The 230686-nt window shown below is 40.7% G+C and carries 205 protein-coding genes, 1 pseudogene and 5 riboswitches (1 of these 211 cut by a window edge); of the genes and pseudogenes, 155 read left to right on the forward strand and 51 right to left on the reverse strand.

The annotated features are described in order from the left end of the window. Positions 1 to 377 (reverse strand): HTH domain-containing protein (locus JOC77_RS00005; protein WP_338047160.1); only part of this gene is annotated, 377 nt, incomplete at its 3' end. 301 nt (positions 378 to 678) lie between these two features. Then, positions 679 to 2352 (reverse strand): FAD-dependent oxidoreductase, encoded by a 1674-nt coding sequence (locus tag JOC77_RS00010; RefSeq protein ID WP_239558507.1) that lies wholly within the window; start codon positions 2350 to 2352, stop codon positions 679 to 681. 555 nt (positions 2353 to 2907) lie between these two features. Here JOC77_RS00010 and JOC77_RS00015 point away from each other — a divergent pair. The 5 genes from JOC77_RS00015 to JOC77_RS00035 all read left to right on the forward strand — a co-directional run bounded on the left by JOC77_RS00015 (position 2908) and on the right by JOC77_RS00035 (position 6408). Next, positions 2908 to 3243 carry a lmo0954 family membrane protein gene (locus JOC77_RS00015; RefSeq protein ID WP_204537300.1) on the forward strand — a complete coding sequence of 112 codons (336 nt, stop codon included), beginning with the start codon at positions 2908 to 2910 and terminating at the stop codon, positions 3241 to 3243. Positions 3244 to 3263: 20 nt separating this feature from the next. Then, complete coding sequence (locus JOC77_RS00020) at positions 3264 to 3911, forward strand: PspA/IM30 family protein (protein ID WP_204537301.1); 648 nt, start codon at positions 3264 to 3266, stop codon at positions 3909 to 3911. A gap of 106 nt (positions 3912 to 4017) precedes the next feature. Beyond that, on the forward strand, positions 4018 to 4749 hold the full coding sequence (liaF, locus tag JOC77_RS00025) for a cell wall-active antibiotics response protein LiaF (RefSeq protein WP_204537302.1): 732 nt from the start codon (positions 4018 to 4020) through the stop codon (positions 4747 to 4749). Beyond that, positions 4746 to 5777, forward strand: coding sequence for a sensor histidine kinase (locus JOC77_RS00030; protein WP_204537303.1), 1032 nt, complete (start codon positions 4746 to 4748; stop codon positions 5775 to 5777). Before liaF ends, JOC77_RS00030 begins: the two co-directional genes overlap by 4 nt. A 4-nt stretch (positions 5778 to 5781) precedes the next feature. Continuing rightward, positions 5782 to 6408 (forward strand): response regulator, encoded by a 627-nt coding sequence (locus tag JOC77_RS00035; protein ID WP_204537304.1) that lies wholly within the window; start codon positions 5782 to 5784, stop codon positions 6406 to 6408. A gap of 787 nt (positions 6409 to 7195) precedes the next feature. On the opposite strand, the gene JOC77_RS00040 is transcribed toward JOC77_RS00035, so the two are convergent. Continuing rightward, a complete protein-coding gene (locus tag JOC77_RS00040) occupies positions 7196 to 8749 on the reverse strand; it encodes an ABC-F family ATP-binding cassette domain-containing protein (RefSeq protein ID WP_204537305.1) in 1554 nt (517 codons plus the stop codon). 282 nt (positions 8750 to 9031) lie between these two features. On the opposite strand from JOC77_RS00040, the gene JOC77_RS00045 reads away from it, so the two are divergent. Next, complete coding sequence (locus JOC77_RS00045; RefSeq protein WP_204537306.1) at positions 9032 to 11212, forward strand: DNA topoisomerase III; 2181 nt, start codon at positions 9032 to 9034, stop codon at positions 11210 to 11212. Positions 11213 to 11228: 16 nt separating this feature from the next. After that, a complete protein-coding gene (gene ybaK / locus JOC77_RS00050; RefSeq protein ID WP_204537307.1) occupies positions 11229 to 11705 on the forward strand; it encodes a Cys-tRNA(Pro) deacylase in 477 nt (158 codons plus the stop codon). Between the two features lie 140 nt (positions 11706 to 11845). On the opposite strand, the gene JOC77_RS00055 is transcribed toward ybaK, so the two are convergent. Then, entirely contained in the window at positions 11846 to 12325 is a 480-nt protein-coding gene (locus tag JOC77_RS00055) for a DinB family protein (RefSeq protein WP_204537308.1), read from the reverse strand. A gap of 738 nt (positions 12326 to 13063) precedes the next feature. On the opposite strand from JOC77_RS00055, the gene JOC77_RS00060 reads away from it, so the two are divergent. The 3 genes from JOC77_RS00060 (at position 13064) to JOC77_RS00070 (ending at position 15803) form a co-directional block, all read left to right on the forward strand. Further along, the gene (locus JOC77_RS00060) at positions 13064 to 13726 is read left to right on the forward strand and encodes a DNA alkylation repair protein (protein ID WP_204537309.1); all 663 of its coding nucleotides are present in this window, start codon (positions 13064 to 13066) and stop codon (positions 13724 to 13726) included. A gap of 84 nt (positions 13727 to 13810) precedes the next feature. Then, entirely contained in the window at positions 13811 to 14671 is an 861-nt protein-coding gene (locus tag JOC77_RS00065) for a Cof-type HAD-IIB family hydrolase (RefSeq protein WP_204537310.1), read from the forward strand. Positions 14672 to 14714: 43 nt separating this feature from the next. Then, positions 14715 to 15803, forward strand: a complete 1089-nt coding sequence (locus JOC77_RS00070) for a PQQ-dependent sugar dehydrogenase (protein ID WP_204537311.1) — start codon at positions 14715 to 14717, stop codon at positions 15801 to 15803. A 146-nt stretch (positions 15804 to 15949) separates the two neighbouring features. On the opposite strand, the gene lipA is transcribed toward JOC77_RS00070, so the two are convergent. The 5 genes from lipA to pdxK form a co-directional block, all read right to left on the reverse strand. After that, positions 15950 to 16858 (reverse strand): lipoyl synthase, encoded by a 909-nt coding sequence (gene lipA, locus JOC77_RS00075; RefSeq protein WP_204537312.1) that lies wholly within the window; start codon positions 16856 to 16858, stop codon positions 15950 to 15952. Between the two features lie 15 nt (positions 16859 to 16873). Continuing rightward, the gene (locus tag JOC77_RS00080) at positions 16874 to 17698 is read right to left on the reverse strand and encodes a lipoate--protein ligase family protein (RefSeq protein WP_204537313.1); all 825 of its coding nucleotides are present in this window, start codon (positions 17696 to 17698) and stop codon (positions 16874 to 16876) included. Between the two features lie 184 nt (positions 17699 to 17882). After that, positions 17883 to 17985, reverse strand: a riboswitch (TPP riboswitch). 168 nt (positions 17986 to 18153) lie between these two features. Beyond that, positions 18154 to 18843 carry a bacillithiol biosynthesis deacetylase BshB2 gene (gene bshB2 / locus JOC77_RS00085; protein ID WP_204537314.1) on the reverse strand — a complete coding sequence of 230 codons (690 nt, stop codon included), beginning with the start codon at positions 18841 to 18843 and terminating at the stop codon, positions 18154 to 18156. A 14-nt stretch (positions 18844 to 18857) separates the two neighbouring features. After that, entirely contained in the window at positions 18858 to 19205 is a 348-nt protein-coding gene (locus tag JOC77_RS00090) for a YojF family protein (RefSeq protein ID WP_204537315.1), read from the reverse strand. Positions 19206 to 19464: 259 nt separating this feature from the next. Continuing rightward, complete coding sequence (pdxK, locus tag JOC77_RS00095) at positions 19465 to 20304, reverse strand: pyridoxine/pyridoxal/pyridoxamine kinase (protein WP_204537316.1); 840 nt, start codon at positions 20302 to 20304, stop codon at positions 19465 to 19467. Positions 20305 to 20622: 318 nt separating this feature from the next. Here pdxK and JOC77_RS00100 point away from each other — a divergent pair, with 318 nt between their 5' ends. From JOC77_RS00100 to JOC77_RS00110, 3 genes are read left to right on the forward strand one after another with little or no spacing between them, the layout of a single operon-like run. Next, positions 20623 to 21087, forward strand: coding sequence for a molybdenum cofactor biosynthesis protein MoaE (locus tag JOC77_RS00100; protein WP_204537317.1), 465 nt, complete (start codon positions 20623 to 20625; stop codon positions 21085 to 21087). After that, positions 21080 to 21313, forward strand: a complete 234-nt coding sequence (gene moaD / locus JOC77_RS00105) for a molybdopterin converting factor subunit 1 (RefSeq protein WP_204537318.1) — start codon at positions 21080 to 21082, stop codon at positions 21311 to 21313. Before JOC77_RS00100 ends, moaD begins: the two co-directional genes overlap by 8 nt. A 23-nt stretch (positions 21314 to 21336) precedes the next feature. Next, positions 21337 to 22356 carry a MoeB/ThiF family adenylyltransferase gene (locus tag JOC77_RS00110; RefSeq protein ID WP_204537319.1) on the forward strand — a complete coding sequence of 340 codons (1020 nt, stop codon included), beginning with the start codon at positions 21337 to 21339 and terminating at the stop codon, positions 22354 to 22356. 561 nt (positions 22357 to 22917) lie between these two features. Here the strand turns inward: JOC77_RS00110 and JOC77_RS00115 are convergent. Next, positions 22918 to 24150, reverse strand: coding sequence for an aminopeptidase (locus tag JOC77_RS00115; protein WP_204537320.1), 1233 nt, complete (start codon positions 24148 to 24150; stop codon positions 22918 to 22920). 410 nt (positions 24151 to 24560) lie between these two features. Here JOC77_RS00115 and JOC77_RS00120 point away from each other — a divergent pair, with 410 nt between their 5' ends. Then, the gene (locus JOC77_RS00120) at positions 24561 to 26009 is read left to right on the forward strand and encodes a potassium/proton antiporter (protein WP_204537321.1); all 1449 of its coding nucleotides are present in this window, start codon (positions 24561 to 24563) and stop codon (positions 26007 to 26009) included. 48 nt (positions 26010 to 26057) lie between these two features. Here JOC77_RS00120 and JOC77_RS00125 read toward each other — a convergent pair whose 3' ends face one another. Then, positions 26058 to 26387, reverse strand: a complete 330-nt coding sequence (locus tag JOC77_RS00125; RefSeq protein ID WP_204537322.1) for a YflT domain-containing protein — start codon at positions 26385 to 26387, stop codon at positions 26058 to 26060. A gap of 239 nt (positions 26388 to 26626) precedes the next feature. On the opposite strand from JOC77_RS00125, the gene JOC77_RS00130 reads away from it, so the two are divergent. From JOC77_RS00130 to JOC77_RS00145, 4 genes are all read left to right on the forward strand, one after another. Beyond that, positions 26627 to 27310 carry a uracil-DNA glycosylase gene (locus JOC77_RS00130; protein WP_204537323.1) on the forward strand — a complete coding sequence of 228 codons (684 nt, stop codon included), beginning with the start codon at positions 26627 to 26629 and terminating at the stop codon, positions 27308 to 27310. A 111-nt stretch (positions 27311 to 27421) separates the two neighbouring features. Further along, a complete protein-coding gene (locus JOC77_RS00135; protein WP_239558508.1) occupies positions 27422 to 28426 on the forward strand; it encodes a potassium channel family protein in 1005 nt (334 codons plus the stop codon). Positions 28427 to 28470: 44 nt separating this feature from the next. After that, positions 28471 to 28755 carry a YwdI family protein gene (locus tag JOC77_RS00140; RefSeq protein ID WP_204537324.1) on the forward strand — a complete coding sequence of 95 codons (285 nt, stop codon included), beginning with the start codon at positions 28471 to 28473 and terminating at the stop codon, positions 28753 to 28755. A 124-nt stretch (positions 28756 to 28879) separates the two neighbouring features. Beyond that, on the forward strand, positions 28880 to 29251 hold the full coding sequence (locus JOC77_RS00145) for a DUF423 domain-containing protein (RefSeq protein WP_204537325.1): 372 nt from the start codon (positions 28880 to 28882) through the stop codon (positions 29249 to 29251). Positions 29252 to 29299: 48 nt separating this feature from the next. On the opposite strand, the gene gerQ is transcribed toward JOC77_RS00145, so the two are convergent. Beyond that, positions 29300 to 29839: a spore coat protein GerQ gene (gene gerQ / locus JOC77_RS00150; protein ID WP_239558532.1), complete on the reverse strand. Its 540-nt coding sequence runs from the start codon at positions 29837 to 29839 to the stop codon at positions 29300 to 29302. A gap of 204 nt (positions 29840 to 30043) precedes the next feature. Next, a complete protein-coding gene (gene hemQ / locus JOC77_RS00155) occupies positions 30044 to 30790 on the reverse strand; it encodes a hydrogen peroxide-dependent heme synthase (protein WP_204537326.1) in 747 nt (248 codons plus the stop codon). Positions 30791 to 31136: 346 nt separating this feature from the next. Between hemQ and pta the strand changes: the two genes are divergently transcribed. Together pta and lipL are read left to right on the forward strand one after the other, a co-directional pair. Further along, positions 31137 to 32114: a phosphate acetyltransferase gene (gene pta, locus JOC77_RS00160; protein ID WP_204537327.1), complete on the forward strand. Its 978-nt coding sequence runs from the start codon at positions 31137 to 31139 to the stop codon at positions 32112 to 32114. Between the two features lie 726 nt (positions 32115 to 32840). Continuing rightward, on the forward strand, positions 32841 to 33689 hold the full coding sequence (gene lipL / locus JOC77_RS00165) for an octanoyl-[GcvH]:protein N-octanoyltransferase (RefSeq protein ID WP_338047161.1): 849 nt from the start codon (positions 32841 to 32843) through the stop codon (positions 33687 to 33689). A 150-nt stretch (positions 33690 to 33839) separates the two neighbouring features. On the opposite strand, the gene JOC77_RS00170 is transcribed toward lipL, so the two are convergent. Beyond that, positions 33840 to 34622, reverse strand: coding sequence for an RsfA family transcriptional regulator (locus tag JOC77_RS00170; protein WP_204537328.1), 783 nt, complete (start codon positions 34620 to 34622; stop codon positions 33840 to 33842). 502 nt (positions 34623 to 35124) lie between these two features. Between JOC77_RS00170 and JOC77_RS00175 the strand changes: the two genes are divergently transcribed. Both JOC77_RS00175 and JOC77_RS00180 read left to right on the forward strand, forming a co-directional pair. Further along, positions 35125 to 36429, forward strand: a complete 1305-nt coding sequence (locus JOC77_RS00175; protein ID WP_204537900.1) for an HD domain-containing protein — start codon at positions 35125 to 35127, stop codon at positions 36427 to 36429. 101 nt (positions 36430 to 36530) lie between these two features. Further along, positions 36531 to 37040 (forward strand): annotated as a pseudogene (locus tag JOC77_RS00180) (YwgA family protein). 29 nt (positions 37041 to 37069) lie between these two features. Here the strand turns inward: JOC77_RS00180 and JOC77_RS00185 are convergent. Continuing rightward, a complete protein-coding gene (locus tag JOC77_RS00185) occupies positions 37070 to 37255 on the reverse strand; it encodes a 2-hydroxymuconate tautomerase (protein ID WP_204537329.1) in 186 nt (61 codons plus the stop codon). An 888-nt stretch (positions 37256 to 38143) separates the two neighbouring features. Between JOC77_RS00185 and JOC77_RS00190 the strand changes: the two genes are divergently transcribed. Then, entirely contained in the window at positions 38144 to 38806 is a 663-nt protein-coding gene (locus JOC77_RS00190) for a site-2 protease family protein (RefSeq protein ID WP_204537330.1), read from the forward strand. Positions 38807 to 38841: 35 nt separating this feature from the next. Further along, positions 38842 to 39354, forward strand: coding sequence for a YwhD family protein (locus JOC77_RS00195; protein ID WP_204537331.1), 513 nt, complete (start codon positions 38842 to 38844; stop codon positions 39352 to 39354). Positions 39355 to 39518: 164 nt separating this feature from the next. On the opposite strand, the gene JOC77_RS00200 is transcribed toward JOC77_RS00195, so the two are convergent. Then, entirely contained in the window at positions 39519 to 41582 is a 2064-nt protein-coding gene (locus JOC77_RS00200) for a transglycosylase domain-containing protein (RefSeq protein ID WP_204537332.1), read from the reverse strand. 619 nt (positions 41583 to 42201) lie between these two features. Here JOC77_RS00200 and speE point away from each other — a divergent pair. From speE to argS, 4 genes are all read left to right on the forward strand, one after another. Next, entirely contained in the window at positions 42202 to 43029 is an 828-nt protein-coding gene (speE, locus tag JOC77_RS00205; RefSeq protein ID WP_204537333.1) for a spermidine synthase, read from the forward strand. 293 nt (positions 43030 to 43322) lie between these two features. Beyond that, positions 43323 to 44198, forward strand: coding sequence for an agmatinase (gene speB, locus JOC77_RS00210; RefSeq protein ID WP_204537334.1), 876 nt, complete (start codon positions 43323 to 43325; stop codon positions 44196 to 44198). A gap of 184 nt (positions 44199 to 44382) precedes the next feature. After that, positions 44383 to 44823, forward strand: coding sequence for a YwiB family protein (locus JOC77_RS00215; protein ID WP_204537335.1), 441 nt, complete (start codon positions 44383 to 44385; stop codon positions 44821 to 44823). Positions 44824 to 44827: 4 nt separating this feature from the next. Then, a complete protein-coding gene (gene argS / locus JOC77_RS00220) occupies positions 44828 to 46501 on the forward strand; it encodes an arginine--tRNA ligase (RefSeq protein ID WP_204537336.1) in 1674 nt (557 codons plus the stop codon). A gap of 177 nt (positions 46502 to 46678) precedes the next feature. On the opposite strand, the gene uvsE is transcribed toward argS, so the two are convergent. Then, positions 46679 to 47632, reverse strand: coding sequence for a UV DNA damage repair endonuclease UvsE (uvsE, locus tag JOC77_RS00225; protein WP_204537337.1), 954 nt, complete (start codon positions 47630 to 47632; stop codon positions 46679 to 46681). Positions 47633 to 47701: 69 nt separating this feature from the next. Beyond that, entirely contained in the window at positions 47702 to 48904 is a 1203-nt protein-coding gene (cls, locus tag JOC77_RS00230; RefSeq protein WP_204537338.1) for a cardiolipin synthase, read from the reverse strand. 212 nt (positions 48905 to 49116) lie between these two features. On the opposite strand from cls, the gene JOC77_RS00235 reads away from it, so the two are divergent. The 9 genes from JOC77_RS00235 (at position 49117) to JOC77_RS00275 (ending at position 63766) form a co-directional block, all read left to right on the forward strand. Next, positions 49117 to 51225, forward strand: coding sequence for a heterodisulfide reductase-related iron-sulfur binding cluster (locus tag JOC77_RS00235; protein ID WP_204537339.1), 2109 nt, complete (start codon positions 49117 to 49119; stop codon positions 51223 to 51225). A 718-nt stretch (positions 51226 to 51943) separates the two neighbouring features. Continuing rightward, positions 51944 to 53134 carry an acetyl-CoA C-acetyltransferase gene (locus tag JOC77_RS00240; protein WP_204537340.1) on the forward strand — a complete coding sequence of 397 codons (1191 nt, stop codon included), beginning with the start codon at positions 51944 to 51946 and terminating at the stop codon, positions 53132 to 53134. Positions 53135 to 53168: 34 nt separating this feature from the next. After that, positions 53169 to 54020 (forward strand): 3-hydroxybutyryl-CoA dehydrogenase, encoded by an 852-nt coding sequence (locus JOC77_RS00245; protein WP_204537341.1) that lies wholly within the window; start codon positions 53169 to 53171, stop codon positions 54018 to 54020. A 115-nt stretch (positions 54021 to 54135) separates the two neighbouring features. Next, positions 54136 to 55266, forward strand: coding sequence for an acyl-CoA dehydrogenase (locus JOC77_RS00250; protein ID WP_204537342.1), 1131 nt, complete (start codon positions 54136 to 54138; stop codon positions 55264 to 55266). Between the two features lie 29 nt (positions 55267 to 55295). Continuing rightward, the gene (locus JOC77_RS00255; protein WP_204537343.1) at positions 55296 to 56438 is read left to right on the forward strand and encodes an acyl-CoA dehydrogenase; all 1143 of its coding nucleotides are present in this window, start codon (positions 55296 to 55298) and stop codon (positions 56436 to 56438) included. 117 nt (positions 56439 to 56555) lie between these two features. After that, positions 56556 to 57260, forward strand: coding sequence for a TetR/AcrR family transcriptional regulator (locus JOC77_RS00260; protein ID WP_204537344.1), 705 nt, complete (start codon positions 56556 to 56558; stop codon positions 57258 to 57260). Then, the gene (gene icmF, locus JOC77_RS00265; RefSeq protein WP_204537345.1) at positions 57199 to 60459 is read left to right on the forward strand and encodes a fused isobutyryl-CoA mutase/GTPase IcmF; all 3261 of its coding nucleotides are present in this window, start codon (positions 57199 to 57201) and stop codon (positions 60457 to 60459) included. Before JOC77_RS00260 ends, icmF begins: the two co-directional genes overlap by 62 nt. A 644-nt stretch (positions 60460 to 61103) precedes the next feature. Then, complete coding sequence (gene rpoE, locus JOC77_RS00270) at positions 61104 to 61685, forward strand: DNA-directed RNA polymerase subunit delta (protein WP_204537346.1); 582 nt, start codon at positions 61104 to 61106, stop codon at positions 61683 to 61685. Between the two features lie 473 nt (positions 61686 to 62158). Continuing rightward, on the forward strand, positions 62159 to 63766 hold the full coding sequence (locus tag JOC77_RS00275) for a CTP synthase (protein ID WP_204537347.1): 1608 nt from the start codon (positions 62159 to 62161) through the stop codon (positions 63764 to 63766). A 170-nt stretch (positions 63767 to 63936) separates the two neighbouring features. Here the strand turns inward: JOC77_RS00275 and JOC77_RS00280 are convergent, their stop codons facing one another. Beyond that, positions 63937 to 64464, reverse strand: a complete 528-nt coding sequence (locus JOC77_RS00280; protein ID WP_204537348.1) for a DUF2529 domain-containing protein — start codon at positions 64462 to 64464, stop codon at positions 63937 to 63939. Between the two features lie 245 nt (positions 64465 to 64709). Here JOC77_RS00280 and JOC77_RS00285 point away from each other — a divergent pair, with 245 nt between their 5' ends. The 14 genes from JOC77_RS00285 to JOC77_RS00350 all read left to right on the forward strand — a co-directional run bounded on the left by JOC77_RS00285 (position 64710) and on the right by JOC77_RS00350 (position 78453). Further along, complete coding sequence (locus JOC77_RS00285) at positions 64710 to 65072, forward strand: response regulator (protein ID WP_204537349.1); 363 nt, start codon at positions 64710 to 64712, stop codon at positions 65070 to 65072. A 239-nt stretch (positions 65073 to 65311) separates the two neighbouring features. Next, positions 65312 to 66169: a class II fructose-bisphosphate aldolase gene (locus JOC77_RS00290; protein ID WP_204537350.1), complete on the forward strand. Its 858-nt coding sequence runs from the start codon at positions 65312 to 65314 to the stop codon at positions 66167 to 66169. Positions 66170 to 66298: 129 nt separating this feature from the next. Beyond that, entirely contained in the window at positions 66299 to 66949 is a 651-nt protein-coding gene (fsa, locus tag JOC77_RS00295; RefSeq protein ID WP_204537351.1) for a fructose-6-phosphate aldolase, read from the forward strand. Between the two features lie 390 nt (positions 66950 to 67339). Then, entirely contained in the window at positions 67340 to 68626 is a 1287-nt protein-coding gene (locus JOC77_RS00300; RefSeq protein WP_204537352.1) for a UDP-N-acetylglucosamine 1-carboxyvinyltransferase, read from the forward strand. Positions 68627 to 68721: 95 nt separating this feature from the next. Beyond that, positions 68722 to 69684 carry a class II fructose-bisphosphatase gene (glpX, locus tag JOC77_RS00305; RefSeq protein ID WP_204537353.1) on the forward strand — a complete coding sequence of 321 codons (963 nt, stop codon included), beginning with the start codon at positions 68722 to 68724 and terminating at the stop codon, positions 69682 to 69684. Between the two features lie 394 nt (positions 69685 to 70078). Then, on the forward strand, positions 70079 to 71365 hold the full coding sequence (gene rho, locus JOC77_RS00310; protein ID WP_204537354.1) for a transcription termination factor Rho: 1287 nt from the start codon (positions 70079 to 70081) through the stop codon (positions 71363 to 71365). Between the two features lie 150 nt (positions 71366 to 71515). Then, complete coding sequence (rpmE, locus tag JOC77_RS00315) at positions 71516 to 71716, forward strand: 50S ribosomal protein L31 (RefSeq protein WP_101639729.1); 201 nt, start codon at positions 71516 to 71518, stop codon at positions 71714 to 71716. A 281-nt stretch (positions 71717 to 71997) separates the two neighbouring features. Then, entirely contained in the window at positions 71998 to 72621 is a 624-nt protein-coding gene (locus tag JOC77_RS00320; protein ID WP_204537355.1) for a thymidine kinase, read from the forward strand. Positions 72622 to 73236: 615 nt separating this feature from the next. Further along, complete coding sequence (locus tag JOC77_RS00325; RefSeq protein ID WP_204537356.1) at positions 73237 to 73572, forward strand: hypothetical protein; 336 nt, start codon at positions 73237 to 73239, stop codon at positions 73570 to 73572. Positions 73573 to 73721: 149 nt separating this feature from the next. After that, on the forward strand, positions 73722 to 74792 hold the full coding sequence (gene prfA, locus JOC77_RS00330) for a peptide chain release factor 1 (RefSeq protein WP_204537357.1): 1071 nt from the start codon (positions 73722 to 73724) through the stop codon (positions 74790 to 74792). Next, positions 74779 to 75663 carry a peptide chain release factor N(5)-glutamine methyltransferase gene (gene prmC, locus JOC77_RS00335; protein ID WP_204537358.1) on the forward strand — a complete coding sequence of 295 codons (885 nt, stop codon included), beginning with the start codon at positions 74779 to 74781 and terminating at the stop codon, positions 75661 to 75663. Before prfA ends, prmC begins: the two co-directional genes overlap by 14 nt. A gap of 195 nt (positions 75664 to 75858) precedes the next feature. Beyond that, a complete protein-coding gene (gene spoIIR, locus JOC77_RS00340) occupies positions 75859 to 76662 on the forward strand; it encodes a stage II sporulation protein R (protein ID WP_204537359.1) in 804 nt (267 codons plus the stop codon). A 107-nt stretch (positions 76663 to 76769) separates the two neighbouring features. Then, positions 76770 to 77204: a GNAT family N-acetyltransferase gene (locus JOC77_RS00345; RefSeq protein WP_204537360.1), complete on the forward strand. Its 435-nt coding sequence runs from the start codon at positions 76770 to 76772 to the stop codon at positions 77202 to 77204. Between the two features lie 199 nt (positions 77205 to 77403). Continuing rightward, entirely contained in the window at positions 77404 to 78453 is a 1050-nt protein-coding gene (locus JOC77_RS00350; protein ID WP_204537361.1) for an L-threonylcarbamoyladenylate synthase, read from the forward strand. 294 nt (positions 78454 to 78747) lie between these two features. Here JOC77_RS00350 and JOC77_RS00355 read toward each other — a convergent pair whose 3' ends face one another. Then, positions 78748 to 78987, reverse strand: a complete 240-nt coding sequence (locus JOC77_RS00355) for a hypothetical protein (RefSeq protein WP_204537362.1) — start codon at positions 78985 to 78987, stop codon at positions 78748 to 78750. A gap of 130 nt (positions 78988 to 79117) precedes the next feature. Here JOC77_RS00355 and JOC77_RS00360 point away from each other — a divergent pair, with 130 nt between their 5' ends. The 34 genes from JOC77_RS00360 to spoIID all read left to right on the forward strand — a co-directional run bounded on the left by JOC77_RS00360 (position 79118) and on the right by spoIID (position 112370). Beyond that, on the forward strand, positions 79118 to 79675 hold the full coding sequence (locus JOC77_RS00360; protein WP_204537363.1) for a manganese efflux pump MntP: 558 nt from the start codon (positions 79118 to 79120) through the stop codon (positions 79673 to 79675). A 120-nt stretch (positions 79676 to 79795) separates the two neighbouring features. After that, positions 79796 to 80236, forward strand: a complete 441-nt coding sequence (locus tag JOC77_RS00365) for a low molecular weight protein arginine phosphatase (protein WP_204537364.1) — start codon at positions 79796 to 79798, stop codon at positions 80234 to 80236. A 26-nt stretch (positions 80237 to 80262) separates the two neighbouring features. Continuing rightward, positions 80263 to 81552 carry a methyl-accepting chemotaxis protein gene (locus tag JOC77_RS00370; protein ID WP_204537365.1) on the forward strand — a complete coding sequence of 430 codons (1290 nt, stop codon included), beginning with the start codon at positions 80263 to 80265 and terminating at the stop codon, positions 81550 to 81552. Between the two features lie 166 nt (positions 81553 to 81718). Beyond that, positions 81719 to 82165: a ribose 5-phosphate isomerase B gene (gene rpiB / locus JOC77_RS00375; protein WP_204537366.1), complete on the forward strand. Its 447-nt coding sequence runs from the start codon at positions 81719 to 81721 to the stop codon at positions 82163 to 82165. Between the two features lie 39 nt (positions 82166 to 82204). Further along, positions 82205 to 82771 (forward strand): TIGR01440 family protein, encoded by a 567-nt coding sequence (locus tag JOC77_RS00380; RefSeq protein ID WP_204537367.1) that lies wholly within the window; start codon positions 82205 to 82207, stop codon positions 82769 to 82771. A 179-nt stretch (positions 82772 to 82950) separates the two neighbouring features. Then, the gene (locus tag JOC77_RS00385) at positions 82951 to 84192 is read left to right on the forward strand and encodes a serine hydroxymethyltransferase (RefSeq protein ID WP_204537368.1); all 1242 of its coding nucleotides are present in this window, start codon (positions 82951 to 82953) and stop codon (positions 84190 to 84192) included. 304 nt (positions 84193 to 84496) lie between these two features. Continuing rightward, positions 84497 to 85126, forward strand: coding sequence for a uracil phosphoribosyltransferase (upp, locus tag JOC77_RS00390; RefSeq protein ID WP_204537369.1), 630 nt, complete (start codon positions 84497 to 84499; stop codon positions 85124 to 85126). Positions 85127 to 85147: 21 nt separating this feature from the next. Continuing rightward, positions 85148 to 86293 carry a non-hydrolyzing UDP-N-acetylglucosamine 2-epimerase gene (wecB, locus tag JOC77_RS00395; RefSeq protein WP_204537370.1) on the forward strand — a complete coding sequence of 382 codons (1146 nt, stop codon included), beginning with the start codon at positions 85148 to 85150 and terminating at the stop codon, positions 86291 to 86293. A 154-nt stretch (positions 86294 to 86447) separates the two neighbouring features. After that, positions 86448 to 88643 (forward strand): S8 family serine peptidase, encoded by a 2196-nt coding sequence (locus JOC77_RS00400; RefSeq protein WP_275585030.1) that lies wholly within the window; start codon positions 86448 to 86450, stop codon positions 88641 to 88643. Positions 88644 to 88854: 211 nt separating this feature from the next. Continuing rightward, positions 88855 to 89076, forward strand: a complete 222-nt coding sequence (locus tag JOC77_RS00405; protein WP_204537371.1) for an AtpZ/AtpI family protein — start codon at positions 88855 to 88857, stop codon at positions 89074 to 89076. A 7-nt stretch (positions 89077 to 89083) separates the two neighbouring features. Next, positions 89084 to 89455, forward strand: a complete 372-nt coding sequence (locus JOC77_RS00410) for an ATP synthase subunit I (protein WP_204537372.1) — start codon at positions 89084 to 89086, stop codon at positions 89453 to 89455. Between the two features lie 19 nt (positions 89456 to 89474). Then, the gene (atpB, locus tag JOC77_RS00415; protein WP_204537373.1) at positions 89475 to 90185 is read left to right on the forward strand and encodes a F0F1 ATP synthase subunit A; all 711 of its coding nucleotides are present in this window, start codon (positions 89475 to 89477) and stop codon (positions 90183 to 90185) included. A 78-nt stretch (positions 90186 to 90263) separates the two neighbouring features. Further along, a complete protein-coding gene (gene atpE / locus JOC77_RS00420; protein WP_101639747.1) occupies positions 90264 to 90488 on the forward strand; it encodes a F0F1 ATP synthase subunit C in 225 nt (74 codons plus the stop codon). Positions 90489 to 90657: 169 nt separating this feature from the next. Further along, entirely contained in the window at positions 90658 to 91176 is a 519-nt protein-coding gene (gene atpF, locus JOC77_RS00425; RefSeq protein ID WP_204537374.1) for a F0F1 ATP synthase subunit B, read from the forward strand. Beyond that, positions 91173 to 91709 carry a F0F1 ATP synthase subunit delta gene (locus tag JOC77_RS00430; protein ID WP_204537375.1) on the forward strand — a complete coding sequence of 179 codons (537 nt, stop codon included), beginning with the start codon at positions 91173 to 91175 and terminating at the stop codon, positions 91707 to 91709. The genes atpF and JOC77_RS00430 overlap by 4 nt, the downstream gene beginning before the upstream one ends. 24 nt (positions 91710 to 91733) lie before the next feature. Beyond that, a complete protein-coding gene (gene atpA / locus JOC77_RS00435) occupies positions 91734 to 93242 on the forward strand; it encodes a F0F1 ATP synthase subunit alpha (protein ID WP_204537376.1) in 1509 nt (502 codons plus the stop codon). A 39-nt stretch (positions 93243 to 93281) separates the two neighbouring features. Further along, positions 93282 to 94139: an ATP synthase F1 subunit gamma gene (atpG, locus tag JOC77_RS00440; RefSeq protein ID WP_204537377.1), complete on the forward strand. Its 858-nt coding sequence runs from the start codon at positions 93282 to 93284 to the stop codon at positions 94137 to 94139. 86 nt (positions 94140 to 94225) lie between these two features. Further along, a complete protein-coding gene (gene atpD, locus JOC77_RS00445; RefSeq protein ID WP_204537378.1) occupies positions 94226 to 95635 on the forward strand; it encodes a F0F1 ATP synthase subunit beta in 1410 nt (469 codons plus the stop codon). Positions 95636 to 95659: 24 nt separating this feature from the next. Next, positions 95660 to 96064, forward strand: coding sequence for a F0F1 ATP synthase subunit epsilon (locus tag JOC77_RS00450; protein ID WP_204537379.1), 405 nt, complete (start codon positions 95660 to 95662; stop codon positions 96062 to 96064). 674 nt (positions 96065 to 96738) lie between these two features. Further along, positions 96739 to 97113 (forward strand): NADH-quinone oxidoreductase subunit A, encoded by a 375-nt coding sequence (locus JOC77_RS00455; RefSeq protein ID WP_204537380.1) that lies wholly within the window; start codon positions 96739 to 96741, stop codon positions 97111 to 97113. Further along, positions 97104 to 97616: a NuoB/complex I 20 kDa subunit family protein gene (locus JOC77_RS00460; protein WP_204537381.1), complete on the forward strand. Its 513-nt coding sequence runs from the start codon at positions 97104 to 97106 to the stop codon at positions 97614 to 97616. Before JOC77_RS00455 ends, JOC77_RS00460 begins: the two co-directional genes overlap by 10 nt. A 2-nt stretch (positions 97617 to 97618) precedes the next feature. After that, a complete protein-coding gene (locus JOC77_RS00465; RefSeq protein ID WP_204537382.1) occupies positions 97619 to 99019 on the forward strand; it encodes an NADH-quinone oxidoreductase subunit C in 1401 nt (466 codons plus the stop codon). Positions 99020 to 99022: 3 nt separating this feature from the next. Next, a complete protein-coding gene (locus tag JOC77_RS00470) occupies positions 99023 to 100123 on the forward strand; it encodes an NADH-quinone oxidoreductase subunit D (RefSeq protein ID WP_204537383.1) in 1101 nt (366 codons plus the stop codon). After that, positions 100123 to 101130 carry an NADH-quinone oxidoreductase subunit NuoH gene (gene nuoH / locus JOC77_RS00475; RefSeq protein WP_204537384.1) on the forward strand — a complete coding sequence of 336 codons (1008 nt, stop codon included), beginning with the start codon at positions 100123 to 100125 and terminating at the stop codon, positions 101128 to 101130. Before JOC77_RS00470 ends, nuoH begins: the two co-directional genes overlap by 1 nt. Positions 101131 to 101210: 80 nt before the next feature. Beyond that, the gene (gene nuoI / locus JOC77_RS00480; RefSeq protein ID WP_204537385.1) at positions 101211 to 101630 is read left to right on the forward strand and encodes an NADH-quinone oxidoreductase subunit NuoI; all 420 of its coding nucleotides are present in this window, start codon (positions 101211 to 101213) and stop codon (positions 101628 to 101630) included. Next, positions 101627 to 102151 (forward strand): NADH-quinone oxidoreductase subunit J, encoded by a 525-nt coding sequence (locus tag JOC77_RS00485; protein ID WP_204537386.1) that lies wholly within the window; start codon positions 101627 to 101629, stop codon positions 102149 to 102151. The genes nuoI and JOC77_RS00485 overlap by 4 nt, the downstream gene beginning before the upstream one ends. Further along, a complete protein-coding gene (gene nuoK, locus JOC77_RS00490) occupies positions 102148 to 102462 on the forward strand; it encodes an NADH-quinone oxidoreductase subunit NuoK (protein WP_204537387.1) in 315 nt (104 codons plus the stop codon). The genes JOC77_RS00485 and nuoK overlap by 4 nt, the downstream gene beginning before the upstream one ends. Before the next feature lie 75 nt (positions 102463 to 102537). Further along, on the forward strand, positions 102538 to 104406 hold the full coding sequence (gene nuoL, locus JOC77_RS00495) for an NADH-quinone oxidoreductase subunit L (protein WP_204537388.1): 1869 nt from the start codon (positions 102538 to 102540) through the stop codon (positions 104404 to 104406). Then, a complete protein-coding gene (locus JOC77_RS00500; RefSeq protein WP_204537389.1) occupies positions 104403 to 105935 on the forward strand; it encodes an NADH-quinone oxidoreductase subunit M in 1533 nt (510 codons plus the stop codon). The genes nuoL and JOC77_RS00500 overlap by 4 nt, the downstream gene beginning before the upstream one ends. Then, positions 105932 to 107449 carry an NADH-quinone oxidoreductase subunit NuoN gene (nuoN, locus tag JOC77_RS00505; protein ID WP_204537390.1) on the forward strand — a complete coding sequence of 506 codons (1518 nt, stop codon included), beginning with the start codon at positions 105932 to 105934 and terminating at the stop codon, positions 107447 to 107449. Before JOC77_RS00500 ends, nuoN begins: the two co-directional genes overlap by 4 nt. A gap of 1219 nt (positions 107450 to 108668) precedes the next feature. Continuing rightward, positions 108669 to 108905, forward strand: coding sequence for a DUF1146 family protein (locus tag JOC77_RS00510; protein ID WP_204537391.1), 237 nt, complete (start codon positions 108669 to 108671; stop codon positions 108903 to 108905). Between the two features lie 135 nt (positions 108906 to 109040). Further along, positions 109041 to 109790, forward strand: coding sequence for a YwmB family TATA-box binding protein (locus JOC77_RS00515; protein ID WP_204537392.1), 750 nt, complete (start codon positions 109041 to 109043; stop codon positions 109788 to 109790). Between the two features lie 32 nt (positions 109791 to 109822). After that, complete coding sequence (gene murA, locus JOC77_RS00520; protein WP_204537393.1) at positions 109823 to 111124, forward strand: UDP-N-acetylglucosamine 1-carboxyvinyltransferase; 1302 nt, start codon at positions 109823 to 109825, stop codon at positions 111122 to 111124. 217 nt (positions 111125 to 111341) lie between these two features. Next, entirely contained in the window at positions 111342 to 112370 is a 1029-nt protein-coding gene (gene spoIID, locus JOC77_RS00525; protein ID WP_239558509.1) for a stage II sporulation protein D, read from the forward strand. 109 nt (positions 112371 to 112479) lie between these two features. Here the strand turns inward: spoIID and JOC77_RS00530 are convergent, their stop codons facing one another. Beyond that, entirely contained in the window at positions 112480 to 112857 is a 378-nt protein-coding gene (locus tag JOC77_RS00530; protein ID WP_338047162.1) for a VanZ family protein, read from the reverse strand. 242 nt (positions 112858 to 113099) lie between these two features. Here JOC77_RS00530 and JOC77_RS00535 point away from each other — a divergent pair, with 242 nt between their 5' ends. From JOC77_RS00535 to fabZ, 8 genes are all read left to right on the forward strand, one after another. Continuing rightward, the gene (locus tag JOC77_RS00535) at positions 113100 to 113984 is read left to right on the forward strand and encodes a stage II sporulation protein SpoIIQ (protein ID WP_204537394.1); all 885 of its coding nucleotides are present in this window, start codon (positions 113100 to 113102) and stop codon (positions 113982 to 113984) included. 725 nt (positions 113985 to 114709) lie between these two features. After that, on the forward strand, positions 114710 to 114982 hold the full coding sequence (gene spoIIID / locus JOC77_RS00540) for a sporulation transcriptional regulator SpoIIID (RefSeq protein WP_204537395.1): 273 nt from the start codon (positions 114710 to 114712) through the stop codon (positions 114980 to 114982). Between the two features lie 274 nt (positions 114983 to 115256). Further along, a complete protein-coding gene (gene mreB / locus JOC77_RS00545; RefSeq protein WP_204537396.1) occupies positions 115257 to 116261 on the forward strand; it encodes a rod shape-determining protein in 1005 nt (334 codons plus the stop codon). 253 nt (positions 116262 to 116514) lie between these two features. Continuing rightward, entirely contained in the window at positions 116515 to 117354 is an 840-nt protein-coding gene (locus JOC77_RS00550) for a flagellar hook-basal body protein (RefSeq protein ID WP_204537397.1), read from the forward strand. Positions 117355 to 117438: 84 nt separating this feature from the next. Further along, complete coding sequence (locus JOC77_RS00555) at positions 117439 to 118278, forward strand: flagellar hook-basal body protein (RefSeq protein ID WP_204537398.1); 840 nt, start codon at positions 117439 to 117441, stop codon at positions 118276 to 118278. Positions 118279 to 118404: 126 nt separating this feature from the next. Then, positions 118405 to 118659, forward strand: a complete 255-nt coding sequence (locus JOC77_RS00560) for a DNA-directed RNA polymerase subunit beta (RefSeq protein ID WP_239558511.1) — start codon at positions 118405 to 118407, stop codon at positions 118657 to 118659. 183 nt (positions 118660 to 118842) lie between these two features. Next, a complete protein-coding gene (locus JOC77_RS00565) occupies positions 118843 to 119820 on the forward strand; it encodes a polysaccharide deacetylase family protein (protein ID WP_204537400.1) in 978 nt (325 codons plus the stop codon). 498 nt (positions 119821 to 120318) lie between these two features. Then, the gene (gene fabZ / locus JOC77_RS00570; RefSeq protein ID WP_204537401.1) at positions 120319 to 120753 is read left to right on the forward strand and encodes a 3-hydroxyacyl-ACP dehydratase FabZ; all 435 of its coding nucleotides are present in this window, start codon (positions 120319 to 120321) and stop codon (positions 120751 to 120753) included. Positions 120754 to 120976: 223 nt separating this feature from the next. Here the strand turns inward: fabZ and JOC77_RS00575 are convergent, their stop codons facing one another. Continuing rightward, on the reverse strand, positions 120977 to 124492 hold the full coding sequence (locus JOC77_RS00575; protein WP_204537402.1) for a S8 family serine peptidase: 3516 nt from the start codon (positions 124490 to 124492) through the stop codon (positions 120977 to 120979). A gap of 284 nt (positions 124493 to 124776) precedes the next feature. Between JOC77_RS00575 and JOC77_RS00580 the strand changes: the two genes are divergently transcribed. After that, positions 124777 to 125145 (forward strand): hypothetical protein, encoded by a 369-nt coding sequence (locus JOC77_RS00580; protein ID WP_204537403.1) that lies wholly within the window; start codon positions 124777 to 124779, stop codon positions 125143 to 125145. Between the two features lie 190 nt (positions 125146 to 125335). Here JOC77_RS00580 and JOC77_RS00585 read toward each other — a convergent pair whose 3' ends face one another. After that, on the reverse strand, positions 125336 to 125767 hold the full coding sequence (locus JOC77_RS00585; RefSeq protein WP_204537404.1) for a YwpF family protein: 432 nt from the start codon (positions 125765 to 125767) through the stop codon (positions 125336 to 125338). Between the two features lie 316 nt (positions 125768 to 126083). On the opposite strand from JOC77_RS00585, the gene ssb reads away from it, so the two are divergent. From ssb to JOC77_RS00600, 3 genes are all read left to right on the forward strand, one after another. Continuing rightward, positions 126084 to 126413: a single-stranded DNA-binding protein gene (gene ssb / locus JOC77_RS00590; protein WP_204537405.1), complete on the forward strand. Its 330-nt coding sequence runs from the start codon at positions 126084 to 126086 to the stop codon at positions 126411 to 126413. Between the two features lie 68 nt (positions 126414 to 126481). Further along, a complete protein-coding gene (locus JOC77_RS00595) occupies positions 126482 to 126799 on the forward strand; it encodes a hypothetical protein (RefSeq protein WP_204537406.1) in 318 nt (105 codons plus the stop codon). Between the two features lie 584 nt (positions 126800 to 127383). Beyond that, positions 127384 to 127881, forward strand: coding sequence for a helix-turn-helix domain-containing protein (locus JOC77_RS00600; protein ID WP_377336406.1), 498 nt, complete (start codon positions 127384 to 127386; stop codon positions 127879 to 127881). A 263-nt stretch (positions 127882 to 128144) separates the two neighbouring features. Here the strand turns inward: JOC77_RS00600 and JOC77_RS00605 are convergent, their stop codons facing one another. Together JOC77_RS00605 and JOC77_RS00610 are read right to left on the reverse strand one after the other, a co-directional pair. Continuing rightward, on the reverse strand, positions 128145 to 131048 hold the full coding sequence (locus JOC77_RS00605; RefSeq protein WP_204537408.1) for a DEAD/DEAH box helicase: 2904 nt from the start codon (positions 131046 to 131048) through the stop codon (positions 128145 to 128147). Then, positions 131038 to 132648 carry an SWIM zinc finger family protein gene (locus JOC77_RS00610; protein WP_204537409.1) on the reverse strand — a complete coding sequence of 537 codons (1611 nt, stop codon included), beginning with the start codon at positions 132646 to 132648 and terminating at the stop codon, positions 131038 to 131040. The genes JOC77_RS00605 and JOC77_RS00610 overlap by 11 nt, the downstream gene beginning before the upstream one ends. A gap of 156 nt (positions 132649 to 132804) precedes the next feature. Between JOC77_RS00610 and JOC77_RS00615 the strand changes: the two genes are divergently transcribed. Then, positions 132805 to 133356 (forward strand): transposase, encoded by a 552-nt coding sequence (locus JOC77_RS00615; RefSeq protein WP_204537410.1) that lies wholly within the window; start codon positions 132805 to 132807, stop codon positions 133354 to 133356. Positions 133357 to 133823: 467 nt separating this feature from the next. Here JOC77_RS00615 and JOC77_RS00620 read toward each other — a convergent pair whose 3' ends face one another. From JOC77_RS00620 to JOC77_RS00630, 3 genes are read right to left on the reverse strand one after another with little or no spacing between them, the layout of a single operon-like run. After that, on the reverse strand, positions 133824 to 135056 hold the full coding sequence (locus tag JOC77_RS00620; RefSeq protein ID WP_204537411.1) for an efflux RND transporter periplasmic adaptor subunit: 1233 nt from the start codon (positions 135054 to 135056) through the stop codon (positions 133824 to 133826). A gap of 14 nt (positions 135057 to 135070) precedes the next feature. Next, on the reverse strand, positions 135071 to 135733 hold the full coding sequence (locus tag JOC77_RS00625) for a hypothetical protein (protein ID WP_204537412.1): 663 nt from the start codon (positions 135731 to 135733) through the stop codon (positions 135071 to 135073). A gap of 40 nt (positions 135734 to 135773) precedes the next feature. Beyond that, complete coding sequence (locus JOC77_RS00630; RefSeq protein ID WP_204537413.1) at positions 135774 to 136655, reverse strand: helix-turn-helix domain-containing protein; 882 nt, start codon at positions 136653 to 136655, stop codon at positions 135774 to 135776. A gap of 546 nt (positions 136656 to 137201) precedes the next feature. Between JOC77_RS00630 and JOC77_RS00635 the strand changes: the two genes are divergently transcribed. Next, a complete protein-coding gene (locus tag JOC77_RS00635) occupies positions 137202 to 138656 on the forward strand; it encodes a magnesium transporter CorA family protein (protein WP_204537414.1) in 1455 nt (484 codons plus the stop codon). A gap of 85 nt (positions 138657 to 138741) precedes the next feature. On the opposite strand, the gene JOC77_RS00640 is transcribed toward JOC77_RS00635, so the two are convergent. Further along, positions 138742 to 140400 (reverse strand): alkaline phosphatase, encoded by a 1659-nt coding sequence (locus tag JOC77_RS00640; RefSeq protein WP_204537415.1) that lies wholly within the window; start codon positions 140398 to 140400, stop codon positions 138742 to 138744. Between the two features lie 365 nt (positions 140401 to 140765). Then, a riboswitch (cyclic di-GMP riboswitch) is annotated at positions 140766 to 140849 on the forward strand. Between the two features lie 16 nt (positions 140850 to 140865). Between JOC77_RS00640 and sinI the strand changes: the two genes are divergently transcribed. After that, positions 140866 to 141042, forward strand: coding sequence for a DNA-binding anti-repressor SinI (gene sinI / locus JOC77_RS00645; RefSeq protein ID WP_204537416.1), 177 nt, complete (start codon positions 140866 to 140868; stop codon positions 141040 to 141042). Positions 141043 to 141399: 357 nt separating this feature from the next. Beyond that, positions 141400 to 143571: a S8 family peptidase gene (locus tag JOC77_RS00650; protein ID WP_204537417.1), complete on the forward strand. Its 2172-nt coding sequence runs from the start codon at positions 141400 to 141402 to the stop codon at positions 143569 to 143571. A gap of 146 nt (positions 143572 to 143717) precedes the next feature. Here JOC77_RS00650 and JOC77_RS00655 read toward each other — a convergent pair whose 3' ends face one another. After that, positions 143718 to 144347 (reverse strand): hypothetical protein, encoded by a 630-nt coding sequence (locus JOC77_RS00655; RefSeq protein ID WP_204537418.1) that lies wholly within the window; start codon positions 144345 to 144347, stop codon positions 143718 to 143720. A 19-nt stretch (positions 144348 to 144366) separates the two neighbouring features. Further along, positions 144367 to 144448, reverse strand: a riboswitch (cyclic di-GMP riboswitch). A gap of 358 nt (positions 144449 to 144806) precedes the next feature. On the opposite strand from JOC77_RS00655, the gene galE (JOC77_RS00660) reads away from it, so the two are divergent. The 7 genes from galE (JOC77_RS00660) to JOC77_RS00690 all read left to right on the forward strand — a co-directional run bounded on the left by galE (JOC77_RS00660) (position 144807) and on the right by JOC77_RS00690 (position 155527). Further along, entirely contained in the window at positions 144807 to 145820 is a 1014-nt protein-coding gene (gene galE, locus JOC77_RS00660; RefSeq protein WP_204537419.1) for a UDP-glucose 4-epimerase GalE, read from the forward strand. A 308-nt stretch (positions 145821 to 146128) separates the two neighbouring features. Beyond that, positions 146129 to 147142: a UDP-glucose 4-epimerase GalE gene (gene galE, locus JOC77_RS00665; protein WP_204537420.1), complete on the forward strand. Its 1014-nt coding sequence runs from the start codon at positions 146129 to 146131 to the stop codon at positions 147140 to 147142. Positions 147143 to 147184: 42 nt separating this feature from the next. Further along, on the forward strand, positions 147185 to 147976 hold the full coding sequence (locus JOC77_RS00670) for an ABC transporter permease (RefSeq protein WP_204537421.1): 792 nt from the start codon (positions 147185 to 147187) through the stop codon (positions 147974 to 147976). Between the two features lie 28 nt (positions 147977 to 148004). Beyond that, on the forward strand, positions 148005 to 149639 hold the full coding sequence (locus JOC77_RS00675; protein ID WP_204537422.1) for an ABC transporter ATP-binding protein: 1635 nt from the start codon (positions 148005 to 148007) through the stop codon (positions 149637 to 149639). Between the two features lie 462 nt (positions 149640 to 150101). Then, entirely contained in the window at positions 150102 to 151277 is a 1176-nt protein-coding gene (locus JOC77_RS00680; RefSeq protein WP_204537423.1) for a glycosyltransferase, read from the forward strand. Next, on the forward strand, positions 151267 to 153936 hold the full coding sequence (locus tag JOC77_RS00685; protein WP_204537424.1) for a bifunctional glycosyltransferase/CDP-glycerol:glycerophosphate glycerophosphotransferase: 2670 nt from the start codon (positions 151267 to 151269) through the stop codon (positions 153934 to 153936). Before JOC77_RS00680 ends, JOC77_RS00685 begins: the two co-directional genes overlap by 11 nt. Positions 153937 to 154000: 64 nt before the next feature. After that, entirely contained in the window at positions 154001 to 155527 is a 1527-nt protein-coding gene (locus JOC77_RS00690) for a glycosyltransferase family 2 protein (RefSeq protein ID WP_204537425.1), read from the forward strand. 166 nt (positions 155528 to 155693) lie between these two features. Here the strand turns inward: JOC77_RS00690 and JOC77_RS00695 are convergent, their stop codons facing one another. Continuing rightward, positions 155694 to 156605: a helix-turn-helix domain-containing protein gene (locus JOC77_RS00695; RefSeq protein WP_204537426.1), complete on the reverse strand. Its 912-nt coding sequence runs from the start codon at positions 156603 to 156605 to the stop codon at positions 155694 to 155696. Between the two features lie 175 nt (positions 156606 to 156780). On the opposite strand from JOC77_RS00695, the gene JOC77_RS00700 reads away from it, so the two are divergent. The 4 genes from JOC77_RS00700 to JOC77_RS00715 all read left to right on the forward strand — a co-directional run bounded on the left by JOC77_RS00700 (position 156781) and on the right by JOC77_RS00715 (position 159623). Then, positions 156781 to 156921, forward strand: a complete 141-nt coding sequence (locus tag JOC77_RS00700) for a hypothetical protein (protein WP_204537427.1) — start codon at positions 156781 to 156783, stop codon at positions 156919 to 156921. Positions 156922 to 157283: 362 nt separating this feature from the next. After that, the gene (locus tag JOC77_RS00705) at positions 157284 to 158414 is read left to right on the forward strand and encodes an SH3 domain-containing protein (RefSeq protein WP_204537428.1); all 1131 of its coding nucleotides are present in this window, start codon (positions 157284 to 157286) and stop codon (positions 158412 to 158414) included. A 190-nt stretch (positions 158415 to 158604) separates the two neighbouring features. After that, positions 158605 to 159087, forward strand: a complete 483-nt coding sequence (locus tag JOC77_RS00710; protein WP_204537429.1) for a hypothetical protein — start codon at positions 158605 to 158607, stop codon at positions 159085 to 159087. Positions 159088 to 159125: 38 nt separating this feature from the next. Continuing rightward, complete coding sequence (locus JOC77_RS00715) at positions 159126 to 159623, forward strand: hypothetical protein (RefSeq protein WP_204537430.1); 498 nt, start codon at positions 159126 to 159128, stop codon at positions 159621 to 159623. A 117-nt stretch (positions 159624 to 159740) separates the two neighbouring features. On the opposite strand, the gene JOC77_RS00720 is transcribed toward JOC77_RS00715, so the two are convergent. Then, positions 159741 to 159905: a hypothetical protein gene (locus JOC77_RS00720; protein WP_204537431.1), complete on the reverse strand. Its 165-nt coding sequence runs from the start codon at positions 159903 to 159905 to the stop codon at positions 159741 to 159743. 195 nt (positions 159906 to 160100) lie between these two features. Here JOC77_RS00720 and JOC77_RS00725 point away from each other — a divergent pair, with 195 nt between their 5' ends. Next, complete coding sequence (locus JOC77_RS00725) at positions 160101 to 160622, forward strand: SMI1/KNR4 family protein (RefSeq protein WP_204537432.1); 522 nt, start codon at positions 160101 to 160103, stop codon at positions 160620 to 160622. Positions 160623 to 160872: 250 nt separating this feature from the next. Here JOC77_RS00725 and JOC77_RS00730 read toward each other — a convergent pair whose 3' ends face one another. Together JOC77_RS00730 and JOC77_RS00735 are read right to left on the reverse strand one after the other, a co-directional pair. Next, complete coding sequence (locus JOC77_RS00730; protein ID WP_204537433.1) at positions 160873 to 162579, reverse strand: transglycosylase SLT domain-containing protein; 1707 nt, start codon at positions 162577 to 162579, stop codon at positions 160873 to 160875. Positions 162580 to 162777: 198 nt separating this feature from the next. After that, entirely contained in the window at positions 162778 to 164451 is a 1674-nt protein-coding gene (locus tag JOC77_RS00735; RefSeq protein ID WP_204537434.1) for a M14 family zinc carboxypeptidase, read from the reverse strand. Positions 164452 to 164619: 168 nt separating this feature from the next. On the opposite strand from JOC77_RS00735, the gene JOC77_RS00740 reads away from it, so the two are divergent. From JOC77_RS00740 to JOC77_RS00790, 11 genes are all read left to right on the forward strand, one after another. Then, positions 164620 to 166623 (forward strand): penicillin-binding transpeptidase domain-containing protein, encoded by a 2004-nt coding sequence (locus JOC77_RS00740; RefSeq protein ID WP_204537435.1) that lies wholly within the window; start codon positions 164620 to 164622, stop codon positions 166621 to 166623. Between the two features lie 531 nt (positions 166624 to 167154). Then, a complete protein-coding gene (locus JOC77_RS00745) occupies positions 167155 to 169833 on the forward strand; it encodes an Ig-like domain-containing domain (protein WP_204537436.1) in 2679 nt (892 codons plus the stop codon). Between the two features lie 2075 nt (positions 169834 to 171908). After that, positions 171909 to 172799, forward strand: coding sequence for a tyrosine-type recombinase/integrase (locus JOC77_RS00750; protein ID WP_204537437.1), 891 nt, complete (start codon positions 171909 to 171911; stop codon positions 172797 to 172799). A gap of 6 nt (positions 172800 to 172805) precedes the next feature. Next, the gene (gene xerA / locus JOC77_RS00755; RefSeq protein WP_204537438.1) at positions 172806 to 173639 is read left to right on the forward strand and encodes a site-specific tyrosine recombinase/integron integrase; all 834 of its coding nucleotides are present in this window, start codon (positions 172806 to 172808) and stop codon (positions 173637 to 173639) included. A 23-nt stretch (positions 173640 to 173662) separates the two neighbouring features. Beyond that, a complete protein-coding gene (locus JOC77_RS00760; protein WP_204537439.1) occupies positions 173663 to 173857 on the forward strand; it encodes a tyrosine-type recombinase/integrase in 195 nt (64 codons plus the stop codon). Between the two features lie 22 nt (positions 173858 to 173879). After that, entirely contained in the window at positions 173880 to 174767 is an 888-nt protein-coding gene (locus JOC77_RS00765) for a tyrosine-type recombinase/integrase (protein WP_204537440.1), read from the forward strand. 11 nt (positions 174768 to 174778) lie between these two features. After that, entirely contained in the window at positions 174779 to 175618 is an 840-nt protein-coding gene (locus tag JOC77_RS21685) for a tyrosine-type recombinase/integrase (protein ID WP_204537441.1), read from the forward strand. Between the two features lie 431 nt (positions 175619 to 176049). Continuing rightward, on the forward strand, positions 176050 to 177984 hold the full coding sequence (locus JOC77_RS00775) for a hypothetical protein (protein ID WP_204537442.1): 1935 nt from the start codon (positions 176050 to 176052) through the stop codon (positions 177982 to 177984). 861 nt (positions 177985 to 178845) lie between these two features. After that, positions 178846 to 179286: a hypothetical protein gene (locus tag JOC77_RS00780; protein ID WP_204537443.1), complete on the forward strand. Its 441-nt coding sequence runs from the start codon at positions 178846 to 178848 to the stop codon at positions 179284 to 179286. A 544-nt stretch (positions 179287 to 179830) separates the two neighbouring features. Next, on the forward strand, positions 179831 to 180043 hold the full coding sequence (locus tag JOC77_RS21785; RefSeq protein ID WP_204537908.1) for a recombinase family protein: 213 nt from the start codon (positions 179831 to 179833) through the stop codon (positions 180041 to 180043). 770 nt (positions 180044 to 180813) lie between these two features. Beyond that, positions 180814 to 182559, forward strand: coding sequence for a methyl-accepting chemotaxis protein (locus JOC77_RS00790; RefSeq protein WP_204537444.1), 1746 nt, complete (start codon positions 180814 to 180816; stop codon positions 182557 to 182559). Positions 182560 to 183381: 822 nt separating this feature from the next. Here the strand turns inward: JOC77_RS00790 and JOC77_RS00795 are convergent. The 6 genes from JOC77_RS00795 to JOC77_RS00815 form a co-directional block, all read right to left on the reverse strand. Further along, positions 183382 to 183576: a hypothetical protein gene (locus tag JOC77_RS00795; protein ID WP_204537445.1), complete on the reverse strand. Its 195-nt coding sequence runs from the start codon at positions 183574 to 183576 to the stop codon at positions 183382 to 183384. A 16-nt stretch (positions 183577 to 183592) separates the two neighbouring features. Then, a complete protein-coding gene (locus JOC77_RS00800; protein ID WP_204537446.1) occupies positions 183593 to 183763 on the reverse strand; it encodes a hypothetical protein in 171 nt (56 codons plus the stop codon). Between the two features lie 20 nt (positions 183764 to 183783). Further along, positions 183784 to 185718 carry an ABC transporter ATP-binding protein/permease gene (locus JOC77_RS00805; protein ID WP_204537447.1) on the reverse strand — a complete coding sequence of 645 codons (1935 nt, stop codon included), beginning with the start codon at positions 185716 to 185718 and terminating at the stop codon, positions 183784 to 183786. 2 nt (positions 185719 to 185720) lie between these two features. Beyond that, positions 185721 to 186854 (reverse strand): M50 family metallopeptidase, encoded by a 1134-nt coding sequence (locus JOC77_RS00810; RefSeq protein WP_204537448.1) that lies wholly within the window; start codon positions 186852 to 186854, stop codon positions 185721 to 185723. 256 nt (positions 186855 to 187110) lie between these two features. Beyond that, complete coding sequence (locus JOC77_RS21470; RefSeq protein ID WP_275585031.1) at positions 187111 to 187245, reverse strand: hypothetical protein; 135 nt, start codon at positions 187243 to 187245, stop codon at positions 187111 to 187113. A gap of 307 nt (positions 187246 to 187552) precedes the next feature. Further along, positions 187553 to 188443, reverse strand: a complete 891-nt coding sequence (locus tag JOC77_RS00815; protein WP_204537449.1) for a helix-turn-helix domain-containing protein — start codon at positions 188441 to 188443, stop codon at positions 187553 to 187555. Between the two features lie 205 nt (positions 188444 to 188648). Here JOC77_RS00815 and JOC77_RS21475 point away from each other — a divergent pair, with 205 nt between their 5' ends. Beyond that, entirely contained in the window at positions 188649 to 188774 is a 126-nt protein-coding gene (locus tag JOC77_RS21475) for a hypothetical protein (RefSeq protein ID WP_275585032.1), read from the forward strand. A 312-nt stretch (positions 188775 to 189086) separates the two neighbouring features. On the opposite strand, the gene JOC77_RS00820 is transcribed toward JOC77_RS21475, so the two are convergent. Beyond that, positions 189087 to 189404: a DUF1433 domain-containing protein gene (locus JOC77_RS00820; RefSeq protein WP_204537450.1), complete on the reverse strand. Its 318-nt coding sequence runs from the start codon at positions 189402 to 189404 to the stop codon at positions 189087 to 189089. Between the two features lie 698 nt (positions 189405 to 190102). Between JOC77_RS00820 and JOC77_RS00825 the strand changes: the two genes are divergently transcribed. The 18 genes from JOC77_RS00825 to JOC77_RS00910 all read left to right on the forward strand — a co-directional run bounded on the left by JOC77_RS00825 (position 190103) and on the right by JOC77_RS00910 (position 211360). Further along, positions 190103 to 190873, forward strand: coding sequence for a tyrosine-protein phosphatase (locus tag JOC77_RS00825; RefSeq protein WP_204537451.1), 771 nt, complete (start codon positions 190103 to 190105; stop codon positions 190871 to 190873). Between the two features lie 468 nt (positions 190874 to 191341). Beyond that, positions 191342 to 192076 carry a YveK family protein gene (locus tag JOC77_RS00830; protein WP_204537452.1) on the forward strand — a complete coding sequence of 245 codons (735 nt, stop codon included), beginning with the start codon at positions 191342 to 191344 and terminating at the stop codon, positions 192074 to 192076. Then, entirely contained in the window at positions 192066 to 192764 is a 699-nt protein-coding gene (locus tag JOC77_RS00835) for a CpsD/CapB family tyrosine-protein kinase (RefSeq protein ID WP_204537453.1), read from the forward strand. Before JOC77_RS00830 ends, JOC77_RS00835 begins: the two co-directional genes overlap by 11 nt. An 80-nt stretch (positions 192765 to 192844) precedes the next feature. After that, positions 192845 to 193615 carry a tyrosine-protein phosphatase gene (locus JOC77_RS00840; protein WP_204537454.1) on the forward strand — a complete coding sequence of 257 codons (771 nt, stop codon included), beginning with the start codon at positions 192845 to 192847 and terminating at the stop codon, positions 193613 to 193615. A gap of 259 nt (positions 193616 to 193874) precedes the next feature. Continuing rightward, positions 193875 to 195695 (forward strand): polysaccharide biosynthesis protein, encoded by a 1821-nt coding sequence (locus tag JOC77_RS00845; RefSeq protein WP_204537455.1) that lies wholly within the window; start codon positions 193875 to 193877, stop codon positions 195693 to 195695. Between the two features lie 16 nt (positions 195696 to 195711). Further along, positions 195712 to 196593: a UTP--glucose-1-phosphate uridylyltransferase GalU gene (galU, locus tag JOC77_RS00850; protein ID WP_204537456.1), complete on the forward strand. Its 882-nt coding sequence runs from the start codon at positions 195712 to 195714 to the stop codon at positions 196591 to 196593. A 210-nt stretch (positions 196594 to 196803) separates the two neighbouring features. Beyond that, on the forward strand, positions 196804 to 197919 hold the full coding sequence (locus tag JOC77_RS00855; protein ID WP_204537457.1) for a DegT/DnrJ/EryC1/StrS family aminotransferase: 1116 nt from the start codon (positions 196804 to 196806) through the stop codon (positions 197917 to 197919). After that, positions 197919 to 198563, forward strand: coding sequence for a sugar transferase (locus JOC77_RS00860; RefSeq protein ID WP_239558513.1), 645 nt, complete (start codon positions 197919 to 197921; stop codon positions 198561 to 198563). Before JOC77_RS00855 ends, JOC77_RS00860 begins: the two co-directional genes overlap by 1 nt. Continuing rightward, positions 198560 to 199177 carry an acetyltransferase gene (locus tag JOC77_RS00865; RefSeq protein ID WP_204537458.1) on the forward strand — a complete coding sequence of 206 codons (618 nt, stop codon included), beginning with the start codon at positions 198560 to 198562 and terminating at the stop codon, positions 199175 to 199177. The genes JOC77_RS00860 and JOC77_RS00865 overlap by 4 nt, the downstream gene beginning before the upstream one ends. After that, positions 199149 to 200357, forward strand: coding sequence for a glycosyltransferase family 2 protein (locus tag JOC77_RS00870; protein ID WP_239558514.1), 1209 nt, complete (start codon positions 199149 to 199151; stop codon positions 200355 to 200357). The genes JOC77_RS00865 and JOC77_RS00870 overlap by 29 nt, the downstream gene beginning before the upstream one ends. A gap of 58 nt (positions 200358 to 200415) precedes the next feature. Next, entirely contained in the window at positions 200416 to 201777 is a 1362-nt protein-coding gene (locus JOC77_RS00875) for a phenylacetate--CoA ligase family protein (RefSeq protein ID WP_204537459.1), read from the forward strand. Between the two features lie 275 nt (positions 201778 to 202052). Next, a complete protein-coding gene (locus tag JOC77_RS00880; RefSeq protein ID WP_204537460.1) occupies positions 202053 to 203117 on the forward strand; it encodes a glycosyltransferase family 4 protein in 1065 nt (354 codons plus the stop codon). Further along, entirely contained in the window at positions 203114 to 204307 is a 1194-nt protein-coding gene (locus JOC77_RS00885; RefSeq protein ID WP_204537461.1) for a glycosyltransferase, read from the forward strand. The genes JOC77_RS00880 and JOC77_RS00885 overlap by 4 nt, the downstream gene beginning before the upstream one ends. Further along, on the forward strand, positions 204304 to 205539 hold the full coding sequence (locus JOC77_RS00890) for an O-antigen ligase family protein (RefSeq protein ID WP_204537462.1): 1236 nt from the start codon (positions 204304 to 204306) through the stop codon (positions 205537 to 205539). The genes JOC77_RS00885 and JOC77_RS00890 overlap by 4 nt, the downstream gene beginning before the upstream one ends. A gap of 175 nt (positions 205540 to 205714) precedes the next feature. Then, the gene (locus JOC77_RS00895; protein WP_204537463.1) at positions 205715 to 207199 is read left to right on the forward strand and encodes a lipopolysaccharide biosynthesis protein; all 1485 of its coding nucleotides are present in this window, start codon (positions 205715 to 205717) and stop codon (positions 207197 to 207199) included. 182 nt (positions 207200 to 207381) lie between these two features. Further along, positions 207382 to 208773 (forward strand): UDP-glucose dehydrogenase family protein, encoded by a 1392-nt coding sequence (locus JOC77_RS00900; protein WP_204537464.1) that lies wholly within the window; start codon positions 207382 to 207384, stop codon positions 208771 to 208773. Further along, positions 208742 to 209779 (forward strand): GDP-mannose 4,6-dehydratase, encoded by a 1038-nt coding sequence (locus JOC77_RS00905; RefSeq protein WP_204537465.1) that lies wholly within the window; start codon positions 208742 to 208744, stop codon positions 209777 to 209779. Before JOC77_RS00900 ends, JOC77_RS00905 begins: the two co-directional genes overlap by 32 nt. A 1284-nt stretch (positions 209780 to 211063) precedes the next feature. Further along, a complete protein-coding gene (locus tag JOC77_RS00910; RefSeq protein WP_204537466.1) occupies positions 211064 to 211360 on the forward strand; it encodes a hypothetical protein in 297 nt (98 codons plus the stop codon). Between the two features lie 53 nt (positions 211361 to 211413). Here JOC77_RS00910 and JOC77_RS00915 read toward each other — a convergent pair whose 3' ends face one another. The 3 genes from JOC77_RS00915 to JOC77_RS00925 all read right to left on the reverse strand — a co-directional run bounded on the left by JOC77_RS00915 (position 211414) and on the right by JOC77_RS00925 (position 212656). Further along, complete coding sequence (locus JOC77_RS00915; protein WP_204537467.1) at positions 211414 to 211578, reverse strand: hypothetical protein; 165 nt, start codon at positions 211576 to 211578, stop codon at positions 211414 to 211416. Positions 211579 to 211621: 43 nt separating this feature from the next. After that, positions 211622 to 211703, reverse strand: a riboswitch (cyclic di-GMP riboswitch). Between the two features lie 285 nt (positions 211704 to 211988). Beyond that, positions 211989 to 212390: a VanZ family protein gene (locus JOC77_RS00920; protein WP_204537468.1), complete on the reverse strand. Its 402-nt coding sequence runs from the start codon at positions 212388 to 212390 to the stop codon at positions 211989 to 211991. A gap of 83 nt (positions 212391 to 212473) precedes the next feature. Then, entirely contained in the window at positions 212474 to 212656 is a 183-nt protein-coding gene (locus JOC77_RS00925; RefSeq protein ID WP_204537469.1) for a hypothetical protein, read from the reverse strand. Between the two features lie 150 nt (positions 212657 to 212806). Here JOC77_RS00925 and JOC77_RS00930 point away from each other — a divergent pair, with 150 nt between their 5' ends. Next, a complete protein-coding gene (locus tag JOC77_RS00930) occupies positions 212807 to 213265 on the forward strand; it encodes a hypothetical protein (protein WP_204537470.1) in 459 nt (152 codons plus the stop codon). Positions 213266 to 213360: 95 nt separating this feature from the next. Here JOC77_RS00930 and JOC77_RS21480 read toward each other — a convergent pair whose 3' ends face one another. Next, complete coding sequence (locus JOC77_RS21480; protein WP_275585033.1) at positions 213361 to 213492, reverse strand: hypothetical protein; 132 nt, start codon at positions 213490 to 213492, stop codon at positions 213361 to 213363. Positions 213493 to 213647: 155 nt separating this feature from the next. After that, a complete protein-coding gene (locus JOC77_RS00935) occupies positions 213648 to 213941 on the reverse strand; it encodes a DUF5658 family protein (protein ID WP_204537471.1) in 294 nt (97 codons plus the stop codon). 400 nt (positions 213942 to 214341) lie between these two features. On the opposite strand from JOC77_RS00935, the gene JOC77_RS00940 reads away from it, so the two are divergent. From JOC77_RS00940 to JOC77_RS00955, 4 genes are read left to right on the forward strand one after another with little or no spacing between them, the layout of a single operon-like run. Next, complete coding sequence (locus tag JOC77_RS00940) at positions 214342 to 215238, forward strand: glycoside hydrolase family 16 protein (protein WP_204537472.1); 897 nt, start codon at positions 214342 to 214344, stop codon at positions 215236 to 215238. After that, positions 215235 to 216599, forward strand: a complete 1365-nt coding sequence (locus tag JOC77_RS00945) for a glycosyltransferase family 2 protein (protein WP_204537473.1) — start codon at positions 215235 to 215237, stop codon at positions 216597 to 216599. The genes JOC77_RS00940 and JOC77_RS00945 overlap by 4 nt, the downstream gene beginning before the upstream one ends. A gap of 16 nt (positions 216600 to 216615) precedes the next feature. Further along, positions 216616 to 217557, forward strand: a complete 942-nt coding sequence (locus tag JOC77_RS00950; protein WP_204537474.1) for a polysaccharide deacetylase family protein — start codon at positions 216616 to 216618, stop codon at positions 217555 to 217557. A gap of 29 nt (positions 217558 to 217586) precedes the next feature. Further along, on the forward strand, positions 217587 to 218333 hold the full coding sequence (locus JOC77_RS00955) for a glycoside hydrolase family 16 protein (protein WP_204537475.1): 747 nt from the start codon (positions 217587 to 217589) through the stop codon (positions 218331 to 218333). 121 nt (positions 218334 to 218454) lie between these two features. On the opposite strand, the gene JOC77_RS00960 is transcribed toward JOC77_RS00955, so the two are convergent. Next, a complete protein-coding gene (locus JOC77_RS00960) occupies positions 218455 to 218775 on the reverse strand; it encodes a hypothetical protein (protein ID WP_204537476.1) in 321 nt (106 codons plus the stop codon). Between the two features lie 258 nt (positions 218776 to 219033). Next, a complete protein-coding gene (locus JOC77_RS00965) occupies positions 219034 to 219297 on the reverse strand; it encodes a hypothetical protein (protein WP_204537477.1) in 264 nt (87 codons plus the stop codon). Between the two features lie 140 nt (positions 219298 to 219437). Between JOC77_RS00965 and JOC77_RS00970 the strand changes: the two genes are divergently transcribed. Beyond that, complete coding sequence (locus JOC77_RS00970; protein ID WP_204537478.1) at positions 219438 to 220601, forward strand: YqiA/YcfP family alpha/beta fold hydrolase; 1164 nt, start codon at positions 219438 to 219440, stop codon at positions 220599 to 220601. Then, positions 220598 to 220918 (forward strand): hypothetical protein, encoded by a 321-nt coding sequence (locus JOC77_RS00975; RefSeq protein WP_204537479.1) that lies wholly within the window; start codon positions 220598 to 220600, stop codon positions 220916 to 220918. Before JOC77_RS00970 ends, JOC77_RS00975 begins: the two co-directional genes overlap by 4 nt. A 196-nt stretch (positions 220919 to 221114) precedes the next feature. Here the strand turns inward: JOC77_RS00975 and JOC77_RS00980 are convergent, their stop codons facing one another. Then, a complete protein-coding gene (locus JOC77_RS00980; RefSeq protein WP_204537480.1) occupies positions 221115 to 221417 on the reverse strand; it encodes a hypothetical protein in 303 nt (100 codons plus the stop codon). A 648-nt stretch (positions 221418 to 222065) separates the two neighbouring features. Between JOC77_RS00980 and JOC77_RS00985 the strand changes: the two genes are divergently transcribed. Continuing rightward, positions 222066 to 223841, forward strand: coding sequence for a bifunctional metallophosphatase/5'-nucleotidase (locus JOC77_RS00985; protein ID WP_204537481.1), 1776 nt, complete (start codon positions 222066 to 222068; stop codon positions 223839 to 223841). A gap of 209 nt (positions 223842 to 224050) precedes the next feature. Here the strand turns inward: JOC77_RS00985 and JOC77_RS00990 are convergent, their stop codons facing one another. Further along, positions 224051 to 224599: a hypothetical protein gene (locus tag JOC77_RS00990; RefSeq protein WP_204537482.1), complete on the reverse strand. Its 549-nt coding sequence runs from the start codon at positions 224597 to 224599 to the stop codon at positions 224051 to 224053. A gap of 34 nt (positions 224600 to 224633) precedes the next feature. On the opposite strand from JOC77_RS00990, the gene JOC77_RS00995 reads away from it, so the two are divergent. The 4 genes from JOC77_RS00995 to JOC77_RS01010 all read left to right on the forward strand — a co-directional run bounded on the left by JOC77_RS00995 (position 224634) and on the right by JOC77_RS01010 (position 230134). Continuing rightward, complete coding sequence (locus JOC77_RS00995; RefSeq protein WP_204537483.1) at positions 224634 to 224987, forward strand: PH domain-containing protein; 354 nt, start codon at positions 224634 to 224636, stop codon at positions 224985 to 224987. A 414-nt stretch (positions 224988 to 225401) separates the two neighbouring features. Then, positions 225402 to 225491: riboswitch (cyclic di-GMP riboswitch) on the forward strand. Positions 225492 to 225660: 169 nt separating this feature from the next. Further along, a complete protein-coding gene (locus JOC77_RS01000; RefSeq protein ID WP_239558515.1) occupies positions 225661 to 227502 on the forward strand; it encodes a nitrilase-related carbon-nitrogen hydrolase in 1842 nt (613 codons plus the stop codon). A 59-nt stretch (positions 227503 to 227561) separates the two neighbouring features. Beyond that, complete coding sequence (locus tag JOC77_RS01005; RefSeq protein ID WP_204537484.1) at positions 227562 to 229613, forward strand: methyl-accepting chemotaxis protein; 2052 nt, start codon at positions 227562 to 227564, stop codon at positions 229611 to 229613. Between the two features lie 59 nt (positions 229614 to 229672). Beyond that, a complete protein-coding gene (locus JOC77_RS01010; protein ID WP_204537486.1) occupies positions 229673 to 230134 on the forward strand; it encodes a chemotaxis protein CheW in 462 nt (153 codons plus the stop codon). A gap of 436 nt (positions 230135 to 230570) precedes the next feature. On the opposite strand, the gene tagU is transcribed toward JOC77_RS01010, so the two are convergent. Beyond that, on the reverse strand, positions 230571 to 230686 hold the end of the coding sequence (tagU, locus tag JOC77_RS01015) for a polyisoprenyl-teichoic acid--peptidoglycan teichoic acid transferase TagU (protein WP_204537488.1). Its footprint extends 808 nt past the window's final position; only the last 116 of its 924 coding nucleotides appear in the window; its start codon lies off the right edge, out of view — the gene reads right to left on this strand; it ends in the stop codon at positions 230571 to 230573.

The raw sequence follows: 230686 nt of genomic DNA on the forward strand, positions 1-230686 counted from the left end.
AAGTCATTCTCTGCTTCTAAAAACTTAATTCTTGCTTCAGCTTTTTTCAGTTTTTCCTCAACTGATAGTTCCTTAGAAGAAGGGCGTCCAGTACTTGCCTTTCCTCTACGTTCCGTTTGAAGACCAAGTTCACCCAGCATTTCGTATGTTTTTCTCCATCTCTGTAGACACTTTTTCGGCTGCTTTTTACCTATGAGATCTATGTTAAATCCATTTTCAATAAAGATCTGAGAAGGAAATTTTCCGCATTGATATTCCTTTACTGCCTTTACTTTGAATTCAGGCGAATAAGTAATGGCCTGTGATGAAGCACGTAAAATATTGGGGTTCTTCTCTAACTCTTTAATCTGATATTCCGAGTAGAGCTGTTTACTCATAATGTTATCCTCCGTCCACAATAATTCTTTTATTATAAACGGGTTTTCTTCCTGATGACATAGAAAAACCCGATTAAGGGGCACTTTTAATTTAGTGTCCATTAATCGGGTTATAGTTCAAATGTGGGGACACCTTTTTTAAAAAGTAAGAAAGTGCAAATTTGAACTTATATAATTGTCTAGCTGCAGCGTCTAGACCCTCGAGACATAAGACGAGAGGTCCTTGGAAAGGAATACCATTTCCCGCAACCCGTCGTCTTTGTTTGTCGGGTCTGAGAAAGGCGCTTCCGCTTTTCTTCTACTATGGTTTTAACGGATTATCATGGTCTGAGATGTCAAATTGATTCTCTGCATCTCCGTTAAAGTCCTGCTTGCTATTCCGCTCGTTCCTGCTTGAATCAGCAGAATCTGTACTGCTGCTATTTTGTTGAGTGTCTTCCTGTTTGAATTCTACTTTCTTCAAAGGATTCTTAGCCGGTCCGTCGATTACATCTCCATTGACGGCAAAGCGGGAACCATGGCACGGGCAGTCCCAGGTGCGGTCGCCGTTGTTCCAATTCAGTTCGCATTTCATATGTGTACAAGTAGTATCAACCAAGAATAACTCTCCATTTTTATCACGGTACGCTCCAGCACGCTGGCCGTTTACGGTCACAACACGTCCTTGGTCAATGCCGACTTCGTCAAGCGTATGATTAGGCTTGTCCAGTTTTCCTTCAACAAAATGCATGGCAACCTCTGCATTATCCTTGATGAAGTTTTTGATGGTTGGATTCGGGTTAAATCTCCGGGGTGTAAAAACCTCTGCATAAGGATTGTCTGCTCCGATGACCAGATCACGTATTAGAGACGCGGCATTTGTGCCGTTAGTCATTCCCCATTTTGCATAGCCTGTGGCCACATACACATTCTCGTAGTCTTCTGTTAAGTGTCCGATGTATGGGACTCCGTCTAGTGTATGAACATCCTGGGCAGACCACCGGTATGGAATTTCTTTAATTCCATACGTCTTTTCAGCGTAAGGTACTAGCTCTTCGTAATAATCCTTCGTATCCAGATCCTGCCCCGTTTTATGTCCATCACCGCCGAAAAGAACAGCTTTTTCCCCGTCAATCATGGTGTACCGCAGGGAACGTACTGGCTTTTCTGCGTTTATATACATGCCGCCGGGAAATTCTTTCTTTGTTTTAACGGCGAGCACATACGACCTCTCCTGATGGAGTCTTGCAAAATACTTGCCTTCTTTATTGTAAGAAGGATAGTGAGAGCAGATCAAAACGTGTTTGCTGGTGACTTCATTTTTATTTTGGTTTTTTATGGTGACTTTCGTTGGAGGGCCCTTCTTTACATCCCCTGCTGTTGTGTTTTCATAAATCTGGCCTCCCATTTCGACAATTCGGTCGACTAAAAAGGAAAGATATTTGAGCGGATGGAATTGTGCCTGATTCCGCATTAACACGGCTCCTTTTACAGGGAAGCTTAAAGGAGTCGTTTCTACGAAGGTTCCGTCGATTCCCAGTTTTTCATAGGCTCTTGTTTCATCTTCAAGCTTAGGCAGATATTCGCTTGATTCAGTAAAAACATAGGCATCCTGAGTAGAAAAATCACAGTCAATATTGTACTCATTCACCAGATTTCTGATAAATTGAATGGCATTGCTATTCGCTTCATAATAAAGCTTTGCCTTCTGTTCGCCATGCTGCTCAATCAACTTGCTGTAAATTAATCCGTGCTGAGCAGAAATTTTCGCTGTAGTATGGCCGGTTGTTCCGTTTAAAATTTTATCCGCCTCAATAAGTGCCACCTTTTTGCCTTCTTTCAGCAAAAGATAAGCGGCTGTGATGCCAGTAATTCCGCCTCCGATAATGGCAATATCTGTTTCAATATTTTCATTTAGAGCGGGAAATGATTTAAGTTGAGCGGAGCCTCTCCAATAAGGCTCAGGAACCTGTGGCATTGCTTTAAATTCGGACATATACAAACCTCCTCTTAGAATACGGAAAACATAATATGTTATTTTCTGGCTTAGGTTTTCCAAATAAAGACGATGAATACCTTTCTTAGAAAATTTACCCTGTCTCTAACCTAAAAAACAGAATCCTAAAAATTATAAGTATGAAGAGACTGGAGTAATCCCGGAAATATCAAGTTATTCAGTAAAATTGGGGTTCATTTGTAAAGGCTTTACCCATAAAAGTTCGATTTCCCTGTAATTCCATATTTATCCATATAAATCCGATTTTTGCCCTCATAAACCTGGCTTTACCCCTCATAAATATTCAATTACCTCTCGTAAATCCTGAGCGGGCCGGCATCTTTTAAATTTTTCATCAGAAAATTAGAAATCTAACCACAAAAAGGTGTAATGACCTCAAATATCTCAGACATTCTGCATTAATTTGGGAGCTGCTCACATTTATAAATGTTTAGCTTTAGCTAGACCTCAAGTCTTATACCAAAATATAGCTGGGGTACGTTATGAGAACTCTTTGTAATAGTTAAGATAGAACTATGAAAGGAGGAACGCACAATGAAAAAATTTGGTTTGGCAGCAGCGGCTGTTATAGCAGGTGTCGTTCTATTGGCTAATTTAGGACCTATGGTAGGTCTGGCAGTCAGCATCGCTATTCTCTACTATGTGGCAAAGAAATTTATGAAAGCAGAAACAACAGGGAAGAAGGTGATCTGGGGAGGCTTGGGGCTGATCATGCTTGCGGCATCCATTTCAAATGCTCCTGCCATTATAGGGGTTGTTGCAGCGTTTGTTCTCTACCTGATCTATAAAAACTGGAATAAAGCGAGGGAAACACAATTAGACAATGACCCGTTTGTTAATTTTGAAAGAGAATGGGCTAAATTAAAATAATATTTGAGGAGAGATAAAAAATGGCTAATTTATTTACACGTATTAAAGACACAGTAGTTGCAGACTTTCATGGACTGTTAGATGAAAAGGAAAAGAAAAATCCACTTGCCTTATTAAATCAATATCTCAGAGAATGTGAAGCTGAGGTAGAAAAAGTCAGCAAGCTGGTAGAACGTCAATCCCTGCTGAAAGAGGAATTTAACCGTGAATATCAAGGCGCTCTTGAAATGGCGGAAAAGCGAAAAGCGCAAAGCGACATCGCTTTACAGGCTGGAGAATCTGACCTGCATGAATTTGCGTCAATGGAAGCCCGGCAATATGCTGACCGCGCGTCATATGTTAAAACGGTATATGACCAAGCGGGTTTGCAGCTGAGTGAATTGGAAAGAAAATATGAGGAAATGAAGCATAAGTTAAAAGACATGCAAATTAAGCGAATGGAACTGATGGGCAGAGAAAATATGGCCCGAGCCAGCCATAAAGTGAGCCAGGTATTGAATGAGAGTAATTACAGCGATCAATCCTTCTCCCGATTTAATGAGCTCGAAGGGTACCTTGACCGATTAGAGCAGCAAGTCTCTGCATCTTATTACCGCAGCACAATTGACAGTAAAATTGCGAAGCTGGAAAAAGAATTAAAAAATAAAGAAACACATTCTATATCCTAGGATAATCATGGTATTCTAGTAGAGACTAAAATCCATTTTAAGGCGCAGGCTTTCTGCGCCTTTTAGAGCGGCTAAGCGCTTAATATAAAGAAGGGAGGAAAAATCCGTGCTGAATAAACTTAAAACCGATCATATCAATCTGCTGATCTGGATCTCCATTTTCTTAATCTTCGTAGAGCTGTTATTTTTTCACAGCGGGTTAATTTTCTCCCTTTTATTGTCTGCCGGCCTAATTTACATAGGCCGCAAGAAATATAATAAAACCTTTGGCATGATTTTATTTTGGTTTGGGATTCTCACTCTTGTTATTACAATACTTAATATGTTCGCTGCCAAGTTTCTGATCCTTGCACTGATCGTCTATATCTTTGTCGTTTATAACCAATCTAAAAAAAGCCCCAAAAAAATAAGACCCATCATTTTAGAAAAAAATCCTATAAAAGAAGAAACGATCATAAAAAAGGCACCGCTCTTTCAGAATCGTTTTTACGGCACAAAAACAACTGGTGAACATGTGTATGAATGGAATGATATTAACATCCAGGGAGCCATCGGCGATACAGAAATAGATTTAAGCTATACAGTTCTCCCTAAAGGCGAGTCCATTATTTTTATCCGTCATGGTGTCGGCAATGTTCGTGTATTAGTTCCTTATGATATTGAACTGTGTGTAAATCATTCTGCGTTCATAGGCTCAACGCGGATTCTCAATGAACAGGAACCGAAAATATTTACACAAAATACGATTTATCAGACGGCTAATTATGATGAAGCAGCACAAAAAGTGAAAATTTTCACCTCTCTATTTTCCGGTGAATTAGAGGTGAAGAGAATATGAATATTGTAATCCGCCAGACAGCATTTGGCGCCCTTTTATCTCTCATCTTTTTTGGAGTGATTTCTTCTTTATATTTTACCTTTTTTCCGCTGGAGTCTTGGAACCTCCTGTGGGAAAGGGAGATTTTTGATTTTCCTGTTATTATCTTTTTAGCGGGAATATGTCTGTTAATCGGTGTTATATTTGGGATGAGCTCCGGTGTGTTTTTAAAAAAGCAAATCAAGCTGATTACCGATGCATTATATGACTTGGAAGCTGGAAACGAAATTACAGAAGCGAGTGTGGCCCTTACCGAAATGAAAGTAATCCGCAAGAGGATAAACAGCATTCATTCGCATATGAAAGAACAGATTAAGCAGTCTCAAAAGCTGGCAAATGAAAAAGCGGAAGTACAAGAAAAAAGAATCCAAGAAATTGTCTCGCAGGAACGGAACAGATTGGCGCGAGAGCTTCATGATTCAGTCAGCCAGCAGCTGTTTGCTGCTTCTATGCTTATGTCCGCAATTAATGAGTCAAAAGATGATTCCAATACCCTCCAAACCTCGCAGCTTAAGCTTGTAGAAGGAATGATTCATCAGTCCCAGCTGGAAATGAGAGCACTGCTGCTTCACCTGCGCCCTGCACCTCTGAAAGGGAAATCGCTTCATGAAGGCATACAGGAATTATTAACAGAATTAGAGAATAAAGTACCTCTTGAGATCCAGTGGAAGCTGGAGCCGGTGGGAGCGGATAAAGGAATTGAAGATCATCTCTTTAGAATTCTTCAGGAATCCGTCTCAAACACGCTCAGACATTCAAAAGCTTCATCATTGGAAGTCTTGCTCATAAGAAGAGATGATTTCATCATCATGAGAGTAATGGATGATGGAGTGGGGTTTGATGTAGATGAAGCCAAATCTGGTTCATATGGAATGCAGAATATGCAGGAACGAGCGTTGGAAATAGGGGGAACTCTGAAGCTGGTAAGCGTCAAAAATAAAGGGTCCCGTCTCGAAGTGAAAGTACCAGTAATGGTTCAGGAGGGGTGAAACAATGATTCGAGTACTGCTTGTAGATGATCATGAAATGGTAAGAATGGGTGTAGGATCTTATTTAGCGGCACAGCCAGATATAGAGGTAGCCGGGGAAGCAGAAAATGGTGTGCAGGCCATCAAACTCGCATTTGAATTGAGGCCGGATATTATCCTTATGGATCTTGTTATGAAGGAAATGGACGGCATCGAAGCGACCGGCAATATTATTAAGGCGTGGCCCGAGGCAAAGATTATTATAGTAACAAGCTTCCTTGATGATGAAAAAGTATACCCGGCTCTGGAAGCCGGTGCAACCAGCTATATGCTGAAAACCTCAAAGGCAAGCGAAATTGCAGACGCAGTCAGAAATACCTTTCATGGCCAATCTGTATTAGAGCCGGAAGTAACCGGAAAAATGATGGTCAAGATGAGACAGAAAGCATTGCCGCATGAACAGCTCACAACCAGGGAAAAAGAAATCCTGCTCCTCATGACACAAGGAAAAACCAATCAGGAAATAGCAGATGAACTATTCATTGCGCTGAAAACAGTAAAAGTGCACGTCAGCAATATCCTGAGCAAACTTGATGTCCAGGACCGGACCCAGGCTGTCATCTATGCATTCAAGCACCATATCGTAAAATAAAAGTCTGATTTAAACGAGGAGCCTGTTTGAATTGGGCTTTTTTTACATTAAATGTGAAATGAGCCTAAGCCACGAGTGGTGAGATATATACTAGTTGAATCAGCATAAGCCATGGTTGTTGAGCATACACCCAGTTGAAGTCAGCATAAGCCATGGTTGTTGAGCATACACCCAGTTGAAGTCAGCATAAGACATGGTTGTTGAGCATATATCCACTGACATCAGCATAGCGATGGGTGTTGAGCATATATCCACTTCAATCTGCATCTTACATATATCATAATCATATGTCCTGGAAGATCAGCATACTTTTTTCTACCATAAGCATAAAACTCTAAAACTTAAGCATAAATTTCTAAAACAAAAGCATAGATCTCTAAAACTTAAGCAAAAATCTTCAAAACAAAAGCATAAATCTATGCAATACCTAGTTTACTTTCCACTTTTGGGCTGTTTAGCAGCTGAGCAAGACCTTATAAGCTCTCTTTTTGCCGCGAGCAGAGTTTTAGACAATAATTCATATCAGTTATTGGTAAAAATGATTAAAACATTACTCTTTCGAGAAATTTCAACAGCAGTATGTAAATTGGTGATCAATAATCGTTATAAAATAGCACATAAAATTAGATGCTCGCGCATGCCCTTCGGTGAACCGCACATAGTGCAAATTTTCCAAAGTCCGTGAGCCACATACTAATCAGCTTAACATAGCAGCAGTCAAACTCAGTATCCCAAAAAACCACATTCACAAAAAAAGCACCTGCCCAAAATCAGCAGGTGCATTTCTTTATGCCTGGCTATTCGACCAGTCTTCTACATTCCATACTTTAGTTACCCAGTCCTCATAAAAGTCAGGCTCGTGGCAGACCAGAAGAACGGTGCCTTTATAGGCCTTTAGGGCACGTTTCAATTCTTCTTTTGCTGTTACGTCTAAATGGTTAGTCGGCTCATCCAGCAGCAGCCAGTTGCTTTCGTTCAGCATCAGCTTTGTCAGGCGGACTTTAGATTGTTCTCCACCACTTAATTGGCTCATTGGGCGGGAAATATGTTCATTCTTCAAGCCGGAGCGGGCTAGGATACCCCGCACCTGGCCCTGATCTAAGGAAGGGAACGCAGCCCAAAGTTCATCAATCGGTGTAGTGTTTCCTGCCTTTACTTCTTGTTCAAAGTAAGAAGGATGAAGGAAATCACCCTGTACGGCAGTACCGCTAAGCGGCTGTATTTTACCAAGAATGGTTTTTAGGAGAGTTGATTTTCCTACTCCGTTGCAGCCCACGACTGCAATTTTTTCACCGCGTTCAATGGTTACATTGAGTTTTGGAAGAAGCGGCTCTGTATAGCCGATCTCTACATCGGTGCCTTCAAATACATACCGGCCGCTGCCGCGGGATTCTTTAAATTCAAAAGTTGGCTTTATCGCTGTTTCAGGACGGTCTATTCGTTCCATGCGTTCAAGCTGCTTTTGACGGCTTTTCGCTCTTCCAGTTGTGGAATAGCGAGCCTTGTTTTTCGCAATAAAGTCTTCCTGTTTCTTAATAAATTCCTGCTGCTTTTCGTAGGCATTAATATGCTGGTTCTTATTAATCTCAGCAAGCTCCAGGAACTTTTCATATGTGGCTGTATAACGGGTAAGCTTAGAGAATTCCAAATGGAAAATAACATCTACAACACCGTTCATGAATTCAGTATCATGTGAGATCAGTAAGAAGGCATATGGATATTCCTTCAGATAACGGCCCAGCCAGTTAATATGCTCAACATCCAGGTAGTTGGTCGGCTCGTCTAGAAGAAGAACCTTCGGCTGTTCTAAAAGAAGCTTGGCGAGCAAAACTTTCGTACGCTGGCCTCCGCTTAGTGCAGAAACATCACGGTCAAGGCCGATTGCATCCAATCCAAGTCCTCTTGCTGCATCCTCAACCTTTAAATCCAGCGAATAAAATCCCCCTGCATCCAGGTTGTCCTGGATTTCGCCCATTCTTTCAAGGAGAGCTTCGAGTTCTTCAGGAGAAGCAGTCCCCATTTTTTCTGTTACTTCATTAAGCTCTTTCTCCTGCTCAAAAAGCGGAAGAAAAGCGTCATTTAATATATCACGAATTGTTTTACCCTTTGATAAAACAGTATGCTGATCTAAGTAGCCATACTGAGTTCCGGGAGTCCATTCCACCCGACCGGTATCATGGATCAGCTGTTTTGTGATAATATTCATCATGGTCGATTTACCAACGCCATTTGCGCCTACAAGCCCAACATGTTCTCCGGGCAAAAGACGGAATGTAACATCTTTAAATAATGTACGGTCACCAAAACTATGACCCAATTTATCTACTGTAAGTACGCTCATTGTGTTTTAATAACCCTCCGCTGCTTGTCTATAATTTCCTATACTACATCATACTAAAATCTTAGGCGTAACACCATCCCCCATATTTTTCCCAGATGACTGGAAGTGCGGAAAGCCTTTAATTAGTGCGGCTTGAATAGATTTGTAAGATATTGTAAGTCGAGTATGCCGTTTTTTTCAAAACGTGTATTTTTTCCAAATTTCAGTTAGAATTATGGTAGATCAAGTTTTTTAAATAGAGAATCTTGGTTCCCAATGGTTTTTGAAAGGGAGTATATGATTATGCCTAAACAGTTGGTATTAGCTGAAAAGCCGTCAGTGGCTAGAGATATAGCAAGAGTATTAAAGTGTACAAAAAAAGGAAACGGCTTCTTAGAAGGCGATAAATATATTGTAACCTGGGCGCTTGGACATCTTGTTACACTGGCAGACCCAGAAGCCTACGATGATAAATACAAAGCGTGGAAACTCGAGGACCTGCCCATGCTTCCGGGTTCGCTTAAGCTCGTTGTAATCAAGCAAACGGGAAAGCAATTTCAGGCAGTTAAAGCACAGCTCAACCGCAGCGATGTTAATGAAATTGTTATAGCGACAGATGCTGGACGTGAAGGAGAGCTGGTTGCGCGCTGGATTATAGAAAAAGCCAATGTAAAAAAGCCTATTAAAAGGCTGTGGATTTCTTCTGTAACCGATAAAGCAATTAATGAAGGCTTCCGTACCTTAAAAAATGGCAGGGAATATGAAAATCTATATGCCTCAGCAGTGGCTCGTGCAGAAGCGGATTGGATTGTTGGCCTTAATGCTACAAGGGCGCTCACCACAAAATATAATGCCCAGCTTTCATCCGGGAGGGTACAGACCCCGACTCTTGCGATTATTGCCAAGCGGGAAGAAGATATTAAAAACTTCCAGCCGAAAACCTATTATGGGGTAAGTGTGACGGCTAAAGGATTAAAACTTACCTGGCAGGATGCAGTGTCAAAGGAAACAAGAACCTTTAATAAAGAAAAAGCAGAAAGCGTCTTAAAGGCGGTCTCTAATAAAAAGATAGAGATTGCTGATGTAAAAAAGGCACTAAAAAAGAGCTATGCTCCGGCTTTATATGATTTAACTGAACTGCAGAGAGATGCTAATAAAAGATTCGGGTATTCTGCAAAAGAAACACTGTCCATCATGCAGAAGCTGTACGAGCAGCACAAAGCATTAACCTATCCGCGTACAGATTCAAGGTTCATATCAACTGATATTGTAGATACGTTAAAAGATCGTGTGAAAGCAGTAAGCCATAAGGAATATGCAGGCGCTGCTTCCAAAATCATTAGAAACGGCATCCGGGCCAATAAGTCTTTTGTAGACGATAGCAAGGTTTCCGACCATCATGCGATTATACCAACAGAGCAGGATTTCTATATTGGATCTTTGAGTGACAAAGAGAGAAAAATTTATGACCTCGTTGTAAAGAGATTCCTGGCGGTTTTAATGCCTCCATTTGAATACGAACAAACAACAATATTGGCTAAGATTGAAAATGAGGCCTTCACCGCTAAAGGTAAAATAGTAAAATTGGCCGGCTGGAAGGAAGTGTATGGCAGCTTTGAAGAGGATGATGCCGATTCAGATGACCAGCAGCTGCCTCCTATTAATAAAGGAGACACACTAGAGCAAGTCTCTTCTGTTATGACAAAGGGAGAAACTAAACCCCCGGCACATTTTAATGAAGCCACACTCCTGTCTGCTATGGAGAACCCGGTTCAGTATATGGCTGGTGAAAATAAAGAGCTGATTAAAACAATCGGCCAGACAGGCGGACTGGGTACCGTTGCGACAAGGGCAGATATTATTGAAAAGCTGTTTAATAGCTTCCTTCTTGAAAAGAAGGGCAAAGATATTTTCATAACATCAAAAGGACGCCAGCTGCTTGATTTGGTTCCGGAGGATTTAAAGTCGCCAGCCTTAACGGCTGAATGGGAGCAAAAGCTTGACCGGATTGCGAGAGGCACTCTCCAAAAGAATGCGTTTATTCAAGAAATGAAGGGCTATGCAAAAACAGTAGTGCAGGAAATTAAATATAGCGAGAAAAGGTTTAAGCACGACAACGTAACCGGCAGCAGATGTCCGGATTGCGGAAAGCTCATGCTTGAGGTGAATGGCAAAAGGGGTAAAATGCTTGTCTGCCAGGATCGGGATTGCGGTCACCGCAAAAATATTTCGAAGACTACCAATGCAAGATGTCCGGTCTGCCATAAGAAGCTGGAGCTAAGAGGCGAAGGCGAAGGCCAGATTTTCGTTTGTGCCTGCGGCCATCGTGAAAAGCTGTCTGCCTTCCAGAATAGAAGAAACAAACAAAAAGGCGGCAAAGCAACCAAGCAGGATGTTAACAAGTACTTGAAAACCCAGCAAAAGGATGAACCGATTAACACAGCCTTAGCGGATGCACTTGCTAAGCTGAAATTTGATAAATAAGGTCAGGTAAAAAGAAATGGTTCAGGCTAAAACCAATGCAATGCGAATCCTGGATAAGGAAAAGATAGATTATCAATTCTTAACTTATGAAAACAAGGACGGCAAAATTGATGGTATTTCTGTAGCCAACAAGATTGGCAAACCACACGAGCTGGTGTTCAAGACATTGGTCACCATCGGGAAGGCTAACTCCATCCATGTTTTCGTGATTCCTGTAGAAGCAGAATTGGACTTTAAAAAAGCAGCCAAAGCGGCAGCCGAAAAAAAGCTCGATATGCTTCCGGTCAAAGACATTCAGAAATGGACCGGATATATCAGGGGCGGTTGCTCGCCAGTAGGAATGAAGAAACTCTATCCTACCTATATAGACAGCGGTGCGGAAGGTTTAGAGAAGATCATTGTAAGCGGCGGGAAGATTGGGGTTCAGCTTGAAATGGATGTAGATAATCTGGTGTCTATAACCAGGGCTTCATTAGTGGATTTAGTTCAATAAGGGTGGAACAGGAGCAGATTTGGATCTGCTCCTTTTTTGCAATTTGTGCCTACGGGAAATATGGAATGTCCCTACAAAAAATAAGCAGAAACCCTTGCAAGACTTCTGTATGGGCCTTGGGAAATAGGGGACAGTCCCCGTTACATTTGTCCGAGGCTGTATTTTAGGCCGTTTATAACTCCTTGATGCAGGCCTTCATGCCAATAGGTGAATTGTAGAAGGTCTCTTATCGTGTCCATTTCGGTTTGTTCGGTAAAGGTGATACGGCTTGTCAAAGGTTCCTCTAGACGTCCGGAATACAGGCTGATTATTTCTCCCTGCTGTTTTTTAAGGAGCTCCAACAGTTCGTCTAATGAAGAAGGTTCGCTCTCCCAGGTTTCTGGACTCGTCCCGCCTGAGAAGAACGGAGTAATTTTATCACTAATCTGTTTTTCGCCATTTGATGTAAACTTAGCCAGTAAGTTGTCGTATGTAATTAAAATATGTCCAATGTTCCATTTGATAGAGTTACGGTAACCCTCTGGAACCTGATTTGCCGTTTCCTCCGTGATATTCTTTAAACTTTGAATAGTGCGTGAACGAATAAAGTGGAATTGTCCCCACATATTTTTTTCTTCCATAAAGACCTCCATAAGTTATGATCTATGAGTTTAGCTTAGCACGGAATAGGGGATTTTTGGAATATAGGAACTTAATTTATTAATAAGTTTAAGCGGCTTATTTCAGGGTGCTGGCAGCTGCCAATGGGTAAGTTTCAGCATCTTCGTTGTATGGAAAGTTAGAAAGAGTACCCAATGAGGGTCATCTTAATAAAGAATGATATAAGTCTGTTTACTATAAAAATAATAAGCCTGAATAATGTGTTTTTATGGTAAAAACCTAATAAACGGTCTGCTATACTGCTGTCCAATAGGCGTTTTTTGTCTTTAAGTGGTTTTTCTGAAATTTAAGAGGATTTAAATTTTCGAGGGAATTAGACCTGTATAGGGATTTCAAAATGTTATTTTCAGTAAGATGTCCTGAAGTAGTTTGCACTCGACCGAGATCTTCAATTTTATGGTACCCATCATTAAAGGGCAGGCAGCTTGTTCCTGATCGAGGATCTTAATTGGTACACACGCAGGCAGCTTACCCGCCGAGACCAAAATAGTGTCCATTTCAGGGAGGTTCGGCAACCCCTAAACCCTCTGTTCCGTTCTTCAATGCACTCGTTTCAAGCCTCCCTATCAAGGGATCATGAATTTATGATATAACTCAACAATTGGCAAGCAGTCAGGTTTGTCCTGCTATTAAAAGGAATTAAAATCCTATAAAATAAAACCAGATATCTAAATTACTAAAGGGGGGGGTTCTGGGACATGGAATTAGCTCAACAGCTATACGAACTAATGAAGGAAAATAAGAAAGCAGAGAATCGAGTTCCTATGGAAAACTATATGAAGAATCAATTTCCCTTCTTTGGAATTAAGTCTCCAGAGCGAAAAAAGATCGTTTCCGAGTTTTTTAAAGAGGCGGGTATGTTTAAGGAGCCATTCTCACACCAATTAGTCAGGGAGTTATGGAGCTTCCCGGAAAGGGAAATGCAGTATGCGGCCTTGGACTATAGCGGTAAATATACGAAAAAGTTTGCGAAGGAAGATATACTATTTTTTAAAGAACTGGTGATTACGAAGTCCTGGTGGGATACGGTTGACTCAATTGCTCCTCCTATTATAGGGGAGATTGCCATGAGATTTCCAGAGGCAGCTGATGAGTATATAGAAAATTGGGCAGTCGATGAAAACATGTGGCTGCGCCGGACGGCCATTTTATTTCAGCTGAAGTATAAGAATAATACGGATGTAGAAAGACTATATCGATACATACGTTTAAATGCAGACAGCAAGGAGTTTTTTATTCAAAAAGCGATTGGCTGGGCATTGAGGGAATACTCAAAAACAGATCCAGCTTCAGTCAGAAGGTTTATAGAGACCACGGCTTTGGCTAAACTTAGTATTCGAGAAGGCAGTAAATATCTTTGAGCAGGCAGGATCCCTTCTGTTTCAGACGATGTTTGATAGAATGGGAAGGTGGTAAAAAGAAGAAGCAAAGAAAGTTGGTGCATTATGGTTAAAAGTATTGCCATAGATATGGATGGAACATTAGTAAATAAAAAACAAAGTGTCAGCAAAGAAAATAAAGAGGCCATAGAAAAAGCCATCTCACAGGGAATAGAAGTCATCATCGCTACTGGAAGGTCTTTCGAGGAAGCTAGGTATGCATTGGATGAAGTGGATATCAAGACCCCTATCATTGGAATAAATGGAGCCGTTGTTATTGACACAGAGGGCAAAGTGGTCGAAGCCAACACGATGAGTTATGAGTCGGTGACACAGGCCGCACATATTCTGAACAAGCATGATCTCTATTACGAGATTTATTCAGATCAAGGGACTTACACGCAGGATAAGGATAAATCCATTGCCTTGCTTGTGGATATTTTCTTAACGTCTAACCCAGGTGCAGACCCTCTCGTTGTTACGGAAGAGGCAAGAAAACGGTTCGAAGTAAGCCAAATTAAAATAGTGGACAGCTATCAAAGGCTGTTTGAAAAGCCTGAGATACAGTATTATAAATTTCTCGTATTCTCAGTTGATTTTAAAAAGTTAGGGGAAGCTGCTTCTGAATTGAAAAAGCTTGGTACTCTTGCGGTTACTTCGTCTGGACGTGATAATCTGGAGATAAACGCTTTGGATGCGCAAAAAGGTGTAGCTCTAGAAAAATACCTGACAAAACGGGGTATCTCGATGTCTGATGCTATGGCAATTGGGGATAATTATAATGATGTTTCGATGTTTGAAAGAGTAGGAAGGGCCGTTGCAATGGGAAATGCCCCTGCAGACATTCAAAGAATTTGCCACTTTGTGACCGACACAAACAATGAAAATGGTGTGGCAAAAGCGATATTGAAGGTTTTAGAAGATTAATACAGCATAGATTTCCCTTTGACGTTAAAGAAGGAGATCGAAAATGAAACGTATACTTTTAGCTGTGGTTTGTGGATTGTTGTTTTTACTTTCAGCGGGATGTTCAGGGAACTCGGGAAACAAACAGCCCCTTACGGATAACCGAGAGCCGGCTGAAACTGTGATTGGCCCTGCAGCAGAAAAAGTTGCAGATCAGTTAAGTATTCCCTGGTCTATTGAAAAATCAGGGAATACCTTCTACATAACAGAACGAACAGGTTCGATCATGAAAGTTGAAAATGGAGTAAGAACGAGGCAGCAGGTGCTTATATCGGCGGCACTTTCTAGACAGCCAGAGTCTGGTCTGCTGGGATTTGTGCTGGCTCCTGATTTTAACACTTCAAAGCATGCATTCGTCTATTATTCCTATGATCGAAACGGGACTACTCTCAATCGGGCAGTGGCCATTAAGCTGCAGGGAAACCAATGGAAAGAAGAGCGGATTTTGATTGATCAAATTCCAAGCGGAAATTTCCACCATGGGGGAAGGTTAAAAATAGGACCTGATCAAAAGCTCTACATCACCACAGGGGAAGGGTATGTTACCGAAAGAGCACAGGACCTTAACTCACTTGGCGGCAAGATTCTGCGGATGAATCTGGATGGAACGATTCCTGCTGATAATCCAGTTAAAGGTTCTTATGTATTCTCCTATGGCCACCGAAATCCTCAGGGGCTTGCCTGGACAGAGACAGGAGATCTTTACAGTACAGAGCACGGCCAGTCGGCTCATGATGAAATCAACCTTATAAAGCCCGGAGTCAACTATGGCTGGCCGCTGATTGAAGGGGACAAGAAGCGGCAGGGAATGGAAGCTCCGGTCTTCCACACAGGAAGCGTCACATGGGCCCCTTCTGGATCAGCCATTTACAAGGGGAAAATGTATATAGCCGCTCTGAGAGGAGAAGCTGTTAAAGAGTTTGACCTTGAAACCAGGAAAGCTAAAGATGTGATCACAGGATTAGGGCGTATAAGAGATGTGCGTGTAGAGGGTGACACTTTATATTTTGTCACGAATAACACGGATGGCAGAGGAACTCCGAGACAAGGTGACGATAAGCTGTATCGTATCTTGTTAAGTGAAATGGAATGAAATTTTTTTATAAAAAAGGGTATAAGTTCTATGTCCCTTGGACAAAATGGGAACATGATTGTTTTTCCATAATATCCCCTTTTTACCGCCTGAATAGGCGGGTTTTTTTTTGCAGCAAAAAAGCCGATCTATGATCGGCTCACTGCTTATACTTGTACTTCTGCCTGCTTTTGGCGGTCTTTTGCTGCTGCATTAACCTGCTCATCTGCATGGTATGAGGAGCGGACTAGCGGCCCTGCTTCACAATGGCTGAAGCCTTTTGACAGCGCAATCTCTTTTAATTCAGCAAATTCATCCGGATGGTAGTAGCGTTCTACTTTAAGATGTTTCTTAGTCGGCTGAAGGTACTGGCCAATCGTAATGATATCTACATCATGAGCGCGGAGGTCGTCCATCGCCTGGATGATTTCTTCTTTTGTTTCCCCCAGTCCAACCATGATGCTGGATTTAGTAGGAGTTTTTGGGCTGAGCTCTTTCACTCGTTTAAGAAGGCTGAGAGAACGGTCATAAGTAGCCACGGCACGTACCCGTTTCGTTAAACGGCGGACGGTTTCGATATTATGGTTGAAAATATCTGGTTTAGCATCCATCAGGGTCATGATGCTGTCATCATCGCCCTTCATGTCGGAAGGCAATACTTCAATGGTACAGAACGGAGATCTTCTGCGGATTGCACGAACTGTTTCGGCAAAAACGGCTGCGCCTCCATCTTTTAAATCATCTCTGGCAACTGCTGTTATAACGGTATGCTTTAAGCCCATCGTTTCAACAGATTCAGCAACACGTTCCGGCTCCTGCCAATCAAGCTCTGACGGCAGTCCGGTTTTAACTGCACAAAAACGGCATGCCCTTGTACAAATATCCCCAAGAATCATGAATGTTGCTGTTTTTCTCACTGCCCAGCACTCATGGATATTCGGACATCTGGCTTCTTCACACACTGTATGCAGCTTTTTCTCGCGCATCATTTTTTTTAAGCCAGTATATTCTTTGTTGGTATTTAATTTAATCTTAAGCCATTCTGGTTTCCTGAGATGTTCCTGATTGTTTGCCATTTACTGATGCTCCTTTTATCGCGAATAATTCCATGCGTCCGATAGATATTTTTCTTCGATGATTTTAACTTCAGCCAATTGTTCCGGAGTGAGATGATAAGGCTCTAGGGAGATATCAAGTCCTTTTTCGAACCCTTTATAAAAAGCGGCCTTTACTTCCTGGATATCGGCCTTTCTTCCGGTTATTTCAGTGATGGAAGCAGCTTTACCCTGAAAGGCTTTACGTGCTCTTTCTTTGACTCGTTCATTCGGATAAAGAAAACAGTCAAATAAGGTTTCCTCATCAATTTCCAAAGGGATAGAACCGTGCTGGAGAATCACGCCTTTTTGTCTGCATTGCGAGCTTCCTGCTGACTTCCTGCCGCCCACAATCAGCTCATACCAGGATGATTCATCAAAACAAACAGCAGAATTAGTCTTTCCAATAATCTTTTCCTTGTCAGGCACTGCCAGGTCTGCGTCAATTCCTAATTCTCTAAAGCCTTCCAGAAGTCCCTGGGAAATCACGCGATAAGCTTCAGTCACCGTTTTAGGCATTTTAGGATGCTGTTCCCCGACAATTACACTGTATGTAAGCTCTTGATCATGGAGGACTGCTCTTCCCCCTGTCAGCCTTCTAACGAGCTGAAATCCTTTACTATGTACAGCTTCCACATCAATCCGGCCGTGAACCTTCTGAAAATAACCAACAGACATTCCGGCGGGTTGCCATTCGTAAAACCGGAGTACCGGCGGGATGAGCCCTTTGCTGTGCCAGTTGAGCAATGCTTCATCCAGTGCCATGTTAAAAGATGGAGTGTGAACTCCGGAGTCTATAAACAACCAAGTTTCTTTTTCCAATAGCTAAAACCTCTTTCACATTAACAAAGACAGTATAAGGGAGGGAGAAGCCTTACCATCCCCAATACGCTTAATTTTATCAAAAACCTTAACTGCTTGATTACTGTTAAAAAAAGGAATTTCATAAAAAACCGCTCCTCAGAAGGGAGCGGAAAATACATATGAACTCGAGCTAAAAGCATGAGATATTCCGGCTCCACTTTCCTACGCTGGGGTTACCCATATCAGGTTCAAAGGGATTAAGGCTATTTCCTTATCTCAGCCAGCTGGCACCCCTAGTGGATTACTTATAAGATTGACCTTAGGTTAAGATATTTCAATAGCAAGTGTCAATCATAAGGACTTAAACAACAGAATATATTGAATGTTTTGTATGCCTTCATCAAGGCTGTAAATGCTCAAGACTCCGAAAAACCAAACCGGTATCTATGAGCAGAAATCACCCGACGGAAGCATTAAGCTTTTTTTTCATCAGGCCACTGATAAGTCCAAAACCTTTCATTATGAATCCAGGCAAGAAGCTCAGGATCCTGTGTTTCTAATTTATCACCCCAGGCAGCAACCATATATTGAGTTTGGGATCGGTGAGCCATAATCGCGGCAACCTTTTGTTTTTCCACTGATTGAACGTTATAGCGGATATCAGCTTCACCGAGTTCATCCACACAGTTATTAGAAAAAGCTACACAATGCAGCTTGGGCCTTACATTTTTAGGGATGCGGCCGACTGCGCTGACGACGGCGCGGCCTGTTGCTTCATGGTCAGGATGTACACTGTAGCCCGGGTAGAAAGAGATTACGAGCGAAGGATTGATCTCCTGAATCAGCGAGTACATAAGATCAGCCAGCTTTTCATCATCTTCGAATTCGATGGTTTTATCGCGGAGTCCAAGCATTCGCAAATCCTGGATTCCAAGAGCAGCCGCAGCATCCCTCAGTTCCTGCATGCGAATTTTTGGCAAGGACTCTCTCGTTGCAAAAGGAGGATTCCCTAAGTTGCGTCCCATTTCTCCTAAAGTCAGGCACGCATAAGTAACAGGAGTTCCATTATTCACATGTGAAGCAATGGTGCCGGAAACTCCGAAGGCCTCATCGTCCGGATGAGGAAATATGACTAATACTTGTCTTTCCTTTTCAAATGTCAACGTGTTCCTCTCCTTTATTCAAATGGTGTTTTGCTGATTTGAAGGGCAACAGCAAGCTTTCCTGCTGGGTCAAGGCCTGCCATGAGCAAACGGCCTTTTTCATCTACTTCATAATGGGTTAATCCTTCAGCATACACCCATCCGATTGAGAGCTTAAGACCGACCCGGAAAGGGCCTGTACCGACAATCTTTCCAAGTTCATATTGAAGAAAGGCATTCCTGATATATGCGCCCACTGAAAAGAACGACTCATCAAAGTGTGTAGCATAGGCTCCATTTGTTGTTTCAAGATGCAGGTACACATCTTCATTAGCAAAAGAATCTATTACAGCCTGAGCATCGGCCTGAAGAATAGGTTCCATACAAATACCTCCCTGAATTGCTGCATTTTCCAATAAAAATATTCTAGGCTGTCTGCCTTATCATCCATAAGTAATAGTATTTCGAACAATTCCTTATCTTACTATCTTACTAAAAATAATAAAAGAAAGCGAAAGATGAAGTTTATAAATTTCAACCTTCTATCGTATGGAAAGACTTTAGATTTAACATCCTGCTTGTATAAAAAAAGAACCGGTATGCACCGATTCTTTTAAGACGTATATGTTTTGGCTGTAGCCATTATTTAGTAAGCTGTTCTGCTTCTAGACGGCCTGCGCCAAATCTGCGGTAGGCTCCATGCATAGTAGGTCCCACATACTCATTTAATTTCCATGAGTGGCGGATTGCATCTGTAATAAATTCTTTCGCAGTAAGTACAGCTTCACGGACATTTTTTCCTTTTGCAAGTTCTGCTGTAATGGCAGCTGAATAAGTGCAGCCGGCGCCATGAGTGTACGCAGTGTCGATTCGTTCAGATTCAAGTACAACGAATTCCTGTCCATCATACAGCAGGTCAATTGCTTTTTCATGCTGAAGCTTGCTTCCGCCTTTTATAAGCACATACTTTGCACCCAGCTCATGAATTTTGACAGCGGCCTGTTTCATATCCTCAAGGGTTTTGATTGGGCCTGTACCTGCTAACTGTGATGCTTCGAAAAGGTTCGGTGTTGCTACAAGAGCTCTAGGAACCAAAATTTCACGCAATGCAACCGCTGTTTCAGGATGGAGAACTTCATCTTCACCTTTGCAGACCATGACAGGATCAATAACCACATTGGTTAATTTATTCTCATCTATAACTTTAGCAGCAAGTTCAATAATTTCTACAGATCCAAGCATGCCGGTTTTCATTGCATCAATTCCAGTAGAAAGGACCGTTTCCAGCTGAGTTTCTATTGTGCTTAATTCAATAGGAAACACATTATGATGCCAATGGTTCTTAGGGTCCATGGTAACAATTGTTGTTAATGCAGTCATACCATAAACACCAAGCTCCTGCAGAGTTTTAAGGTCAGCCTGGATGCCAGCGCCGCCGCTCGTATCGGAACCTGCTAATGTTAATGCTTTTTTCATAGTCATAAATAGATAACCTCCTTAAAGGCCTTCAAATTATATTTTCTCTTTGTTTATTATCCCTAATTTACGGTAAATAGACAATTAAAGTTTATGAATAATCCGACTTTCCCTTAAGGATATTACATATCTTGTTTTAGAACAAGAAATTGCTTTTGAGCAGGCACGTAGAAATAGTGAAGGCTGTTTCACAATTGCAATAATGTTGAGATAATTTACTATTCCTATTATCCTGTAACTATAAGCACAGTTCTAAGTTTGCACTTAAGGAAAGTGCGTTTATTTACATGCCTCACCAAAAAATTCAACTAAAGGAACGCTGCTATGAATTATGAAATTACTAGAAATGCAATTGATATTCAAGAAGTAATTGATAAAGTCATTTCACGCAATGCCGGGGCAGTGACTACCTTTATAGGTACAGTACGCGAGATGACTTACGGGAAGAAAACACTTTATTTATATTATGAAGCATATGAAACGATGGCAGTTAAAAAGCTAGAAGGCATAGGCAGAGAGATAAAGGAACGCTGGCCCGAATCAATAACAGCTATTACCCATAGAGTGGGGAAGCTGGAAATCACGGATACCGCTGTCGTCATTGCCATTTCTACTCCGCATAGAAACGATGCCTACGAGGCAAATCGGTACGCAATTGAACGAATAAAGGAAATCGTGCCTATATGGAAAAAAGAGATTTGGGAAGACGGAGAAGAGTGGATTGGGAATCAAAAGGAAACGGTAGCTTATCCTAAAGGAAAACCAGAGGAGAAGGAAATATATGATTAAAGTATTGTTTTTTGCCCATTTAAAAGATTCAATCGGCGCAGATTCAATCACACTTCAGATGAGCGGTGAAAGCATCAGCAGCCTTAAAAAAGCGATCTCTGAGCAATATAAAGTGGACTCTCTACATACAGTGATGGCAGCCGTTAACGAAGAGTTTGCAGATGAAAGTACGATTCTTGCTGATGGGGATATTGTTGCATTGATCCCTCCGGTCAGCGGGGGATAAAATAGCAGGCAGGGAGGCAGAACATGTCCGAGAGATATTCCAGACAAATTCTCTTTTCAGGAATAGGGGAACAGGGGCAGCATAAATTAGCTGCAAAACATGTCCTCCTTATTGGTGCGGGGGCATTGGGATCCGCCAATGCGGAGCTTCTTGTAAGGGCGGGCATTGGAAAATTAACCATTGTCGATCGTGATTATGTGGAAGAAAGCAATCTGCAGCGGCAGCAGCTGTATACAGAAAAAGATGTGGAGCAGAAAATGCCAAAAGCAGCAGCAGCTAAAAAACATCTAGAAGAGATTAATTCAGATACTGAAGTGCATGTTCATATAATGGATGCAACGAGTCAAAGTCTTGAACCGTTATTACAGAATGCAGACTTATTGATGGATGCAACAGATAACTTCGAAACCAGACTGGTCATAAATGATCTTGCTCATAAATATAACATCCCATGGATTTTTGGTGCCTGTGTAGGAAGCTTTGGAATCAGCTTCACGGTGATTCCAGGCAAAACTCCATGCTTAAACTGCCTGCTGCGTGCCATCCCGCTGCAGGGAATGACCTGTGAAACTGCAGGAATCATCGGTCCAGCTGTTCAAATGACAGTAGCCTATCAATCGGCCGAGGCTCTTAAGATCCTGACTGAGAATAGAGAAGTGCTCAGGGAAACATTCGTAAGCTTTGACTTATGGAGCGGCCAGTTCCATAACATTAAAACCGGCAAATCCAAAAAAGCGGACTGTCTGACATGTGGAAGCGACCCGTCTTACCCATTTCTTCAGCTGGAAAATACAACAAAAACAGCGGTTTTGTGCGGAAGGGAGACTGTACAGGTTAGGCCGCCATATGCGGTTGAACTTGAGCTTGAGAGACTAGTGAGAGACTTTTCCGCGATGGGCTATGAAGTGAAAGCGAATCCCTATCTTGTGTCTGCTCAGAACGAGAATGAGCGGATTGTCGTATTCAAGGATGGAAGGGCATTAGTACATGGTACGAAGGATGTGATCCATGCAAAGTCCGTCTATCAAAAGATTATGGGGTAAATATGGACAATAATCTGAAGCAGATGAGGTACATTAAATCATCTGCTTTTTTATATTAGACTATGTAACAAACAAGGTATCCTGTAGAGTAATCAACCTATAGGGGGTTTTTACTTGAAGAAATTCATAGGAAATTATTTCATTCTTAAATTGCCTATTTGTATTTATTGCCTTTGCTGAATTGTAGGATTTAATGCGTTTTTTTCACTTAAATTTTGTTCTTTCCATTAGCGAATTTCCTGATTAAAGAAAATTAAATGGCAAACCGAACCGTTTAGCAAGACGGCAAAAAAGATGTGGTTTGATCATCTATGCAGAATCATAAAAAAGCAGTGCAATTATAAGATTGCACTGCTCAGGCTGTCGACAAAGTCGACAGCTATTTTTTAATAATATTTAACCCTCAATATATAGTGCTTAACTTTAGAAAAGCCACCATATATACAAGAAATAAATTGACAAACCTCATTTTTCGCGACAAAGTTTGTTTGAAATTGATTTTGTCTACACTCTGAGCAGTGCAATTATAAGATTGCACTGCCATATTTGTAGCCTTATTGCTTAAAATGCCCAGTTTCCATTACGGAATAATGGTTCAGTCTGCCCGTCCGCTGTTACTCCATCGATATCAAGCTCTGCTGAACCGATCATGAAGTCAACGTGAGAAAGGCTGTAATTAGCGCCGGCTTCTGCTAACTGCTCCTGGCTCATGGCTGTTCCGCCTTCTAATGTCATCGGGTAAGCACTGCCTACAGCAAAATGGCAGGATGCATTTTCATCAAATAACGTATTATAGAAAATAATGTTCGTATTTGAGATCGGTGAATCGTGAGGTACAAGTGCTACTTCTCCAAGGAAGGCAGCCCCCTCATCAATATCAAGCATTTTCTTGAGTGTTTCTTCTCCTGTTTCGGCTGTAAACTCAACAGCTTTCCCTTCTTTAAAGGTAAGAGAAAAATGATCAATCGTTGTTCCGTTGTAATTTAATGGCTTGGTGCTTGTAACGGTCCCATTAACACCGTCTTTTTTAGGCATCGTAAATACTTCCTCGGTCGGAATGTTAGGAGTATATTCAATTCCCTTTGAATTTTCAAGAGATCCGCCGATCCATTTATGGCCTTCAGGCAGCTCAACTGTTAAGTCTGTTCCTGGAGCTTTATAATGAAGCTTTTTATATTTTTTTGTATTCAAATATTCAAGCTTTTGATGCAGGTTATTGCCGTGCTCTTTCCAAGCTTCAACCGGGTCTTCTTCATGAATGCGGGTTGCTGAGAAGATAGCATCCCATAGCTTCTCCACAGCGTCCTCAAGAGAAAGATCTGGATAGACCTTTTGAGCCCACTCAGGAGCTGGAGTAGAAATCAAGTTCCAGCTTACATCACCCTTCATCATTGTATTTTTAAAGTTTTCCAGCGCTGCTGCATTGGCTTTGTTTCTTGTGGCCATACGTTCAGGATCAACACCTGTAAAGGCATCAGGGTTAGGAGAATATATCTGCAAAAATGCAGCGCCCAGCTGCTGGTATTCTTCCATCAATTTTACAGAATGCTCAGGTACAAATTTCAAAGCTTCAACCGGTGCATCTTCTGTTTTAATTCTGGTAAAAGCCTCATCTCCCCATTCAATAAACACATTGCCCGCGCCCGCTGAAAAAGCTCTTCTTGCTAAAACACGGGCAAAGTCTGCCGCGCTTATTGGTGATTGAATAACTAAAGGCTGGCCGGGCTGAATATTAACGCCAATTTTTAATGCAACATCTGCATATTTTTCAAGCAAAACTGCTTTTTCTGCCATTAATGATGTCCTCCTAAAATTTACTTCTATTATCTAAATATTCTATCATACTGGTATAAAAGGTTCATACTATTTAAACTTTATGAAATTGTACTTACCAATGTCTTTTTACCAAAGGGAGAGAGGACAAGGCGCTGTACACGGCAATGCCCGAAAATACTGGAGGAGCAAAAATCAATGTATAAAGGTCTACTGCCGATGACTAATTGACCTCACTGCGGAGGGAATGCCATCACTATTCTCATGAAGCTTGCAAACATTTTATACGGCTAGATGGCGCACAGAGGTCTTTTTTGTTGCTAATTACATACTTTGGTTTTTTGCTTAAAATAAATGGACGAACCCTTAATGTTTAGAGGAAAAAGGGGTATACAAAAGGTAATTACATTATAGGTAAGCAGGTGACAGATTTGGATTTTTCTACTGATAATATGATTCTGCTAGGCTCCCTCTTGTTAATATCCGGCGTAACTGCAGCTAAATTTTCTTCGCGTTTGGGCCTGCCCTCCTTAGTATTGTTTGTGATCGTAGGATTGCTTCTGAACCAATTCATCTATTTTGAAAATACACAGATCACTCAGGTCGTCGGGATTCTCGCTCTTATCATTATTTTATTTGACGGCGGTATGCAGACGAACTGGAGGCATATCCGCCCAGTGATAGGGGTCTCTCTATCTCTGGCTACAATTGGAGTATTAATAACAGCTCTGCTGGTTGCTGTTTTTGCTAAATTCATATTAGACCTGACCTGGCTCGAGAGCTTTTTGTTCGGATCGATCGCCGGTTCTACGGATGCAGCGGCCATCTTTTCGGTGCTTGGGAATAAAAACATTAAAGAAAAACTGACATCTGTTCTGGAGGCAGAGTCAGGCACCAATGATCCAATGGCCGTTTTCTTAACACTAAGCTTTATCGAAATGATCGAAATAGGGCATATGAACTTCTGGACCCTTTCCTTAACTTTTTTATGGGAAATGGGCCTCGGACTATTAATGGGTTTAATTTTAGGTGCTGTAACAGTCCTGGTCATCAATAAAATCAAACTAGCAGAAACAGGCTTATATCCGGTTCTGTCCATGGCCTTTGCTATTTTTACATACGGTTTTACCGTATGGCTGCACGGAAGCGGCCTGCTTGCTGTTTACATTATGGCTCTATACGTTGGAAATAAAGAGTTAAAATATCATTTTTCAATTACCCGTTTTAATAATGGGATTGCATGGCTTATGCAAATATTAATGTTCATTCTGCTGGGCCTATATGTATTTCCAAAGGATTTGTTAGCCATCCTTGGGAAGGGGATTGCCTTATCGCTGCTTCTGATGCTGGTTGCCCGTCCTGCTGCAGTCTTTATTAGTACCATGTTCTTTAAACTTACGAACAAGGAAAGAGTCTTTATTTCCTGGGGAGGCTTAAAAGGGGCCGTTCCTATTGTACTTGCTACTTATCCTTTATTCGCAGAAATACCGAAAGCCGGGTATATTTTCGATGCGGTATTTTTTGTAGTCTTATCTTCGGCGCTTATCCAGGGTGCAACGATGAATCCTCTAGCCAAAAGATTCGACTTATTGGATGAACGTGAGAAGGCCGCTCCCCAGAGTATAGAATTATTGGCAGCGGGGCGGACCAGCGTTGAGATGATAGAATTTGATGTAGGCAAAAAATCAAAGCTTGCAGGGAAAGAAATTTCCAGCGTAGGATTGCCTTCAGAGGTACTGATCTCAGCCATTATCAGGGGGAAGGATTTTGTCATTCCGCAGGGGAGCACGGTAATTGAACAAAAAGATGTATTATGTTTCCTTGTGCCGGCAAATAAAGAGGAAGAACTGAAAAGGTTTTTTCAAGAACAAAGAGCCTAAATAAGGCAGATAGAGCCTGGCTCTATCTGCCTTTAAGCGGTAATTGATTTATTTAACTTCATCGGACGCTACTAATACAACCTTGCCTCTGTCTAACTCTTTTTCATACAGGTCTGCTTCTTCCTTGGTCAGGCCTAGCGACTGCATTTTAGAGCGAAGCTCGTCTCCTCTGGACTTAAAAACATTTCCCAGGGAGCTTAGAAAGCCTTGTTCCTTCATTCCTATTTCCTGTGTATTCGTGTTTTCTGTCAGATGCTCTGAGCGGTCTTTATCATGGGCAAATAGAAAGATACTTTCCTCGGAAAAACCGGTTCCTGATAAGCTTTCAATCTTTTCCTTCGCTTGTACGCCATTTTCAATTACATGTACTTGATACATATTAAATGTCCTCCTTGTTCGAATAATTGGTAATGAGTAATTACCATGCCTAGTTTTTATATAGCCTCTCTAGAGAAAAGTAAACATTCAATTTATAATTCACGATTTACTTGCAGGAGTTCGTTCGATGTTTGAAATCGATTTAAAACAGGAAATGGAAAAAGAAGATATTAGACATGCTAAAATAGGGTAAATTAGTCTGTTTGCAAGGATAACGGAAGCGAAAGGGGAGTCAAAAAATGCTGGGACAGTTGATAGAAAATGAGTGGGCTTCACTGCTGGAAGAAGAATTTAAAAAGCCGTATTTTACGGAGCTTGAACAGTTTCTTCAGGCTGAATATGAAACAGAAACGATATATCCTGCATCGGAGGATATCTTTAATGCCTTAAAATACACTTCTTTTAATAAGGTAAAAGTAGTCCTGCTGGGGCAGGATCCGTATCATGGCCCTAATCAGGCACACGGATTAAGCTTCTCAGTCAGGCCTGAGGTTACAGTCCCGCCTTCATTGAAAAATATCTTTAAAGAGCTTCACCAGGATACAGGCTGTCCCATTCCGGACCATGGTCATTTAACAAAGTGGGCCAGGGAGGGCGTCCTGCTTCTAAATACCATTCTGACAGTCAAAAAAGGACAGGCTCATTCTCACAAAGGAAAAGGATGGGAAATGTTTACCGACCAGATCATACGTTTATTAAATTCCAGAGAAACTCCTCTTGTTTTTATCCTTTGGGGCAAGCCTGCACAGAGTAAGCTTCCTCTGATTGATACGGACAGGCATTTTATCATCACTTCACCGCATCCAAGCCCTTTTTCGGCAAATAAAGGTTTCTTTGGAAGCAGCCCTTTTTCTACAGCCAATCGTTATTTGGAACAGGCGGGCCTACAGAAAATAAATTGGTGTATAGAGGATACCCAATAAAAGATGCCTTTAATGTTTCACATGAAACACTCAGTCTAAACATGGGATAGCAGCTATTGGGGAAAATTAAGACTTATATGCTTTCTAAATGTAAGAACAAGGAGCGGCAAAATGGAGTATTTTCGGTTTAAACATGTGTATAACGCTATTTTTGCAATGGTGGCCGTCACGATATTTGGAACGATCGGATTTTATTATACAGAGCATTTACATTTATTTGATGCCTTTTGGCTTACAGTGATTACAGTCCTGACAGTGGGCTATGGAGATGCGGTCCCTGAAAGCACAGCGGGAAAGCTGTTTGCCCTTGTTATCATTCCCTTAGGTATAGGAATCGTATCGTATGCAACAGGTGCCATTGCTACGGTCATGATTGAAGGGGAACTAACAAAAACTTTTGCTAAAAGGAGAATGAGCAGGGTGATATCCAAGCTTGAAAATCATGTAATCGTATGCGGACATGGCCGAGTGGGTGAGCAAGTACTCGAACAATTAATACATACAGAAACTCCTACAGTAGTAATTGATATAGAGGAACTGGAACTCCCGGTAAATCTTCCTAAATATATACATTATATAGTAGGCAATGCTACGGATGATGAGGTCCTGAAAAGCGCAGGAATAGAAAAAGCTTCAGGCTTAGTTACGACTTTGCCGACAGATGCGGATAATGTTTTTGTCACATTAACAGCAAAAGGGATGAATGAAAATATTAAGGTCATCGCCAGGGCCGAAAAATTGCAGACCGAGGACAAGCTGATCAGGGCCGGTGCAGCAAGGGTCATCAATCCTTCCTCAATCGGCGGCAAACAGATGGTATTTTCCATCCTGAAGCCAGTCAGTGTCGATTATGTCAACGCTATGCTTCATGCCGGAAAACGCAGCTATGGAATAGAAGAAGTGAAATTAGTGAAAGATTCACCATTTATAAATAAAACAATAGGTGAACTTCGGATCAGAAGTGAATATGGAGTCATGGTTCTGGCGATTGTCAGGGAAGAGGAAATGAATAGCAATCCTGAACCGGAAGAAAAACTGCTGGAAAACGATATTATTGTAATCTTCGGCTCAGATAAGGAATTAAAAGAATTTGAGAAAGAAGCACAAGCCATGTAGAATAAATAAATGCAGTGAAAAAAGCAGTAATAGAGGTGAAAGCCATGGAAATCTCTTCTCGAAAAATGTTAGATAAAATAGAGGATCTGCTCAACCAAGCCAAGTCTGCCGATAGTGAGGCGGGAGCACAAAAATACATAATAGCGATTCAGGCAGTATGCGATTTAATGCTGGAAGGGAATAGCGATACAGTTTCTGCTGCTGTCATGCCCATTGCCGAATTAAGCTTCCAATCGGTTCCAGCTAAAAGCATGAACCAGCCCTCATTGCCGCAGACTCAGCCTGCGCGTATAGAGGGAGCGAATGGAAATTCACTATTAGATTTTTAAAAAGCTGCTTTCAGCTTATGCGCATATGTAAGCGTCAAAACAGTTCATAAAGGCTGTATACGAAATGAGGCATAACAACTAAACTGAGCTTAAATAGTCAAAAAACAACCAGGGGGAAAATAACTTGAAAACATTTCTGCTGCTAGGGGCGATCAACGCCTTTTTAGCTGTTGCACTTGGAGCATTTGGAGCTCATGGACTGGAAGGTAAAATCTCAGATAAATATTTAGAAACCTGGAAAACGGCTGTAAACTATCAAATGTTTCATGCTTCAGGATTACTGATTATCGGATTACTGGCTGGAACCTTAAAGACAGGAAATCTTCTATCGTGGTCTGGCTGGCTGATGCTGGTTGGCATCCTTTTGTTTTCCGGAAGTTTGTACATATTAAGTGTCACTGGCATTAAAGTACTTGGAGCGATCACTCCACTCGGAGGATTGGCCTTTTTGGCGGCATGGGTTCTACTGATAACTGCTGTCTATAAGCATATGTAACAACAAAACCACCGGAACTCCCATTTGTCCCGGTGGTTTTGTTTGTTATTACCTCGGCGGATAAGTGGCTAAGCGCGGTCCCTGTCCTGCCGCATACGGATACTCATATTCAATTTCTTCGTCAAACGTTACATAATCGACATACACCATTAATATAAGGTATCTCATCCCTGTCTGTGGATCGCTGAGAATGATGTGGTCCCTTCCGGCAGCTTCAATAATGCCTTTAAATATCTTGGCATTCCATTCCCGGTTATTTTCGAAAGTGGCATACACAGTCGCGAGTTTTCCCCGATTTAGCCTGAGAATATTTTCAATATAAGACTGTTCAGGCGGCAGGCCTCCGCCTGGTACTGTAGGCTGACCCATTCCTGCACCAGCGCCTGGCATCTGGCCAGCGGGAACCCCTTCAGCTCCCCCCGGGTATTCCGGTGTTGGCGGCTGAAATGTTCCTTGCGGCTGGGCTCCAGGCAGCTGCTGGTATTGAGCCCCCGGCTGCTGCTGAAACATCGGCTGCTGAGCTTGAGTATATGGATTATACGGGGGAGTGTACCCAGGGTAAGGGTTTTGATTAGAAGACTGTCTCATCATTAGAAATCCCTCCAAAAATTTACATGCTTAAGAAACCATATGCTGCAGTAAGTAATTTTTATTCATCTACCCAGGCGGCCATGCCCGGATAAACGTATGAATTAGTTAATTTCTCACTATTCCATATGTATGAGGAAAGATGTCTTTTATTCCAGTTATCCAATAAAAAAAGCCCTCCGGCTTAGGAGGGCTGAAAAAGTCTTATACACTTAGAAACTTTGGAAATTCTTCCTCTGTTAAGATATTTCCTACAAAGAAGGAACCAAATTCGCCGTAGCGTGCACTAACTTCATCAAAACGCATTTCGTAGACAAGCTTTTTAAATTGAAGTACATCATCTGAGAACAGAGTGACTCCCCATTCATAATCATCGAAGCCTACAGAACCAGTTATGATTTGTTTTACCTTGCCGGCATATTGGCGTCCAATCATTCCATGCGAGCGCATAAGCGTACGTCGGTCTTCCATAGAAAGCATATACCAGTTATCATTGCCCTGGCGGCGCTTGTCCATCGGATAGAAACACACATATTTTGCTTTTGGCAGTTCAGGATAAAGGCGCGCACGAACATGCGGATTTTCGTAAGGATCTTCTTCTCCTGAAGCCAGATAATTGCTCAGCTCAACAACTGAAACATAGGAATGAGCAGGAACAAGGAACTCGGCAAGCTTTGACTTATTAAATTCAGTTTCGATCACATTCAGTTCTTCCATCGTTGGACGAAGAAGCATCATCATAAAATCAGCTTTTTGCCCCACAATAGTATAAACCGCATGGCTGCCTTGTTTGTTTTCCTGAGTCTGGTTCCACTTTTCAACTAACCCAAGGAATTCGTTAACGGCTTCCTTGCGCTCGTCTTCGGGCAGCATTTTCCAGGTTGTCCAATCAACAGAACGAAAATCATGCAGGCAGTACCAGCCGTCTAGTGTTTGAGCTGCTTCACTCATTTATCATCACTCCATTAAGTCAATTTCTACAATTTTACTATAGCATACGTTGGCTCTATTACCACCTATGAACAGCTTCAAATCTGTTTCGTTTTAGTGAACTCGGCACTATTTTGACACAGGCACATTCTATCTGACACTCGTACTCTGTAATATTCCAAAGACAAAGAGGTTTATAACCTTAAAATAAGGAAATCATTTTATTGTAAAAAGAAGTGCAAGTGTCGAATATTTCGGAATAAAAGAACATTTTGGATGTAAGCGGTATTTTTGTTTTGGAAATTAGTAATTTTTAAAAGATAAGAGTATCCTATACAAGAATTAAAGCGGAAAGAAGGAATTTATAATGAGCGACTTATTTAGGGCTTTAACAGAAAGAGTTACCGGCAATAATATTAAAATTGTATTTCCTGAAGGCATGGATGAAAGAATCTTAACAGCTGCAGGAAGACTTGCAGCAGATAATATCCTTACACCGATCCTGATCGGAAATATTGAAAAAATTCAATCCAGAGCAGAAGAACTAAATGTTTCTTTGGATAAAGTTGAAATTTATGATCCTCAAAACTTTATCATGATGGACGAGCTGGTAGCTTCATTTATTGAACGCCGCAAAGGAAAAGTTACAGAAGAGCAGGCTAGAACGATGTTGCTTGATGAGAACTATTTTGGAACCATGCTTGTCTATGCCAATAAAGCAGACGGCCTTGTAAGCGGAGCAGCTCATTCTACTGCTGACACGGTCCGCCCTGCCTTGCAAATTATCAAAACAAAAGAAGGAGTTAAGAAAACATCTGGTGTGTTCATCATGGTTCGTGATGACGAGAAATATGTTTTCGCTGACTGTGCCATCAACATTGCTCCTGACAGCCAGGACCTGGCAGAGATCGCAGTTGAAAGTGCTAGAACAGCAAGTATGTTTGATATAGAACCGCGCGTGGCTATGCTAAGCTTTTCCACAAAAGGCTCAGCACAGTCTCCAGAAACGCAAAAAGTAGCGGATGCTGTTGCAGCAGCACAAGTGCTAGATCCTTTATTAGTAATCGACGGAGAATTCCAGTTTGACGCAGCCTTTGTTCCATCCGTAGCGGTGAAAAAAGCACCGAATTCCCCGCTTCAGGGAAATGCAAATGTATTTATCTTCCCAAGCCTTGAAGCAGGAAACATCGGCTACAAAATCGCACAAAGACTCGGAAACTTCGAAGCAGTAGGACCTATTCTGCAAGGCCTGAACCGTCCGGTAAACGACCTTTCCAGAGGCTGCAGCGAAGAAGACGTATATAAACTAGCGTTAATCACAGCTGCACAAACTCTCCACAGATAATTGAAAGCATGAAAGGCTGCCCTTTAGGGGGCGGCCTTTTTTTAGGTTCAGTGGGCAGTTTATAAGGACTAACCTTTACCCGGGGATATCATCAATGCTTATCGTATAGTCAGGTTCATTAAATGAATGTGCGGGGGAGTTAGATTCTATCTTCCGGAAAACATAGACAGCCCGCTATGTTTTGTAGGTGAACAGCCTGTCTATTCCATGAAAATGTATCTTCTTAAGCTCGACTGGGCCGCTTCTCTGCAAAGAACAAGAAATTTAGGAGTGGTAAATCCAAGTTTCACCCTATTTTTCACCTCAAGTATCTCTTTGGTTTATGCGGTCAGCCTGAATTTAATTAATAATGAACAGTACTAATGCTTAGTAATAAGAATTACAAGAAGTTAAAGGCGGGGAGAATTAATTTAAAGAGTGAAATTCAAATTTAAGAGTGAAAATTCAAATTTAAGAGTGAAAATTCAGATTTAAGAGTGAAAATCCAAATTTAAGAGTGAAAATCCAAATTTAAGAGTGAAAATCCAAATTTAAGAGGATTTGTCCGGTTCTTCAGAGTTTGGGGATACAAATCTTTTCACTAGAGATTGTATAGCCCCGACAGTTCATCCATACCAGCCATAAACGAGCCGCCAACATCAACTAACCCCCCAACAACCTGCAGCAACCACTCTCACCCATATGGTATAATAGAGCATAGTTTAGAGTTTGAAGGAGTTATCTATTGTGGCAGAGGAAACGTCCCTGTTAAAGCAGGATAAATGGAGAATTATTGATCAATCTTCTCTTGGCCCTAATTTTAAAGCGATACAATCTTTTGCAATGGATGATACCCTGTGCCAGTCAGTCGGGGCAGACCTTTCGCCGGCTGCAGCCAGAGCCTGGGTGCACCATTCTACTATTGTGCTCGGAATACAGGATACAAGACTTCCATTTTTGGAAAAAGGGCTTGTTTATTTAGCGGATCAAGGCTACGACTATATCGTCCGTAATTCTGGAGGACTGGCAGTTGTATTAGATGAGGGAGTTTTGAATTTATCTTTAATTTTTCAGGAAACAGAACGTAAGAAGATAGATATAAACCGCGGCTATGAGACCATGTTCCAGTTAATCAAATATATGTTTAAAGACTTCCCGCTGGATATAGAAGCAAGGGAAATCACCGGCTCGTACTGCCCGGGGAGCTATGACTTAAGCATTCATGGAAAAAAATTTGCCGGCATTTCACAAAGAAGAATTCGAAACGGAGTAGCTGTGCAGATTTATCTTTCGGTTGAAGGCAGCGGCAGCGCGCGAGCACAGTTGATTCACGATTTCTATAGATTAGCAAAAGGCGATGCCCAAACAAAATTTGAGGTTCCTGACATCCGGCCAGAGGTGATGGCTTCGCTGTCAGAGCTTTTACAAGTGCCCCTAACTGTGCAGGATGTGATGCTTCGTTTTTTAAAAACCCTTCAGGAACATAGTTCGCATATATATAACAGCGGGCTTGCCAGTGAAGAAACAACGCAGTTCGAAGGCTATTTGAAGAGAATGATAGACCGCAACGAGAAGTTCGGTCTGGACCTAACATGAAAATTTTTTATCATCAAATCAAGAGCCAAAGAAACCCGGCGTATGTAAATTTAATATAAAAAACAGCCACCTGTTAGCAGCAGATGGCTGTTTTTCTATTTATATCGAGAATCAATGCTGCCAGTTTCTCTCTCAAATTGAATCAGATCTTTATTCAGCTACTTTTTCTAAGTTCCCGTTACGGTCCATTTTAAATTTGGTAGCCGGACGGTCATCTTCATCTAAAAGTACATGCTTTCTTGCACGGTTCATAATCTTCATAAGTGTTTCATAGTCTTCCTGCATCATGCCGGAATTTTGCTCAAGATCTGTAATTCTTTTTTGTAAATCTATATTTTGCTGCTTTAAATCTTTAATTTCCAGGCGGAGTCTTTCGTTCTCTGATTTTAGTACTTGGTTTTGCAGCTGGCTTCCGCTGATTGACTGCAGATAGGTAATGACCGTATCGAGTGTGATTTCGGTTCGCAGGGAAGGTACTGCAGCAGGTGCTGTATAGGAAACAACCGGTGCGGTGTATGCAGCTGGCTCTTGTACGGGTGCTGTATACGCCTGCGTCTCCATTTCTACCATTTCACCCATTTCGAAGTCTTGTGAATGAAATGTATGAATCTCTTCTAATGGCACTGTATGTGTAATATCGTCAATGGTTGGTGCTGGCGGGCTGTATAGCAGCTTTTTCTTTCCGCCCTGTTCTTTCCCAAGGATCCGATTTCTTTGCTTTCTCTGCTTCTTAGCCAGTTGAAGTGCCTTTTCATAATTATGGCGGACAACTGCATTCCAGCGGAATCCGCAGGCCGCAGAAGTTCTATTAAGTTTATCCCCAATTTCCTCGAAGGCATTCAGCTGTGTGCTGCCTTCTCTCACATGCCTTAAAACGGTTTCTGCAAGCAATAAATCATTCTCTTCAGTCCATGCATCTTGTCGAACTTTCATCCTATTACTCCCTTTCCTGCTAGATGGATATTTTAGCATGATTTTAGAAAAAAACAGTTAGCTTCAAATGCTCTTTAGTCAAGATGTGTGAACCATTATTTTCTTCTGCGCCAGGATGTTTAGTAACCCTGACAGCTGAATAACCACGCCGCTTCTTACAAACAGTGTGGACACTCTTACAACTTTTTATACAGGTTGGAAGGATAATAGTTAATAGATAAATAAAGACTCTAGGAAAACCAGTATGATTCATTTGCGATCTCTCTCGAATAGGTCGAAAAATTAACTACCGGCTATTTTGTTTAGAACGATTCACAATGAGGGAAAATAAATGCTAGCAGAAAGATTTAAGCTGAAAAGGCAAATTTACACCAACCTAGAAACCGACATGATCCACTATGGTTCGCCATTTTTTTCTTTTTCCAGGCGAAGTATGGTAGGAATTTGGAAAATAACAAGCTATAATATAAACATGGTAGATTACGAAAATGAGGGTCAGCCTATGGGATATTCCGAAGAAAAAATGTATGAAGAAAAGGTATTTAAAGATCCTGTTCACCGTTATATACATATAAAAGATAAAGTCATCTGGGATTTGATAGGAACCAAGGAATTTCAGCGTTTAAGGCGGATCCGGCAGCTGGGAACGACCTTTTTGGTGTTCCATGGAGCAGAGCACAGCCGGCTGAACCATTCTCTTGGAGTATATGAAATAGTCAGGCGGATTGTGGATGACGTTTTTGACGGCCGTCCTGAGTGGGACAAGGAGGAGCGGCTGCTGTCTTTATGTGCTGCGCTGCTTCATGACTTAGGCCACGGGCCATTCTCCCATTCATTTGAAAAAGTATTCGATCTGGATCATGAACAATTTACACAGCAGATTATTCTTGGGGATACAGAGATACATGAGGTTCTGGTGAAAGTGGATCCAGGTTTTCCTAAGAAAGTGGCTGATGTGATAGCTAAAACATATAAAAATAAACTAGTAGTCAGCTTGATTTCCAGCCAGATCGATGCCGATCGTATGGATTATCTGCAGAGGGATGCTTATTTTACTGGGGTAAGCTACGGGCATTTTGATATGGAAAGAATTCTTCGGGTGATGAGGCCGAAGGAAGATCAGGTCGTCATCAAGCATAGCGGTATGCATGCCGTTGAGGATTATATCATGAGCAGGTATCAAATGTACTGGCAGGTTTATTTCCACCCGGTTTCCCGCAGTGCGGAGGTTATTTTAACGAAGATCCTTCACCGGGCAAAGCATCTTTCTGAAAAATCCTATGCCTTTAAGCTTGCGCCTATTCATTTTTATTCGCTGTTTGAAGGTAAAATTACGTTAGAGGACTATTTGAAACTGGATGAATCGGTTATGCTTTACTATTTTCAGCTCTGGCAGGAAGAAAGTGATCCGATCCTGCGTGATTTATGTATTCGGTTTGTAAATAGGAAACTGTTTAAATACGTAGAGTTCCATCCGTCGAATGAGCAGATGAGCAAGCTTTTAGAACTAAATAGACTTTTTCAAAAAGCTGGGATAGACCCGGAATATTATTTGGTTGTTGATTCATCTTCTGACCTGCCTTACGACTTTTACAGGCCCGGGGAAGAGGAAGAAAGGCTGCCGATTCATTTAATGAAGAATAATGGAGAAATTCGTGAGCTTTCGAGAGAATCGGAAATAGTTGATTCAATATCAGGGAAAAGAAGGACGGACCATAAGCTGTATTTCCCTGCAGATATCCTGGAAGACGGAACGGGCAACCGGAAAATAAAAAAGCAGATTAGGCAGCTGCTTGATTTGGATTGATAAAAAACTGAATGGAAGCCGCCCTTTTAATGATGGAATCAGCAGTTCTGACAAAACAATGAACGAAAGATTTATGGAAGCATACCGAGGAGTGAAAACCGTTGTTTAAAGATCACGCAAACATAATAAATGCGATTGCTTCAGCTGGAGAAATAGCTGGCCGGAAAAAGCTGCAGAAAATGATTTATATTGCTAAGAAGATTTCTTTCCCTTTTTAGGAAAAATTTCAATTTCATTTCTATGGGCCATATTCTGAAGAGCTGACACTGAGAGTAGAAGAACTCTGCAACCTGGGATATTTACATGAAAATAAAGAAAAGAAGAGCGGGTATTATCAGTATTGTTATACGCTGACTCCATCAGGCGAAGAATTTCTAAAGCACTATGAAATGGACATGCAAGAACTAAAGCCATGCATGGAAGACATGAATGAGCAAAGTGCAAGGTTTCTTGAATTGGTGTCGACCGTCCTTTACTTTTTTGAATTGTCAAAGGAAGATGTGACGGAAAAAATCCATACATTGAAAAGTAAACAGAAATATACATTGGAAGAGATCGATGAAGCCTATCAATATATTGAAAAAATACAACAAAAAGCTAAGCTCCAATAGGTGGGCTTAGCTTTTTAAGTATGTACCTATTATTGATCGCTTAATCGTTTGCCAGCTACACCATAATGGTTCTTAGACATTTCTTCAATGAAGACAACAACCTTTTCCTTTGGAGCACCGGTTGTTTCGGATACAGCGTCTGTTACCTTTTCTACAAGTGCTTTCTTTTGATCCTCTGAGCGCCCTTCAATCATTTTGACAGTTACATATGGCATATTGAACCCTCCTCCTATTTCTTGACAGTAGTTTTTCATATTTATGGCATAAAAGCAAGCCCTGAGCCTGCTGCAGAATAGAATAACAAATCAGGACGGTTTCACCTTTGAACACGCACCCTTCTTTCCTGTATACTATAAGAAAAGCGGAGAACGGTGCCTTTCAAATAAACTAATGCACACGATCAATGAAATGCAAAATATGTATTAGAATCTATACAAGTGGAAAGGCAGACACCTGACAGGCATAAGAAAAGCGGCAGCGAAAGGCTCTTTCGCCTTTTGATGGCGATTGGCTTATGACCGAAGGTGTCAGTTCGGAGCTGGACAACAAGAAAAGCGGAAAGCGGTGCCTGCCTACACCTAACTATTTATAAACTGAATGATGATGTGATGTTGATTAGTAAACATCTTAGCAAACAAGCAGGCAGAGACCCGACAAGCATAAGACGAGCAGGCCGTGAGAAGTGCTTTTTCTTCTCATGGACGGATTGGCTTATGACTCGAGGGTCTCAGCTTGGAGCTGGACAGATAGAAAAGCGGAGAACGGTGCCTTTCAAATAAACTAATGCACACGATCAATGAAATGCAAAATATGTATTAGAATCTATACAAGTGGAAAAGCAGACATCCGACAAGCATAAGACGAGCTGGCTGTGGGAAGCGGTCTTCTTCCCATAGACAGAATGGCTTATGACTCGAGGATGTCAGTTCGGAGCTGGCCAACAAGAAAAGCGGAGCACGGTGCCTTTCAAATAAACACTAATGCACAGGATCAATGAAAGGCAAAATGTTTATTAGAATCTAGATAAGCTGAGATTTTCTTAGTTTCTTAAAAATAGAATCATTCGGCTGATAAGCATGACTCAAATTGGGGGAAAATAATAAGTGGATACACTACAAAGTTTTTTAAGGTTTCCGTTAGAAGAAATACCATATGTTGTTGTAACGCTGATCATTGCTTTTACTCTGCATGAATTTGCCCATGCATTTGTAGCATATAAATTTGGTGACCCGACGGCACAGAAGCAGGGAAGGCTTACCTTAAACCCTGCTGTTCATTTAGATCCACTTGGGACTCTGCTGCTGCTTGTTGCTGGTTTCGGGTGGGCAAGGCCTGTGCCAGTTAATAGACATTATTTCAAAAACCCAAGGCTTGCCGGCATTCTTGTTTCTATAGCAGGGCCTTTAAGCAATCTTGTTATTGCGGTTATAGGATTTATGATCTTTTTTGGCTTTGCAGGTGCAGGGATTCTGCAGGACAATGAATATGTATTTAATTTTTTACAGACTCTGATTGAGATCAACATTATACTGTTTGTATTTAACCTCCTGCCATTTCCTCCGCTGGATGGATACCGCGTGCTAGAGGACCTAGCGCCAGATAACATACGTGCAAAAATGTCGCAGCTTGAAATGTACGGGTCTCTTATTTTCCTGGTGCTTGTCATTACTCCGCTTGGAGATTATATCATTGATCCTATTTTTCAGACGGTTATACCGCAGATCTACAGTGTTTTAACTAATTTCTTTTCAGGTATATTTTTATAAAAGATTTCAGAATTAAGCAAAGAAGGTGGATTTTTTTGGAAGAGAAACCGAAAAAAAAGCTCGGATTTAATATTATAAAAAATGACCCGACTGACGGGCACGGCGGTTATGGTACCGGCGCTTTGAGCCTGGAGAATGTTTCCCCGGTCTTCGTAGATGTAGAAGAAGGAGAAGCATTCATTGATATTGGAGCCATGCACGCTAGGAGTGCTGTTGAAAAAGGAATTAAGTTTCTTAAAAGTAAAGAGGAAGTACCAAACGGGAAGCCTTACTGGCTTGTATGGGTAACCGTTGAAAGGAAGCCTGAAGGACCTTATTATGCTGGTGTAACAGCGTGCGAGATGACGGTAGACCGGTCGATCAGAAGAGGCTACAAATCTCTCCCTGAACATGTGAACAGGATGGATAAGTCCATGAAACGGCACATTATTGTAGACCATATGGATGAAAAATCTAAAGTAGTGTTACGAGAATTTTTAAAAATTCATAACTTGGATATGTGGAATCAATCCACATTAGAATTAAAACAAGGCTTGCTTGAAAACTAAAAAATTATACTTGTCGAATATTAAGAAAATGAGTAATATTATTTACAGCGAGTACCGCTGTAAAACAAGGACAGAAAAACCCCGGGGAATGGATTCCCGGGGTTTTTCATTGGACGTTCACTTTTTAGCTGTTTTTCGTAAATACTGTTTTAATCCGTGATGGCTTACTCATGCCCCCATATACGCTTATACCACGGAACTTTTTTGTGCTTAGCATGCTTTTCTTTCTTAGCATGGCTGTCACCTAAATGTTCGGTGCAATATTCAGCAGGCTCTGTACCTTTTACATAATACATGAGGCGTGAAACAGGGCAGTTCTCGGTTGCCAGCTTTCCGCTTGCAGGATTTACATAAACACCCACCACATTGGCTGGCGGTTTAAATTTTTTCACTGGCTGATCACCCAGCGCACTCTCCATAAAACCGGCCCAGATAGTTTTCGCATACCTTTTTTCCGTCGAAGAAACAATTTTCTTGGAGTCATCATATCCAGTCCATACGCCGGTTACGAGCTGAGGTGTATAGCCAACCATCCAGCTGTCATATTCGGTGGAACCAGATTTTCCAGCATACGGCCTTGTTAGTTGAGAAGCAATCGTACTGCCGGTAACCGATGAATAGCCATTGAGCTTTTTATCGAACATGCCGGTAAGAAGGGAAGTCATTTCAAAGGCCAGGCCAGGCTCAAGCACTTTTTCCTTTTCGGGCATATGTTCATAAATAACCTCACCTTTATGATTAACCACCTTATTAATGAAAATAGGTTCGACTTTCTTTCCGCCATTCGCAAAAAGACTGTAGGCGTTAACCATTTCCAGCACCTTGACTCCAGAGGTACCAAGAGCAAGAGAAGGTACATTAGATAATGGAGACTGAATGCCAAAACGGCGGGCTGTCTTAATCAATGAACCTTCCTCAAGGAACAGGTGAGTTTTTACCGCATACACATTATCCGACATGGCGAGCGCCTGGGCCATTGTAATATCATCTTCCGCATACTGGTTATTAAAATTGTGCGGTGTATAAGAAGCTTTTCCATTATCATAGGTAAATGTCGTGAGTTCGCTTCTAAGCAGGGTGGATGGAGTGAAGCCCTGCTCTAAAGCCGCGTAATACAGGATCGGCTTCATGGTTGATCCAGGCTGTCTCGATGCCTGTGTAGCCCGGTTGAAGGAGCTTTGGCTATAATCTCTTCCGCCAACCATTGCCTTTACTTCTCCTGTTTTAGGGTTCATCGAAACAAGTGATCCCTGTATATCGGAGCTTTTAGAAATAATGGTATCAAAGGTGCTTTCAGCCTGCTTTTGAATCTTAGTATCAAGCGTGGTATAAATGCTCAATCCTCCAAGCTCTATACTTCTTTCATCCAAGTGAAGCTGAGTTCTTAAGGCCTGCTTGACGGCATCCTGGAAGTAGGGAGCAAATTGATCAGCAGCTGACTCCTGCTCTCCTTTGAATTCGAGTGGTTCTGAATAGGCTTGTACAGCTGCATTCTTCTTAAGGTAGCCGCTGCTTTGCATGGCCCCTAATACGATTTTTTGCCGATCCTTGGCATTTTCCTTAGACACAAAAGGAGAATAGCGGGATGGGCCTTTCGGGATACCGGCCAGCAGTGAAGCCTCTGCAAGTGTAAGATCCTTCGCATCCTTGCCGAAATAATATTTGCTTGCTGCCTGAACTCCATAAGAGCCGTGGCCATAGTAAATCGTATTTAAATATCCTTCTAGAATTTCTTCCTTCGAATAATTCATTTCAATCCTGATGGTATAAAACGCTTCTTCTAGCTTTCGTTTCCATGTTTTATCATGCTGAAGAAATAAATTCCGGGCATACTGCTGGGTAATGGTGCTGGCCCCTTGAACCTTAGCCATGGCATGGATATCAGCAAGTACAGCACCGGCAATCCGCTTAGGATCAAAACCGCCATGCTCAAAAAAATGCTGGTCCTCCACAGATACCGTAGCTTTTACAAGAGCCGGGGAAACATCTGATAGTTTCACCCAGTATCTCTTCTGGGCCGTATTGGTTTCACCCAGTACAGAGCCATCCGCCGAGTAATAAATAGAAGATTTAGGTACAGCCAGAGGCGGTGCCCCAAGCAGCTTGGCATAGCCAAGAATCGATAAATAAATAACAAATACAATCATTAGGGCTAACCCTGACAAAATAATGATGGCCCTGATGTATTTAAAGGATTGTTTAAAGCGCTGTCCTGTAATTGCTTCCATTATCTTTCACCACCCTAATAGATTAGAAAAGCGCAGGCGCCCGTTTAGCGGCGAATGGACTGGAGCGCTCCGAATGAGATAAAGGAAACATCGAAAAGCGGAAGCGCCTTGCTTAGACCCGACAAGCATAAGAGGAGCGGGCCGTGGAAAGTGGTTTCCTTTCTATGGACCGATTGGCTTATGTCTCGAGGGTCTAGGCGCTGCAGCTGGGCATCACGAAGAACGAAAGCGATTCGATGTTGACTTATCGTAAGGAGGAGAGCTAAGTACACTAGCCGCTGGAGCTGACATTGATATAAGCATTTTGTTCATCTATTTACGAAAACAAGGGACGCAGAGTTTTATTAAAATAATTTAAGGTAATAGAGTATTAATCAGTATGAAAGAACAAAGGCATTTTTAAACATCGGAAACAAAAAAACTAAAATTAATATTGCATTTTTGCTAGATTGTTCTATACTTTTCTGATGCAGGATGAAATTATGATAGAAGCACCTGATCAGGATCCTGGTTTTATGTGGTAAAAATGATTTTTGTTAGGGAACTTTCAAATAATTAGGGTATACTAACAAAAGAATTTAAATAGCAGATCAGACACACAGGAAGGGATGATTCAAAAATGGGTTTATGGTTTACAGAAAAGCAGACAGAGAATTTTGGCATAACAATGAAAGTGAATAAAACTTTACATACAGAGCAAACGGAATTCCAAAAGCTTGATATGGTAGAAACAGAAGAGTGGGGCAATATGCTTCTATTAGATGACATGGTCATGACCTCTGTCAGAGATGAGTTTGTCTACCACGAGATGGTTGCACACGTACCGTTATTTACACATCCAAATCCTGAGAATGTTCTTGTAGTGGGCGGCGGAGACGGAGGAGTCATTCGTGAAGTTCTTAAACACCCAAGCGTGAAAAAAGCGACTTTGGTTGAAATTGACGGAAAGGTTATCGAATATTCTAAGGAATACCTGCCTGAGATTGCTGGCATGCTTGAAGATCCGCGCGTTGAAGTGAAAGTGGATGACGGCTTCATGCACATTGCAGAAAGCGAAAACGTATATGACGTAATCATGGTTGACTCAACTGAGCCGGTAGGCCCTGCTGTTAATCTATTTACAAAAGGCTTCTATGCGGGAATTGCAAAGGCGCTTAAAGAAGATGGGATTTTTGTTGCCCAGACGGACAACCCTTGGTTCAAAGCTGATTTAATTACAGAAGTCCAAAGAGATGTAAAAGAAATCTTCCCGATTACAAGCTTGTATATCGCTAACATCCCAACATACCCAAGCGGTTTGTGGACGTTCACGATCGGCTCTAAAGTCCATAATCCATTGGATGTAAACGAAGAACGCTTCCATGAAATCGATACAAAATACTATACAAAAGAGCTTCATAAAGCAGCGTTCGTGCTGCCGAAATTTGTCCAAGACTTAATAAAATAATTAAGAAAAGCGGAGAACGGTGTCTGCCTAAGTTATTTTCAATATTTGCTGAATGATTAAGTGTTAATTTTAAAGGATCCCCTAACAGGCAGGCAGATACCCGACAAGCATAAGGCAAGCAGGCATTGAGAAGCGGTTTTTCTTCACAAGGACTGATGGACTTATGACTCGAGGGTGTCAGTTCGCAGCTAGACATCGTAGACTAGTGAAACGCTTGTATTACCTGGATTTAAATACACCAAAATGGGGAGTCCACTCTCCCCTATATTTTTACATGAAATGGGGAATGCTCCTTGCGTTTTGATGAAGCATATTCAGGCAATGTTTTTATAAAAAGTCATCCGGATTTCGAGGATGCGGAGGCAGTTATTTACGGAATGCCGATGGATTGGACAGTAAGCTATCGTCCGGGCTCCCGGTTTGGCCCGTCCAGAATCCGTGAGGTATCCATTGGCCTTGAGGAATACAGTGCTTATTTAGATAAAGAGCTTGAGGAAGTTAAATACTTTGATGCGGGCGACATTCCATTGCCGTTCGGTAATCCACAGCGCAGCCTGGATTTAATTGAAGACTTTGCTGATAAAATTTTTGCAGAAGGCAAGTTTCCGCTTGGCATGGGCGGAGAACATTTGGTTTCCTGGCCGGTGATGAAGGCAGCAGCCAAAAAGTATCCGAACCTCGCCATCATTCACATGGATGCTCATACCGATCTTCGTGAAGAGTACGAAGGAGAGCCGCTCTCTCACTCTACTCCGATCCGAAAAATTGCAGAGCATATTGGACCTAAGAATGTGTATTCCTTTGGTATCCGCTCCGGAATGAAAGAAGAGTTTCATTGGGCAAAGGAAAATGGCATGCACATTTCCAAATTTGAAGTGCTTGAGCCGTTAAAAGAAATTCTTCCTTCTCTTGCAGGAAGACCTGTATATGTAACCATTGATATTGATGTATTAGACCCGGCACATGCTCCTGGAACAGGGACTGTGGATGCTGGAGGAATTACCTCTAAAGAATTGCTGGCATCCATTCACGCCATTGCAAAGTCAGATATCAATGTGATTGGATGCGACCTTGTTGAGGTAGCGCCAATTTACGACGTATCCGAGCAAACGGCAAATACGGCCAGCAAATTAATCCGTGAGATGCTTTTAGGCTGGGTACAAAAATAATGACGAAGGCTAAAGTCCAAATTCTAATAAGAGTTTGGGCTTTTTGCCATTAAAAACGGGCAGACAGGCGCGGCCGGCTGCTGCTTTTAAACAAAAAAACACCTGATTCCTTTTGAAGCCCTTGAATGTTGGGCCGGGAATCCTTATACTTATAGAGTTATTTTAAACTTGGAGGTGTTGAATAATGCTCCAGACAGACTCCGATAAAAGAAGTGTGAGAGTGACTGTTAAAACGACAATTACAAATGGATCAGAGACCGAAACTTTCGAATTGGCGACTCTAGGAAATTTACATAATAAAGCGAATGCCGACTATCTGCAGTATGAGGAAAAGGATGAGAACGGACTCATTAACACGTATGTGAAATTTACGGATACCGAACTCATGCTGATGAGAAGCGGGTCGGTAACAATGAAGCAGTATTTTCGTGAAAATGAAGTAACTTCAGGATATTATGAGAGTATGTATGGCAGACTTGAGATGCAGACTGATACCAGTAAGATCGTAAGAGAGTGGAATGATCCGGCAAAAGAAGGAAAGATCGAGCTGTACTATGATCTGATGATGCAGGGAAACCATTTAGGGGTCTATCAAATGACGATTATATATAAGGAGGAAGCCTGATAGTATGAATGTGGCAGAGCAGATTCAAGAGAAAATTAAGCAGGAAATCAAGCAGGCAGTTCTAAAAGGAAGCTTAGCAGCCGAAGAACAAATACCAAATGTGGTTTTAGAAGTACCGAAAGAAAAGGCTCATGGAGATTATTCTACCAATATGGCCATGCAGCTGGCCAGGGTGGCTAAGAAATCCCCAAAAGCTATTGCAGAAACAATTATTGAACATTTTGATGCTTCTAAAGCAAACATTGAAAAAATTGAAATAGCCGGACCTGGATTCATCAATTTCCATATGAATAATTCGTACCTGGTCGAAATTATCCCGGCTGTTTTAGCTGAAGGCGAAAAATATGGCGAAAGCGGATTTGGACAAAACAGGAAGGTCCAGGTGGAGTTTGTCTCTGCTAACCCGACTGGAGATCTTCACTTAGGCCATGCCAGGGGAGCGGCCGTCGGCGACTCTTTATGTAATGTCCTTCAAAAAGCAGGCTTTGATGTTTCACGTGAATATTATATAAATGATGCGGGAAATCAGATTAATAATCTGGCAAAATCAGTTGAAGCACGTTATTTCCAGGCGCTGGGCCAGGACTTCCCTATGCCTGAGGATGGATATCATGGAGAAGATATTATTGGCATCGGCAAGAAATTGGCTGAAGAACACGGCGATAAATTTGCACACACAGATGAGAAAGAACGCTTTGAATTTTTTAGAAAATACGGCCTTGAAGTAGAAATGGAAAAGCTGAAAAAAGATCTAGAGAATTTCCGCGTTCGTTTTGATGAATGGTATTCAGAAACATCTCTTTACCACAACGGGAAAATAGATGAAGCATTGAAGGTTCTGCAAGAAAGAGGACATATTTACGAACAGGATGGAGCAACGTGGTTCCGTTCTACCGAGTTAGGCGATGACAAAGACCGTGTTCTGATTAAACAGGACGGTTCATACACCTATTTAACTCCGGACCTTGCGTATCACCGTGATAAGCTTGAGCGCGGCTTTGAAACAATCATTAATATCTGGGGAGCAGATCACCACGGCTACATTCCAAGGATGAAAGCGGCCATTGAAGCTCTTGGCTATAACAGAGAACAGCTTGAAGTCGAAATCATTCAGCTTGTGCACCTGTTTAAAAACGGTGAAAAGATGAAGATGAGTAAGCGTACTGGTAAGGCTGTTACAATGAGAGACTTGATTGAAGAAGTGGGACTTGATGCAGTTCGCTATTTCTTTGCGATGAGAAGCCCTGATACCCATCTTGATTTTGATTTGGATCTTGCCGTTTCCGAATCCAATGAAAATCCTGTGTATTATGCTCAATATGCTCATGCCAGAATTGCAAGCATTCTTCGCCAGGGAAGCGAACTTAATCTGGATTATACTTCTGGAGATATTGATTACACTCAAATCTCTTCAGAAAAAGAATATGATCTGCTTAAAAAGGTAGGCGACTTCCCGCAGGTCGTGGCGGAAGCTGCCGAGAAACGCATTCCTCACCGAATCACGAACTACATCAACGAGCTGGCTGCAACCTTCCACAGCTTTTACAATGCGGAAAAAGTATTGGATCCTGAACAGTCCGAGCGCAGCAAAGCCCGCCTAGCCTTAATCAAATCCGTTCAGATCACGATAAAGAATGCTCTTGCCTTAATTGGAGTATCTGCACCGGAAAAAATGTAATAAGAAAAGCCGAATGAAGTGAGCTTCATTCGGCTTTTCTGCAATATGGGCTCGGCGGAAGAGGAAATCCTCTTAGGAAAAACGCTCTTAAAATCATGAAAATCCTCTTAAAACAAATACACGCCACTTAAATTGTTCCTTGTGTATGTCTGCCTAGTGTTTTTGTTCATACAGCACTTACCATTTTATACTTCCTCCGCTTATGCGTTTAATTCCGCGAATTTTAGACACATCCTCTACAAGCTGTAGAAGAGCTTTGTCCTTTGTCTTCGCCTCTATCATGAAATCCGCGTCCAGATCCATTTCTTTCAAGGTTTTGAGAAGGGGCATGATGAAGTCCAGGTCAACATAATCAGCATGATGCCGGTAATCCTTTTCGTTCTTTGGAGAGGAGATATGGATTTTAGGTACGCGTTTAGTCCGCTCCCAGGTCTGGTAAACTCTAGAGAGAATATCTTCAAGCGGCATTTCAGAAGGATTTGCCATATGGTGATGGTAGTCAAAGGCGAGCGGTATATCTTCCTTTTCGCATACGGCCAGTGTTTCCTGGGCTGTATAGGTTTTATCATCGTTTTCTAAAGTCATAACCTTTTTAATATGAACGGGAAGCTTATTTAAATTTTCATGAAATCTTATTATGCTGGTGGGTTTATCACCGTAGGCTCCGCCAACGTGAATATTAATATTGGAATTATGCTGGACACCCATTGCTTCGAGCATTTGATAGTGGTAAACCATATCCTTAACAGAATTAACGGTGAGTTCCTCTCTTACGCCGGTGAAAAGGGTATACTGGCTCGGATGGAAACTCACACGCAGGTTATGATCCTTAATGATGCTGCCCAGCTGCTTCCATTCGTCTTTAAAGGGACTTATAAAATCCCACATAATTTCCGGATGGGTGGCTAATGGAACCAGCGAGCTGGAGAATCGGTATACCTCTATTTCATGGGCTATATTGTAATGGATGATCCGCAGTGTATTTCTTATATTTTCCCGGGTAATTTCTAAGAGTCTCCTGTCGCCCTCTTCTTTTCCTAATTGTCCATATCTTTTAAATGTGACAGTCCTGGAAGGGGAAGCTTCCCATAAATTGAGGGCGGTAGAAACATAGCCAAATCTGATTTTCATAGGCGGCTCCTTTAATGCATTGATACTTGTACATAGCCATTTCAACCAGTGCCTAAACAAAGCTTTTGCTTATAAGAAATGAGAAATAGAAGAGGCGATCCACTCTTTTGCCGTTCTGACAGGATTAAACGTTGAAATATGCTCCAAATCTAATGCGGTTGAATTTTGCAGGTCATTTTCTAAAGCCTTTTCAAGCTGGTTTATACAGCCAGAATCATAGATATAACAGTTTAGTTCATGATTTAAAAATAAGCTCCTTTTATCAAAATTCGAAGTCCCTACATCACATAGCTGATTATCTATCAAAATAATCTTAGGATGATAAAAGCCATTCTGAAATTGAAATACCTTGGCACCTTTTGGGACAAGCTGGCGAAAATACTTGTAAGAGGCCTCTTTGACAAAAGGATGATCCGCTCTTCCGGGTACGATAACTGTTAAATCGATTCCTTTTTCTAATGCCTTTATAAGCTCGGAAATAAGTAATTTACTCGGAATAAAATAGGGTGTGCCAATCACAATTTTTTTCCTTGCCATCCTGATAAGCTTTGCATATCTTTCTTCTAGAAAGACCCCTTCACAGGGAACAATAAGATGCTTGCATTTGCCCTTTTCAGGTTTCAGGTGAAACAAATCGGTTTTGCGGTAATCTTTCCCGGTTGCCTCAAACCAATCCTCCAGAAATTCCTCCTGAAGATCGCGTACTCCTTCGCCGGAAATTTTTAAGTGATAATCTCTCCAGGGAGAAAGCTTTTTGTCTTCATTGATATATTCTTTTCCGATATTGAACCCTCCCAGGTAAGCGGTTTTTCCATCAATGACGGTTATTTTGCGATGATTCCGCTCCTGGGATGAATAAAACAAATAAGGAAGCTTTGGAGCCTGGCAGAACGAAATTTCAATACCCTGCTTTCTCAATCCGCGGATCGTTTTCTTTTTTAAGCCAAAACTGCCCATCCAGTCCAGAAGAAGGCGGACTTGTACACCCTGGGCTGCTTTTTCTTTGAGCAGGGTTAGAAATTCCTTGCTGAAGTGATCTTCTTTTACAATATAAAAAAGGATGTGAATGTGAAGTTCTGCAGATCTAATATCAGAAAACATATCCTTAAATAAGCTGACCCCATCCGTAAAAAGTTTGATATCACTGTAACGAAAAGGGAAATCCCTTCGATGTGCATGTTTTAAATGTTTCATGCGTCCTAATTTAAAATCGATCCAAATCCACAGCACCAAGAGGAGTAAAGCGAGAATTACATATAAAATTAATTTCATGGAATTCTCCTCCTTTTTCTGGGTATCCGATTATTTTAGTGTGGCACAAAAGGATTTAAAGTATGATGAGAAAAGGGTAGAAGCGGAAATAAAACGCGGAGTGTCGGTAATAGAAAACAGTTGACTGAATGCTCATTCATTATATAATGGAACTAAGAATAAATTCAGAAAAATTATACTCTTCTGTCGTCTCAGAGAAAGGGGAAACACCAGTGAATATTTTACTATGGATCAACCTTGTTGCATTCCTTGCTGTAACCGCTTACGCGATAAGCCTTTTTGTGTATTTGATCAAAACGAGAGTCGCGTATATAAAGCTCGGAAAAAAAGAGGAATTTGACAGCAATGTGAAAGAGAGGCTTCATAAAGTCTGGGTCAACGTCTTCGGACAGAAGAAACTGTTGAAGGATAAAAAGAGCGGTATCATTCATGTTATGTTTTTCTACGGCTTTATCCTTGTGCAGTTTGGAGCGATAGATTTCATCATCAAAGGTTTGATACCAGGCGCTCATCTGCCGCTTGGACCCTTATATCCAGGTTTTACTTTCTTCCAGGAGATTGTAACTCTAATGATTTTGGTTGCCGTAGTCTGGGCTTTCTACCGACGTTATATTGAAAAGCTTGTGCGCTTGAAAAGAGGGTTTAAATCCGGACTTGTTCTACTATTCATCGGCGGATTAATGCTTTCGGTTCTGCTTGGTAATGGCATGTCCTTAATCTGGCATGGCGAAGAGGGAACGTGGACTGAACCCATTGCATCACTGGCTGCAGGTGCTTTTGGCTGGATTGGCAAAACAGGAGCCATTACGGTGTTTTATATTGCCTGGTGGATTCATTTGCTCTTCCTGCTCGCATTCCTGGTATATGTACCGCAGTCCAAACATGCTCACTTGATTGCCGGGCCGGCGAATACTTACTTTAACCGGACAACTACACCTGGAAAACTAAGAGCGGTAGACTTTGAGGATGAAACTCAGGAATCCTTTGGAGCGGGAAAAATTGAAGATTTTACCCAGCTTCAGCTGATTGATTTGTACGCATGTGTAGAATGTGGAAGATGTACAAATATGTGTCCGGCTACTGGGACTGGAAAAATGCTCTCGCCAATGGATATTATTTTAAAAATGAGAGATCATTTGACAAATAAAGGCGCAGCCATCACCTCAAGGCAGCCTTGGGTTCCAACATTGGCGTTTGCCAATACTCAGGGAAATCAGCTTGCTCTTGCAAGCGCTACCCAGGGAGCGAAAGAAGCGGCTGCAGCAGTTGAATACAATCCAGCTTTAGTTGGTGAAGTAATCACGGAAGAGGAGCTTTGGGCTTGTACAACCTGCCGTAACTGTGAAGACCAATGTCCGGTTATGAACGAGCATGTAGATAAAATTATCGATATGCGCCGCTATCTGGTTCTTACAGAAGGGAAAATGAATCCCGATGCACAAAGAGCCATGACCAATATCGAACGCCAGGGAAATCCGTGGGGATTAAACCGCAAAGAGCGCGAAGACTGGCGTGAAGCACGCGAGGATGTATCCATCCCAACCGTGAAAGAAGTGAAAAAAGCAGGCGAAGAATTTGAATATTTATTCTGGGTTGGCTCTATGGGATCTTATGACAACCGAAGCCAAAAAATTGCGCTGTCATTTGCGAAACTTCTAAATGAGGCAGGAGTGAAGTTCGCCATTCTTGGCAACAAAGAAAAGAACTCCGGTGATACTCCGAGAAGACTTGGAAACGAATTCTTATTCCAAGAGCTTGCGACAAAAAATATTGAAGAATTTGAGAAAAATGAAGTTGCGAAAATCGTAACCATTGACCCTCATGCCTATAACATTTTCAAAAATGAGTACCCTGACTTTGGCTTGAAGGCAGAGGTTTATCATCATACAGAATTACTTGCCAAGCTTGTAAAAGAAGGCAGACTGGTTCCAACAAAAGAAGTAAATGAAACGATCACCTTCCATGATTCCTGCTACCTGGGAAGATACAACGAGGTCTATGACGCACCGCGCGATATTTTGCGCGCGATTCCGGGTGTCAAACTGGTAGAAATGGAACGAAACCGTGAAAATGGAATGTGCTGCGGCGCCGGTGGCGGCTTAATGTGGATGGAAGAAGAAACAGGCCACAGAATAAACGTAGCCCGCACAGAGCAGGCGCTTGCCGTGAACCCATCAGTTATCAGCTCAGGATGTCCTTACTGTTTAACCATGATCACAGACGGCACTAAAGCCAAAGAAGTAGAAGATGATGTAAAAACCTACGACGTAGCTGAGCTTCTCGAAAAATCCATTATCGGTGAACAAACTACTGTCGCATAATAATTAACCAATTGTGAAAAGCTGCCTGGATCAATGCCGATGACGGAATACATTCAGGCAGCTTTTACTTTTGCTAGTGTGTGCAGCTCACTGCTGGGAGCACTGTCGAGTGTGTGCTCATAAATTTTTAATTACAGCAAAAATATTTTCAATAGCGGCTCATTCATTTTAATAATCCGCTCATAAAATTTCGATAACCGCTCATATAAGCTTTGGTTGGGACCTGGCACTAGCCGCTAACCTGGAAAAGAGCGCCTATCCTTAATAAATGCCAAAGCGATGCAAATATAATGATTTGGCGCAATCTTCTTATGTAAACCACAATCCATTCAAAGGCAAGATCAAGTTAAGCAAAAACGGCCGCATATCTTTTAACAGATTTACCTAACGACGCAATTATTTCCGTATAGCGGGCAATTATTTTATTATACGAAGCAATTAATTCCGTATAAGAAGTAATTATTTTCAAAAACGGCGCAATTAATTTCAGCAGCTCCACCGTATAAAATTCAACACACTTCCGTTATCCATCACATTCATTTTTTTACTAATAGTTGATAAAATATTTTGAATATCCAGCCAAATCAGTTAAGATATGTATGTAAAGCGCTTACATAATCTATTTATTTTTTTGGGCTTGCCTTGAGCGAGCGTTCAGTCAGCAAAGCAGCACCGCAAAAGATAACACAAAAAAAATGCAAATATAGGAGGAATTTAAATGAGAAGAACAGTGATCGTCAGCGGGGTTAGAACTCCTTTTGGTAAATTTGGCGGCGGGCTGAGCAGCTTCACGGCTTCTGAACTTGGCGGCAAGGTGATCAAGGAGGCTATTAACAGAGCCGGCATTTCACCTGATTCTGTGGATGAAGTCATTATGGGAACGGTTTTGCAGGGAGGACAGGGACAGGTGCCTTCGCGCCAGGCAGCACGTCATGCAGGTCTCTCGTGGAGCATTAAAACGGAAACGATTAACAAGGTATGTGCATCTGGTATGAGAAGCGTTACCCTGGCAGACCAGATTATCCGTTCAGGTGATGAAGAGGTCATTGTTGCTGGCGGAATGGAGTCCATGAGCAATGCACCATATTTTATGCCAAAAGCCAGATGGGGCCTTAGAATGGGCGATTCTCCGATGAAGGACTTAATGATTCACGATGGGTTAAGCTGCAGCTTTACCGGTGCGCATATGGGGACATATGGAAACAGCGCGGCTGTGGATCTGGAGATTTCTCGGGAAGATCAGGATCAATGGGCATTCAGAAGCCATCAGCGGGCCATTAACGCGATTGAAAAGGGAATTTTTGCAGAAGAGATTATTCCAGTTGAGGTACCACAGCGTAAAGGTGAACCTATTGTGATAGCAGATGATGAATCCCCAAGAAAAGATACGTCCGTAGAGATCTTAGCGAAGCTGAAACCTGCTTTTGGGGCTGATGGGACGATTACAGCTGGCAATGCCCCCGGTGTGAATGACGGTGCAGCAGCGCTTGTGCTTATGAGCGAGGAACGCGCAGAAAAAGAAGGCAGAACACCGATGGCCTATATCATTGGCCATGCGGAAGTGGCGGTTGAAGCTAAAGACTTTCCAAAAACTCCGGGCCTTGTAATTAATGAAATTTTGAAGAAGACCAAAAAATCAGTGGAAGAAATTGATTTGTTTGAAATAAACGAAGCATTTGCAGCGGTTTCTCTTGCCAGCAGTAAAATCGCAGGGCTTGATCATGAGAAAGTAAATGTGAATGGCGGGGCAGTGGCACTGGGCCATCCTATTGGTGCAAGCGGCGGCAGGGTGATTATCACATTAATTCATGAGCTAAAGCGCCGTGGCGGCGGAATTGGTGTGGCTGCGATTTGTTCTGGAAGCGGCCAGGGAGATGCCATTATGGTAGAGGTGCCTAAAGAAGCGTAAGAGATTTCCAGATTGCAAGAGAGGCGTGATACAGATGGGAATTCAAAAGGTAATGGTCATCGGTGCGGGACAGATGGGTTCTGGGATCGCCCAGGTCTGCGCGATGAGCGGATATTCTGTCATTTTGCATGATTTAAAAGAGGAGTTTGTAGAGCGGGGCATCAGCACGATTAACAAGAACCTGAGCAGGCAGATAAATAAAGGAAAACTCACTCAGGAAAAGATGGAAGAGACGGTTCAAAGAATCCAGAAATCCTCGGACCTCCAAAATGCTAAAAACGTAGACTTAGTAATAGAAGCAGCCGTTGAGAATATGAAAATCAAGAAGGAGCTATTTGCTGAACTGGATAACATTTGTCCAGAAGACACCATTTTAGCAACCAATACGTCATCACTTCCTATCACCGAAATCGCTGCGGCAACTAATAGGCCGGAAAAAGTGATTGGGATGCACTTTATGAACCCCGTGCCTGTTATGAAGCTGGTCGAAATCATCAGAGGGCTGGCTACAGCTGATGAGGTATATCAAACCGTTGAAGACATGGCGAAGGCGCTGAATAAAGTGCCAGTCGAAGTGAACGATTTCCCTGGCTTCGTATCCAACCGGATTCTCATGCCGATGATCAATGAAGCGATTTATACGCTGTATGAGGGAGTAGCATCAAAGGAAGCAATAGATGAAGTGATGAAGCTGGGAATGAACCACCCGATGGGACCGTTAACTCTTGCTGATTTCATTGGTCTGGATACATGTCTTTATATTATGGAAACACTCCACGAGGGCTTCGGAGATGACAAATACCGCCCATGTCCGCTTCTAAGAAAGTATGTCAAGGCAGGCTGGCTTGGCAGGAAGTCGGGCAGAGGCTTTTACAGCTACACGTAATGAAGAAGGCTCAGGCTGCAGGGTTCTTTCTAAATGATTTCCTAAGAATCACCTTAATGGGCTGAAAATAATAAATGTAAGTTTTAAAAAAGAACGAACTCCAGGAGGAGCCAGCATGAATTTTCGTTTTACGGAAGAACAAGAAATGATGCGGAAGATGGTTCGTGATTTTGCGCAATCTGAAATTGTCCCGTTTGTAGAAAAGATGGAGCAGGGTCATTTTCCAAGAGATATTATTAAGAAAATGGGCGGGTTAGGGCTGATGGGAATTCCCATCCCTGAAAAATATAATGGATCCGAAATGGACTACATTTCTTATATTATCGCTGTAAATGAAATATCCAGGGTCAGTGCAACTATCGGCGTCATTCTGTCGGTTCATACATCGGTCGGAACGAATCCTATTCTGTACTTTGGTACGGAAGAGCAAAAGAATAAATACATTCCAAAGCTTGCCACAGGAGAATATCTTGGAGCCTTTGCACTGACTGAACCTTCCGCAGGTTCAGATGCAGGCAGTTTAAAAACCAGGGCAGTAAGAGACAAGGACCACTATATCTTGAATGGCTCCAAGATTTTCATTACGAATGGCGGAGAAGCAGATACGTATATTACCTTTGCTTCGACCAGTCCGGAAAAGGGTTCAAAGGGAATCACAGCTTTTATTATAGAAAAAGATACTCCAGGACTTATCATCGGAAAAAACGAGCACAAAATGGGCCTTCACGGATCCCAGACTGTGTCGCTGACCTTTGAAGATATGCGGATTCCAGCAGAAAATGTCTTAGGTGAAGAGGATCAGGGCATGAAGGTTGCATTGGCAAATCTGGAGGCTGGGCGCATCGGAATTGCCGCTCAGGCTCTCGGCATTGCAGAAGGGGCCTTTGCTCATGCAGTGAATTATGCCAAAGAGAGACATCAGTTCGGCAAGCCTATTGCCGCTCAGCAGGGAATAGCCTTTAAGCTTGCTGAAATGGCCACCAATATCGAAGCATCAAGAATGCTGCTGTACCGGGCAGCCTTCCTAAGGTCTGAAGGCATACCATGCAAAAAAGAAGCATCGATGGCAAAGCTTACGGCATCAAGGACGGCGATGGACACAGCAATAGAAGCAGTCCAGATTTTCGGCGGCTACGGTTATTCAGAGGAATATCCGGTAGAGCGGTATTTCCGGGATGCTAAAATAACAGAAATTTATGAGGGAACAAGTGAAATTCAGCGAATTGTCATCAGCAAGGAGCTATAAAACGACTAACTGAATGCTGGGGGATTATTATGCAATTTAAACTAACAGAAGAACATGAAATGATTAGAAAAATGGTCCGCGACTTTGCTAAGAATGAAGTAGCTCCCACTGCGGCTGAACGTGATGAAGAAGAGCGGTTTGACCGTGAAATTTTCGATAAGATGGCTGAGCTTGGACTGACAGGAATTCCTTGGCCTGAAGAATACGGCGGCATTGGCAGCGATTATCTGGCTTATTGTATTGCGGTTGAAGAGCTTTCACGGGTATGCGCTTCGACAGGAGTAACACTTTCCGCTCACACATCCCTTGCTGGCTGGCCAATCTATAAATTCGGTTCAGAGGAACAAAAGCAGAAATACCTTCGTCCAATGGCAGAGGGTAAAAAGATCGGCGCTTACGGATTAACGGAGCCAGGATCAGGATCAGATGCAGGCGGAATGAGAACAACTGCAAAACTTGACGGTGATCACTATATCCTAAACGGCTCAAAGATCTTTATTACAAATGGAGGCATCGCTGATACGTATGTTGTATTCGCTTTGACAGATCCAAGCTCCAGGCAGAAAGGAACAAGCGCCTTTATCGTAGAAAAAGACTTTGAAGGATTTAGTGTCGGTAAGAAGGAGAAGAAGCTTGGAATTCGATCATCGCCGACAACAGAAATCATTTTTGAAGACTGCAGAGTTCCAAAGGAAAACCTGCTTGGTCAAGAAGGCGAAGGCTTTAAGGTGGCCATGATGACCCTTGACGGCGGCAGAAACGGAATAGCAGCACAGGCTGTAGGGATTGCTCAGGGAGCTTTAGACGCTTCAGTAGCCTATGCAAAAGAACGTCAGCAGTTTGGCAAGCCGATTGCGGCGCAGCAGGGTATTGGCTTTAAGCTTGCGGATATGGCAACACAGGTGGAGGCGGCCAGACTTTTAACCTACCAGGCAGCATGGCTGGAGTCTGAAGGCCTGCCATACGGCAAGGAATCGGCGATGTCTAAGCTGTTTGCCGGGGATGCAGCGATGAAAGTTACAACAGAAGCTGTACAGGTATTTGGCGGTTATGGATATACAAAGGATTATCCGGTTGAACGATATATGCGGGATGCGAAAATTACACAAATCTATGAAGGTACACAAGAAATACAAAAGCTGGTCATCTCAAGAATGATTACAAAAGAGTAAGGGCAAGGGGAAGGATATTGTACCAATGTCTTTCCCTTTTCTAAGCTAAAAGGAAGTTCTTTTTAACAATCACGGAAACGGTATTCCTATGAAATAAGCAAAAAGGGCGGGGTAACCATGAAAAGGGACGTTCACGCCACGGTTAAAGATGAGCGGCTCATTCTGAAAAGAAGAAACGAAATGATTAAAGGTGCCGTTACTCTGTTTAAGGAAAAAGGTTTTCACCGCACCACCACCAGGGAAATTGCAAAAGCTGCGGGGTTCAGCATCGGCACGCTCTATGAATATATAAGAACAAAGGAAGATATTCTCTATCTTGTCTGCGACCATATTTACGAGGAAGTCCGGGACCGGCTGCAGCAGGATCTTGATACAAGAAAAGGAAACCTGGAATCTCTGAGGTTAGGCATCTTTAATTTTTTCAAAGTAATGGATGATATGCAGGACGAGGTGCTGGTCATGTATCAGGAAGTCAAGTCGCTGACACGGGATGCCCTTCCATATGTATTAAAAAAAGAGATGGAAATGGTTGGGATGTTTGAGCGGATTATTCAGCTTTGCACAGAAAATGGAGAGCTGGATCTGACAGAGCCAGAAATTAAGATGATTGCCCATAATATTTTTGTCCAGGGACAAATGTGGAGTTTTAGGAGATGGGCATTACGAAAAATGTTCACTCTTGAGGAATATGTGGAGCACCAGACCAAGCTGCTTTTTCACGGATTGCTTACGAGCGAAATACAAGAGGGGAGAGAAAACAATGACAGAAACCTATCAGCCAAAGCATCATATCCGGTTTGTGACAGCATCGAGTCTGTTTGACGGACATGATGCCTCTATTAATATCATGAGGCGTATATTACAGGGCAGCGGTGCAGAGGTCATTCATCTAGGACACAACCGGTCCGTTGAAGAAGTTGTAAATGCGGCAATCCAGGAGGATGTTCAGGGAATTGCTATATCTTCTTATCAGGGCGGACATGTGGAGTATTTTAAATATATGTACGATTTACTAAAGGAAAAAAATGCTTCTCACATCCGCATTTATGGCGGCGGAGGCGGAGTAATTATTCCAAAGGAGATTAAGGAACTGCATGATTACGGAATTGCCTGGATCTTTTCGCCTGAAGACGGCAGGAAGTACGGCCTTCAGGGAATGATTGATATGATGATCAAGGAATGTGATTTTGCGACCGCATCCTCAGATCTGCTTGAAAAGATGGAATTGCTGAAAGAAGGCGACCATCGAACGATTGCACAGCTTATCACCCTTGCAGAAAATAGAGTGGGAATCCAGGATGAGGTGGCTGCTGCTGCAGAAAAAATCCTTGATGAGGTCAAGCAGCATGAACAAAATATCCCGATTGTCGGGATTACGGGGACTGGAGGAGCAGGAAAAAGCTCTCTGACAGATGAGCTGATCAGACGCTTTCTGAATGAAATTCCAGAGAAAAAAATTGCTATTTTATCCATAGACCCGACGAAGAGGAAAACAGGCGGCGCATTACTTGGCGACCGTATCAGGATGAATTCTATTTTTAATCCGAGAGTGTATATGAGAAGTCTTGCTACAAGAGACTCTGGTAGTGAAATTTCTCTTGCTCTTAAAGATGCGCTTGCCGTTGTTAAAGCTGGCGGTTTCGATTTAATCATTGTCGAAACAAGCGGGATCGGACAGGGTGATGCAAGTATTACAGAGGTAACGGATCTCTCGATGTATGTAATGACAAGCGAATTTGGAGCCCCTTCTCAGCTAGAAAAGATCGACATGATCGATTTTGCCGACCTGATTGTGATTAATAAGTTTGAGCGTAAAGGGTCAGAGGATGCTAAGCGCCAGGTGCAGAAGCAGTTTCAGCGCAGCCGGATGCTTTTTGACCAGGATATCGACCAGATGCCTGTATATGGGACGATCGCGAGCCAGTTTAATGATGTGGGAACAAATGCGTTATTCGCAGCGCTTGTTGAAAAAATCAATGAAAAAGCTGGAAAAAACTGGGTGACTCGTTTTTCAAAAGAAGCAGATGTGAAAAAGCAAAACATCATTATCCCAAATGACCGTCGTTATTATTTGCGGGAAATAACAGAGACAGTAAGAAACTATCACTCCAAGGCAGAAGAGCAAGTAAACATTGCCCGGCGTCTGTTCCAGCTGGAGGGTGCAATTTCAGCTGTAAAAGAGAAGGAATTGAATGGGGAAGTTCTCTCTTCTCTTGAAGCATTAAGAGAAGAAACACTTACCAAACTGACCGAAGAATCAAAAAGGATTATCTTCGGCTGGGATGAATTTAGAAGCAAATATGCTGGGGATCAATTCGTCAGCAAAGTCCGGGACAAGGAAATTGTGACAGAGCTTAAGGTTAAGTCGCTATCTGGCCTTCTAATCCCTAAAGTCTCCCTTCCGAAGTATGTGGATTATGGAGAAATTCTGAAATGGGTGTATAAAGAGAATGCGCCGGGCTTCTTCCCTTATACAGCAGGAGTGTTCCCGTTCAAAAGAGAAGGGGAAGATCCGAAACGTCAGTTTGCCGGCGAAGGAACCCCTGAAAGGACGAACCGCCGATTCCACTATTTATCCAAGGATGATAAGGCTAAGCGCTTGAGTACAGCTTTCGATTCCGTAACGTTATATGGAGAAGATCCGGATCACCGGCCGGACATTTACGGCAAGGTTGGAGAAAGCGGAGTAAGCATTTGTACACTCGAAGATATGAAAAAGCTTTATGACGGCTTTGATCTATGCCATCCATCTACTTCGGTATCGATGACCATCAATGGTCCTGCACCGATCATTCTGGCTATGTACCTAAACACGGCCATCGAACAGCAGACAGCTAAAAAAGAAGAAGAGTTGGGAAGAAGGCTCACTCAGGAGGAATATGAGCAAGTGAAGGCATTTACCTTCCAGTCTGTCAGAGGAACCGTGCAAGCCGATATTTTAAAAGAAGATCAGGGACAGAACACATGCATTTTCTCTACTGAATTTGCGCTTCGTTTGATGGGGGATATTCAGGAATTTTTTATAGAGAAAAAAGTAAGAAACTATTATTCTGTATCGATTTCGGGCTATCATATCGCCGAAGCAGGCGCTAACCCGATTTCACAGCTGGCCTTTACGCTGGCGAATGGTTTTACGTATGTAGAGTACTATTTAAGCAGAGGCATGAATATTAATGATTTTGCACCAAATCTGTCGTTTTTCTTTTCCAATGGCTTAGATCCTGAGTATACGGTACTCGGCAGGGTGGCTAGAAGAATATGGGCCGCCGTTATGAGAGATAAGTACGGTGCAAATGAACGGAGCCAGAAATTGAAATATCATATTCAAACCTCCGGACGTTCTCTGCATGCTCAGGAAATCGACTTTAATGATATCAGGACTACATTGCAGGCGTTAATGGCTCTTCAGGATAATTGCAACTCACTTCATACGAATGCCTATGATGAGGCCATTACAACTCCAACGGAAGATTCAGTCCGCAGGGCCATGGCCATCCAAATGATTATTACAAAGGAACTGGGCCTTGCAAAAAATGAAAATCCGCTTCAAGGTTCTTTTATAATAGAAGAATTAACGGATTTGGTGGAGGATGCTGTCCTTCAGGAATTTGAACGCCTCAATGATCGGGGAGGAGTTCTCGGCGCAATGGAAACGCAGTATCAGCGTGGAAAAATCCAGGATGAGTCCATGTATTACGAAATGAAAAAACATTCAGGGGAACTGCCGATCATCGGGGTAAATACGTACCTGAATCCTAATCCTCCTTCAGAAGAGGAATTGGACAGTATGGAGCTTGCGAGAGCCTCCAAAGAAGAAAAAGAACAGCAGATCCGTAATCTGATTAAATTTCAGGAGCTTCATAAATCAGAGCTTAATGAGGGGCTCGAACGGCTGCAAAATGCTGCTTATAGCGGCGGCAATATCTTTGCTGAATTAATGGAAACCGTGAAAACAGCAAGTCTTGGACAGATTACGAAAGCCCTTTATGAGGTTGGCGGGCAGTATAGAAGAAATATGTAACTAAAACCAGGCTGCACCAGGTACTATCAAATGGGGCCCTGCTTAGGATACCCCCTGCCAAGGCTGATTTGGCAGGGGGTATTTTAGGTAAAAACGGTCTGACCTTCATAAAATTTGGGTATTATGGGAAAGAGGAGAAATAAAAGGCAGGTGGTATAATGCATGTGAAAAAGATGATGCAGGCGTTTATAATTTGTATGATTGCTGCTTTTACCATATTCTTATATCAGAAGCAGCTTGGAGCGGTCCCTTTTCTTTTGCTCTCTTACTACTGTTTTTACAATGCATACAGGCAAAAGAAAGGAAGTAAGAAGAGAATACTTCAAAGGGATTACAAACTTGAAAAACACAGAGAATCTATAAGATTGAACTAGCATAAACTCAAGGATATTGTTTATAATGTTATATATGTCTAGCAATATCGCTTCACAAACTAACATTTTACCTGATAGGAACGTATTTTAGTTTATAATCCTCGAGGATCAGAGAAAACTGACGGCCGTACTTTAATCTTGTGCGGGGTTTAGTGTAAACCGTTTTTCTAATCATAGCCATAGAGCTAATGCAGCATACATATAAAGTTCTGTCCTATCCTGAGGCAGAAATATTGATGGTGCCCCATTATAGAAAGGAAGTGCAGAGGGTTGAGTTTAAGCCAATACTCTAAAGAAGAATTACAAGAAATGTCCCTGCTAGAGCTTGCTTATGAATACTTGGCAAGTCAAAAACAGGCAGTTCCATTTACCGAAATGGTGCAGGAGATCAGCCGCCTTCAAGGATTATCTAAAGAAGAATTGAACAGTAAATTATCCCAATTTTACACAGACTTAAATGTGGATGGCAGGTTTACATCAATTGGTGAAAACCGATGGGGCTTAAAAGCCTGGTATCCTGTAGACCAAATTGAAGACGAGGTTCTTCCAGCTGCCAAACCGAAGAAGAAAAAAGCGAAAAAAGCAGATGAAGAATTGGAAGACTTTGATGAAATTGAAGAAGAAGATTTGGATTATGATGATCTGGATGACTTTGAAGAAGAAGAAGAGGATCTTGTTGAGGAAGATGATGATCTTCTGGATGACGATGATGATGATGATGATGATGCCGAGGAAGAAGATCTTGAGGAAGCTCTTGAGGAAGGCGGCTTCATAATCGATGAGGAAGAGACTGATCTTGACGAGGAAGAAGACGAGGACCTCGATGATGAAGATGAAGAGGATAAGCTTTAATTTCTAATTAGAACTTGACTTTTTATATCGATATTTGTAGAATCATTTTTGGGCTCCTTAAAAAAAGGGCACAAGAAATGACGATACCGCTCCCTTACATTTGTAAGCGGAGCGTTTTTATTTTTCCGGGATGATTGTTCGTTTCAAAAGATTTTAAACCAGTCAATCTTTATAGAAAAATCATCCTATACATTAGTCGGCAGGACTCGGAAGAAACTAGGTTTTTCTAAAAAAATCATAAGTTTTCTGGTTTGTGGCAAACTTTTTCATAGAATGTTTTTTATGTGGGCCAACCTTAGCTGGTAATAATAGAAGCATTAAATACAGAAGCTGAATTTCTTATAAGTCCGTTCAGGATTTCTCTCATATGGAAACTGGTATTATTCATTTTATTCTTGGAAGTATCCTTTTTTCGCGGAAGTAAGAGGTTTAAAGTTGATGTGTCAGATTGATTTGAAGGGGGAAGTAAACAGATGACAAAGTATATTTTCGTAACAGGCGGTGTAGTTTCTTCTCTAGGTAAAGGGATTACAGCTGCGTCATTAGGCAGACTTTTAAAGAACAGGGGTCTAAGTGTAACGATCCAAAAGTTTGATCCATACATTAACGTAGACCCGGGAACTATGAGTCCGTATCAGCATGGTGAAGTATTCGTTACTGACGACGGAGCCGAAACAGATTTGGACTTAGGCCATTATGAGCGTTTTATCGATATAAATTTAGGAAAACACAGCAACGTGACTACAGGGAAGATTTACTCTACTGTACTGAAAAAAGAACGCCGCGGTGACTATTTAGGCGGAACTGTACAGGTAATCCCCCATATCACGAATGAAATTAAAGAGCGTGTGTTCCGTGCCGGCCGCGAAACGAATGCGGACGTAGTTATCACTGAAATTGGCGGGACAGTAGGGGATATCGAGTCACTTCCATTCCTTGAAGCAATCCGCCAGATTAAGAGTGATATCGGCCGTGACAATGTTATGTACATTCATTGTACGCTTGTTCCATACATCAAAGCAGCTGGAGAAATGAAAACAAAACCAACTCAGCACAGCGTAAAAGAACTGCGCAGCTTAGGCATTCAGCCAAATATCATCGTGGTACGTACAGAAATGGCGATTTCGCAGGACATGAAGGATAAAATTGCCCTATTCTGTGATATTGATACAAAAGCAGTTATAGAAGCTCGTGATGCGGAAACTCTATATTCCATTCCATTGACCCTACAGGAACAGAATATGGATCAAATTGTTTGCGACCACTTGAAATTAAACTGCGAGGAAGCTGAAATGACAGACTGGACAGCTCTTGTAGAAAAAGTAACAAACCTATCAAAGGTTGCAAAAATTGCGCTTGTAGGTAAATACGTAGAGCTTCAGGATGCCTATATTTCTGTGGTGGAAGCTTTAAAGCACGCAGGCTATCAGTTTGATGCGGATATTGATATTAAATGGATTAACGCAGAGCTTGTAACGAGAGATAATGTGGCAGAATTGCTTGATGAAGCAGATGGAATATTAGTTCCTGGCGGATTCGGCGACCGCGGTGTCGAAGGAAAAATCCATGCCATTGAATATGCACGTATCAACAAAAAGCCATTCTTCGGAATCTGCCTTGGAATGCAGCTGGCATCTGTTGAATATGCCCGCAATGTGCTTAATTTGGAAGGAGCTCATTCTTCAGAGCTTGATCCAGAAACGAAATACCCAATTATCGACCTTCTTCCAGAACAAAAAGACGTGGAAGACCTAGGCGGAACTCTAAGACTAGGATTATATCCTGCTAAGCTGACAGAAGGAACGAGAGCTTTCGAAGCATATCAGGATGAAGTGATCTATGAGCGCCACCGTCATCGTTACGAATTCAATAATCAATTCCGTCAGGATATGGAAAAAGCCGGATTTATCTTCTCGGGTACAAGCCCAGATGGCCGCCTGATCGAAATTATCGAGCTTGCTGACCACCCTTGGTTTGTAGCATCCCAATTCCACCCGGAATTCACATCCAGACCTACACGCCCGCAGCCGCTGTTCCGCGACTTTATAGAGGCATCTTTAAGATTTAGCGAGAAACTTTAAAAGCGAAAGCGCCTTGGTCAGCCCCGAAAAGCATAAGACGAGCAGGCCGTGAGAAGCGGTTTTCCTTTCCATGGACTGATCGGCTTATGGGCCTCGAGGGGCTAGTAGGCGCTGTAGCTGGATACCAAACGAAAAAAGCTGAACCGCCTGGTTCAGCTTTTTTTATTTCCCTATTCTTCGTTATACTCTTTGATAATTTCTTCGATGTTAAATTTTAGTCCGTGGTAGGCAAATAAGGCTGCCATGAGGGATGGGAAGCCGAACCTTGTGCCTGATTCGTCAGGAAGGAGGGCTCTGGTCAGCTTGGTGTCGATATGTACATCAGCGAGTTCGGCAAGTTCATTCGTCCCGTCTTTTTGGATAGCGGAGACCGCAACAAAGGATATATCTCTTGCCTGCAGCTCCTTTGCAAGGGAAACGGCTTTCAGATCATCAGCAAATCTAGTGAAAACGAGCACTCTGTCAGCAGGCGTAATGTCTGAAATGTTCACAAAAGGCTTAACAAAAGCGAGGGGTTCAGCTCCATCAATTGCTTCGTGTAAAATTCCCTGCATTTCACCAAATCCTTGGAGATAAAGCGTTCCTTCACTAACAACAGCCTGGCACAAAAGCCTTGCTCCGTCCTCCATTGTAAATTCTTCTTGATCTATAATTTTTTTGTACACCCCAGTAAGCTGGGTGGAAAATATTTTTAGCATGAATAAAACCCCTTTAAATAGACTCTATCTTCCTATATATCATAACCCTTTATATTTCGCACTAGTTGTATACTGAAGTAGAATGTATCATATCAGGCGCTATTTTTTATAAAACTCTCTCATTGTTGCAGGAATTTTGAAGAATTAGGGCGAAATAATTAAGGTATGCTCTGCAGACTATGGAAATATTTACATATACTACCGGCGCCTATGCGATATTTATACAGAGAAAAGGGGTAAAAGGAATGGCTAGAAGAGTACTGATTGTGGATGACCAATTTGGTATACGTATACTTTTAAACGAAGTTCTTCAAAGAGAAGGATATGAAACCTTCCAGGCTGCTAATGGACCTCAGGCACTGGATATTGTCAAAAAATACCCGCCTGACCTTGTGCTTTTGGATATGAAGATTCCTGGGATGGATGGAATAGAGATCTTGAAAAGAATGAAGCAGATGGACCAAAACATTAGAATTATAATCATGACGGCCTATGGAGAACTGGATATGATTCAGGAAGCACGTGATCTCGGAGCGCTGACTCATTTCGCTAAACCATTCGATATTGATGACATCCGAAAGGCTGTAAGAGAAAATATATTAGTGTAAGCCCTATCAATATTTGTAATTTTCTAGCAGTGTTCACATTTCAAGAAAAAACCTTAAATTTAGTAGAACGGGCATGGCTAATTTGTTGCTCATTGCACAATCAATTGATATGCTTAGAATGATTTTTAAAACCCTTCTGAATTCTTAGCGTATAGCAGCCTTTCTTTAAAGGTAAAATTTTAGAAGGGAACTCTGCATTTGCATGTAATATATAGTTCTACTTTTAAGGAGGAAACAAAATGCCTTTAGTTTCTATGAAAGAAATGCTGAACAAAGCACTTGAAGGTAAGTATGCAGTCGGCCAATATAATATTAACAATCTAGAATGGACACAAGCCATTTTAGCAGCAGCTGAGCAGGAAAAATCTCCGGTTATTCTTGGTGTATCCGAGGGTGCAGCACGCCATATGGGTGGTTTCTATACTACTGTTATGATGGTAAAAGGATTATTGGAAGATATGAAAATTACCGTTCCAGTTGCTATCCATCTGGATCACGGTTCAAGCTTTGAAAAATGTAAAGAAGCGATTGATGCTGGTTTCACATCAGTAATGATCGATGCTTCACACCATCCATTTGAAGAGAATGTTGAAACTACTACTAAAGTGGTTGAATATGCTCATTCAAAAGGTGTTTCTGTTGAAGCAGAACTTGGTGTTGTCGGCGGACAAGAGGACGATGTAGTAGCTGAAGGTGTTATCTATGCAGATCCAAAAGAGTGTGCAGAGTTAGTTAAGCGTACTGGCGTTGACTGCATTGCTCCAGCACTAGGATCTGTTCACGGACCATACAAAGGTGAACCAAACCTAGGCTTCAAAGAAATGGAAGAAGTTCGTGATTCAACTGGTATTCCATTAGTTCTTCACGGAGGAACTGGGATCCCGACTCACGATATCCAAAAATCTATTTCTTTAGGTACTTCAAAAATTAACGTGAACACAGAGAACCAAATTTCATTCACGAAAGCGGTTCGTGAAGCACTTAATAAAGACCAGGAAGTATATGATCCACGTAAATATATCGTTCCAGGCCGCGAAGCAATAAAAGAAACAGTTGCCGGAAAAATGCGCGAATTCGGTTCAAGCAACCAGGCATAATTTGACAAGAATCGAAACCACTATCCAGTGGTTTCGGTTTTTCATATAAAGCAGACTTAGCAAGGATTCTATCCTTTTTATTTTTGGTGTCATATGATTGAAAATTTCGACAAAAAGTGAGGGAATACAATGAAATTCTTTATTGATACTGCTAATATAGAAGAAATCCGTGAAGTTCACGCTCTTGGTCTGTTATCTGGTGTGACTACCAATCCATCTCTGGTAGCGAAGGAAAAGAATGTCACCTTTCACGAAAGATTAAGAGAAATCACGAGCCTGGTAAAAGGTTCAGTAAGTGCAGAAGTTATTTCATTGGATTCAGAAGGCATGATTAAAGAAGCAGAGGAACTAACTGCCATTGCACCTAACATCACAATCAAAGTTCCCATGACACCCGACGGCCTAAAAACCGTTCATCATTTATCCCAGCAGGGAATAAAAACGAATGTAACTCTTATCTTCAATGCCAATCAGGCACTATTAGCCGCTCGAGCCGGCGCTTCTTATGTATCTCCTTTTTTAGGCCGCCTGGATGATATCGGCCAGGATGGGCTTCAGTTAATTTCTGATATAGCTGATATATTCAATATTCATGGTCTGGAGGCAGAAATCATTGCTGCATCCATCCGCCATCCTCTTCATGTTACAGAAGCAGCCATCAGAGGGGCTCACATCGCAACGATCCCATATAAAGTTCTCATGCAATTATTCCATCACCCGCTTACAGATAAAGGAATTGAAGCATTCCTGGCTGACTGGAAATCAAGAGAGAGCGTTTAAACGCTTTCAAAATAAACTGATTTCGCTTAGACTGTTGTATGTAGTGAATGAAGAGTATATACAGTCTGAGCTTTAGAGCTCTTTTCTTACTAGTTATGTTTGCTGGTAACAATCCCTCTTATTCAAGGGCAGGAAGAGAGCCTGATTTATAACCGTGTTATTCCTTTCCTGGTGATTTCATTTCAAAACGAAGCTCGAGGCGGATCTTGTGAGTAAATTATAATTTTTGGTAAATATTTATATTTTCGTTACATGATTTTTCGTTTTTTGTGTAAACTAGACCATAAAGAATTCTGTCGTTTTATGTAAGTTTCGTATGGAAAAATATACCTCAACACAGGCCGCTTTTGCAGCAATAATTACTGCTTTGGCATAGAAGGGAGTTAAACCATGGAAAAACTAAAAATCGCTGGCGGTTATCCACTAAAAGGATCAATTAGAGTGAGCGGAGCTAAAAATAGTGCTGTTGCCTTAATCCCAGCTACCATTCTGGCAGATTCGCCGGTTACAATAGAAGGTCTTCCTGAAATATCTGATGTAGAAATATTAAAAGGGCTGTTAGAGGAAATTGGAGGCAGCGTCACGTTTTCAGATAATGAAATGAGCGTAGATCCTTCTACTATGGTTTCTATGCCGCTTCCAAATGGAAGAGTAAAGAAACTGCGTGCTTCTTATTATTTAATGGGAGCCATGCTTGGCCGTTTCAAGAAAGCTGTTATCGGGCTTCCTGGCGGCTGCCATTTAGGTCCCCGTCCCATTGATCAGCATATAAAAGGGTTTGAAGCACTTGGTGCCCAAATCACAAACGAACAGGGAGCCATTTACCTGCGGGCTGATGAACTTCGGGGCGCGAAAATTTATCTGGATGTTGTCAGTGTTGGTGCAACTATTAACATCATGCTCGCAGCTGTACTTGCTAAAGGCCGCACCACGATTGAAAATGCAGCAAAAGAACCGGAAATAATCGATGTAGCGACACTTCTTACAAATATGGGAGCGCGGATAAAAGGGGCAGGAACGGATATTATCCGCATTGATGGAGTTGAAAGCCTTCACGGCTGCCGCCATACTATTATTCCTGACAGAATTGAAGCAGGGACCTTCATGATTCTGGCCGCCGCTGCAGGCGATGGCATCTTAATTGATAATGTTATTCCGCAGCATCTAGAATCACTTACTGCTAAACTTAGAGAAATGGGAATAACTGTGGAAACCGGCGATGACCAGATCTTTGTTGCTCCAGGACCGAAGCTAAAGACAGTTGATATTAAAACACTGGTATATCCAGGTTTTCCAACAGACCTGCAGCAGCCATTTACAACTCTGCTTACAAAGGCAGCAGGCTCCGCGGTGGTTACGGATACGATTTATGGCGCGCGCTTTAAGCATATTGATGAATTAAGGCGCATGAATGCCAATATTAAAGTAGAAGGACGTTCAGCAATCGTAACGGGTCCTGTTCAGCTTCAGGGCGCTAAAGTAAAAGCGAGCGACCTGCGTGCGGGGGCCGCTCTTGTTATCGCCGGCCTTATGGCTGAAGGCATTACAGAAATCACAGGCCTTGAACATATCGATAGAGGCTACAGTATGTTAGAAGAAAAATTAACCGGGCTTGGAGCCACGATCTGGCGGGAAAAATTAACACCAGAAGAAGCAGAACAGCTAAAAAGCTCTTAATGAGGATACAGATTCCGTTGAATGTGTTATAATTAATTGTATAATGTGTTATACAATTAAAATTCTATAATAGATGTAACGCAGGGGGAATCGCAGTGGAAAGAAGTTTATCGATGGAACTAGTCAGGGTGACTGAGGCAGCAGCCCTTGCATCTGCAAGGTGGATGGGAAGAGGCAAGAAAGACGAAGCAGACGGTGCGGCCACTTCGGCTATGCGTGACGTTTTTGACACCGTGCCCATGAAAGGGACTGTTGTAATCGGCGAAGGAGAAATGGATGAAGCTCCCATGCTCTTTATCGGTGAAAAGCTTGGCACTGGATACGGGCCAAGAGTCGATGTCGCGGTAGACCCGCTTGAGGGAACGAATATTGTTGCTTCAGGAGGCTGGAATGCCCTGGCAGTTTTAGCGGTAGCAGACCACGGGAATCTGCTTCATGCACCTGATATGTATATGGACAAGATCGCTGTCGGTCCTGAAGCTGTCGGGCAGGTCGATATTAATGCCTCTGTTATGGACAACTTAAAAGCTGTGGCCAAAGCCAAAAATAAGGATATTGAAGATTTGGTTGCTACTGTGCTGAATAGGCCGCGCCATCAGGATATTATTAATCAGCTTAGAGAAGCAGGAGCAAGAATTAAGCTCATTAATGATGGTGATGTGGCAGGTGCCATTAACACGGCCTTTGACACTACTGGTGTAGATATTTTATTTGGATCTGGGGGAGCCCCGGAAGGAGTTCTTGCAGCAGTCGCATTAAAATGTTTAGGCGGCGAAATTCAGGGGAAATTATTACCTCAGAGTGATGAAGAATTAGCCAGGTGTTTGAAAATGGGCTTAGATGTCAATAAAGTACTTAGGATGGAAGATCTCGTAAAAGGCGATGACGCCATTTTTGCGGCTACCGGTGTTACAGACGGCGAGCTGCTTCGCGGCGTACAGTATAAAGGTTTTTATGGAGAAACTCATTCATTGGTTATGCGCGCCAAATCAGGGACGGTCCGGTTTATTGACGGCCGCCACAGCTTAAACAAAAAACCTAATCTAGTTATTCGATAAACAAGGATAAGCGGGCGGCTTCGCTCGCTTCCTTGATTTTAATAGGTCCGCGGTAATTGTCGTAAACTGGCTCACGATCCCCATACAGCGGGAGCAGGAAAAAATCTTTTGCCAGCAGAATACTAGAAAAGAATAAGTTTCTGCTGATAATAGGGTCAGGAAACTGCTGGAAACCCTCTAGCGTAGCAATCCCTGCTGCTTTTGAATTAGCAGAAACTTCTAACGGTTTTGGAATCTTTCAGCTAATCAAAAATAGTTGAATATTTATTTTAAAGCAAGTAAAATAAAGCTTGTTTTTAATCCTGTGAAATTTCTTCAAACTTACTCCAAGTTAAAGAACCTTCCTTCAATTTTCTTTCCTGGTGTTAGCTAATCTAAAAAGAGTGGTGTCATAATGAATTTAACAATTTCAAAATTAGAAACGATGAAGCTTAAAGAGCTTTATGAATTAGCGCGCGAATTTAAAGTTTCCTACTATAGCAAATTGACAAAGAAAGAGCTTATTTTTGCTATTCTAAAAGCGAGAGCTGAACAAGATGGACTGTTGTTCATGGAAGGCGTATTAGAAATCATTCCTTCTGAAGGATTTGGCTTCCTGCGCCCGATCAATTATTCGTCCAGCTCTGAAGATATATATATATCAGCATCACAGATCCGCCGCTTTGACCTTCGGAACGGGGACAAAGTTTCAGGTAAGGTCCGCCCTCCAAAGGAAAATGAAAGATATTACGGCTTGCTCCATGTTGAGGCTGTAAATGGCGACGATCCCGAATCTGCGAAAGAACGGGTGCATTTCCCTGGATTGACTCCTCTGTATCCGGACCGCCAGATGATGCTGGAAACGACCCAGAAGAATCTTTCTACCCGTATTATGGACTTGATTGCTCCAGTTGGTTTTGGCCAGCGCGGATTGATTGTTGCGCCTCCAAAAGCTGGTAAAACAATTCTTTTAAAAGAAATTGCCAATGCCATTACAGTGATCCATCCAGAGGCTGAGCTAATCGTTCTCCTGATCGATGAGCGCCCTGAGGAAGTAACCGATATTGAACGTTCGGTTGCCGGTGATGTTGTAAGTTCAACATTTGATCAGGTCCCTGAAAATCATATAAAAGTGGCTGAATTGGTATTAGAGCGTGCGATGCGTTTAGTGGAGCATAAACGGGATGTAATTATCCTGATGGACAGCATTACCCGTCTTGCCCGTGCCTACAACCTTGTAATCCCGCCAAGCGGCCGGACATTGTCCGGTGGTATTGATCCTGCGGCCTTCCATAGGCCGAAGCGATTCTTTGGAGCAGCACGTAATATTGAGGAAGGCGGAAGCTTAACCATTTTAGCAACTGCGCTTGTAGATACAGGATCCCGGATGGATGATGTTATTTATGAAGAATTCAAAGGTACAGGCAACTTAGAGCTTCACCTGGACCGCTCACTTGCTGAAAAACGTATTTTCCCAGCCATCGATATCCGCCGGTCTGGAACACGTAAAGAAGAGCTTCTTATTCCTAAAAATCATTTGGACAAATTATGGGCGATTCGTAAATCAATGTCCGATTCACCTGATTTTGCAGAAAGATTCTTGCGCAAGCTCAAATCTACTAAGAGCAATGAGGACTTCTTCAGCGTCTTAGATGAAGAAATGAAGAAAAACCAAAACGGTTCTTCAAAACGCTCATTGTAAATTTTTGATAGACTCTTGCAAATTACATCATACCTTGCTATAATAAAGCTAATGTGTTTTGAATAAACATGTGGCGGGCAATTGGCCAGCCGCATTCTAACGTAATAAACTCTGTTTCAGTATGACTCAGGGCGGAAGGAGATGAAAAGAATGAAAACAGGAATTCATCCAAACTACAATAAAATTACCGTAACATGTGCTTGTGGTAATACTTTTGAAACTGGTTCTGTAAAAAATGATATCCGCGTAGAAACTTGTTCAGAATGTCATCCATTCTACACTGGACGTCAAAAATTCGCTGAAGCTGGCGGACGTGTTGACCGTTTCAACAAGAAATACGGCATTAAATAATCAACAAAAATATGTACAAACAGGCAAGAACTTTCCTTGCCTGTTTTTTTAAGGCTTTATTTACATATTTCTGCTGTTTTTATGCCTATTTAGGCTATAACGAAGTTGAATATAATTGAAACCCGCCGGGGTGGCGGGTTTTCATTTTTACAATGATGAACCCGTCATTCATGAATCATGGGGGACGGGGAATAGTAATGGTAAGGATTATTTTACCGCTGAACTTATAAATAATAACTGTTAACATATAGATTCAAAGTGTGGAAGGGAGAGCCTAGTTCATGTATGTAATGAAACAAACAGGCTGGATGGAACTCATTTGCGGAAGCATGTTCTCGGGGAAATCTGAGGAGTTAATCAGAAGAGTACGCCGCGCACAATTTGCCAAACAAAGGATTATCGTTTTCAAGCCTGCTATTGATAATCGATATAGTGAAGAATCTGTCGTCTCTCATAATGGCTCTTCTTTCACAGCAAAGCCTATTTCAAAATCAACCGACATTTTCAAGGAGATCCATCCGGATGTAGATGTAATCGCCATTGATGAGGTTCAATTTTTTGATGAGGAAATTATTCAGGTTGCCCAGCATCTTGCTGACAGCGGCTATCATGTCATTTTAGCAGGACTCGATCAGGATTTCCGCGGTGAGCCCTTTGGCCCTGTGCCGATGCTCATGTCTCTGGCTGAATCAGTCACAAAGCTTCAGGCTGTATGTGCTGTCTGCGGTTCACCCGCAAGCAGAACTCAACGGCTGATTGATGGCAGGCCTGCCTCTTACAATGATCCGGTCATCATGGTTGGAGCCTCTGAGGCTTACGAGCCGCGCTGCCGCCATCACCATGAGGTGCCTGGAAAAGAAGATGTCCTCAAAGAACATACGAAAACAATCACTAAGTCTTTTTAACTCTGTGAAGGGAATGCTCCTTCATACAAACAGGAGCGGTCCCGATGAGTCAAACATATAGGGGCGGCTCCTTCTTTTATTTTTGGCTCTGTTAAAGCTCAATGCTGATATTGGCACTATGTTGATCTTCGCTGCAGGCGCGAGACTCCTGCTCAGAAAAGTGAGGATTGTCCAGTTCCGGACTGACACCTTCGGTCATAAGCCCATCGCCGTCAAAAGGCAAAAAGCGCCTTTCACCGCCGCTCGTCTTATGCCTGTCAGGTGTCTGACTTTCTATGTAATGTGATCTTTTAAAAGAGTATGTTCATCACAGTTCTTTTAAAAGAACATCTGAAAGTCACCCTCCTCCGCTTTTCTATTAAGGGAGACCCCACAGGCGTTTCACGCCGAGGAGGCTCCCGGACCGCCCGCGGAAAGCGAGTGCCTGCAGCGGAAATCAACAGCCATGTTTAAATGTTTAACAGAACTTTATTTTTTGTAAAAAAATGACTGATGTTTCTATTAAGGGTTTCTGTCCCAATTCCTCACACATTTTTAGTATAATTCTGGTAATTGCTAATTTCAGATAGTAACCCTCCCTATTTTTGGAAACAATAATAAGAGGAGGTGTGCGCGGTGAAAAAAACAGAAGCATCAGTATGTGTCTCTTTTACTCAGGAGTATAAATCGTCCAAGGAAACACATTCTTTTTTTAAAAAGCAAAAGGGCCTTCTCCTGCCTTTTAAACGAAAGCAGACTGAATATGAGAGAATTAAAAAGATTCTATCGTCAGCTGCTGATTATACGCTGGGTCCTCTTTTTATTAAGGATGATCAGATGTGGGTAACTTTTTATGAAGGAAGCAGAAGGCATATCGGGCACAATCTGGCTGAAGAGGAAGACTTGCTTAAAAAACGATTGGCACGAAAGCTTGCAAATTATTGTATAACAGTCCGGATAGAAGTTCGGTAAGCCTTAAATGGTTTTGACGTGTTTTATCTGCCATAATATAATGGTAATGGTAATTATGTTATAAATGGCAAGGTTAATAGATTTTGTTTTACATTTAAGATTTCAAGCGCCTTATAGGCTCTTTGATATAAAAATTTGAGGTGAATATCGTGTTAGATCGTTTACAGGCAGTTGAAGACCGATATGAAAAATTAAATGAGTTGCTTAGTGATCCGGCCATCATAAATGATGCGAAAAAATTAAGAGAATATTCTAAGGAACAGTCAGGTATTCAAGCAACAGTGGAAACATACAGGGAGTACAAATCGGCCCGTGAGCAATATCAGGATGCGAAACAGATGCTGGAAGATAAGCTGGATCCCGAAATGCGGGAAATGGTAAAGGAAGAAATGGGAGAATTACAAGAACAGCTAGAGGGTTTGGAAGCAAAGCTGAAGATTCTTCTTGTACCTAAAGATCCTAATGATGAGAAAAACGTAATCATGGAGATCCGCGGTGCCGCGGGCGGAGATGAAGCTGCATTATTTGCAGGTACCTTGTACCGTATGTACAGCCGTTTTGCCGAGGTTCAGGGCTGGAAGACGGAAATTATCGATGCGAGCCCTACAGGACTTGGCGGATATAAAGAAATTATCTTCATGATTAATGGGAACGGCGCTTTCTCAAAGCTGAAATTCGAAAATGGAGCCCATCGCGTTCAGCGTGTCCCAGAGACCGAATCAGGCGGAAGGATCCACACGTCTACGGCTACAGTGGCTGTTTTGCCTGAAGCAGAAGAGGTTGAAGTGGAAATCCATGACAAAGATATCCGTGTTGATACATTCGCTTCAAGCGGACCGGGCGGGCAGAGCGTTAACACCACGATGTCAGCTGTCCGTTTAACGCATTTGCCTACAATGACGGTTGTATCGTGTCAGGATGAGAAGTCTCAGATCAAGAACAAAGAAAAGGCCATGAAGGTTCTTCGGGCCCGGGTATATGATAAAATCCAGCGGGAAGTACAGGCTGAATATGATCAAAACCGTAAAGCGGCTGTTGGTACAGGCGACCGTTCAGAACGGATTAGAACGTATAATTTCCCGCAAAACCGTGTAACCGACCACCGTATTGGTTTAACGATTCAGAAGCTGGATCAAATTATCGAGGGAAAATTGGATGAAATTCTAGATGCGTTAACCTTAGAAGATCAATCCAAAAGACTTCAAAATGAAGAAGCATAATTCATTTAGTAAGGTATATGAAGCCCTGAGCTGGGCTTCTTCTTTTTTAACCTCAAGAGGCCGGGATGCAAATGCGGGGGAATTGCTGCTGAAGCATTTCATGGATATGGATCGAAGCAGGCTTTTGGCAAATCTTCATCTAGAGGTACCTGAGGATGTAAAAGAACAATTTGTGGAAAGTGTGTATGATCATGCTCGAGGAGTTCCGGTTCAGCATATCATCGGGTTCGAAGAATTCTACGGCAGAGTGTTTCAGGTGAATAAGGAAGTATTAATTCCGAGGCCGGAAACGGAAGAACTGGTATATCATGCATTAAATAAGATTTCGGGGCTTTTTAAAGAGGAGCGAGCGGTCAGCCTCGCCGATGTAGGAACAGGAAGCGGAGCGATCGCGATCACGATGAAGCTGGAGAATCCCCGTTTAGATATTACTGGTATGGATATCGCTGAAGAGTCACTGGCAGTGGCCAGGGAGAATGCAGATCGTTTAGGGGCGGTGGTATCATTCTTGCAGGGGGATTTGCTGGGGCCGTTTATAACTCAAGGGAGGAAGCTTGACATTGTCCTGTCAAATCCGCCTTATATTCCTGTTGGGGATGAAGCTGATATGTCGGAGGTTGTGACCGCTCATGAACCGCATCGCGCATTATTTGCAGGCGTTGACGGCCTTGACTTTTACCGCCGTTTCATGGAGGAGCTTCCAAAAGTATTGAACGAAAAGGCACTCGTTGGCTTTGAAGTAGGAGCCGGGCAGGGAACAGCCGTCCAAAACCTCCTGCAGCAAACCTTTCCTCAAGGACAAACAGAAATCCAATACGACATAAACGGTAAAGACAGAATGGTCTTTGCCATCTTGGGAAATAGGGACTGACCCCTATATTAACGGGAAATGGGGGACTGTCCCCATTTCCCGTTTTTTTTTAGAAAAATAGAAAAGAACTTTCCTAACGCATAAGAAAAACTTCGCTCTAAAGGACTCGGATAAAAACCGAGTTTTTCTAATTTTACTAGTTTAAGATTCTTTATTCCTGGACAGAATGAGTGGTGTAAGGGAGGAATGGGGAAAATGAAATTACTTAGAAAACATATAGCATTGGTGTATCTATTATTGCTGGTGATTGGTACGGTTCTTAGTTTATATATACCGAAAATGGATAGTGCTCAGGCAAAGGACACGGTAATCATACCAAGTGATGCGATCAGGCTTCGTATCCTGGCTAATAGTGATAAAAAGGAAGATCAGGATCTTAAGCGCATGGTAAGAGATGAAGTGAATAAGGAAATTACAAACTGGGTGAAGGATTTAACGTCCAAGGAAGAGGCCCGCCAGGTTATAGAGGGAAATCAAAAGCGGATTCAGGAAATAGCAGAGAATCTTGTAAAAAAACAAGGTGTTAAACAGGATGTAAAAGTAAAATTTGGGCCGGCAAAGTTTCCTACTAAATTATATGGTCAATATATGTATCCCGCTGGAAGCTATGAAGCTATCGTTATCACTTTAGGAGACGGAGAAGGAGCAAACTGGTGGTGTGTGTTATACCCGCCGCTGTGCTTCCTGGATTTTTCTAACGGAACCGCAGTAAGTCAAAGTCCGATGGAGGAGGAAGAGCCAGTTGAAGACCATGTTGTGCCTGCTGATTCAGATAAGCTTGATGGAGACCAGGAAAACGAAGATCTGCCAGTTGAAACAAAGCAGCCTATGCAGGAAAAATCAACTGCTGACACCTCGGAAAACACAGCAGCTAGCCATTCAGAAAACACAACACCCCAAAGTCCAGAACACACTGCTCCAGTATACACTTCAAAGGATGAAGAACCGGTTAAAGTCAAATTCTTACTAGTAGAATTGTTCTCCGATTTCTTCAGTTAAGAAAAAGCCGCTATCCGAATGATGGCGGCTTTTGGGTTCGAAAGTTCTATTAACTCTATCTTTTGCATATTAGTTGAAAAAGGATATAAGAGAGAGGGGCTAGCGGAATGATTAGATGTGCTAAAAGAGAAGATCGTGAGTTCATTGAACGATTTCTGGCGGAGGCAAACTTAAGTACAGAAGGAGTTAAAGAAAACATAGAGCATTTTTTGATAGCGGAAAATCAGGCAGGCAAGCTGGCCGCTGTTATAGGCATCGAACCTTTAAAGGAGACAGGATTGCTGCGCTCGCTTGCTTTTTCACCAGAATTTCACACCCGCAACCTGCCAGCTTTATTTGAACAAGTATTTTTTTTAGCTAGAGAAAAAGGATTGAAAATTTTATATTTAGCAACTAATAGTGAATCTGCCATTGGCTTATTTCAATGGCTGGGTTTTGAAAGCGTCCGCAAACCGAGTATTTCTGCCGATTTAGAGTTATCCACCCATGGAAAACACCTATTGGGGATAACTTCCTGTGAATTTCTCTGTAAAAGGATATAGTTATTCAACATATCCACAAAGTTACCCACAATTTTAAAGTAGTTATGCACAATTTGTGGATAACGCTTGAATTGACCGCCAACATCTTTTATACTTTCAAAGTACCTTTTTAGCAAGATGTAGGAAAAAAGGTCTATAATTTTGATAAAATAAAGACTTTTACACATAGATATAGAAACCAAGAATGAAGGTGCTGAATATGCAGACAAAATACTGGACAGTGGATAAACATGTGGACAACTTTAAAAGTTATTCACAGATTGAAGAAGCGGCAAAATTACTAGAACAGAATGAGACGGTCGCTTTTCCTACTGAAACAGTATACGGGCTTGGTGCCAATGCAAAAAATGATGAGGCTGTTAAGAAAATTTTTGAAGCAAAGGGACGGCCAAGCGATAACCCGTTAATTGTACATATAGCTTCTAAAGAGCAGCTGAAAGATATTGTAGAAGTAATACCTAAAAGAGCCGAGATATTAATGGAGCGATTTTGGCCAGGACCGTTAACCCTTATTTTTAAAAAAAAGGAAAACACTTTATCTAATCTGGTTACGGCAGGGCTTCAGTCAGTGGCAATCCGGATGCCTGACCATCCTGTTGCTCTAGATTTAATCAAAAAAAGCGGCCTTCCAATTGCAGCACCAAGTGCAAATACATCTGGAAAACCAAGCCCGACCACGGCTGGTCATGTATTCCAGGATTTGAATGGAAAAATAGCTGGCATCGTTGACGGCGGTGCTACCGGAGTTGGAGTCGAATCAACTGTGCTCGACTGTACGGAGGCTGTTCCTGTCATATTGAGGCCAGGCGGGATCACTAAAGAGCAAATCGAGGAAGCGATAGGACCGGTATCCTATGACCCTTCTCTATCTAATGTAAAAGAAGCACCGAAATCGCCGGGAATGAAATATACCCACTATGCTCCGCGGGCAGAGTTCACCTTAGTTAACGGCAGCCCCCAATTTCTACAAACCTTAGTGAATCAATCTAAAGCAGCCGGACTAAGGGTTGGTGTGTTTACAACCGAAGAAAACGCAGCATTTTACGATGCAGACCATGTGCTGTCTGCAGGTGCGAGGAAAGATCTATCCACTGTTGCAGCCGGGTTATATGATACTTTAAGAAAATTTGACAGTCTCGATGTGGACCGTATCTTTGGAGAAGTCTTTCCGGTAGAAGGCATTGGCCAGGCAATCATGAACAGGCTGACAAAAGCAGCCGGCCACCGAATTGTTAGAGAGGATGAATGAGGGTCCTATTTATGGATCCTTTTTTTGTTGGGCGTACTTAATGAAAGTTTGTTGAAAAAAGGAGGGGATTTTGGCTTTCAGTCTGGCGGGAAGTAGTAGCTTGAGTTAGAGAAAAATCCTTCAAAAAGGAAATAAAGGACAAAAACCAGTTAGTGAGTTGGAGAAAAGTCTTTCATAAGGGAACTGAAGGACTAAATTTAGTAACTGAGTTAGAGAAAAGCCCTTCCTAGGGGAACTTGGTTGAGTAGTCAGGAGATTCGGAAATTACGCGAGCAGCTTTTCCAGAAATGCGAGTTATGGATGCGAGCGGTATTCGAAAATGCGAGCAAAAATCATAGAATGAATAACCAGGGCCTGCCAGGCGAAATGTGAACTTACGAGCAGCTTTTTTTGGAATGCGAGCAAGATTTTTATGAGTTGCGAGCAGGTATTCGAAAGTGCGAGCAAATACTCACAGGTTGCGAGCAAGACCAGGTCTGCCAGGGAAATTTCAGAACTTGCGAGCAAACCCAGACCAGCCTGCCAAAAATCCATCCCGCACCCTCCGGGAAATAATCCGGGAAATGGGGACAGTCCCCATAGTGTGTGTGTCCCTAGTTCTATTTATAGTGGGACGGGCATATGCTGAAGTAGGCTAGTCCGAGGGGGTAGGGAGTTTGTGGCTATGATGGGTGAGTTATTTGCCTTGATGTCTATGGCGTTTGCTTTAGGGATGGATGCGTTTTCGATCGGCCTGGGCATGGGGATGTTTCGAATGGGTTGGAGAAGGGTTTTTTTGATTGGGATAACAGTAGGTGTTTTTCATATATTGATGCCGCTTCTGGGTATGGCTGGAGGACGGTTTTTGTCGGGGACTTTTGGAACGTTTGCGGGATATGCGGGCGGTATTCTGTTAATGATTCTCGGAATCCAGATGCTGATCACTGGTCTTAAAGGAAGCGGCGAGTCTTTAATTGCTCCAGTAGGATTTGGTTTGATCGTTTTTGCTTTAAGCGTCAGCCTGGACAGTTTTTCTGTGGGGCTGACACTTGGAATTTATGGGGCCAAGACCGTAATGGTGCTAGTCTGCTTTGGAACGGCTGCGGCGCTTTTAACCTGGGCAGGGCTGCTGCTTGGTAAAAAAGTTCAGGGGATGCTGGGTAAATACAGCGTGATACTCGGCGGTGCGATATTATTTGCGTTTGGTTTTAAGCTTTTAGGGCTGGAGAGGTTTTTTTTCTGATGAAGTAACTTAACCGGATAAAATATACATACTATAGGGTATAAAATGGACAGCTGAGACAAGCTGTCTAATTTTTTTATATAATGTTTTACAGGAAATAGTTAGAGGAGGGCCAATACGATGAATATATTATTTGTCTGTACAGGAAATACCTGCAGAAGTCCGATGGCGGAAGCTATTTTAAAAAATATGAACCTGCCTGGAGTAGAAGTTAAATCAGCCGGAGTATATGCGATGGAAGGGCAGGAGGCCTCGTACCAGGCTAAGCTGGTTATGGATGAACATTCAATCAAACATAATCATTTTTCTAGACAGATCAATGAACAGGACTTGAAGTGGGCCACATATATCCTCACCATGACTGAGAGCCACAAATCTGCACTGCTCATTAATTACCCGGATGCAGCAGGCAAAACGTTCACTCTAAAAGAATTTGCAGGAAAAGATAAAAAAGGCTCCGATATAGTTGATCCTTTTGGGGGATCTGCCGATATATATAGAGAAACCTTTTCGGAATTGCAGGCCGTGATTAAAAGTATTGTTCACAGGCTGCAGAAATAAATCGGCATTATTTGGGGGAGAAGAGATTGGCTGGGAACAAACGGTACAAATTCGGATTGCGGAAAAAGCTTGTTATTTTTACAACGCTCCTTGCAATTATTACTTATTCTACATCTGCGTTATTCATTTATGGAGTATATCCTTTTGTAAGCAACTATCTGCATGAAGGATTATTTAACTTAATTATTTTAGCATTAGGAATTGCCTGGTCTGGTGTGCTGGCGTTCTTTGCAGCCCGTTTTTTAACAAAACCGCTGCAGGTATTGGAAAAGGCCGCCATAAAGGCAGCGAGCGGAGATTTAACAGAGGATCTAGCGCTGTCAAAGTCTGACGATGAAATCCGGTCTTTAGGGGAAGCGTTCAACCATATGCTGTTTAACCTGCGGGATATGGTTCAGAAAATTGATAAAAACTTTCAAGAAACAAATGAAAAGGTTATATATATTTCTCAAGAATCATCTAGAGCTTCTGAACAGGCGGAAACCATCTCAAGAGCCATTAGAGAAATATCGCTTGGAGCGGATAACTCAGCTGCATCCATTCAAACAACGGCTGAGTCGGTAGAGGATGTAATCACAATCGCACGGGATGTGCAGAATAAGGCAAACTCTTCGTCTGATAAATCATCAGAAATGGTGCAGGAGTTAGTGGAAAGCAAACAGGTTATTCATTCTTTAATTTCAGGCATTCAGCAGCTGGCTGATGACAGCATACATTCTCTTGAAGCAGTAAAGCGGCTTGAGGAGAATGCGAAAAAAGTCGAACAGATCATTCAGCTTGTGGGTGACATTGCAGGGCAGACTAATTTGCTGGCTCTGAACGCATCTATTGAAGCGGCCCGTGCCGGCGAACATGGCAAGGGGTTCGCAGTTGTAGCAGAGGAAGTAAGGAAGTTAGCCGATGAAAGTGCCAAGGCCGTTCAAGGAATTTCTTCACTCATCCAAAACATTCAGCAGGATGTGCAGGGTGTGGTAAAACAAATTACGGACCAAGTTGATTCTGCAAAGACCGAAGCTAACAAAGGAACGAAAACAAATGAAGTGATTGAAGAGATGACTGTATCTGTTAATAATGTAGCAGAGGCAGTGCGTGATATTACAAAGCTGGTAGATCAGCAGATGGAAAGTATCCAGGAAACCTCAGCGCAGTCCCAGGAAGTAGCGGCTATAGCGGAACAAACTTCCGCTGGAGCTGTACAAGTCGCCTCAGCGACAGAGGATCAAGCCCGAGTGATTGCAAAAGTAGAAGGTCTTGCTGGCGAACTGAAGGTGCAAGCTGAGCAGCTTAAACAAACGATTACTCATTTTCATATGTAAAAAAGAAGCCTGAATAAAGGGGATATTATTCTTTATTCAGGCTTTTTATATTCCATTTGCAGAATTAATGAAATCAATAGAAACCCGAGTTCCACAAGCTTTATATTTTCAGAGAGCTGTGGCAAAATAAATGTAGGATTGATAGAACTATATCGGAGGGGACAGCATGAAGGTAGCAATTGCTTCAGATCATGGCGGTATCCAAATTAGAGAAGAAATCAAGAAATTATTGGACGAAATGAACATTCCTTATCAAGATTTTGGCTGTGAATGCAATACATCTGTTGATTATCCAGACTATGCGCTTCCTGTTGCTGAAAAAGTGGCGAATGAAGAATTTGACAGGGGAATCTTAATTTGCGGAACGGGAATTGGAATGAGTATTGCCGCAAATAAAGTAAAAGGCATCCGATGCGCCTTAGTTCATGATACCTTTAGTGCAAAAGCTACGCGTGAGCACAATAACAGCAATATATTGGCGATGGGTGAAAGAGTCATTGGCCCTGGTCTCGCACTCGATATTGCAAAAATATGGCTGACAACTGAATACCAAGGTGGAAGGCATGAAAACCGTGTCGGAAAGATTACCGTATACGAGGAAAAAAATCTGTAAGCCTTTGCAAGTTACTTCAGGTAAGGGAGGCCGTTCTGAATGGTTGATAATAGAATAGCGGACGAAGAGCTGGCTCACTGGCAGCGGCAGCTTCTAGAGGCTCTCGATGATTTACAGGAACATGCGGACTTAAATGAGAAGAAGCTCCTTGTGGTTGGCTGCAGCACAAGTGAGGTAATCGGAAAACATATCGGCACAGCCGGAACGAATGAGGTAGCCGAAATACTTTTTAACGGACTCCAGAAGTTCCAAGAGAGGACAGGTGTGCAGCTTGCCTTTCAATGCTGTGAACATCTGAATAGAGCTCTTGTGATAACGAGGGAAACAGCCGAACAAAGAGGGCTTGATGAAGTGACGGTGATTCCTATTAGACAAGCAGGCGGTGCTTTGGCCACTTGTGCCTTTAACAGATTAAACAATGCTGTGGTCGTAGAGTACATAAAAGCGGATGCAGGGATCGATATCGGAGATACCTTTATCGGCATGCATTTGAAGCACGTTGCCGTCCCTGTTAGAAGCCGGCAGAAGCAGGTAGGGCATGCGCATATCTCTATGGCAAGAACAAGGCCGAAGCTGATTGGCGGAAATAGGGCCTGCTACTCCTGATTTAGTACATACTTTTATTAACGAGTAGTGCAGCCGCCGGATATCAATAAGCACTGTCCAGACTGTTACATTAATGGTAAAATGAAAGTGAATTGTAATAAAACACGCACAATATTAAGTGGTTTTAAAAGAAATGTGCGGGTTTACTGATTATTAGCGGAGAGATGAGGGGGATTTACATGAAACATTTAGCTCAGCAAGATGAAAAGGTTTTTAGTGCCATTCAGGATGAACTGAAGCGCCAGCGGACGAAGATTGAATTAATTGCCTCTGAAAATTTTGTCAGTGAAGCAGTAATGGAAGCTCAAGGTTCCGTTTTAACCAATAAATATGCAGAAGGATATCCTGGTAAACGCTATTATGGCGGATGCGAGCATGTTGACGTAGTTGAAGATATCGCCCGTGATCGTGCAAAGGAAATTTTCGGTGCAGAGCATGCAAATGTACAGCCTCATTCAGGAGCACAGGCGAATATGGCCGTGTATTTTACGATTCTAGAGCCGGGTGATACGGTTCTCGGAATGAATCTTTCTCATGGGGGCCATCTTACACACGGAAGCCCGGTAAATTTCAGCGGGGTTCAATATAATTTCGTGGAGTATGGTGTGGATGAAACCACTCATCTCATTAACTACGATGATGTATTAGAAAAAGCACGCGCGAATAAACCCAAGCTGATTGTGGCTGGAGCCAGCGCCTATCCTCGGGAGATTGATTTCAAACGTTTCCGTGAAATTGCTGATGAAGTGGGAGCTTACTTGATGGTAGATATGGCTCACATTGCCGGCCTTGTCGCATCTGGCCTTCACCCGAGTCCTGTGCCTCACGCTCATTTTGTTACAACCACTACTCACAAAACGCTTCGCGGGCCTCGCGGCGGTATGATTTTATGTAAAGAAGAGTTTGCCAAGAAGATAGATAAATCCATTTTCCCTGGAATCCAGGGCGGCCCGCTTATGCATGTAATTGCTGCAAAGGCTGTATCTTTTGGTGAAGTTCTTCAGGATTCTTTTAAAGAATACTCCGAAAATATTATAAAAAATGCAAAACGCCTTGCAGAGGGTCTTAAGAAAGAAGGCTTTACCCTTGTTTCTGACGGCACAGACAATCATTTATTACTGGTTGATGTCCGCTCTATGAACCTTACAGGTAAAAAAGCGGAGCATGTTTTAGATGAAATTGGAATTACGGTTAATAAAAATACAATCCCATTTGATCCGGAGAGCCCGTTTGTTACAAGCGGCATCCGCATCGGAACGGCTGCGGTCACTTCCCGTGGATTTACGGAAACCGATATGGATGAAATTGCATCCATTATCGCTCTTGCCTTGAACAATCCAGAAGACGAAGCAAAGCTAAATGAAGCAAGCAGCAGAGTTGAAAACTTAACAAGCCAATTTACGCTTTATAAAGAATTGTAAAATATAAGCCGGCCTGATTGATAGGCCGGCTTTTGTATATGATAAAAAGGTATGGATTTTGAAATTTTCCATCAACAGGTAAAGATAGAGCCATTTTTTATAAAAAGAAATGTGTCCGGCAGAATGCTCGCAATTTCCCCTATGCCATCTAATCTACTTATTGGCAAAGTCTAACAAGACATGCAATCATAAGATTTGACTTCTCATTTTAGCAACTTTACCGGCATGATTGATGAAATGGTTTTTTTTCTGTAAAATAGGTCGAGGCATAGCAAGTTAAAATAATCAAAAGGGAGCGATCTCCATGGGTAAGGTTTTTGTATTTGATCATCCGTTAATTCAGCACAAGCTTACATACATTCGTGATAAGAAAACAGGTACAAAGGAATTTCGTGAGCTGGTAGACGAAGTAGGCTCATTGATGGCCTTTGAAATAACACGTGAACTGCCATTAGAAGAGGTTGAAATAGAAACACCGGTTCAAAAAGCAACATCTAAGGTGCTGGCAGGAAAAAAACTAGGGCTGGTTCCGATTCTACGTGCAGGTATTGGCATGGTCGACGGCATGCTGAAGTTAATTCCAGCTGCTAAGGTTGGGCATATTGGGCTTTATCGAGATCCGAAAACCCTTCAGCCGGTAGAATATTATGTAAAGCTACCCAGCGATATTGAGGAAAGAGATTTTATCGTGGTCGATCCAATGCTTGCAACGGGCGGATCAGCAGTGGCTGCCATTAATTCCTTAAAAACGCGTGGTGCAACAAGCATCCGGTTCATGTGTCTGATTGCTGCCCCTGAGGGAGTAGATGCATTGAAGGAAGCGCATCCTGATGTGGATATATATATTGCAGCACTTGATGAAAAGCTGAATGAAAAAGGATACATCGTACCTGGACTTGGAGATGCAGGAGACCGTTTGTTTGGCACAATGTAACAAAGAATGGGGAAGATACAGATGAAAAAGCCTATAAAGGTAATGACCATCTTTGGGACAAGGCCGGAAGCTGTCAAGATGGCGCCTCTTGTCCTCGAGATTGGAAAGCACCCAGAAAGCTTTGAATCCATTGTGACCGTTACAGCACAGCATCGGCAAATGCTGGATCAGGTGTTAGATTTGTTTTCGATTACACCTGATTATGATTTAAACATCATGAAGGACAGGCAGTCACTGGTGGATATCACAACCAGAGGCCTTGAAGGACTGGACCGGATCATGAAAGAAGCGAAACCGGATATTGTCCTGGTTCACGGAGATACCACGACAACATTTATTGCCAGCCTTGCAGCATATTATAATCAGATTACAGTAGGCCATGTGGAAGCAGGGCTGAGAACATGGAATAAGTTTTCGCCATTTCCTGAAGAAATGAACAGACAGCTGACCGGGGTGATGGCAGATTTGCATTTTGCCCCTACGTCTAAATCAGCCCGAAATCTTCTGGATGAGAACAAAAAAGAGGAAAGTATCTTTGTCACGGGAAATACAGCAATAGATGCCTTGAGCACCACGGTAAGAGACAATTATGAGCACAGTGTTCTAGGCAAGCTTGGAAACGACCGGCTGGTTCTTCTCACTGCTCACCGGAGAGAAAATATCGGGGAGCCGATGGAGAATATGTTCCGGGCAGTGAAGCGGATTATAGAAGAGCATGAGGATATCCAGGTTGTGTATCCCGTTCATCTTAATCCGGCAGTTAGAGAAATAGCAAACAGCATCCTGGGCAATGACTCACGTATCCACTTAATTGAGCCTCTTGATGTGTTTGATTTTCATAACTTTGCTGCACGAGCGCACCTTATATTGACTGATTCCGGCGGAGTTCAGGAGGAAGCCCCTTCCCTTGGTGTGCCTGTGCTGGTATTAAGAGACACCACAGAGCGCCCGGAAGGAATTGCGGCTGGAACCTTAAAGCTTGCTGGAACAGATGAAGAAGTCATTTACAGCATGGCAAATGAACTTTTAACAGATGAAGCGGCTTATCAAAAGATGAGCCAGGCTTCAAACCCATATGGCGATGGCCAGGCATCCAAACGCATCTGTGAAGCCATCCGCTACTACTTCAACCAAACCAATAAACGCCCTGAACCCTTATCACTATAAAAAAACTGTCCCTCTCCGGGCAGTTTTTTTTTGTGGGGACTGTCCCTATTTCCCAAAAGAAAACGCCGGTATATCAACAGGAAATGGGGGACAGTCCCCATTTCCCGTATAGTCTTAGAAAAGGTGCAGATTCTATGGGGAAGGAGGGGTTCTTTTGAAGAGGTGGCTGGTTGTGTGTTTGTTTGTTTTTTCTTGGTTGTTAGAGAGTCCGGCATCGGGTGAGGTTAGAATTCCTCCTCTTGGGGGAGAGTTCGCCGAGGAACGTATTATTGCGATTGCGCTATTCAATGAAACTTCAGTTAACCGAGAAAACGTCCTGGAGAAGTATCCCTCACTAAGGGTTAGAAAGGTTTTTTCCCACGCCCTGAATGGCATCTCTATAGAAGGCAGAAGAAAAGACGTGGAACAGCTTAAAAAGGATTCAAGGATTGCTAGTGTAACGGAATCAACTCTTTATCAGGCAGATATAGATAACAGCGTCCCTTTTATTGGCGGAGATGCGATACGAGGGTTATTTAATAAAAAGAATGAGCGGCTTACTGGAAGAGGTGTGAAGGTAGGCATTATTGATACAGGTATAGATTATCAGCATAGAGATTTAAGGCGTTCCTATAAGGGAGGATACGATATTGTGGATCATGATTCGGACCCGATGGAGACGAAAGGAAAGAACAAGACCTTACATGGGACACATGTTGCGGGGATTATTGCAGCAAACGGGAAACTGAGGGGAGTTGCACCTGAAGCAGAAATATATGCCTATAGAGCTCTTGGTCCGGGGGGATCCGGAACAACGGAGAAAGTACTGCAAGCCATCGAAATGGCAATCAAGGATAAAGTGGATGTGCTGAACTTATCCCTTGGAAATAGTGTGAACGGACCGGACCTCCCGATCAGCTTGGCGTTAGACAGAGCTGTAGCCCTTGGAATAACGTGCGTTGCCTCTAATGGGAATTCAGGACCGGATATGTGGACAGTCGGTTCTCCCGGCACCTCCTCCAGGGCCATCTCCGTAGGAGCCTCCACACCACCCGCAAAAAAGCCGTATATTACTACAGGATTGGGAGGGGGTAGAAAAAGCATACCCATTTATCCTATATCTGGATCCAAACCATGGCTTGCGAATTACTCTGGCAGGTTAATTGATGGAGATATCGGCCTGCCGGGGCAGCTGAAAAAGGCAAAAAACAAGATAGTGCTTGTAAAAAGAGGCAGGATTTCTTTTGCTGAAAAGATAGCGAATGCGGCAAAAGCCGGAGCATCGGCCGTTTTGATCTACAATAATACAAAGGGCAGCTTCTATGGAAAAGTTGAAGAGAAAGGTGAAATTCCAGCAGCAACACTCTCAGGAGAAGAAGGAGAGCAGTTGAAAAAAACAAAACCGTTTTATATACATACCGTTATGAAAGCAGAGAAAGAGTTGATTGCTGATTTCAGTTCAAGAGGCCCTGTAACCTCAAACTGGATGATTAAGCCTGATATTGTTGCTCCGGGTGTCGGGATTAACAGCACTATCCCCAGTGGGTACCTCAGCTTAAATGGAACCAGTATGGCGGCTCCTCATATTTCCGGTGCCTGTGCATTGTTAAAACAGGCTCACCCTGAATGGACACCGGAGCAAGTCAAATCTGCATTAATGACAACGGGCATACAGCTGAAAAACAAGCAGAACCAGCAGTACCATACATATGAACAAGGAGCCGGAAGAGTGCAGCTGCAGCAAGCGGTCAAAGCAGATACCTTTTTTTATCCAAGTTCTTTAACGTTTAGAAACGACCATAAAAAGAAAACCCTGTCAGCGTCAATCATTGTTGAGAATACGGGAATAGCAGCAAAACATTATAGATTTACACAGCCCGGTCATCAGCCGGGAATCGTCTGGAAAATGCCTTTTTCTTTTACACTTCAAGCTAAAGAAAAAAAGAAGCTCACGATTGAGCTTTCACATGATACGAGAAAAAGAAAGACTTCCATTTATGATGGCCGCTTGACCATATTGGAAGGAACAAAAAAAATTCACCTTCCATATTTATATGCGATCAATGAACCCCAATACCCAAGAGTGATGGGATTTGAATTTGTCCCCGGAGATTCTAAATCAAATTATAGATATGAACTTTATCTTCCAGGGGGGGCAGAGGAGATGGGGATTGCTTTATATGAAAAAGAAAGCTATAGATTTGCAGGATTCTTAGATTGGTCTGCTAATGCGCCAAGAGGGCTGATCAGAAAGGAAATAAGAAAAGAAAAGCTCCCTCCTAATGGTGCGTACATTGCCATTATTTATGCAAAAAAAGCGGGCAGGGAAGACAGAATTGAACGAACTATTTTAATTGATTTAAACAAATAATTGAAAAAATGATAAAAATGTGAACAAATGAAGAAATTCAGGTATACAGGGGGATTTTTAGCCTATCATTCATTGACATTAAAAGTCAGCTATTGTATGCTTACAAGGGTATAAATGGTAGGGTTTTCATGGGGATTCCCCCTTATTTGTCAAGTGTAAATTTCTGCCTTGAAATACAGTTCTGCCCACTAATAACCGCGAGGATTCAAAGATGAGCCAGAAAGAACGCCACCCATTCAAAGCGATGGCTCTAATGTCTGCCATCCTTTCTCAATTAGTAGGTTCCGTCGTGATAGGCGTCTTCGGGGGAAGATGGCTGGACCGTACGGCAAATACCGAACCGCTTTTTCTAATCATTGGCCTTCTTTTAGGGCTTGCAGCCGGAATTTATTCCATGCTCCGCACAGTCCGGCACTATTTCTCGGGAGATTAAAAACCAAATGTTCGATCTTGATGAAATGTTCTACAGAGAGCTTAAGTACATAATCTACCTAGTAGCTTTTTATGTATTAGGCTGGGGGTTTACGCCCTATAAATCTGTCTTTCTCGGATTAATTTTCGGTACATGCTTGAGCCTGTTCCTCTTATGGACCATGGTCAGCAAAAACAGAAAACTGACTAAAGCAGCTATGGAAGGCAAAAAGATGAAGTCCGTAGGAACGCTGTCCAGAATGGCAACCGCGGCCCTTGCTGTAACGGTAGCTCTGCAATTTCCGGATGCTCTGCATCTTGTCAGTGTAGTTATTGGATTAATGACGATTTACTTTGTCATTATTATAGATTTTTTTATCCAACACTTACGTCAAAAGTAGATAAGAGAGGTGAATACTGTTGAATCATGAAGCTCCTATGTGGGAATTTATGGGACTTAACTTCAATCTGGCAAATTTGCTGATGATTACAATTGCAAGTCTCATAGTCTTCATTATCGCTCTAGCTTCTACTCGCAAACTTGCCATGAAGCCTACCGGCGCCCAGAACTTTATGGAATGGGTAATGGATTTTGTTAAGGGACTTATTAATAGTACTATGGATTGGCAGACAGGCGGTCGATTTTTACTGCTGGGAATGACATTGCTGATGTACATATTTGTTTCAAATATGTTAGGCTTGCCATTTTCTGTTGTAATAGGCCATGAGCTTTGGTGGAAATCCCCTACAGCAGATCCGGCAATAACGATGACGCTTGCTACTATGGTAGTAGGATTGTCACATTATTACGCAATCAAGATGAAGGGTACTAAAGCTTATTTGAAAAGCTATGTAGAGCCGATGAAATTTTTGTTTCCGATCAAAATTATCGAAGAGTTCGCAAATACCCTTACAATGGGTCTGCGGCTATACGGTAACATTTACGCAGGTGAAATCCTGTTAGCTTTGCTTGCCGGAATGGCAACAAGCGGAATTGGAGGAACACTTGGTGCCATCCTTCCAATGCTGGCATGGCAAGGATTCAGTATCTTCGTAGGTGCAATTCAAGCGTTTATTTTCACTATGTTAACAATGGTTTATCTTGCCCATAAAGTGGCGGAAGATCATTAATTATAAAACTGTTCAATTCTGAACAAATGCAACAAAAAATACAAAACTATTATTTATTTTCGAGGAGGAAATTTTATCATGACAGGTTCATTAGGTCTTATAGCAGCTGCAATCGCAGTTGGTTTAGCAGCAGTAGGTGCTGGTATTGGTAACGGTCTTATCGTTGGTCGTACAGTTGAAGGGATCGCTCGCCAGCCAGAAGCTCGCGGAATGCTTCAAACTACAATGTTCATCGGTATCGCACTAGTTGAGGCACTTCCAATCATCGCGGTAGTTATCGCGTTCATGGTTATTGGACAATAATTAAATTTTAAGACGTTGGGCAAATGGCGAAGATCATTCCATGAGAACCTTCGCCATTCCTTTATGCCCTAAAAGTGGTTTCCAGATAATCCTTAAGGTCTGTCTGGTTGAATGATCAAGTATCCTTAGAACTCATAGTAGAACGACTCTTGAAGGGAGTGAACCCAGGGTGTTAACAGAAAGTTTAGTACTTGGTGAAGCTATGCACTTTAATGGCGGAGATATCATTTTCCAATTAATCATGTTTATCATATTGCTGGCATTGATTAAGAAATTTGCGTTCGGTCCTTTAATGGGAATCATGAAAGAACGTGAATCTCACATTGCAGGCGAAATAGAAGCTGCTGAAAACAGCCGTGCGGAAGCTAAAAAGGCTTTGGAAGAACAGCGCGAGCTTATCAAGCAATCTCGTACAGAAGCAGCACAGCTTATTGAAAATGCTAGAAAACAAGGCGACGCACAGCGTGAAGAAATCATTGCTGCTGCACGCGCTGAATCGGAGCGAATGAAAGAATCCGCTAAGGTTGAAATTGAGCACCAGAAAGAACAGGCAATTGCTGCACTGCGCGAGCAGGTTGCATCTCTGTCTGTAATGATTGCTTCCAAAGTAATTGAAAGAGAATTGTCTGAAGCAGATCAGCAAAAGCTTATCAATGAATATATCAATGGGGCAGGAGATCAGCTATGAGCAATACAACCGTAGCACAGCGCTATGCGGTTGCTCTCTTCCAAATTGCGAAGGAACAAAATCTTTTGGTTCAGTTTGAAGAGGAACTGCGCACTGTGAGAACAGTGTTTTCTCAAAATAGCGAACTTCAGGGCTTTCTAAGCCATCCTAAAATCACAATTGATCAAAAGAAACTATTTATTAAAAACGTTTTTGGAAGTGTTTCTGCAGGCGTGCAAAACACATTGATGCTCTTAGTCGAGCGTCATCGTGAAAATATCATCACTGAGGTTGCAGATGATTTTATTAATCTTGCAAACGAAGAACGCGGCGAGGCGGAAGCGAAGGTTTACTCCGTACGTCCGTTGACAGATGAAGAGCGCCAGGCTATTAACTCTTCTTTCGCTAAAAGAGTAGGCAAACAATCATTAATTATTGAAAACATTATAGATCGCAGCTTACTGGGCGGAGTGAAAATCCGAATCGGCAACCGTATTTTTGACGGCAGCGTGAGCGGAAAGCTTCAGCGCCTGGAAAAGCAATTACTAGTTTAACATTCACAGTTAGGGGTGAAATTCATGAGCATTAAAGCTGAAGAAATCAGTGCGCTGATAAAAAAGCAAATTGAAAGCTATCAGTCTGAAATAGAAGTAAACGACGTGGGTACGGTAATCCAGGTTGGTGATGGTATTGCGCGTGTTCATGGTCTTGATAATGTAATGGCAGGGGAACTTGTTGAGTTCTCTAATGGTGTTCTGGGTCTTGCTCAAAACCTTGAACAAAATAACGTAGGTATCGTTATTCTTGGTCCTTTCTCTGATATTCGTGAAGGCAGTGAAGTACGCCGTACAGGAAGAATCATGGAAGTGCCAGTTGGCGAAGAGCTTATTGGCCGTGTAGTTAACCCGCTTGGACAGCCAGTTGATGGCTTAGGCCCAATTAATGCGGTTAAATCTCGTCCTATCGAAAGCCCTGCAACAGGTGTTATGGATCGTAAATCGGTTCATGAACCGCTGCAGACAGGTATTAAAGCGATTGACGCACTTGTTCCAATCGGACGCGGACAGCGTGAGCTTATCATCGGTGACCGCCAGACTGGTAAAACATCTGTAGCGATTGATACGATCTTAAACCAGGCTGACCAAAACATGGTATGTATTTATGTTGCAATCGGCCAGAAAGAATCTACAGTACGTAATGCAGTTGAAACTCTTCGTAAGCATGGTGCACTTGATTACACAATCGTAGTTACAGCATCTGCATCCCAGCCGGCTCCGCTATTATTCTTAGCTCCTTATGCTGGTGTTACAATGGGTGAAGAATTCATGTTCAACGGTAAACATGTTCTGGTTGTTTATGATGATCTTTCTAAACAAGCATCTGCATACCGTGAACTTTCCCTATTATTACGCCGTCCTCCAGGCCGTGAAGCATTCCCTGGTGACGTATTCTACTTGCATTCACGTCTTCTTGAGCGTGCTGCAAAGCTTAATGATACTCTTGGTGCTGGTTCTATCACAGCTCTTCCGTTCGTTGAAACGCAGGCTGGAGATATCTCAGCATATATTCCAACAAACGTTATTTCTATCACAGACGGACAGATTTTCTTGCAGTCTGACCTGTTCTTCTCAGGCGTACGCCCAGCCATCAACGCTGGTCTTTCAGTATCCCGTGTAGGTGGTTCTGCACAGATCAAAGCGATGAAAAAAGTTGCTGGTACACTGCGTCTAGACCTTGCGTCTTTCCGTGAGCTTGAAGCATTTGCCCAGTTCGGATCTGATTTAGATAAAGCAACTCAGGCTAAGCTTAACCGCGGTGCCCGTACAGTTGAAGTACTAAAGCAAGATTTGAACAAGCCGCTTAAAGTTGAAAAGCAAGTTGCGATTCTTTATGCATTAACACGCGGACATTTAGATGACATTCCAGTTTCAGATATTCGCCGTTTTGAAGGAGAATTCCACAGCTGGTTAGATCAAAACCGCCAAAACTTGTTAGATCATATTCGTACAACCGGCGATCTGCCTAAGGACGAAGAAATGGTTTCGGCCGTTACTGAATTCAAGAAAACATTCGTTGTTTCTGAATAATAGATCTTAACAAACTCTTTAAATAGGTGGTGAGAACTAATGGCATCTTTACGCGATATAAAAACTCGTATAACATCAACCAAAAAGACGAGCCAGATTACAAAAGCGATGGAAATGGTTTCTGCTGCAAAGTGGAACCGAGCTGTACAGAATGCAAAGTCGTTTCAGCCTTACATGGATAAAATCCAGGAGGTGGCAGCGAGTGTTGCAGCAGGCAGCAAAGGTGTAAACCATCCCATGCTGGTATCCCGTCCTGTAAAAAAGACAGGCTACCTGGTAATCACTTCTGACCGTGGATTGGCTGGAGCCTATAACAGCAGTGTGCTGAGACATGTGTTCCAAACCATTAAACAACGCCATAAATTTCAAGATGAGTATGCCATCATTGCCGTTGGCCGTGTAGGCCGCGATTTCTTCGTGAAGCGCGGAATAAATGTAGAACTTGAAATTGTCGGTCTTCCTGATCAGCCTTCATTTGCTGATATCACTGACATCACAGGACCTACAGTCGGCATGTTCTCAGATGGAACCTTTGATGAATTGTATATGTATTACAACCACTATGTCAGTGCCATCCAGCAGGATGTTACAGAGAGAAAGCTTCTTCCTTTAACGGAAATAGCTCCAACAGGCAAAATGGTATCATACGAATTTGAACCTTCTGCCGAAGACATTTTGGAAGTATTGCTGCCACAATATGCGGAAAGCTTAATTTTTGGCGCAGTCCTTGACGGGAAAGCAAGTGAGCACGCTGCTCGTATGAGTGCAATGAAAAGTGCAACAGATAATGCAAAAGAGCTTATCAATTCTCTTTCACTGCAATTTAACCGTGCTCGTCAGGCAGCTATCACTCAGGAGATCACCGAGATCGTCGGCGGTGCAGCTGCATTAGAATAAAAATGAATCGGGAGGGGAAGCACGTACGATAGGCTTACCCCCCATTATATATGGTTTCGTCTTAAGTAATGATAGGAGGGAAAACGATGAATAAAGGACGCGTTACCCAAGTCATGGGTCCGGTTGTTGACGTAAAATTCGAAAGCGGACAGCTTCCTGAACTTTACAACTCACTTAAAATCCAACAAGCGGCGTCTGAAAATGGTGTGGCAATCGACTTAACCCTGGAAGTTGCCCTTCATTTAGGTGATGACACTGTACGTACAGTAGCTATGGCTTCTACTGACGGTTTAACTCGCGGAGTAGAAGTTACAGATACGGGTGCTCCGATTTCTGTACCAGTTGGTGATGTAACATTAGGCCGTGTTTTCAACGTATTAGGAGAAAACATTGACCTTGATGCTCCAGTACCTGCTGAATCACGCAGAGATCCTATTCACAGACAAGCTCCTACTTTCGAGCAGCTTTCTACAACAGTAGAAATCCTTGAAACAGGAATTAAAGTAGTAGACCTTCTTGCTCCTTATATCAAAGGTGGAAAAATCGGTCTATTTGGTGGTGCCGGTGTAGGTAAAACGGTATTGATCCAGGAACTTATCAATAACATCGCTCAAGAGCATGGCGGTATTTCGGTATTCGCTGGTGTTGGTGAGCGTACTCGTGAAGGAAACGACTTATTCCACGAAATGAGCGATTCTGGCGTTATCAAGAAAACAGCCATGGTTTTCGGACAAATGAACGAGCCGCCTGGCGCACGTATGCGTGTTGCCCTGACAGGTTTGACAATGGCTGAATATTTCCGTGATGAGCAAGGACAGGACGTTCTTTTCTTCATCGATAACATTTTCCGTTTTACTCAGGCAGGTTCAGAGGTATCAGCCCTTCTTGGCCGTATGCCATCTGCGGTTGGTTACCAGCCGACACTTGCCACTGAAATGGGCCAGCTTCAAGAGCGTATCACATCTACAAATGTTGGTTCTGTAACATCTATCCAAGCGATTTATGTACCTGCCGATGACTATACGGATCCGGCTCCAGCTACAACTTTCGCTCACCTTGATGCGACAACGAACCTTGAGCGTAAGCTTACAGAGATGGGTATTTACCCGGCAGTGGATCCTCTTGCTTCAACTTCCCGTGCATTAACACCAGAAGTAGTAGGCGAGGAGCACTACAATGTTGCCCGTCAAATTCAGCAGACTTTACAGCGTTACAGAGAACTTCAGGATATCATTGCCATCCTTGGTATGGACGAATTATCCGAAGAAGATAAATTAGTTGTTCACCGTGCACGCCGTGTTCAATTCTTCTTATCTCAAAACTTCCACGTAGCGGAGCAATTTACTGGCCAAAAAGGTTCATATGTTCCTGTAAAAGAAACAGTAAAAGGCTTCAGAGACATTCTTGATGGCAAGTACGATGACCTGCCTGAAGATGCTTTCCGTCTAGTGGGAAGAATTGAAGAAGTAATTGAAAAAGCTAAACAAATGGCGTAGGTTAGGGACCTAGGAGGGTATGAAATGAAGACATTACAAGTCAGTGTTGTTACTCCCGATGGCCCAGTATATGATGCAGATGCAGAAATGGTAAGCACCAAAGCCCAGAGCGGTGACCTTGGTGTCCTTCCTGGCCACATTCCAATGGTAGCTCCGCTTGAGATTGGTTCTGTCCGCCTGAAAAAAGACGGAAAAACGGAATTTATCGCAGTGAGCGGCGGACTATTAGAAGTGCGTCCAGACAAGGTAACCATCCTTGCTCAATCTGCTGAAAAAGCTGATAATATCGACCTTGCTCGTGCAAAAGCTGCTGCAGCTCGTGCCGAGAAACGTCTCCAGGATAAAAGCGACCACGTCGATGCCCGTCGTGCCGAATTATCTCTAAGACGTGCCATCAACCGCATTTCATTGGCGGAAAGAAAATTCTAATATAAAAAGCCAACACCTCTCGAGACTCTTTTAGAGTAGCGGGGGTGTTTTTTGTTTGGTTAGTAGACTTTTTGCGGGGCACTCTTTTTTCATAGCAGGAAGTGTGAGCTCTGGATGAGTTTATGTAAGCCCTCAAATTGATATACACTAGGAATTAGTAGTGGACAAAGATAAAATAGCAGCTTAATAGTATTTGGTTAGTGAAATAGCCAATTTACCTGTCGGAATAGCGCTTTTCTAAGAAAGAGGTGAGACCTGACAGGCCCGGAAACTTACTTTTGGAAGGAAAATTTATATTTAAGATCCCATGGCAGTTAATTAACTATAAGGATTAAAAATGCATTTCAAATACAGCCAAGCAAAACCACACAACCGCCTCAACTCTAAAAGTAAACAAAGTTAATATAATTCCAAACAACTAAAATAAACTCCCTGCTCAATGAATAAAATGTTAATAAAGAGCCAGTTTTAAGGCTGAACTGCACTCTTTTTAACGAATACAGTGCTTTTTTAAGCCGGTTATTAATAAACTAATTAGACCGGACAATCTGTTATTAAACTTCCAAAGAATGGTTCGGGGTATTATCGACACTGAAATGTAACAGTGATATAATGAATACGTTTACATGAATAGTTTGAGAGTTCAAAATAATTAAAAATAACGGAGGGTTGGCATGGATCTATTGAATAGTTATCAGAATAATTATCTGATAGTATTTGTGTTTCTGTGTCTGGGCATTCTGCTGCCGATCGTGGCACTTTTTCTAGGTAAATTGTTAAGGCCTCATAAACCAGAAGAGGCTAAGTATACCACGTATGAAAGCGGTATTGAGCCCTTTCATGATTCAAGGATTCAGTTCAATGTCCGCTATTATATCTTTGCCCTGATGTTTGTTATTTTTGATGTGGAAACCGTTTTTCTTTATCCGTGGGCAGTCGCTTACGATAAACTTGGCATTTTTGCGCTGATTGAAATGCTTATTTTTGTCATCATGCTTGCCATTGGTCTTATCTATGCTTGGAAAAAGAAGGTGTTAAGATGGATGTAAAGTTAGAGGGATTCACAGAAGAAGAAATGGCAGAGCTCAGGAGGAATGTATTTCTAGCGACACTTGAGCAAATTAAAGCCTGGGCGAGAAGCAATTCTCTATGGCCAATGACATTTGGACTTGCCTGCTGCGCCATTGAAATGATGGGAGTTGGATCTTCTCATTATGATCTGGACCGATTCGGATCATTCTTTCGTACTTCGCCAAGACAATCTGATGTGATGATTGTTTCAGGAACAGTGACGAAGAAAATGGCTCCAATCCTCCGCCGGTTATATGATCAGATGCCTGAACCAAAATGGGTCATTGCCATGGGTTCCTGTGCAACCGCTGGTGGGCCTTATGTGAAATCCTATTCGGTTGTAAAAGGTGTCGACCAAATCGTGCCTGTGGATGTATACATACCCGGCTGCCCGCCAAATCCCGCGGCCCTTATTTATGGCATCAATAAATTGAAAGAGAAAATTCGCTACGAGGCTAAAACCGGGAAGAAGGTGATTTAATCGTGAGCGATGAAAAGGACATAGAATTAGCCAAGAAAAAAGCCGCAGCGGCCGCCAAAGCCAAAGCTGCAGCCATGGCGAAAATGAGAGCAAAAGAAATACAAAAAGCAGGCGGGACTGTGCCTGTAAATTCAATGGGCCAGGATCAAGAAGCAAATCAGCCTGAAGCAGAGCTTGAAGGTCAGGCAGGCCAATCTGATTTAGAGCTTGCCAAGAAAAAAGCCGCAGCGGCTGCTAAAGCTAAAGCTGCAGCCCTATCTATGAAAAAAGAAGCCGAAAAGGCTAACCCCATATCTTCAGAACAACAAGATGCAGAAAACTCCACACCAGGACCAGAAATCACCACAGCCGAAAAAGATTTAGAACTAGCGAAGAAAAAGGCAGCAGCAGCGGCGAAGGCAAAAGCGGAAGCGGCGGCCAAAGCAAAGGCGGCGGCACTTGCCAAAAAGCAGGGAGATGCTCCATCCGAAGAAGGAGACGAGAAAGCAAAAGCCATTGCGGCAGCGAAGGCGAAAGCGGCAGCGGCGGCCAAAGCAAAGGCAGCGGCACTCGCCAAAAAGCAGGGGGATGCTCCTTCCGACGAAGGAGACGAGAAAGCGAAAGCCATTGCGGCAGCGAAGGCGAAAGCGGCAGCGGCGGCCAAAGCAAAGGCAGCGGCACTCGCCAAAAAGCAGGGAGATGCTCCATCCGAAGAAGGAGACGAGAAAGCGAAAGCCATTGCGGCAGCGAAGGCGAAAGCCGCAACGGCGGCCAAAGCAAAGGCGGCGGCACTCGCCAAAAAGCAAGGAGATGCTCCATCCGAAGAAGGAGACGAGAAAGCGAAAGCCATTGCGGCAGCGAAGGCGAAAGCGGCAGCCGCCGCCAGGGTCCGTGCAGGAGGAAAAGCAGCCGTCAGCAGCGAGGCAGCTGAAGAGAAGAAGCCTTCTGTTAACCAGCCGCTTCTTGATTCATACATAGAAATCATCGAAAAAAATCTGGGCGCTGATGTATTAGAAGATTCCTATATTAATAGTCTTTCTAAGGATGTACCTACAATTGTGGTAAAACCAGAGGCATATTATAAAACAGCCCAGTTTTTAAAATATAATGAACGCTTAAGCTTTGATTACTTATCAGAGCTTCATGGAACGGATTATGAAACGCATATGGAAGTGTATGTTCATTTATTCTCCTATAAAAACCGCCATTCAGTGGCCCTTAAAGTCAAAATAGACCGCATGGAACCGGTTATAGAATCACTTGCTCCTTTATGGCAGGGGGCAAACTGGCCAGAGAGTGAAACTTACGATCTTTTAGGAATTAAGTTCATTAACCATCCGGATTTAAAGAGAATTATGCTCGGCGAAAGCTGGGTAGGATATCCGCTGCGCAAAGATTATGAGCCTTATGATGTGGAGGTGTAGCCGATGATTCGTACAGAAGAAATGCTTTTGAATGTCGGGCCTCAGCATCCCAGCACACACGGGGTTTTTCGGCTTGTTATTAAAATTGATGGAGAAGTCATAAAAGAGGCGACACCGGTTATCGGCTATCTGCACCGAGGCACGGAAAAGCTGGCCGAAGACCTGCAATACACTCAAATCATTCCATATACGGACCGGATGGATTATCTGTCAGCAATGACTAACAATTATGTAATCTGCCATGCTGTCGAAACGATGATGAACATTCAGGTGCCGGAAAGGGCGGAATATTTAAGAGTTCTAGCCATGGAGCTTGGCCGGGTGGCCAGCCATCTGGTCTGGTGGGGAACGTATCTTTTAGATATAGGAGCAGTCAGTCCTTTCCTGTATGCCTTCCGTGAAAGAGAAATGATTATCAATCTATTAACGGAGCTGTCAGGAGCAAGGCTGACCTTTAACTATATGCGCGTTGGCGGTGTGAAGTGGGACGCTCCTGAGGGCTGGATTGAAAAGGTCAGGGAGTTTGTTCCATACATGAGGGAGCAGCTGAAAGGCTACCATCAGCTGGTTACTGGAAATGAAATATTTATGAAGCGGGTAAAAGGGGTTGGCACATATTCGAAAGAGGAAGCCATCAATTATTCGCTAAGCGGTGCAAACCTCCGCTGCACAGGCGTGAAATGGGATCTTCGCAAAGATGAACCATACTCCATTTATGACCGCTTTGATTTTGATGTGCCGGTCCGTACGGAGGGAGATGCATGGGCCAGGTACGAATGCAGGATGCAGGAAATTGTCGAGTCGCTCAAAATTATAGAACAGGCTGCTGCACAGTTTCCGGCTGAAGGAGAAATTATGGCCAAGGTGCCGAAAATCATTAAAGCCCCAAAAGGAGAGGCGTATGTCCGGATTGAGTCGCCCCGTGGGGAAATTGGCTGCTATATCGCAAGTGACGGAAAGAAAGAGCCCTACCGTCTAAAATTCCGGCGTCCGTCCTTTTATAACCTGCAAATACTTCCTAAGCTGTTAAAAGGCGAAAACATGGCCAACTTAATTACGATTCTGGGTGCCATTGATATTGTTCTTGGGGAGGTAGATGGATAATGGTTGAAGATCTGCTTGCATCGTCTCCTGGTCTCTTAAACTTCGGAATTTTTTTCTTACTGGCGACCGTATTGCTTTTAGTAATATTAGGTTTTGTTACATACGCCATTTTGGCAGAGCGCAAGGTAATGGGCTTCATGCAGCTGAGGCAGGGTCCGAATCAGGTTGGCGGCAGATGGGGCCTCCTGCAGACGGTGGCGGATGTATTAAAGCTATTAATCAAAGAAGACACCATACCAAAGTCTGCTGACAGGCCGCTGTTTATCCTGGCCCCTGTTATCGCCTTTGCTCCTGCATTTATGGTTGTCGCCGTTATTCCATTTACAGATAAGCTGCAGTTTGCCGATATAGGAGTCGGCCTGCTGTATTATATCGCCATATCAGGCATCTCTACAGTAGGAATCGTAACAGGAGGCTGGGCGTCAAACAATAAGTATGCGCTTCTAGGAGGCATGCGTGCCGCTGCCCAGATGATTTCTTATGAAATTCCCCTTGTTATGAGTGTGCTCGGTGTCATTCTGCTTGCAGGAAGCCTCAATTTAAATGATATTGTCGATGCCCAAAGCAGCGGCTGGTATATTCTTAAGCAGCCGATCGGATTTATTATCTTCCTCGTTGCTTCTATAGCAGAGCTGAACCGGACACCCTTTGACCTTCCGGAGGCAGAATCAGAGCTTGTAGCCGGGTTTCACGTCGAGTACTCAGGATTTCGCTGGGCCTTTTTCATGCTTTCTGAATATGTCTATCTCTTTGCAATGGCCTCGCTGACTACGGTCTTATTTTTAGGAGGATGGGGTCCTCTGCCGTTCATGGATTTTATACCGGGCGCCGTCTGGTTTAGTTTGAAATTCAGCTTAATTGTATTCCTTCTCATCTGGGTCAGGGTAACTCTTCCGCGTTTGAGAGCCGATCAGCTGATGGAATTCGGCTGGAAGGTTCTGCTCCCAGTGGCATTGGCCAATATCTTCCTGACTGCGCTGCTAAAGGAATTATTTAATTTTATGTAAAAATACCCAGGAAATAAAAAGGGTCGGCAATAGTATATAAAAGCAGGGCCGGTCCAGCTTCTAATGAAGGGGTGATCACTATGATAGGCTTGGCAAAAGGTTTCTCATATACCCTGAAAAACCTAACCCGAAAAAAAGTTACCTATGACTATCCGAATGAGCCGCTGCCGCTGCCGGATCGTTTCCGAGGCATACAGAAATTTTATCCGGAAAAGTGTATTGTCTGCAATCAGTGCTCCAATATCTGCCCGACAGACTGCATTCAGCTGACAGGAAAAAAACATCCGGACCCTTCAAAAAAAGGGAAAATCATTGACACATATGATATAAATTTTGAAATCTGCATTTTATGCGATCTATGTACAGAGGTATGTCCGACAGAAGCCATTATTATGACAAATAACTTTGAACTGGCTGAATACAGCCGTGACCAGCTGTTTAAGAATCTAGAATGGCTGGATGAAAATGACGAAAATAAACGGACGGTGAATAAACCATGAGTCTCTCAGGTGAAATGATTGCGTTTATCTTACTGTCCCTTGTCGCCATTATAGGTGGAATTTTATTAATCAATCTTACTAGAGTGGTCCATATGGTGATTGCCCTGGTATTCACCTTTATCAGTGTGGCCGGACTGTATGTACTGCTTTCAGCTGAATTCCTGGCTGCCGTACAGATCCTCATCTATTCGGGAGCGATTACGATCATCATGCTCTTTGGAATCATGCTGACCAGACATAATGATACAAGTGAGAAAACGGCGGGCGTATGGAGAAAATTACTGCTTATAGCTGGAATAGCCGGCTTCGGCCTTGCGTCGTATGCAGGAATATATAATCTGGACATTCCGGTACAGGAGACGAAGCTGCATGAAGATAACACAAGGCAGATTGGGATGGCATTATATTCTGATCACATGATTCCTTTTGAATTGACATCGGTTCTTCTGCTCGCTGCCTTAATCGGAGCGATCATCCTCGCGAAAAAGGATGATGAAAAGAAGGAGGGAGAAGAATCATGAACTCTGTGCCTCTTTCAGCTTATTTAGTTCTTGCCCTCATTCTTTTTTGCATCGGATTGTATGGGGCTTTAACCAAAAGGAATGCAGTCATTGTTTTAATATCCATAGAGCTTATGCTGAATGCCGTGAATATTAATCTGGTTGCTTTCAGCAAGCTTGGGCCTGCTCCTTCTATTTCCGGCCAGATTTTTTCACTCTTTACCATAACGGTTGCAGCAGCAGAAGCTGCAGTAGGACTCGCTATTTTAATGTCACTGTATAACCGCCGCAAGACGGTTAATGTAGATGAGATGGACCAGTTGAAACATTAAGCTGGCACTATAAAGAATGTAATTCATTAAGAAAGCGGCATACGCTTTCGAATAATGAAATGGGGAATTTATGCCATGATGGAGAATGCATGGATTATACCGCTTTTCCCGCTCATATCGTTCCTGCTGCTTCTTCTGCTCGGTAAAAGGCTGAAGGAATCCAGTGCATATATAGGAATCGCTTTTACACTTTTTTCTTTGCTATTTTCTTTACTGGTGTTATGGGAAAGATTTACGTCACCTACCTATAAGATCGGAACAGAATGGCTGAAGATAGGGGATTTAAGTATTACGGCGGGCATGGAAGTGAACCAGTTGAACGCGCTGATGCTGGTAATTGTGTCACTGGTCAGTTTTCTTGTACATATGTATTCAAAGGGATATATGCAGGGAGAAGAGCGTTTTTCCGTCTTTTATGCTTATTTAGGATTATTCACGTTTGCTATGCTGGGTCTGGTGCTGTCGCCAAACCTTTTACAGCTCTACGTATTCTGGGAGTTGGTAGGCCTCGGATCCTTCCTGTTGATCGGTTTTTATTTTTATAAAGAAGAAGCCAAACAGGCAGCTAAAAAAGCGTTTATTATGACCAGGATCGGCGATGTTGGTTTGTTTATTGGCATGATCCTGCTGTTTTGGGAAACGGGAAGCTTTGAATATGATGCGATTTTTAAAGCAGCAGCAGAAGGAAGCATAAGCGAAGGCATGATTACCTTAACGGCGATATTCATTTTCATTGGTGCCATGGGTAAATCTGGGCAGTTTCCGCTTCATACATGGCTTCCGGATGCCATGGAAGGGCCTACGCCTGTATCCGCATTAATCCATGCGGCAACGATGGTAGCAGCTGGCGTGTATCTAGTAGCAGCCATGTTTCCATTATTCTCTGAAAGCAGCACCGCATTGCTCATAGTAGCGGCAACAGGAGCGTTTACGGCCATTTTTGCAGCAAGCATCGGCCTTGTCCAGACCGATATCAAAAGGGTGCTGGCTTATTCCACGGTCAGCCAGCTTGGATACATGATGCTAGCACTCGGTACGGCAGGATATGTGGCCGGAGTGTTTCATTTAATGACTCATGCCTTTTTCAAAGCACTTCTTTTCCTGGCAGCAGGAAGTGTGATACATGCCGTGCATACACAGAACATCGAGGAAATGGGAGGCTTGTGGAAGAAGCTCAAGATAACGGGCCCATTATTTTTAATTGGCACACTGGCTATATCAGGGGTTCCTCTCTTTTCGGGATTCTTCAGCAAGGATGAAATTCTTGTGTCAGCTTGGAATCACGGGAATTATATTTTATTCTTTTTGGCGCTGATCGCCGCTTTCTTTACTGCCTTTTACATGTTCCGATTATTTTTTCTTGTATTTACCGGTAACCAGAAAAAAGAAGCACAGAATGTTCATGAGTCACCCGCCTCAATGACAATCCCCATGCTGATCCTGGGTTTTTTAGCGGTTGTCAGCGGATATGTGAACACACCGTGGTTCGGAACCTTCCTTGGAGATTGGCTCACAAAAGGAAATCATTATCTCGAGCATGGCCACGAAGACAGTCCAGTCTGGATTATGCTTGCTGCCACCCTTGTTTCACTGGCGGGAATTACACTGGCATACATGATATACAGCAAGCGTTCGATTTCAAGAGACTGGCTCGGCGGTGAAGGAAGCATGATGTACAATATTCTTTATAACAAGTATTACGCAGATGAATTTTATAACCTTTCTATTGTAAGACTGACTGGAATCATAAGTGTGTTTTTCAGCTATATCGATAGATTCATTGTAGAAGGGCTCGTAAACGGTGTAACAGGAACCGTTCAAAAGCTGGGCAAAATTGGCTCACGTATGCAGACAGGCCAGGTTCAGCAATATGGAACGATTGCGTTTTTTGGGCTTGCTGTTTTACTCATTATATTTGCGCTCACAGGGGGGATCTTTGAATGAATGAAATCTTGCTTTCAGTCTTAGTATTCTCCCCGCTGATCGGCATCCTGGCGTTATGTTTTATTTCCAAGAACCAGGAAAAGGCCATTAAATGGGCAGGTATTCTGGCAACAGTCCCAGCACTGGCGCTGTCACTTTTCCTTTACAGCTATTATTTAGGCGGGAACAATTTATCCGCGTTTTCAGAAAAAGTACGCTGGATCCAATTTGGCAGCATTGCCAATGCGGATTCGAAATTATTTGCCGTAGATTATGAGCTGGCGCTGGATGGATTTGCCCTGCTTATGGTGTTATTGACAGCCGTTCTTTCCACTTTGTCCGCGATCGCCTCCATTTCTATTAAGAAAGAATGGAAAGGGTATTTTATGCTATTCCTTCTGCTTGAGACAGGGATGCTCGGGGTTTTTATGGCACAAAATATGGTGTTATTTTTCATATTCTTTGAGATTACCTTAATCCCGGCCTTTTTCCTGATAGGAAAATGGGGATATATTGAAAAAGAGAAGGCGGCCTTCAGCTTTTTAATTTACAATGGATTCGGTTCAGCCGTTTTACTAATTGTAATTATGGTACTTTTCGCAAGGGCAGGGACCTCGAATATTGAGGCGTTGAGATACATTATAAATGTCGGAGGAGTACCGCTCGTTTCCCCAATCACTGAAGGGATGAAATATGGGCTGTTAATAGCGCTGCTGATTGCTTTCGGTGTGAAGCTCCCAATTTTTCCGCTGCATACCTGGATGCTAAGAGTCCACGTACAGGCGCCTCCGCCTATTGTTATGCTGCATGCGGGAGTGCTCCTGAAAATCGGCGCCTTCGGGTTAATCCGCTTTGGACTCGGAATTTTTCCGGAACAATTTAAAGATTTATCAGTCATTATTGCGGTACTGGGTGTTATTAATCTCCTATATGGTGCATTTCTGGCATTCATTCAAAAAGAGTTCAAAATGGTGCTTGCCTACTCATCGATTTCCCATATGGGGATTGTGTTAATAGGGCTAGGAGCGCTGAATGAGTCCGGAATTCAGGGAGCTATTTTCCAGGTTGTATCTCACGGATTAATTGCGGCTCTGCTATTCTTTCTCGTGGGAGTGATCTATGAAAGAGTACAAACCACATCATTATCTAATCTTGGCGGGCTTTCCAAAGCGATGCCGCTCACTTCTGGTTTCCTCTTGGCAGGAGCAATGGCATCCCTGGGACTGCCAGGCATGTCAGGCTTCATCAGCGAATTTATGGCTTTTCTGGGACTGTTTAAAACGGACCCGCTGCTCGCTGGCATCGGTGCCCTCGGGATCATCATAACGGCTGTCTATTTATTAAGGGCCGTGATGGGAATAACGTTTGGAAAGCAGGGTGTATCTGTTAGAACCAAAGCTATGAGGGATTTGAATAGTGTTGAAATGGTGCCAGTGCTTGTACTGCTTGCATTTATAGTCATAATTGGCATTTACCCATCCATCTTAAGCAATCCATTAGAAGATACGATTCAATTAATCATGACTGGGCTAGGGGGGCAGGCAGGATGAACCTAGATACACTTCTTTCATATGAATGGGGTCATATGGCTCCGGAATTCATTATCCTTGCAGTAGCAGCCCTTTTGTCTCTTCTCGATCTATTTCTGCCTAAGAGCTATAACAGAAGGTCCCTTGCCTGGATTGCCCTTGTGGGGATATTGGTAGCGGTTGTATCTCTGATCGGGCTTCTTGACAGTAAATCTGTTTCCATTTTACATGATACCTTCCGGCTGGATTCATTCGGAAAAGCATTTAAACTGATCTTATTGATCGGAGCTGCCTGTGTAATTTTACTGGCAGAAAGCTATGAGCCGAAGGAAGGGCTTAAAGAGTATAGAGGCGAATTCTACTATTTATTCCTTACCGGTCTGCTGGGAGCCATGGTGATGACCTCAAGCGGAGATTTGATTACCTTGTTTGTCGGCCTGGAGCTGTTATCCATTTCTTCCTATATACTGGCGGGAATGCGCAAGAAAAATCCAGGATCAAACGAAGCAGCCATGAAGTATGTGATAAACGGCGGCATTTCTACAGCGATCACCCTTTTTGGCATGAGTTATCTATATGGATTGTCCGGCACGACTAACTTAAAGGAAATGTCGGGGGCCATGTCGGCTCAAGCCGCAAATGGGCAGTTCCTTTATCTGTATGGCCTTGCATTTTTTATGGTGCTGATCGGGCTCTCCTTTAAGCTTGCATCTGCGCCTTTCCATATGTGGGCTCCGGATGTGTACCAGGGATCCCCGACACCGGTAACAGCCTTTCTGAGCGTTGTTTCCAAAACGGCTGGCTTTGTGATTTTGCTCAGAATCATTTTAACCCTTTTTCTCACAATGCCGGGAGACGACACTCAAAAACTCTCTTTTCTTGAAACACACAGCATATATATATCCTGTCTTGCCGGAATATCCATTATCGCCGGAAACGTGATTGCATTAAGGCAGCGAAATATAAAAAGAATGTTTGCCTACTCAAGCATTGCTCATGCCGGCTATATTTTAGTCGCGATTTCAGCACTAGGTTATTTCACCTTTGATGCGGTCTGGTTTTACTTACTGGCCTATCTTTTAATGAATCTCGGGGCTTTTGCAGTCATTCAGCTGATTACAGATTCTTCACACTCAGAAGATATTGCTGACTTTGCAGGGCTTTACCGGAGGTCGCCGCTGCTCGCAGCCGGGTTTGCCGTCTTTATTTTGTCGCTCGCAGGCATTCCTGGCACAGCCGGGTTTATAGGTAAACTTAACATCTTCATGAATGCTTTAATGACAGACCCAGGACATTTTGTCCTCGCCTCTATCATGATCGCAGGAACGGTCATATCCTATTTTTATTACTTCGGGATTATGACACAGATGTTTTTCAGGCCAGCTGCGAGCACCGAGAAAATTAAAGTGCCGGCGGGCATTGGCGCAGTGGTCGTGTTAGCACTGGCAGGCACGATTCTCTTTGGAGTCGCACCAAATACCGCTTTGGACTTCCTGCACAATAACTTTGGAAGCTTTAACGACTTTTTAAAGTAGATGAAAAGAACAAGGACCGGATGGTGGTCCTTGTTTTTTGCCACCTGAAAAATTAATAAGTAAATACGGCGGAAAGATCCCCTCTTATTATTTGCTATGAATGTCGCAATGTTCGTTATCAAGTAAAGGGCGTTTTTGTACCAAGTGCTCTGTGGATGAGGTTCTGCAGGCGTAATAAGAAATTGGACAGCCCTGCACGCTTACGCACACGCGGGATAGAGCATGTCGCACGAACGTACTGGACACGAACATTCTCACGATTTGATAATGATGCTATTTATAAAAGTTGCTGTGTACGCAGCTGCACAGCTGATCAGATACATAAATATTTGAAGATCCGCATATATTCCTGAAGGAAATCATAAATACAAAAAGATAAGCATATGTACCGTAAGATAAGAATAGAACAGCTTCACATAATCATAAAACATCGAAACTTAAGCATTAATCTAAAAAACATAAGCATAAAACTTCGAAACATAAGCATAAACTGCCAAGAAGTCGCTCATAGACTCTATAACTTTATTAAATTGCTAAAAACATTACCTTTCAAGGACAATGGAGCGGTTTTTTGTTCGAGTTTTGCATTAAAAAGGTAAAATTTTGTTAACAAAGAGATGTTAGATGGTATTTAAGAAGTTTTTATGCTCTAGGTAAATCTTAACTAGACATTTAGTCCAGGTAACCGTCCTCCACAGCAGTCCCCCAAAAATTTCATCCCTTAAATTACCTCTTAAAGTTCAGTTTAGCCCTCTAAAAGTCGCGTTACCCATAAAACCTGCCAATGTCCTTCACGTAGTGTTGATCCGCAGGGTCAAATTTCTCACGCCGATAATGTTAATCGGAATTTTTTTATTTCAGAATTTGGACATGTCCCCGCCATATTACTTCTTTCGGATGGGTAACGAGGGGGCTAAAAGCTGCCAGACTGTAGAAGCCGCTCCATCAGAGTTCGGCGGTTAGATTCTGTTGAGTTTCTATTAATTATTTAAATACCAACATTCTCACCTGAAAAAATAAAATTCTTGAATTTGTAACCTCCACGGGGCTGCCCTCGTCTAATTAAGTGGTGCCGGAAGTGGGGACTTTAGAACTCTTGGAAATTTTTGTAACAAATATTTAACATTTTCGAAAAATAGTAGAATCTTCATGAAGAAGATGCCCCTATCCTGTGTTAAAATGTAAAAATGGTAATCTTTATTGTTAAAGGAGCATGAACATGGTTTCTACGATTGGACAGCAGGCACTTATGGGCATTACAATACATCTACTTTGTTTTGCACTTACGTGGTGGGCATTGCAGGCTTTGAATTTTGACAAGATGCTTAGGTCAAACAGGGTATTGCAGGCACGCGTTCTTTACATACTCCTGACTATTGCCATTGGTTCAGCAGTCGCTGGCTTTCTGCTAAACTATTTATTTTGGTCAAACCAGCTTCCTTATTTTATGGACTAATTTTTAGCCTTGGAATTTTTGTGAAAAAAGTCACAGAGTCACACTCAACAGGCCGTTGTCATAAAATGGCGACAAACGCCCGGTATGAACTTCCCCCTTTCGGTAACAATGTTACTAATGAGGAGGAGTTGTACCATGACAAAAAAATATATTCATATATTGATATATGTGTCCCTGGCTGGTTTTATATACCTACTTAGTGGGAATACTACGACTATAGCAAAAAATGACATTGATATAGCAAAAATGATAAGGGTTTTAGAGTCTCATCAAGAAATGCAGATTAAGGAATGGTCTGTCTTTGCAAGAGGAATAGATGAACAAACAAACACCATTGATCAATACGATCAAAAAGTAAAAGACTTCAAGAAGCTCTATCCCGAGTTTGATTGGCAGCAGGCAGAAAACGACAATTCTCTCACAGCCTCAGGAACCAGGAAAAACCAGCAGACAGGGACACTGGAAACCATAAAGATCATGATGACCCTCACAAAATCCACTCCCACTACGTATATCCTATATGAGGTAAGGGGAAATAAGTGGACAAAGGACAGCCTCATCTATATAAAGAAAGATTTTTTTGGAAAGACAAATGACATTTTTCGGGAAAATCCTTCAATTTTCACTTGTATTAAAGGGGAAATCAATGATAAGATTGGGAAGGTTTTATCATTTTATGTAAAAGAAATGGTAGAAGAGTTTAATGCGCATGAAATAGAGAGCATCAAAGAAGAGAATTTCATATCTGTTTCAGCGCACTCGACACAGTTTGACAGCTATTTGACCAAGGAACAAATGAATTTGCAGCTTGCCATGAGAAAAGAAGGATTGGGCGGTAAGACTACCTTTGTAGTTGGCACACCCATAATCACATTTGAATATTAATATAGAGAAATTGGACGCGGAGGGGAATACTTTTGGAAAAAATCATCGTCCGCGGCGGGAAAAGGCTTAGCGGAACCGTAAAAGTTGAAGGAGCAAAAAATTCCGTTTTACCTGTAATCGCTGCAACACTATTAGCAAGTGATGGAAAAAGTATCTTAAAAGACGTGCCAACTCTCTCCGATGTATATACCATCAATGAAGTATTGAGAAAGCTGAACGCTGACGTAGCGTTTGACAATAATACAGTAACAGTGGATGCATCAAGAGAGTTATTGGAAGAAGCACCATTTGAATATGTACGCAAGATGCGGGCATCCGTTTTAGTGATGGGATCCCTGCTCGCTAGAAACAGCCGTGCACGCGTTGCACTCCCAGGTGGATGTGCAATCGGTTCACGTCCGATAGACCAGCACTTAAAGGGCTTTGAAGCAATGGGCGCAAAAGTGAAGGTAGGAAACGGGTTTATCGAGGCTGAAGTAGACGGTAAATTAAAGGGAGCCAAAATCTATCTGGATTTCCCTAGTGTGGGCGCTACAGAAAACATTATGATGGCTGCAGCTTTGGCTGAAGGTACAACCATCCTTGAAAATGCAGCAAAAGAGCCGGAAATAGTAGACCTTGCAAACTTCATTAACAAAATGGGCGGTAAAGTAAGAGGTGCTGGTACAGCTACTATTAAGATTGAAGGCGTTGAAAAGCTGTACGGTACGGAACACTATATCATTCCTGACCGTATTGAAGCAGGTACATTTATGGCCGCTGCAGCTATTACAGGTGGAAATGTGCTGGTAAAAGGAGCAGTGCCGGAACATTTATCTTCTTTAATTGCCAAAATGGAAGAAATGGGTGTAACCATTATCGAAGAAGAAGAAGGCCTGCGAGTTATTGGTCCGGATCAATTAAAAGCGGTTGATATCAAAACGATGCCGCATCCAGGATTCCCGACAGATATGCAATCACAAATGATGGCATTGCTTCTGCGTTCCACAGGAACAGGGATGATTACAGAAACGGTTTTTGAAAACCGTTTTATGCATGTGGAAGAATTCCGCCGTATGAATGCTGAAATTAAGATTGAGGGACGCTCGGTTATTACCAACGGTCCGTCTAATCTTCAGGGAGCAGAGGTTATGGCGACAGACCTTCGTGCAGCTGCTTCACTAATCCTGACTGGACTAGTTGCAGAAGGTGTAACAAGAGTAACTGAACTGAAGCATTTAGACCGCGGTTATGTGAATTTCCACGGAAAACTAGCGGCACTTGGAGCCGATATTGAACGTGTTAATGATGAATCTGTACATGAAAACGAATCTATTGCGGCCGAGAACGCATAAGAAGTGATCATAGTACTTGCTATTACTTATATGTAAATCAAAGCTGAACCTCCCGGGGTTCAGCTTTTTGATTACTAGCAGCTTTTAGGGTAAGAGAATCTAGTGATTATAAAGAGGAATGAAGTTATAATTGCTAGCAGGCCGCCATACATATAAGTAAGCAGCATGTGAAATCGGGCATCAACGCTGCCACATAATTGTATAGGGGGCGCCATTGTTGAAAGCACTTAAACCTATGATAATTCTTATTATCGTCACAGCAGTTATCATTCTAATGATCCCAGCCATTCTCGTGCTTCCTTTTTCAAATGAATCAGCGAGCGGCAAATTGGTAGAAAAGCTTGAAACTAGCAAGAAGGTGAACAGCGTGGAAAAGAACACAGGACCGGCTCTTGAAGTATCTGTATACCGGGAAGCCGCACAGAGCATCGAGGATGTACCTCTAGAGGATTATGTAAGGGGAGTGGTGGCCGCAGAGATGCCGGCAGACTTCGAACCGGAAGCCCTAAAAGCACAGGCCCTGACGGCCAGAACGTATATTGTGAAACAGCTGATAACAAAGAATGTGAAGGACGCACCCAAAGGGGCTAATGTAACAGATACAGAATCACATCAGGTATATAAAAATGATAAGGAATTAAAGAGAATATGGGGATCAGACTACAGCTGGAAAATAAAGAAGATCAAAACGGCTGTTGAAGAAACAAATGGTCAGATTCTTACCTACGATTCAAATCCTATTGAAGCTACCTTTTTTTCAACAAGCAACGGGTACACTGAAAACTCAGAGGATTATTGGCCAAATAAAATACCTTACTTAAAAAGTGTAGAAAGCCCGTGGGACAAAGATTCCCCAAAATTCTACAGCCAGCAGGTTATGTCGATAGACGATTTTCAAAATAAATTGGGCGTCCAGCTGAGCAGCAAAGCAGCAATCGGCACCATCACAGCAAAAACAGCCGGAAAAAGAGTCGCTAAAGTAGAAATCGGCGGAAAAGAACTAACAGGCAAGCAAATAAGAGAAAAGCTAAACCTAAAGTCATCCGACTTCTCCTGGATCCGCAAAGGAAACCAGGTAATCATCTATACAAAAGGCTTCGGCCACGGCGTTGGAATGAGCCAATACGGAGCCAACGGCATGGCTCAGCAAGGCAAAACCTACAAAAACATCATCCAGCACTACTACAAAGGGGTCCAAATCACAGCCGCGGCCCCCTACCTCACGAAAATCACAGCCAACAAATAATTGCCGGGGACTGTCCCCATTTCCCAGAGGGCAATTCGTACGGCTGTAAGGATCCGGCAGGGGGCAAGCCCTTATTTCCCAAAAAAGCCTGAGCGCTAATATTATGCGCTCAGGCTTTTTTACGTCTTTTTAGAATCCAATAGGCGGCGGCAACGCCGGTGATATCTTTGACTACATCTATTAGAGAAGAGCTCCTTGATGGTATAAAGGACTGATGAATTTCATCAAGGACGCCATATAGGCATGCTGCCACAGCAGCAGCTATATTGAGGGCTGGAGTTAGTTTCCCATTTACTTTCAGCGCAGCTGCTAATAAAACGTATAAAATCGCAAATTCAATCAAATGCAGGGACTCTTTAAAGTAACTATCCACTTTAGATGAATTTAATTCGACGACCATGTCATCAGGATTGCTGGACATAAACCAAATCAGCCCCATATATATAAAAGGCAAAACGGTTATCACGGATTTAACTATTTTATTCACATTGATCCTCTTTTCTTTACATAGAAGGTTTTTAAAGTGCGAAGCGGGAACACGGTTCCCTGCAGGCGCACACACAGTCTGCGGCATCTACTGCCGCTTCATTTCCATCTCTTATTGTACCAGAGAAAAAAACAATGCATAATTCATTTGTCTTAGATTAAAACTAAGTGGAAAAAAATTTATTTTACCAAGATGTATATATTTTCTGATTTCTGTTCAAAATGGCTGATGAGGTGATAAACATGAGAGAGGAAGAAAAGAAACGGACTTCTCAAAAATCAAATTTCCAACGTATTATAAAGAAGCGTTGGGCACTTCCAGCCATCTACATCTTAGTTGCAGCAATCGTTTTATCAGCAGCATTGTGGTATCAAAATGCAGGCAGCAATTCAGCTAACCCGGACGATCAAAAATCAGCCGAGCTTGGCAAAAATGACAAACAGCCTGCAGTGGAAGCAAACCGCAGCCTAGAGAATTTCTCCATGCCGGTTAAAGACCAGGACAATTCAGTAGTGAAAAAAGACTTCTACGATGAAAAGGCTTCTAAAGAACAGCAGGAAGCAGCACTTGTATTCTACAACAATACGTATCAGCAAAATAAAGGTATGGATTTTGCCATGAAAGATGGCAAGGATTTTAACGTAATTGCTTCATTAAGCGGCAAAGTCACTAGAGTCGAAGAAGACTCCGTTCTTGGAAATGTTGTTGAAGTTGAGCACAGTAAAGGAATTGTGACACGTTATTCCTCCGTACAGGGTATAAAAGTTGCGGTTGGAGACGAAGTTTCTAAAGGACAGGCTATTGCCAAGGCTGGACAAAGCTTGTTAAATGAAGAAGCTGGCACACATGTACACTTTGAAATTCGTAAAGACGATGTAGCAGTAAATCCAAAAAGCTTTTTCGAAAAATCTCTTGCTGATCTTCAGGAAACAAATGTAGCTCCTGATGAGTCAGAAAAGATCACAGAAGAAGACCAGGCAGATGCTGAAGGTACACAAGAAGAAAACGTTACTGAAGATTCTCAAGCGAAAGAAGAGAGCCAGTCTCAAAAATCCGAAGACAAAGGCACTCCTGCTGAAGAAAAATCAGAAGAAAATACAACTGATTCACAAACTAAAAACAATTAAAACGTCAAACTTTCCCGTTTGAATAAAACAACTGAACGAAAACCCGCCGAGAAAGGCGGGTTTTTGTGCGTTACGGATCGAAACAGCAGCTAAAGCTCTATTGCAGCTGCCTGGTGTATGGAAAAGATGAAAGAAATAGTAGACATCTGTTTTCGGCTTGATAAGTAAATAATAAATAGGGCTGTTAATCCTAATGTAAGAATAGGAATATTCCTAATCCTATAACCATTCCCCCTAGACTGGCTCCCTCAGCCTCTTCGGAATAAAGCAATAATTAGGATAATCATAAGGTTAAATAGCGTAAAAAAATTAAACAAACTATGAGGTATGGATACGATGCTTATTGCCAGTTTCATTTGATTATCCTTTAGAGATGTATTTCCTTTTTGATTCTGCACAGATGAACCAAATTCTTTTTGTTGCCTCTGTATATTTTTCGACAAATTTCCAGGGAAATAAGCTCGTATAAAATTCTGATTTTTAAAAAAACTTTATCTTAAGCTTGTCCCTATTGCGTAATTCGTGCATATATCTTAAACCAAGCTAATAAACTGTTACAAACCTTACAAAACTTATGAGCAGAGAGGTCCTGAGGTGAGAAGTCGCCCGCCACCCGTGTATTTAGCTGAAGATACATTCACTTGCTTTTAGGGAAACCACTAGTTTATATAAATAGCGAAACCTCATTTCACACTTCTCACTTCAATTTAGGGAGGGCGAGTGGTGTGCACGATTACATCAAAGAAAGAACTATCAAGATAGGAAAGTATATCGTGGAGACAAGAAAAACGGTTCGCGTCATTGCGAAGGAGTTTGGTGTATCCAAAAGTACTGTCCACAAAGATCTTACAGAGAGACTTCCAGAAATAAGTCCGGAACTTGCCAACGAAGTGAAAGATATATTGGATTATCATAAATCCATCCGTCACCTTCGAGGCGGAGAAGCAACCAAAATGAAATACAAGAAGCCAGAGTTTGAAGAAGAGACCGTTAAATAAAGTAAAAGAGAAGTGCCGGCTTTCGCCCGGCATTTTTGTTTTGGGAAATAAGGACTGTCCCCAGCAGGAATGTAAGCCGGGAATGAGTTTCAGGTCCCAGGAAATGGGGACAGTCCCCATAGGGAATGGGTAGAACTTACTAATAATCTACAGGATGTTCACAATTATTCGATACTTTTCTACTTCTTTAGGGTGCGTTGTGATAAAATAGTAAATTAGGACAGTGCTTGAAATATTTAGAAGCCGAGTAAGTTTTAAGGAGGATTATAGCGTAATGTTCGCAAGAGATATAGGAATCGATCTTGGGACTGCCAATGTACTTATACATGTGAAGGGTAAAGGGATCGTATTGAATGAACCGTCTGTAGTTGCCATCGATAAAAACACGAATCGTGTTCTTGCGGTCGGAGAAGAAGCAAGAAGAATGGTAGGGCGTACTCCTGGAAATATAGTGGCAATCCGTCCGCTGAAGGATGGAGTTATTGCTGATTTTGACATCACGGAATCGATGCTTAAGCATTTTATAAATAAATTGAATGTAAAAGGGTTTTTATCTAAGCCCCGTATTTTGATTTGCTGCCCGACGAATATCACAAGTGTCGAGCAGAAAGCAATTAAAGAAGCAGCAGAGAAAAGCGGCGGCAAAAAGGTTTACCTTGAAGAAGAGCCAAAGGTTGCTGCAATCGGTGCGGGAATGGATATTTTCCAGCCTAGCGGTAATATGGTGGTTGATATTGGGGGAGGCACAACGGATGTTGCCGTTCTTTCTATGGGTGATATTGTAACATCTTCATCTATTAAAATGGCCGGAGATAAATTTGACGCGGAAATTTTGAACTTTATTAAGCGCAAGTACAAACTATTGATCGGTGAACGTACTTCTGAAGAAATAAAGCTTAAAGTAGCGACTGTATTCTCTGGATCACGCCAGGAAGAAATCGACATCCGCGGACGGGATATGGTATCCGGACTTCCAAGAACGATCACAGTAAGATCAGATGAGATTAGCGGTGCTTTAAAAGAATCGGTTTCTCTAATCGTACAGGCAGCAAAAAGTGTGCTTGAACGCACACCGCCTGAACTATCAGCAGATATCATCGACCGCGGAGTTATCTTAACCGGCGGAGGAGCCTTGCTTCATGGAATGGATCAGCTGCTGGCTGAAGAATTAAAAGTACCTGTATTAGTTGCAGAAAATCCTATGGATTGTGTAGCAATAGGTACAGGAATGATGCTCGACAATATGGACAAACTGCCAAAACGCAGATTTGTAGTTTGAATGAATAAGGGCCTGGTATTCTTTTTAAGGAAAGGCGCGGAACCAGGGCCCTTATTTTTTAAGGTATTTACCACAAAGCATCCACGGTTAAACTATATCTGCTAAAAAAATCCCCCATTTTCTCTTATCTTCTGAAAAAACGTAATTTTACGGTAAAATACTCATGCTGTGCAGCCGATAATTACCTTATAATAGAATTAACTATGTCTTTGGAACGTTTTTAAAAATTTCTCATTCTACATGAGGTGAATATATGCTAAGAGGCTTTTATACAGCGGCGTCCGGAATGCTTTCCCAGCAGCGCAGGACAGAAATGCTGACGAATAATATATCAAATGCGAGCACGCCTGGATTCAAGGCTGACCAATCTTCAATGAGGGCATTCCCTAAAATGTTCTTAAACAGAGTAGAAAGCCTGAACATTCCTGTGGAAAATAAGCTCACCCTTCCAACCAGCAAGAATATTGGAAATCTGAGTACAGGAGTTTATATGCAGGAAGCTATGCCTGACTTTGGCCAGGGAGATATAACCGAAACCCAAAGAAGTACAGATATAGCGCTTCAAGATATGACAACAGAGATTAACCCAGAAACCGGCCGTCCCGGGACGGCTTTGTTTTCAGTCTCGAATGCGAATGGGGAAATCAGATACACTCGAAACGGGAATTTTACACTTGATGCCGCAGGCTTTTTAACAGCACCAGGCGGCAATTATGTTCTCGATGATACCGGGAACCGGATTCAGCTGCAAAGTGAAAATTTTACAGTAGGTGAAGATGGCGTTATTCAAGAGAATGACCAGAGAGTTTCAAGGCTTGGTATTATGTATACGGATGATCCTTATGGGCTTGTAAAAGAAGGAGACGGCCTGTTCAGGGCAGAGGGCGGCCAAAATATCCAGAGTGCATATGAAATGGAAAATGTTCCATTCAAACTGCAGCAGGGCTTTATTGAGCAATCCAATGTTGATGCATCTAGGACGATGACCGATATGCTGACAGCCTACCGTGCTTTTGAAGCAAACCAGAAAGTTCTGCAGGCATATGATAAAAGCATGGATAAAGCCGTGAATGAAATAGGGCGGATCGGTTAACATTTACTTTTCAGCTTATAAAAACTGCTTCCGGCCGACTTTGAGAATTGCAGCATGCCCTGTGCATGAGGGGAGAAAAAGCAAATGAATAGAGTAATGTTTACGGCAACGAATACACTAAGCCAGCTTCAAAAGAAGATGGATATCATAAGCAATAACCTGGGGAATATAGAAACAACCGGGTATAAAAGAAAAGAAACCTACTTTAACGACCTTCTCGCCCAGGAATTCAAAAACCAGGGCCGTGATGATAAAGAAAAAGGCAGGCTTACGCCTATTGGGATCCGCATGGGTACTGGCGCTAAGATCAGCCAATCACGTTTAGTACTTACACAAGGAAGCCTTAAAACCACAGACAGGAACCTCGATGCGGCCCTGACAAAGAATGATCAGTTCTTTAAAATAAGAGGCGATCAAAATACGGTCCAGTTTACACGAGACGGTGCCTTTTATTTATCACCGACAGATGCCTCCGGAAATTCAATGGCACTTGTAACAGGCAATGGCCAGGCAGTTCTCGATGAGTTCGACAGACCTATTGTGATAGGTGGCGAAATCAATAACATTTCCTTCACTGAAAATGGACAGCTGAGAGCGGCCACAGAAAATAGAGGAGTACAAACCTTTGAACTGGGTATTATTTCTGTAAAAAAGCCCCAATTTTTAGAGCAGAAGGGTACGAATCTATATGCCCTTCCCCAGGGACTAAATACTCTCGGCGTAACAGAAGAGGAAGTTTTCACTAGATTAGAAGGCGGACTAAGAGGAGAAATCTCCATGCAGCAAGGCGTTCTAGAGAACTCCAATGTCGAGCTTTCAAAGGAAATGACCGATCTCATGAACGTCCAGAGATCCTACCAATTCCAGGCGCGTACCATTACAATGGCTGATCAAATGGCAGGCCTTGTAAACGGAATCCGCTAAATAGAGCCGGGCTAAAAAAACCGCAGGCCTATTAAAGAAACAATCCTGATTAACAAAAGCGATCCAGACAGGTATAATAGACCGGAAAGCCGGGTAAGAAGGAGAGGCATCAGAAGGATGGAACCAATGAGCGTATCTAGAGAAGAATATAAAAAAGAAAAAGAAAAAAAAGAAACAAAACCCCAATCAGGCCGAAAGATCAGGGTCCGCCTCATCCCGATATGGCTCCGTCTTATTATCATAATAGCGTTAATCGCAGTCTCCACTATTGCAGGAGCTTTAGTAGGCTACAGCATGCTGGGTGACGGCAGCCCTGGCGATGTATTTAAAAAAACAACCTGGACCCATATTGGGGAACTGGTGAATAAAGACGCACAGTAAGAGAGGGATAACCTCTCTTTTTTATTTGGCGATTTTTGATTTGATGCATAAACAGAAACGATTTTATTAAATTCCGGTCGCATATCTTCTATATCTTCTGGTCTTTTACCAATTTTTTCAGGATAGCACGTCGCAAGAAAAACTTTATAATTATAGAGTTAATAAATAAGAGGATGTGACACGATGAAAAAAAAAGCTTTCAGCTTTTTTGCTGTACTACTAATCTTTCTTCTTTCAGTTGGAAACTTTGCACAAGCAGCACCTTATACTGTACAATCCGGGGATACTCTCTGGAAAATTGCATCAAAAAATCGTATGACTGTCGAAAAGCTGGTAAATCATAATAAGTTGACTTCTACGTTGGTAGGTGTGGGACAAAAATTGGATATTCCAGAAGCAAGCATATACAAAGTGGCTTCGGGGGATACCTTTTATAAAATTTCTGTTAAATTAGGAATTTCTGCATCACATCTCAAAGAGGCAAACCTGCAAATAACAGATCCGAATAGAATTTATCCAGGCCAGATTTTAAATGTTCCGGACAAATCTTACTCAGGTATGATCTATATGGGCCCCAGCAGCAAAAAAGTTATCGCCCTTACCTTCGATGATGGACCAGAGGACGTTTATACCCCTCAAATCTTAAATATATTAAAATCCAAAAATATAAAGGCAACCTTCTTTGCGATGGGACAGCAAGTAAAGGCATATCCTGACTTGCTAAAACGGATTAATTCAGAAGGCCATGCCATTGGCAACCATACATGGTATCATCCTAATATTACATCTTTAACGGATTCACAGTTAATTCAAACCGTACAGTCCACTACCGACGAGATTGAAAAAGTTACAGGAGTTAAGACAAACTTTTTCAGACCGCCATACGGGGCAATCAATGATAATCAGATTGATACCCTAAATAATTTAGGATATCAATCCATTTCATGGACGATTGATTCCTATGACTGGAGTGGTGCTTCGGCAAATGTCATTTTATCAAGGGTTAATGCAAGAGCCGTACCAGGCGGAATTGTTTTATTACATAACTTTAAAGATGCTCGTAAATTAGATGGAATGATAGAGGCGCTGCCTAAAATGATTGATAACTTACGTGCACAGGGATATCAATTTGTTACAATACCGGAGCTATTAGAAAAATAAAAATCAGTCTTTAAACACCGTCCTGTTTATCTCATAAATTAATAGGACGGTTTTTTTCTTATATATCTAAAATCATAAATTATAATTTCACCTCATAAACGGCAAGATGGAGGCTGACAGAGTCCGAATGTAAAACCCTTTTTGACTCTCCGATATTAATTCCTGGAAGTTAGCACATAAGGATGCACATAAATGTTTAAGCTAGCCACGTAAATAACCCCATAAACTGCAAATTGGCGGCTGGCAGGGTCCAGATGTAAATCCTTATTGGCTCCCAGCCATAAACCGGAAGTAAGCCCCGATTAAATAAAGACCTACTACATAATTAACATTTTTGGAAAACCAATTTTTCTTACCCGAACGACCTTAAATACTATTCAAATTAAGCATCATCCAACACAAATCCACTAAAGTTAGTACTTAGTCCTAAAACCAGCTTTTAGTTTTTTCTTTATTCATGTTAAGATAGAGAAAATGAAAACCGTTGGAGGTTATACCATGCTTGATGTGTCGCAAATTAAAGAAATCATACCGCACCGCTATCCTTTTTTGCTGGTCGACAAAATTATAGAGATGGAAGAAGGAGTCAGGGCGGTTGGGATTAAGAATGTGACGGCAAATGAGGAATTTTTTAATGGCCATTTTCCAGACTATCCGGTTATGCCAGGAGTATTGATTGTTGAGGCTTTGGCTCAGGTGGGAGCTACTGCTATGCTGATCAAAGAAGAAAATCGCGGTCGCCTTGCTTTTTTTGCAGGGATTGATAGCTGTCGTTTTAAAAAACAGGTGAGACCTGGCGATCAGCTGAGGTTAGAGGTAGAAATCGTACGTCTTCGCGGTCCGATTGGCAAAGGCAAAGCTGTTGCTAAAGTCGATGGAGAAGTGGCTTGTGAAGCCGAAATTACGTTCGCATTGGGAGAAAAGCAAGAATAAATTTTTATAAAAATTTTTCCAGAAATACTGTTTAGAAGTGCTACTTTGGTGATATTATAGGAGTGTAGGTTAATAGCAAATTCATTTACTCAACATGAAAAAAAATATGGTCTGGTAAGCCATAGATTCTCCCAAAAAAGGAGCTGGTCTGCATTGCAGGCCAGCTTTACTACTTTCTAAAGCGAAAAAGGGAAGGGGCATATATGCCTCTTCCCTTTTTCGCTTATTTAAGGGTTACCTTCAACTCATAAGGTTTGACGGATGAATTGCCGAAATAATCACGGACTTTGATATGGTAAGTACCTTTTTTCAGAGTTCTTACCAGCGTCTCATTATCGCCTTCAGGGTAATAGTCAGCCATATTCAGCAGCTTTCCGTTTTGAAATAGAGACAGCGACATATCTGATTCAATTCCGGCGGACAGGTCGATTTTTACAGAAGTGTCCTTTTTAAGGGTAAGCACATACCAGTCTTCATCACCGAATTTGACGCCTGCATTTAAATAGCCGCTGGCTTTAAGCTCTTTGCTATTCACTGCTTTTAGGGCGATCGGTTTAGAAGGTTTGTTATTTGTAATAACAGATTTTGCATCTTCATCTGCTGTTTTGGCTGCGGCAATAGTCAGGTTGTATGGAACCAGGCTTAATGTGCCTCCATCAATATATTGGTCTAACACGATAAAGTATTTCTTACCAGCTGCTGCCTTAAAGGAACCATAAGTGGTTCCTGAATCGGCACCTGAATCGATGATGGAATAGTTCTCATAGTCAGCGCTGTCATATTTTCTGTTGCGGTTCACGTCTTCAATAATAACTGGTATTTTGTAAACCTTATTAAACAATTCCTTTGGCAGCTTAGCCTGCAGTGCAGGATTGACTGTTCCGTTTTCAGCCAGGACGCTATAAACGCCTGTTTTAGCAGGGGAGAAGTAAAAAGCATCGGTATCCCCAGGCATTGCAAAGTTACCTGTTACTTTTCCATCTGCCGGCAGGTTTTTCACCTGATCCTTCATTAGATCATTGTCTTCATATTTATCTGATTGATCAGCATAAATGTAAGAAGAGGAAATGTTGTATTTTTGATAAGAAAAGTCGTTTTCAAAGAAGTTTGGGCTGACCTGCAAGAAGTAGGTTTCACCTTTTTTTAGCCCGGTCGTGATCTGGCTGTTCAAACTTCCCATGCCGCTCCAGTTTAAATTATCACCCACATAGGCGAAAGTTGGAATGACTTTTCCATCCTCCAGCTTCTCGGTCGTTAACCGCATGATTTCGACTAAGAAAGACTGGCCATTTACCTTTGGAATATTAAATTTGTATATCCCCGATTTTTCAGCCTGGAAAGTGAATATATCAGAATCATTGTGATCTTGCAGCGTTCCGGCAGCCGATTGGCCTAATGTATATGGACGTGCTGATTCCTTATATTGCTCAATTCTTCTCTCGAAATATAGGATCTCATCTTCCATATCATATCTTCCATCTCCGTTTAAATCGCTATCTCCTTCTTCGCCTTCTTCACCTTCTTGAATCGGGTAGCCGTCTTCGTCAGGAGTAAACTCAGATGAAGATAAGCTTAACGTATAAGGAGTCAGAGATGACTCTGGTTCTAGATTGGTTTCAAAAACAGGACCAAAGAAGAAAAAGAAGTTTTCCTCTGTTAATTCAGGTTTATTAGATACCTTTACAATGTATTTCATATCTTTTTCGCCTTTGAAATATAGAGATTCTCCTTCACCAGCTCCGCCTCTGTTGCTGGTAAAGTCACCAGGCATTCCATTTTCGCCTTCCAGCATTTCCTTCAGCATCTGCAATTTTTCTTCATCATTCATAACTGGCTCTCCGGGTTCTTGGGGAGGAAAAAGGGAATCTTCACGATACACATTGATAGAGCTGTTTACTCCGGCCACTCCAGAAACCTTAAGGTTGAACAGATTTTCGCCGTCAGCCTTGAAGGTGAAATAATCATGATCGATTTTGTCTGCTCCGGCAAACGTATGATCTGAATTGCTGAATGGCACTGAAGTGATGGCAGTCATATTAGTCAGTGTGGATGCATCCTCAGGAAGTGCGTCTGATTTTGAAACCTGCAGCGTATAATGATTTTTCTTGGCTGAAGAGCTGTCATAATTGCCATTTACATCTTTTACGCCGATCGCCATGGTACCTGTAAACGGTGCTTTAATGAGTTTAGCCTCACTTTTGCCATCCCGAACAGAATCAAGCATAAGGGTTTGTGACTGGTTGGTTCCGAAAAATTTGACTGTCAGCTTATGGTCATATTGAGCCGCGGTTTTTAGGGCAGTCTGAATATACTCTCCTTCTTTTACTTTAAATTGAATCCAATGCTGTTCGGCAGGCTGAGTGAAAGCTTTCGTAACAGCAAGTGGCTCTGAGGTTCCAACAGAAGCTGCCTCATTTAAAATTTCTTTATCTGTCCATGTTTTAGTTACAGTTTTCGGAACAGATTTAACATTATAAGCTAAAGCGGATACAGGATTCACAAGTCCGTTTCCAAATTTTGTATCATAACCTTTTGCTCCCATGTCCTGGGCTGTCGTTTTCAAGATAAACTCGACCCCTGCAGGTGTAAGAGAAGGGTTTTTCGCTAGGACGAGGGAAGCGACTCCGGCTACAACAGGCGAAGCCATGGACGTTCCGCTCATATTTCGGAAGCTGGACAATTTTTCTGCTTCATAAATGGAAGAATACACTTCTTCCCCAGGAGCTACGATGTCAACAGTTGGTCCAAAGTTAGAATAAGAAGAAAGGCTCTTCTTGCTATTTATGGAGCCAACGCTAATAACGCCTTCATAGGAAGCAGGATAGCTCGGCATATCCCATGCTTCATTTCCGGCAGCAGCGACTATTGTAATGCCCTTACTAATCGCTTTCTGGACAGTTTCCTCGAGCAGAGGAGAAGGTGCATATGAACCGAGGCTCATATTAATCACTTTAGCTCCCTGCTCGATCGCCTTATCTATGGCTTGAGCTATCGTGTAATCATTGGTCGACCAAGATCTTCCGAACACATCTATGGACAAAATATCAGCGTTAGGATTGATACCATAGCCGCCGACTCCGTTATTCTTTTCACCAGCGATAATACCCGCTACATGTGTTCCATGGCTGTCAGGCTGCCCTGGGTTGGCAGGGTTTAATATGTTAACGCTGCTGATGACTTTACTTTTCAGCTCAGGATGCTTAACATCAATCCCTGTATCAATGACGGCTACCTTAACCTTCCTGGTTCCTGCAAGGGATTGTGCCTTGTTGATCTGCAGCATGGAATTTACATACTGCTTGTACGCTTTCGGGTCCGGATTGCCGAACTTTTGAAAAAGCACTGATGGCTGGGCAGAAATGACTGCATCATTTTTCAAGTAGGCTTTCAGTGCCTTTTCCTGTGCTGCTTTATTTTTTACTTTTACCACTACATATTTAAGAGAGCTATCCTGCTTTAGAATCGTTGCGCCTAGGCGGGAGTGCTGAGTTCTGGATAGAGGATTTTTATATTTAATAATGATGGTATCTTCACTAAATTGAGGTTTTTGTTCCTTTTCAGATCCAAGGCTGCGGGCATCCGATATGGATTTGAATTGCCGCGTACCGCTATCATACTTTCCTGAAAGGACATTTTTTGATTGATTTAAGTCCGTTTGAAGGCTCGCGCTGGCTGCTCCCGGCAGCAATAGTCCGGCGCAAACACTGAAGAGAGCCATATTTTTTACTAATTTTTTCATAATCTTCCCCCGAAATATAATTTTTGAACAGAGTAAAGTCTATGTAGATATCTTAGACGTTAAGCTCCTCTCTTTCTTTTAAAAGTAAATGTACAACTAATAGACGTGAGAAACTGGAAAAAGTTTCATGTAATTTAAATTCTACATATCTTTTGGAAATTCCTGTATTTTTATTTCGGCATATTTACCTATTTAATGCATTTTGCTTAATATTTTTTATTCCAACCGGAAACGATAAGGAAAGACCAAAAAGGTCCTTAACCTTGGTGAAAGGAGGTACACATATGTTTAAAAAAATAATGGCAGTTCTTAGTGTTTCTGTACTTTCGGCCGTTCTTTTAGCAGGCTGTAATAATAATGATGACAGAAACCCGCCCCCTGAAGATAACAATAACGGTGTGGTGAACGATAGAGACCTCGATCAGAATAATAAGAATAGGGAAGACGTGGATTTAAACGATACGAATGATATAGATAATGGCAATATAAGAGACCATGACAGAAATGATGATGACGGACAGGTTCCGGGAGATGCAGACCCAACTGACAACAATCATAACAAAGATAATAAGGGCAAAGATAACGACGATCCGTTTGATACAAGATACAACGATGAGAAGAAAAAAAATGATGATGTGCCTGACAGCAGGTAAGTGATCATGCAAAAAAGACAGGAGCCATGTGGTGCGCTCCCGTCTTTTTTGTTGAGAAATAATATATAAGCTGTTTAAAAAGTGTATGAGCTGTTATCGAAAATAAATGAGCCGTTTTTTTAAAAATATGAGTCGTTTTTAAAAATAAATAAGCGGTTATTGAAAAAATATGAGCTATCGCAGAAAAAGACTATTCTCTTAATGCAGCAATCGGCTTCGACCGAATTTTGTGTTTGAATTCATCGAGCAGCTGGTCTCCCTGCAGTCCTTTATTAATAAGGTCCTCTAATAGAAGCTCGGCGTACTTATTTCGGCCTTTTTTAATGACTCCTTCTAATAGAAGAATAATTCCGCCATCCACTTCCGCGGCGGAGCATATGGTTGTTTCAAACAGAACAGGGTCATTTCCTTCTTTAGAAATAACGGCCAAGACGAAAATCTTTCCCTCAGGATTTAATTCTTTTTCAATAGATGCAAAGGATTCTTTACTAATAAAAGCTTCAATAAGCCAACGACTTTGTTCATCTTCTTTATTGATAATCAAACCGTCTTCCAAATTCACTGAAATTAATTCCTGCTCGTCAGTAACCAGCTGAAAGGACATCAATCTAAAGGTTTTCATCATTAGCCTCCATTTCATCAAAAGTATGAGTTGCTGCATTCGTGCGGACTGATTTCATTCATTATAACACAACAAAGATAATGCCCTAAAATTTAAATGAGAAGGAAGATATTGTCGAATTTTATTTGTAAAAAAAGCTCGAAATAACAAAAAAGCTATTTTTAACGTAAATAGGCCTTGAAAAACCGATTTCTCTCTATACCAAAAAGATATTTTAAAAGCAGAAAACAGCGTAATAAGTCATTAGCCCTATTTTACGAGAAGGAGGCAGTTTTTATATGATGAAAATACAACAGAGAAAGGAGGGAGGCAACAGATGATTAACCAGGTAACATTGGTAGGCAGGCTCACTAAAGATCCTGAGCTTAGATATACGCCGGAAGGAAAAGCAGTATCTACTGTAGTATTAGCCGTGAACCGCAACTTTAAAAACGCACAAGGAGACTTCGAAGCAGACTTTGTCCACTGCATCCTCTGGAGAAAAACAGCCGAAAACACCACACAATTCTGCAAAAAAGGCTCAGTCGTGGGAGTAACAGGACGCATCCAAACCCGCAACTACAACAACCAAGAAGGCAAAAAAATCTACGTAACCGAAGTCATCGCCGAAACCGTCCGATTCCTAGGACCCAGACCCGTCATATAAGGGGAACCGCTTCCAAGCTTGTGGGGACAGTCCCCATTTCCCAGATTATTTCCCAAGGAGGTGAAAGGATGGGGTGTGAGGGTTGTAAGGAGTGTGTGACCCGAATTAAGCGGGTGGAGGAGCTGCTGACGGATTTAATTAAGTTTGTGGGCAGGACGAATGTTAAAACGTTAACTGGGGCTGAACAGCTGCAAAGCTTTCACGGCCTGCTTGAGAAAGCTGAAACAGAGCTTGGACAAGTTAAGTTTCAAAATCGGCATATAGAAGAACGTCTGGCAGCACTGGAACATGCATACTTAAGAAAAAAACTAAACCAAAGGATGTTTCTCGCAGAAGGCAGAATGCATTATTCCGAATTCGCAGCTTCTTGCGAGACGTTTGAGTGAAACAGTATTCATAGCAGGGGATCGCAGCCTTCGATAGCAGTCCTTCCTAACCTCTGAAAAAACAAAGTCAATCCAGCTCAGAACCAGTTCAAAACCAATTCAAAACCAGTTCAAAAACAGTTCAAAACCTATCAGTAAAAAAGTAATCTCATCCAAAACTATATTTCCCCAATATTCCACGCAAGTCAAAGCCTCGCTTTAATCTTCTAGAGAAAAAGAATGAATGATAAATAAACCTCATTGCGGACTGCTTCCACAGCGGTCTTTTTCTTATGCACTTAACTCTTCCTTAATAAGGCAGGTTTGTTCATAAGGCAATCAGGGAATACGCATAGTATTATTAAAGGAGGTCAAACTCATGAAAAAATTAATTTCTACTGCCATTAAATGGGCACCTGTTGTATACCCGATTGTTAAAAAAATGCTGGATCAGCGTAAAGGCAAAGTTAGATAATCATATTAGCTTTTGGCTGGAAATCACACTCTCCTGAATGCAGGGGAGTTTTTTGCGTCCTCTGACAATCGCAAAAAGTCAAAAACATTGCCCATACACACGCATATGTGTTACATTATGTGTATGAAGGATTTGCCAAAAAAGGAGGCGCAGCATGTTAAGCACAAAAGAGATAAGTGAAATGTTAAATGTTTCTGAGGAAACCGTGCGCAGATGGATCCGCACTGGAGAGCTTGAAGCCACTCAGGATGGAAAAAGCTATGTAGTGGATGACAGCAAGCTGGAAGACTTCGTGGAGAAAAAATCTGCCATTCCAGGAACATCTCTATCCAAGATGCAAAATTTGATCGGACTAGTGGGTTCTAATATCCTTGCAAACCAAAAAGCAAAAGATATGGCTGGACTTGGCGTTGAAATTTTAGCGAAGAGCCTGAGCAAAATTAAAAGCTCTGATTTTGGCTACACACCGCCCGAAGATCAAGGCCCTGAGGATTATGAAGCTAAGATCGATTCTCTTAATAGACAAAAAAAGAAGCTTGAATTAGAGTACCAAATGAAGCTTCTTGATATTGAGGATGAGATTGCTAAATATCAGCGTTTGGCGAAAGATTCTAACAGACAATCATAACACCATGGAAAGCAGCTAGAATTCTAGCTGTTTTTTTATACTCAAAAAAAGCCTGCCCCAGGGATCCCGCCTAAAATGCGAGAATACGGGACAAGCCTAATACTGAACTTTGTCCTTCAACGCTCTGGTGAAGGACCTATCTCTAATGGATCTGCTGAATTTTGTCCTTTAACATCCGCATGAAAGACTGTTCTCTAAGGGACTTGCTGAACTTTGTCCTTCATCATCCGGATGATGAAGGACTTTCCTCCAGGACATCTATGCTACGAAAGGGCAACCAGATCAAGAAGCTCTTTATCACTAAGCTCTGTCAGCCAGGTTTCACCCTGTAGAATTTCGTCATTCAATGCCTGCTTTTTATCAAGCATTGCATCGATTTTTTCTTCCAGTGTGCCTGTAGATACTAGCTTATGCACGTGCACAAATTTCTTTTGGCCGATGCGGTATGCGCGGTCTGTTGCCTGATTTTCAACAGCAGGATTCCACCATCGGTCATAGTGGATCACATGGTTTGCTGCCGTCAGGTTAAGACCCGTACCGCCGGCTTTTAAGGACAGAATGAAAATAGGGAATTTCCCTTCCTGAAAATCAGCGATCATTGTGTCACGCTTGGCCTTTGGCATGCTTCCATTTAAGAAAGGCACCTCTAGCCCGAAACGAGCTTCCAGCAGATTCTTCATCATATTACCCATACCGATATACTGGGTGAAGATCAGGCAGCTTTCCCCCTGCTCCTGTACCGCATCCACCAGTTCAAGCAGTTTTTCAAGCTTCCCGGAGCGCTCAGCCTCATTATGCTCCACGCCTTCCTTTAAATATAAAGAAGGATGATCACATAGCTGTTTAAGCTTTCCGAGCAGAGATAAAATCAACCCTTTGCGCTCAATAGCGGAAAGTTTTTCAATCTCGGAGAACGTGTCCTTAACCAGCTGTTCATATAGGGAAGCCTGTTCTCCTGTGAGCGGCACAAATTCTTTTTGCTCCAGCTTATCAGGCAGATTCAGCGCTACATCTTTATCCTTTTTCGTACGTCTTAATAAGAAAGGCTGAATTAAATTCTGCAGCTCTTTAATTTTATCCTTCTGCTGCTCACGCTCAATGGCTGCCACATATTTCTCCTGGAACTGTCCAAGAGTGCCAAGATAGCCTTTGTTGATAAAATCAAAGATCGCCCAGAGCTCGCTTAAGCGGTTTTCCATCGGTGTTCCGGTGAGAGCGATATGGTGGGTGCCGCGGAGCTTCCGGACAGCCCTCGATTGTTTAGTGCCGGCATTTTTTATATTCTGCGCTTCATCCAGAATCACACTTGACCAGTGGGTGGATTCCAGCTCTTCAGAATCCTGATGTGTGATTCCATATGAGGTAAGCACAACATCGTATCCGGCTATAGCTTTGTGAAAATCGTCCCCTTTAGGGCGGTTGCTGCCGTAATGAAGAAAGACCTTCAGATTCGGCGAGAACCGCTCCAGCTCTTTCTGCCAGTTTCCAAGAACAGACGTCGGGCAGATGATTAGCGAGGTTTTTACAACCGACCGTCCATTTACTTCAGCTTCAGTTATGACAGATTGTTGATTTTCCTCCTGAACTTTAAGAAGATAAGCGATAATCTGGACGGTTTTCCCAAGCCCCATATCATCTGCAAGACAGGCGCCGAAGCCGTGTTCACGCAAGAAATACAGCCAGCTGAGACCCTGAATCTGATAAGGCCTTAAAGTGCCCTGAAGATGTTCAGAGGGGCTGATCAATGGAATAGACTTAGTTTCCCTTAGGGAAGACATAAGCTTTCTTAATTCCTGGTTCAGTTCGAACTGAATTTTTAACATTTCAGCCGGATCATCGGTTTCTGTATCTTCCTCATCTTCTGCAGAGGACAGCTCCTGATGAAGCAAATCGCTCAGCTGCAGTCCCTTTTGGTCCGCTGTTTTCATCATTTCCTGAATCTGGCGGATAAATGAAGGATCCAGTTTGACCCATTGGCCTTGCACGTAAATCAGCCGTCTTTTTTCCTCCACCATCTTCTGGAAGTCTTCCTCTGAAAAATCAACACCATTCATGGAAAAACGCCAGTCAAAGTCCATAAGAGCCTGAAGACCAACATAAGAAGGGCCTCGTGATGAAGGTGTGCTCTTCACGCGGGCTTTAATTCTGAAGGAAGCATCCCGAATGGCCTGCCACCAGGAAGGAAGCAGAATTTCTGCTCCGAGAAAAATGAGCTTTTCACTTTCGTTCGTTAAAAACTCCCATGCTTCACTTTCCTCAAGCTCGCGCTTAAAAGTATCACCTTCTTGGAGGGAAGGTACAACACTGGCCCATCCTTTTACCTCTTCTTCAGCCTGCGGGAGGAAAGGCTGCCAGCTTTTAGGCGGCTTTTTCCCTTTTCCTCTGAATGGAATCAGTACAGATTCGTCTTTTTTGGATCTGAGCATCGTTTCAAGAATCCAGGGTCCATCCCCATCAGGAGGCTCCGTAATTCGCAGGCAGGTGGTGAATGGCTTTTCATCTTCTATTAACTTCAGCCATTTCTGCCAGCGGTCTTCTGTAAAATAAGCCTGAAGCACTTCAGGATCGAGCCTTGTTTCGGAAAATTCCAGAACAGTCCGTTTCCAGTGGTCCTGGCTCATGGCATGCTTCGATAAATACTGGGAGACCGCAGCGTTGTACCAGCTATCTAAAAAGTCCTTCGTTTTTTGCTTTTGCACTTTATGTGCACTTCCGATGGAGGCCTGGGGAATAGCGATTGCTTCTTCCCAGAAATCAGCATCAAACTCATCCAGCATCGATTTGGGCAGAGCCCATCCCGCTTCATCATTTTGAAGACGGGCAAAGTCGGGAACAGGCACTCCTTTTTCAAACCCGTCCAAGAGCAGATGGGCAGTTGATAAACAGAAGCTGGCAAAGTCGCTCCATTCCCATTCTACAAAGCTATTGAACGTTTCTTTGCCGAAAACATTCAGCAGGCTCCAGGCCTCTACAGGCACTCCGGGCATTTTTTCAAAGCCCTTTGTATCCAGCATCGTTCCGTAAAAGCTTGAAGAATCCCAGGTGAAAATGAGCTTTCTTAAGGAATTTATGGAGATGTTATGATTATTTTCGTCTTTTCCTATGATGATAAAATGTCCGTTATCATGCTGCTGGACATCTATATGAATTTTAGTTTTATTCAACATGAATGAGCTTACCCCTTTGCAATTCTTCCTGAAAGGCTCGTAAACGCTTAGTCGATACCGAAAGATTTTCGATATATTCGGTCCATCGGTCTTCCTGCTTTAATTTTTTATAGATCGTCTTAAGCTTTTTCAAATGGCGGACAGCTGTTTTATAAGCCTGCCTGTTTTTCAGCTCAAGACTTGTGAAAACCGCATGGTGATACAAAGGAAGAAGAAGGGAAGGGTCTTTTGACTGCAGAATTTTAACCGTATCATTCCCGATCATGTTCAAACCTTCTCCGGCAAATACCTGCAGTTCAACCCATTTGTGAAATTCTTCCCGTTCAAATAATACTTTAGAGTATTCCCAATAACTATAAGGGAGAGTCTCCCGGTAAAATTTCTCGAGCAGCTCCGGCCGTTTTGTTTCCTGGCAGAAAACCCGGATCGGCATGGAAAAGGTCCGGACAAAATCCGTTCTTTCATAATAGGAGGCCAGCGCATTTAAGAACGGGTTAACCCGTTTGATCACATGCTCAATAAAGAGCGCGGCCCGTTTTTCATTCCCGGTCTCAATGGAATATTGCAGCCAGGCATATAAAAAGGGATTAGCCGATGGCGGAAGTCCGCCCAGCAGCTCCATCGCCTGATCATCACGATTGGTTAACAGCGCTAAATGGATAAGGGCAATTTGATACGAAGAGGTCTGAGCCTCAGAATGCCTTTCATTTAGAGTCTCTTCAAGCCGCTCGATCTCCTTTAACCGCCATTTGGAGCTTTTAAACAAATATCTCCAGAGCGAACGGTAAAAGTCGACTCTTTCATATTGCAGGGAAGAGCCGCCCTCGAGCAGGCGCCATGCTTCATCCTTAATGCCCTCCAGGAACTCATCAAAAGCAAACGGCTGTGCCTGTCTGCCGATGGAGGGAATAATCTCCTGAAGCTCTTCTGCTAAATTAGAAGCCAGGTCATGGAAAAAGGACAGCGATACCTTAGGACTGGGATCCGATTTTAACAGCTTTAAGCAATTGAGGAGAACCACATACATCACAACAAAATCGTAAAGATGGCGCCACTCCCTTTCTACAGGAGCTCTTTCTTTTATTTTCTGATTAAAGCTGCCCCACATCCGGTCCAGCATATATTCGGGCATGGTATTATTTTTCAAGATATAGCTGTGAAACGTTTTATCGATAAAGCTCTTCCAGGAAGAGAAGCTTCTTTTAAAAGCTGACTTTTGTGTTAACACATCTCTTGCACTGATTAGAGAAGGCTTCTCTTCTTCAATAGGTGCAGCTTCCTGCTTGCTTTTCCATCTATCAATCCATAAGTTCACACTTGCTCTAGTGGAATAAACAGCGAGGAACACAGCCATCTGGTGGCGGCACAGCATTCCCTCATCGCAGGAACATGAGCTGTTTGCAGGAGAATTTATATCCAGAACAACCTTGGCGGGAACCAGATCCTGAACCGTAGCCGTCACATGATCCTCAAAATCCGCCAGCCGATACACAAGCCCCTGGGTATACAGCATAAACCCACGCTGAACAGCCTGCTGGACATCCTCATCCCGATGATCCAAAACATCAAGAAAAACCTCCCCAACCATCAAAACATCCACACTAAAACCTCCCGACAGACAGCCCCCCTATTTGTGGGGACTGTCCCTATTTCCCGAGCTCAAAACCCTATTAAACTAACATTCTTATGGGGACAGTCCCTATTTCCCAAGGGCTGCCCGGTTAAAAAGTACCTAATGGAAAAGGAGAAATAAATTATGGCTAGAAAAAAACGAGTCTGGTATCCGGGTGCAGCTTATCATCTCATCTGCCGCGGCAACCGCGGTGCGGATCTGTTCCTTGACGATAAGGACCGGAACACCTACTTAAGTATGTTAGAAGAAACAAGGGAAAAATATGAGTTTTTCCTTCATTCCTATTGTTTAATGAGTAATCATGTTCATTTATTGCTGCAAACCATTAGTGATCCAACAGGTTTAATCATGAGTAAATTAAATACCCGCTATGCCATTTATTTTAACAAGCGCTATCAACAGGATGGACATGTTTTTCAAGGAAGATACTATGCACAGATGATTGATTCCATTGAATATCTGGTTCAGGTCAGCCGGTATATCCACCTTAATCCGTTAAAGGCACAGCTTGTTGAAAAGCCGGAGGATTATAAATGGAGCAGCTACCAGGCGTTTTTACAAGGAAAGCCAGACAAACATGCCACTCCTGCCAAGATCCTGCTTTATTTTAACAGCCCCCAAAACTACAAGCTATATGTAGACAGCAGAGCAGGGGACACAACAGAAACCCATTAAAAGAACGTATTTCCTCATTATACTACATTTCAAACGGCAGACCCATTCAAATGCAGCATTGGGAAATAGGGGACAGTCCCCGCCTGAGAATGTGTCAAAAGCTTAATGCAGCAGCAAAAAAAGGGTAACCTGAGCACTCGGGAAATGGGGACAGTCCCCACAAAAAAAGTTTTTAAAGTTTTTTGGTTTTTATGTTTAGTTTTGTTAAGGGCGGGTAAAAGTGAGTTATAGGCATCTTGTGCGGATAAAAAAGAAGCAGCTGAGAAAACAGCAAAGGGGATAGCATATTGAAGGCTTTTAGTGGATTATGTACGTCTCGTTCGAGAGAGACGAAGAAACCTTTATTAAAAGAGTACTTGACTAGTGAGAAAAGGCTGACGAAAGAATTTTTAGACAAAATGAAACGTGTTAATTATAAATAAAAAATTCCTGAGCTGATTAGACCGCCCAGGAATTTTTTTTGTCTTTTAGCCTTCTTTGATTCCCGTTAAGAACGGAATCAGCCATTTCTTGTCTTCAAACATATCTATAAATTCACTCATACGCACTTTACCTGCATGCAATGGAGTGAAAAAAGGACCTTTGTTCTCCACAACTTCCTCCGGCTTCAGCACGACCGCATCTCCAGCCTTCAGCCCTGACTTGACCTCTCGTTTGCCGCCGGATGCAGCCCCAGCTTCAACCTTCGTTTTATGCACCAATCCGTCCCGTCCCAGCACATATACATAGTGCTTTTTCTTCTCTTTAAAAATAGAGTCTTTCGGTACAATGATGGCATCCTTAACTTCTTTCGTGATAATTTGAACCTCCACATGTGAGCCGATCAGTGTGAAAGGCTTTTGATTTTCAATGGAAGCTGTGTACGTATATTGGCTTTTCTTTTTAACATGTGGTTCCATTTCGGGAGTGGAGGATACATCGGCCAGTTCTCCGGATGATTTTCCTTTTCCTTTTTGGGCTGAAACTTTTACCTTCATGCCTTCTTTTACCGCTTTACGGTGGTTTTCTGAAAGAATTCCCTCAACAGAGGCAGCTGAACTGGAAACCGTAATGAGCGGATTTTTTAGATCCTGGCGAATTTTTTGTACGGTACCGTCTATTTCACTCTCTACTGTAACTTCAGATTCGGAAGTGCCGAGTGAAGAAAGCTGTGTATCAATGCTTGAAAGCTTGGACTCTAATCGCGACTGATCCGCTTCAAGCTGATAGATCTCCTTTTCAATTTCAAAAGCTTTCAAATCATCTTTGTTCGTCTCTGCTTCTACAGTGTCCGAGGCAGCTGGCGTATTGCTTTCGATAGAAGACTGATAGCTTGTCAGACTTTGTATATGTGTTTCCGTACTATCAATCGCACCCTGCACAGCCGTTTTTTCCGCCTCTAATCGGGCAGCGAGCTCGTCACTGTTCTCAGGAATAAAAGAATACAGAGGAGTACCTGTCTTTACTTCCTCTCCTTCCTTCACAAGAAACTTATTAAAGCTTCCTTTTTCAGGATCATGCTGGACGAATTGCTGCTCGGAGGGGACCACCACACCTTTGGAAGGGAGCGTTCTAGCCAGATCTTCTTTTTTAGCCTTTTTCCATGTTTGCACATAAGAGGTGCGCTTTATTTTATTATCTTCTTTATATAGTAAAAATAGATTGAGCCCAATAAACAGGGCAAGGACCGCCGCAATTAATATCTTAAGCGTTTTATTCACTGAGTTCTCCTCCCTTACAGAAACTTTCCAAGATTAATAGCTAACAAGACAGCTTGTATGATCCAGAACAACATATGAAGAAGAATGAGAAGCAGCAGGATGAAACCTGGCTTTTTCTCCGAAAGTGAACGAAACATATAAAATTGGAAAGCGATAATCGCAATCTGGAAAACGGATATCTGCCCTAGGAAAAATCGCAGCGGATCGAAATCCGTCAGATAATGTCCGATTACTCCAAATGAAAGAGGAGAGGCAGATGTTCCTATTCCTGCAAAAATAGCCATTAGCATAGAAACAGCCTTACTTACAAGTCCGATCGTAAGCGCGATCAGCTGGACAGCCAGAATTTTTTTATATTCGATATCAAAAAGGATGTGAAAAAATAACCCGAAGAAAAAGAGAATAATACCTGCATATAATAACCCGGATAAAAGCTGGCCGCAGAGAAAGACTAGCTTGGCTGTCTCAAATTCCGAGGGTGATAGTCTTGTAATCTGGCCGGAAAGCGATTCGGACCCTATACCGAGAAATCCGCTTAATGTGAATAAAAAAGCACTTGAGAGAAGGGCGAGGATGATCCGTACCCATAACCCTGATAAAGCTTCGGCGCTGCTTAATCCATAACGGAAAATATTGGGCTCCGCCATACCCTTTAAAACTCGCACACGATACACCATGTTGAACTCCTCCGTATAAACGGGCACTTTGCCCTAAATATCAGTTCTCTTTTAAAGCATCAATCCTGTTTTTTATGTAGTCGATATGATGCAAATACTTTTGCACCTCAAATATAAAAAGGGAGCGCTCATAATAATAAATAGCCTTTTCAAATAGTTTCATTAATTCGTAATTATACCCCATATTATAGGAAAGTTCGCCAAGAAGATACATATAATCACGCTTAATCAACCATTCTATAGCTTCCTCGCAGCATGCGATCGATTTCTCATAGAGCTCGGCTTTTGTTAAGGCCTTTGATAGATTAAAGTGAAGTCTCGGTATGAGGGTCCAGTCTTTCAGATTCAGACGATTATTCATATATCTCTTAGCCCGTTTAAACGTTTCAATAGCCTCAGGTATGCATTTCTCATCCATATATATAACTCCGATAGACATGATGATCGCCAGCTCATCCTCTGTCCATACATTATCATTACTATGACTAAGGCTCAGAGCTTTCTGTAAGGTTTCGAGCGCCAGTTCTGGGTTGCGGTCCAGGCTGTACTCGTAGACTCCTTTATTCCATAGAAGAAGCTGCTGATTTTCTTTGCTGCTTGTAAAAATAGGATTGTTCATTTCAGATTTTACAATCTCTTTAACGTCTTCATAATTTTTGTTCCTTCGAGCCGCGGCAAGTTGTTTTTTTACTTCTTCCGCGTAATCCTGGCGCTGGCTTAAGCCGCTTTCAAAGAAATAGTTTAGATCGAGACCAAGTCTTTTGGTAATTTGATAGAGTGTTGGAGCAGAAGGATATACCTCCCCCTTTTCAATCTTGCTGATTTGTGCCTGACTGCAAATGCCTTCGCACACTTCCTTCTGGGAAAGGCCCAGGTGCGTTCGCACCTCACGTATTTTATGTCCAATTAAGGAAAAGTCCATTTTTGAACATCTCCTCCCTAATATTCATATAATTATATAATAGTGGATAATAGGGTATAAACTACCAAAAAACAACCCTATTACAACTTTAAAGTGTAAATTTCGGTAATTAATAGAGTTTTGCATAAATTTTAAATTATGATTAAATAACAGTAATGATTCGTTATTTCTTCTATTAACAAAGGAAAGATGAAATTTTACTCTTTCTTCCATGTTAATCTAATCCAGCTTTTATGAAAAGCAGGATGCCGGGAAGAACTAACAGAGTCACAAATCGCCTTTATTTGTAGTTAGTATTTGTTCTTCAAACCCTTAGTTTTAGTACTCGACACTTGGAACAGGCGAAAGTCTGTCCCACTTGCCCGCAGGCAGCGCTCCTGCGGGATTTTTTATGCCCTTTTGCGGGGACTGTCCCTATTTCCCTTATTTCCCGAACACAAATCCTGATATACCAACGGGAAATGGGGGACAGTCCCCATTTCCCGTTTTAGCTTCTGGTTGAAAGGGAACACTGTTAAAAATGGCGGTAACGGGAGGTGTATAGGGATGTCTAATTTTACGGAGAGAGGGAATGAGATTCAGGATTTGGTGATTCATGAGTCGCTGGTTCAGCTGGTTTTTCCTTTTACAATTGAGCGGACTTTGTCTGAAAATCTTGTGGATGAGCTGATTCGCAAGGATTATCGATTTTTTCAAATTCAGGATGGGGATATGGAGACTGCCTTTTATGGCAATCACCGAGTTTCGCATCGTGCGCTTGAGAAGAACTTTCTCCCCAATATTGAACCGCTGCTTTACCCTCCTTCCTATAAAGAACGTCATGCCTTCCGAAGATTCTCGAAGGTGATCAACCTTGATTGCGAAATGATTTCGGAGCATGTTCAGACAGCTTTTAAAATTCTTTCAATTGATGTGATTATTTGTCCATTCAAAATTGGAATGATTAACATGCGAGTGGAGCTTCCGAAGGACATGCCGATTTCAGAAGCACTGGAATTCGTAGATATCATCCGCGTGATGGAGCCTATTCTTGAACCGGAAATGCAGACAGACATTGTGTACCAAGGACATACATATAAGAAAATGAAGGACTTTATATTCGAAGAGGTCTGTCCCTTCCTGATCGACTATATGGATACATATCAAGCGGGATCTACTTACTTCGGAAGTCTTCCTTTTTTTATAGACGAGCGGATGTATGTGGTCGGATTCTTTGCCCTTCCGGAAGAGTCCAAAATCAGCCCGCAGGATCTATACCGCTTCGGACATGTGAACGGGTTTGATACAAGAGGCGAGCCATTCATCGGAGCTTCTAACCTAGACTATATTAAAAGCTATCTCAAAAAGCATACATATGACAGGTGGGCGGACGAAACCTTTTATCTGGTGAGCGAATATATTTTCGCCTGCATTTCCACAGGAAACAAAGGTTTAAAGAATATGCTGGCGAGCCAGATGTATGGAGAATATTATTACGCCTTCCTGCTGTTTTATTATTACAGAATTGCTCTTATGAAATTAACCTACGATCAGTCGCAAATCAGCATTGAAACAAAGGAAACAGGAATAGAGGACTTGATTGTCAGCATCACAGATTTCTCCTCCAAGTTCTATTATCCAGAGGTAAACAGCAGGGTATCCGGCCGGGAAATCTTTGCAAAGGTAAAAGAAATCTACAACATTGAAGAATTATACAGACAAGTCAAGAACACACTGAATGACCTTTATCAAAACCAGGATAAGCTCACCACGAATCGAAACAATTACCTGCTGCAAATCCTTACAACCTATACAGTCATAAGCGGAATCTACGGAATGAACCTGGTTATACAAGACTGGGAAGGACGAATCAAATGGAGTAAAATTCCGAAATACTCCTTCTTCGAATGGATCTCCCTCATCGTCGCCATCTCCGGAATAGCCATCGGCACCATGCTCGCCTTCCAGGCACTCTGGAAATACCTGGCGGAAAAACGCCGGCGGAAGAGGAAGGTCGTATAATCCGATCCGCTAAAAAAGTGGGGACTGTCCCTATTTCCCGAACCGCCAAAAAAACCGCTATCCCTTGAGAGATAACGGTTTTTCTTTATGGGGAATGGGGGACTGTCCCCATTTCCCGAGGGATGTAGAACTTTCCGCCGCCATAGACGGTTATGCCAGTCTGCTTTACTGCTTTGCCGTTGTTGTAGTGGAAGTTTTTGTGTGCCGGGTAGGTTAGTTTAACGCCGGGTCTTTCGGCCACAAGAATTGGGTTGGCTGAGTCAGTGTCATCAATTCGCACGCTATAGCCTTTATTCCGGTAAAAATCGGCTGCAACTACAAACTTCTCTTTACTTAATGCGGCCAGATCAATTCCCCAAAACCCTGCCACCAATGGAGCGATATCAATATTATTAATTAAGCCAGTCGGTCTGCCGGGTCCAAATGCATACAGAAACACATCTTCGCCTGTATGCCCATAGGTTGTAAATCCAAGCTTAGCCCGTTTTCCTAACAGCCGTGTCAATTCCTTGCCGACCTGAAGGTCACTGCCAGCACGCTCCAGCCGCTGCCACTCATCTCTAGATAGATGGTCAAGCCCATACATGCCGGCCACTTCACGCAGATTAGAACGGTCCTTTTTCAGGAGCCACATCGCTCCCTCAAGCGTTATCTTGGCTTTCTTCAAGGGCTTAATAAACGCTGAAGGCTCACTCACTGCATACGTCTTGTCTGTTTTCCGGCTCCCGATCGTCAGCCCGCTGTTGCCATGGTCTGTCACAGCAATAACAAGGGTTTCCCCATCTTTTTTCGCAAAATCAACCGCTTGCTTCACCGCTGCATCAAAGCTCAGGATTTCGCTGACCATGCCGACCGGATCATTCTGATGTGCGGCCCAGTCCACTTTGCTTCCTTCTACAAAAAGAAAGAACCCGTCTTTATCCTTTTTCAAAGAACTCAAGGCCTTGCCTGTCATTTCAGCCAAACTGGGCTGCTGAGGAAAAAACTGCTTCCGGTCAAACTCATTAGCGATGGCCGTCGGAGAGAAGGCGCCCCATAGCTTTCCAGGGCTGGCCTGTTCCATCATGCTTTTCTTGTCTGCAAACACATACCCGCTGTTAAAAATAGTTTTTACTAAATTCTCGCCATCGCGGCGGCTCTCTGGCAGCAGATATTGCAAACCGCCGCCAAGAACTACATCCAGCCCCTGGTAAACCTGCTGTTCAGCAATATCCTCCATTAAGGAACGATTCGCCACGTGTGTTGAAAAGGCAGCAGGGGTCGCATGCTGGACAGGGGAGGTGGCTACAATTCCTGCTGCTTTGCCTGCCTTCTTTGCCGCTTCCAAAATCGAGGCTGCCGGCATCAGACTCCGCCCAAGCTGTTCTGGACTTATCGTCCTTTCTTGCTCCTTATTTCCGTTATTTCCATCACTGATCATTCCCCTTCCATCAGCAGGCGCCATACCGATGGAGTGAACAATCGATTTCCGCCCCGTCGCCAGGGCAGTGCCGGCTGCAGCCGAATCAGTAATGGCCGAGTGGTAGCTGTACGTCCTTGCTCCTCCTGCCAGAATGTCGTCCAGTGCAAGCTTCCCGCCTTTATACCATCGAGCCAGGGTCACAGCATCTGAATTGGTTCCGTCCATCACCATCATAATAAAATTTTTTGGCTTTTTTGCTGTATTTGCCTCCGCATCCATATTTCTGGGAACACAACCGAATAACAAGGCAAATGTCAGAGAAAAAATGACAAACCGTTTCATTCACCATCATCCTTTTATTTACAACATGTTTGTGTTTATATTTCGAAAAAAATGGTAATTTTATTCACTTTTTCTTAAGTGGGAAATCGAAAACAGAAGAGATGAAACCCTGGTTCATTTATCTGGTTAAAATAAAAGCTGGCGGCTGCAAGAGCGATCTTGGAGAGCACAAACTATAGCAGGCAAGACTTTGAAGTATAAACCCCGAGGTTAGAGGGTGAGCTAATTGTTATTCAACGAAGACCTTTTTCAGGAATCTAAACTAAATGTAGAAAAAATGAGTAAATAGTCGGAATATGTAGATTAATATTATTGGGAATTTAGTTATTTTTACCAATACATAGGGTAAATCTCCTAATGAATACGTTTGAGAAAAGCAAACCTATTGAAAGGTAGGGACGCAAAACCACAGATCTAAAGCAAAATGCCAGGATGGCTGGGTTGCCGCGAAAAGGAGAAAATAGAATGACTCTGCCGAAAGAAATTGATCAAGATTGGGTTGCTTTAATGCTTGAGGCCAAAAAAGTGGGTCTGTCTCTTCTAGAAGTTCAAAGTTTCATCCGGGGCGGCCATCCATTAGTCTTATCCAGTGAAGAGAAGGAAAATTCCATTCAAAGAGAGATTGTTACTTCTGCCTTGTGATTCAAAATTATGCAGCCATTTATTCTTATACGAGTATTGAGCATTCATTTATTTTCTACATAATTGCTTCTTGTCAGGCTGCTAAACCTTATGGTTACTAATTCCCAACACCTCTAATGCCGTTATAACCAATACGGCTGCTAGAGGTGTTTTTTCTTATGCAGAGGGAAGCCGGTTGATTTTCAAGTAGTATGTAAGAAATATAGAGTAACTACTTAATAATTCTAATATGCAGCCGATATCTATTTGTATTAAATCAATAGAAAAGGAGGTGCCGAAAAACAGGTTATTCATACGCTTAATCCATCAAGAACTAATAGCCGCCCTTGTCTTCTGGAATAAATAATGGGGGAATAAATGATGTCAGCTAAATGGTATATTCCTTTTTTTATAGTTATCGCTATATTTTTTATAAAGCATCCCGCAGAAACAAATGCGGAAGAAAATAAGTTCATAGGACAAGAAACTTTTTCAGATATAAATGAAGCACAAACAGACCGAGTGATCATTAAATTTAAGGATCAGCCAGTACAAAGTTCATTAAGAGGTATGGAAGTTGAAGATAGCCAGGTTGGAAACAAGCAGACCATTACCGTAAATGTTCCGGAAGGAAAGAGTGCGGAGGAACTTGCAGAAAAGCTGGAAGAGAAAAATGATGTGGTCTTTGCAGAACCGGATTATTTAGTTAAATCTGCATACACGCCGAGAGATCCCTACTACCCTTTCCAATATCATCACCAAGCTATTGGAAGTGAAGACGCGTGGAATTGGGCAAGCAGCTTAAAAGATGTTACCGTAGCAGTCCTGGATGATGGTTTTGACTTGAACCATCCAGACCTGGCCCCAAATATTAAATCTGCATATGATACAGTAACTAACCGCACGAATGAGCTGCCCATAAGTTCCCACGGAACACATGTATCAGGGATTATTGCGGCTGGCATGGGTAACGCATATGGCGGTTCAGGTGTAGCCCCGAATGCAAATATATTGGCAATTAATGTGTTTTCAGGAGAAGACGCCTATATATCGGATGTAATTGAAGGGATTTATTATGCAGTAGCGAACGATGCCAAAATTATTAACATGAGCCTGGGCGGCTATGAATATTCTTCTTTATTCAATAATGCCATCCAATATGCGTACCAGCAAGGTACAGTGATTGTCGCCGCAGCAGGGAATGAAGCCACAAGTGAGTTGCATTATCCATCGTCCTATGAAAATGTTATTTCGGTCAGCTCAACGGACCGATTTAACAATCGTTCCACATTTTCAAATTACGGAGAGGCGATAGATATTGGAGCTCCGGGCACATCCATTCTCTCTACTATCCCGGAAAACCGATATGCCTATATGAGCGGAACTTCAATGGCGTCTCCAGTTGTGGCAGGGGCAGCGGCTTTAGTTTGGGGTGCGGAACCAGGCCTGACAAACGACCAGGTGGCACAGCGTATTCTGACTACGGCTGTGGATTTAGGTCAGCCCGGGGAGGATTCCTTTTATGGCTATGGGCTCTTGAACGCAAAGGCTGCTCTTAATGTAAGGAAATTAGAAGCTCCTTTCGTCAATCAGGTTTCTGACCAGGACACTTCAGTTACTGGGTACATGCAGGTTCCGGCAGTCAAAGGCCGCGTGATCGTGAGTAATGGCAATCAGACCTTAGCCCTCGGCAGCGTAAACGAACAAGGCCAGTTTTCAGTATTCATTTCCAAGCAGGCAGCAGGTACAGCTTTGTATGTAAAAGTGGTTGGCGAAACGGGAAATGAGAGTGCTGCTGCCAGCATAATAGTTACTGATAAAACGGCTCCCGCCGCACCCACAGTCAATGAAATCTCTGATTCAGCCGTACAAATAACTGGAAAAGCAGAACCGGGCGCGAGTGTGGAAGCGAAAGCGGACGGAAAGGTCTGGAAGGGTTTTGCAGACAAATACAGCCATTTCATGATTGCTATTCCTAAACAGAAGGCTGGAACGAGGGTCGATATAACGGCTGCAGACTCATATGGGAATAAAAGCGGAAAAACCACAGCGGTAGTAAAAGATCGAACCGCCCCTGACGTATATATGAATAAAATGACAAATAAAGATTTAGTAATGACTGGCACCACAGAAAAAGATGCTGTAATTACCGTTGTGATAAGCAAAAAACCATACAAGGCAGCAGCAGATCAGAATGGTCGTTTCAAGCTTAGCATTCCAGTGCAGAATGCCGGCACGCTTATTTCATATATTGCTAGAGACCTAGCGGGGAATCAAAGTAAACCGAAGACAATAACCGTAGTCAAGATAGCTCCCAATAAGCCGGCAGTAAACAGCGTTTCCACTTTTACTACTCTTATTACAGGCAAAACAGAAGCAAAAGCAGAGGTCCATATAAAAATGGGTTATAAAACTTACAAGACCAAAGCTGATGCCAAAGGTAATTTCAAGCTCCGAATAGCTAAACAGAAAAAAGGAACTAAAATCAGTATCTTGGCCAGGAACGCGAGTGGCCAAATCAGTATTTCGAATATTACCATAGTAAAATGATTAAAAGCATCGGACCTGTTTCCGATGCTTTTGCTATATCATTGGATTTTCCGGCAGCCAATACAGGTGAACCTACTAATAAAATAAAAATAAAAAGCCCGCCTCCACAGAAAAGGAAGCCGGGCATGTATGTTTTAATAATGAAATTATTCCGCTGCTGGTGCTGGCTCTGCAGGTTCACTAGATTCTGCTGGGGGTGATGTTTCACCGGGAACAGCTGAATCATCCTTTGGAGAGGAAGCTTCAGCTGCCAGCGTTTTAACTCGCTCTATTTCAGAAGCAGCCAGTTTTTTAAGCTCTGCGGACTTAGCAGCAAGTGCATCGAACTCTGCAGCCGCATTCTTATTCTTTTTCTTATCAGCAGAGATCTGTTTATCGATAGCTTTTAATTTATTGATCTCGGCATTTAATTTGCCTTTATAGCTATTATATTTGGATGAAGCAGTCTGTTTCGTTAGATCTTTTTCAGGTGTTCCTTCTTTATTAACATCAAAATAGCTATTAATAGACTTGATGATGTTTTTTATAGAAGAATCCACTGTATAGATCCGCTTTTCAATGGACTTGCCCGCAGTTGTTTTTACAGTAATTTTCTTCTTAGGTTTTTCAGGAGTCTTGCCCTTCTCAACAACTGGCTTTTTAGCTTGTTCAGGCTTATCTTCTTTTTGTGTTTCTAGGGTTTTTTCTGAGCCCTTTGCACTTGCCATTGACACAGTTCCTATTGTAAGCGCCAATGCAAATAATGCTGTTAATACTTTTGAAAACGATGTTTTCATTACCTGTTCCTCCTTTGGTAACGGCAGCTGGCTGGCATAGATCAATCCTTAGCCCCATAGCTTTGTGACACCAAGTTTCCCTGGTTGTACCTATTGCCCTATCATATACCAGTATTTAGTTCATTTGGTAGGGGAAGTTTTATAAAATAGAAATTTGTTTAAAATTATGTGAAAAAGGACATGGAAGAATAAATATTACACGTTTCTAACCGATAAACTAAAAAACCTCTTTAAGAAGGATATAAAACAAACTTACAAAAATTTTTGTTTTATACGAAACCTTAAATTAAATAAATACCTGGAGAATGGGGATTGTCCCCAAAAAAGGGACATAGGCAAATCTATATTTTTCTATCAATTTTTGTTATAATTAACAGGGGAATTTATTTAGTATAGACATAAAAAAGCACGGATGGCTTGATCAAGGGTGCATTCTATAGTCAAAGTGAGGGTAAGATTATGACAATATTGGTAACAGGGGGCGCGGGCTACATTGGAAGCCACGCGGCTGTGGAACTTTTAGAAAATGGGTACAACATCGTAGTCTTAGACAATCTATCAAATAGTAATATGGAATCGATTAATAGAGTAAAAGAACTTACAGGAAAAGATTTTCCTTTTTACACGGATGATTTATTAGATCGTGAGGCGCTGGATAATCTGTTTAAGAAGCATGATATTGAAGCTGTTATGCATTTTGCCGGGCTTAAAGCGGTTGGGGAATCTGTCGAAATTCCTTTGAAGTATTATCATAATAATTTAACAGGCACGATTAATCTGTGTGAGGTAATGGCTAAATATAATGTGAAGAAGCTGGTTTTCAGTTCTTCTGCAACCGTGTATGGCCTTCCGGAAAGTAATCCGATCGACGAATCTTTCCCATTGTCAGCAACGAACCCATACGGCCGGACAAAGCTGATGATCGAAGAAATTTTACAGGATGTATATGTTTCTGACAACAGCTGGAGAATTGCCCTGCTGCGCTACTTTAACCCGGTTGGCGCGCATGAGAGCGGCAGAATTGGGGAGCATCCGAATGGAATTCCCAATAACTTAACTCCATATATCACTCAGGTAGCAGTAGGTAAACGTGAAAAGCTTGCTGTGTTCGGGAATGATTATGAAACAGCAGATGGTACTGGGGTACGCGACTATATACATGTGACCGACTTGGTAAAAGGACACTTGAAAGCGCTGGAATATCTAGAGAAAAATGAAGGCGTGGAGACATTTAATCTTGGAACAGGTACCGGCTACAGTGTGCTAGATTTAGTGAATACGTTTAGCGATGTAACCAACCGCGAGATTCCGTACGAGGTAGTGGGACGGCGCGCCGGTGATATCGGAGTCTGTTATGCAAATCCGGAAAAAGCAGAAAAAATGCTTGGATGGCGTGCGGAGAAGACGTTAACGGATATGTGCAGAGATTCCTGGAAATGGCAGTCAGATAATCCTAATGGATATGAATCTTGATAGATAGAAAAAACAGGCCCTATTCCGATGAGGATAGGGCCTTTCTGATGCTTATTTTTTATCTGATACAGGACTGAAGTTTGTTTGCATTCCTTTTTATGGGAATGATGAGGCAAGCGTGGTCTGCCGGGGTTTCCGGGCATCTAGGCTAAATCTATATTTTTCTGAGTGATTCGGTTATAATTACAAGAGTGTTTAAACCGAATCATACATGATCTTTCAAAAACTGACATGACTTATACATAGAAAAGGATGAAATGTTAAACCAAAAGAATGGTCCATTCTTTTACTATAAAGGGGTTGTCATCATGACTATATTGGTTACTGGAGGCGCTGGCTACATTGGAAGCCACGCAGTTGTAGAATTATTGAAAAATGGATATGAGGTTGTCGTTCTAGACAATTTTGCTAACAGTCAAATGGAAACAATCAATCGAGTGAAAGAAATTACCGGCAGGGATTTCTCGTTCCATTCATGCGACTTATTAGACCAGGATGGACTGGATAACCTATTTAAGACGTATAATTTTGATGCTGTCATTCATTTGGCAGGCCTTAAAGCAGTTGGTGAATCAGTAAGTATACCTTTGAAATATTATCAATCGAATCTAACAGGAACCATCAATCTGTGCGAGGTTATGGCCAGGCACAATGTGAAAAAACTGGTTTTCAGTTCTTCAGCTACCGTTTACGGACTCCCGGAAACAAATCCCATCGATGAGTCTTTCCCGCTTTCAGTGACGAATCCTTACGGCCGGACTAAGCTGATGGTCGAGGAGATGTTACAGGATCTGTATGTATCAGATAACTCCTGGCATATTGTGATGCTGAGATATTTCAATCCGATAGGCGCCCACAAAAGCGGCAGAATCGGTGAGAACCCTAACGGAATTCCGAATAATCTGATGCCGTATATCACTCAGGTTGCCATTGGAAAAAGAGACAAGCTTTCTGTTTTCGGCGATGATTACGAAACAGAAGATGGTACAGGTGTAAGGGATTATATTCATATTACGGATCTTGCGAAAGGGCATGTTAAGGCGCTTCAGTATGTGGAGAAAAACGCCGGGGTTGAAACCTTCAATCTCGGAACCGGCACAGGCTACAGTGTGTTTGATTTAGTGAACACCTTCAGCGAGGTCAATAATGTGGCGATCCCTTACGAAGTGATAGACCGCCGGCCGGGAGATATTGCCGTCTGCTATGCAAATCCAGAAAAAGCAGAAAAACTGCTTGGATGGCGGACAGAAAAAAGCTTAGCTGAAATGTGCAGGGACTCCTGGAAATGGCAGTCTTATAATCCAAATGGATATACAGGATAAACTGCGAGTAAGCAAGCGGCTGTTAATTAAAGGAGAATAGGTATGTTTAATATATATAAGGAAATGTGGGATCGCCGGAAGATGATCCATGCATTATCCTTGCAAGAGATCAAAAAAGAATATGCAGGGACCGTTTTAGGTTCTGTATGGGGCCTTGTGAATCCCCTTATGAGAATAGCTGTTTATTGGTTTGTATTTAGCATTGGTACCCGGGCCGATAACCCGGTAGGCGGGGCACCTTATGCGGCATGGCTGGCGATCGGAATGGTGGCCTGGTTTTTATTGAATGACGCCTTCCGTCTTTCCCAAAAAGCCTTTCGGAGCAAAAGGAGCATTATTAAGAACACTCCTTTTCCAATAGCCATCCTGCCTGCGGTACAGATTACCTTTTCATTTTACACTCATCTCATTTTACTGGTTGTCATCCTCATTGCGATGGCCTTTGCTCTGCAGACAGTATCTGTCTATTGGCTTCAAATCCTTTATTATGATTTTGCAGCGCTTATGCTGCTATTAGGCCTTGGGTCTGTGACCGCACCGCTGGTTGCGATCAGTAAAGATTTTGGACGCTTCTTAGATACAGTCCTAATCTTTCTTTTTTGGATGACTCCTATTTTATGGCCTGTAGAAAATGCAGGCCCGCTCGAAAATGTAGTAAAACTGAATCCTTTCCATTACATTGTTCAAGGATATCGGGATTCTATTTTTTATCACTCCGGTTTTTGGGAACATCCGCTTTACACCTTGTATTTCTGGGCCTTAGTATTGGTGTTATTTATTCTGGGCAATTATTTATACAAGAGGATGAAGCCAATATTCTTGGATATCATGTGATTTTTTTTTCGTGAAAGGCTGATTGAGTATGGATATAGCAGTAAGCGTTAAGCATCTGACAAAAAAATATAAATTATATCAAGATAAATGGGGCCCCATTAAAGAGGTTGTCTCGAAAAAGAAGCTTCATAAAGAATTCCTGGCACTAAATGATGTTTCCCTGGATTTTCCTAAAGGAGAAGCGATTGGTGTTCTGGGCACAAACGGGTCTGGTAAATCTACTTTGCTGAAAATTATCACAGGTATTGCGGACCCTACATCAGGAACTGTAGAAGTAAATGGAGCACTTGTATTTTTAGATGTTAGTTCGGGGATAGATTCTGAATTGAGCGGGTATGACAACATCTTTATGAAAGGTGTGCTATTAGGCTATTCAAAGGAAGAAATGATGGAAAAGGCTGACGATATTATCGAGTTTTCGGAGCTCGGGGATTTCATTAACCAGCCTGTAAAAAACTATTCTTCCGGTATGAAAGCAAAACTGGGCTTTGCGATATCAGTGAATGTCAATCCTGATATTTTAATAGTGGATGAGGCACTGGCAGTTGGTGATTCTATGTTCAGAGCCAAGTGTATGAACAAGATGAATGAATTTAAGGAACAGGGTAAAACCATTATCTTTGTCAGCCACGATAAGAATGCCGTTGAATCGTTTTGTTCAAAAGCCGCCTGGATCAACAAAGGGGAGCTCATTGCCTATGGCGATTCAAAGCATGTAGGATCTATTTACAATGAATTTATGAGCGGCAGGAAAAAACTTGAGGAAATCCGCACGGAGCTTACACTGAATCATAGTATTGAACAAGTATACCAGCATGTAACAGATGAAGGCCTTTCCCTCGAATTAAAGGGCTATCTCTACGGAACCAAGGCTGATACTTCATTTGACTTTGTCCTTAAAGAAAACCGGACAGGTGAATATATCAGCAAGCCCCTTGAAAGAATTGCGTATAGCGGACGTTCTTCTCTTCCAGCAGATGTGGCGGGAGATGCTGGATTTGCAATTTCTATCAGTGAAAGGGAATATCCAAACTTTTTAAAGCCTGGGGCATTCACATTTTTGGTCCGCAGCAAGAATGAAAACGGTGAATGGGTCCAATTTCCTTTGTGGGCCGGCAATGCAGATTTAGAGGGAGCCGTAGACCAGAAAGGCCAGTTTTTATATAAAGCTAAGGTAGAGAACAATCAATTGATCCTAAGAGTCGATAATCTGGAGAAAGTCCAAGAACAGGTTAATAAAATATGGCTTGAGGGAAATAACCTGCATATTGAAGGAGTCGCTTTTGTAAGAGGCTATGAAGCCGGTTCACAAGAAGATGTTTCTATCCGTATGCATGTGGTGGACTTAGAAAGCTTTGAAGAAAAATCTTATCCTGCTGTGGTGAGTGAGACAGAAGAAATTACAGAAAACCCTTCTTTCAATCCGCAGGGAAAAAATTACAATTTTGCCCAATTCAAAACTGTGATCAATCTAGATGAATTTAACAAAGGCAAATATGAATATAGAATGAAATACAAAATGAATAAAGAGCCGTTTCACGAAATGTATATCCTGGTCTGGGCATCCAATAGTAAAGAATATCCCGGCGGGGCATTACAGCTCGGCGATAAGGAAGTTGAAATCCAGACCGGATCCAAGTACCTTAGAATGGAAGTCAGGTAGAGCTGTTTTCTGACCAGGTATGTTATGTATGCATGGGACGGAACGCGGAAGATTTCATGCAGTTTCTGTTAAATTATGTGAAACTCCCCACAATTAAGCCAGCCGGGGGTTTTACAATCAACACATGAAAAAGACTGTGGTAAATGTTCGGCGTTGATCATTGCACTTTGTGATCTTCGTCCCAGGCGCGGGACTCATTCTGGAAGAGAGCGTTCAAGGGAGATCTTGCTATACGTCAAGAAGGCTCCCTTGAACGGGAATGTGCAGCGGAAATCTAAACAGGCAAACAGATTTTTATTATAAATAAGCAAACTTCTGCTTACCCGTCAGATACGGGGTAACAGTGAAAATACATGGGGAACTTTAGTTTTTTGCCCGTTCCTCTAAGCGGACTAAAGAGGTCCGGTTCCACCCGAAAGTTTCCATGGAAGGATCTCTAATACGATAACGAGGAGTATAGGCATGCCAAAAAGAAATATCGTTTTTGTCATAAATGAATACAATGGCCATGGCGGCGCCCAGCGCGTTGCTTCAATCTTAGCCGAAGATTTTGTTCAAGATGGACACAATGTGGCCGTCTTAAGTATTAATGAACAAAAGGATGAATCGAGCTATTTTTCCCGCCGTATACCGGTAACAGTGTTGCATCAGGATGGTTACAGGGCGCCCATCGCTAAGGAGCTTTCTTCTAACCTGAAGGCGCTCAAATTCAAAACGGTAACCAAAGAGTTAAAGCGCCGCCGCCAGCTGTCTAAGAAAAGGAAGGAAATCCAGAAATTCTTTGATGCCTACGGACAGGAAGAAGTCTTTGTGATCGTTATTCAGGTCTGGGGGATGCAGTGGATCCAGCATCTATTGTATCAGCCTAATATTAAAATTATTGGCCAGAGCCATGAAAGTGTTGCTGCAGCTAAGAGCTCACACAGATATAAACGGATCCTGCGCTATTACCGGCAGGTTTCCAAATTCTTGCTGCTGACGGAAAAAGATGCAGAGTATTTCCAAGGACTGGGGTTCTCGAATGCAGGAGTTATGTACAATCCTTCTCCTTTCCGCGAAGAGATCGAACCTGACGTTTTATATAAAAATAAAACAATTGTTTCCACTGGAAGGCTGATTGATGATAAAGGCTTTGATGTCTTAATAGAAGCATTTGCGAAGGCTTCTCCCGATATGCCTGGATGGAAGCTGCATATTTATGGCGAGGGGCCGGCAAAATCATATCTTCAAAGTTTAATCCATATTTTAGGAATGGAAGACCATATTACCTTAAAAGGCCAGACAGCTGATACTCAGTCTGCCTTGACAGCATCCAGCTTCTTTTTGCTTGCTTCGAAAGCAGAAGGACTACCTATGTCATTAATAGAAGCGCAGGCTTGCGGACTGCCATGCATTTCAACTGACTGTGCACCCGGCATACGTGAAATCGTTGGAGAGTATAATAATGGCCTGCTTGCTCCGGTAGGGGATGTTCCTCTTCTGTCCCGCCATATAAAACGGCTGGCCACAGATTACGGCTTATTTTTCTCATTCAGTAAAAACGCATATGAGCACAGCAAGATATTCGATAAACAAGTGATCAAGAACCAGTGGTATGATCTTTTTGCAGAACTGGGAGGACAGCAAGATGGTAAGTAACCTGAAGCACGTTCAAAAAAAGCCTAAGCTATCGGTCGTTGTGATTGCTTTTAATAATGAATTATATATAGAAGAAGCTCTTGATTCTTTATATGATCAGACCTTCAAAGATCTTGAAGTGATTGTCGTTAATGATTTTTCATCTGATCGGACGGGAATTTTGATTGACCGCTATGTGGAAGGAAAGCCGAACTTCAAGGCGGTTCATTTGGAGCAGAACAGCGGAGGGTGCAGCACGCCGCGGAATACCGGTATTGCCCATGCACAAGGAGAGTATATCATGTTCCTTGATGGGGACGATTGGTATACGATTGATGCATGTGAAAAACTGGTTGCCGCTATTGAAAGGACAAATTCAGACTTTGTGGCAGGACAGGCAATCCGGACCAATACGTATGATATTTGGTATGAAAAACAGATTTATTCTATCGAGCGTGTGAATATCAATATCCGTGAATTCAACTTCCTGTTATTTGATAGTTTATCGGTAAACAAAATTTATAAGCGTTCGTTTCTGGATAAACATAACCTTCGATTTCCTGAGGGAATCCATTACGAAGATGTTGTTTTTACAGGAAAAGCATATTTCCTTGCTGAATCGGTAAGTATCATACCAGAACCTGTTTACTATTGGAGAGTTGTTGAAAATGCGGATGTTAAGTCGATCTCAAACCGCCGCTTTGAATTTGATAACTTCCGAAACCGTATTGTTGCCCACCGGCAGTATGACAAATTTCTTAAGGAAAGTGGATTCATCCTGTATCAGGGACACAAAAATAACCGGTTCCTGCGCCATGACTTAAAGCTTTACACAAATGACTACCTCGAATTTGATGAGGATTATAAAGTGAAATTCCATGCACTTATCCAAGAGTATATGCATGAGGTAATGGACGAATATGCCTTCATAAGGCTGCCCGAAAGAGACCGGATCATGTACTATCTTCTCTATATCGGCGATAAGGCCGCATTCCAGGATTACTTGTCTTACCTAAATGGATTGCCTGGCAGCATGAACCGGATCTATGCTGAAGGGGAGTCATACTACTTCAGGGCAACCAAGCCTGGATTAAATGATAAGAAGTTCCTTGGAATTAATGAAATTGAGATAAACTATCGAATTAGTGATATAGCTTTAGACAGGGACCAATTCTCCTTTAATGTGGATGCACATGCAGAATCCGTCGACCCGTCTGAGGTGAGTTTCTCCTGGGTGCTTAAGAACAGGCAGACTGGGGACACCATCCAAAGGCCGGCTGTGGGGACTAGGGTTGTATTCCCGCTCAACAACATGGCTCCGGGAAATTACTACTTATTTTTATATGTGAGTCATCAAGGCAATCTTCATAAAAGGCTTATAAAAAAATCGGTAATAGAAGAACTGCCGAATCTCAAGGCCAAAAATGAGTCTTTATCTAAGGAAATTTTTATCAATCATAAAAACTCTTTTGCCATAAAAGTTCTTCCATTACGAAAAGTGGATCAGTTAAAATTCGCGATTCAGAGAAGAAGGAAGAAATATAAATCAAATGAGAAGCTTACTGGATTAAAAGAAGTTCTAAGCAACTACGCCAAAGGATTGTTTGGAAAACTTCCGCTTCAATCTAATTGGGTTCTGTTTGAGAGCCATATGGGTAAACAATATAGTGACAGCCCCAAGTATATTTATGAAGAATTATATAAAAACCGCAGCAAATTTAAATATATCTGGGTCTTTGAAAATCCTGATGCTGTCCAATTTCCCGGCCCTGCGATAAAAGTAAAGAGAAAAACGCTTCGTCATTACTATTATCTGGTCCGTTCGAAATTCTGGGTTGATAATCAAGGGATGGCCCGTTTGGCACCCAAGAAAAAACAACAGGTGTATGTACAGACCTGGCACGGCACCCCATTGAAGAGAATGGGCTATGATCAGAAGAAAACGCCAAGTGAAGCAGCACTTGAACATCTAAAGACACATACAAGTGCATGGGATTATTTTATTTCGCCAAATCCTTATAGTACGGCTATTTTTAGAAGAGCCTTCAGGTATGGCGGCGAGATCCTTGAGACGGGATATCCTCGTAACGATGTGTTAATTAAAAAGCCTGAGATAATCTCACAAAAGGTGAAAGAATACTATCGGATTTCCCCGGAGAAAAAAGTGATTTTATTCGCTCCTACATTCCGTGATTGGGATCCAAATTCGTTCCAGAAGACGCTGGCAGATATTAAGACGCTTAGTAAATCAATTAATCAGGATTCAGTTGTGCTGTTAAGGCTGCATTATTTATTATCTGATAAGATTCACGATAGAGATCTTCCGGCAAATATCAAGAATGCTTCCACCTATCAGGATATTCAAGAGCTTTATCTGGCATCAGATGTATTGGTGACCGATTATTCATCCGTCATGTTCGATTATGCCTTATTAGAGCGTCCGATCATTCTTTACTGCTATGACTTAGAGGAATATCTATCACGCAGAGGAACTTACTTTGACTTTATCGAAAAATCTCCTGGTCCAGTTTGCGAAACCATTGATGAGGTCATTTCCTATCTTGGAAATCCGGAGAGTTTAACTTCATACAATCAAGCATTGAAACAGTTCGCTCAGGAATTTGGAAAGTTAGAGGATGGACAAGCAGCCCGCAAAGTAATCGAACGGGTTTTTGATTAACGTGAAAAAAGAGTCGCTCTCATGCTGCTCTTTTTTCATTTATTACTAAATGGAGGTGAGAAGTATGTCTGAACTCGTTTCTATAGTGATTCCGGTTTATAATGCTGCTCCCTATTTGGATGATTGTTTACGTTCAGCTGCAAATCAAACCTATAAAACCATAGAAGTGATCATGATCAATGATGGTTCTACCGATCATAGCGAAGAAATCCTGAAGAAATATGAAGAAGCCGACGATCGCTTTACTCTCTATTCCCAGGAAAACCACGGATTAGGCTACACAAGAAATAAAGGAATAGAATTAAGCAGGGGACAGTATGTATTCTTCCTGGATGCAGATGATGAATTGCCTAAAGGGGCACTGAAAGCCTTGATTACAGCCATGGCGGAGGGTGGAGCCGATTATGCAGCAGGCAAGGTTCTTCGTCTGACGGAAGATTCACAGTATGCACCTAAAAGGCATTCGGAATTTAACTTATATGAGAAAAAGGAAATGACTACTATTCATGAGAAACCAGAAATGCTCCAGGACAGCATTGCCTGTAATAAGCTCTGGAAAAGGGAATTTCTATTCGAGAATGAATTATTTTTTACTGAGGGAAAGTATTATGAAGATCTGCATATGACTTTGAGAGCGGCAGTCCTCGCAAAGGCAATTGCCGTCACCAGCCAGGTAGTGTACCTGTGGAGGGTGAGGGAGAATGAAAACAAGCCATCTATCACACAGCAGCAGATGAAGCTCAAGAACACACAGGACCGGCTGAGTGCCCTACTGTTGAATAGAGACTGGCTAGTTCATTCAAAGGCTCCCCAGAGGATTATTTCTGAACATGATCTGAAAAGTCTGCTGGATGTTTTACGGCTGCACGTCATTAAATATGCTCTTGTCCATCCTGAGGAAAGAGACGAATGGCAGAAAGAAATAAATAAGTTTCTCGATTTAATACCTGATGAAGAAGCTGTCAGCCTCCCCCAGAAAGAAAGAGATCTATATAACCTTCTGAAAGAAAAGAATTATAAGGATCTGCTGCTTTTTTCACAGATGTATACAGACACAGAGACCCGGCCAATAGTGACTCAGCAGGGACTTCACTTTGAGCTTCAGGGGGAGAATAAGTCGTACGATGTTTCTAGATATCTTAAACCTAGTATCACCGTTACAGAAATAAACATGAAACAAGCAGGGTGGGTGCTGAAAGGGACATTAACGATTCCAAAGGCTTCACACCCAGCTGAAGGAACTCTTTATGGTTCTATACGAAACAAAAATGAAACCATAAAGGCTGGCCGGCTTGTCACTAAACCAACTGGCCAAAACCATCTGTACCCTTATGAGCATCAAGATTTTGAGATCAGTATGGATCCTGAGACATTCGCGGCTAACGCTGTTTATGATTTCTATTTTAGGCTGGATGGGAAGGAACCTGCCCGGGTGAAATTTTCTTCCACTCTTCAGAGTCGTTATGAACAAAAGGCTGGGCGAACAAGGCTGTCTCTCTACCGAACGAAGAGGGGCAATCTAAGTTTACAAGTCCGAACAATTTCAATAAAACACATGTTGAAAACGATGGTAAAAATGATTTTCAGATAGCTGGTATAGACAAAGCTGGAATGACCGCGCTTTATATAAAGCTGTCGGTTTAATGTTTTCAACTCAGGTTAAAGGATGCTTCAGCTGAAGCATCCTTTTTTTCGCTGATAGATAAGCTGCTGGAAGGGGCTGCCTAATTGGGCGTATTTTTTTCTTGCGGCTGAATTTAGCCTAAATCTTTATCATTTTTAAATAATTTAAGATCCATATTTTTTGTTATTTGGTTTTGAACGTGTTCGAAGTATTTATAATTATTCTGGACTTTAAACAAATAAGAAGCTTCCAGCATGGCTTCGCGGCTCCTCTGATATTGATTTAATTGTAATAATATTAATCCTTTTTGATATTTCAAATCTCCTAACAGATATAAAGAGTCTATCGATATACACTTCAAAATTGCTTCATTAACATATTTAAGGGATAGGGTATATTCGCTGCGTCTGTACAACAGCTTTGAATAGTTATATAAAACACGAATATAAATCGTTGTTTTGACAGTCTTCATAGATAATTCCTTAATGATTCTTATTGCTTTTTTATAGGATTCTTCTGCCTGTAGATAGTCTTTACTATCATTATAAATATTCCCGATACTGACTAGAATTTCTACCTCTCTCTGAGTAAATTGGGTTTCTTTTTCATAGATATAATACAGTCCGTCTGTTAATAATTGTAACGCCTTCTCCAAATCATTATGAAGATAGAAAATGCAAACTCCTTTGTGCCACATGAAAAATTGCTTGTCGGCCTTTGAGGTTAACAGCGGATTCTTTACTTCTTTTTCAATCAAATCTAGAATTGCTTTAAAATCACTTTCCTTTAGTTTTTGTCGAACAAACAAATCTATGTCATTAAAGTAATCTCTTCTGATAGAATCCTTGTTCAGGAAAAAATCATTCATACTTATCCCCATACGAATGGATATTCGGTACAAAAAATCAGCAGAGGGAATGATGAATCCACTTTCTAATTTAGAAATATATGCTTGAGTACAGATTCCATCTGCTAATTCTTTTTGGGTATATTTTCTGGCCTTCCGAATCTCTTTAATGGTTTTTCCTAGTTCTAGAGTATCCATGCTTTCTCCTAATATAATTATATTTATATTATTATTAATAGTAACAAAAGCACTTAAAGAAAAACACTATTAATTACCTAAATTGTAAAAATATGAAATAAATTGACATTTTGATTATTGTTTCGTCTACTATATATTTTCCTTACAGCTTCACAAAAAAAGGAGAATACTTTAAATGAAAAAAATTAAATGGTTGATGCTACCGATTCTGATTATTGTGCTTTCCTGCAATTTATTATCTAATGCTAACTCTATTAATGTAGCAGGAGATGAGGAATTGCCCACTGCTGACTCTGTAAGAATAGATGTGTTGTAGGTGATAAAGAAATGCATTAAACACTTAATAAATAAGCCTATGGAATAAATACATGACACCACTTATATAAGGAGTCAGGCGTATGATATTGATTTACTCCCCGTTAAATGGGGAGTTTTTTTGTTCTTTCGCTTAGATTGCTCTGTTTATCTTAGTTAGCTGGAATGAGTTGTCCTGCATAGTATCATGTTCAAAGATTGTACTTATATAAGTCCATATACCCGTCCGCTTTTATGCCTTTTGGTTCAATTCTTTATTTTCCGATGGTTTATGGTGGACTTGCGTTCCGTTTCTCTCTATTTTGGAAGTAGAGTACTAGATTCGACATAATACTACATAGATTTAGGGAGGAAAAAGTATACATGATTGACTCGACAAAAAAGGAAGCAAAAGGTTCATCCCTCGGAAAGGTTTTCGCAAAGGGAATCATCGCTGCCTCAATCCTCGGAAGTACGTTACTGTCCCCTCAATTACCAATATCCTCATCTGACCAGGGTGTTGTCAATGCTGCGTCACCAGCCTATACAGTTACAGCCTCGTCTTTAAATGTACGTTCTGGAGCGGGTACAAACTATTCAAAAATCGGGAGCCTGCCGAAGGGAAGCAGTGTTCAAGTGATTCAAAAGCTGAGCAATGGCTGGTACAAGATTTCATATAGCGGGATGACCGGCTATGTCAGCGGACAATATGTTAAATCAACGGCCTCTGCCCCTACATATAGAGTGAATGCAACATCCCTTAACGTCCGCACAGGACCAGGTACCAACTATGCAAGAATCGGCTCATTAAAAAATGGAGCGGTGATACAGGTTATCAAGAAAGAAAGCAACGGCTGGTATAGAATTAACTTTAACGGAAAAACCGGCTATGTGAGTGGTGAATATGTGACAACAGGCACGGTGACCAGTTCAAAAAGACTGAACGTTCCACTGGTTGCCCAGCGGCCGGAATTACCAAGCGGATGTGAGGCAACAGCTCTGACCATGGCACTTAACTACTACGGTGTAAAAGTAAGTAAAACAACGGTTGCTAAGAAAATGCCATATGATCCTACCAAACTGGTACGAAATGCAGAAGGAACGATCAAAATCTGGGGAGACCCGGATGTCGGCTTTGTAGGAACACCATTTGGCAATGGATATACCATCAACCCGGGACCGCTCAAGAAAGTGCTGGATCAGTACCGTTCAGGCGGTGTGAATTTAACAGGAAAAAGCTTTTCGGAAGTAGAAAGATACATATCTCTTGGAAAACCAGTACTGGTCTGGTTCACCATCAGCCACGAAATGCCTTCTAAGCGTACCTGGAAAACACCGAAAGGGAAAACCATCAATGGTGCAAGACCGCTGCACTGTATAGTAGTGACCGGATTTGACGGAAACTACGTATATTTCAATGACAGTGAAGCGCGAAAAAAAGATATGAAATTGTCTAAATCAAAGTTCATCAGCATTTATAATGCTATGGGTAAACGGGCGCTAGTAGTAAACTAAGCAAAAAGCATGTATGGGAAAACTCTCGTACATGCTTTTTTTGATGTATATACCGAATGAATATGGGTCATTTCAGTCATTTTTACAATTTAAGGAAATAAACGTTTAAATGGTGGTTTGGCGGGAATTTTAAAAGTGTCTAGTTCATGTAAAGTCAGCCTATGGAAATATTCCGAAGGAGTGATTGAAAATGATACCGATGACAATGAGAGAACTTGAAAGAATTCGCGAGGATTGTAGAAAACTAGTGAATAAACGCGCCTCCGCTTCAGCGGCCGCGGCCGTGATACCCCTACCTGGAGTTGACGTCGGTGCGGATATAGCGATAATGACTGAGCTGCTGCAAAAAATTAACCGGAAATTCGGATTATCTGAAGAACAGATCGATCACTTAGATGCTGCGACCAAAGGGCAGATTATGGTAATTGCAACTTCAATTGGGAGTGAAATAATAGGCAAGGTTTTAACAAAACAGACCATTATGCTTTTATTAAAGAAAGTAGGCGGCAGGGTTGCAGCAAAACAGGTTACGAAGTTTATCCCCTTTGTTGGACAGGCGGTTGCTGCAGGCATCAGTTTTGGAGCCATGAAGATGCTTGGAAATTCACATATTGATGAATGCTTTGAGGTTTGCAGGCGTGTGATTGAGGAACGAGGTTCACAATCTGCGTAAGTGTCAGTCAAATATCTGCTAGGAGGTGCCTTTCCTAGATGAAGAGGCTTTTACAAAAAGCAAACGAACATCTTAGCAAAACGGGTGAGGATGGAGAAAGCAGATATACTCTCATCCAAAATAAATTGGGTGACAGGGGAATCAATATTCCCATAACTGCTGATATTTTGAAGTTTATGATCCAAAATAAACAGCCTCATGAGAGTATTCATAAGATGGATGTAGAGTTTTACGAGTCCTTCTTAAGATTCAGCGGTAAAGCCAAAAAATTCCTTATGGAGATAAAGTTTGAGATTGATCTGCAGCCGCTTAAGGCAGAGAAGAGGGTTTTATTTTTTGAAGTCAAAGAAATGAAGCCGCTTAATCAGGATTGGATCAAGAGCAGAATATTTAATAGGCCGCCCTTGCTGTCTTATATAGAAGGAAATATGATACTCGATCTCAATCAATTGGAGGCAGTCAGAAAAGTTCCATTAGGGAGTATAAAGCACTTTGAGCTTAAGGATGATAAGCTGTGGGTCAAACTAGGTCTCTAAAAAGGGTGTCAAATAGCATCATCGGATATTGTTTTTTTGCAGAGATCAAAAACCTTTAAATGAAGAGCAGTTTCCTTTTTTAAATGCAGCAGAAAACTAAATCATAGGAACGGCCCTCTACTTCAGAGGGCCGTTTTTACGAATAGTATAAAATTCAGGGTCATTGTGATCCACAATTCCTAATGTTTCTGTATCCACATCATCTAAATCCATACCTAGCTCATATTCAATGGAATCATCTTTAAATAGGCCTTCATAGATTTTTTTAAAAGGATTCATCATATAGCACCTCTTGATTGTAATAACTGTTTTAATTATGCCCAATATTATGTTTCTTAATATTAATCTCAATATGCTGTTGTGAATTTTTCTTCCTGCCGCTACGGGGTAGGCTAGGTTAAAAATAAATATACAAAAAATGTAAGAAAAATTATAATAAACAAAGAGAGAAAATATATCTTTATTAGGGTGGGTTAAATGGAAATGAATTTATGGAGAGACGATACAGACGAATTTAAGTTAGAACCATTAACAGATGAAATGGTTAAAAAAGCAGAAGAAGAACTGAAAGTAAAGCTGCCAGAGTCATACATAAAGATTCTTAAGGAACAAAACGGAGGATATATAAACTACGACTCGCATCCTTCTGATACTCCAAATTCCTGGGCTGATGACCACGTTAATGTAGAACATATACTTGGTATAGGCGAGGAAAACGGTATATTAGAGAGCGCATATTTAATTGAGGAGTGGGATTTACCCAAGAATGTAGTTCTAGTCACTGGGGATGGACATAGTTGGATTGCTCTTGATTATAGAAACACCAAGGTTGATCCTCCAGTCATTTTTATTGATGTTGATCTTGAACTGATTTTTGAACTAGCTCCAAATTTCGAATCATTTTTAAATGGGTTGACGACATGGGAAGACGACGTAGATGTAGAAGAGCCTCATGAACCGCAGAAAAAAGGCTTTTTTGGTCGATTTTTTGGGAAATGAATGAGCGCTAGTATTCATAAATATTGAGAGATGTTATTTAGGAGCAGGCCTTTGGAGGCCTGCTCCTTATTCAATTTAAAATATGGTTATACGGCACGCTTTTAGAAGTGAAGCTTGCTAGATATTAGTGGTGTTTCCTTTTATTGTGCAAATGATCATCTCCATAGCAAAAACAGAATAATTCTCTAGACGAAAGTAAAAAACTGAAAAAAAAAAGACCGCTAAATAGCGGTCCTGTAATAGAAAGTCCTTACTTAAAGTTTTGGGATGCAATAAACCAGAGCCCGGTTTTGCCAGGAATCTGGACCTGATACCAGTTAAATAGGTTCGCGTGGTTATAGGTATCTTCTACGCCAGCCTTTACGATTTTAACGGTAGTTCCTGCTGGTATAGACACTCCCTTATTATTGTAGGTTGTGGCCACAGTCCTTGCAGTTACTGCACCCTTAAAGGTATAGGACGTTCCTGCAGCATGCATTTGTGTGGATCTTGTTTGAATGCTGGTTTTATATTCAGCTTCAGCATCGATATACCAGCCGCCCGTGATTGAATTTTGGATAAGCTTCACGTTGCTTTTATCCAGAATCTGAGGCTCCACCTGTGCCCACTCGATCATATATTTATAAACACCTAGCTGATAGGCAGTAGTGTATTTGTTTGGATCATTTGCGGCCGCAATGCCATTATATGCAAGAACCGCAAAATACCAATCTTCTAAAATGTTTTTGTTATGGCCGTTAATCTTAGGAATCTCTATTCCTGTATAATCCCATTTTTCTAAAAGGATTTTGATTCCCAGGTTAATATTTTCATCTATGTTATAACGTGCTTTGTCCAGCTCAGCGCTAGCTGCCCCTGTACCTGGTGTTACCTGCATGATCCCGAATCCGCCGTCATTATGGGAGGTGTTCATGAAGGGTTTACCCGTCGCAATATCAAATTGCTTAAATCCACTCTCTTTAAAAGCAATGGCCTTTACAATTTCAGGAGGAACTCCATTTTTAATAGCGGCTGCGGTTAATTTTTGTTTGATCTGCGCCGGCGATAATTCCATCTGCTTCATTATAGAAGTGAGTCTTTTATTTAGCAGAATTTTATCTGCAGCGGTAAATGAGCTGCTGCTGATCAGTTTTGAAATGGATACTTTTAAATCAGGTACTTCCTTTGCCGAAACTCCTGGATTAACGAAGCGGTCCAGCTGTACCATTTGCTTTTCGAGTTCGTAATAAGTAACGAGCTTACCCGATCTTTTCTTAGTCGCTAATGTGCTGTACAATTTGTTGAATTCATCGTTTAAGGCTGTTTTGTAGGCTGTTTGCGGGACCTCAAGACGGTTAACCATTGAATATTTATAGTAAGGAGCAATACTATCAGACGACTGTTTAATTCTTTTGTTAGCTTCATTGATATGCTTTTTCACATTATACGCTTTTGAGAAAGTGGTCTGAGTTTCTTTAGCTTTTTTAGAGTATAAGCTATCAATCTTCGACTTTATGGCAGCAGGGGATACCTTGCTTAACCTGACTGTCTGGCTGGTGACTTCATTGTTGAGAGTCACGAGCAGATTAGTATCGGCTTTTCCTGCTTTCGTGTTGGCTTCAATCTGTTTTCTATACGTATCTAGTTTGATACCGCCCTGTACAGCCGCGGTATAAGAGTCGCCGCGGTAAATAGAGGCATTAATAGTCTTAAGTGTGGATGCGTACGTCTTTTCCTGAGCTGCGGTCATCTTTTTAAGAGCGTCAGCCCGCTTTGTCTTGGCGGTATTAAGATAGGTTGTTGGGATGTTTGCGCCGGTGGCACCTTTTCCACTAGTGTAATAGTCTAATTTTTTTGCAGCTGCAGATGCATCTGTTAGAACCTTAGGTGCTGATGCTGCACTAGTACGATCGGGAGAAAACACAAACGCTGCAAGTAAAATAAGACTACACAGCATGTATAATCGATTTTTCTTCAATTTCCAATATCCTCCTATTTATCATATTCTCTCATTATACGGTAAACACTGTACAAAGTAACAACCAAAACAACAAATCTCTAAAAATAGTAATCGAGCACTACCCGGGAAATAGGGGACAGTCCCCATCTAGAAATAGCAAAAAACCGCTATTCCATTAGGATAGCGGTTCTGGGAAATGGGGGACAGTCCCCATAATTAATTAAATTTTTGTCGTTTGTCAGCCAGGGTTTTTTCGATGGCTGGGTATAGTTTGGGTTTGTTTGATTGGAGCTGCAGCTGGTCGAATGCTGCAATTTTTTCTTGGACAGCTGCTTGGTTTCCTGTGGCCAGCTGTTTTTCTGCTTCTATTAATAGTGCATGTCGATCTAGTGCGAATTTGCTTGCAGCGGAGATGGCTGCAGTTGGTGTTATATATTTTTGGCTGTGCAATTGTTTAACATGATTTCCGTAAAGAGCGGTCTGTGCCGTTTGTGCGTTTACCACTGCTGCAGCAAGCTGCTTGTGTAAGGCTGAGTCAAAGATTCCGCCTGTTAGCTTGCTTTCCTGCAGCTTGCCAAGGTGGACCGCGGTTTCACCGTTATCGATTGCTTTAATAAAGCTTGCCGATCTAGAAATATATAGATTAATTTCATTTACTAGTGGTGCAAGAGCATTTCGGTTCTTAGCGGGAAGCGGAGCGACCAATTTTTGATTAGCAGCTAAATCACTCTTCGTTTTCCCGTATAACTGTACAAATGCTTGATCCTTCCGCAAGTCAGCAATTGTTTTCACATTTGTATAATAGTAGCTTTGCAGCTTCTTAGCAGAGTTTCTGATCGAAGTGAGCTTTGTCTTAAGAAGCGCTGCCTTTGCATCCATCCGGACACCATACATTTTGGCACTTTCAGCTCCTGCAAAAAGGCCGGCTGCCTGATTCTGGCTCCATGCGCCCTTAAATTCGGAAACAGCTGGATTCGTTTCATAATAATAAGGAGAAATCTCAACCGTGATAGCAGTCCGCAGTTTTTTGCGGGAGAACCAGTCGCTGAATCCGGCAGCATTTTTGAAGCTGGAAGGAGTATACATACGATATCCAGTCATAGTGCTTAATTTCTTGGCAAGATTTTTATCTCTAGTAAGACGAGACCCAGTTTGTTCATAATTCCAGAATAGAATTTTTCCAGTTGTATGGTAAGATAATGCCATATCAGCATCAATAGAGTTCACCAGGCTTAGAACGGCCTTCACTTCTGAAGCTGTATGCGGAGCTTTCCCTTTATAATCCTTATAGCTTGGAGCTTTAGGACTTTCCGTTCCGGCCCATTTCGCATCATACTGGCGGTTTAAGTCTACACCTTTAGCGTTTGATTTCCAGCGTTTGAAATTTTTACTTCCATTGTTCATCTTAATTAAGCCAGCATGAGAGGAAGCGGGGAAAGCTTTCAATCCTGACTGCTGAAGAGTCACTCCATCTGGATTAACCATCGGCACAAACCATAGAGTAGAAGAGTTCAATACCGTTCTTACATTATAGCCCTTGATGCTGGTGCCCCTTTTGTACGCATCAGCATACCGGTTGAGCATGTACATATTAAGGTTGGTAGTCAGCCATTCGCGGGCATGATGGGAGCCGTTTATAAAGGCAGTGGCTTTTCCCTTGCCCAGACCAACCGCATAAATGTTTCGGCCAAACTCCGATTTCCCAATCACTTTCACTTGAATTAAATCAGGATAAGCTTTCTTCAATTTAGAAATATCAGAAGCCATGTGTGAATAGGTATACGTTTTATTCGGGTTTACAATCGCTGTGGCAGCAGATACAGGATGGAACGTAGCGGATCCAGCGAATAGGAATACAAAAGTTAACAGCACGACCAAGATCTTTTTCAATACAGGTCCTCCTTGTTGGTAAAATATTCTGATTCTATTAAACTATAAGTAGGAAGGAAATCAAATCCTACTAATGTATAGATTTTTCGGGCCAGGGAGTAGGTTATATCACTTAGGAAAAGGGAGATCATTCCAAGAGAACAAAATTTATATTCATAGGAGGATACTATGAGATACATAAAATATGTACTATGTTTGTCGTTTTTACTGCTGCTTGCTGCCTGCAGTAATGAGCCGCAGCCTGAAGATCGCATGGAGAAATATGTGCAATTGTGGAATAAGCAGGATTATGGAAAGATGTATGACTATCTCTCCAAATCAGCAAAAAAGGAAATTTCCAAAAAAGAATTTACAGAACGCTATAAGAATATCTATGAAGGCGTCGAGGCTAAGAACCTAAAAGTAACGTATAAAAAGCCGAAGGAAGAAAAAGAACATAAGGATGATAAAAAGGTTTCCCTTCCTTTCTCAGTCAAAATGGATACAATGGCAGGAGCGATTTCTTTCAATCAAGATGCTTCTCTTATTAAAGAAGAAAAAGATGAAGAAACTAACTGGTTTGTGAATTGGAATCCAGGTTTCATTTTTCCTGACTTAAAAAAGGGAGAAAAAGTATCTGTACAGAACCTCCCTGCGGTGCGTGGAGAAATATTCGACCGAAACGGCAAAGGCCTGGCTATCAACAGTGAGGTATATGAAGTCAGTATGGTGCCGGGAGAAATGGAAGACGAAGAAGCCATATTGAATCGAGCTTCTAAATTAATGAAGCTGTCTAAGGAAGAAATTCAAGCAAAACTCAATCAGAACTGGGTTAAGCCAACCTATGCAGTGCCAATCCTAAACATTCCTGCCGATCAGATCAAACTTGCCCAGGAACTGGATTCCATCCCATCCGTATATGTAAATGATAAAACAGCGCGCGTGTATCCATATAAGGAAGCAGCGGCTCATTTAATCGGATATATAGGATCCATAACAGCAGAAGATTTAGAAAGGCTGAAGGATAAAGGCTATACAGATAGTGATGTGATCGGCAAACGAGGCCTCGAGGAGCTGTTTCAAGAACAGCTAAAAGGCGAATCCGGAGCACGAATAGTCATTCAGGATAAAAACAAAGAAGAAAGAGTCTTAAAAGAAAAGCCTGCTAAAGAAGGCGAAAAGATTCAGCTTACAATAGATGCCGAGCTTCAGAAAAAGATTTTCCTTACATATAAAGGGGATTCAGGCTCAGCGGCTGCCATACAGCCTAAGACAGGTGAAACACTTGCGCTCGTCAGCAGCCCATCCTTTGACCCAAATAAATTCATTCTAGGTTTGTCTAAAAAAGACCGGGCAACATTAGAGAACAATAAAAACAATCCAACCTTAAACCGATTCAGCTCTCTGTACGCACCAGGCTCGACGATCAAGCCGATAACCGCAGCGGTAGCACTTCAATCCGGTATTGATCCGAATAAAACCATGAACGTCAGCGGCCCTAAATGGCAAAAGTCAAAAAGCTGGGGTAATTATTATGTAACAAGAGTTCATGATTACGGCAAACCGGTCAATATGAAGGATGCCATGGTATATTCTGATAACATTTATTTTGCCCAGCAGGCCCTTGCTATAGGAAAAGATACATTTACAGAGGGACTAAAGAGCTTCGGCTTTGATGAAAAGCTTCCATACGACTATCCGATACCAGGTTCAAAAATCGGGGCCTTGGATAACGAAATCCAATTAGCGGACAGCGGGTACGGTCAGGCACAGATTCAAATGTCTACCCTTCACCTGGCAGCTGCTTATACACCATTCGTGAATGAAGGAAACCTCATCAAGCCAAGCCTATTATTAAATGATCCAAAAAAGGGAAGTGTATGGAAGGAGAAAGTTATAGAACCCGTACACGCAGCGGCAGTACTTGATACGATGAAAGCAGTCATTTCCAATCCGCGGGGAACCGGACACTCTGTTTCCAATCTAAAGATCCCGCTAGCCGGAAAAACAGGCACGGCAGAAATTAAACAAAAGCAGGGAGAGAAGGGTGTGGAAAATGGGTGGTTTGTGGTAACTAACCCAAATAAACCGGATATGATTCTTGCGATGGTTGTTGAAGGTGTAGAGAAAAAACAGGGAAGCAAGCATGTGGTGGATAAAGCTAAATCTATTCTAAAAAGCGTAAATAGGTAAAGATAAGGACTGCAGCCACAGACTGCAGTCCTATTTTATTGCTCTCTATTCCTATAACTCTATAAAAACGCCTCCAGGCGTAAGCTTTATGCAATGCAGTTGTAATGAGGATGCAATAAACATGGAAGGGATTTCTAATGTGTAAGGCTGACGGATTGCATCTATTTATCTATAAATAAGAATGATTTTCCAAAAGTGGAATATATAAATAAGGTGGTTTAAAACGGGTGTGTTTACAAAGAAAAGTAAAATTGGTAAGTTTTACTATGTGTAAAAACTCAAATATCTGCAAAAAAAGCTAGAAATTGTTAAAAATATGTATTATTATAGGTTTACAAGAACGAATTGGAAAATCAAATGTTGGTTCTTGGAAGTTATGGAAGATTTAGATTGGTAGAGTTCAACTTTGTAGAATTCTAGCGTCTAGGTCTAAAGTTGTGTTTTATGTAAGTCATTGAAGTTTTGTATATTTACCAAGTACATGATTCCAATGCACTACTTTTTCATATTCGAAGGGAGAATACTTACCACATGAGTAAAAAGAAAGCTATTAAACTTGCAACCGCTACAGCAATCGCTGCATCTGCATTCGCAGCAGTAGCACCAGTACAATCAGAAGCAGCAACATCAAAACTAAATGAGGTTGTTCAGAAGTATGAAGCATCTGCGAAAGCAGCATACACTGCATACTCTTCAATGCCTGTTGGAAAACTTGCCAGCGGTACTGAAATTTACAAAAAAATCGTTCAAGCTGAAAAAGATCGTAAAGCAGCTGTTGATTTCATCAACGCTGGTAAAGGATATGACACGAAATACAAAAACGGAGCTCTAGCTAAAGTAACTGCTGCAGACGTTTATGTAAACCGTGCAAAAGCTTACAATAAAGCTCTTGGGGACACTCAAGCAGTTCAAAAGGTTGCTAAGGATGCCCTTGCTAACCCAACTGATGCTAAATTAGCTGCAGCACTTGAGCTATTAAAAGATTCTAAAAACTATGCATTTGTATCAATCAGCAAAATCTACGGAAAAACTGCTCGTGAGAACGTTTTTAACGGTTTCTCTGCAGGAAATGCAAAACTAATTGCAGCTCTTGAAGCAGCTCAAACTCCTAAAGTTCAATCAGTAAGTGCGATTAACCTTAAACAAGTAGTTGTAACATTCAGCAAAGATGTTGATGCTGATCTTGCTGACGTTAAAACAAATTATTCTTTAACTGGTGGTTTAACAGTTGCGTCTGCTAAATCAGAAGGTAAGAAAGTTGTTCTTACTCTTACAGCTGCGGCTGCACAACAAGCTAACGTAGAATTAACAGTTGAGAACTTAAAAGATAAGTCTGGTAAGGCTATCGACAAAACAACAAAAGAAGTTAAATTCTTTGACGCTACAGCACCTACAACAACATCTGTTGAAGCTACTGGTCCAAGAACACTAAAAGTTAAATTTAGCGAGCCACTTAAAACTGCACCAAGTGTTAAACTTGATAACGGCACACTAGCTGTTGTGGGAATTACTTGGAATGAAGGTGACTCTGAGGCTACTTTAACCCTTGGTACTGATTTATCAGAAGGGTCTCACTCACTTGAAGTATCAGGCGGAACAGATTTCGCTAACTTTGGTATTGAAAAAGCTACTTCTACAATTAACTATGTAAAAGACATTACAGCGCCAACAGTTACTGTGAAATCCGCATCTGAAACGCAAGTAGTACTTCAATTCAGTGAAGATGTATTAAATGCTAAAGATGGTAATGTGGAATTCTACCACACTTTTAAAACAGGATCTTACAAAGCTACTGATGTAGCAGTTGATGGTAAAGAAGTAACTCTTACTTTTGCAGCTCCACTTCCACAAGGAAATGCTAAAGTTATAATTGCTTATGCTAGCGAAAATGGCGCTAAACTACAAGATGCTTCTGGTAATAAAGTAGCTGCTCAAGAATTAACTGGTAATGTTGTAGCTGATACAGTAGCACCAACTGTTACAAAAGTTGAATCAAAGAGCAATACTCAAACTAACGTTACTTTCAGCGAAGCTGTTAAGTCTTCTACTGTAACAAATACTGCTAACTACAGCGTGAAAGATGCAGCTGGAAATTCTGTAGGAGTTACTAAAGTTGAACTTGTATCTGGTAACACATATGCAATCACTACTCCAGTATTAAATGGCGGTTCTTACACACTTGCTATCAAGAATGTAACTGATAACTCAATTCGCGAAAATAAAATGGCGGATTTCTCATCTACAGTTTCAGTTAATGACTCTGTAAGACCAGAAGTTGTTGGAGCTAAGAAACTTTCTGATACGAAACTGAAACTAACTTTCAGCGAAGTGATGGATGCTGCTTCGGCTACTACAAAATCTAACTATCAATATAATTCAGCTGCTTTAGCTACTGATGATAAAGTAGAATTAACTGACTCTAATAAAGCAGTTATCATTACAATCGCTGCTGGCGTTGATGATACTAAAGGTTTAACAGTAGGTCATGTTAAAGACGCTGCTGGAAACTTCATTGAGAAATTCGAAACAGCTGTAGATATTGAAGCTCTATCAACTATTGCTGCTTCTAGTGTTGAAGCTACAGGTAAAAACTCTATCTTATTAACTTTTGATGAAGTTATTACTAATGCTACAACTAAAGATTTCCAATATACACTGGATGAAACAGCATTACCGGCAGTGGCTTGGAAAGAACCTTCTCAAATTTCTACTTCTGTAACTGGCGGAAAGACATATATTACTTTAACTACAGAAAATAATGTAGATACAACTGCTGCTAAATTAGCTGTAAGAACAGTTGATAAAGATGGTAAAGCTGGAGCAACAGTTGGCGCACAAAATTCATTTGGAACAAAAGTTGTAGTAGCTGATTCAGTAATCGTTGCTGATAAGTATGCTCCAACATTAGTAGGTGCAACAATTGCAGATACTACTGCCGTTCCAAATGCAAAATATGACACAGTTACTTTAACATTCTCTGAAGCTATGTATGTAGCATCTGTTCAGGAATCTGATTTCACAGTAGAGGGATATGAAGTTACTGGAGTTTCTACTTCTGGATCTACTGTAACTCTTACTGTTAAAGAAAACGATGCTAACCTTGCTAAACCAACAGTTAAGGTAGTTGGAGAGGTTCAAGACTCAGCGCGTAACGCTACTAAATCTACTCAAGAATTTGTTGTTACTGGAGATACTCCTGAAGTAAAATAAACGAAACGTTACTTTATAAGCTATTAATTTAGCGAAAAAAGTGAAAAGACGCCTCACGTTGACTTCACGGTTAATACCGTGAGGTGTTCTTTTTAACTATTGTTACTAAATTCTGGGTTAAATTCCTAGACTTGCTAAATAGTTAGGGGCAAGTGCCTAATCCTCCTGCGTCCAATGAGGTTCTAACACAACCGAAGGGGTGAAGTCAGGTGAAGTCGTACTCATGAAGTTGAGGCGGGGTTCCATAAAAGGTGGCTATGGTTAGGAGACGAATCCATGCTTAGGCAGGGTGAGGTAGTGAACATTACGAATTGCTAGGAGTTTAGTGTTCATCCTTAAACTTGAGATGGTTTAATGGAGATCAGCGAATTAACTATTAACCTGGTCTTTCTCATACCTGAATAGTGGAGACCTACGGTCATCAAAAAGAGGGATGGTAACAATGGAACGTTTGAAGTCTTGCTAGAAGAGGTGGGTTAGCACCTAAGAGGCTGGCAGGATGGCGGCGGGTTCGTAGTAGTGTGGATTACTAGCCGTTTGTATTACCATGGTAACATGGTTAGAGGGTAAAACTAGTAGGAGCGAAGGAACCCAGTCAGTAGTAGAGCTGAAACGGCTTATTTCCCCAAGAGATTGTCGTATAATTTTATAAATGGAGTAGCCAATCATCTTCGTATGATTGGCTCTCATATGGCCTTTACATGGTAAAATATAACTACTAATAAATACTTTACCATTAGTATATTTGGACTACTGTTGATAGCACGCCGTGTGCGCTGAAAGGCGCCCGCACGGTGTAGGCTCGAAACGAAAGCCGTAAGGTATAAGTCGAGAATAGCTATATTAAAAGCGCAACGTTAGCTGAGCTAACAGATACACAAAAAGAGGAATTATGGGGATCAACAGATTACAATGACACTACTATCTACTGGGCAGAAATAGCTTATGTAGATTCATTAAAAGGTAATAACTTTACTGATGCAAAAATTAAACTATATAATAACAGTTCTTTACTAGCTACTGTTACTGCAAATGCCCCAAGTTTAACGGCAAGCTATGGTGGGTTATCAGCATACTTTGAAGCTGATACGACTCCTGAACAAGCAGCAAGTGAATCTGGGCTTGACTCATATTGGGATTATACAGCTTATGTAGGAACAACAAAAGCAAACAGAATGGTTGTTGAGCTGACTGACAAAGACGGTAAAAAGACAATAAATAGTTTTGTAGTAAATCCTTAATTAATATATACAGCTGCAAGGAACCCTAAATCATTTCGAGTTAGAGTTATTTCTATGCAGTTCTATTCAGAGCAAAACAAAAAACTGCACCTCCACTTGTTAGTTGTGTTTGACAAGTGGGGTGCAGTTCAATTTCTAGGAGTTTTTTATTATAAATATTTAAAGGGTTTATTGCAGTGTACACCTCATAATTGCTATGATGTGGTGCTCCCTTCACGCATACACATAATTGTGGGGTGTAAAATAAAACAGAGAGTATATTTGCTCTCTGTTTTTTAATCTAAAGAAGGTACACTATTTGAACCATTTATCCCGTAACTCGTGAAAAAGCAAGTTATACTTAAACATGATAAGATAGCTAAAAGCTAGTACAAACAAAGACATTGTTTCAATTGGTTGTTGGGTGATTAACTTAACTATTAATGTATAGGTAGAGGCAACCGGGAAACAAATCCCTAAAATAAATATGTATAATACTAATTTATTGAAATCCACTTAAATATCCCCTTTAAAAATAATTAATTTTATCCTCTCCAATTTTTTCGTTTTATAAAACAAAATATTTCTATCATTTGAATATTTCTTCTTTCATGTGTCTATAATCGTAGTATAACTCTTTCAACATAATTCTATTTTAGTTGAAAGAGTGAAACGGAATACTTAATCATCGAAATGGCAGCAGAAAAAGTAAAAAAATACTTTAGGGTTATCGTGGTCTAGTGCGGTAGCTCTTTTTCCCGTGCTTACGTTTAAAAATGGAAAAACTGATAACAATGATACTATCACATCAATGTCGGAAGTATCACAAGAGTATAAAGAAAGGAGGTTAATAGGATGAGCACTTCTCAAAATTATTGGCATAGCACAAACGAAAATATTCCATTGCAAACCAGATCGATTTTAAATGATTACTTGCTGAAGTTGAAAATCGCTAATAAAGCGGAAGCAACCATTACGAAATATCGATGGGTTTTAGAGCGTTTTTTCAGTGAATGTAGATTTTCGCTTGGGGAGCTAACATCAAATCATGTTCAAGAGTGGCTCAATGAATTTTCTAAGGGGAAAAAACCAAAGACAATAGACTTGTTTCTATCAGTTCTTTCTTCCTTTTCCAAATTCTGCCTGGCTGAAGAGAAAAAGGAATATATGGTTGTTAAGAAAAGATGGAGACCAAAAATCCCCCAATCATTACCCAAATATCTGAATGAACAGGAGTATTCGAGGGTTAAAGTAGCAGCAGAAAGCCTTTCCCTTCGAGATAGGGCGATAATTTTATTTCTTTTCTCCTCAGGATGCCGTAGAACGGAACTGGCGAATTTATCTATTGAAGATGTCAATATAGATCGGCGAACAGCTAGAGTGAAGGGAAAAGGGAAAAAAATTCGAGACATCCATTTTTCCCAAGAGTGTGCACTGGTTTTAACAGAATATTTACGAATAAGGCAACATGATGGGACAGGTCCTTTATTTATGGGACGGTATGGCCCTCTCAAGGGACAAGGAATCTATCAGATTATTAAAAAATTAGGACAGGCAGCAGAGTTAACCCAATCATTACACCCACACTCCTGCCGTCATACGTTTGCTACTAACTTGCTGGCAAGGGGGGCAGATCTTCAATTTATTGGGGATGAAATGGGACATGCCAATTTAAATACAACCCGGATATACGCGCGGATACCTACAGAGGACATGATTTTGGCTTATCAAAATAAAATGGGGTGAAGGTTAATGAGTAAGGAAGCAGTTCAGTCTTTTATAAACGATAATCAGGCTCGTTTCAGCCCGGATACGGTTCGAAGTTATAAAAGTTCTCTGACTCAATTCTTCAACTTTTGCAACAAAGACTTAAACGATGTAAAAGCGAATGATATTCGAATCTGGCTCGGATCAATGGAAGAGCAGGGATTAAAACCGCGTACCGTCCATGTGAAATTGAGTGCGTTGAAATCGTTCTATCAATATTGTAGGGAAGAAAATCTTACAAAGAAAAACCCAACTTTAACTGTAGACACACCTAAAAAAGAAGATTCCCTTCCATATTATTTAAGTAAACGTGAAGTGGCGCTTCTGCAGGAACTAACGAGAAACGATCTCCGGGATAGGGCTCTTGTTGAAGCTCTATATACCACAGGAGTTAGGATTAGTGAATTAATTAATATCAAGCTCGAAGATATCAAATGGGACACAAGGCAAATCTGGATACGAAAAGGGAAAGGGAATAAAGAAAGGTTTGTACTTTTTACACATGACTGTGCAGTACGCCTGAAAGCATATCTTGAAAATAGAAAAGTAAACAGTGAATACTTGTTTACAAACAGTAGAGGAGGAAGATGGAATCGCACGTTGATTGAAATCCGCTTCCAACAGTTTTCGGAGACATTAGGATTTAAAGTTAGACCGCATACCATGCGCCATACGTTTGCTGCGCATTTGGCTGAAAAAAATATGCCGCAGAGCTACATTCAGGAGCTTCTTGGACATGTGAATATCAACACAACACGAATCTATACCCGCTTATCGGAACATGCCAGGAAAAAACAATATGATCGTTATAACATTTAAATAACTTGAAAGGAGTAATTGATTTGGACAAGAAAAAAGAAATCGAGAAAATCCGCCAGGCTTTATGGCATCCACAACGGATTCGCCATATTAGTGAAACCGAATTACTAACCAAGGGATCAGACATTCCGTTTATTAGTGTAGAGTTGGAGCATGCCGATTTAGAGACAACTAAAATTTTTACTAGAATTCACGATACGACTAATAATACGGAATAATAATACAAGGAAGGTAAATCAAATGGATAATTATTGGGAATTGACAAAACAGTTACCGAATAAAGAAAATCACGAGATGGTGAATGAGTTTTTACTAAGCTTAAAATTGTCCAAGCATAGTGAGAACACCGTTCTCTCTTATAGAAGGTACCTCTTGAATTTTTTCGGTGAAATAGAAGATACGTATTCCTCGCTATCATCTGAGCGAATATTAGAGTGGTATCAAACAAACAAAGGTCATTTGAAAGAATCAAGCTTCAAGCAACATTTAAGTGTGGTTTCATCCTTTTTCAATTTCTGCGTAAAGGAATCCCAGATTGAGCGCTCACCAATCAAGAAACGATGGTTTCCACGTCCACCAAAAGCTGTTCCTAAATATTTAGACAAGGGAGAAATCGCAAAAATACGACAAGAGAGCGAAAGGACTTCGCTTAGAGACCAAGCATTGATTGAATTCATGCTGACATCGGGATGTCGTATAGGAGAAGTGAATTCACTTAATATCGAAAATATTGACCTTGAAAACCGTACCGCACGTGTTGTAGGAAAAGGTAAAAAAATTCGTCATGTTCACTTTTCTGATAAATGTGCAATCCTCTTAGGACGCTACCTAGAATCCCGGCAAACAAAGGAAACCTCTCCAATTTTCGTAAAGTTTGAGTCGGAAACCCGACTTGGTATTTCGGGGATACATAGGATTATGAAAAAGATTGGAGAGAACGCGGGACTATCTGGTAGTTTGCATGCTCATCGATTGCGTCATACCTTTGCGACGGAATTACTGGCCAAAGGTGCAGAGCTTGCATTTATAAGCGATGAGTTGGGGCATGTTGATCTAAGTACAACACAAATCTACGCCAGGCTCCCTAATCATGTCATCATCTCACAATACCGAAAGTTTCGGGGATAGGAGGGAGTCAAGTGCTTACGTCAGAAGCATGCATCAAACAATTCAGAGACGACTATAGTTTAAGATTGTCTAAAACACTGCTTAGCGTCTATGAAATATCAATCAGGCAAATGATAAGTTTTTGTGAAAAACCTTATAATGAAGTCACTACACGAGATATTCGAAGTTGGCTAAAACATTTATATGAAAGTGGTTACAAGTCCAGTTCCATTAAAACTAAAATGTTTGGATTGCGCTTGTTTTACAAATACTGTTTGGAAGAAGGGCTTATCACTCATAATCCTGTTGAATCAATTCCTCTTCCTAAAGATCGGGATAAACTACCCCACTATTTGACCATCGAGCAGCTGGTCCAACTTAGACTTCTTTGTGAAGGAGACTTGAAACTACGAGCGATTATAGAGGTATTTTATGCTACGGGTGTTCGAGTAAGTGAATTGGTTAATATGAGGCTGGAGGACATTAACTGGTCAGAGCGAATGATTCGAATTCCAAAAGGGAAAGGGAAGAAGGAGAGAATCGTGTTGTTTACAAATGAGTGTGCAGAACATTTAAACTCCTACCTACAAGAACGAAGAGATGAACTTCCGTTTGTTTTTGTAAATAGATCGGAGACGAACGCGGTTACTATATGGTCAGTCGGGTATTGGCTTAGACCCTTTGGTGAAAAAATGGGCGTTCATCTATCTCCTCATACGTTGCGTCATACGTTTGCAGCTCACTTAGCACTTAAGGGGATGCCGCTAGCGAGTATTCAAGCTTTACTAGGACACGACAATCCCAAAAATACAATTATATATACCCGTTTGCACCAAGAGGCGCAAAAACAAATGTACGAACAATGGATGTAAGGATCCTTTCCGATAAATGAGCAGGAGGGGCCGAGTTCACCGTGAACAGACCCCTTGGTAAGAACACAATCTTTCAACATTAGCCATACTTTAAAGCTGACACTTAAAACGCCACAAATCCAACATTACCAAGGGTTTTCGGCGTTTTTTAGTGTCAGCTACTAGGAACGGAAAGTGCGATTAACGCTAAAACAATCAAAGTTGAATTCAGCAAAGCTGTTGACGACACTAAAGCTAAGTTTGAAATCAAAAAAGATGGAGTTGTAGTTAACTCGGCAAAAACTACATTCTCTGCTGATAAAAAAGTTGTTACTTTAGAACTTGCTTCAAAATTCTTCGCAGGAGAATATGCAGTTAGTGTTACGGGTCTTACTGAGTCCCCACTATCTGGAAGTGTTAAAGTTACTGATGAAAAAGTAAACAAAATTGAATTGCTTGGTGAAGTAGCGCCTCTTAACGCAGATGGTGATATCCAAGTTGGTTATAGAGTGTTGAACCAATATGGTGAAGATATTACTAGTTCTATCCTTGCAAGCGGTATTGATTGGAATGCTTCTACAGTTGGTGCAGCTGGAGCAGTTGACAACGACAAAGGTGTGTTAAATATTGATACACCAGCAGGTACAGCAGCATTCAAAACTGGTGATAAAGTAGCTGTAACAGGTATCGACAAGTCTTCAAGTGTTGTTGTAACTGGAACTGTAACAGTTAGCAATAAATCAATGGTAAGTGATGTTGAGTTTAAAGGATTTTTCAATGCTGAGAACAAAGAATTGTTCACAGATTCTGATTTTACTAAGTTCACTGCACTATTTGCTGGAAAAGATCAATACGGAAATTCAGCAAAAGCTGCACAACTTAACCAAGATGTAACTATTTTCTCTTCTAACGAAGCTATTCTTAAAGTAGATGCTGTTACTCCATTTGTTGATGGTCAAGGTGCTAATAAAGACCAAGTTGGTGTAAAATTCGTAAAACCTGAATCAAATGTAAGTGGTAAAGTTATTCTTACAGCTGTATCTAAATCAACTGGTAAAGTAGCGCAAATTGAAGTGAATGTAAAGGCTTCAGCTTCACTTGATACTTTTAATATTTCTGCTCCTAATTCTCTAGTTGCGGCTAAAGATACTGTAGAAATTCCATTTGTTGCTGCAGACCAATATGGTAATGCATTAACAAAGTACACTGATATTGCTGGAAAGGTAAACTTACCAGAAGGACTTAGCTTAACTAAATCTTCAAATGGTGCTGCTGTACTTAAATATACTCCAGCTACAAAAGGAGTAAAGGTTCTAGTTGTTACTACTAACACTGGTAAAGTATCTCAATTAACATTAGATGTTAAAGAAGAAGCTAAACCAGCAACTATTGAATCTCTAAAAGATGTTTCTACTTCTGTAGCAAAAGATGGAGAAACAACAATTGATTTCTCAAATCTTGTTGTAAAAGACCAATATGGCCGCTCTGTAACTGCTGAGAAATTCTTCGCTGCGGGATACACAGTTGCTGGTGAAGAAGTAACACCTGCTGATACTGTTGTAACTGTTTCTGGAACAATTGCGGATGCTGATGATGAAATCACTATTTCTGGTGATACAAAAGGTAGCACTAACCTTAAATTCACAGTATTAGATTCTGCAGATGCACCTGTTGCAACAAGTGTATTAACAAAAGAATTTACTGTAATCGACAAATCAGTTTACGCTTCTTATGAACTTGCTGATGTAGGTACATTGTATGCTGATGGTGCAGCAACAACTCACAACCGTGCAGTAAAAGTATATGGAGTTAAAGCTGACGGCTCTAAGGTATTAGTTCCAGCTTCTTACTACACAGTACTTGTTAATGACGATTTATTAGCTTACAGCTCATCTACTGGTTTAAACTCTAAAGTTGCTGATAATGCTGAAGACACATTCGATACTAACGGAAATGTTGCTACAAAATTAACAGTTATTGTTGATGGATATGAAACTCCAGTAACGTTAACAAAAGATCTTACAATTTCCAAGGCTGCTCCTAAAGCAAACACAGTTGAGTTTGTAGAAGATACTGTATCTAACGGTGTAACTGAGGTATCAGTTTCTGCACTGTCTGGTGCAGATGATACTGCTGCATTTACAGATATTCTTGAGGTTACTGATCAGTATGGAGTAGCTATTGCAGCTCCAACACCGAGAATTACAGTAACAAATGTTGTTAACTCTGATGCATCAGACACTGATGCTAATGTTATCGCTGTAACAGGAAGCGGCACTACAGCTATCAATGTAACTAATGCAGAAGAAAATGACACTTTCAACGCTACTTATGTTCTTGATGGAAAAACTGTAGCTGTGAAGTTTGCAGTAAAAGCCTCTGAATAAGAAAAAACGAAACGTTATTCTATAAGCTAGAAAATTAGTGAAAAGAATGAAAAGAACACTTCATGTAATAACTTCATGGTTTAACCATGAGGTGTTCTTTTTAACTATTGTTACCATATTATGGGTGAAATACCTATACTTGCTAAATATTCAGAAGCATGTGCCTAATCCTCCTGCATCCAATGACGTTCTAACACAACCGAAGGGGTGAAGTCAGGTGAAGTCGTACTCATGAAAAATTGAGGCGGGTTCCATAAAAGGTGGCTATGGTTAGGAGACGAATCCATGTTTAAGCAGGGTGAGGTAGTGTACATTAAGAAATTGCTAGGGGTTTAGTGTTCATCCTTAAATCTGAAATGGTTTAACGGAGATCAGCGAATTGACTATTAACCTGGTCTTTCTCATACCTGAATAGTGGAGACCTACGGTCATCAAAAAGAGGGATGGTAACAATGGAACGTTTGAAGTCTTGCTGGAAGAGGTGGGTTAGCACCTAAGAGGCTGGCAGGATGGCGGCGGGTTCGTATTAGTGTGGATTACTAGCCGTTTGTAATACCATGGTAACATGGTAAGAGGGTAAAACTAGTAGGAGCGAAGGAACCCAGTCAGTAGTAGATCTAAACGGCTTATTTCCCCAAGAGATTGTCGTATCATTTTATAATTTGAGTAGCCAATCATCTGCGTATGATTGGCTCTCATATGGCCTGTATATGGTAAAATATAACTACAAATAAATATTTTACCACTAGTAAATTTAGACTATTATTGATAGCACGCCGTATGCGCTGAAAGGCGCCCGTACGGTGTAGGCCCGAAACGAAAGCCATGATATTTGTGGTATAAGACGGGAATAGCGTTCATATGAATGATGAAGCATTAACTGCTCAAATTTATTCTGGAGACAGTGGAACTGGTTGGGATTTATTCTCTAATCCTGCAGGTCACTGGCTAACAGCTGCTGCTTCTATTGATTTTAATACAATACCTGCAGCAGATATAACAAGTGTTTCCTTCGAGTTATTGAAGGATCGTATTGTAGTTGCTAAATGGGTTAATACATCGCCAGCGGCATTTATGAGTGCCTATGGGATTAGCGGAACAGGGATTAAGACTTGGGAGGCATATTTCCCATCTACAGATGTGGAAGGTATCAGTGGTAATGTAATTCCTGATGATACAACTGGCACAACAATAACTAGGCCAGAAAATTTCACATCTGCTAATTACCAGCTTTCAACTCTAGATTTGAAAGTTACTGTAGAGACACGTACAGATGTATATGTTAGTAACTGGACTAACTAATAAACAAGATTAGAGAAGCAAGCCTTCAACGAAAAGCTCTGTGGAGAGAAATCTCTGCGGAGCTTTTTTTATATAGATATTACACTCTGTAATTGAACAGTATATGCATTGCTCTCCCTTCACGCATACACATAATTGTGGGGTGTAAAAGAAAACAGAGAGTATAGTTCATGTTTTTCTTTAAACATAAGAATCAAGCCGAGTCACCAATTACCTTATAAAAACGTAAAGTTATGTACAACATAAAAAGGAGGACTTGCGCTAACAAGTTCCCTAACAGATAGCTGCCTGCATGAATTGCAGCGACTGCCGTGTTATGTGAGCAAAAAAACCTTTCCCTATTACACTGGTTGGTGCGGGGGGAATTTTCGGTTACCCTATTAAAATTCAACTTATACACCAAATTTCTGCTATACATCTTACTTTTATCATAAAAGGAAGGTGTGCTTTATTAATGTCCAATACTAACAGATTAGCAATAAGCTATTGTAGAAAATCAACAACAATTAAAGGTAAATCAGTAGACTAAAGCGTAGGATACCAACTGCAAGCCATCAAGGAATATGAGAAATATTATGGGATTAGTATAGTTAGGGAGTTTAGCGATGTAGGGTATTCTGGTAAATCAGTAGAACGTCCGGAATTACAAGAGATGGTTGAATATCTTAGAAATACTGATAAAAAGATAGTTGAGTTGATTATCTACTTTATTAATAGGTTGGTAGGGACTTACAACACAATATTCAACAGATACTAGAAATTTTGCAATTGGTAAACAGGGTGTATTTTGTAGCCGAAGAAATTAAAAACCTAGATATAACAATCTTGCTAACCAACAAATGTAGAAAGTACAAACCATATTTACTATGATTTACTTGATCCTATTTCAGATGTACTTAGTTATAAAACACAAATTAGAGATTATATTACTGTTATTGTGAGGATATATATAAGTTTGTTGAGCGTTTATATTGATAAGTTACATGAATGATATTCTAAGACTGGCTGGCCATTCTCTTCTTTAAATTCTTTTGGATACTTTCACCGTCGACTTTATGATTCAACTGAAGTTTATCCATTGTGCAGGTTAAGTCTATTGAAAGAGTTATTAGACCAATGGGCTGTACAAGACATTGTTGTCAATCTTATAAAACATAACGAAATACTTGAAAACATTATTACGGAGTTCTCAATATCTATAATGAAGTCAGGTCATTATTTTAGAAAGTTAGATTCCGTCAATCTTTCAAAAATACCATCTCAATTAAATAACGCAATTAAACATTTAAGATACCATTTTATAATTAAAATAATTAACTTTATTAAATAAAATTAAAATTCAGTAATAGAGACTGGCGCTTGGTAATCTCTCCTCCTATCACGGGTGTTTTAGTTGGAAGTAGAATATGTGAGGCTCGCCATTGGATCTGCAGCAGATGACGCCAAAAAACAAATCTTTATTTTGAACGGCTATATAAATATATGATTGTTTTTCCGATATAAAGAAAAAGACTACGAGGAGGACCTATGAAGATTAAACGACCCAAATCATTAAAGCGCACATTTACATTAATATTAATAAGTTTTATTATTACTCTATTTTTATTAAATAGTGTTATTATCCTATTAAATACAAATGCATCCATTAATCACACAGTCAAATTTAATAGTACCCTGCACGCCGAAAGAGTTGCGAAAGCCATTAATCCGGACATGTATAAAGAGTTTATGAATAATCCTGTGGACAATGAAGTTTATCAAGAGTTACGAACACAGCTTAATGACTACAGAGTTAAAATGGGGGCAATGTATGTATATACGATGGCTGTCAAGGAGGATCACTCTGTTAATTTAATGATTGACGGTCTTCCGCGAAAAGAAGCTGCACCTATAGGTGAACCAACCACAGCTACTAGTTATAAGGATATCGAGACCACTTTATCAGGAAATTTAAGTAGTACGGATATTGTAGATGACCCTGAATATGGGGAGTACATGTCTGCCTTTGCACCTATAAAAGATGAAACTGGAAAAGTAATAGGGATATTAGGCGTAGATATAGAAGCTGCTCAGGTAAGGGGAATTACCAAGACGGTGTTTAAGGAGTCTATTCCAATTCAACTTGGAATTTCCTTTATATTTCTTGCTGCTATTTTATTAAGCTTGAATTATTTCTTAGGAAAAAAGCTACGGCCGTTGACTATTCTTACCGATGTTGCGAGAAAGATAACTGAGGGTAATCTTGCGGATGCTAAAAGGGCTTTAAACTCTATACGTATAAACACCCACGATGAAATCGGCCGTTTACGTGATTCAATCAATGACATGTGCAGCATTTTGGAAACGATAATACTTAATATGCAATTAACAGCGGAGAAAGTAAATTTAAAAAGTATAGACTTAAGTCATGGATCTACCGAATTATTAGAAGGTTCCAGCCAGATTGCAACTACAATGGTAGAAATGGCTCAGGGCGCCGAAACACAAGCGCAGGTAACAACCGATCTAGCAGGAAATATGAAGGAATTCTCGGAACTAGTTGATATAGCAAATGCTATTGAAAAGGAACTTGCCACTATAAATAATGAAGTTAGTAAGCATACAAGCTCAGGATTTCAGTTAATGCAGCAATCTGTAAATAGCATGAATAATATATTTCAAGTAATTGACCGATCGGCAGCAGAAGTGAAAGATTTTGCAGTTCAAACTAAACAAGTGTCTTCAATCGTTTCTTTAATTCAAGGAATAGCCAATCAAACAAATTTACTTGCTCTTAATGCAGCAATTGAGGCAGCGAGAGCAGGCGAACAAGGAAAAGGTTTTGCCGTCGTTGCTTCGGAAGTAGGGAAACTTGCACAGGAAGTTTCCTCCGCTGTAAAGGAAATACAGGATATTGTTGGAGAAGTAGACGCTAACGCTTTACGAATAGTCCACAGTCTTGAAGAAGGACTGCAAACAGTGGAGATTGGCCAATCCAATATAAAAAACACAGGAAATACCTTTAAAGAAATATCAACCTTGATTGAAAAGATGAATCAAAAAAATATAGAACTAAGTAAGCGTATGAATGTTATCGTGGAACAGCAAAACAATATCAGTTTATTAATAGAAGAAATAGCTGCCATTGCTGAACAAAGCGCTGCCGGAATCGAGCAAGTCTCTGCTTCTTCCCAGCAGATGAGCGGATTTACTGAGGAAATCAATAGTTGGGTCCAGGAACTTAGCCAAACGTCAACAGAATTGAAAAATGAGAGTGAACGTTTTAATGTGTGATGAAGAAATCGAATACCTCTACGTTTTTTGGAGAACAATAAAGTCCCCTATTGGATGGGCCCTTTAAGCAATATATTCTTTGTAGAAACATGAGTTGCTGCGGCAGCTCTTTTTTTGCAGGCAAATAGAAGTTTAATCAGTGCAATAACCAACGTCCACCTGTTTTCACTGGTGGTTGTCGCGGCAACTTAGACGAATTTGCTCCTAATGGTTTTGAGACGGATACAAACCATAATAGATGAGGTATTAAACTAACAGAGAAAGTTAAGAAAGAACTGAGTGAAAAGTACAGAATAAAAATGTTACTTTCAACAACGGCTCGAAGGTATGCAAGGGGCAGTATATAAATAGTTTTGGCATCAGTGGATTTCTGGCAAGACTGTTTCATTAATAAAAAAGGGAGGATAGCTGAAGTAGCTATTATTATTCCATATTGAATATCAAAATGGTACAAAAGAGGAACAAAAAATCGGATTTCGAGGTTTATGAAAGCAAAGGTGAGAAGATGGAAATATATGCGATTGATTATTTAACGGAAAGTGTGCAGACGGCAAGCATGTAAAGGTGCTGCGTTTGGGGTTACCGGTAATGCTCCTTATGAAATTTTACTACACGGATTATGTAACAAGTAATAAAGCTAAATGGATTATGGACGTTAAATAATTAAATTCGAGGAAGAGGCATCCAATAGTGTTGAGATGCCTTTTTTGAGTTACTAAAATAGTAAAAGCAATAACTAAAAAATAAACTTTAATTAAACTGAATGTACCCATAAAAAATAGGCTGCTTACTGCAGCCCATTGAGATTTTTTCGTTTGAATTCTATTTTTTCTTCTTCACGCTCGGTACCAAAAGAGCTATATATTCCAAATAATTAAATTGCTCATTAAATGCAGTCGAAAAATGGATCTCAACTTCTTGATCATTTTCTTCAAAGCTCATTAGTTGTTCGTCCAGCTTCTGTTGAAATTCTTTTCGATCACTGTCTGAGATGATAAGACTTCTTTGTCTGGGCATATGCAAGTTCCCCCTATTAATGCTGGTGCTTGTCTTTTCTAAATAATCCGATGATGTTTACAATGATAAAGAAGGAAGCAAGAGTGAGGCCTGCGCTGCTGAACTCTTGGTTATTGACTACTTTAACGATGATAATGGAAAAAGCGGTGAGCAGCAAAAGTACATTTAGCCATTTAGCGGTATTCATAATTTCTCTCTCCTAATGTTTTATTCGTATCTTAGTGCCTCTAAAGCTGTCTGTTTGGATGCTTTATAGGCTGGGAAGAATGAAGCAAGTATTCCCAGTAGTGCGCTGAAAGCGATAATGGCGATTAATTGGAACGGGTTAAATAAGAATATACCTAGGTCGGGTTTGCTTAAAAGGTCTGTAATGATCCAATTCGCAGCTTTCCCGATTACGTATGCTCCGCCTGCTCCCAGGAGACCGCCCAACAGACCAATCACTACTCCTTCAGTAACAAAGATCTTTCGTATATCCGATCGGAAAGCACCAATCGCTTTTAAGATGCCGATTTCCCTGGTTCTTTCTACAACGCTCACATAGAGGACAATTCCAATCATTAAAGAAGAAACAATTAGTGATATGGCCGATAGCATGCCAAGACCTACAGTGGCCATGGATACATAGCCCATTAATTCATTCCCGCTTTCTCCTTCGGTTTGAGCGTTAAACCCTTTGGCAATGATGGCTTTTTTTAGAGAATCCACTTTTTCATCAGACGTTGGGATAACCGTATAAGCCAGAGACTTGCCATTTATTTGGTCGTTATCCTGTATGAGCTTTTGAGAAATGTTGTAAGATAAGCCAACGGTATCAAGAAGGGGAATCGATTCATTCTTTAAGATACCGGAAACGGTTGCTTCTACCTGCTGGGTAGGGTACAAGTCATCCAGTGACATTAATTGAGCTGTAATGGTCACCTTTTTGCCAATCGCAGATTTCGAGCTTCCAAATATTTCGGCTGCCATTCTCGCTGGTAAAACAATTTCACTTTTTTTAGAATCAGGATATGATCCATCCTTAAGATATTGTTTGCCATAGATATGCTTATGAGCTTCAGGTACTAAGCTTTCTGCTGTTCCTGATGTTTTCTTGTTGTTGCCAGCCTTAATACTTGCCTGGAAAGGATTATACGGATAGACTTCCTCAACATCCTTCAATGCTTGCAGTGTGTGTAAATCTTTTTTGGATAAAAGTTCAGCTTCGTCCTTACCGACGCCGATTGAAGCATTCGCGGTTTCAGTGTCAACAGAGCTTGAAATTTTTTCATTTACCCCGTTACCAAGTGCACCCATGAGTACAATTCCAAATACTCCAATCGAGGCACCCGCTGCAGTTAATATACTTCGCCATTTTTTGTTTCGAATATTTCGAACAGCTAGTTTCATAGTCATATTCCAATTGATCTTATTGCGCTTTCGTTTCTTTTCAGTCATGTGCGAAGAGGGCTTAATAAGCTGTTCATTTGTATAGTCCATCTGATTAATAACTTCGCCGTCGCGCATTTTAATAATTCGATCGGCATAATTGGTTAACTCTTGAGAATGAGTCACAACTAATACGATTTTGCCCTGATGTGCAATGTCTCTTAAAATTTCCATAACCTGAATGGAGTTTTCCGAGTCTAATGCACCAGTAGGTTCATCGGCTAGAATCACATCTGGATCGTTAGCAAGGGCCCTGGCAATGGAAATCCGCTGTTTTTGACCGCCGCTTAGTTGATTTGGGAGATGATGTGCCCGATCCGACATACCCACTAATTGAAGAAGCTCCATAGCCTTCTTTAGGCGTTCGCTTTTAGATTTTCCTTCTAAAATCATGCTCATTTCAATATTTTCTATGGCCGTTAAATGGGAGATTAAATTGAAGTTTTGAAATACAAAACCGATTCTTTTTCTGCGGAAAAAAGCCCAATCCTTTTCCGTGAAGGTACTGACATTCTGCTGGCCAAATAGATAGGTGCCTTCACTGTATGTATCTATGCCGCCAATTATATTTAAGAGTGTTGACTTTCCGCAGCCCGATTCACCAATTAAGTATGAAAGCTGTCCTGGATATAAGCTTACATTAATATCTTTTAGCACAGGGATTTCCTGGCTGCCCAGTTCATAATTTTTTTTAATATTTCGTAACGAAATCATGTTTATCTTCCCTTCAGTGTGAGCTTCTTCTGTTTGAATAATTTATATAGGAAGTGTCCGAAAAAGATTAAGGTCAATGTATACATAAGGATTTCAATCGTTAGAGCTACATATTTGAAAGTTCCCTCAAGCTTGGTGGACAGGAAATAAATACCGAAGAATCCAAGAATGATAGAAACAAAAACAAAGGATATATTAAAAATTCCAAACAGTTTTATGAATTTCTTCCTAGAAAGTTCATGTTGATTAAATAAGGTCTCATCCTTATCCGTTCCTAATGCTAACTTCAGAGACTTTTCATATAGATTGGGAACTTCTATTAAATTAGATAGAATCCAATATCCATCCAGCTTAATGACGGGAATGATATTAGAAAGGACCATAAGCAGGTTCCAGCCTACAAATGTAGCGAGCCAGGTAGAATATCCAAAGAAAAAGTAATATAAAATAGAGGAGCAGGCAAAGATAATAAATTGCACATAAATACCAGCAAACAAGGTAATAATTTTTTCTCTTTTCTTTTCAAATGCCCAGATTCCGCTAACATCACAGTAAAGAGCCGGCGAGAAAAAGATGAGTAAAAAACCAATTTCTTCAACCTTGCCACCGTAATATTTACAGGCTATGGCATGACCAAATTCATGGATAAACACTGCCGTTATCGTAGCGAAGTAAAAAATAAAATATTCCTTAAATCCGAAGTTTTCTAAAAAACTTGAACTAATTTGTGAAAATTTGAAACCAAATAGCAATAAACCAAGTATAATAACTAAGTTCAAAACGATAAAAATCGTTTTAACAATGAACTTATTTTTTAAAAAGGTATGAACTAGGTTTGAAAGGAATAGATCTGGGTTAAACATAGGAACACGGTAAAAAAGGAAATTTTGTTTTTCTTTGGGAACTTCTCCTATTATACCAGTACTTTCCAATGCGCTCAAAAAGCCTTTTAATTCATCCAATGGCATGTTGTATTTTGCAAGGATGGCTGTTTCATCTCTAAGTGTTACAACATCCTTTAACATATGTCCTTCGTTTTTTCCTAGACGGAAGTACTTTTTAAAACGTTTTATGATAAAGTGGTCTTCTTTTTCAATAAATTCAATGCCTTTAAAATTCATAGTATCCAGATTCATATTTTCCCTCCTGCTGTTCTTTTTCTGAAAGCACAAATAGGTAGTTATAATCTCAGAAAAAGAGAGGAAGATCTTTATTGGGGTAAAGATCTTCCTTCTAGCAATGAGATATTATAGACCTAATAATCCATCCATTAGTCCGTGGAAGAAGTCTTTAATAGCTTTTAATTTACCAGGAGCAGCTACAGTTTCTAAAGATTCGATTTGGAATTTCAAAGTTTTCACCACCTATTATTTATTTTCTTAAATTGAAAGATTAGCCGATAAGACCGCCAAGTGTAATGGCCCAGTTAATTGCTTTTCCAGTGTAGTAGCCAGCTTTGTAAGCAAGAGATCCTTTACCAGGAGCAATCACCATTTCTAACGTTTCGATTTTGTAAGTAGCAACCATTTTCATTTCCTCCGTTTCACCTATTTTTATTAAAAAACTCTTGCGCGCATTTGAATTATATTATGGGGAAATAAGGAAATACAAGGCATTTTTACCATAAAAAGTCTCCGGAATGGCCATTTTAGAGTGGAAAAAACCGCATTTTTTAAAGAAAATCATCCCTTTTCTCCTAAAAGCTACTATAATCGTTTTTTACCATGGATTTAGGAATGTAGAAGATAAACTCTATTAAAATAACATTTTCCTAAAGCAGCTAATTGATAACAAAAAAAAAGAGGGGAGCACTCCCTCTTCTTGGTTATATTCTTCATTCTGTTTTGATTAATAATTCTTCTATGTGTTTAATATAGTTTGGTTTATTTGTCAGCTTAAAGATCGTTAAAGCATAATTAAAGTATTCACTATAATTTTCTTCGTCTTTAATTAAATAGTAATTATAGCCGGCATGATAATACAGTTCTCCTAATAAATACAAAGATTCATTTTCCAGGCAGATCTTGATGCCTTCTTTTGCAATATGGATAGACTCATCATTATGTTCCAGGCGGGTTTGTGCTTTTGCTAAATTATAATAAAGGCGAACTTTTGTTTTCACTGAGTAATCTTGAAAAGAGTTTTGTTTGATAAAATGTAACGCCTTATTATAAATGTCAACGGCTCTTTCATGGTCACCTGATTCTGAATGTATAACTCCTATACTATTCAAAATTGAAATTTCTCTTTGATTGTAAAATTTATCATGGGCACTTGTCATCTTCAAAGCGTCATTTAAAAGCTTTAAGGCTCCTTCTTTATCATTCTTTACATAGTACATACAAATTCCTTTATGCCATATGAGAAATTGTTTATGGTTTACATGGTTAGTTATATTTGGATTTTTTTCTTCAACCAGGATCATTTCAAGTAAGGAAGTATAATCCTTTTTCCTTACTAATTCCCTAATCATCGAAATCACTTCAAAACTGTAGTCCATCCTGTGGTTGGCTGTCATTTCGAAAATTTGATTGACTTCTACACCTAAACGCATCGCCAGTAGATAAAGTGTTGTTGCTTTAGGATAAGCCTCTCCATTTTCTATTTTGCTAATCTGTGACTGGGTACAAATACCCTCGCACAATTCCTTTTGGCCTATATTCAGCTGCTCACGAAGATCTCTAATAATCATACCAATATGAGAAAAGTCATGTTTTGTATTCATATCGTACCTCTGTGTAAGATTTTTTAAGTAACAAATAAAACTATATTCCTATAAGAATACAAAATAAAGTAAAATTTGTAAAAAAGTAGAAAAATAGGACTTTTTACCTTAAAACAGAGCGGCAATCCATCTTACTACATTACCTTTACAATCTGTATTCTGGTACATTTTAATTATATTAATACATAAAAGGGATGTGCCAGATATGAAACGAGTTTTGATTTCTTTATTTTCTTTTATCATTTTAGTGTCCGGAGTAGCTGCGACTTCTACTCATACTAAAGTAATAGACGATATCAGGTTTGAAACAGAGCTTCCGTATGAACATTAAAAATCAAACAATAATTATTCAAAATGGAAGGCTCGCTTAACAGCGAGCCTTTATTATATAGAAGGAACCTGATTGTTTAATGGAAGATGAGGCTGATTATAGATAATATTTGTTGGGGTCGGGCCTATTCGTGGGTTTAAAAAATACACACAAACATCCATTCTTTTATTCTTGAATTGACGAGAAATAATAAAGAATGGAGCTGCGTGTAAATACATTTATATTTTAGCAGAATAATAGATTCCTTTTACTAATCCTACAACTGTTTGCCCTTATTTAGGAAACCTTGAGTTACATATATCCTGAATAATTTCATTCATCCATTGCCTCAGGAAAATCTTCAGATGTAGTTACAGATTTTACAATCTCTTCATCAGGATCCACATTCGATGTAAAGGTTAAAGAATCTCTTTCCCCATTAATATAACCCTTAACAAATATAGTCCCAACGGGTGAATACTCAGTTTCTGTAATATCAACTGTTTTAATGTCGTTAAAATTGCTCTTTAAGTATTCTACTGTTATCTTAGAAGCATCATTATATGCTTTTTGATTCTGATATACTTTCATACCTAACATTCCTAGTACTGCTGTTATGATCAATAGAAATATGACATAGATCCGCTTCATGCAGTCCACCCACTTACCGTTAGATTATTTTGCTTATTAATTTATAATGTTATAAAAAAGAAAGGTAGTCATGTTATTTAAGTCCTATAACTGAAACATGGGATACTTCTGGAACATCAGATTAAGAATAGATTAAAAATGGAACTAGAACAATTAAAAGAACTGATAAGTTTCAAGTAAAAAATTTAATCAAAGGGATCCTGAATATAAAAGAAATAGTAATGTGCGTTTTTAACGGAAAATCACAGCGAGCCTTAAATAGCCGTCTAGAGGAAAATTTGGCTTTGTTAAGCTGAACCCAAAATGCCTGGGGACAGTATATCAATAGTTTTGGCTTCAGTAGATTTCTAGCAAGACAGTTTCGTTATAAAAAAGGGAGGATGCTGCAAAGCATCCTCCCTTTTTTACGTTTTCATAGCCTAACTTCAGATGATCATTCAACTAATTAATACAGCTCCATTTTAGGATTATTAATTTCAGCTTATAAATCAAATTCCCTGAAATTTTAATTACAAAATAGAGAAAAAATGGTATTATATTCCAAATTAGTAAAATAGTAAATATTTCACTCTCATCTTACATAAAATGTTATTTTATTAGACAAAACTTCTTAGTTTTAGACAATTTACGTCTATTTACGGTTCAAATTAAGGATGTTAAGCTTAATTAATAATTTGGAAGTATAAGGGGAATCGTTGATGATTGATATTCACTGCCATATCCTTCCCGGGGTGGATGATGGCCCTGAGAGTAATTATAAGAGTATTGATTTAGCTAGAGTGGCAGTTCAGCAGGGAATACATACCATTGTAGCCACACCGCATCATATACCTGGAAGTTATACAAACACGAGAGAAGAAATTATCAGGAAAGTAAATAGTTTCAATGAGCAGTTAAAGAGTGAGAAAATTTCTCTTACCGTGCTGCCTGGCCAGGAGCCAAGGATTAGTGGAACTCTAATGGAACAATTAGAGCAGGGAGATATTTTAACGCTTAATGACAAACAAAGCTCGCTGCTAATTGAATTTCCTAAGGATCATGTTCCTAAATATACAGAGAAGCTATTTTATGACCTTCTATTAAAAGGGATATCGCCCATTATTGTTCATCCAGAACAAAACCTAGAGATTCTTGAGAATCCAGAAGTGCTGTATCAGTTAATTAAAAGAGGGGCTTATGCTCAAGTGGATGCAGAGAGTGTCGCTGGTAAGATCGGGCGGAAGGCCAAAAAATTCTCCCTTGAATTAATTAAGGCAAAGCAGGTCCAATTTATTGGCTCTAATGCTCATAATACGACTAAACGCTCGTTTAAAATGGAACAGGCTTTAAAGGAACTAAAAAAAGGGTTTGGAAATGACATGATAGACATGTTTATGGTAAATGCTGAAAAGGCCATCAGTGGGGAACCGGTATTCAAAGAAGAGCCAGATAGGGTTAAAAAAGTCAAAACATTTGCACTATTTAAATAAAAAATATTATGGGATTAAATGTAATAAATGTGCAATGCCGATTGATTTTTCCTTTTAGTTTTCCTTGTTTTCTGACATTAGGATTCAGGCCTAAAAGAAATTGATCTCATTGATACCCGTTATCTTGTGCGAAACTCTTCAATTCCTCAACTTGAGAAGGATAAATTGCAGCGTTTGGAATTGGATGGGCAGGCAGCAATATAAATTGGGTGTTTTTTTTGGAGGCTGTCGCAGAATTTATCATATCGTGAAAACTTAAAAGGGAAGCTACCGTCGAAACATATCCTATATTGTTTAAGTGAAGGGGTTTAAAGAAGACGTTATCCGGTTGTTCCTGAAATGAGACCAGTACCTTTATTCTGCTGAACATATTTTAAGGAAGTCAGAGGCAGCTAGGTGTGCCGCTTCTGAGGGCTTCTAATCATAAAAACTTTAATAATCTTGTTTATACAAGTTCAGGAGGATCAAATGGAAGAAACCATTAGTTTAAAAGAGCTTTTTGACGTGATTCGAAAGAGGATCGGCTTAATCGTGTCGATTACTCTTGCCGCAGTTCTTGTCAGTGGAATTATCAGCTACTTTGTTTTAACACCAATCTATCAAGCTTCTACACAGCTGTTAGTCAATCAAAAAGAAAGTAAGCCGACACTCTACAATGGCAATGAAGTACAAACCAATTTACAGCTGGTGAATACGTACAGCGAAATTATAAAAAGCCCGGTCATTTTAGATAAGGTGAAGGAAGAGCTGAATCTTCCAATTTCCACAGCAATACTTACAGGAAAAGTGACAGTTGGCAATGCAAACGATACACAAATATTAAATGTTTCCGTACAGGATATAGACCCAGACCAAGCCGTAATTATCGCGAACAAAACAGCTGAAGTGTTCCAGCGTGATATTAAAAGCATTATGAACGTTGACAACGTGACGGTACTTTCAAAAGCGGCTGTCGGCGAAAAGGCTGCACCTATTAAACCGAAGCCGTTATTAAACATAGCGATTGCCATGGTAGTAGGCTTGATGGCAGGAGTGGGACTGGCATTCCTATTTGAATATCTGGATAACACGATTAAAAACGAGCAGGATATCGAAAGCTTATTGGAGCTCCCGGTTTTAGGCTCGATCGCAAACATAGAAGAAACGAAGGAAAAAAGCAGAGTAAAAGACAAATCAGTTAGAGGTGATTCAATTGGCGCTTAAAAACAAGAAACAGCTGCTGCAAACCAAGAGAAAACTGGTTACTCAGATTAGTCCTAAATCACCGATTTCAGAGCAATACAAAACGATCCGGACCAATATTCAATTTTCAGCCATAGACGAAGAAATGCAAACGCTGCTCATAACCTCCCCTGGACCTGGCGAAGGAAAATCGACGACCGTTGCTAATTTAGCTGTTGTTTTTGCCCAGGCAGGTAAAAAAGTGCTGTTAGTGGATTCGGACTTAAGGAAACCGACTGCGCATTATACATTCTCGTTTACGAATACCTTCGGACTAACGAATGTATTAACGAAGCAAATGTCATTTGAAAAAGCAGTGAAAGTGTCAGATGTTGAGAACCTTGATATTTTAACGAGCGGCCCAATCCCGCCAAATCCTGCTGAACTATTAGGATCCAAAATTATGGGGGAGCTAATGGGAAAACTGAAAGGAATGTATGACATCATCCTTTTCGATACACCGCCAATATTAGCTGTGACTGATGCCCAGGTATTATCCAATATGTGTGATGGAGTCATAATGGTAGTCTCCAGCGGCAGGACTGAGAAGGAAATGGCTGTTAAAGCAAAGGAGCACCTGCTGGGTGTACAAGCAAAAATAGCAGGTGTGGTCCTGAATAACAAAGACATTAAAGAATCGTCTTATTACTATTATTATGGAAAAAAATAAAGCAAGGCAAAATCATTACTTTCACTATAGAAGGTATATTATTTTTCCTAAACCGTGTAAAAAATTGGGGGTTTATTAGGATGATAGACCTGCATAGTCATATATTACCTGGTATAGATGATGGAGCAGACTCTTTAGAGGAAAGCGTAGAGTTAGCGAGACTTGCTGTTAAAGAGGGCATTCAGACCTTGTATGCGACTCCTCACCATAAAAACGGAAGCTATGAAAATAGCAGAATTTCTATTTTACAATCCGTTGACACTTTAAACCAAGTATTACGAGATGAACAAATCCCATTAAGAATAATGCCCGGCCAGGAAATAAGAATACATGGAGAAATGGCAGAAGAAGTCGAAAAGGCGGAACTGCTGCCTATTGGAATTAAGGAGGGTCAATACCTGCTGGTTGAACTCCCATCCGGACATGTTCCCGCCTACACGAAAAAGGTCTTATTCGATATTCAGCTGCAGGGAATCACACCTATCATTGTGCATCCAGAACGAAATGCAGAAATTATAGAGAGACCCCATGTTCTGTTTAACTTGGTAGATAAAGGAGCACTCACACAGGTGACTGCTTCAAGCTTAGCTGGATACTTTGGCAAAAAAATCAAGAGATTTTCACAGGAGTTGATTGCAGCAAACCTAACTCATTTTATCGCATCAGACGCACACAACATTAAAAACCGCAGCTTCAACATGGTCCACGCCTACGATGAAATAGAAAAAGAATTCGGAATCGATATGATTTATTTCTTTAAAGAAAATGCAGAATCAGTATTGCTGGGAGAGTCGGTCTACAAAGAAATGCCGCAGCAAATTAAAACAAAAAAATTTCTAGGAATCTTTTAGGTGTAACAAGGTGATGCCTCCTTGCCTTTATCAAAGGAGACACTCGGTCATACTGTGGGAATTAATCCTTAGACGCTTGTCGTCGTTAGTATGATGTGAGGATGGGTTAGATGCCCGCATTTTTATTCTTTAATAGATATCTAATGAGAGTATGTGTCAGGATACATGCATTTTCATTAGATATTTATTTTGTCTGCATCTTTTACCCATTAAAGTTATGAAAATGAATTCAGCTTTTCACTCAAAGGGGGAATTTCGGTTGGCGTACCGAAAACGGTTAACGGTTTTAGCACTTTTAGATTCTCTAATTGTATTATCGGCTATTTATGTGAGTTATTTAATTTTGCATCCTTATCTGGAAATCTTTAAACTTTATCCACTTTTGGTCAGTTCTATTACGCTGCTAATCTGCCATCATATTTTTGCATCTATTTATAAGCTTTATAATAAGGCCTGGGAATATGCAAGTGTAGGTGAACTGTTATCTATTTCCAAAGCCGTAACGTTTTCCGTTGTTGTAACTGCAGCAGTACAATTATTAATTTTCCACAATATATACGTTAGAGCTCTAGTTTTAACATGGATGCTTCATGTTTTATTGATTGGTGGATCACGTTTTTCATGGAGAATGTTTAGGGGAAGGTATATTAGTACCCAGGGAGTAAAGAAAAGAACATTAATTATAGGAGCAGGTTCCGCCGGAACTATGGTTGTGCGTCAGTTATTGAAAAACCCTGACTCAGAGCTATGGCCGGTAGCTTATATTGATGATGATCCTAAAAAGTTTAAGCTTCACTATTATGACATACCAGTTGTAGGTAACTCAAAATCCATTGTTGATATAGTTGAAAAGCTTCAAATAGAAAATATAGTGATTGCTATACCCTCGCTTAGCAAAAAGAAATTAAGATTAATATTTAATGAGTGCTCTAAAACGAATGTAAAAACACAAATCATGCCCATGCTTGAAGATCTAATGCTAGGCAAAGTTTCTGTGAATCAATTTAGAGATGTACAAGTTGAGGACTTACTTGGCAGAGAACCAGTAGAGTTAGATATTGACAGCATCTCTGGTTATGTGACAAACAAAACCATTCTTGTTACAGGGGCTGGCGGGTCGATAGGCTCCGAAATTTGCAGGCAGATATCAAGATTTTCGCCAGGTAAACTTGTACTAGTAGGACATGGTGAAAATAGCATCTATCATATTGAAATGGAATTAAGAAACAAATTCAAAGATTTATTTCAAATTATTCCTGTAATAGGTGATGTTCAGGATCGTACAAGAATGTTCGAAGTTTTTGAGGAGTATAAGCCAGATGTAGTGTATCATGCAGCGGCACATAAGCATGTTCCTCTCATGGAATATAACCCAAAAGAAGCTGTTAAAAATAATGTAATAGGAACGAAAAACGTAGCCGAGGCAGCAGATACTTTTGGAGTTAACACCTTTGTTTTAGTTTCATCTGATAAAGCTGTAAATCCAACTAATGTAATGGGATCGACAAAGCGGATTGCAGAAATGGTTATCCAAAAATTAGATAAAGAAAGTAAGACCAATTTTGTGGCGGTGCGATTTGGTAATGTACTTGGAAGCCGAGGAAGTGTAATACCGCTGTTTAAAAAGCAAATACAGGCTGGGGGTCCGGTTACGGTTACACACCCAGATATGACGAGATATTTCATGACAATTCCAGAGGCATCGAGGTTAGTTATCCAAGCGGGTTCTTTGGCTCGTGGTGGTGAGGTTTTTGTACTAGATATGGGTGAGCCGGTTAAGATTGTTGACCTAGCAAAAAATTTAATCAGGTTATCAGGCTATACAATAGAAGAAATAGGGATGAATTTTTCTGGAATAAGACCCGGGGAGAAAATGTTTGAAGAATTGTTAAATGAAAAAGAGGTTCATCCTGAGCCTGTCTTTCCGAAAATTTTTATTGGGAAAGCAGTTTTGGAACAAGAAGCAGAGATTACTTATCTGCTTGATCGGTTTGAAAACTTGTCAGGTAAAGACTTGAAGGAATATGTTATTAACTTGGCTAACCGAAGAAAAAACAAGATGCTTTCGCATGCTAAATAAAAGGGGGAATTAAGAAGTGAAAAAGGTACGGAAAGCAATTATTCCCGCTGCAGGGTTAGGTACAAGATTCTTACCAGCAACAAAGGCAATGCCAAAGGAAATGCTACCGATTGTTGATAAACCAACGATTCAATATATTGTCGAAGAAGCAATTGCATCGGGGATCGAAGATATTATCATTGTAACTGGTAAAGGGAAACGTGCAATAGAGGATCATTTTGACTTTGCACCAGAGCTTGAACAAAACTTAGCCGAAAAAGGTAAGTTAGAGCTCTTAGATAAAGTACGTTATTCTACTAACCTTGCAGATATTCATTATATAAGGCAAAAGGAACCAAAAGGTTTGGGACATGCGGTATGGTGCGCGAGAAACTTTATTGGTGATGAGCCATTTGCTGTACTACTAGGAGATGATATTGTCCAAAGTGATACCCCTTGCTTAAGGCAGCTTATTAGTCAATACGAAGAAATACGTTCTTCGGTTATTGGAGTACAGACAGTACCCGATTGTGAGACACATCGTTACGGAATTATTGAACCTTCAGTTAAAGAAGGAAGAAGATATCAGGTTGAAAATTTAGTGGAGAAACCTGTCGCTGGAACAGCACCTTCTAATCTCGCAATTATGGGAAGATATGTACTTACGCCAGAAATTTTTATGTTCTTAGAGCAACAGGAAACAGGTGCTGGCGGAGAAATACAATTAACCGATGCCATACAAAAACTCAATCAAATCCAGCGAGTATTTGCTTATGATTTTGAGGGAAAGCGGTATGACGTTGGAGAAAAGATAGGGTTTGTTAAAACAACCATTGAGTTTGCATTACAAAATAAGGAATGTAGGACTGAGTTGTTAAGTTATCTTGAAGAATTGTTACAAAAAGTTAGTGTGAAATAAAAAAGAAATTAATAGGCTCTTATTCATTGTAGTTTTAATAAGTAGGAGCCAATCTTTGTTGAATAATGTTATCAAGATATTTTCAACTAGTGTTTTAGTAGGTTAGTAGTTAATTGGGGGCAAATCGTTTGTTAACTCCAAATAAGTATTAACCAACTAAGAGACTAATATCTTAGAAATAATGCACTTGAATTTGAAAGGAAGTTTAAGATGGGAAAAAGAATATTTCTTTCTTCGCCACATATGAGTGATGAAGGCTATGAAATGCAATATATAAAAAAAGCTTTTGATACAAACTGGATTGCACCCCTTGGGGAAAACGTTAACAGGTTTGAAAGAGAACTGGCTACTAAAGTGGGTTCACATGCAGCTGCAGCACTCTCTTCTGGGACTGCTGCCATTCATTTGGCTCTAAAGGCAGCAGGAGTAGGAGAAGGGGATATTGTATTTTGTCCAACTCTTACTTTTTCAGCCACAGCTAATCCAATTATTTATCAAAATGCAATTCCTGTTTTTATAGATAGTAACTATGAAACTTGGAACATATGTCCTAAAGCTTTGGAAGAAGCTTTTGAGAAATATCCGGAAGTGAAGGCTGTTATCGTAGTTCATTTATACGGTTTGTCAGCAGACATGGATCAAATAATAGATCTTTGTAAGAAACATAATGTTGTTTTAATAGAAGACGCTGCAGAATCTTTAGGTACTTATTATAAAGGAAAACATACAGGGACCTTTGGTGATTACGGCATTTTCTCTTTTAATGGTAACAAAATAATTACTACGTCAGGTGGAGGTATGCTTGTCTCCAATAATGAGGAGAGAATTGCAAAGGTACGATTTTGGGCAACACAAAGTAGAGATCAAGCAAGGCACTACCAACATAGCGAATTAGGGTTTAATTATCGAATGAGTAATGTAGTTGCTGGGATTGGTAGAGGGCAGCTTAAGGTATTAGATAAAAGAGTTGAGAAGAAAAAATATATCTATGAATATTATAAAACAGAGCTTGATGAACTTGAGGGTATTGAGTTTATGCCAAATAATGATTGGAATGAGCCGAACTATTGGCTAAGCTCAATGACTTTAAGTGGGAAAATTAGACCGATAGATATTATGGAAGTTCTTGAAAAAGAGAATATTGAATCAAGGCCGATTTGGAAGCCAATGCATATGCAGCCGTTTTTTGAGAAGTATGACTTTGTTGAAACGGATGTGTCTAGACTGTTGTTTCAGAATGGTGTTTGTTTGCCTTCTGATACGAAGATGACGGATGAAGATTTGGAGAGAGTTGTAGATATTATTAAAGGATTGTGGTTAAGGTAATGAATCCTTCTAAAGGTGGTATATATAGAAGATTTATTAAACGGCCAATGGATTTCATACTATCCTTGATTGCGATTATAGTTCTTTGTCCCATACTTTTGGCTGTTACTTTGCTTGTAAGAGTAAACCTAGGTAGCCCAGTTTTGTTTAAACAAAAAAGACCAGGGTTGAATGGGAAGATTTTTATGATGTATAAATTTAGAACAATGACGGATGAAAGAGATGAGAATGGAGAACTACTTCCCGATAGTGTGAGGTTGACGAAGTTTGGGGAATTTCTACGTTCTACTTCACTTGATGAATTGCCTGAACTTTTTAATATTCTATATGGGGATATGTCCATCATAGGACCCAGACCATTATTGGTACAATATCTCCATCTTTATACTGAACATCAGAAACGTCGTCATGAAGTAAGGCCAGGTTTATCTGGTTTGGCACAGGTAAGCGGAAGGAATACGATCTGTTGGGAAGATAAGTTTAATCTCGATGTAGAGTATGTAGACAATGTTAGTTTAATTGGAGATTGGAGTATTATTTTTTTGACCATTAAAAAGGTTTTCGTTAAAGAGGGTATTAATTCAGAGACTGCTGCAACAATGGAACCCTTTAAAGGGACTAAAAAGGATAGAGTGGAGACATGAAAGAAAAACTTTTGATAATAGGTGCTAGTGGACACGGTAAAGTAGTTGCTGACATCGCATTGAAAATGAAAAAATGGAAGACCATTACTTTCCTTGATGATAATTTCAGTATGCAATTATCAATGGGTATACAAGTCAGTGGGAAAACAGTTGATGCTTTTACACATATAAATGATTGCGACATATTTGTAGGTGTTGGAAACAATGCTACAAGAGAGCAGATTCAGTTGAAGCTTGAAGCTGAAGGTGCGAGCATACCTACTTTGATTCATCCCAGTGCTGTTATAGGAGAACAAGTTGAATTGGCATCAGGAACAGTAGTCATGGCTGGAGTTGTGATTAACTGCTGCACGAGAGTCGGAAAAGGATGCATTATTAATACTGGGGCTACTATAGATCATGACAATTTAATTGAAGATTATGTTCATGTATCACCAGGTTCACATTTAGCCGGTACGGTGAAAGTAGGACTTGGATCGTGGTTAGGTATTGGTAGTGTGGTTAGCAATAACATTAATATTACGAGCAAATGCATAGTTGGTGCAGGTGCGGTGGTGGTTAGGGATATAATGGTGGCTGGGGTTTATGTTGGAATACCAGCTAAAAAGATATGAGGGAGAAACCATAATGGAATTATTGTTGCAAAGCCTATTTTACTTTAGTGGATTTATTATTGTATGGGCGATGGTAGGTTATCCATTATCACTTAAATTTATAGGGGAAATTTACAATAAACGAGAGTTAGAAAAGGACTATTCACATCAACCCACTGTTACCGTTATGGTGGTGGCGCATAATGAAGAAAAAGTAATTCTAGATAAAATGAACAAAATTTTAGATCTTGATTACCCAATTGACAAGATAAACTTCTTAGTTTCATCAGATAACAGTACTGATAAAACGAACGAAATTGTTAGACAGTTTATTGGTGAACATAAGGAAAGAAACATCAGACTATATGAGGTTCAATCACGCAAAGGCAAAACAAATGCTCAAAATGAAGCACAAAAGACTGTTACTACAGAGTATCTGGTATTGACAGATGCAAATTCAATAATGGACAAAAATTCCATAAAAGAATTAATGGCTGCCTTCACTTCAAATGACATTGCATATGTTTCAGGGAGACTTAAAATCATTAATCAAGATGTAAGTAATATCAGTAACTCTGAGGCTAGTTACTGGGATAGCGATATGGTAGCTCGTGAGGTGGAAGGTAGAGTACAAACTATTACAGCGGGGAACGGAGCAATTTACGCCTGTAGGAATAGTGATTATTTTGATTTCAACCCGATTCAATGCCATGATAGCGCAATGCCATTATACTACGGACTCCAAGGTAAGAGAGCGATATGCAATCACGATGCCATAGCTTATGAAAAGGCTGGAGAGGTTATCGAAGATGAGTTTAAAAGAAAAGTACGTATGAACCGTATGATACTTAAACAGATACTACCAGATTTAAGAATTCTTAATATATTCAAATACAAATGGTTTTCATATTTTTATTTCGGTCATAGGACGTGCCGGTATTTACTTTGGATTTCACATCTTATAGTATTTATGACTAATGGATTTTTGATATCGCAGTCGTGGTTTTATGGTAGTACATTTGCATTCCAGGTGTTGTTTTACTTGTTGGCAATGCTAAAGTTGATTACACAGGTGGACAATAAAGCACTCAATATGATTTATTACTACTGTGTAACAGTAGTTGCACAATGGGGTGGAGTGATAACCATTTTAACAAGGAAGGCAAGGCCGTTTTGGGAGAAGGCAGAGAGTACGAGATAATCAATTATATGGGTACTAACCTGCTGTTCATTAATTGTTATTAGGGGGCTTAGAAACATTGATTGAGTTGATACGGTTGAAGAATTTTGTTAACAAATTATATCTCAGCTCTCCGTTCCTAGTAAAGAGGATATTTGCAAACGCAGAAGCTTTAAGGCGTGATAGGTATAGAAGATTTGATAAATCAGAGCAGGTAGACTTCCAAAAAAACATGCTTGAACGCACCTCATACTTTAACGTAGAACAAATTAACGATTTTATTAAGGATGCAGCAGATAACGTTGAGTATTATGCATTTCTAAGAGGGTGTAGAATAGAGTCTGTTAAGGATTTTGAACAAATCCCGTTGTTGACAAAACAAATAATAAGAGAGGCAATGGAAAAACTCATCTCAAAAAAAGTTAAGAACAAAAAAGAATTATGGGCAGGTTCCTCAAGTGGATCAACTGGCATGCCGTTGAAATATTACCGGGATAAGCAGAGTATTAATATAGAACGGCTTCAGTACGATGCTTTTTACAAATATTGTGGTTGCGACACAAATAATAAACGTGTGAGAATATCTGGCGTTAAAGTAGCCAAGTTCGACCGACAAAAGCCTCCATTTTGGTTGTATATAGACAAATACAAACAGTTGCAGTGCAGCGCCTATCATATATCCGAAAATTCCTTCAGAGATTATATTAAAGCAATTAAAAAGATTGGTCCTGCTTTTGCCACTGGTTTCCCATCAGGATGGGCGGCGTTAGCAGAATTAATGATAGAAGATGGATCAAAGTATAATGGATTTAAAGCCATCATTACAGATAGTGAAGGTTTGTCAACTGAACAGCAGAAAAAAATAGAAAAAGCTTTTAATTGCCGAGTTTACCAAACCTACGGGTTGGGTGAAGTTGGAATGTGTGCTGTTCAGTGCGAGAAATCACATTATCATATTCTGCCTACGTATTATGTAGAAGTAGTTGATAATGAAGGCAAAACTGTTGAAGACGGAACCGAAGGTGAAATCGTAGTTACGGACTACTATAGTCGTAGTTATCCATTTATTAGATATGGTACAGGTGATTTAGGAATAATGCGTCACGATGACTGTGGTTGTGGAATTAAAACCCCTTATTTAACAGAAATAATAGGCAGGATTGAAGATTATATTTTAACAAAGGATGGTAGGAAGGTTAAAAGGTTGTCACTAATTGTGAAACCGGCAATTGGTATTAGAGAAAGCCAAATCATTCAGGTTTCGAAGGATCAAATCGTCATAAATGTTGTCCCTGATGTTAATTTCGATGAAGAGTCGATGAAGAATGTTATTGAAACCGCTAAAGAATTTGTTGGTGATATGAATATTTCATGGAAAGCGGTTGATAAGTTAGAGCGGATGCAGAGCGGTAAATTGAAATTTTTAATACGGAAGTTTTAAGAGTTAGACAGTTGATTTATCCTTCAAACTACCTGTCCCTTTTATTCCCCATTATTATATATTCATCATTATAAAGGTACAATAACCTACCAAAGGTATAATTAGAAGTTTACTTAATTTAAAAGTTTATTTAATGTACTGCTGATCTAATAAACTATGTTTATGCAATGCTATAAAGGAGATTTCAAGATAATTATACTTTTAATAGTAAAGAAAATATATAGTTTATTATATTACGCGGTTAAAGTTTATTATTCGAAATCATCGGAGGGTATATGAGTAAGATTGCTATAATTGGTCATTTTGGTGGAACTAATGACTTTTCAGATGGACAGACGGTAAAAACAAAAGAATTATATAACCATATTGTCTGTGAATATATTTCAGAAGTCTTTGTTTTAGATACCTATCAAATTACAAAGAATATTTTTAAGTTGGTTGGCCTTATAAACGATATTTTAAGAAATAACGAGAAAGTTGTCCTTGTTGTGTCATCACGTGGATACAAGGTTCTTTTACCCATTCTTATTTTACTTAATCAGATATATAAACGAGATATATATGATTTTGTTATAGGTGGGTATAGACAGAATCATTTGAAAAAAAATATAATTTTACGATGGTTTTCAAGACAGTGCAAAATGATTTATTTGGAATCTCATTCACTAGTTAATGATTATAAGTCTCTAAAAATATCAAACTGTATGTATCTCCCAAATTTTAAAAAATTAAATGTCGTTTCTGATAGAGATTTGAATAGGAAAATAGAGAAACCTTTTAAGTTGTGTACATTTTCAAGAATACGGAAAGAAAAGGGTATTGAGGACGCAATTGAGGTTGTTAAATTAGTAAATACTAAGCTTGGAGAAGTAGTATTTGAGTTAGATATTTTTGGTGTAGCGGATAAAGGGTACAAAGAACGCTTTAAAGATCTACAAACTAAGTTTCCATCATATATTCGCTATGGTGGATTGATTGATTATAGTAATAGCACAGACGTTTTAAAAGATTACTTTTTATTACTTTTCCCAACTTATCACAATGGAGAAGGATTTCCTGGTACATTGATAGATGCGTTTGCTTCTGGTTTGCCAGTGATTGCTTCTGACTGGAATTGTAATGCTGAGATTATCGAAGATGGTAAAACGGGACGGATAGTTCCTGTTAAAGATATATCGACGTTAAGTGAGCTGCTTCTATATTACGTTGATCATCCTTCTGAGGTTTTATCGCTCAGAAAAAATTGCGTGGACGAAGCCTATAAATATACACCGGAATATGCACTAAAACCATTTATAGACGATTTAAAGGGGCAAGAAAAGGGGGGATATCAAGAATGAAAAAAGTAGGGTTATATATTCCACACCTTAGTAATGGCGGTGCTGAAAGAGTGGTTTCGCGATTATCTTACATCTTACAAGATTACTATGAAGTCTATATTATTTTGAATGAAGATAGCATTAAATACGATGTATTTTGCGAAGTAATCAATTTGAAAATGCCGGCACAACCAAGTGTCATTAAGAAAGTTTTTTTACCAATTTGTAGGGCAAGAAAATTAAAAAATATTAAGCAGAAATATCAGTTAGAATGCATGATAAGTTTTTTAACAAGCGCTAATATAGTGAATGCATTATCTGACACACGAAATACATCCACCATATTATCTGTGAGGAATTTCTCTGAATTAGAAAAAAACAAGTCAAAAATAAGTAAAATGAAAAACTTTCTAATGAAATTTTTGTATAAAAAAGCAGATTATGTGGTTCCTGTGTCATTAGCTTTAGAAAATAGCTTAATAGAGAATTACAACATTCCCCCCAATAAAATCAAAACAATTTATAATCCGTATGATATTGAAGAAATTTCTAAACTCGCAAAAGCCGATATTGAGAATGTAGAGCATGCCAATTTCCTGAAATCTGGAAAAGTGTTTGTCACAGTAGGCAGGCTAACTTATCAAAAGGGATATTGGCATTTAATAAAAGCTTTTTCTATGCTTCCTACTGATTGTGATGCTAAACTTTTAATCATTGGAATTGGCGAAGATCATCCAAAAATAGAGCAATTAATAAAAAAGCTTAATATAGAAGAAAAAGTACTATTTACCGGCTACCAGAAAAACCCTTTTTCGTATGTGTCACGATGCTATGCATATGTATTAGCGTCCCTATTTGAGGGATTTCCTAATGCGATGGTAGAGGCAATGGCTTGCAAATGCCCAGTGGTTGCTGCTGATTGTAAGTCAGGTCCACGCGAAATTTTATTTCGAGATGTAGATTTGAAAAGAAAGATAAGTGACAAGGAGTGTGCAGATTTTGGTATTATTGTACCTGCACTTTCTTTAAAGGAAAGCTGGGATGCTAAATTACTCAATAATACCAATGAAGAATATTTAGCAGGGGCAATGATAATGTTATTAGAAAATGAAAACCTAAGGAATGAATTAAGTGAAAAGGCATATAAACGGGTTAAGTTGTTTAATTATGAAGTATGTAGAAATAACTATATTAAGGTAATAGAAAAATGAATGAGATCATACAAAAAAAGGCTTCTTTATCTATAACTAATAAAGGTGGAGTAAGTATAAGGCTATTTTGTATACCATTATTATTTATATATATTATTTCTCTTTTTACTTTTGTAAACAATCCTGATCTTGTAATAATTTCAAGAGCGCTTTTCTTACTGTTTGTCACTTTTTCAACAATACAAATAATGAAGCAAAGAAAGTTTTATTTTGACAAAATAATGCTGAGCATCATTCTTTTCTTATTATTTTGTGTCATCTCTTACTTTTGGGCAATTGACCCAAGTGATGTACTACGAAAAGTAGTTTTATTAACTCAAATGACTATACTTTCATTTTTAATTTCTCAGATCCTACTTTCAATAAAACAAATTAATCTTATTTTAATGGGAATAGCCATTTCAGGGATTATCCTTTTTATTTATGGAGTAGGTATTTACGGTTTTGAACATATATATCAATCAATTTTAACTGGGGAGAGGTTAGGACAGGAAATAAGTCAGGAGAACATAATGGGTCGATTGGCGTCAATTTCAATAATTGTCTTATTTGTTTATGGTATCGAAAAAAAGAATCTTCTTTACTTCGGATTAATGCTTATGCCCTTTATGATGGTTTTAGCCAGCGGCTCTAGATCAGCTGTTATTATATTAGTATTAGGGATGGCCATTACTATTTTTGCTAAAGTTGGGCTCAGGAAGAGCTATAAATTATTATTGTTGATACCCGTTATATCAGTTGCTTTATATTATTTATTACAGTTAAGTATATTCAACCCTATTAGTTTGAGATTTCTAGATTTATCATCATCTCTATCTGGCAGTGGTGGTGATGCGAATATGCGAATTAACATGATAAAGTGGGGGTTGGAATGGTTTTTTGATCGACCTATTTGGGGCTATGGCATTGGGAATTACGGAGATCTTTTAATGAGAAAAATTTCATGGGAAACATATTCACACAATAATTTCATTGAATTGTTGGTTGGAGTTGGTGTTATTGGTTTTATTTTATACTATACGGTCTATATATACATTTTTTATAGCCTTTTCAGGTTAATAAAAAAAAGGGATCCTCATGCAATAATATTATTTGCTGTATTTTTTACATGGTTTGCGGCAGAGACTGCCGCAGTAAATTATACGAGTAGAATGACGTATGTTCTCATAGGAATTTGTATTGCTTTTATTAGGCTCAAAAAATATTCATCAACGAACCTAACAAGCTCTTAAGATACAACTAGTTACAAATTCAGTCGCGCTTCTCCATGTCTGAAAATTGAGAACTTTATGATGTAAATAGGTCTTAAGAGTTGGAAAAATAATATAATTTAGAAATATAAACTAAATAGAGAGCAAACTTGTTTTAGTTTTAAACACAATTGACTCTTTTTCAGAGGTAAAGCATATGAACAACACAGATTTAAAAGGAAAAATGATTAATGCTACTAAGTGGTCCTCCATTACAGAAATAGCTTCAAAGCTAGTTATTCCAATTACAAATTTGCTTCTGGCTCGTATTCTTGTTCCTGAAGCATTTGGTGTAGTAGCTATGGTAAGTATGATAATTAGCTTTGCAGATATGTTTACAGACGCCGGGTTTCAAAAATACCTAGTCCAACATGAGTTTAAAGATGAAAAAACAAAATATAAACATACGACAGTTGCATTTTGGACAAATTTAGTGATGTCTTTAATTATTTGGGGCTTTATTTCTTTATTTTGTGAAACATTAGCTTCAGTTGTAGGAAACCCTGGATTGGGAAAAGTCATTGCTATTTCCTGTATTCAATTACCCCTTACTTCGTTTTCTAGTATACAGATGGCTTTGTTTAAAAGAGATTTTAACTTTAAGACATTATTTCATGTTCGAATGGTTTCGGTTATTTTACCATTTGTTATTACTATCCCCTTAGCAACAGTTGGGCTCAGCTATTGGGCTCTAATAATTGGTACATTGTGTGGACAGCTTTCTAATTCAATTATTTTAACCGTAAAATCACAGTGGAAGCCAACTTTTTTTTATAGTTTCAAGATATTGAAAGAAATGCTTTCATTTAGTTTATGGTCACTTGTTGAAGGAATATCTATTTGGTTATCTACATGGGTTGACATTTTAATAATCGGCAGTATATTGTCTCCGTATTCTGTGGGGTTATACAAAATATCCTTAAATATGGTCAATTCTTTGATGATGATTATCACAGCTTCAATAACACCAATACTATTCTCTTCACTTTCCCGTCTACAAAAAGATGAAAAGTCTTTTAATAATGTTTATTTTAAATTTCAAAAAATAGCAGCATATTTTCTTTTTCCGTTAGGTTTGGGTTTATATTTTTATAGTGATTTCGCAACTCAAGTTATGTTAGGAAATCAATGGACAGAGGCAGGTTTCATTATTGGATTTTGGGGTTTGACTTCGGCAATTAAAATTGTTCTATCTGATTTTAACAGCGTGTGCTATAGGGCAAAGGGAATGCCGAAATTATCTTTTCTATTACAAATAGTACATCTAATATTTTTAATACCAACATGTATTATTTCTTTAAGATTCGGCTTTGAAACTTTAGTTTATGCCAGAGCATTGATTAGGTTTCAACTTGTGATTACAAGTTTATTAGCTATGCAGTTTATTCTTCATATTTCAATCAAGAAAATAGTTGAGGGCCTGTTAAAGCCTGCAGTACTAACTATTATAATGGGTTTAGCAGCCATTTGTTTTAGATATTTATATAATAATACTATTTGGAATCTAGTCTCAATTTTCCTGTGTATAATTATATATACATTTTTAATATCTATTTTTGGAAAAGAAGATTTTGGTATAATACTTGAAAAAATTAATAGTAAAAGAAAAGGTAATAAAGTGAAATCTTTCTCAATTAAATAATGATTGATTAAATTATAACCAACTTTCTAAAGGGAATATTCCAGTAAAACAGTTTTTTAATTTAGTAAGTTTACTGTTAATACACATTATATTGTTTTCATAGTAAAGGAATTAAAGAATGACGAAAGCCTTTTATAAATATAAAAATAATTACTATTCAAATAAATGAAAGGAAGAAATATATGTACAAAATAGCAGTAGCAGGAACAGGTTATGTTGGTTTAGTAGCAGGTGTATGTTTTGCTGAGGTTGGACATCAAGTTACCTGTGTTGATATTGATGAAAAAAAAGTAAATAAAATGAAGTCTGGTGTTTCTCCAATCTACGAACATAGATTAGAAGAATTGATGCAGAAGAATTATGCAGCACGGAGAATAGAGTATACGACAGATTACAAGTCAGCTTACGAAGATGCTGATGCAATATTTATAGGTGTAGGTACACCTGAGCAAACAGATGGTTCAGCAAATCTTTCATATATCGCTACTGTAGCAAGACAAATTGCAGAATCTATCAAGAAAGACTGTCTTGTAGTTGTTAAATCTACAGTACCTGTTGGAACTAATGATAAAGTTGAGCAGTTTATAAATGATTTTTTAATTCATGATGTAAAAGTAGAAGTAGCTTCAAATCCAGAATTCTTGGCACAAGGTTCTGCTGTTATAGATACTTTATATGCAGAAAGAATTATAATTGGGACTGAAAGTAAATGGGCGGAAGAAATATTAATGAAGATCTATCATCCCTTTAAATTACCAATAGTTTCAGTCAATAGACGATCTGCAGAGATGATAAAATATGCTTCAAATGATTTTCTAGCTCTTAAAATATCATATATGAATGATATTGCAAATCTTTGTGAATTGGTCGGAGCAGATATTCAGGATGTTGCTAAAGGAATGAGCTTTGATGATCGTATTGGGAGCAAGTTTTTAAATGCTGGTATTGGGTTTGGCGGGTCATGCTTTCCTAAAGATACAAAAGCATTGGATTATATTGCAAGACAGAATGGTTATGAGCTTAAAACAGTTAAGGCCGCTATTAATGTGAATAAAGAACAGAAAACGATGTTAGTTAAGAAAGCAAGAAAAAGACTTATTACATTTAACGGTCTTAAGGTTGCCGTACTAGGTTTAACTTTTAAACCTGGAACAGATGATTTAAGAGAAGCTGCATCTTTAGAAAATATTCCATTATTATTAGAACAAGGTGCTGACATCTATGCGTATGATCCTGCTGGAGCGGGTAACTTTGCAAAGATCCATCCAGAAGGTAAAAACGGTAAAGGTAGTATCACGTATGTTTCTAATATCAAGCACGCTCTAGAAGGTGCAAATGTATGCTTTATTTTTACTGAATGGGGAGAAGTTAAAGCAGTTACTCCTGAAACATATGAGAAACTAATGAGAACTCCGTTGGTTTTTGATGGAAGAAATATTTATGGAGTTGAAGAAATGAGTCGGGCTGGAGTAGAGTATCACTCCATTGGAAGAAAAGCATCAGCAAGATCTAGGAAAACGGTTCGAGAGGGGATAGGTCAGATTGCATCAAACAAACAGCCAATTAGACAATAAAAAAACCTATCTTATTACCGGAGTTGCAGGTTTTATAGGCTTTTATCTTTCTAAAAAATTCCTTGAACAAAATTGTAACGTGATTGGGATAGATTGTTTAAGTCATTATTATGATACCAATCTTAAATATACTCGACTAGAACAATTAAAACCCTTTGAAAAGTTCTCTTTTATACAAGGTGATATCTCTGATAAGGAGACTGTTTCTAAACTTTTTGAAGATTACAAGCCTAATTTCGTTATAAACTTAGCTGCCCAAGCGGGTGTTAGATATTCTATAGAGAATCCGGATGTCTATATTCAAAGCAATATTATTGGCTTTTATAATATCTTGGAAGCTTGTAGACACTACCCTATTGACCATCTTGTTTATGCATCATCCAGCTCTGTATATGGTGCAAATAAAAAAATCCCATTTGAAGAATCTGACTTAGTGGATACCCCTGTCTCCCTATACGCATCTACAAAAAAATCAAATGAGTTAATGGCCTATACCTATAGTCACCTATACAGTATACCGTCGACCGGGCTTCGTTTCTTCACCGTATATGGTCCGATGGGCAGACCCGATATGGCGTATTACGGTTTCACTCAAAAATACTTCTCAGGTGAGCCAATCAAGATCTTTAATAATGGTGATTTTAATAATGATCTTTATCGAGATTTTACCTATATTGATGACATAGTAGAAGGTATTGAACGACTTCTAAGCAACCCTCCTGTTGGAGGGGAGGGTGTTCCTCATAGAGTGTTTAACATCGGAAATAATAATCCAGAGAAATTAATGGTATTCATAGAAACCTTAGAAAAATGCTTAACTAAGTCACTAGGAAGAGAAGTAGTGTTTGAAAAGGTATTCGAGCCTATTAAACCTGGTGATGTACCTGCTACCTACGCATCAACTGATTTACTGCAGCAGGCGGTAGGGTTTAAGCCAAAGACCTCTATTGAAGAGGGCTTGCAGAAGTTTACGGATTGGTACTGTGAATATTATAAATTGAAGTAAGACCTCTGCGCGTAATTAAATCCACTAAAAATACCGCAATCTTCGGATTGGGGTATTTTTTTGTATCTATCTCAAAAAGGGGTTACTAAGGGCAATGAATATCTCTAAAGATGAGTTAACTTTAATTAGTTTGTAATACTTGAATTAATACAAAAAACAAATAACCTAACAGTCTATGAAGTGATTGAAGAAATAACAAAACGATTGATGGATGCTTATAGAAAAGAGGAGTTAGCAGAGAGTAATCAAGTGATACAAAGAACTATGGTTTGATATTTAAACTTCATCAATATAGAGAAATTTATATAGGTCCTCTTTCCTGTTTTTCATTTATACGTTTAGTTTATATTTTACTACTCTGTGCATATCTACAATTACTCTCTCTAATACTAATTTATTTCCTCCTTGTCAAAAACTAAACAAGCTTCCTTTAGGTTAAAATTATAGTGAAATAAATTAGTAGTTATCGCTATCATCCTCTAGAGGAGTAATGACTTCTTTGTTGTATACCTTCTATGAGGAGAGGTTAAAGTGAAATATTTCTTCGTGTATGTAACTTTCAAGGGCGGAAATACCACTGAATTTTTGTTTAAAAGTAGGTCATCGCAACTGCTAGAATCTCAGCTTAGCAGATATCCAAATGGATTGATAGCAACCAACAAGTTCGGCATACAGGCAAATAATGCTATATCTTTATTCATTAGTGAAATTGATTGAGATCTCTTTGCTTATATCCCAAAAAACAACTTTGCACAAATAAATGAAAACCGATGTCTCAATGAAACTAACTTAAGTTAAGACGTAATGGAAGAGGTGGATTTCAAAAAAATGAGTGTGAAGGAATCTCATAAGTAGAAAATTCTTACCGGAATAAACTTTGTCAAAAGTGTTATTCCGGGTATTTTTTGTATAAACTTAAATGCACTAAAGCTAGAGTAGTTAAAATTGAAAATATGGCCAATTCAATACAGGTCGTAGATAAGGAAAAAATAAACCAAACAATACCTTAGATTACTCAATAGAATTCTCCATAAAAAGAATAGTATTGTCAGGTTAAAATGCTTTTTTTCTTCGAAAACCCCCTTTTTATTCCTTACCATTTATATGAATAGTTAACGGATGACTCCATGTAAAAGACCAAATTGCTCCCCATAACTTTTTTCAAACACATGAAATACAATCTAAATAGATTCATTTCTTGATTAAAAAGGAGGACTCTATGTGTAAATTATTAATTAACGAGGGGCCAGTGATGATTATTCCTCACTAGCCGTAACTATTGGCATGAACGAAGCGATCATTTTACAGCAGATTCATTATTGGCTGGTGTCGAGTTCCCTTGAGATTGAGGGGAGAAAGTGGATTTATAATACGTATAAGGATTGGCAGAAGCAGCTGCCTTTTTGGTCGGAGAGTACGATCAAAAGAGCGATGAAATCACTGGAGAGCCAGGGGCCAATTGTGACATCAAATTTTAACCGTTCGAAAATGGAAAAAACCAAATGGTACAGCATTAATTATGAAAAGCTGGTCCAGTATGAGAAAGGAATAAACGAATCTAATAAAATGAGAATTGATTAAAGGCTATCTTACCGTATGTAAAGAAAAAAAGACACCATATGTTAAGGTGTCTACTAAACCACTGCTTTATAGAGTAAAGCTTTAATGTTATGTTTTTCAAGTTTCTTATATAGCTTGCTACGCAGCTCACGGTCAATACAATCCTTAATAATCATTTCGATTTTTAAGGAATGAAATCGATGCCAGGCATAACGGCTCTGGTTTAATAGTTTTTTCATACAAAATTCCCCCTTGATCGCACAAATCGGACGGAGGTCCGTATTCGGCAACTGGCTGGCTTAGCTGAGCATTAGCCCCTTTAGTTTTGCGTCCCTGCTTTTCAGCAGGTTTGCTATTATCGTACGATTTGTTTGTTAGTCCAATCATATCAATTCATCGCTTATAATACAATACTCCTAAAATTATTAGGTATTGGGGAAAAATCAAAAGAAATTCGGAAGAAAAGTCCCAAAAATTAGAAGAAAAATTAGGGATTTGTAGGAAGGAATATAGGAGAATTAGGTAACGAGGTTCTTTAGTACATGTAAAAGTAGGGAGAATTTCGTGGAAAATGTTCCTTGTTTAATTACCTGCCCTAAAAGTAAAAAAAAACTCCTTACAGGCTGGTGAAGGAGGTTATTTTTCTAATTCATCTTTTCAATTTTTTCAGTAAGATATATACCATCCAAACGCCTAAACAATCGATGACCACATCATAAAGCCGTCCATCCCGTCCAAAATAGAGCTGTAATATTTCTGTAAGGAAGGCGAGAGCGACTGAAACAACCACTGCGTTCCTGTGATTTCTAGTCAAATTAAACATTAACAAATCCATGATTGCAAAGCCAAAAAAATGTCCAAGCTTTACTATGATGAAATATTGATGAATGAGTGCTATATCAGTTAGATAAAAGAAGGAAATAAAATCAGGCTTGGCGACCCATGTGAAGGTGATCGATTGGTTCGTTAATAAAGCTCTTAAATTATCTGTCCACGTATGCAGCCCCAAAAACAATCCCCATAAAATAACAAGCAGCAGTTTACCGTTCAATTTCTATCACCACATCAAATATATTCTTTATATTATTTCATATTATCTTTTGGTCAGCCATATGAATCTTCGAAATTAAAAAATCACCTTTGAGCAGGTGATTTGGATACTACTTTATATAGTACTGCTTTATCTTTATGATTTTGAAGCTTCCGTTGGAGCCTGCTTCGGAGTTCAGGGTCAATACAATCTTTAATAATCATTTCAATATGAAGGGATTGAAAATGATGCCAGGTATATCTGAACCGATTTATTAGTTTTTTCAAAAGTATTTTCCTCCTAACATCTGTATAAATCTCAAGAAGTCGTAAAGCTAGGGACTTTAGCTTTTATGAAATAGGTGCTCGGAAGGAAGATTAATAAACTTCCCATTTTTTTCATATCTTTAATTGAGAACCTTGCATAAGGAGAGATTTATGTATAGAAAACGAAATGCAGCCATTATATTCATCGCTTTTGTTGTCGCTCTGCTGTTACTTATTTTATCTGTACGCATATTATTTTCGCCGGTTAATGGTGCTAAATCAACTGTGAATGATTTTTACCAGTATGAAGCCAAAGGAGAGTACTCCAAGTCGTGGTCATTCCTTCATCCTTTAATGAAGGAAAGATGGCCAAAAGCAGCCTATATACAGGACAGGGTCCATGTATTTATCGGTCATTTTGGAACTGACACCTTCACATTTACGATTGATGGCGGAGACAAAATCAAAAAGTGGAAAATGGCAAAAGGTATGCCGCCTTTCAAGACTGTCTATCAGTTTCAGGTTACCCAGCACTATAAAGGGAAGTACGGCAAGTTTAAGTTTATTCAGGATGTTTATATTGTAAAAAATAAAGGAAAATGGGAAATTCTTTGGGACTATAATCAATAGAAGGAACAAGGCCAGCTAAAGTTGGAAAAATAGCTTTTCAAAGCTTTACCATTAGACTGAGAATCAAGTTCTCTTTATAGGGTTTATCGCTATGCTTACATTCGATAAAGCAATACTGGTAAGAGCGCAATTAACCCTAGAACTAATAGAACCATACATACATAAGTAAGCCGCTTTTTCCTTACCTTTTTCCTATACATTTCTTCAGGCGTCAAGAACCTAGTCATCGCTGTTCCTCCAAATCAACTATCTGCCTAATGATTTATTATTATTATCGGAAGAATTCATACATTATTTAACATTATTACTTCTTTTGTCTAAAAACAAAAAAGCCTCTAGAAGGTCTAGGGCTGGAAATGAAAATCAATTGAAAGGAGTTCGTTCAAGCGGCAAAAATCCATAAGCTGTGCATAAACAAAATGGAGATATAAAGAACGAACGCTCCATACATGAGAAAACGAATAGAGAAATTAGACAGAATAGGAATCCGGGTTCTTTGAGCATATAAGTAGAGCAGACATATAGATAAAAGCATCTTAATGAGTAAAAAGAGGAAAGGATGCTGGTTCCAGAGGGCAGCCATTAATGGGTTGCCCTCTTGTATGTGGTGAAGCGATAATCCGAAGTATGTACATAAACAGTCAAGGGCATTTAAAATAGCTAAAAGTAACAGCAAGAATGAACCTCCTTACTTCCATTAGATATTTCTATGTTTGGATCACAGGCAAGGGGATATACATTTTTACATATATTAGAAAAAGAAAGCCCAGACATCTAAGGCTTTTTTGTTCTTTATATGAGTTTTATTCTATTCAGTGAACTTGATATTTAAACAAGTATACATATTTTTTAACGAACAATAATGCTAGTTTGAGTTCAATATAAGAAACCGTAATGTTCTGTAATTCTAATAAAATGGAAGTATTTTCAGTTATAATATCACATAAGTTCGTTAAAAAGAATTTATTTTAAATTTTTGTTCTTAATTAAGGTTTATCTTTTTCCTGAAAGGCTATATATTAATTAGTTCTTAATAAAGAACGAAACAGCCGGAAAGGAAGTGAGAAAAAGCCACAATGAAGAACAAAAAACCAAAGCTACTACATAGATTTATTAAATTGGCGGCAGCTATCGTGTTCATGGGGTTTTTCTTCGAAATAGTAACTCCTCATAATTCTCTTTCATCTAGTAATCTCCAAAAAAACCAAAATGAAAAACAAATCAGGAGTCCCGAAATAGAAAAGCCTGAAAGTAAATTACCGTTGGAAATTCCAGCTGTTAAGCAGCCTGAATGGGATTTAATCTGGAATGATGAGTTTGATGATTCCGCGCTCGACTTAAGCAAGTGGACGCCTGAAGATTGGGCAGCCACTAAAAATAATGAGCTTCAATATTACCTGCCTAATAATATTTTTGTCGATAGCGGATACCTGCACTTAACGAGCAAGAAGGAGAACTATGGCGGAAGGACATACACATCGGGAGCCATTCAATCGAGTCATAAATTTAACTTCCGGTATGGAAAGGTAGAAATGAGAGCTAAGCTGCCTGCAGGCAAGGGAGTATTTCCGGCCTTTTGGATGATGCCAGCTAATAAAAATGCCTGGCTTCCTGAAATAGATATTGTAGAAATGGTGGGCCACAAGCCTGAAGAAATATGGATGGTTCATCATAGAGCTGACTCGACAGGGAAGCTGGCAAGTGAGTTCACATCCTTTAAGGGGAAGGACTTTTCAAAGGATTTTCACACCTTTGCCCTTGAATGGTCGCCGCAGCATTTAATCTGGTCCATTGATGGCGTAGAAAGATTCCGTACAGATTCAAATATACCTAATGAGGAAATGTATCTGTATGCTAACACCGCCATTGGAGGAAATTGGCCGGGCAGCCCTGATGCTTCTACTATATTCCCTGTTTCCTATGTTATTGACTATTTCAGAGTATACAAGAAAGCGGGGGAAGATCGTCCATGATAACAGCAATAACCATCGTTTTATTCGTCTTATTCGTTGGATTTCAAGTTCTATACATCTTTATCCCCTTGTTTTGTGTGAAAAGTCCGGTGAAACCAAGCAAACGAAGTGAAGAAGCGGGGATTACAGTACTAGTACCAGCTTATAATGAACAAAATATCATCTTAAATTGCCTGCAGGGAATTCTTCACCTTGATTATAAAAACTGTGAAACGATTTTCATCAATGATGGTTCCACTGACCATACACTGGAGCTGTTGGATCAGTCACTCACATTGAAAGCGGTGCACCGGCTGCCAGCTTATAAATTGTCATATAACGAAGTAAATGCTGTATACCAATCTGAAAGATATCCTTCTATATTTGTCATAGATAAACATAATGGCGGCAAATCCGATGCATTAAATACGGGTACCGATTATGCGAAGCATGAGCTGGTGATTACGCTGGATGCAGATAGTGTGCTGGACCCGAATGCCCTTACCGAAATAAATGAGGCTTTCTTAGATGAAAAAGTACTCGCTGCCGGCGGAATGGTACAGATTACGCAAGGGTTCAGGGGGGATTTCAAGCGGCCCACACCTGTATTCAGCATCCCGTGGCTTATCCGCTATCAGATTCTGCAGTATTTAACGAACTTTTACCTTCATAAAACAACTCAAGCCAGACTGCGTTCCATCACTGTAATCGCAGGTGCATTTGGCGCTTTCCGAAAATATGCTTTGTTCGAGGCAGAAGGCTATCGAAAAACCGTTGGCGAAGACATGGATATTACTCTGAGAATTCAACGCTTAATTAAAAAGCGTTATCGAGGCCACAAGCTGCTGTTTATCCCTACTGCAGTTTGTTATACCGAATGTCCATCGAATTTCAAAAGCCTCTTCAGCCAGAGATTCCGCTGGCAAAAGGGCTTCATAGACTGCATATTCAACTTCAGAAAATCCTTCTTTAGAAATCTTGGCTTCTCGGTTTCCACTTACCTTTTATTAGATTCACTGATCCTTGGAACTATAAACGCTTTTCCTTCAATAGTGATTCCAATCTTTCTGATCTTTAATAAATCCTATCTCTTTGTGGTAACTCTCTTGCTCATTACGATTCTATTAGCTTATCAAAGCATTGCGGCCATGATAATCAGTACGAGATATGGAGTGAAGTACAGCCGATGGGATTATGTGAAAATTGCCCTCTTTATACCTTTTGAAATCGTCAGTTATCGGCTGCTCGGCATCCTGTTTGTTACGATTGGCACCATTCTTTATTTTAAGGACAAGGAAGGGTGGCATTCATCGGAGAGAATAGGAGTGAAATATCAGACGTTCAGCGAAGACATAAATCTACCGCAGGAAAAAATCGTGTAATATAGAGGTGGAGTTTTTGAAAAGAATCACTTTTAACTTAGGATTCACAATCATATTTACGTTAACTTTCTTTCTCCTTATTAATACCTTTTCGAATGTGTTGGTTCAGGCGTTACCTACAGAGGAAGCTCCTAAGCCAAAACCATTCCTGCCTGGCGAAAGCCTACATATTTCGTCCTGTCAGAAATGGTCAAGCCATATAAGAGATTTCAAGGTGAAGGATGGAGAAGAAGCCAAGCAGATAACCATCTTGCTTTATCACAGAATCATAGATGACTCTGCCATAAAAGATATCCATTATACAAAAGAAGGGGAATTATATCCGACTATTGTCTTGAAATCAGAATTCAAGAAACAAATGCAGTATCTGAAAGATCAGGGCTATACCACTTTAACTAATGAAGAACTCAAGCTATTTATTCAAAACCGGCATAAGATTCCTAAGAAAAGTATTGTAATCACCTTTGATGATGGCTTTAAAGACAATTACGAAGAAGCATACCCAATCTTGAAAAAACACGAGTTTACCGCTTTAAATTTTGTAATCGCAAGTTACATCACTAAAAACACCATGGAGTATAAAGAGGGAGAGGTTCAATATTTTAGCGCCTCAGATATAAAAAATAGCTGTGATGTATTTGAATTCCAGAGTCATACCTATAACCTTCACAAAAGAACGAAGGAGGGTGTTGCTTTCTTAGTAGATCGAGACCAGCAGCAAATCAAGGAGGATTTAAAAACGAGTATTGAAGTCATAAGACCTGTCAGACCAACTTTTGCCTACCCATATGGTGAATATGATAAGGAGGCGAGGAATGCTCTTAAGCAGCTTAATATTGGAATGGCCTTCACATCCGAATTTAAAGACACCGGACCGAATATCAGTATGCTCGAAATTCCTAGAAAACCGGTGTATCCGACTGATACTATTGAAGATTTTAAGAAAAAAATAAAATGATTACCCGTTTAAGAGGGAGTATTTGGATAGTGGTGCTTATATTATTATTGGGTATGATGCTGGCGGCGATTATAACTTTGCAAAAGTGGGATAAGGGAGGAGGGGAGTCAATAAAATTCAGCGGCTATGATTGGTATGTGAAGGACAGCGGCAATGCGAAATGGGGACCAGGGCCGAATGTTTGGAGCAAGGATAATGTCTGGATCGACCAGCAGGGACGATTACATTTAAGAATCACCAAGAGACATGGAGTCTGGACATGCCCCGAACTATATAGTGCTGAAACGCTTGGCTACGGAACCTACCGTTTTTATATCGATGGAAGAATCGATAATTTGGATCCAAACGCTGTCCTGGGGCTATTTACACATGATAGTCTTTCAGAAGATGCGAATGACGTTCATTATCGGGAAATTGATATTGAATATGCCAAATGGGGAAATGCAGGCAATAGAAATAATGCACATTATACGGTACAGCCATATAATAAAGAAGGAAATCTCCATTCCTTCCATTCACCGGCTGTTACGCAGTCCATGCATAGCTTTACATGGAAAGCGGATGAAATCACCTTTAATTCCAGTACCGGACATGTTACTGGGAAGGGGACGACCATACAGGAATGGCGTTACAGGGGAGACGATATCCCTGACAGTAAAAACGAAAGAGTTGATATCAATCTGTGGCTGTTTAAGGGGAAGGCACCTGCTTCCAATAATGTTGAAGTGATTATCCGTAAATTTGAGTTTATTCCGTGGACAGGCTCAAATTCCTAAATATAGAATGTTACCGCCTGCTGATCAGCGGGCGGTTTATTTTAGATACAAATAATCCACTTTATTTTGGCGGTTGTCATTTTTTAAAAAAGACAGGGTTTGACCCTGCCTTCTAATTTCATTAATCTGCTTCTTTAAGTGTTTTTGAATTTGGTAAATCCTTCATATATCCTACACCTGAGACATCGTAATTATCTCCTTGATTGATTGTGACTGTTATTTCATTTTCTTTATCTGCCTTATCATAACCATCTACATCCACTACTCCCATAGGGGTAAATTCAACACTTTTTACGACAAAATCTAAGCCGTATTCCCTCTTCATGTACTTAATGGCAACCTGTTCAGAAGTATCTAATATTTCCTGCTCCTTCATTTTTTCCTCGGTGCTGCATGCGCTAAGAATCAAAAATATCTGAAAAACAATGATTATATTTTTCATTAATTTACCTTCCACTGTTTATTCTACACGTATGAATGAAAATCACTCTAGAAGGCTGCTAATCTGGCTTAATCTATACTTTAAGTGTTTTTGGCTTTGGTGAATCCTTTGTTACCCAATACCAGAGATATCATAGATGGCCCACCAGCCCCTTGCGGTAATTCGTCAATCACCACTTTGGCCTGCAAGACAAAAAAAAATTACATTTAAAGGAGAGAGGGAGATACAGCGAAGATCTACAATGTGCAAATCTAGTTTTTACTTTTCGTTTTTAACTTCATTTATCGTTTTTGGTTTCGGTAAATCTTTAACAGAATCTACACCTGTAACATCATAATTGTCATCCTGATTAATTCTAACCTGAATTTCATTTTTCTTGTCGGCTTGATCATATCCTTCTACATTTACAGCGCCCATAGGACTGAAACCTACATCCTTGACCTCAAAATCCACTCCAAATTCGTCCTTCATGAATTTTATCGCTACTTGTTTAGACGTATCGAAAATCTGCTGTTCCTCCATTTTTCCCTCCTTGTTACATCCGGATAACAACAATATAAGCGTTACAGATATTATTAGAAACCGTTTCATAAATTTACCATTCCCCTGGTTTTTTTGTATACTTATAGTATAGAGGATGGAAGGAAGGAGGTACAATTACCATGAGCAAAGTAAAAGACCAAGTGTATTGGGAACTAAGTGATTCTGCCTATGATACTAAATACACAATTAAACGTGTCAAAGTTGGAAATGAATTTCAATACTGGGAACCAATCAAGATTAAAGATTTTATCTTCACCGACCAAACGGGTTTTAATGCAAAAGTCTATAAACTAAATGATGATATCGTTATCGCCTTTCGAGGTACAGAAAAGACACGGCTTCAAGACATTGTTACAGATGCCGCCTATATAGCAAATACGAAAGCAAAGCCGGATGTAGTGCTGCCTTGGTTAGAAAAAGTGGATAAATATGATATAACTGAAAAAATCGCAAAGGTCGCTTCTCGTATACCACATCCAGCTGCCCAAGCAGCTGCAGTAGCTTTACCCCATCTAAAACAAAATCAATTTGATAGCGCTGAGCAATTGGTAAAACAGGTCAAAAAAGAATATCCTAATGCTCATGTATCAGTAACCGGCCATTCCCTGGGCGGAGCCGAAGCTGGTTACACGGGAGCTGTATGCGATGTAGAAGCTGTAACCTTTAACGCTCCGAGTGTTGTCCATCTTCTCCCGGAGGACATGCAAAAGAAAGTAAAAAAAGAGTATTATGACAGACAGATCGTGAATTATGTGAATCCTAAAGATTCCGTTGGAGCGGGGGCCATTAATCCATATGAACGGCATATTGGCTCTACGTATTACATTGGAACCAATTTTGCATTAGAAAATGCGAATTCAACAATGTTGGGGAGGGCTCGTGATTCCTTTACTGGTCCGGCTCGACATAACCTTAAGCATTTTACATTTGACGCTGTAGGTAATATCAGCAATCCCTTACTGACAAATGCGCTTACTGGACATTTTGAATATCAGTCGCCACGCTTTGGAGGGGAAACGGCAACGATTGATGTAACACCCGAACACCTGGAAGACCTGTCAACTAAACTATTAGAAGCGGCACAAGGCGTAGAAGAAGCGACGACCCGGATTAAACAGCTTGCATATTCCTTGGATAGTATCAAAATTTATGCAGGTGTACAGAATGATGTTCTGCAGGAATCCCACTTCTTCTATTCCTGGTTTGATCATCAAACGAATAAAATGGCGAACGATATGAAAGCTGCTGCAGACTTATTTGTAAAGGCGGATAGATTGCCATGATGACTAATGAAAAAATCTTGGAGCAATATGCTGAATTAAGCGATTTAAAAGCTCTGGAAGCGGGCCAAAGCAAGTACGTCTCGGAGTTGCGTGCTGAACAAGCAAAAATAAAAGGCGTAATGGAACTCTCCTACTCTTGGAGATCCGGAAAAGGATATGAAGCCTTCAGTGAAGAACTAGAGCAGTATTTTCAGGACTTTGCATCTAAAATTGATGCATTACAAGCCCTGATTGGTGAAATCCAGTCAGCCATCCATGATATTGAAAGACGCATACAACGCGCTATGCGAGAATTAATGAATAATGTAAGCACATAAAAAAGCACTTGGCATGTTTAGCCGAGTACTTTTCCTGTTAAAGAAATTCTCTTTAATTGAAGTGCGCATCTTTGATTCCTGCCATAGAGCTTGGGGTTTAAGCATTCCAGCTCATAATAGTTTTATCTGCAGAAGTAATAGCTTGAATGCTCTCTTTTAGTGATTCAAAGACAAGATTTCTCCTGTCTTGGTTCGATTATTTATCACTTCCAACGCCTTCTACTTCAAAATCGTTGACGTAGTCGATCATAACCGTCATTTTATTTTTCTTGTCTCCCTTTTCATATCCTTCAACAAAAACATTCGTAAGTTCCTTGCTGGATGTAAAATTAACTTCTTCCACTACAAAATCTACCTTTTCTTCCCGTTTTAGAAAATCAATCGCTACTTGTGAAGCTACCCGCTTAATTTCCTTTTCATCCATTCCATCAACACTCCTGTCACCACACCCGCTTAGTATAAATAGAAGTACGAAACTCACTGCAAACAACCACTTCATCAAATTCCCACTTTTCTGGATTTTTTTGTATAATGTAATTATATCTCATTACAAAGAGGTTGCTTCAATTTACACACAGCTTTACATGGAAGCCAGATGAAATCTCCTTTAAATCGATTACCGGCCATACTGTTGGAAAAGGAATTGAGACCCGGTATGATTGTAAGGGGAGTCAAGGAAATCCCGCTTACTTTATAAGATACAGAGATTCTATTGGCCCCAGTTATGTTATTCCTTTTGGAATGAATTTTCAACTGATAGTCGAGGCATAAAGTGAAAACGAGCCAGGGCAGAATTGGCTGGATATCGAGCAAAATGGTAATGGAGGTTTAAAGAAGCTGCATATACGAGAAGAGCAAGGCCGGGGGCCTTGCTCTTCTTTAGGTGCGCCCGGCATAAGGAGTAATATATAAAACCTAATGCCTAGAAACCCTCCTTTATCCCTAATAACCAAGGTTTTTCATGAACTAAATGGCTAGGTAGTAAGTTGGGAATTATATGGTTAACTAAATCAACACTTTAGATAAACAATTCGTTTACAATCCTGGCTTATGATAGAAAAAGTGGTTAATGGAGCCACCTCATATATTGAAAGGAGAAGAACAAACTACATATCAAGCTCAAATAACTGTCAGGAGGAATTAAGAGTTGAAGAGAAAATCCGCCATAATATACTCTGCTGCTTTAACGTTTACCCTGTTGTTCTCTTTTCTGTTCGAACCAATACATACTCCTGCCGAAGAAACGAGTAAAAGTGATTCAAATTTGGTGAATCTCCAGCTCCTTGGCATTACCGATTTTCACGGATATCTCCAGGCGTATAACGACAAATCAAATGGCCAGATTTGGTCTCCAGAAGGACAGCTTTTTGTAGGCGGAGCAGCGTATAATGCAGCTCACCTGAAACGTCTTAAGGAAGGCCATAATAACTCAATCGTGCTCTCTGCCGGCGATAATTTCAGCGGCTGGCCCTTTGAGGTTGCTGCCCACCGGGATGAACCTACCATTGAATTTATGAATGCAGTCGGCGTGCAAATGTCTGCGGTTGGCAATCATGAATTGGACGAATCCGAGGACTTTCTATTAAAACACATAGATGATGGAAAGTGTTTTGGAAAGCGGGACATTGACAGCTGCTTTAAAGACTCTTCCGGCCAACCATTCGATGGAGCAGATTTCCCATTTATCTCAGCAAACGTCCGCGATGCCAAATCCGGCAAGCTGATCACTAAGCCTTATATCATTAAACAGATTCCAGATGGGAAAGGCCAAGACATACCAGTCGGATTTATAGGATTGACAATAACTGATACGATAACCGGAACAACGTCTTTTCAGGAAGGAAATCTTACAGTCGATCCTTTACTCGAATCAGCGAATCGATATGCAAAGGAATTACAGAACCTGGGCGTTGAATCCATCGTAGCTGTTGTCCATGAAGGCGGTTCCGCAGGAGGCTATTACCAGGGGTGCAGTAATCAGCGCGGACCGGTGTTTGATTTCGCCAGGGATGCTTCTTCTGCCATTGATGCCATCTTTACTGGACACTGGCATGCGGCCTTCAACTGTTCAATTGATGATCCAGAGGGAAATCCCCGGCCAGTCATTGAAGGCGCTAACCATGGAAAGTTAATCAGCGAAATCAGCCTTTCCATTAATCCATCTACAAAGGAAGTTGTCCGCAGTAAAACGATTGCAGTCAACCATCCTGTTACACGTGATGTAACACCAGACCAAGAGGTTGCAAAAATGGTGGAGTACTGGGTGGAACGTGGAAATCAGCGGTGGGCTGAGCCGGTTGCCAAAATCACAGGAGATCTAACTCTTGCCCGTAATGAAAATGGTGAAAGCAGTCTCGCAGATGTAGTGGCTGATGCCCACTATTCCGCTGGAAGGAAGGCAAGAATGCCCGCTGATTTTGCATTGACGGCCAGCAGTCCATTGCATAAAGACCTGCTTTATGCAAAAGGTACAAACAGTGCTGACCAGGATGGCCAGATCCTGTTCGGTGAAATGTGGAACGCCCATGGGTATGCAAACCCAGTCGTGGTCGTGACCTTAACCGGCCGGGAAGTTAAGCAGATTCTGGAAGAGCAGTGGAGAAAGAAAACAGATGGGACTGAAGCTTTTTATCCGCTTGCCGTTTCACATAATGTACATTACTCTTTTAGCAAAAACAATCCGCCCGGCCAGCGCATTGATCCGGCTGATGTAATAATTAATGGCAGAAGCCTCGATCTCGATAAGACTTACCGCGTAGCCGCATTAGCTTATTTGATCCGTGGGAATGACGGGTATCCAGCCTTTTTGAAATATACGGACCCCGTCCGCGTAGAAAGCGACCACTGGGCTTTCTTGAATTACTTAAAAAGACAGGAAGTTATAAAACCGCCAGAATTGAATCGCGTTAGTTCAACAAACTGAATGAATATGTAAAAAAACTGTGATGAATACATCATGGCTTCAGGCTTTCTCGATATCCTCGGGAGCTAATTAATGTTAGCTCCTTTTTTTCCTTTCAGTCACTGGACTATGATATTCTTCATCATTTTGCTTCCATTTTCATCTACCCACTTGACTGATGTAAATAGGTGTATGGTTATCATCTTTTTTCTTAGTTTCCAAAACCTTCACTATTCCGTTTTTTCTCCAAAAATAATATGACCATTTGTATCATAAGCTGTTACTTTTACTGGCAATTTAACTTTATCTTTGTGAAAAGTAACATACCAAACCCACAGGTTATCCCGAACGAAAAACTTCTTTGGCTGTATATCGCCTCCACTATGTATAATGATGGTCTTTACATCTTCATTGGCAAATCCAATTATCATGGAAAAATCCTTTTGGACATTATTTTTAGCTTGCCAGCTGAGCGGTCCTCTCTCCTGTTTCTCCTCTTTGAACTCCTCGAAATCCAACATTGGATAAATAAACTTTTCTATCTCAGTAAATCTTTTATTTGTAAGGATAGGAATGATTCCTGAACTGCTCTCGGCGAAAACTAAATTTGACTTTTTATCAATAAAAGCGATTTTTTTGCAATCCCCAAATTGTGAAGAGACTCTTACACAGATTCTTTCTTCAAAGGAAGCAGCAGGGCTAGCAGGACGTGATGCCGAAAAATAAATGACCACAATGAACCCCAAACAGAGTAAAGCAACAAGCAGTTTTTTACTCATCCCAACGCCCCCAATTGCTTGCGATTTTATATTAATGAGATACAAAAAAATTATAAACCATATGCGGTCTTTAGGGGATACATACGAACTTATATGTATATATACATTCGTACAATGTGAATATGATCTTTCAAAGAATAAAGAAATGAATGACTACCTTATTGTGACAAGCAAAAGAGTTCTATTTGTAGATCATAATCAGACTACGAGCCGGAAATTCAGGTATCAAACCATTCGGGATGTATCCTTGTTTAAAGATGGGGTGTTAGAAAGAGGGCTTTACATTCATTATGGCGGCAAGCGCCTGGAGTTCGATGAAATATATGATTCTGCTCAAATGAAAAGAGTAGGCAATCTCATTAAGCAAATGTCTGCTCAAATTTCATAACATACAAAAGCTGCTTTACAAGGAGTGTACAAAGTAAACAGAGAGCTGCCTAGCTCTCTGTATTAAAATTCTTAAAACAAGACAAGGATTATAGGCCAATCCTTTGATTATGGAAGTAAAATAAAGGAATTATTAAAACGGCATCCAGTTGGATGCCGTTTTTGAATATGTTAATAAACTTGTAAGCATTAGTTGATGTATTTGAAACCGATTTTATACTTATGACATCATTTACCAGTGGAAAACAGGCAGTATTAAGGTGGAGGATAAAAGTTATTTTAAATAGTTTACCAAATTTTCTTAAAATGTTGATTTTTAGAACTTTATTAATTTAGTTAAATATTTACTATAATTACCGATATTAGTTATCGTGAGATTGATTGGGTAATATGACATACGTCTAAACGCCCGGAAATATGAAAAAGGCAAACTTATCGAAAGGTAAGGACGCAAAGCTTTGGGTCTAAGGCATGAAATGAGTGCTAGGATTGCCAGGCCGCCGAGTAGCCCAATATTAAAGATGGCTATTCCATGCAAAAGGAATTTGCTGTCTTTTTTTGTTTGCTTTTTATAAGGAGGATGTAAAGAAGTATAAAAATTAATGAGCACTCTGGGTGAAGGAATGTAATGTTTTCACATTCGAAACAAAATTAAACAATTAAAGGAGAAAGTCATGCAGCCAAGAAGATTACTAACCGTCATAGCTTTAATTTTTACCCTAATTTCTGTTGGGGGGTATCAATGGCATAAATCAGAATACCCTGCCCTAGCCAAAGCACCCAATATGGAAACAGTAAACAAACCGTTTAAGGCAGCATCGGTGCAATTTAATCCGATCTTAAATGAAAGAGATAAGAACGTGGATGAACTGCTAAAAGTAACAGAAGAGGCTTTCAAAAAAGGTGCAAGACTGGTAGTAGCGCCTGAGATGTCCACGACAGGATATTATTACGCAGACCGCGAGTCGATCAAGCCCTTTGTTGATACAATTCCAGGGAAGACTACCGCAGCTTTTGAAAAAATAGCAAAGAAATACAATTCCTATATTGTATTTGGGATGCCTGAAGTAGATAAAAGTTCGGACCTTTACTATAATTCAGCTGCTTTAGTAGGGCCGGAAGGATACATTGGAAAGTACCGCAAAACACAAATGTGGGAATCAGAAACTCATTGGGGAGCCTGGGGGGACCTTGGTGTTCCTGTCTTTGATACAAAGCTAGGTAAAATAGCGATTAATATCTGTATGGACTCCGCCTATTCAGAGACTGCTAGATTGGCAGGAATTCAAGGTGCTGATATTCTTGCATTTCCTACGAATTCATCAGCTCAGGCTATTTCTGCTCTACCGGCAAGAGCCCAGCAAAACGGGATGTATGTTGTAAGTGCCAATCGATCTAACACTGAAAATGGGTTCCATATGATCGGCGGGAGCGCCATCTGGTCTCCGGAAGGAAAAAAACTTGCGGAAGCACCTGTGGTTATGACTCCGAAGGAAGATGTTAACGAAACAACTGTTACATATGCCACGATCGATCCAAAACAATACGAGAATGAAAACAAACAAATGCTCCAGAAAAGAAGGCCTGAGTTATATAAGGAGCTTATGCAGACAGTAGCGCCATGGGATTATACAAAAAATACAACTCCCCATGATATTACAGCGGCCGCACTTCAATACGAGCCTGTGATTGGAGATAAAGATCGTAATAAAGAGAAGATCACAAGCTTGATTAAGGAAGCAAAAACCGAAAATCCTGAGCTTAATTTAGTCGTTCTGCCTGAACTTTCCTTAACTGGTCCCGTTACCGGCATGGATAAAAAAGAGATTGGGCCGCTTGCAGAGGATACATCTGGAGAAACGGTACAATTTTTTGCTGGACTTGCTAAACAATATCAAGTATCTATTGTAGCCGGCCTTATTGAAAAACAGTCCAATAAACTGTTCAACTCGGCTATTCTCTTCTCGGAGGACGGCAAAATTGCGGGAAGCTATCAGAAGACACATTTAAACAAGAGCGATGAAACATGGGCAAGTGCCGGTTCGTCTCTTCCTGTTTTCAAGACAAAAGCATTAGGAACTATCGGTATTCTAGTGGGTGAAGATGCTGCATATCCTGAGGCAGCGGGTGTCTTAGCGGTTAAGCGGGCTGATATCATTGCCATACCTTCAGCATGGAATGGACAATACGGCGGTGAAATGGAGATCAATAAAATCGTATCTGCCAACCCATATCCAGAAGGTTCCATGGTTACCTGGGATGCAGTTGCCATTGGCGCACAAGCTTATACAGTAGTAGCAAATTATGTGGGTACAGATAACAAATATTTAGGCAGAAGCAGCCTTTATACACTTGATCCTCTTTATGCACTGGATCAGCCAGCCGCTGCATCCGCAGATAAAGAGGAGGCGCTGGTTGTGAAGTTTACAACCATTCAGCCGACAGCCTGGTTTAACCAGGAAATGCTGATTCTTTCAAGACAGCCGGCATACTTTAAACCATTGATTGAAGAATAAAAAAGAACATAGGAAAGGGCAAACATTTGCCCTTTTCCTTTAAGAAAGGCATTAAAAACATGAAAACTATTAAATTCTCATTTAAAGCTAAACTGCTTATCTATTCCCTGCTCCTCTCCTTGATTCCCATGCTGTTGATCGGATTTTTTGTTGATCATACCGTCTCTCAGAAAACAGAAAATGATTACATCAATTTTAGTGAACGTGAAATTAAACAGGTTGATAATTCTATTTCTGTCTATTTTCAATCCATTAAAGAAAATGCCAAACTTTTAGCAACAAACCCGGCAGTCCTTTCCTCTGATAAAAGTATTACTTCTTATAAACAGGAGACTGAGGGAGACTCCATTAATATGACTCCTTCTAAAAATGGAAAGAAAGAACAGGCAATTTTCAATGTGTTTTCTCAATTTGGCAAAACCCATCCAAATGCAGCCTATGTGTATATGGGCACCGCGGATGGAGGTTATATTCAATATCCTGAAGGCCCGACAACTCCTGGCTTTGATCCAACCCAAAGACCTTGGTATGGGGCAGCTGCTGAAAGCCCGGGAGAAGTCACTATGACAAGTGCTTATGCAGCAACAGGATCAGATTCGATTATTGTGAGTAACGTCGTAACTATTGAACAGAATGGCATCCAAAAAGGCGTCTTAGGCCTCGATGTAAGTCTCGAAGGATTAACAAACCTCATTAAGGATATTCACATAGGGAAGAATGGATATGTCATTCTTGCACAAAGCGACGGCACCATACTGGCACATCCGAAAAATTCAAAGATGAACTTTAAATCTATCTCTAAACTTAATATTCCAGGGTTAACGAAATCCACCAAAGATGGTTCTTTTGAAGCGGAATTTAATAATAAAGATTATGTGCTAAACATAGTCAGCTCTAAAAATGCAGGATGGAAATATATCACTGTCATAGAAAAGAACGAATTGTCGGCTACAGCAAACCAGATCCGCAGTGCGATTTTCATTTTAGGAGCAGTAGTGGCAATCATCGCAATCCTGGTTTCGGTATTCATGAGCCTGCGCATAACCCGCAATATTAATAAAATTAGTGATCTATCTTTATTAATGTCTAAAGGTGATTTGACCCAGCGGGTATCTATCAAGACCAATGACGAAATAGCTGCCATGGGTGAAAATTATAATAATATGGCTGATAACTTAAAAGAGATGATTACAAAAATCTCTGATGGCTCCCAGCAGTTGTCCGCTACCTCAGAGGAACTTGCGGCAGGTGCGATTGAAAATCAAACAGCTTCGAATCAGATATCCGGATCCATCCAGAGCGTGGCTGCAGGAACAGAAAAACAGAATGATGCAATGGGGGACTCTGTAGAGATTATTAATCAGATAGCCAGTCATGTTGATAAAATTGCGGAAAGTATGCACCAAGTCAGCAGCTTGATTCATTCGTCCGCAGAATCTGCTAATCAGGGAACAGATGTCGTAAATAAAACGGTTCAGCAAATGAGCGAGATTGACCTTCATGTAACCTCTACGGCAGATAAAATTGGTGAACTAAATGAAAAGTCCAATAAAATCAGCCAGATCAGCATGATGATTCAGTCCATCTCTGAGCAGACGAATCTATTGGCGTTAAATGCTGCAATTGAAGCTGCCAGAGCAGGCGAACACGGAAGAGGATTTGCAGTTGTGGCAGATGAAGTACGTAAATTGGCTGAACAGTCCAGCCAATCGGCTCTTCAAATTAATGATATTGTAGTTGAAATCAATGAGGGCATTCAGGACTCCATGAATTATGTAGATAAAGGAGCCCACTCTGCAAAAGAGGGCCTCTCACTCGTCAACAAGAGCGGCTTAGCTTTTGAGGAGATTAAAGATTCAGTCATAGAGGTATCTACAAGTGTTACTCAGGTCGGACAAGCTATGGACACAATGAAGGGCCATATGAAGAAAGTAGCTCAGCATATCGAAAGTGTTTCGAAAACAACTCTCGATGTAAACGACCATTCCCAGAATGTAGCGGCTTCATCTCAGCAGATGAGCGCTTCAATGGAAGAGATTTCAATAGCGGCTCAGGAATTAGCGAAAATGGCTGTGGAGCTCGAGGAAGCAATTGCGCAATTTAAACTGTAAGATTCCTTATTAAGACATTTAGACTTGATTAAAAATAGTCCTTTTAAAGGGAGGCAGGTATGGAATCTGTGAAATATGTTGTTTTTTTAGCAGGAGAAGAGGAGTTTGGGATCCCGGTTTCTCAAGTAATCTCTATAGAAAAAATAGGCGAGATTACCGAAATGCCAAATTGTCAGGACTTTATGGTCGGAGTATCGCTCTATCGTGAAAAAGTTATACCTGTTATAGACATGATTCGTGTTCTATACAAAAGAAGCTATACGAGTATGAATCCAAGCAATAGGATGATATTAATAAATATCAGAAATAGGGCTGTAGGGCTAATCGTAGAGGGAGCAAAAGAAATACTAGACATCCTCCCCGAAAATATTAAAAAAAGAGACGGAATTATTAGTCAGAATACCAATTATGTACAAGGGTTTGTATCAACGGATACGGGCTTAATAACCCTGATTGATCTGGAAGTACTCTTTGATAACTTAGAAAAAGTAGACACTATTCAGGACTATGCTAAGAATTAGTCTTAAAAAGAAATACTATGTTAGAGATCTGTTTGTAGTGGCTGCAAGAAGATAGACAGTTATATGATTAGGTAGGTTGTAGGGCATGAGCCAGGAATTGAGGCTCATGCCTTCTTTTGACTTATTTGTTGTATTTAGGTTGTCAATTACCTTGCTAGTTCTTGCTTAGAATGCAGAACAAGTCAAAGTCCTTACTTTAAACACACGAAACCCTCGATAACTCCTGCTGGAATCATCGAGGGTTTAAGAATCTATATTCTCGTTATGAAATTTCTGCATTATCATAATGGTACCGCCTTATACCAGCGGTACGTACGGTGGTGTGGGATGTCGGGGGTTGGATCCATTATTTAATGTGAATAGGTAATGTTTTTTAACAACAAGAATCTAAAGGCAAGATTGAGTGTAATAAAATGGCTGACAACAATGAATTAATTTATATTTCCAAATGCTCTCTCAAACGACTGGTAACAGTCTTCCTCTCTTCCTCAGGCACGATATAATAAAAGATTCCATTTACACGTTCATTCGTACCATTTATTTGAAATTGTT

The organism is Peribacillus deserti (assembly GCF_016909175.1).
In the GTDB taxonomy this organism is placed as follows: Bacteria; Bacillota; Bacilli; order Bacillales; family DSM-1321; genus Paraperibacillus; species Paraperibacillus deserti.

Coding starts and splice junctions, on each gene's coding strand:
- JOC77_RS00010 (WP_239558507.1), bottom strand. CDS start 2,352: ATGTCCGAATTTAAAGCAATGCCACAGGTTCCTGAGCCTTATTGGAGA.
- JOC77_RS00015 (WP_204537300.1), top strand. CDS start 2,908: ATGAAAAAATTTGGTTTGGCAGCAGCGGCTGTTATAGCAGGTGTCGTT.
- JOC77_RS00020 (WP_204537301.1), top strand. CDS start 3,264: ATGGCTAATTTATTTACACGTATTAAAGACACAGTAGTTGCAGACTTT.
- JOC77_RS00030 (WP_204537303.1), top strand. CDS start 4,746: ATGAATATTGTAATCCGCCAGACAGCATTTGGCGCCCTTTTATCTCTC.
- JOC77_RS00035 (WP_204537304.1), top strand. CDS start 5,782: ATGATTCGAGTACTGCTTGTAGATGATCATGAAATGGTAAGAATGGGT.
- JOC77_RS00040 (WP_204537305.1), bottom strand. CDS start 8,749: ATGAGCGTACTTACAGTAGATAAATTGGGTCATAGTTTTGGTGACCGT.
- JOC77_RS00045 (WP_204537306.1), top strand. CDS start 9,032: ATGCCTAAACAGTTGGTATTAGCTGAAAAGCCGTCAGTGGCTAGAGAT.
- ybaK (WP_204537307.1), top strand. CDS start 11,229: ATGGTTCAGGCTAAAACCAATGCAATGCGAATCCTGGATAAGGAAAAG.
- JOC77_RS00055 (WP_204537308.1), bottom strand. CDS start 12,325: ATGGAAGAAAAAAATATGTGGGGACAATTCCACTTTATTCGTTCACGC.
- JOC77_RS00060 (WP_204537309.1), top strand. CDS start 13,064: ATGGAATTAGCTCAACAGCTATACGAACTAATGAAGGAAAATAAGAAA.
- JOC77_RS00065 (WP_204537310.1), top strand. CDS start 13,811: ATGGTTAAAAGTATTGCCATAGATATGGATGGAACATTAGTAAATAAA.
- JOC77_RS00070 (WP_204537311.1), top strand. CDS start 14,715: ATGAAACGTATACTTTTAGCTGTGGTTTGTGGATTGTTGTTTTTACTT.
- lipA (WP_204537312.1), bottom strand. CDS start 16,858: ATGGCAAACAATCAGGAACATCTCAGGAAACCAGAATGGCTTAAGATT.
- JOC77_RS00090 (WP_204537315.1), bottom strand. CDS start 19,205: ATGGAACCTATTCTTCAGGCCGATGCTCAGGCTGTAATAGATTCTTTT.
- pdxK (WP_204537316.1), bottom strand. CDS start 20,304: ATGACTATGAAAAAAGCATTAACATTAGCAGGTTCCGATACGAGCGGC.
- JOC77_RS00100 (WP_204537317.1), top strand. CDS start 20,623: ATGAATTATGAAATTACTAGAAATGCAATTGATATTCAAGAAGTAATT.
- moaD (WP_204537318.1), top strand. CDS start 21,080: ATGATTAAAGTATTGTTTTTTGCCCATTTAAAAGATTCAATCGGCGCA.
- JOC77_RS00110 (WP_204537319.1), top strand. CDS start 21,337: ATGTCCGAGAGATATTCCAGACAAATTCTCTTTTCAGGAATAGGGGAA.
- JOC77_RS00115 (WP_204537320.1), bottom strand. CDS start 24,150: ATGGCAGAAAAAGCAGTTTTGCTTGAAAAATATGCAGATGTTGCATTA.
- JOC77_RS00125 (WP_204537322.1), bottom strand. CDS start 26,387: ATGTATCAAGTACATGTAATTGAAAATGGCGTACAAGCGAAGGAAAAG.
- JOC77_RS00130 (WP_204537323.1), top strand. CDS start 26,627: ATGCTGGGACAGTTGATAGAAAATGAGTGGGCTTCACTGCTGGAAGAA.
- JOC77_RS00135 (WP_239558508.1), top strand. CDS start 27,422: ATGGAGTATTTTCGGTTTAAACATGTGTATAACGCTATTTTTGCAATG.
- JOC77_RS00140 (WP_204537324.1), top strand. CDS start 28,471: ATGGAAATCTCTTCTCGAAAAATGTTAGATAAAATAGAGGATCTGCTC.
- gerQ (WP_239558532.1), bottom strand. CDS start 29,839: ATGAGACAGTCTTCTAATCAAAACCCTTACCCTGGGTACACTCCCCCG.
- hemQ (WP_204537326.1), bottom strand. CDS start 30,790: ATGAGTGAAGCAGCTCAAACACTAGACGGCTGGTACTGCCTGCATGAT.
- pta (WP_204537327.1), top strand. CDS start 31,137: ATGAGCGACTTATTTAGGGCTTTAACAGAAAGAGTTACCGGCAATAAT.
- JOC77_RS00170 (WP_204537328.1), bottom strand. CDS start 34,622: ATGAAAGTTCGACAAGATGCATGGACTGAAGAGAATGATTTATTGCTT.
- JOC77_RS00175 (WP_204537900.1), top strand. CDS start 35,125: ATGGGATATTCCGAAGAAAAAATGTATGAAGAAAAGGTATTTAAAGAT.
- JOC77_RS00185 (WP_204537329.1), bottom strand. CDS start 37,255: ATGCCATATGTAACTGTCAAAATGATTGAAGGGCGCTCAGAGGATCAA.
- JOC77_RS00200 (WP_204537332.1), bottom strand. CDS start 41,582: ATGGAAGCAATTACAGGACAGCGCTTTAAACAATCCTTTAAATACATC.
- speE (WP_204537333.1), top strand. CDS start 42,202: ATGGGTTTATGGTTTACAGAAAAGCAGACAGAGAATTTTGGCATAACA.
- JOC77_RS00215 (WP_204537335.1), top strand. CDS start 44,383: ATGCTCCAGACAGACTCCGATAAAAGAAGTGTGAGAGTGACTGTTAAA.
- argS (WP_204537336.1), top strand. CDS start 44,828: ATGAATGTGGCAGAGCAGATTCAAGAGAAAATTAAGCAGGAAATCAAG.
- uvsE (WP_204537337.1), bottom strand. CDS start 47,632: ATGAAAATCAGATTTGGCTATGTTTCTACCGCCCTCAATTTATGGGAA.
- cls (WP_204537338.1), bottom strand. CDS start 48,904: ATGAAATTAATTTTATATGTAATTCTCGCTTTACTCCTCTTGGTGCTG.
- JOC77_RS00240 (WP_204537340.1), top strand. CDS start 51,944: ATGAGAAGAACAGTGATCGTCAGCGGGGTTAGAACTCCTTTTGGTAAA.
- JOC77_RS00245 (WP_204537341.1), top strand. CDS start 53,169: ATGGGAATTCAAAAGGTAATGGTCATCGGTGCGGGACAGATGGGTTCT.
- JOC77_RS00250 (WP_204537342.1), top strand. CDS start 54,136: ATGAATTTTCGTTTTACGGAAGAACAAGAAATGATGCGGAAGATGGTT.
- JOC77_RS00255 (WP_204537343.1), top strand. CDS start 55,296: ATGCAATTTAAACTAACAGAAGAACATGAAATGATTAGAAAAATGGTC.
- JOC77_RS00260 (WP_204537344.1), top strand. CDS start 56,556: ATGAAAAGGGACGTTCACGCCACGGTTAAAGATGAGCGGCTCATTCTG.
- icmF (WP_204537345.1), top strand. CDS start 57,199: ATGACAGAAACCTATCAGCCAAAGCATCATATCCGGTTTGTGACAGCA.
- JOC77_RS00275 (WP_204537347.1), top strand. CDS start 62,159: ATGACAAAGTATATTTTCGTAACAGGCGGTGTAGTTTCTTCTCTAGGT.
- JOC77_RS00280 (WP_204537348.1), bottom strand. CDS start 64,464: ATGCTAAAAATATTTTCCACCCAGCTTACTGGGGTGTACAAAAAAATT.
- JOC77_RS00285 (WP_204537349.1), top strand. CDS start 64,710: ATGGCTAGAAGAGTACTGATTGTGGATGACCAATTTGGTATACGTATA.
- JOC77_RS00290 (WP_204537350.1), top strand. CDS start 65,312: ATGCCTTTAGTTTCTATGAAAGAAATGCTGAACAAAGCACTTGAAGGT.
- fsa (WP_204537351.1), top strand. CDS start 66,299: ATGAAATTCTTTATTGATACTGCTAATATAGAAGAAATCCGTGAAGTT.
- JOC77_RS00300 (WP_204537352.1), top strand. CDS start 67,340: ATGGAAAAACTAAAAATCGCTGGCGGTTATCCACTAAAAGGATCAATT.
- rho (WP_204537354.1), top strand. CDS start 70,079: ATGAATTTAACAATTTCAAAATTAGAAACGATGAAGCTTAAAGAGCTT.
- rpmE (WP_101639729.1), top strand. CDS start 71,516: ATGAAAACAGGAATTCATCCAAACTACAATAAAATTACCGTAACATGT.
- JOC77_RS00320 (WP_204537355.1), top strand. CDS start 71,998: ATGTATGTAATGAAACAAACAGGCTGGATGGAACTCATTTGCGGAAGC.
- prmC (WP_204537358.1), top strand. CDS start 74,779: ATGAAGAAGCATAATTCATTTAGTAAGGTATATGAAGCCCTGAGCTGG.
- spoIIR (WP_204537359.1), top strand. CDS start 75,859: ATGAAATTACTTAGAAAACATATAGCATTGGTGTATCTATTATTGCTG.
- JOC77_RS00345 (WP_204537360.1), top strand. CDS start 76,770: ATGATTAGATGTGCTAAAAGAGAAGATCGTGAGTTCATTGAACGATTT.
- JOC77_RS00350 (WP_204537361.1), top strand. CDS start 77,404: ATGCAGACAAAATACTGGACAGTGGATAAACATGTGGACAACTTTAAA.
- JOC77_RS00355 (WP_204537362.1), bottom strand. CDS start 78,987: ATGGATTTTTGGCAGGCTGGTCTGGGTTTGCTCGCAAGTTCTGAAATT.
- JOC77_RS00360 (WP_204537363.1), top strand. CDS start 79,118: ATGATGGGTGAGTTATTTGCCTTGATGTCTATGGCGTTTGCTTTAGGG.
- JOC77_RS00365 (WP_204537364.1), top strand. CDS start 79,796: ATGAATATATTATTTGTCTGTACAGGAAATACCTGCAGAAGTCCGATG.
- rpiB (WP_204537366.1), top strand. CDS start 81,719: ATGAAGGTAGCAATTGCTTCAGATCATGGCGGTATCCAAATTAGAGAA.
- JOC77_RS00380 (WP_204537367.1), top strand. CDS start 82,205: ATGGTTGATAATAGAATAGCGGACGAAGAGCTGGCTCACTGGCAGCGG.
- JOC77_RS00385 (WP_204537368.1), top strand. CDS start 82,951: ATGAAACATTTAGCTCAGCAAGATGAAAAGGTTTTTAGTGCCATTCAG.
- upp (WP_204537369.1), top strand. CDS start 84,497: ATGGGTAAGGTTTTTGTATTTGATCATCCGTTAATTCAGCACAAGCTT.
- wecB (WP_204537370.1), top strand. CDS start 85,148: ATGAAAAAGCCTATAAAGGTAATGACCATCTTTGGGACAAGGCCGGAA.
- JOC77_RS00405 (WP_204537371.1), top strand. CDS start 88,855: ATGAGCCAGAAAGAACGCCACCCATTCAAAGCGATGGCTCTAATGTCT.
- JOC77_RS00410 (WP_204537372.1), top strand. CDS start 89,084: ATGTTCGATCTTGATGAAATGTTCTACAGAGAGCTTAAGTACATAATC.
- atpE (WP_101639747.1), top strand. CDS start 90,264: ATGACAGGTTCATTAGGTCTTATAGCAGCTGCAATCGCAGTTGGTTTA.
- JOC77_RS00430 (WP_204537375.1), top strand. CDS start 91,173: ATGAGCAATACAACCGTAGCACAGCGCTATGCGGTTGCTCTCTTCCAA.
- atpA (WP_204537376.1), top strand. CDS start 91,734: ATGAGCATTAAAGCTGAAGAAATCAGTGCGCTGATAAAAAAGCAAATT.
- atpG (WP_204537377.1), top strand. CDS start 93,282: ATGGCATCTTTACGCGATATAAAAACTCGTATAACATCAACCAAAAAG.
- atpD (WP_204537378.1), top strand. CDS start 94,226: ATGAATAAAGGACGCGTTACCCAAGTCATGGGTCCGGTTGTTGACGTA.
- JOC77_RS00450 (WP_204537379.1), top strand. CDS start 95,660: ATGAAGACATTACAAGTCAGTGTTGTTACTCCCGATGGCCCAGTATAT.
- JOC77_RS00455 (WP_204537380.1), top strand. CDS start 96,739: ATGGATCTATTGAATAGTTATCAGAATAATTATCTGATAGTATTTGTG.
- JOC77_RS00460 (WP_204537381.1), top strand. CDS start 97,104: ATGGATGTAAAGTTAGAGGGATTCACAGAAGAAGAAATGGCAGAGCTC.
- JOC77_RS00470 (WP_204537383.1), top strand. CDS start 99,023: ATGATTCGTACAGAAGAAATGCTTTTGAATGTCGGGCCTCAGCATCCC.
- nuoH (WP_204537384.1), top strand. CDS start 100,123: ATGGTTGAAGATCTGCTTGCATCGTCTCCTGGTCTCTTAAACTTCGGA.
- nuoI (WP_204537385.1), top strand. CDS start 101,211: ATGATAGGCTTGGCAAAAGGTTTCTCATATACCCTGAAAAACCTAACC.
- JOC77_RS00485 (WP_204537386.1), top strand. CDS start 101,627: ATGAGTCTCTCAGGTGAAATGATTGCGTTTATCTTACTGTCCCTTGTC.
- nuoK (WP_204537387.1), top strand. CDS start 102,148: ATGAACTCTGTGCCTCTTTCAGCTTATTTAGTTCTTGCCCTCATTCTT.
- nuoL (WP_204537388.1), top strand. CDS start 102,538: ATGATGGAGAATGCATGGATTATACCGCTTTTCCCGCTCATATCGTTC.
- JOC77_RS00500 (WP_204537389.1), top strand. CDS start 104,403: ATGAATGAAATCTTGCTTTCAGTCTTAGTATTCTCCCCGCTGATCGGC.
- nuoN (WP_204537390.1), top strand. CDS start 105,932: ATGAACCTAGATACACTTCTTTCATATGAATGGGGTCATATGGCTCCG.
- JOC77_RS00510 (WP_204537391.1), top strand. CDS start 108,669: ATGGTTTCTACGATTGGACAGCAGGCACTTATGGGCATTACAATACAT.
- JOC77_RS00515 (WP_204537392.1), top strand. CDS start 109,041: ATGACAAAAAAATATATTCATATATTGATATATGTGTCCCTGGCTGGT.
- JOC77_RS00535 (WP_204537394.1), top strand. CDS start 113,100: ATGAGAGAGGAAGAAAAGAAACGGACTTCTCAAAAATCAAATTTCCAA.
- mreB (WP_204537396.1), top strand. CDS start 115,257: ATGTTCGCAAGAGATATAGGAATCGATCTTGGGACTGCCAATGTACTT.
- JOC77_RS00550 (WP_204537397.1), top strand. CDS start 116,515: ATGCTAAGAGGCTTTTATACAGCGGCGTCCGGAATGCTTTCCCAGCAG.
- JOC77_RS00555 (WP_204537398.1), top strand. CDS start 117,439: ATGAATAGAGTAATGTTTACGGCAACGAATACACTAAGCCAGCTTCAA.
- JOC77_RS00560 (WP_239558511.1), top strand. CDS start 118,405: ATGAGCGTATCTAGAGAAGAATATAAAAAAGAAAAAGAAAAAAAAGAA.
- JOC77_RS00565 (WP_204537400.1), top strand. CDS start 118,843: ATGAAAAAAAAAGCTTTCAGCTTTTTTGCTGTACTACTAATCTTTCTT.
- fabZ (WP_204537401.1), top strand. CDS start 120,319: ATGCTTGATGTGTCGCAAATTAAAGAAATCATACCGCACCGCTATCCT.
- JOC77_RS00575 (WP_204537402.1), bottom strand. CDS start 124,492: ATGAAAAAATTAGTAAAAAATATGGCTCTCTTCAGTGTTTGCGCCGGA.
- JOC77_RS00580 (WP_204537403.1), top strand. CDS start 124,777: ATGTTTAAAAAAATAATGGCAGTTCTTAGTGTTTCTGTACTTTCGGCC.
- JOC77_RS00585 (WP_204537404.1), bottom strand. CDS start 125,767: ATGAAAACCTTTAGATTGATGTCCTTTCAGCTGGTTACTGACGAGCAG.
- ssb (WP_204537405.1), top strand. CDS start 126,084: ATGATTAACCAGGTAACATTGGTAGGCAGGCTCACTAAAGATCCTGAG.
- JOC77_RS00595 (WP_204537406.1), top strand. CDS start 126,482: ATGGGGTGTGAGGGTTGTAAGGAGTGTGTGACCCGAATTAAGCGGGTG.
- JOC77_RS00605 (WP_204537408.1), bottom strand. CDS start 131,048: ATGTTGAATAAAACTAAAATTCATATAGATGTCCAGCAGCATGATAAC.
- JOC77_RS00615 (WP_204537410.1), top strand. CDS start 132,805: ATGGCTAGAAAAAAACGAGTCTGGTATCCGGGTGCAGCTTATCATCTC.
- JOC77_RS00625 (WP_204537412.1), bottom strand. CDS start 135,733: ATGGTGTATCGTGTGCGAGTTTTAAAGGGTATGGCGGAGCCCAATATT.
- JOC77_RS00630 (WP_204537413.1), bottom strand. CDS start 136,655: ATGGACTTTTCCTTAATTGGACATAAAATACGTGAGGTGCGAACGCAC.
- JOC77_RS00635 (WP_204537414.1), top strand. CDS start 137,202: ATGTCTAATTTTACGGAGAGAGGGAATGAGATTCAGGATTTGGTGATT.
- JOC77_RS00640 (WP_204537415.1), bottom strand. CDS start 140,400: ATGAAACGGTTTGTCATTTTTTCTCTGACATTTGCCTTGTTATTCGGT.
- sinI (WP_204537416.1), top strand. CDS start 140,866: ATGACTCTGCCGAAAGAAATTGATCAAGATTGGGTTGCTTTAATGCTT.
- JOC77_RS00650 (WP_204537417.1), top strand. CDS start 141,400: ATGATGTCAGCTAAATGGTATATTCCTTTTTTTATAGTTATCGCTATA.
- JOC77_RS00655 (WP_204537418.1), bottom strand. CDS start 144,347: ATGAAAACATCGTTTTCAAAAGTATTAACAGCATTATTTGCATTGGCG.
- galE (WP_204537419.1), top strand. CDS start 144,807: ATGACAATATTGGTAACAGGGGGCGCGGGCTACATTGGAAGCCACGCG.
- galE (WP_204537420.1), top strand. CDS start 146,129: ATGACTATATTGGTTACTGGAGGCGCTGGCTACATTGGAAGCCACGCA.
- JOC77_RS00670 (WP_204537421.1), top strand. CDS start 147,185: ATGTTTAATATATATAAGGAAATGTGGGATCGCCGGAAGATGATCCAT.
- JOC77_RS00675 (WP_204537422.1), top strand. CDS start 148,005: ATGGATATAGCAGTAAGCGTTAAGCATCTGACAAAAAAATATAAATTA.
- JOC77_RS00680 (WP_204537423.1), top strand. CDS start 150,102: ATGCCAAAAAGAAATATCGTTTTTGTCATAAATGAATACAATGGCCAT.
- JOC77_RS00685 (WP_204537424.1), top strand. CDS start 151,267: ATGGTAAGTAACCTGAAGCACGTTCAAAAAAAGCCTAAGCTATCGGTC.
- JOC77_RS00690 (WP_204537425.1), top strand. CDS start 154,001: ATGTCTGAACTCGTTTCTATAGTGATTCCGGTTTATAATGCTGCTCCC.
- JOC77_RS00695 (WP_204537426.1), bottom strand. CDS start 156,605: ATGGATACTCTAGAACTAGGAAAAACCATTAAAGAGATTCGGAAGGCC.
- JOC77_RS00700 (WP_204537427.1), top strand. CDS start 156,781: ATGAAAAAAATTAAATGGTTGATGCTACCGATTCTGATTATTGTGCTT.
- JOC77_RS00705 (WP_204537428.1), top strand. CDS start 157,284: ATGATTGACTCGACAAAAAAGGAAGCAAAAGGTTCATCCCTCGGAAAG.
- JOC77_RS00710 (WP_204537429.1), top strand. CDS start 158,605: ATGATACCGATGACAATGAGAGAACTTGAAAGAATTCGCGAGGATTGT.
- JOC77_RS00715 (WP_204537430.1), top strand. CDS start 159,126: ATGAAGAGGCTTTTACAAAAAGCAAACGAACATCTTAGCAAAACGGGT.
- JOC77_RS00720 (WP_204537431.1), bottom strand. CDS start 159,905: ATGATGAATCCTTTTAAAAAAATCTATGAAGGCCTATTTAAAGATGAT.
- JOC77_RS00725 (WP_204537432.1), top strand. CDS start 160,101: ATGGAAATGAATTTATGGAGAGACGATACAGACGAATTTAAGTTAGAA.
- JOC77_RS00740 (WP_204537435.1), top strand. CDS start 164,620: ATGAGATACATAAAATATGTACTATGTTTGTCGTTTTTACTGCTGCTT.
- JOC77_RS00745 (WP_204537436.1), top strand. CDS start 167,155: ATGAGTAAAAAGAAAGCTATTAAACTTGCAACCGCTACAGCAATCGCT.
- JOC77_RS00750 (WP_204537437.1), top strand. CDS start 171,909: ATGAGCACTTCTCAAAATTATTGGCATAGCACAAACGAAAATATTCCA.
- xerA (WP_204537438.1), top strand. CDS start 172,806: ATGAGTAAGGAAGCAGTTCAGTCTTTTATAAACGATAATCAGGCTCGT.
- JOC77_RS00765 (WP_204537440.1), top strand. CDS start 173,880: ATGGATAATTATTGGGAATTGACAAAACAGTTACCGAATAAAGAAAAT.
- JOC77_RS00780 (WP_204537443.1), top strand. CDS start 178,846: ATGAATGATGAAGCATTAACTGCTCAAATTTATTCTGGAGACAGTGGA.
- JOC77_RS00790 (WP_204537444.1), top strand. CDS start 180,814: ATGAAGATTAAACGACCCAAATCATTAAAGCGCACATTTACATTAATA.
- JOC77_RS00795 (WP_204537445.1), bottom strand. CDS start 183,576: ATGCCCAGACAAAGAAGTCTTATCATCTCAGACAGTGATCGAAAAGAA.
- JOC77_RS00800 (WP_204537446.1), bottom strand. CDS start 183,763: ATGAATACCGCTAAATGGCTAAATGTACTTTTGCTGCTCACCGCTTTT.
- JOC77_RS00805 (WP_204537447.1), bottom strand. CDS start 185,718: ATGATTTCGTTACGAAATATTAAAAAAAATTATGAACTGGGCAGCCAG.
- JOC77_RS00810 (WP_204537448.1), bottom strand. CDS start 186,854: ATGAATCTGGATACTATGAATTTTAAAGGCATTGAATTTATTGAAAAA.
- JOC77_RS21470 (WP_275585031.1), bottom strand. CDS start 187,245: ATGGTTGCTACTTACAAAATCGAAACGTTAGAAATGGTGATTGCTCCT.
- JOC77_RS00815 (WP_204537449.1), bottom strand. CDS start 188,443: ATGAATACAAAACATGACTTTTCTCATATTGGTATGATTATTAGAGAT.
- JOC77_RS21475 (WP_275585032.1), top strand. CDS start 188,649: ATGAAACGAGTTTTGATTTCTTTATTTTCTTTTATCATTTTAGTGTCC.
- JOC77_RS00820 (WP_204537450.1), bottom strand. CDS start 189,404: ATGAAGCGGATCTATGTCATATTTCTATTGATCATAACAGCAGTACTA.
- JOC77_RS00825 (WP_204537451.1), top strand. CDS start 190,103: ATGATTGATATTCACTGCCATATCCTTCCCGGGGTGGATGATGGCCCT.
- JOC77_RS00830 (WP_204537452.1), top strand. CDS start 191,342: ATGGAAGAAACCATTAGTTTAAAAGAGCTTTTTGACGTGATTCGAAAG.
- JOC77_RS00840 (WP_204537454.1), top strand. CDS start 192,845: ATGATAGACCTGCATAGTCATATATTACCTGGTATAGATGATGGAGCA.
- JOC77_RS00855 (WP_204537457.1), top strand. CDS start 196,804: ATGGGAAAAAGAATATTTCTTTCTTCGCCACATATGAGTGATGAAGGC.
- JOC77_RS00860 (WP_239558513.1), top strand. CDS start 197,919: ATGAATCCTTCTAAAGGTGGTATATATAGAAGATTTATTAAACGGCCA.
- JOC77_RS00865 (WP_204537458.1), top strand. CDS start 198,560: ATGAAAGAAAAACTTTTGATAATAGGTGCTAGTGGACACGGTAAAGTA.
- JOC77_RS00870 (WP_239558514.1), top strand. CDS start 199,149: ATGTTGGAATACCAGCTAAAAAGATATGAGGGAGAAACCATAATGGAA.
- JOC77_RS00880 (WP_204537460.1), top strand. CDS start 202,053: ATGAGTAAGATTGCTATAATTGGTCATTTTGGTGGAACTAATGACTTT.
- JOC77_RS00885 (WP_204537461.1), top strand. CDS start 203,114: ATGAAAAAAGTAGGGTTATATATTCCACACCTTAGTAATGGCGGTGCT.
- JOC77_RS00890 (WP_204537462.1), top strand. CDS start 204,304: ATGAATGAGATCATACAAAAAAAGGCTTCTTTATCTATAACTAATAAA.
- JOC77_RS00895 (WP_204537463.1), top strand. CDS start 205,715: ATGAACAACACAGATTTAAAAGGAAAAATGATTAATGCTACTAAGTGG.
- JOC77_RS00900 (WP_204537464.1), top strand. CDS start 207,382: ATGTACAAAATAGCAGTAGCAGGAACAGGTTATGTTGGTTTAGTAGCA.
- JOC77_RS00910 (WP_204537466.1), top strand. CDS start 211,064: ATGAACGAAGCGATCATTTTACAGCAGATTCATTATTGGCTGGTGTCG.
- JOC77_RS00915 (WP_204537467.1), bottom strand. CDS start 211,578: ATGAAAAAACTATTAAACCAGAGCCGTTATGCCTGGCATCGATTTCAT.
- JOC77_RS00930 (WP_204537470.1), top strand. CDS start 212,807: ATGTATAGAAAACGAAATGCAGCCATTATATTCATCGCTTTTGTTGTC.
- JOC77_RS21480 (WP_275585033.1), bottom strand. CDS start 213,492: ATGACTAGGTTCTTGACGCCTGAAGAAATGTATAGGAAAAAGGTAAGG.
- JOC77_RS00940 (WP_204537472.1), top strand. CDS start 214,342: ATGAAGAACAAAAAACCAAAGCTACTACATAGATTTATTAAATTGGCG.
- JOC77_RS00945 (WP_204537473.1), top strand. CDS start 215,235: ATGATAACAGCAATAACCATCGTTTTATTCGTCTTATTCGTTGGATTT.
- JOC77_RS00960 (WP_204537476.1), bottom strand. CDS start 218,775: ATGAAAAATATAATCATTGTTTTTCAGATATTTTTGATTCTTAGCGCA.
- JOC77_RS00965 (WP_204537477.1), bottom strand. CDS start 219,297: ATGGAGGAACAGCAGATTTTCGATACGTCTAAACAAGTAGCGATAAAA.
- JOC77_RS00970 (WP_204537478.1), top strand. CDS start 219,438: ATGAGCAAAGTAAAAGACCAAGTGTATTGGGAACTAAGTGATTCTGCC.
- JOC77_RS00975 (WP_204537479.1), top strand. CDS start 220,598: ATGATGACTAATGAAAAAATCTTGGAGCAATATGCTGAATTAAGCGAT.
- JOC77_RS00980 (WP_204537480.1), bottom strand. CDS start 221,417: ATGAAGTGGTTGTTTGCAGTGAGTTTCGTACTTCTATTTATACTAAGC.
- JOC77_RS00990 (WP_204537482.1), bottom strand. CDS start 224,599: ATGAGTAAAAAACTGCTTGTTGCTTTACTCTGTTTGGGGTTCATTGTG.
- JOC77_RS00995 (WP_204537483.1), top strand. CDS start 224,634: ATGAGATACAAAAAAATTATAAACCATATGCGGTCTTTAGGGGATACA.
- JOC77_RS01000 (WP_239558515.1), top strand. CDS start 225,661: ATGCAGCCAAGAAGATTACTAACCGTCATAGCTTTAATTTTTACCCTA.
- JOC77_RS01005 (WP_204537484.1), top strand. CDS start 227,562: ATGAAAACTATTAAATTCTCATTTAAAGCTAAACTGCTTATCTATTCC.
- JOC77_RS01010 (WP_204537486.1), top strand. CDS start 229,673: ATGGAATCTGTGAAATATGTTGTTTTTTTAGCAGGAGAAGAGGAGTTT.